At 41.6% G+C, this 230,686-nt stretch carries 207 protein-coding genes, 1 tRNA gene, 4 pseudogenes and 3 other annotated features (1 of these 215 running past the window's edge); of the genes and pseudogenes, 54 read left to right on the top strand and 158 right to left on the bottom strand.

What is annotated here, in order from left to right; translation table 11 throughout:
* Together IGJ45_RS02395 and IGJ45_RS02390 are read right to left on the bottom strand one after the other, a co-directional pair.
* Window positions 1-976 carry the 5' portion of a glycoside hydrolase family 13 protein gene (locus IGJ45_RS02395; protein ID WP_003128752.1) on the bottom strand. Its footprint begins 809 nt before the window's first position, so only the first 976 of its 1,785 coding nucleotides appear in the window; it begins with the start codon at window positions 974-976; its stop codon lies off the left edge, out of view.
* Window positions 977-1,150: 174 nt separating this feature from the next.
* Window positions 1,151-1,636 carry a MarR family winged helix-turn-helix transcriptional regulator gene (locus IGJ45_RS02390; protein WP_003128751.1) on the bottom strand — a complete coding sequence of 162 codons (486 nt, stop codon included), beginning with the start codon at window positions 1,634-1,636 and terminating at the stop codon, window positions 1,151-1,153.
* Between the two features lie 138 nt (window positions 1,637-1,774).
* Between IGJ45_RS02390 and IGJ45_RS02385 the strand changes: the two genes are divergently transcribed.
* From IGJ45_RS02385 to IGJ45_RS02375, 3 genes are all read left to right on the top strand, one after another.
* Complete coding sequence (locus tag IGJ45_RS02385) at window positions 1,775-4,117, top strand: ABC transporter ATP-binding protein/permease (RefSeq protein WP_060813014.1); 2,343 nt, start codon at window positions 1,775-1,777, stop codon at window positions 4,115-4,117.
* A 147-nt stretch (window positions 4,118-4,264) separates the two neighbouring features.
* On the top strand, window positions 4,265-4,831 hold the full coding sequence (locus IGJ45_RS02380; RefSeq protein ID WP_005473325.1) for an IS3 family transposase: 567 nt from the start codon (window positions 4,265-4,267) through the stop codon (window positions 4,829-4,831).
* Entirely contained in the window at window positions 4,789-5,676 is an 888-nt protein-coding gene (locus tag IGJ45_RS02375) for an IS3 family transposase (protein WP_409360082.1), read from the top strand. Before IGJ45_RS02380 ends, IGJ45_RS02375 begins: the two co-directional genes overlap by 43 nt.
* 252 nt (window positions 5,677-5,928) lie before the next feature.
* Here the strand turns inward: IGJ45_RS02375 and IGJ45_RS02370 are convergent, their stop codons facing one another.
* From IGJ45_RS02370 to IGJ45_RS02355, 4 genes are read right to left on the bottom strand one after another with little or no spacing between them, the layout of a single operon-like run.
* Complete coding sequence (locus IGJ45_RS02370; protein WP_005472648.1) at window positions 5,929-7,365, bottom strand: glycoside hydrolase family 1 protein; 1,437 nt, start codon at window positions 7,363-7,365, stop codon at window positions 5,929-5,931.
* Window positions 7,358-7,720 carry a PTS lactose/cellobiose transporter subunit IIA gene (locus IGJ45_RS02365; protein ID WP_003128748.1) on the bottom strand — a complete coding sequence of 121 codons (363 nt, stop codon included), beginning with the start codon at window positions 7,718-7,720 and terminating at the stop codon, window positions 7,358-7,360. Before IGJ45_RS02365 ends, IGJ45_RS02370 begins: the two co-directional genes overlap by 8 nt.
* 31 nt (window positions 7,721-7,751) lie before the next feature.
* Window positions 7,752-8,984 carry a PTS sugar transporter subunit IIC gene (locus tag IGJ45_RS02360; protein ID WP_003128746.1) on the bottom strand — a complete coding sequence of 411 codons (1,233 nt, stop codon included), beginning with the start codon at window positions 8,982-8,984 and terminating at the stop codon, window positions 7,752-7,754.
* Window positions 8,985-9,006: 22 nt separating this feature from the next.
* Complete coding sequence (locus IGJ45_RS02355; RefSeq protein ID WP_034705290.1) at window positions 9,007-9,318, bottom strand: PTS sugar transporter subunit IIB; 312 nt, start codon at window positions 9,316-9,318, stop codon at window positions 9,007-9,009.
* 125 nt (window positions 9,319-9,443) lie between these two features.
* Here IGJ45_RS02355 and IGJ45_RS02350 point away from each other — a divergent pair, with 125 nt between their 5' ends.
* The 4 genes and pseudogenes from IGJ45_RS02350 to IGJ45_RS02335 all read left to right on the top strand — a co-directional run.
* Window positions 9,444-11,372: a BglG family transcription antiterminator gene (locus IGJ45_RS02350; RefSeq protein ID WP_060813016.1), complete on the top strand. Its 1,929-nt coding sequence runs from the start codon at window positions 9,444-9,446 to the stop codon at window positions 11,370-11,372.
* A 503-nt stretch (window positions 11,373-11,875) separates the two neighbouring features.
* The gene (locus IGJ45_RS02345) at window positions 11,876-13,228 is read left to right on the top strand and encodes an Nramp family divalent metal transporter (protein WP_003128741.1); all 1,353 of its coding nucleotides are present in this window, start codon (window positions 11,876-11,878) and stop codon (window positions 13,226-13,228) included.
* Between the two features lie 88 nt (window positions 13,229-13,316).
* Complete coding sequence (locus IGJ45_RS02340) at window positions 13,317-13,721, top strand: transposase (protein ID WP_255210060.1); 405 nt, start codon at window positions 13,317-13,319, stop codon at window positions 13,719-13,721.
* Between the two features lie 96 nt (window positions 13,722-13,817).
* Window positions 13,818-14,729, top strand: a pseudogene (locus IGJ45_RS02335) (IS3 family transposase); the annotation flags it as partial.
* A gap of 112 nt (window positions 14,730-14,841) precedes the next feature.
* Here the strand turns inward: IGJ45_RS02335 and IGJ45_RS02330 are convergent.
* The 9 genes and pseudogenes from IGJ45_RS02330 to IGJ45_RS02290 all read right to left on the bottom strand — a co-directional run bounded on the left by IGJ45_RS02330 (window position 14,842) and on the right by IGJ45_RS02290 (window position 26,118).
* Complete coding sequence (locus IGJ45_RS02330) at window positions 14,842-16,062, bottom strand: DUF1015 domain-containing protein (protein ID WP_003128740.1); 1,221 nt, start codon at window positions 16,060-16,062, stop codon at window positions 14,842-14,844.
* Entirely contained in the window at window positions 16,062-17,246 is a 1,185-nt protein-coding gene (locus IGJ45_RS02325; protein ID WP_003128739.1) for a phosphoglycerate dehydrogenase, read from the bottom strand. The genes IGJ45_RS02330 and IGJ45_RS02325 overlap by 1 nt, the downstream gene beginning before the upstream one ends.
* Window positions 17,247-18,320: a 3-phosphoserine/phosphohydroxythreonine transaminase gene (gene serC, locus IGJ45_RS02320; RefSeq protein ID WP_003128738.1), complete on the bottom strand. Its 1,074-nt coding sequence runs from the start codon at window positions 18,318-18,320 to the stop codon at window positions 17,247-17,249. It abuts the gene before it with no gap.
* Between the two features lie 128 nt (window positions 18,321-18,448).
* Window positions 18,449-19,372, bottom strand: a complete 924-nt coding sequence (locus tag IGJ45_RS02315; protein WP_003128737.1) for an alpha/beta fold hydrolase — start codon at window positions 19,370-19,372, stop codon at window positions 18,449-18,451.
* Between the two features lie 317 nt (window positions 19,373-19,689).
* Entirely contained in the window at window positions 19,690-21,084 is a 1,395-nt protein-coding gene (locus IGJ45_RS02310; RefSeq protein WP_003128736.1) for a glycoside hydrolase family 43 protein, read from the bottom strand.
* 32 nt (window positions 21,085-21,116) lie between these two features.
* Window positions 21,117-22,907, bottom strand: coding sequence for a glycoside hydrolase family 2 protein (locus IGJ45_RS02305; protein ID WP_147586961.1), 1,791 nt, complete (start codon window positions 22,905-22,907; stop codon window positions 21,117-21,119).
* Between the two features lie 19 nt (window positions 22,908-22,926).
* Window positions 22,927-23,760, bottom strand: a pseudogene (locus IGJ45_RS02300) (carbohydrate ABC transporter permease).
* 10 nt (window positions 23,761-23,770) lie between these two features.
* Window positions 23,771-24,652 carry a carbohydrate ABC transporter permease gene (locus IGJ45_RS02295; RefSeq protein ID WP_003128733.1) on the bottom strand — a complete coding sequence of 294 codons (882 nt, stop codon included), beginning with the start codon at window positions 24,650-24,652 and terminating at the stop codon, window positions 23,771-23,773.
* A gap of 221 nt (window positions 24,653-24,873) precedes the next feature.
* A complete protein-coding gene (locus IGJ45_RS02290; RefSeq protein WP_005472664.1) occupies window positions 24,874-26,118 on the bottom strand; it encodes an extracellular solute-binding protein in 1,245 nt (414 codons plus the stop codon).
* Between the two features lie 246 nt (window positions 26,119-26,364).
* On the opposite strand from IGJ45_RS02290, the gene IGJ45_RS02285 reads away from it, so the two are divergent.
* A complete protein-coding gene (locus IGJ45_RS02285) occupies window positions 26,365-27,273 on the top strand; it encodes an ArsR/SmtB family transcription factor (RefSeq protein ID WP_003128730.1) in 909 nt (302 codons plus the stop codon).
* A 124-nt stretch (window positions 27,274-27,397) separates the two neighbouring features.
* On the opposite strand, the gene IGJ45_RS02280 is transcribed toward IGJ45_RS02285, so the two are convergent.
* The 6 genes from IGJ45_RS02280 to IGJ45_RS02255 form a co-directional block, all read right to left on the bottom strand.
* Entirely contained in the window at window positions 27,398-28,435 is a 1,038-nt protein-coding gene (locus IGJ45_RS02280) for a Gfo/Idh/MocA family protein (protein ID WP_003128728.1), read from the bottom strand.
* 15 nt (window positions 28,436-28,450) lie between these two features.
* Window positions 28,451-29,419 carry a sugar phosphate isomerase/epimerase family protein gene (locus IGJ45_RS02275; RefSeq protein ID WP_003128726.1) on the bottom strand — a complete coding sequence of 323 codons (969 nt, stop codon included), beginning with the start codon at window positions 29,417-29,419 and terminating at the stop codon, window positions 28,451-28,453.
* Window positions 29,416-30,135 (bottom strand): ThuA domain-containing protein, encoded by a 720-nt coding sequence (locus IGJ45_RS02270; RefSeq protein ID WP_003128724.1) that lies wholly within the window; start codon window positions 30,133-30,135, stop codon window positions 29,416-29,418. The genes IGJ45_RS02275 and IGJ45_RS02270 overlap by 4 nt, the downstream gene beginning before the upstream one ends.
* Window positions 30,132-30,881 (bottom strand): sugar phosphate isomerase/epimerase family protein, encoded by a 750-nt coding sequence (locus IGJ45_RS02265; protein WP_060813021.1) that lies wholly within the window; start codon window positions 30,879-30,881, stop codon window positions 30,132-30,134. Before IGJ45_RS02265 ends, IGJ45_RS02270 begins: the two co-directional genes overlap by 4 nt.
* A 26-nt stretch (window positions 30,882-30,907) precedes the next feature.
* Window positions 30,908-31,981 (bottom strand): Gfo/Idh/MocA family protein, encoded by a 1,074-nt coding sequence (locus IGJ45_RS02260; protein WP_003128720.1) that lies wholly within the window; start codon window positions 31,979-31,981, stop codon window positions 30,908-30,910.
* A gap of 255 nt (window positions 31,982-32,236) precedes the next feature.
* Window positions 32,237-33,100, bottom strand: coding sequence for a helix-turn-helix transcriptional regulator (locus IGJ45_RS02255; protein WP_003128718.1), 864 nt, complete (start codon window positions 33,098-33,100; stop codon window positions 32,237-32,239).
* Window positions 33,101-33,237: 137 nt separating this feature from the next.
* On the opposite strand from IGJ45_RS02255, the gene IGJ45_RS02250 reads away from it, so the two are divergent.
* A complete protein-coding gene (locus tag IGJ45_RS02250; RefSeq protein ID WP_003128717.1) occupies window positions 33,238-34,026 on the top strand; it encodes a PHP domain-containing protein in 789 nt (262 codons plus the stop codon).
* 164 nt (window positions 34,027-34,190) lie between these two features.
* On the opposite strand, the pseudogene IGJ45_RS02245 reads toward IGJ45_RS02250, so the two are convergent.
* From IGJ45_RS02245 to IGJ45_RS02235, 3 genes and pseudogenes are all read right to left on the bottom strand, one after another.
* Window positions 34,191-35,464: pseudogene (locus tag IGJ45_RS02245) on the bottom strand (MFS transporter).
* Between the two features lie 102 nt (window positions 35,465-35,566).
* Entirely contained in the window at window positions 35,567-37,543 is a 1,977-nt protein-coding gene (locus tag IGJ45_RS02240) for an alpha-rhamnosidase (RefSeq protein WP_172461436.1), read from the bottom strand.
* A gap of 48 nt (window positions 37,544-37,591) precedes the next feature.
* Entirely contained in the window at window positions 37,592-38,908 is a 1,317-nt protein-coding gene (locus IGJ45_RS02235) for an MFS transporter (protein ID WP_060813022.1), read from the bottom strand.
* A 230-nt stretch (window positions 38,909-39,138) separates the two neighbouring features.
* On the opposite strand from IGJ45_RS02235, the gene IGJ45_RS02230 reads away from it, so the two are divergent.
* Window positions 39,139-40,110, top strand: coding sequence for an AraC family transcriptional regulator (locus IGJ45_RS02230; RefSeq protein WP_041119841.1), 972 nt, complete (start codon window positions 39,139-39,141; stop codon window positions 40,108-40,110).
* A gap of 224 nt (window positions 40,111-40,334) precedes the next feature.
* Here the strand turns inward: IGJ45_RS02230 and IGJ45_RS02225 are convergent, their stop codons facing one another.
* From IGJ45_RS02225 to IGJ45_RS02200, 6 genes are all read right to left on the bottom strand, one after another.
* Window positions 40,335-41,273: a 2-dehydropantoate 2-reductase gene (locus tag IGJ45_RS02225; protein WP_003128712.1), complete on the bottom strand. Its 939-nt coding sequence runs from the start codon at window positions 41,271-41,273 to the stop codon at window positions 40,335-40,337.
* Between the two features lie 166 nt (window positions 41,274-41,439).
* Window positions 41,440-42,393: an oxygen-dependent tRNA uridine(34) hydroxylase TrhO gene (gene trhO / locus IGJ45_RS02220; protein WP_003128711.1), complete on the bottom strand. Its 954-nt coding sequence runs from the start codon at window positions 42,391-42,393 to the stop codon at window positions 41,440-41,442.
* A gap of 120 nt (window positions 42,394-42,513) precedes the next feature.
* The gene (locus tag IGJ45_RS02215) at window positions 42,514-43,269 is read right to left on the bottom strand and encodes an alpha/beta fold hydrolase (protein ID WP_428266196.1); all 756 of its coding nucleotides are present in this window, start codon (window positions 43,267-43,269) and stop codon (window positions 42,514-42,516) included.
* A 103-nt stretch (window positions 43,270-43,372) separates the two neighbouring features.
* Window positions 43,373-44,242 (bottom strand): fructokinase ScrK, encoded by an 870-nt coding sequence (gene scrK, locus IGJ45_RS02210; RefSeq protein WP_003128707.1) that lies wholly within the window; start codon window positions 44,240-44,242, stop codon window positions 43,373-43,375.
* A 39-nt stretch (window positions 44,243-44,281) separates the two neighbouring features.
* The gene (locus IGJ45_RS02205; RefSeq protein ID WP_003128705.1) at window positions 44,282-44,779 is read right to left on the bottom strand and encodes an LURP-one-related/scramblase family protein; all 498 of its coding nucleotides are present in this window, start codon (window positions 44,777-44,779) and stop codon (window positions 44,282-44,284) included.
* A 4-nt stretch (window positions 44,780-44,783) separates the two neighbouring features.
* On the bottom strand, window positions 44,784-45,659 hold the full coding sequence (locus tag IGJ45_RS02200; protein WP_003128704.1) for an SPFH domain-containing protein: 876 nt from the start codon (window positions 45,657-45,659) through the stop codon (window positions 44,784-44,786).
* Window positions 45,660-45,830: 171 nt separating this feature from the next.
* Between IGJ45_RS02200 and IGJ45_RS02195 the strand changes: the two genes are divergently transcribed.
* A complete protein-coding gene (locus IGJ45_RS02195; protein ID WP_003128703.1) occupies window positions 45,831-46,187 on the top strand; it encodes a hypothetical protein in 357 nt (118 codons plus the stop codon).
* Window positions 46,188-46,410: 223 nt separating this feature from the next.
* On the opposite strand, the gene queG is transcribed toward IGJ45_RS02195, so the two are convergent.
* Window positions 46,411-47,601: a tRNA epoxyqueuosine(34) reductase QueG gene (gene queG / locus IGJ45_RS02190; RefSeq protein WP_003128702.1), complete on the bottom strand. Its 1,191-nt coding sequence runs from the start codon at window positions 47,599-47,601 to the stop codon at window positions 46,411-46,413.
* A gap of 272 nt (window positions 47,602-47,873) precedes the next feature.
* Window positions 47,874-48,143: a 30S ribosomal protein S14 gene (gene rpsN / locus IGJ45_RS02185; protein ID WP_003128701.1), complete on the bottom strand. Its 270-nt coding sequence runs from the start codon at window positions 48,141-48,143 to the stop codon at window positions 47,874-47,876.
* Window positions 48,144-48,418: 275 nt separating this feature from the next.
* On the opposite strand from rpsN, the gene IGJ45_RS02180 reads away from it, so the two are divergent.
* A complete protein-coding gene (locus IGJ45_RS02180) occupies window positions 48,419-50,749 on the top strand; it encodes an HAD-IC family P-type ATPase (RefSeq protein ID WP_003128700.1) in 2,331 nt (776 codons plus the stop codon).
* A 155-nt stretch (window positions 50,750-50,904) separates the two neighbouring features.
* Here the strand turns inward: IGJ45_RS02180 and IGJ45_RS02175 are convergent, their stop codons facing one another.
* The 9 genes from IGJ45_RS02175 to IGJ45_RS02135 all read right to left on the bottom strand — a co-directional run bounded on the left by IGJ45_RS02175 (window position 50,905) and on the right by IGJ45_RS02135 (window position 59,383).
* A complete protein-coding gene (locus IGJ45_RS02175) occupies window positions 50,905-51,942 on the bottom strand; it encodes an amidase family protein (RefSeq protein WP_003128699.1) in 1,038 nt (345 codons plus the stop codon).
* 69 nt (window positions 51,943-52,011) lie between these two features.
* Window positions 52,012-53,223 (bottom strand): phosphopentomutase, encoded by a 1,212-nt coding sequence (locus IGJ45_RS02170; protein WP_438768652.1) that lies wholly within the window; start codon window positions 53,221-53,223, stop codon window positions 52,012-52,014.
* 4 nt (window positions 53,224-53,227) lie between these two features.
* A complete protein-coding gene (locus tag IGJ45_RS02165; RefSeq protein WP_428266194.1) occupies window positions 53,228-54,382 on the bottom strand; it encodes an alanine racemase in 1,155 nt (384 codons plus the stop codon).
* Window position 54,383: 1 nt separating this feature from the next.
* Window positions 54,384-54,737, bottom strand: coding sequence for a hypothetical protein (locus IGJ45_RS02160; protein ID WP_003128696.1), 354 nt, complete (start codon window positions 54,735-54,737; stop codon window positions 54,384-54,386).
* Between the two features lie 15 nt (window positions 54,738-54,752).
* Window positions 54,753-55,676, bottom strand: a complete 924-nt coding sequence (gene yhfZ / locus IGJ45_RS02155) for a GntR family transcriptional regulator YhfZ (RefSeq protein ID WP_003128694.1) — start codon at window positions 55,674-55,676, stop codon at window positions 54,753-54,755.
* Window positions 55,677-55,685: 9 nt separating this feature from the next.
* Window positions 55,686-56,783 (bottom strand): aminotransferase class V-fold PLP-dependent enzyme, encoded by a 1,098-nt coding sequence (locus IGJ45_RS02150; protein ID WP_005472684.1) that lies wholly within the window; start codon window positions 56,781-56,783, stop codon window positions 55,686-55,688.
* A 12-nt stretch (window positions 56,784-56,795) separates the two neighbouring features.
* A complete protein-coding gene (locus IGJ45_RS02145; protein WP_003128691.1) occupies window positions 56,796-57,671 on the bottom strand; it encodes a phosphotriesterase family protein in 876 nt (291 codons plus the stop codon).
* Window positions 57,672-57,684: 13 nt separating this feature from the next.
* Window positions 57,685-59,001: a YhfT family protein gene (locus IGJ45_RS02140; RefSeq protein ID WP_003128688.1), complete on the bottom strand. Its 1,317-nt coding sequence runs from the start codon at window positions 58,999-59,001 to the stop codon at window positions 57,685-57,687.
* A 13-nt stretch (window positions 59,002-59,014) separates the two neighbouring features.
* Window positions 59,015-59,383 carry a DUF2620 domain-containing protein gene (locus IGJ45_RS02135; RefSeq protein WP_005472686.1) on the bottom strand — a complete coding sequence of 123 codons (369 nt, stop codon included), beginning with the start codon at window positions 59,381-59,383 and terminating at the stop codon, window positions 59,015-59,017.
* A 376-nt stretch (window positions 59,384-59,759) separates the two neighbouring features.
* Between IGJ45_RS02135 and dhaM the strand changes: the two genes are divergently transcribed.
* Genes dhaM through dhaL form a run of 3 tightly spaced genes read left to right on the top strand, consistent with a single transcriptional unit; the run spans window position 59,760 to window position 61,758 of the window.
* A complete protein-coding gene (gene dhaM, locus IGJ45_RS02130; protein ID WP_003128685.1) occupies window positions 59,760-60,161 on the top strand; it encodes a dihydroxyacetone kinase phosphoryl donor subunit DhaM in 402 nt (133 codons plus the stop codon).
* A complete protein-coding gene (gene dhaK / locus IGJ45_RS02125; protein ID WP_005472689.1) occupies window positions 60,161-61,144 on the top strand; it encodes a dihydroxyacetone kinase subunit DhaK in 984 nt (327 codons plus the stop codon). The genes dhaM and dhaK overlap by 1 nt, the downstream gene beginning before the upstream one ends.
* A 14-nt stretch (window positions 61,145-61,158) precedes the next feature.
* Entirely contained in the window at window positions 61,159-61,758 is a 600-nt protein-coding gene (gene dhaL / locus IGJ45_RS02120) for a dihydroxyacetone kinase subunit DhaL (protein ID WP_003128682.1), read from the top strand.
* 129 nt (window positions 61,759-61,887) lie between these two features.
* Here the strand turns inward: dhaL and IGJ45_RS02115 are convergent, their stop codons facing one another.
* The 4 genes from IGJ45_RS02115 to hisS all read right to left on the bottom strand — a co-directional run bounded on the left by IGJ45_RS02115 (window position 61,888) and on the right by hisS (window position 68,085).
* Window positions 61,888-63,756, bottom strand: a complete 1,869-nt coding sequence (locus tag IGJ45_RS02115; RefSeq protein WP_005472691.1) for an acyltransferase family protein — start codon at window positions 63,754-63,756, stop codon at window positions 61,888-61,890.
* Between the two features lie 205 nt (window positions 63,757-63,961).
* Window positions 63,962-64,837, bottom strand: coding sequence for a YitT family protein (locus IGJ45_RS02110; protein ID WP_005472693.1), 876 nt, complete (start codon window positions 64,835-64,837; stop codon window positions 63,962-63,964).
* A 165-nt stretch (window positions 64,838-65,002) separates the two neighbouring features.
* On the bottom strand, window positions 65,003-66,775 hold the full coding sequence (gene aspS, locus IGJ45_RS02105) for an aspartate--tRNA ligase (protein ID WP_003128677.1): 1,773 nt from the start codon (window positions 66,773-66,775) through the stop codon (window positions 65,003-65,005).
* A complete protein-coding gene (gene hisS / locus IGJ45_RS02100; RefSeq protein ID WP_003128675.1) occupies window positions 66,772-68,085 on the bottom strand; it encodes a histidine--tRNA ligase in 1,314 nt (437 codons plus the stop codon). The genes aspS and hisS overlap by 4 nt, the downstream gene beginning before the upstream one ends.
* A 315-nt stretch (window positions 68,086-68,400) precedes the next feature.
* Window positions 68,401-68,604, bottom strand: a binding site (T-box leader).
* A 132-nt stretch (window positions 68,605-68,736) separates the two neighbouring features.
* Between hisS and IGJ45_RS02095 the strand changes: the two genes are divergently transcribed.
* The 3 genes from IGJ45_RS02095 (at window position 68,737) to IGJ45_RS02085 (ending at window position 70,453) form a co-directional block, all read left to right on the top strand.
* Window positions 68,737-69,681 (top strand): aldo/keto reductase, encoded by a 945-nt coding sequence (locus IGJ45_RS02095; RefSeq protein ID WP_005472695.1) that lies wholly within the window; start codon window positions 68,737-68,739, stop codon window positions 69,679-69,681.
* Window positions 69,682-69,763: 82 nt separating this feature from the next.
* Window positions 69,764-70,207, top strand: a complete 444-nt coding sequence (locus tag IGJ45_RS02090; protein WP_003128673.1) for an acyl-CoA thioesterase — start codon at window positions 69,764-69,766, stop codon at window positions 70,205-70,207.
* A 75-nt stretch (window positions 70,208-70,282) separates the two neighbouring features.
* A complete protein-coding gene (locus IGJ45_RS02085) occupies window positions 70,283-70,453 on the top strand; it encodes a hypothetical protein (RefSeq protein WP_005472698.1) in 171 nt (56 codons plus the stop codon).
* 81 nt (window positions 70,454-70,534) lie between these two features.
* On the opposite strand, the gene IGJ45_RS02080 is transcribed toward IGJ45_RS02085, so the two are convergent.
* The 13 genes from IGJ45_RS02080 to nox all read right to left on the bottom strand — a co-directional run bounded on the left by IGJ45_RS02080 (window position 70,535) and on the right by nox (window position 81,482).
* Window positions 70,535-71,173, bottom strand: a complete 639-nt coding sequence (locus tag IGJ45_RS02080) for a PepSY domain-containing protein (RefSeq protein WP_029487279.1) — start codon at window positions 71,171-71,173, stop codon at window positions 70,535-70,537.
* Between the two features lie 107 nt (window positions 71,174-71,280).
* Window positions 71,281-72,636 carry a sensor histidine kinase gene (locus tag IGJ45_RS02075; RefSeq protein WP_003128670.1) on the bottom strand — a complete coding sequence of 452 codons (1,356 nt, stop codon included), beginning with the start codon at window positions 72,634-72,636 and terminating at the stop codon, window positions 71,281-71,283.
* The gene (locus tag IGJ45_RS02070) at window positions 72,626-73,333 is read right to left on the bottom strand and encodes a response regulator transcription factor (RefSeq protein WP_096711011.1); all 708 of its coding nucleotides are present in this window, start codon (window positions 73,331-73,333) and stop codon (window positions 72,626-72,628) included. Before IGJ45_RS02070 ends, IGJ45_RS02075 begins: the two co-directional genes overlap by 11 nt.
* Window positions 73,334-73,469: 136 nt before the next feature.
* Entirely contained in the window at window positions 73,470-74,897 is a 1,428-nt protein-coding gene (locus tag IGJ45_RS02065) for an ABC transporter ATP-binding protein (protein ID WP_005472705.1), read from the bottom strand.
* A 4-nt stretch (window positions 74,898-74,901) separates the two neighbouring features.
* The gene (locus IGJ45_RS02060; protein ID WP_003128666.1) at window positions 74,902-75,591 is read right to left on the bottom strand and encodes an energy-coupling factor transporter transmembrane component T; all 690 of its coding nucleotides are present in this window, start codon (window positions 75,589-75,591) and stop codon (window positions 74,902-74,904) included.
* Window positions 75,588-76,196, bottom strand: coding sequence for an MptD family putative ECF transporter S component (locus tag IGJ45_RS02055; RefSeq protein ID WP_003128664.1), 609 nt, complete (start codon window positions 76,194-76,196; stop codon window positions 75,588-75,590). The genes IGJ45_RS02060 and IGJ45_RS02055 overlap by 4 nt, the downstream gene beginning before the upstream one ends.
* A gap of 95 nt (window positions 76,197-76,291) precedes the next feature.
* The gene (locus IGJ45_RS02050) at window positions 76,292-76,960 is read right to left on the bottom strand and encodes a pilin N-terminal domain-containing protein (RefSeq protein WP_255200978.1); all 669 of its coding nucleotides are present in this window, start codon (window positions 76,958-76,960) and stop codon (window positions 76,292-76,294) included.
* Window positions 76,961-76,972: 12 nt separating this feature from the next.
* Complete coding sequence (locus tag IGJ45_RS02045; RefSeq protein WP_123866860.1) at window positions 76,973-77,206, bottom strand: hypothetical protein; 234 nt, start codon at window positions 77,204-77,206, stop codon at window positions 76,973-76,975.
* A 623-nt stretch (window positions 77,207-77,829) separates the two neighbouring features.
* Window positions 77,830-78,438: a YitT family protein gene (locus tag IGJ45_RS02040; protein WP_021149136.1), complete on the bottom strand. Its 609-nt coding sequence runs from the start codon at window positions 78,436-78,438 to the stop codon at window positions 77,830-77,832.
* Window positions 78,439-78,582: 144 nt separating this feature from the next.
* Window positions 78,583-78,942, bottom strand: a complete 360-nt coding sequence (gene rplT, locus IGJ45_RS02035; protein ID WP_142976959.1) for a 50S ribosomal protein L20 — start codon at window positions 78,940-78,942, stop codon at window positions 78,583-78,585.
* Between the two features lie 61 nt (window positions 78,943-79,003).
* Window positions 79,004-79,204, bottom strand: coding sequence for a 50S ribosomal protein L35 (gene rpmI, locus IGJ45_RS02030; RefSeq protein WP_003128650.1), 201 nt, complete (start codon window positions 79,202-79,204; stop codon window positions 79,004-79,006).
* A gap of 60 nt (window positions 79,205-79,264) precedes the next feature.
* Window positions 79,265-79,786: a translation initiation factor IF-3 gene (gene infC / locus IGJ45_RS02025; RefSeq protein WP_003128645.1), complete on the bottom strand. Its 522-nt coding sequence runs from the start codon at window positions 79,784-79,786 to the stop codon at window positions 79,265-79,267.
* Window positions 79,787-79,834: 48 nt separating this feature from the next.
* Window positions 79,835-79,956: a sequence feature (ribosomal protein L20 leader region), on the bottom strand.
* A 191-nt stretch (window positions 79,957-80,147) separates the two neighbouring features.
* Window positions 80,148-81,482 carry a H2O-forming NADH oxidase gene (gene nox / locus IGJ45_RS02020; protein WP_003128643.1) on the bottom strand — a complete coding sequence of 445 codons (1,335 nt, stop codon included), beginning with the start codon at window positions 81,480-81,482 and terminating at the stop codon, window positions 80,148-80,150.
* Window positions 81,483-81,819: 337 nt separating this feature from the next.
* Between nox and IGJ45_RS02015 the strand changes: the two genes are divergently transcribed.
* Complete coding sequence (locus tag IGJ45_RS02015; RefSeq protein ID WP_003128642.1) at window positions 81,820-82,455, top strand: pentapeptide repeat-containing protein; 636 nt, start codon at window positions 81,820-81,822, stop codon at window positions 82,453-82,455.
* A 4-nt stretch (window positions 82,456-82,459) separates the two neighbouring features.
* On the opposite strand, the gene IGJ45_RS02010 is transcribed toward IGJ45_RS02015, so the two are convergent.
* Together IGJ45_RS02010 and IGJ45_RS02005 are read right to left on the bottom strand one after the other, a co-directional pair.
* A complete protein-coding gene (locus tag IGJ45_RS02010; protein WP_003128641.1) occupies window positions 82,460-83,362 on the bottom strand; it encodes a magnesium transporter CorA family protein in 903 nt (300 codons plus the stop codon).
* Window positions 83,363-83,457: 95 nt separating this feature from the next.
* Window positions 83,458-84,102, bottom strand: coding sequence for a deoxynucleoside kinase (locus IGJ45_RS02005; RefSeq protein WP_003128640.1), 645 nt, complete (start codon window positions 84,100-84,102; stop codon window positions 83,458-83,460).
* A gap of 414 nt (window positions 84,103-84,516) precedes the next feature.
* Between IGJ45_RS02005 and mvk the strand changes: the two genes are divergently transcribed.
* From mvk to fni, 4 genes are read left to right on the top strand one after another with little or no spacing between them, the layout of a single operon-like run.
* Complete coding sequence (gene mvk / locus IGJ45_RS02000; RefSeq protein ID WP_003128639.1) at window positions 84,517-85,449, top strand: mevalonate kinase; 933 nt, start codon at window positions 84,517-84,519, stop codon at window positions 85,447-85,449.
* Window positions 85,442-86,461 carry a diphosphomevalonate decarboxylase gene (gene mvaD, locus IGJ45_RS01995; protein ID WP_005472717.1) on the top strand — a complete coding sequence of 340 codons (1,020 nt, stop codon included), beginning with the start codon at window positions 85,442-85,444 and terminating at the stop codon, window positions 86,459-86,461. Before mvk ends, mvaD begins: the two co-directional genes overlap by 8 nt.
* Window positions 86,458-87,537, top strand: a complete 1,080-nt coding sequence (locus IGJ45_RS01990; RefSeq protein ID WP_003128637.1) for a phosphomevalonate kinase — start codon at window positions 86,458-86,460, stop codon at window positions 87,535-87,537. The genes mvaD and IGJ45_RS01990 overlap by 4 nt, the downstream gene beginning before the upstream one ends.
* Window positions 87,537-88,577: a type 2 isopentenyl-diphosphate Delta-isomerase gene (fni, locus tag IGJ45_RS01985; RefSeq protein WP_003128636.1), complete on the top strand. Its 1,041-nt coding sequence runs from the start codon at window positions 87,537-87,539 to the stop codon at window positions 88,575-88,577. Before IGJ45_RS01990 ends, fni begins: the two co-directional genes overlap by 1 nt.
* Before the next feature lie 179 nt (window positions 88,578-88,756).
* Here the strand turns inward: fni and celB are convergent, their stop codons facing one another.
* From celB to rpsO, 5 genes are all read right to left on the bottom strand, one after another.
* Complete coding sequence (gene celB, locus IGJ45_RS01980; protein ID WP_003128635.1) at window positions 88,757-90,118, bottom strand: PTS cellobiose transporter subunit IIC; 1,362 nt, start codon at window positions 90,116-90,118, stop codon at window positions 88,757-88,759.
* A gap of 3 nt (window positions 90,119-90,121) precedes the next feature.
* Window positions 90,122-91,513 carry a glycoside hydrolase family 1 protein gene (locus tag IGJ45_RS01975; RefSeq protein WP_003128634.1) on the bottom strand — a complete coding sequence of 464 codons (1,392 nt, stop codon included), beginning with the start codon at window positions 91,511-91,513 and terminating at the stop codon, window positions 90,122-90,124.
* Window positions 91,514-91,673: 160 nt separating this feature from the next.
* On the bottom strand, window positions 91,674-92,441 hold the full coding sequence (locus tag IGJ45_RS01970; protein WP_003128632.1) for a DeoR family transcriptional regulator: 768 nt from the start codon (window positions 92,439-92,441) through the stop codon (window positions 91,674-91,676).
* Between the two features lie 188 nt (window positions 92,442-92,629).
* Complete coding sequence (gene pnp / locus IGJ45_RS01965) at window positions 92,630-94,747, bottom strand: polyribonucleotide nucleotidyltransferase (protein ID WP_117474719.1); 2,118 nt, start codon at window positions 94,745-94,747, stop codon at window positions 92,630-92,632.
* Between the two features lie 393 nt (window positions 94,748-95,140).
* Complete coding sequence (gene rpsO / locus IGJ45_RS01960; protein ID WP_003128628.1) at window positions 95,141-95,410, bottom strand: 30S ribosomal protein S15; 270 nt, start codon at window positions 95,408-95,410, stop codon at window positions 95,141-95,143.
* Between the two features lie 217 nt (window positions 95,411-95,627).
* Between rpsO and IGJ45_RS01955 the strand changes: the two genes are divergently transcribed.
* Complete coding sequence (locus tag IGJ45_RS01955) at window positions 95,628-96,488, top strand: MurR/RpiR family transcriptional regulator (RefSeq protein WP_003128626.1); 861 nt, start codon at window positions 95,628-95,630, stop codon at window positions 96,486-96,488.
* A gap of 121 nt (window positions 96,489-96,609) precedes the next feature.
* Here IGJ45_RS01955 and IGJ45_RS01950 read toward each other — a convergent pair whose 3' ends face one another.
* The 7 genes from IGJ45_RS01950 to IGJ45_RS01920 all read right to left on the bottom strand — a co-directional run bounded on the left by IGJ45_RS01950 (window position 96,610) and on the right by IGJ45_RS01920 (window position 108,355).
* Window positions 96,610-98,004, bottom strand: coding sequence for a glycoside hydrolase family 1 protein (locus tag IGJ45_RS01950; RefSeq protein WP_147586958.1), 1,395 nt, complete (start codon window positions 98,002-98,004; stop codon window positions 96,610-96,612).
* Window positions 97,998-100,235 carry a glycoside hydrolase family 3 protein gene (locus IGJ45_RS01945; RefSeq protein ID WP_147586957.1) on the bottom strand — a complete coding sequence of 746 codons (2,238 nt, stop codon included), beginning with the start codon at window positions 100,233-100,235 and terminating at the stop codon, window positions 97,998-98,000. Before IGJ45_RS01945 ends, IGJ45_RS01950 begins: the two co-directional genes overlap by 7 nt.
* A 28-nt stretch (window positions 100,236-100,263) precedes the next feature.
* Entirely contained in the window at window positions 100,264-103,290 is a 3,027-nt protein-coding gene (locus tag IGJ45_RS01940; protein WP_147586956.1) for an alpha-mannosidase, read from the bottom strand.
* A gap of 90 nt (window positions 103,291-103,380) precedes the next feature.
* Window positions 103,381-105,030, bottom strand: coding sequence for an extracellular solute-binding protein (locus IGJ45_RS01935; protein ID WP_021149119.1), 1,650 nt, complete (start codon window positions 105,028-105,030; stop codon window positions 103,381-103,383).
* A 19-nt stretch (window positions 105,031-105,049) separates the two neighbouring features.
* A complete protein-coding gene (locus IGJ45_RS01930) occupies window positions 105,050-105,964 on the bottom strand; it encodes a carbohydrate ABC transporter permease (protein WP_003128615.1) in 915 nt (304 codons plus the stop codon).
* A gap of 15 nt (window positions 105,965-105,979) precedes the next feature.
* Entirely contained in the window at window positions 105,980-106,933 is a 954-nt protein-coding gene (locus IGJ45_RS01925) for an ABC transporter permease (RefSeq protein WP_003128614.1), read from the bottom strand.
* Window positions 106,934-107,011: 78 nt separating this feature from the next.
* Entirely contained in the window at window positions 107,012-108,355 is a 1,344-nt protein-coding gene (locus tag IGJ45_RS01920) for an alpha-L-fucosidase (RefSeq protein WP_005472737.1), read from the bottom strand.
* A 383-nt stretch (window positions 108,356-108,738) separates the two neighbouring features.
* Here IGJ45_RS01920 and IGJ45_RS01915 point away from each other — a divergent pair, with 383 nt between their 5' ends.
* The 4 genes from IGJ45_RS01915 to IGJ45_RS01900 are packed head-to-tail and all read left to right on the top strand — an operon-like array spanning window position 108,739 to window position 113,099.
* On the top strand, window positions 108,739-109,365 hold the full coding sequence (locus IGJ45_RS01915) for a YesL family protein (protein ID WP_003128609.1): 627 nt from the start codon (window positions 108,739-108,741) through the stop codon (window positions 109,363-109,365).
* Window positions 109,366-109,393: 28 nt separating this feature from the next.
* Window positions 109,394-111,256: a beta-N-acetylhexosaminidase gene (locus IGJ45_RS01910; RefSeq protein WP_147586955.1), complete on the top strand. Its 1,863-nt coding sequence runs from the start codon at window positions 109,394-109,396 to the stop codon at window positions 111,254-111,256.
* Window positions 111,257-111,303: 47 nt separating this feature from the next.
* Window positions 111,304-111,789 (top strand): hypothetical protein, encoded by a 486-nt coding sequence (locus IGJ45_RS01905; RefSeq protein WP_005472740.1) that lies wholly within the window; start codon window positions 111,304-111,306, stop codon window positions 111,787-111,789.
* A gap of 11 nt (window positions 111,790-111,800) precedes the next feature.
* On the top strand, window positions 111,801-113,099 hold the full coding sequence (locus IGJ45_RS01900) for an alpha-L-fucosidase (RefSeq protein ID WP_003128606.1): 1,299 nt from the start codon (window positions 111,801-111,803) through the stop codon (window positions 113,097-113,099).
* Between the two features lie 233 nt (window positions 113,100-113,332).
* On the opposite strand, the gene IGJ45_RS01895 is transcribed toward IGJ45_RS01900, so the two are convergent.
* The 5 genes from IGJ45_RS01895 to IGJ45_RS01875 all read right to left on the bottom strand — a co-directional run bounded on the left by IGJ45_RS01895 (window position 113,333) and on the right by IGJ45_RS01875 (window position 119,667).
* Window positions 113,333-114,625 carry a family 20 glycosylhydrolase gene (locus IGJ45_RS01895; protein ID WP_227760854.1) on the bottom strand — a complete coding sequence of 431 codons (1,293 nt, stop codon included), beginning with the start codon at window positions 114,623-114,625 and terminating at the stop codon, window positions 113,333-113,335.
* A gap of 29 nt (window positions 114,626-114,654) precedes the next feature.
* On the bottom strand, window positions 114,655-116,913 hold the full coding sequence (locus tag IGJ45_RS01890) for a helix-turn-helix domain-containing protein (protein ID WP_438768759.1): 2,259 nt from the start codon (window positions 116,911-116,913) through the stop codon (window positions 114,655-114,657).
* A gap of 100 nt (window positions 116,914-117,013) precedes the next feature.
* Window positions 117,014-117,913, bottom strand: coding sequence for an ROK family protein (locus IGJ45_RS01885; protein ID WP_003128602.1), 900 nt, complete (start codon window positions 117,911-117,913; stop codon window positions 117,014-117,016).
* Between the two features lie 228 nt (window positions 117,914-118,141).
* Window positions 118,142-119,305: an AI-2E family transporter gene (locus IGJ45_RS01880; protein ID WP_003128601.1), complete on the bottom strand. Its 1,164-nt coding sequence runs from the start codon at window positions 119,303-119,305 to the stop codon at window positions 118,142-118,144.
* An 11-nt stretch (window positions 119,306-119,316) separates the two neighbouring features.
* Entirely contained in the window at window positions 119,317-119,667 is a 351-nt protein-coding gene (locus IGJ45_RS01875; protein ID WP_003128600.1) for a PTS glucitol/sorbitol transporter subunit IIA, read from the bottom strand.
* A 118-nt stretch (window positions 119,668-119,785) separates the two neighbouring features.
* Between IGJ45_RS01875 and IGJ45_RS01870 the strand changes: the two genes are divergently transcribed.
* From IGJ45_RS01870 to IGJ45_RS01860, 3 genes are read left to right on the top strand one after another with little or no spacing between them, the layout of a single operon-like run.
* On the top strand, window positions 119,786-120,808 hold the full coding sequence (locus IGJ45_RS01870; RefSeq protein ID WP_103300333.1) for a lactonase family protein: 1,023 nt from the start codon (window positions 119,786-119,788) through the stop codon (window positions 120,806-120,808).
* Window positions 120,809-120,829: 21 nt separating this feature from the next.
* Window positions 120,830-121,180, top strand: a complete 351-nt coding sequence (locus IGJ45_RS01865) for a hypothetical protein (protein WP_003128598.1) — start codon at window positions 120,830-120,832, stop codon at window positions 121,178-121,180.
* 29 nt (window positions 121,181-121,209) lie between these two features.
* Window positions 121,210-121,371, top strand: coding sequence for a hypothetical protein (locus IGJ45_RS01860; protein WP_021149110.1), 162 nt, complete (start codon window positions 121,210-121,212; stop codon window positions 121,369-121,371).
* Window positions 121,372-121,563: 192 nt separating this feature from the next.
* Here IGJ45_RS01860 and IGJ45_RS01855 read toward each other — a convergent pair whose 3' ends face one another.
* The 10 genes from IGJ45_RS01855 to metG all read right to left on the bottom strand — a co-directional run bounded on the left by IGJ45_RS01855 (window position 121,564) and on the right by metG (window position 136,595).
* Complete coding sequence (locus IGJ45_RS01855) at window positions 121,564-123,111, bottom strand: bifunctional metallophosphatase/5'-nucleotidase (RefSeq protein ID WP_287036749.1); 1,548 nt, start codon at window positions 123,109-123,111, stop codon at window positions 121,564-121,566.
* A 103-nt stretch (window positions 123,112-123,214) separates the two neighbouring features.
* Complete coding sequence (locus IGJ45_RS01850; RefSeq protein ID WP_103300332.1) at window positions 123,215-124,498, bottom strand: ABC transporter substrate-binding protein; 1,284 nt, start codon at window positions 124,496-124,498, stop codon at window positions 123,215-123,217.
* 21 nt (window positions 124,499-124,519) lie between these two features.
* Window positions 124,520-125,812: an MBL fold metallo-hydrolase gene (locus IGJ45_RS01845; RefSeq protein WP_103300331.1), complete on the bottom strand. Its 1,293-nt coding sequence runs from the start codon at window positions 125,810-125,812 to the stop codon at window positions 124,520-124,522.
* Complete coding sequence (locus tag IGJ45_RS01840) at window positions 125,796-126,614, bottom strand: carbohydrate ABC transporter permease (RefSeq protein ID WP_041119808.1); 819 nt, start codon at window positions 126,612-126,614, stop codon at window positions 125,796-125,798. Before IGJ45_RS01840 ends, IGJ45_RS01845 begins: the two co-directional genes overlap by 17 nt.
* 1 nt (window position 126,615) lies before the next feature.
* Window positions 126,616-127,497, bottom strand: coding sequence for a carbohydrate ABC transporter permease (locus IGJ45_RS01835; protein ID WP_029487291.1), 882 nt, complete (start codon window positions 127,495-127,497; stop codon window positions 126,616-126,618).
* On the bottom strand, window positions 127,497-128,570 hold the full coding sequence (locus IGJ45_RS01830; protein ID WP_311828201.1) for an ABC transporter ATP-binding protein: 1,074 nt from the start codon (window positions 128,568-128,570) through the stop codon (window positions 127,497-127,499). Before IGJ45_RS01830 ends, IGJ45_RS01835 begins: the two co-directional genes overlap by 1 nt.
* A 447-nt stretch (window positions 128,571-129,017) precedes the next feature.
* Window positions 129,018-130,526 carry a ribosomal protection-like ABC-F family protein gene (gene abc-f / locus IGJ45_RS01825; RefSeq protein WP_156248043.1) on the bottom strand — a complete coding sequence of 503 codons (1,509 nt, stop codon included), beginning with the start codon at window positions 130,524-130,526 and terminating at the stop codon, window positions 129,018-129,020.
* Between the two features lie 516 nt (window positions 130,527-131,042).
* Window positions 131,043-131,471, bottom strand: a complete 429-nt coding sequence (locus tag IGJ45_RS01820; protein ID WP_003128588.1) for a hypothetical protein — start codon at window positions 131,469-131,471, stop codon at window positions 131,043-131,045.
* Window positions 131,472-131,645: 174 nt separating this feature from the next.
* On the bottom strand, window positions 131,646-134,324 hold the full coding sequence (locus tag IGJ45_RS01815) for a cation-translocating P-type ATPase (RefSeq protein ID WP_005472760.1): 2,679 nt from the start codon (window positions 134,322-134,324) through the stop codon (window positions 131,646-131,648).
* 264 nt (window positions 134,325-134,588) lie between these two features.
* On the bottom strand, window positions 134,589-136,595 hold the full coding sequence (gene metG / locus IGJ45_RS01810; protein WP_003128586.1) for a methionine--tRNA ligase: 2,007 nt from the start codon (window positions 136,593-136,595) through the stop codon (window positions 134,589-134,591).
* Window positions 136,596-136,779: 184 nt separating this feature from the next.
* Between metG and IGJ45_RS01805 the strand changes: the two genes are divergently transcribed.
* Window positions 136,780-137,049: a hypothetical protein gene (locus IGJ45_RS01805; RefSeq protein ID WP_005472766.1), complete on the top strand. Its 270-nt coding sequence runs from the start codon at window positions 136,780-136,782 to the stop codon at window positions 137,047-137,049.
* A gap of 45 nt (window positions 137,050-137,094) precedes the next feature.
* Window positions 137,095-137,925, top strand: coding sequence for an NUDIX domain-containing protein (locus IGJ45_RS01800; RefSeq protein ID WP_060813097.1), 831 nt, complete (start codon window positions 137,095-137,097; stop codon window positions 137,923-137,925).
* Window positions 137,926-138,123: 198 nt separating this feature from the next.
* Here IGJ45_RS01800 and IGJ45_RS01795 read toward each other — a convergent pair whose 3' ends face one another.
* The 6 genes from IGJ45_RS01795 to opp3b are packed head-to-tail and all read right to left on the bottom strand — an operon-like array spanning window position 138,124 to window position 144,098.
* Window positions 138,124-139,161 (bottom strand): RNA-guided endonuclease TnpB family protein, encoded by a 1,038-nt coding sequence (locus tag IGJ45_RS01795; protein WP_003128583.1) that lies wholly within the window; start codon window positions 139,159-139,161, stop codon window positions 138,124-138,126.
* A 16-nt stretch (window positions 139,162-139,177) separates the two neighbouring features.
* Window positions 139,178-140,101 carry a helix-turn-helix domain-containing protein gene (locus tag IGJ45_RS01790; protein WP_438768651.1) on the bottom strand — a complete coding sequence of 308 codons (924 nt, stop codon included), beginning with the start codon at window positions 140,099-140,101 and terminating at the stop codon, window positions 139,178-139,180.
* Between the two features lie 16 nt (window positions 140,102-140,117).
* Window positions 140,118-141,053 carry an ABC transporter ATP-binding protein gene (locus IGJ45_RS01785; protein ID WP_103300329.1) on the bottom strand — a complete coding sequence of 312 codons (936 nt, stop codon included), beginning with the start codon at window positions 141,051-141,053 and terminating at the stop codon, window positions 140,118-140,120.
* A gap of 14 nt (window positions 141,054-141,067) precedes the next feature.
* Window positions 141,068-142,120 (bottom strand): ABC transporter ATP-binding protein, encoded by a 1,053-nt coding sequence (locus IGJ45_RS01780; protein WP_029487296.1) that lies wholly within the window; start codon window positions 142,118-142,120, stop codon window positions 141,068-141,070.
* Entirely contained in the window at window positions 142,120-143,157 is a 1,038-nt protein-coding gene (gene opp3C, locus IGJ45_RS01775) for an oligopeptide ABC transporter permease (RefSeq protein ID WP_003128579.1), read from the bottom strand. The genes IGJ45_RS01780 and opp3C overlap by 1 nt, the downstream gene beginning before the upstream one ends.
* Window positions 143,157-144,098 (bottom strand): oligopeptide ABC transporter permease, encoded by a 942-nt coding sequence (gene opp3b, locus IGJ45_RS01770; RefSeq protein ID WP_423121559.1) that lies wholly within the window; start codon window positions 144,096-144,098, stop codon window positions 143,157-143,159. Before opp3b ends, opp3C begins: the two co-directional genes overlap by 1 nt.
* An 82-nt stretch (window positions 144,099-144,180) precedes the next feature.
* Here opp3b and IGJ45_RS01765 point away from each other — a divergent pair, with 82 nt between their 5' ends.
* Complete coding sequence (locus IGJ45_RS01765) at window positions 144,181-144,516, top strand: DUF3899 domain-containing protein (RefSeq protein ID WP_423121558.1); 336 nt, start codon at window positions 144,181-144,183, stop codon at window positions 144,514-144,516.
* A gap of 232 nt (window positions 144,517-144,748) precedes the next feature.
* Here the strand turns inward: IGJ45_RS01765 and IGJ45_RS01760 are convergent, their stop codons facing one another.
* The 13 genes from IGJ45_RS01760 to IGJ45_RS01700 form a co-directional block, all read right to left on the bottom strand.
* Complete coding sequence (locus IGJ45_RS01760; RefSeq protein WP_003128576.1) at window positions 144,749-146,410, bottom strand: peptide ABC transporter substrate-binding protein; 1,662 nt, start codon at window positions 146,408-146,410, stop codon at window positions 144,749-144,751.
* A 482-nt stretch (window positions 146,411-146,892) separates the two neighbouring features.
* On the bottom strand, window positions 146,893-147,216 hold the full coding sequence (locus IGJ45_RS01755) for a hypothetical protein (RefSeq protein WP_021149088.1): 324 nt from the start codon (window positions 147,214-147,216) through the stop codon (window positions 146,893-146,895).
* A 237-nt stretch (window positions 147,217-147,453) separates the two neighbouring features.
* Window positions 147,454-148,101 carry a pyroglutamyl-peptidase I gene (pcp, locus tag IGJ45_RS01750; RefSeq protein ID WP_113850328.1) on the bottom strand — a complete coding sequence of 216 codons (648 nt, stop codon included), beginning with the start codon at window positions 148,099-148,101 and terminating at the stop codon, window positions 147,454-147,456.
* 30 nt (window positions 148,102-148,131) lie between these two features.
* On the bottom strand, window positions 148,132-149,052 hold the full coding sequence (locus IGJ45_RS01745; RefSeq protein WP_003128573.1) for a DUF979 domain-containing protein: 921 nt from the start codon (window positions 149,050-149,052) through the stop codon (window positions 148,132-148,134).
* Window positions 149,053-149,736 (bottom strand): DUF969 domain-containing protein, encoded by a 684-nt coding sequence (locus IGJ45_RS01740; RefSeq protein WP_103300327.1) that lies wholly within the window; start codon window positions 149,734-149,736, stop codon window positions 149,053-149,055.
* A gap of 338 nt (window positions 149,737-150,074) precedes the next feature.
* A complete protein-coding gene (gene rlmN, locus IGJ45_RS01735; RefSeq protein WP_005472777.1) occupies window positions 150,075-151,139 on the bottom strand; it encodes a 23S rRNA (adenine(2503)-C(2))-methyltransferase RlmN in 1,065 nt (354 codons plus the stop codon).
* Between the two features lie 262 nt (window positions 151,140-151,401).
* Complete coding sequence (locus IGJ45_RS01730; protein ID WP_081131396.1) at window positions 151,402-151,701, bottom strand: hypothetical protein; 300 nt, start codon at window positions 151,699-151,701, stop codon at window positions 151,402-151,404.
* On the bottom strand, window positions 151,698-152,069 hold the full coding sequence (locus IGJ45_RS01725; RefSeq protein ID WP_003128565.1) for a type II toxin-antitoxin system PemK/MazF family toxin: 372 nt from the start codon (window positions 152,067-152,069) through the stop codon (window positions 151,698-151,700). Before IGJ45_RS01725 ends, IGJ45_RS01730 begins: the two co-directional genes overlap by 4 nt.
* 9 nt (window positions 152,070-152,078) lie before the next feature.
* Window positions 152,079-153,200, bottom strand: coding sequence for an alanine racemase (alr, locus tag IGJ45_RS01720; RefSeq protein ID WP_081131397.1), 1,122 nt, complete (start codon window positions 153,198-153,200; stop codon window positions 152,079-152,081).
* Window positions 153,201-153,253: 53 nt separating this feature from the next.
* Window positions 153,254-153,610: a holo-ACP synthase gene (gene acpS / locus IGJ45_RS01715; RefSeq protein WP_003128562.1), complete on the bottom strand. Its 357-nt coding sequence runs from the start codon at window positions 153,608-153,610 to the stop codon at window positions 153,254-153,256.
* Between the two features lie 353 nt (window positions 153,611-153,963).
* Window positions 153,964-155,472: a degradosome RNA helicase CshA gene (gene cshA, locus IGJ45_RS01710; RefSeq protein WP_003128560.1), complete on the bottom strand. Its 1,509-nt coding sequence runs from the start codon at window positions 155,470-155,472 to the stop codon at window positions 153,964-153,966.
* A gap of 282 nt (window positions 155,473-155,754) precedes the next feature.
* Complete coding sequence (locus IGJ45_RS01705) at window positions 155,755-157,104, bottom strand: UDP-N-acetylmuramoyl-tripeptide--D-alanyl-D-alanine ligase (RefSeq protein ID WP_041119802.1); 1,350 nt, start codon at window positions 157,102-157,104, stop codon at window positions 155,755-155,757.
* Window positions 157,105-157,190: 86 nt separating this feature from the next.
* Entirely contained in the window at window positions 157,191-158,246 is a 1,056-nt protein-coding gene (locus IGJ45_RS01700; RefSeq protein ID WP_003128558.1) for a D-alanine--D-alanine ligase, read from the bottom strand.
* Between the two features lie 180 nt (window positions 158,247-158,426).
* On the opposite strand from IGJ45_RS01700, the gene IGJ45_RS01695 reads away from it, so the two are divergent.
* Window positions 158,427-160,160 carry an ABC1 kinase family protein gene (locus tag IGJ45_RS01695; RefSeq protein WP_423121557.1) on the top strand — a complete coding sequence of 578 codons (1,734 nt, stop codon included), beginning with the start codon at window positions 158,427-158,429 and terminating at the stop codon, window positions 160,158-160,160.
* A 27-nt stretch (window positions 160,161-160,187) separates the two neighbouring features.
* Here IGJ45_RS01695 and IGJ45_RS01690 read toward each other — a convergent pair whose 3' ends face one another.
* The 6 genes and pseudogenes from IGJ45_RS01690 to IGJ45_RS01665 all read right to left on the bottom strand — a co-directional run bounded on the left by IGJ45_RS01690 (window position 160,188) and on the right by IGJ45_RS01665 (window position 166,425).
* Complete coding sequence (locus IGJ45_RS01690) at window positions 160,188-160,640, bottom strand: YaiI/YqxD family protein (RefSeq protein WP_409531331.1); 453 nt, start codon at window positions 160,638-160,640, stop codon at window positions 160,188-160,190.
* A gap of 115 nt (window positions 160,641-160,755) precedes the next feature.
* The gene (locus IGJ45_RS01685) at window positions 160,756-161,421 is read right to left on the bottom strand and encodes an ABC transporter ATP-binding protein (RefSeq protein WP_003128554.1); all 666 of its coding nucleotides are present in this window, start codon (window positions 161,419-161,421) and stop codon (window positions 160,756-160,758) included.
* 10 nt (window positions 161,422-161,431) lie between these two features.
* Window positions 161,432-162,936, bottom strand: a pseudogene (locus tag IGJ45_RS01680) (ABC transporter permease).
* Between the two features lie 260 nt (window positions 162,937-163,196).
* Window positions 163,197-165,026, bottom strand: coding sequence for a carbohydrate-binding domain-containing protein (locus tag IGJ45_RS01675; RefSeq protein ID WP_081131401.1), 1,830 nt, complete (start codon window positions 165,024-165,026; stop codon window positions 163,197-163,199).
* Window positions 165,027-165,038: 12 nt separating this feature from the next.
* Complete coding sequence (locus IGJ45_RS01670; RefSeq protein WP_003128549.1) at window positions 165,039-165,713, bottom strand: DUF4956 domain-containing protein; 675 nt, start codon at window positions 165,711-165,713, stop codon at window positions 165,039-165,041.
* On the bottom strand, window positions 165,703-166,425 hold the full coding sequence (locus IGJ45_RS01665) for a polyphosphate polymerase domain-containing protein (RefSeq protein WP_438768650.1): 723 nt from the start codon (window positions 166,423-166,425) through the stop codon (window positions 165,703-165,705). Before IGJ45_RS01665 ends, IGJ45_RS01670 begins: the two co-directional genes overlap by 11 nt.
* Window positions 166,426-166,557: 132 nt before the next feature.
* Between IGJ45_RS01665 and IGJ45_RS01660 the strand changes: the two genes are divergently transcribed.
* From IGJ45_RS01660 to IGJ45_RS01650, 3 genes are read left to right on the top strand one after another with little or no spacing between them, the layout of a single operon-like run.
* Window positions 166,558-167,232, top strand: a complete 675-nt coding sequence (locus IGJ45_RS01660; RefSeq protein ID WP_308052411.1) for a response regulator transcription factor — start codon at window positions 166,558-166,560, stop codon at window positions 167,230-167,232.
* 3 nt (window positions 167,233-167,235) lie between these two features.
* Window positions 167,236-168,546, top strand: coding sequence for a sensor histidine kinase (locus IGJ45_RS01655; RefSeq protein WP_409531335.1), 1,311 nt, complete (start codon window positions 167,236-167,238; stop codon window positions 168,544-168,546).
* 2 nt (window positions 168,547-168,548) lie between these two features.
* Window positions 168,549-169,019 (top strand): GNAT family N-acetyltransferase, encoded by a 471-nt coding sequence (locus IGJ45_RS01650; RefSeq protein WP_409531336.1) that lies wholly within the window; start codon window positions 168,549-168,551, stop codon window positions 169,017-169,019.
* A 270-nt stretch (window positions 169,020-169,289) separates the two neighbouring features.
* Here IGJ45_RS01650 and udk read toward each other — a convergent pair whose 3' ends face one another.
* From udk to IGJ45_RS01635, 3 genes are all read right to left on the bottom strand, one after another.
* The gene (gene udk, locus IGJ45_RS01645) at window positions 169,290-169,919 is read right to left on the bottom strand and encodes a uridine kinase (RefSeq protein ID WP_003128539.1); all 630 of its coding nucleotides are present in this window, start codon (window positions 169,917-169,919) and stop codon (window positions 169,290-169,292) included.
* Between the two features lie 83 nt (window positions 169,920-170,002).
* The gene (locus tag IGJ45_RS01640) at window positions 170,003-170,686 is read right to left on the bottom strand and encodes a YjjG family noncanonical pyrimidine nucleotidase (protein WP_003128538.1); all 684 of its coding nucleotides are present in this window, start codon (window positions 170,684-170,686) and stop codon (window positions 170,003-170,005) included.
* Between the two features lie 13 nt (window positions 170,687-170,699).
* A complete protein-coding gene (locus tag IGJ45_RS01635; protein ID WP_103300314.1) occupies window positions 170,700-171,413 on the bottom strand; it encodes a pseudouridine synthase in 714 nt (237 codons plus the stop codon).
* 300 nt (window positions 171,414-171,713) lie between these two features.
* Here IGJ45_RS01635 and IGJ45_RS01630 point away from each other — a divergent pair, with 300 nt between their 5' ends.
* From IGJ45_RS01630 to IGJ45_RS01615, 4 genes are all read left to right on the top strand, one after another.
* The gene (locus tag IGJ45_RS01630) at window positions 171,714-172,328 is read left to right on the top strand and encodes a 50S ribosomal protein L25/general stress protein Ctc (protein ID WP_003128535.1); all 615 of its coding nucleotides are present in this window, start codon (window positions 171,714-171,716) and stop codon (window positions 172,326-172,328) included.
* 119 nt (window positions 172,329-172,447) lie between these two features.
* Complete coding sequence (locus IGJ45_RS01625) at window positions 172,448-172,765, top strand: DUF960 domain-containing protein (protein ID WP_003128534.1); 318 nt, start codon at window positions 172,448-172,450, stop codon at window positions 172,763-172,765.
* A 409-nt stretch (window positions 172,766-173,174) separates the two neighbouring features.
* Window positions 173,175-173,432 carry a hypothetical protein gene (locus IGJ45_RS01620; RefSeq protein WP_156233682.1) on the top strand — a complete coding sequence of 86 codons (258 nt, stop codon included), beginning with the start codon at window positions 173,175-173,177 and terminating at the stop codon, window positions 173,430-173,432.
* Window positions 173,417-174,181: a helix-turn-helix domain-containing protein gene (locus tag IGJ45_RS01615; protein ID WP_409531950.1), complete on the top strand. Its 765-nt coding sequence runs from the start codon at window positions 173,417-173,419 to the stop codon at window positions 174,179-174,181. Before IGJ45_RS01620 ends, IGJ45_RS01615 begins: the two co-directional genes overlap by 16 nt.
* A gap of 182 nt (window positions 174,182-174,363) precedes the next feature.
* On the opposite strand, the gene IGJ45_RS01610 is transcribed toward IGJ45_RS01615, so the two are convergent.
* The 7 genes from IGJ45_RS01610 to IGJ45_RS01580 form a co-directional block, all read right to left on the bottom strand.
* Window positions 174,364-175,215 carry a MetQ/NlpA family ABC transporter substrate-binding protein gene (locus IGJ45_RS01610; RefSeq protein WP_003128530.1) on the bottom strand — a complete coding sequence of 284 codons (852 nt, stop codon included), beginning with the start codon at window positions 175,213-175,215 and terminating at the stop codon, window positions 174,364-174,366.
* Between the two features lie 47 nt (window positions 175,216-175,262).
* A complete protein-coding gene (locus IGJ45_RS01605; RefSeq protein WP_003128528.1) occupies window positions 175,263-175,949 on the bottom strand; it encodes a methionine ABC transporter permease in 687 nt (228 codons plus the stop codon).
* Window positions 175,942-176,976, bottom strand: coding sequence for a methionine ABC transporter ATP-binding protein (locus IGJ45_RS01600; RefSeq protein WP_060813125.1), 1,035 nt, complete (start codon window positions 176,974-176,976; stop codon window positions 175,942-175,944). The genes IGJ45_RS01605 and IGJ45_RS01600 overlap by 8 nt, the downstream gene beginning before the upstream one ends.
* Window positions 176,977-177,051: 75 nt before the next feature.
* Window positions 177,052-177,303 (bottom strand) — a binding site (T-box leader).
* 72 nt (window positions 177,304-177,375) lie between these two features.
* Window positions 177,376-177,714 (bottom strand): glycine cleavage system protein H, encoded by a 339-nt coding sequence (locus IGJ45_RS01595; protein WP_003128526.1) that lies wholly within the window; start codon window positions 177,712-177,714, stop codon window positions 177,376-177,378.
* Window positions 177,696-178,073, bottom strand: a complete 378-nt coding sequence (locus IGJ45_RS01590; protein WP_409531338.1) for an arsenate reductase family protein — start codon at window positions 178,071-178,073, stop codon at window positions 177,696-177,698. Before IGJ45_RS01590 ends, IGJ45_RS01595 begins: the two co-directional genes overlap by 19 nt.
* 10 nt (window positions 178,074-178,083) lie before the next feature.
* On the bottom strand, window positions 178,084-179,265 hold the full coding sequence (locus IGJ45_RS01585) for an FtsW/RodA/SpoVE family cell cycle protein (protein WP_005472807.1): 1,182 nt from the start codon (window positions 179,263-179,265) through the stop codon (window positions 178,084-178,086).
* Window positions 179,266-179,422: 157 nt separating this feature from the next.
* Window positions 179,423-179,495: transfer RNA gene (locus IGJ45_RS01580), tRNA-Thr, on the bottom strand.
* A 126-nt stretch (window positions 179,496-179,621) separates the two neighbouring features.
* Here IGJ45_RS01580 and IGJ45_RS01575 point away from each other — a divergent pair.
* On the top strand, window positions 179,622-179,858 hold the full coding sequence (locus tag IGJ45_RS01575) for a hypothetical protein (protein ID WP_003128523.1): 237 nt from the start codon (window positions 179,622-179,624) through the stop codon (window positions 179,856-179,858).
* Between the two features lie 200 nt (window positions 179,859-180,058).
* Here the strand turns inward: IGJ45_RS01575 and upp are convergent, their stop codons facing one another.
* The 8 genes from upp to IGJ45_RS01535 all read right to left on the bottom strand — a co-directional run bounded on the left by upp (window position 180,059) and on the right by IGJ45_RS01535 (window position 187,182).
* Window positions 180,059-180,688, bottom strand: coding sequence for a uracil phosphoribosyltransferase (upp, locus tag IGJ45_RS01570; RefSeq protein WP_005472811.1), 630 nt, complete (start codon window positions 180,686-180,688; stop codon window positions 180,059-180,061).
* A 132-nt stretch (window positions 180,689-180,820) separates the two neighbouring features.
* Window positions 180,821-182,056 carry a serine hydroxymethyltransferase gene (gene glyA, locus IGJ45_RS01565; protein ID WP_005472813.1) on the bottom strand — a complete coding sequence of 412 codons (1,236 nt, stop codon included), beginning with the start codon at window positions 182,054-182,056 and terminating at the stop codon, window positions 180,821-180,823.
* An 80-nt stretch (window positions 182,057-182,136) separates the two neighbouring features.
* The gene (locus IGJ45_RS01560) at window positions 182,137-183,165 is read right to left on the bottom strand and encodes an L-threonylcarbamoyladenylate synthase (RefSeq protein ID WP_409531340.1); all 1,029 of its coding nucleotides are present in this window, start codon (window positions 183,163-183,165) and stop codon (window positions 182,137-182,139) included.
* A 196-nt stretch (window positions 183,166-183,361) separates the two neighbouring features.
* Window positions 183,362-184,198 carry a peptide chain release factor N(5)-glutamine methyltransferase gene (gene prmC / locus IGJ45_RS01555; RefSeq protein WP_409531341.1) on the bottom strand — a complete coding sequence of 279 codons (837 nt, stop codon included), beginning with the start codon at window positions 184,196-184,198 and terminating at the stop codon, window positions 183,362-183,364.
* Window positions 184,191-185,264: a peptide chain release factor 1 gene (gene prfA / locus IGJ45_RS01550; RefSeq protein WP_003128515.1), complete on the bottom strand. Its 1,074-nt coding sequence runs from the start codon at window positions 185,262-185,264 to the stop codon at window positions 184,191-184,193. Before prfA ends, prmC begins: the two co-directional genes overlap by 8 nt.
* A gap of 3 nt (window positions 185,265-185,267) precedes the next feature.
* Complete coding sequence (locus IGJ45_RS01545; RefSeq protein ID WP_029487305.1) at window positions 185,268-185,852, bottom strand: thymidine kinase; 585 nt, start codon at window positions 185,850-185,852, stop codon at window positions 185,268-185,270.
* A gap of 122 nt (window positions 185,853-185,974) precedes the next feature.
* Window positions 185,975-186,577: a GNAT family N-acetyltransferase gene (locus IGJ45_RS01540; protein ID WP_409531343.1), complete on the bottom strand. Its 603-nt coding sequence runs from the start codon at window positions 186,575-186,577 to the stop codon at window positions 185,975-185,977.
* 50 nt (window positions 186,578-186,627) lie between these two features.
* Window positions 186,628-187,182, bottom strand: a complete 555-nt coding sequence (locus IGJ45_RS01535; protein ID WP_113850329.1) for an AAA family ATPase — start codon at window positions 187,180-187,182, stop codon at window positions 186,628-186,630.
* Window positions 187,183-187,274: 92 nt separating this feature from the next.
* On the opposite strand from IGJ45_RS01535, the gene msrA reads away from it, so the two are divergent.
* The 5 genes from msrA (at window position 187,275) to IGJ45_RS01510 (ending at window position 193,107) form a co-directional block, all read left to right on the top strand.
* Window positions 187,275-187,793 carry a peptide-methionine (S)-S-oxide reductase MsrA gene (gene msrA, locus IGJ45_RS01530; protein ID WP_003128511.1) on the top strand — a complete coding sequence of 173 codons (519 nt, stop codon included), beginning with the start codon at window positions 187,275-187,277 and terminating at the stop codon, window positions 187,791-187,793.
* A 310-nt stretch (window positions 187,794-188,103) separates the two neighbouring features.
* A complete protein-coding gene (locus tag IGJ45_RS01525; RefSeq protein WP_081131415.1) occupies window positions 188,104-189,168 on the top strand; it encodes an iron-containing alcohol dehydrogenase family protein in 1,065 nt (354 codons plus the stop codon).
* 268 nt (window positions 189,169-189,436) lie between these two features.
* Entirely contained in the window at window positions 189,437-190,843 is a 1,407-nt protein-coding gene (locus IGJ45_RS01520) for a TrkH family potassium uptake protein (protein WP_029487306.1), read from the top strand.
* A 250-nt stretch (window positions 190,844-191,093) separates the two neighbouring features.
* Window positions 191,094-192,443 carry a MurT ligase domain-containing protein gene (locus IGJ45_RS01515; RefSeq protein WP_409531345.1) on the top strand — a complete coding sequence of 450 codons (1,350 nt, stop codon included), beginning with the start codon at window positions 191,094-191,096 and terminating at the stop codon, window positions 192,441-192,443.
* Window positions 192,436-193,107 (top strand): type 1 glutamine amidotransferase, encoded by a 672-nt coding sequence (locus IGJ45_RS01510; protein ID WP_003128503.1) that lies wholly within the window; start codon window positions 192,436-192,438, stop codon window positions 193,105-193,107. The genes IGJ45_RS01515 and IGJ45_RS01510 overlap by 8 nt, the downstream gene beginning before the upstream one ends.
* Window positions 193,108-193,238: 131 nt before the next feature.
* On the opposite strand, the gene IGJ45_RS01505 is transcribed toward IGJ45_RS01510, so the two are convergent.
* The gene (locus tag IGJ45_RS01505; RefSeq protein ID WP_081131417.1) at window positions 193,239-194,051 is read right to left on the bottom strand and encodes an endonuclease/exonuclease/phosphatase family protein; all 813 of its coding nucleotides are present in this window, start codon (window positions 194,049-194,051) and stop codon (window positions 193,239-193,241) included.
* A gap of 218 nt (window positions 194,052-194,269) precedes the next feature.
* Complete coding sequence (locus IGJ45_RS01500; protein WP_287036695.1) at window positions 194,270-196,441, bottom strand: PTS transporter subunit IIBC; 2,172 nt, start codon at window positions 196,439-196,441, stop codon at window positions 194,270-194,272.
* Window positions 196,442-196,694: 253 nt separating this feature from the next.
* Between IGJ45_RS01500 and IGJ45_RS01495 the strand changes: the two genes are divergently transcribed.
* Window positions 196,695-198,959: a glycoside hydrolase family 65 protein gene (locus IGJ45_RS01495; protein WP_005472823.1), complete on the top strand. Its 2,265-nt coding sequence runs from the start codon at window positions 196,695-196,697 to the stop codon at window positions 198,957-198,959.
* Between the two features lie 114 nt (window positions 198,960-199,073).
* On the top strand, window positions 199,074-200,093 hold the full coding sequence (locus tag IGJ45_RS01490) for a LacI family DNA-binding transcriptional regulator (protein ID WP_081131419.1): 1,020 nt from the start codon (window positions 199,074-199,076) through the stop codon (window positions 200,091-200,093).
* 63 nt (window positions 200,094-200,156) lie between these two features.
* On the opposite strand, the gene IGJ45_RS01485 is transcribed toward IGJ45_RS01490, so the two are convergent.
* Both IGJ45_RS01485 and IGJ45_RS01480 read right to left on the bottom strand, forming a co-directional pair.
* Entirely contained in the window at window positions 200,157-201,122 is a 966-nt protein-coding gene (locus IGJ45_RS01485; protein ID WP_005472824.1) for a ribose-phosphate diphosphokinase, read from the bottom strand.
* 72 nt (window positions 201,123-201,194) lie between these two features.
* Window positions 201,195-201,743, bottom strand: coding sequence for a C39 family peptidase (locus tag IGJ45_RS01480; RefSeq protein WP_005472825.1), 549 nt, complete (start codon window positions 201,741-201,743; stop codon window positions 201,195-201,197).
* 157 nt (window positions 201,744-201,900) lie between these two features.
* Here IGJ45_RS01480 and IGJ45_RS01475 point away from each other — a divergent pair, with 157 nt between their 5' ends.
* Window positions 201,901-203,793 (top strand): M13 family metallopeptidase, encoded by a 1,893-nt coding sequence (locus IGJ45_RS01475; RefSeq protein WP_005472826.1) that lies wholly within the window; start codon window positions 201,901-201,903, stop codon window positions 203,791-203,793.
* 220 nt (window positions 203,794-204,013) lie between these two features.
* Here IGJ45_RS01475 and IGJ45_RS01470 read toward each other — a convergent pair whose 3' ends face one another.
* Genes IGJ45_RS01470 through IGJ45_RS01460 form a run of 3 tightly spaced genes read right to left on the bottom strand, consistent with a single transcriptional unit; the run spans window position 204,014 to window position 205,591 of the window.
* Window positions 204,014-204,313 carry a hypothetical protein gene (locus tag IGJ45_RS01470; protein WP_081131421.1) on the bottom strand — a complete coding sequence of 100 codons (300 nt, stop codon included), beginning with the start codon at window positions 204,311-204,313 and terminating at the stop codon, window positions 204,014-204,016.
* Between the two features lie 18 nt (window positions 204,314-204,331).
* Window positions 204,332-204,877 (bottom strand): cysteine hydrolase family protein, encoded by a 546-nt coding sequence (locus IGJ45_RS01465; RefSeq protein ID WP_311828396.1) that lies wholly within the window; start codon window positions 204,875-204,877, stop codon window positions 204,332-204,334.
* 18 nt (window positions 204,878-204,895) lie between these two features.
* On the bottom strand, window positions 204,896-205,591 hold the full coding sequence (locus IGJ45_RS01460) for a 5'-methylthioadenosine/adenosylhomocysteine nucleosidase (RefSeq protein WP_060813139.1): 696 nt from the start codon (window positions 205,589-205,591) through the stop codon (window positions 204,896-204,898).
* A gap of 22 nt (window positions 205,592-205,613) precedes the next feature.
* Between IGJ45_RS01460 and IGJ45_RS01455 the strand changes: the two genes are divergently transcribed.
* The gene (locus tag IGJ45_RS01455) at window positions 205,614-206,318 is read left to right on the top strand and encodes a class I SAM-dependent methyltransferase (protein WP_306297876.1); all 705 of its coding nucleotides are present in this window, start codon (window positions 205,614-205,616) and stop codon (window positions 206,316-206,318) included.
* A gap of 99 nt (window positions 206,319-206,417) precedes the next feature.
* Here IGJ45_RS01455 and macP read toward each other — a convergent pair whose 3' ends face one another.
* Together macP and IGJ45_RS01445 are read right to left on the bottom strand one after the other, a co-directional pair.
* Window positions 206,418-206,714 carry a cell wall synthase accessory phosphoprotein MacP gene (macP, locus tag IGJ45_RS01450; RefSeq protein WP_003128486.1) on the bottom strand — a complete coding sequence of 99 codons (297 nt, stop codon included), beginning with the start codon at window positions 206,712-206,714 and terminating at the stop codon, window positions 206,418-206,420.
* Window positions 206,707-207,285, bottom strand: a complete 579-nt coding sequence (locus IGJ45_RS01445; protein WP_081131423.1) for an NUDIX hydrolase — start codon at window positions 207,283-207,285, stop codon at window positions 206,707-206,709. Before IGJ45_RS01445 ends, macP begins: the two co-directional genes overlap by 8 nt.
* 213 nt (window positions 207,286-207,498) lie before the next feature.
* On the opposite strand from IGJ45_RS01445, the gene IGJ45_RS01440 reads away from it, so the two are divergent.
* Together IGJ45_RS01440 and IGJ45_RS01435 are read left to right on the top strand one after the other, a co-directional pair.
* Complete coding sequence (locus tag IGJ45_RS01440; RefSeq protein WP_003128484.1) at window positions 207,499-208,146, top strand: 5-bromo-4-chloroindolyl phosphate hydrolysis family protein; 648 nt, start codon at window positions 207,499-207,501, stop codon at window positions 208,144-208,146.
* A gap of 97 nt (window positions 208,147-208,243) precedes the next feature.
* A complete protein-coding gene (locus IGJ45_RS01435) occupies window positions 208,244-209,437 on the top strand; it encodes a toxic anion resistance protein (protein WP_003128483.1) in 1,194 nt (397 codons plus the stop codon).
* 133 nt (window positions 209,438-209,570) lie between these two features.
* On the opposite strand, the gene IGJ45_RS01430 is transcribed toward IGJ45_RS01435, so the two are convergent.
* From IGJ45_RS01430 to IGJ45_RS01340, 19 genes are all read right to left on the bottom strand, one after another.
* Complete coding sequence (locus tag IGJ45_RS01430; RefSeq protein ID WP_081131424.1) at window positions 209,571-210,962, bottom strand: APC family permease; 1,392 nt, start codon at window positions 210,960-210,962, stop codon at window positions 209,571-209,573.
* Between the two features lie 22 nt (window positions 210,963-210,984).
* On the bottom strand, window positions 210,985-211,851 hold the full coding sequence (locus tag IGJ45_RS01425) for a GRP family sugar transporter (RefSeq protein ID WP_003128481.1): 867 nt from the start codon (window positions 211,849-211,851) through the stop codon (window positions 210,985-210,987).
* A gap of 97 nt (window positions 211,852-211,948) precedes the next feature.
* On the bottom strand, window positions 211,949-212,974 hold the full coding sequence (sapS, locus tag IGJ45_RS01420) for a two-component system sensor histidine kinase SapS (protein WP_041119852.1): 1,026 nt from the start codon (window positions 212,972-212,974) through the stop codon (window positions 211,949-211,951).
* Between the two features lie 8 nt (window positions 212,975-212,982).
* Window positions 212,983-213,657 (bottom strand): two-component system response regulator SapR, encoded by a 675-nt coding sequence (sapR, locus tag IGJ45_RS01415; RefSeq protein ID WP_003128479.1) that lies wholly within the window; start codon window positions 213,655-213,657, stop codon window positions 212,983-212,985.
* Window positions 213,658-213,808: 151 nt separating this feature from the next.
* The gene (locus tag IGJ45_RS01410) at window positions 213,809-214,015 is read right to left on the bottom strand and encodes a hypothetical protein (RefSeq protein WP_003128478.1); all 207 of its coding nucleotides are present in this window, start codon (window positions 214,013-214,015) and stop codon (window positions 213,809-213,811) included.
* Between the two features lie 21 nt (window positions 214,016-214,036).
* On the bottom strand, window positions 214,037-215,530 hold the full coding sequence (locus IGJ45_RS01405) for a phosphoglucomutase (protein WP_005472834.1): 1,494 nt from the start codon (window positions 215,528-215,530) through the stop codon (window positions 214,037-214,039).
* Between the two features lie 157 nt (window positions 215,531-215,687).
* Window positions 215,688-216,182, bottom strand: a complete 495-nt coding sequence (locus IGJ45_RS01400) for a methylated-DNA--[protein]-cysteine S-methyltransferase (RefSeq protein WP_003128475.1) — start codon at window positions 216,180-216,182, stop codon at window positions 215,688-215,690.
* Window positions 216,183-216,294: 112 nt separating this feature from the next.
* Window positions 216,295-218,217 carry an ABC transporter ATP-binding protein gene (locus tag IGJ45_RS01395; RefSeq protein ID WP_197081171.1) on the bottom strand — a complete coding sequence of 641 codons (1,923 nt, stop codon included), beginning with the start codon at window positions 218,215-218,217 and terminating at the stop codon, window positions 216,295-216,297.
* Window positions 218,156-219,895 (bottom strand): ABC transporter ATP-binding protein, encoded by a 1,740-nt coding sequence (locus IGJ45_RS01390; protein WP_409531348.1) that lies wholly within the window; start codon window positions 219,893-219,895, stop codon window positions 218,156-218,158. Before IGJ45_RS01390 ends, IGJ45_RS01395 begins: the two co-directional genes overlap by 62 nt.
* Window positions 219,896-220,196: 301 nt before the next feature.
* Complete coding sequence (locus IGJ45_RS01385) at window positions 220,197-221,693, bottom strand: PASTA domain-containing protein (protein WP_003128472.1); 1,497 nt, start codon at window positions 221,691-221,693, stop codon at window positions 220,197-220,199.
* On the bottom strand, window positions 221,686-222,360 hold the full coding sequence (locus tag IGJ45_RS01380) for an ABC transporter ATP-binding protein (protein ID WP_003128471.1): 675 nt from the start codon (window positions 222,358-222,360) through the stop codon (window positions 221,686-221,688). Before IGJ45_RS01380 ends, IGJ45_RS01385 begins: the two co-directional genes overlap by 8 nt.
* Window positions 222,361-222,372: 12 nt before the next feature.
* Window positions 222,373-223,917 carry an ABC transporter permease gene (locus IGJ45_RS01375; RefSeq protein WP_311828399.1) on the bottom strand — a complete coding sequence of 515 codons (1,545 nt, stop codon included), beginning with the start codon at window positions 223,915-223,917 and terminating at the stop codon, window positions 222,373-222,375.
* A gap of 354 nt (window positions 223,918-224,271) precedes the next feature.
* A complete protein-coding gene (gene dtd / locus IGJ45_RS01370) occupies window positions 224,272-224,718 on the bottom strand; it encodes a D-aminoacyl-tRNA deacylase (protein WP_409531353.1) in 447 nt (148 codons plus the stop codon).
* Between the two features lie 10 nt (window positions 224,719-224,728).
* Window positions 224,729-226,939: a RelA/SpoT family protein gene (locus tag IGJ45_RS01365; protein WP_003128466.1), complete on the bottom strand. Its 2,211-nt coding sequence runs from the start codon at window positions 226,937-226,939 to the stop codon at window positions 224,729-224,731.
* A 208-nt stretch (window positions 226,940-227,147) separates the two neighbouring features.
* A complete protein-coding gene (locus IGJ45_RS01360) occupies window positions 227,148-227,807 on the bottom strand; it encodes a hypothetical protein (protein WP_005472845.1) in 660 nt (219 codons plus the stop codon).
* Window positions 227,808-227,811: 4 nt separating this feature from the next.
* Window positions 227,812-228,567 carry a 16S rRNA (uracil(1498)-N(3))-methyltransferase gene (locus tag IGJ45_RS01355; protein ID WP_005472847.1) on the bottom strand — a complete coding sequence of 252 codons (756 nt, stop codon included), beginning with the start codon at window positions 228,565-228,567 and terminating at the stop codon, window positions 227,812-227,814.
* A gap of 10 nt (window positions 228,568-228,577) precedes the next feature.
* Complete coding sequence (gene prmA / locus IGJ45_RS01350; RefSeq protein ID WP_003128462.1) at window positions 228,578-229,519, bottom strand: 50S ribosomal protein L11 methyltransferase; 942 nt, start codon at window positions 229,517-229,519, stop codon at window positions 228,578-228,580.
* Between the two features lie 11 nt (window positions 229,520-229,530).
* The gene (locus IGJ45_RS01345) at window positions 229,531-230,019 is read right to left on the bottom strand and encodes a DUF3013 family protein (RefSeq protein ID WP_003128461.1); all 489 of its coding nucleotides are present in this window, start codon (window positions 230,017-230,019) and stop codon (window positions 229,531-229,533) included.
* A gap of 17 nt (window positions 230,020-230,036) precedes the next feature.
* Window positions 230,037-230,657 carry a DNA-3-methyladenine glycosylase gene (locus tag IGJ45_RS01340; protein ID WP_005472850.1) on the bottom strand — a complete coding sequence of 207 codons (621 nt, stop codon included), beginning with the start codon at window positions 230,655-230,657 and terminating at the stop codon, window positions 230,037-230,039.
* Window positions 230,658-230,686 lie beyond the last annotated feature (29 nt).

The raw sequence follows: 230,686 nt of genomic DNA, 5'->3' as shown, positions 1-230,686 counted from the left end.
AACGAGCAATTTTCAGGAGATAGTCTTGAACATCCGGATTCTCTGTATTCAGCTTCGGCATATGCGGGGTAAATGCAAACACATCATACGTGATATCATAAGCATCTTCAAAATCTTCGCCTTCTTTATAATTGACAGGGAATTCATTGATATGGAACCAATCGGCAAAGGGAGAATCTGCACCATTCTTAATGACATCGAGCCATTGGTGGGAAGTATCTCCTATGTGATTGAAAACTGCGTCAAGCATGACCTTGATTCCTCGTTTATGACATTCCTCCACCAACCGTTTAAAGGTCTCGTTATCCCCAAATGCCGGATCAATCGCTAAATAGTCGATGGTATCGTATTTGTGGTTGGAGTAGGCTTCAAAAATCGGACAGAAATATATCCCATTGATCCCTAGCGAAACGAGATAATCCAGATGGTCGATCACACCTTGTAAATCTCCACCAAAAAAATCTTGCCGATCAGGATTTTTGGACCCCCAGGGCAATGTGCCTTCAGGATCATTCGATGGATCGCCATTGGCAAAGCGCTCCGGAAAAATTTGATACCAGACGGTTTCTTTGACCCATTCCGGCACTTTGAACCGATCCGCTTCTTGAAAGTAAGGCATCCGGAAATAATTGTTGTTCATTTCTAAGTATTGCTCTTCAAAAGGATAGACCCCATGATCCCCATAAAAAACATGGAGACCGTCAAAACTTTCAATTGAGAAGCCGTAAGACAATCGGCGAAATTCTGCACTTACAGTCACTTGCCAATAATCATGCAAGTCCGTAGACAAGATTTTATCCATTTCGATCCTTCGTTGGTACCAAGCTTCTTTGTATAAGGTATACGGATCCCCGCATAATAATTGCACGTGACGCACATCTTGACGAGCTGTGCGCAGCCGAATGTGCATTTTGTCTTTTTCAAATAAATAAGCAAATTCACTTTCTGGACGATGATAAATAGCAGTAGTATTCATAGCAGACTCCTTTAATTATTTGTTGCCTCTATTTTCCCACACACAAGAAGAGAATACAAGCAAAATATGCAATCGATTGCTTTATCCTCTTCTTTTTACAAAAGGGCGAGAAATATAATAGAAACATCAAATAACACAAACGAAGCAATCGTTTGCATTGCTATAAATTGGGGATCATTTACTTGGTTTAGAATTGTTCGAGCAAGCGTGTTCTTTTAAAATGTCATACTTCCGCAACAAACCAATCACTGTAGTCAGCGCCTGATAAAGCTCTGTAAAATCCGAAGGGCGCATTGCCGAAACCTTCTCATTCAAGCGATCCTCAATTTGTTGTTTTTTGCGACTAAACAATTCTCTTCCCGCTTCACACATAAAGACATTGACGCTGCGCCGATTCGTTTCATTGGTTTTGCGAATGACAAACCCAGCTTTTTCCAATCCAGCAATCGAACGACTAATCTGGACCTTCGATGTGCCGATTTGTCTTGCTAATTCCGACATCGTCATCCCTTCATTAGCTGCGATGATAACCAATTCAAGTATTTCCATCTTTGTCAATTTTAAATCTTCAAACCCAACTTCTTCAAACAAAAGGTTTCCCAGTAGTGAGAAAACTTCTGCAAATACTGATATATCAAACTTCTCTATCGCTTTTGTCATTTTCTCCCTCTTTTCTTCTCTATAGTTTAGTATAAGAACTTCTGCAAAACAATAACGATTGTTGATTTTTGTTAACTGTTATGATAGCTTTTAAACAGGATGAAAAAAACATGAAAATGGCAAGAAAAGAGTGACAGCATGCTAGAATTAAAAGATATCAAGAAGTATTATAAAGTAGGATCAAGTACCACCAAAGCATTGGACGGTGTCTCGGTTGCTTTCCGAAAACAAGAGTTTGTAGCCATTTTGGGACCAAGCGGCTCTGGAAAAACCACCATGCTAAATGTGATCGGTGGATTAGACAACTACGACTCTGGAGACATGGTCATTAATGGAAAATCGACCAAATCTTTCAAGGACCGTGATTGGGATGCCTATCGGAACAATTCGATCGGTTTTGTGTTCCAAAGTTACAATTTAATCAGTCATTTGGGGATTATTGATAACGTTGAGCTAGGAATGACACTAAGCGGTGTTTCAAAAGAAGTCAAACGAGCGAAAGCCGAAGATGCGCTGACACGGGTTGGTCTTGCGGACCATATGCACAAAAAGCCAAATCAACTTTCTGGTGGGCAAATGCAGCGGGTAGCGATTGCCCGAGCATTAGCCAACGACCCAGATATTCTGCTTTGTGATGAACCGACGGGTGCGTTGGATTCAGAGACTAGCGTCCAAATCATGAAGCTGATCCAAGAGCTTTCCAATGAAAAGCTCGTAATCATGGTTACCCATAACCCGGAACTAGCGAATCAGTATGCGGATCGAATCATTGAGTTCAAGGATGGTCGAATCTTAAAAGATTCTAACCCGCATATTGAAGAACAAAAGAAAGATCAATTTGAATTAAAGCACACGAAGATGAGTTTCCTCACTGCATTGCGTCTTTCTTTCAATAATATCCGGACAAAAAAAGGCAGAACTTTCTTAACGGCATTTGCTTCAAGCATTGGGATCATCGGCATTGCCATCGTCTTGTCTTTATCGACCGGATTCCAAAAGCAAATCGATAATACACAGTCTGAAACATTGGCCCGTTTCCCGATCACGATCTCTAAAGTAACGACGGAACAAGACCCTTCTGCAATCAGTACTCGTACTAAAGAAGAGAATTTCCCGTCCACTAAAGAAGTGACCGCAAAACTGAGTGACGCTGACCGGGCAACCCATATCAATAATATTGATCAGGACTTTCTTGACTATCTCAATAAAATTGATCCTGAGTTAAGCAACAACATTGGCTACACTCGTTCGACTTCGTTGAACTTACTGCGTAAGGTCGATGATAAAGTAGAACAAGTCAGCTTTTCAAATGCTTCAGCTGATAACGAGCAGACAAATGCCATGATGTCCGCAATGAGTGCTTCGACGGGAATCGGCGTTTCAACCTTCCCAGAACAACTATCTGAGGAAAACGGCAACTTCCTGAAAGACAACTATGATTTGCTGCAGGGAGAATATCCTGCATCAGCAAATGACGTTGTACTGATCGTTGACGAGAACAACGTGACGAACGTCAACGCATTGATCAACTTAGGATTTGATATCAAAGACGGCGATAAAGTGTCTTTCGATGATATCGTAGGAACAACAGTCAAGTTGGCACTTAACGATGCCTTTTATACTGAATTGCCAACTGGGAACTTTATCCCAAATCAAGATTTAACAGCTGTTTATGACAACAGTGCAAATAAAGAATTAAAAATCAGCGGGATTTTACGTATCAAAGAAAAATCTACGATGAATTTGCTTTCTACCGGGATCGCTTATAGCGATGCATTAGCCCAAGAAGTTATCAAAGAAAACAAAAACTCGGCAATCGTCAAAGCCCAAAAAGACAGTGATATCAATGTTATGACCAACGAAAAAATCGATGCTAGCACGCGCGATTCTCTAATCGATTACTTAGGTGGCAGCGACTTGCCAAACAGTATTATGATCTATCCAAATGATTTTAGTTCCAAAGAAAAAATCTTGGACTATCTTGATGCTTACAACAAAGGCAAAGATCGTAAAGATCAAATCGTTTATTCTGATTTAGCTGGAACCATGACGCAATTGACCGGCGGCTTGATGGATGCCATCACTTATGTTCTGATTGCTTTTGCCGCTATCTCATTAGTGACGAGCATGATTATGATCGGTATCATCACCTATACTTCAGTTTTGGAACGTACGAAAGAAATCGGTGTTCTAAAAGCGTTAGGTGCACGTAAAAAAGATATCACTCGTGTCTTCGATGCTGAAACATGTATCCTCGGGATTGCTTCAGGTGCATTAGGTGTCTTGATTGCTTGGTTAGCTACTTTCCCAATCAACGCAGTCTTATACAATATGACCGAGTTGGAAAATGTTGCACAACTGAATCCAGTCCATGGATTGATCTTAATTCTGGTCAGCACGATCCTAACCATGATCGGCGGCCATATCCCAGCACGGATGGCAGCGAAAAAAGATGCTGCGATCGCTTTGCGGGCAGATTAATTCTTTCTAACTAGTCACAGCTAAAGAGAGCATTGCAGCTGTCAGTTAATGGTGCTCTCAATAAAACAAAAAGTACTCGAAAAGTCATTTTGAAGCGACCCCCAAAAGTTAGACCAAAAAATCTAACTTTTGGGGGTCGTTATTTGTATGGCAAAATATCCTTTTGAATTAAAACTAAAAATCGTTAAAGAATATCTTAGTGGCGTGGGCGGATATCGGTATCTTGCCAACAAATACGGTATTTCAAGCAAGTCTCAAGTAAGTAATTGGGTGAATGTCTATCGTGAATACGGAGAGGAAGGTCTATTGAGAAAGCATCAAAATCAGAAATATTCTGTTCAATTTAAGTTAAATGCGCTAGAGTTATATCAAACAAGTGAGATGTCCTATCGAGAAGTTGCTAGCACTTTAGAAATGAACAACCCTGCGCTTATTGCCAATTGGATGCGTAATTTCAGAGAAGCAGGTATTGAGGGGCTCTCAAAAGAGAAAGGGCGACCACTTACTTTGACTAGAAAAAAAGAAAACAAAAAAGAAAATACAACAACTGAAGAACGCGATCGTATCAAGGCATTAGAAAAGCAAGTCCGATCCCTTCAAATTGAGAATGCCTTTTTAAAAGAGTTGAGGAAGCTGCGAAAACAGGAAGCCCAGCAAAGACGCAAGAATCAATCGCACGAATCATCGCCAGCCTCCGAGGATCATTCAAACTAGTTGAGCTTCTTGAAACATTGAAATTTCCTAAAGCAACCTATATGTATTGGCAGAAACGGTTTGGCAGACCAAACCCAGACCAAGAAATTGAAGAAAAAATGCTTGAAATTCGCAAAGATCATAAAGATTACGGCTGTCTGCGACTAAAAAAAGAATTAGAGAATCAAGGGATTCATGTCAATAAAAAGAAGATTCAACGTCTGATAAAAAAACTAGGTATCGAAGTAAAGTCTTACACTCGAAAATCTCGACGGTACAATTCTTATCGTGGGAAGGTTGGCACTGTCGCCAAAAATCGTATTCATCGTCGGTTTTATACAAATATCTGTCACCAAAAAATTACAACTGATACCACAGAGTTTAAGTATTATGAAGTAGACACCACAGGTGTCGTTCGTCAGAAAAAGCTGTATTTAGATCCTTTCATGGATTTCTACAATAGTGAAATTCTATCTTATCGGATTTCTGAAAAACCAAACGCACTAGCCATAATGAAAGGATTAGAAGAAGTAATCCAGATGACAAATGATTGTCCATTTCGTAGAACCTTCCATTCAGATCAAGGATGGGCCTATCAAATGAATGCTCATAAGAATAAATTGAAGCAGCATAAAATCTTCCAGAGTATGTCTCGTAAAGGGAATTGTTTAGATAACTCACCTATGGAAAACTTCTTTGGTTTATTAAAGCAAGAGATTTTTCACGGAGAAGTCTATCGGAGTTTAGATGAATTGAAAACAAAAATTGACCAATATATCTATTATTACAACCATAAACGCATCAAAAAGAAATTAAATTGGCGAAGTCCGGTTCAGTTTCGAGAAGCTGTAAAAACAGCTGTCTAACAGTTAATCTTATCATACAAAAAAGGAGTGGATTTCTCCACTCCATAAAAGTCTAACTTTTTGGGGTCACTACAAAAAGTCATTTTCGAGTACTTTTTGTTTTATGCCTGCGATAAGCTCTTTTGTAACCTGAAAATCCGGGTTATAGAGGACTGCTCCTTTGAGTTTGTGGATGGTCTGCTTCCACTAAAAGAAAGCATTCAGCTAGAGCAGCCAGCACTTATCTTCTATTCTCTTTAACTCTCTTTAATCTTAGTCAATGATTTCTCCATTACTGCGGATAACTCTTTGATACCAAGCAAAGCTATCTTTTTTGATTCTTTCGCCACTGCCTTTTCCATAATCATCACTATCTACATAAATAAATCCATAGCGTTTGCTCATTTCACTAGACGAACAGCTGACTATATCAATGGGTCCCCAAGCATAGTAACCGCGCAGATCCACACCATCTTTGATTGCTTCTTTCATGGCTCGAATATGATCTCGATAATACTCTATACGATAGGAATCATGAATGCTCCCATTTTCCAATTTATCAAAATAGCCAATCCCATTTTCAGTGATATAAATTGGACACTGATAGCGATCATAAAACTCATTTAAAAGAATTCTCAAGCCAATGGGATCAATTGTCCACCCCCAAGGATTTGCTGGTAGTTCCTTATTTCTGTGTGGTCCTAAATCCTTATCGTAAGAGTCTTGATCGCATATTTGTGTATAGTAGTAAGAAAAAGACATAAAGTCTGCCGTATGCTTCAGTGCTTCTTCGTCATCTTCTCCAAAAGTTACATGAATGCCTTTATCATCAAAGTAACGGAAAGCATAACCAGGATAGCGGCCGCGAAGTAAGACGTCTGCAAAGAAATACTCCATTTGATTTAATTTTAATGCAGCTAGAACATCTTCCGCCTTGCTAGATGCCGCATAAGATGGACCGCCACAAAGCATCATGCCGATCTCATTATCTGGATAATGTGCATGCGCATATTTTGTAATCAATGCACTAGCAACCATTTCATTGTGTACTCCTTGATATTTAGCAGAAAGCAAATCCTCTACTGCATCCTCAGGAATTCCAAGATGATTGAACGATTCATGGACAATTAAATTGATTTGATTAACCACTATCCACTTCTTTACTTTGTCATGATAGCGATCTAGCAGAACTTGACCATAACGGACAAAGAAATCAATAACTTCTCTTGAATACCAGCCTTTATACGAAGTTGTCAAATGAAGTGGCATTTCATAGTGAGACATTGTGATCATTGGTTCCATACCATTTTTTATTATTTCATCAAATAAATCGTCATAAAACTGCAAACCCGCTTCATTCGGCTCCAACTCATCTCCGTTTGGAAAAATTCTTGCCCAGTTGATAGAAGTCCGAAATGTTTTTAGCCCTAATTCAGCAAGCAATTTCAAGTCATCTTTATACGTGTGATAGAAATCAATTCCCCACCGTTTTGGAAAAATTCGCTCTGTACTGTTCATTGCTTCTTTGATATAAGCTGTCGTTATTTCCATATTAGATTTCTTTTCTAAGTCAACATCTGGAAGAAACTCATTAATATCTGCCACACACCAGCCTTTTCCGTCTACATCCCACGCACCTTCAGCTTGATTAGCTGCAATAGCACCGCCCCATAAAAAATCTTTTGGAAAACCTTCAGGTATTTTAGTCATTTTCTTCCTCTCTTTCCAGTCTACTCTCCAATTGCTCAATGCGCCGATCATAGGCTTTAAAAATTGCCAGCATGCGTTTAGCAATATTTATCTCACTGTAAATAGTCATCAATGTATCCTGTGCATGTGCGAACAACACAGAATACTCTCCATCTTCACCAGATGTTTCAGCCGTAATTGCATCTGTCTGTATGCGGTGTGCCTGTACAATCTCCTCATTTGCTTGCTTTATTTCCACTTCAGCCAGTGCAAAATCATATGATTCAATCGCTTTCAAGGCATCCATACAATGCTTTCTGGCATCTCCCGCATGTAGAATTATCTGCATGGCATGTTGAACGATTTGTTCTTTCACCATTCTAAGACCTTCTTTCACAATTATCTTTCTATACTCTTTCAGTTGCTTCAGCAGCTTCTCTTTCGCATTCTTGTTTTTCATAGGCTTTAAAAAATGGATACCAAATCGCTGCCGCCACGACAAAAACAATCAGCATTAGCAGAATGCCTGAAATTGTTCCGGTAGTTAGCCAAGTGGCAATCGGAAATGGACAGTACCACATTTGAAACATGACTGTTGGAATAGGTGCAAAAGCAATGACTTTCGTAAATAACCAGACAATTAATGGCAATATCAACCCTTGTAACCACATCGGGACCATCAATAGTGGATTCCAAGCAATACAGCCAAAAACAATCGGTTCATTGATATTAAAAATCGTCGGAGCAACCGAAGCCGTACCCAAGGCTTTTAATTTTTTTGATTTGGAGCGCATCAACATAAAAACAAGAGGCATTGTACAGCCGATACCGCCAATCCATAGATAAGCAGAATAAATAGTTGGATCAGTTACTAAATTCATTGCCTTTCCGTCAATATTTGCTTGAATAGCAGTCAATAAAACTGGATTTAAAACAGGCGTTAATACCCATGTTGAAATTCCCAACGAATAGAGGAAACAAACAATCAACATCATCAATGAAAAGCCCCATGGCGTCTCAATCACACTTTGTAATGGCATAAAGATGGCTAGAACAGCATTGTAGACATCAAAGCCAAGAAGATCAACGAAGATCCATCCGGTAAGGACAACAATACCGATTGGCAGCATAGCATCAAACCAAGAGCGGACAAAATCGGGAATCACCGATTCCTCACTGAAAAAAGAAAACTTTCCAAATAAATTCAACACCATACCAGCGAATAGTCCTGCAACAATTGCAATAAACATTCCCCCTGCACCAAGCGCACTATGACTAAAACCAGGTTCTCCGTCAGCAATGACTTGTGGAGAAATAATAATCAAAAATAAGATGATTCCAGACATTCCAGCATTGATTCTTTGCTTACGCAGTCTTTTTTTCTCCATCAAGTTGAAAGGAATCAGAAAAGATATGACGAGTGAGATCATCCCCATCGTCCATCCGTATGGTGTCCAGAAATTGGGTAAACTTGGAAAATAATCATTTAAAATTGCCAGCATACAAAAGACCGATCCTAAGAAAATTAATGGCAAAGCCTGCATGATTGAGTCTTTAAGAGTCACGATCCAAACGTTATGATTGATTTTATTCATTTTGGGCGTAAAGCTGTTTTCCAGCCAGTTAATTAAGGATTGCATTTTATTCCCTCCATTCTGAAAGCTACTGTACCTCTTCCAACAAGTGATCCAAAGCTTGTTTTCCGTTTAATATGGCATAGTATTCAGGCTTCATCAAAATCACTTTCACTGGTGCATCACCAACAAATTCTTCTACTTCATCCAAAATATACGCTAGATGGGGACCAACCATTAACGCATCAATGTCGTCAATGTAGTTTTCAATCTCACTTTCACCGCGAGCAGTAATTTTTATGTCCAATCCTTTTTCAGCAGCAGCTTTACGAATATTAGCAGCCATAAAACCTGAGCTGGCTCCAGATCCACACACAAGTAAAACATTCAATTTTTTCATGATTTTTCTCCCCCAATTCAATTTTCATTGATAGCGCTATCAATTACAGTTATACTATAGTCAATCTACAGCGGTGAAACAAATATTCTTTTGCACTGCAGTGGTGAAAGAGAGGGTGTCAGCCAATGAAAGCAAAGTATATAAAACTTCTTCACTATCTAAATGAGCAAGACAATTGGGTTTCCTCCACTCAATTAGCGGAAAAATTTGGGTTATCCAAACGGACGATAAAATCGTATATCGCAGATATTCAAGACAATGAATCTGATTTGATCCTTTCTTCAAACAAAGGCTATCGAGTGATAGCAAGTAATCTGGTCACTTTTTTCAATAACACAGAAACAAGTGTCCCTGAAACACCTACTGAACGAACTGCTTATCTCCTTTTGCGACTGATTTCAACCGAGGAAGCTCTATCTGTTTATGATCTAGCAGAAGAACTATTTATCAGCGAGTCCACATTATTGAGTGATGCAAAAAAACTTAAAAAAAAATGTTCTGAACTGGCTATCGAAGTCAGACTAACCAACGATACACTACAGTTGATTGGGACAGAAAAAGCGAAAAGACAATTAATCCATCAGACATTGCTATCCGAATTGGATAATCATTTCGTTGATATGACTAAGCTACAAGAAAGTTTTATAGATTTTGACCTTGATTATATCAAGGAAATTATTGCCGAACTTTTTTCAGACTATGATTTTTTCACGAATGATTATGCGTTAACAAATATAGTTATTCATCTAGCAATTGCCGTAGACCGTATGAAAGGAAATTTTCAGTCTCCTGAAGCAGAAGCTCAAGCGCCTCACTCAATCCATCCGACAGTACTAAAAATTTCCGAAAAAATCGCGGAAAAAGTAGCGGAACGGTACGGTATTCGTTTTCCCAAAGAAGAAATTCGTGATTTAGCTATCCTAATTTCAGCGAATGGAACTAGCGTGAATTTCACTCAAATTTCACCTGATGAGTTAGAGAAGGTCACGGACAAAAACTGCCTTGACTTAGTAAGAAAAATTCTAGCAAAAGTGGATGAATTATACTTTATTGATGGCAATGAACCTGAGTTCTTCATTCGATTTGCCCTCCATATAAAGAATTTACTGTATCGGATCAATAACGGCTACTCTTGTAGAAACCCAATGACAGAAACACTAAAAAAAGAATGTCCGCTCATCTATGATTGTGCCGTCCAGGTTTCTCATGTCATTCAAAAAGAAATCGGTTATACGATTAGTGAAGACGAAATTGCCTACATAGCTTTTCATTTAGGCTATGCGTTAGAAATTCAAAAACAGCGTACGAATAAAATAAACTGCACGATTCTAGTGCCTCATTACTACAACATGAATATTCAGGTGATGGAAAAGCTTCAGAAAAATTTCTCTGATGACCTTGAGATCCAGAATATTCTTACTAGTGAAAAAGAGTTGCAGTATGTAGATACAGAACTGATTGTGTCTGCTGTTAAACTGAAGCAAGTGATCGCTACCCCATACGTGATCATTAATCCTTTTTTTACCCTTGAAGATCGGCAACAAATTACCGCCAAGATCTTTGATATCAAAGAAAAAAAACGAAAAGAACAATTTGTGAAAACCTTTCTATCGCTTGTTGATAAAAAGCGATTCTCATATACAACTGAAAATCAAAACTCCGCAGAATTGCTCAAACAATTATGTGGTCAAATGAAAGAAGAAGGAATCGTGGACGAGACCTTTTATCCACAAGTAATTGAGAGGGAGCAACTTTCTTCTACTGCCTTTGGTTCAGTGGCTATTCCACATTCACTGACAATGAATGCCAATCGTACGGGGGTTGCGATTGCCGTCAATCCAAAGGGGATCCAGTGGGGAAATAATCGTGTCACATTGGTTTTTTTGATTTCCATCAATTACCATAACCGTCATGTGTTTCGGGAAATTTTTGATGATCTGGCCATGATTTGTACAGATGAACAAAACATTCATAAATTAAGTGCCATAACCACCTTCGATGAATTTGTAGACACGCTGACACAGTGTTTTATCAGCAACAACACAAAACAATGATACTTTTTATTATTGATAGCCATACACGTCGCACAATAGTGGGCAGCCTCTTGGCTGTTCTTTGATTAATAAACTTGGTTATTAACATTCTAAAGGCTGCTCTTCTTGTTCTTTTGACATAATAAGAATATAAAAAAGATCCTGATAAAAGTTCATTCATCCTCGACATACAATCCAGCGTCAAGAAGCACTCAAAATCATCAATTTTGAGTGCTTCTTGTTTTTTTATGTTTCTTAAGAAAATTTTCGGTCTTTCTAAACAAGTGGGATCAAATAGATTTCCTTCATTCATCAATTCTATGTAGAGCAACATTCCCTATTTTAGATTAGGATTGATCAATCCAACAATCACCAATCACCTTGGCAAACGAAATCTGTCCTTTTCTAATATCTGTTTTTTTAGTTAATGCAAACTTTCAGAAGTTTTTCTCTTGAAAAATTCATAAACAAGGAATACAATAAGATTGTTTTTAGGTACACCTAAAAAGATAGGATGTGACAGAATGAATGAAGAAAAAAAATTGATCCAGGCAGCAAATGGACCTAGCTTGGAAGAAATAAACAATACCGTAGCTATTCCCAAGGATGGGAATTTTTGGCGTAATCTTTTAGCTTTTTCTGGTCCCGGAGCGTTAGTCGCGGTTGGGTATATGGATCCTGGTAACTGGATCACTTCAATCGGGGGTGGTGCCGAATATGGTTATCTCCTGCTATCCGTCATCTTGATTTCAAGTCTGATTGCGATGTTGCTCCAATACATGGCAGCTAAACTAGGGATTGTCACCCATATGGACCTCGCACAAGCAACCCGTAAACACACCAGTAAAAAGCTGGGCTTTTTCCTTTGGATTATTACCGAGTTGGCGATCATGGCAACAGATATCGCCGAAGTAATCGGTGGAGCAATTGCTTTGAATCTATTATTCGGTCTACCATTAGTTGTAGGGGTCTTTTTGACGATTTTCGATGTCTTTTTACTGCTTTTCTTGATGAAATTAGGCTTTCGAAAAATCGAAGCCATCGTAATGACCTTAATATTGGTGATTCTGCTTGTTTTTGTTTACGAAGTGATTATTGCCCAACCTGATCTTCCGGCACTTGTTCAAGGCTTCATTCCCCAAAAACAAGTATTGAACCCTGGACAGCTGACCATGGCATTAGGGATCGTTGGCGCGACCGTCATGCCCCATAATTTGTATTTGCATTCGTCGATTTCACAATCAAGAAAGATTGATCGGACGAATCCGCAAGAAGTCGCTACAGCTGTTCGCTTTGCCACATGGGATTCAAATATTCAGCTTTCGGCTGCTTTTGTCGTTAATTGTCTGTTGCTGATTTTAGGGAGCGCATTGTTCTTCGGTCACAGCGAAGAAGTCGGTACTTTTTCAGCGCTGTATGATGCCTTACAAAATTCAGCGATCGCGGGAGCGGTGGCTAGTCCAGCCCTTAGTGTTCTTTTTGCCGTAGCATTACTGGCTTCCGGACAAAACTCAACTATCACTGGAACACTGACAGGACAAGTCGTCATGGAAGGCTTCATCCATATGAAGATTCCAACATGGGCAAGACGATTGATCACTCGTGGCCTTTCTGTCGTACCTGTTTTACTATGTACCCTCTACTTTGGCGGTAATGAACAGGCACTAGATAATCTTTTGATCTATTCACAGGTCTTTTTGAGTATTGCATTACCAGTCTCAATGATTCCATTGGTTTACTTTACTAGTTCCAAAAAAATCATGGGCGAAAAGTTCAAGAACCCTCTGTGGGTCACTTCTCTGGGCTGGATTTGCGCCATCGCATTAACAGTCCTCAACATTCGCTTGATCATCGAAACAATGTCTGGTATTTTTTAAAAAAAGAAAAAAGCCGCACGATCGCAGTTTTTGAAGCGACCCCCAAAAGTTAGACCAAAAAATCTAACTTTTGGGGGTCGTTATTTGTATGGCAAAATATCCTTTTGAATTAAAACTAAAAATCGTTAAAGAATATCTTAGTGACGTGGGCGGATATCGGTATCTTGCCAACAAATACGGTATTTCAAGCAAGTCTCAAGTAAGTAATTGGGTGAATGTCTATCGTGAATACGGAGAGGAAGGTCTATTGAGAAAGCATCAAAATCAGAAATATTCTGTTCAATTTAAGTTAAATGCGCTAGAGTTATATCAAACAAGTGAGATGTCCTATCGAGAAGTTGCTAGCACTTTAGAAATGAACAACCCTGCGCTTATTGCCAATTGGATGCGTAATTTCAGAGAAGCAGGTATTGAGGGGCTCTCAAAAGAGAAAGGGCGACCACTTACTTTGACTAGAAAAAAAGAAAACAAAAAAGAAAAATACAACAACTGAAGAACGCGATCGTATCAAGGCATTAGAAAAGCAAGTCCGATCCCTTCAAATTGAGAATGCCTTTTTAAAAGAGTTGAGGAAGCTGCGAAAACAGGAAGCCCAGCAAAGACGCAAGAATCAATCGCACGAATCATCGCCAGCCTCCGAGGATCATTCAAACTAGTTGAGCTTCTTGAAACATTGAAATTTCCTAAAGCAACCTATATGTATTGGCAGAAACGGTTTGACAGACCAAACCCAGACCAAGAAATTGAAGAAAAAATGCTTGAAATTCGCAAAGATCATAAAGATTACGGCTGTCTGCGACTAAAAAAAGAATTAGAGAATCAAGGGATTCATGTCAATAAAAAGAAGATTCAACGTCTGATAAAAAAACTAGGTATCGAAGTAAAGTCTTACACTCGAAAATCTCGACGGTACAATTCTTATCGTGGGAAGGTTGGCACTGTCGCCAAAAATCGTATTCATCGTCGGTTTTATACAAATATCTGTCACCAAAAAATTACAACTGATACCACAGAGTTTAAGTATTATGAAGTAGACACCACAGGTGTCGTTCGTCAGAAAAAGCTGTATTTAGATCCTTTCATGGATTTCTACAATAGTGAAATTCTATCTTATCGGATTTCTGAAAAACCAAACGCACTAGCCATAATGGAAGGATTAGAAGAAGCAATCCAGATGACAAATGATTGTCCATTTCGTAGAACCTTCCATTCAGATCAAGGATGGGCCTATCAAATGAATGCTTATAAGAATAAATTGAAGCAGCATAAAATCTTCCAGAGTATGTCTCGTAAAGGGAATTGTTTAGATAACTCGCCTATGGAAAACTTCTTTGGTTTATTAAAGCAAGAGATTTTTCACGGAGAAGTCTATCGGAGTTTAGATGAATTGAAAACAAAAATTGACCAATATATCTATTATTACAACCATAAACGCATCAAAAAGAAATTAAATTGGCGAAGTCCGGTTCAGTTTCGAGAAGCTGTAAAAACAGCTGTCTAACAGTTAATCTTATCATACAAAAAAGGAGTGGATTTCTCCACTCCATAAAAGTCTAACTTTTTGGGGTCACTACATTTCTCTGCAGACGTGCGGCTTTTTTCTTTTTAGCTTTCTAGCTTTTGGTTTCTAAATCATGTAAAAACAGACCACTTAACAATTTGGGTTCAAACCATGTAGATTTAGGCGGCATGATCTCATTCGCATCGGCAACAGCCAATAAATCTTTCATCTGCGTTGGATACATCAAAAAGGCCATTGTCCATTCTCCGGAATCCACCATCCGTTCCAATTCTTCTGGACCACGAATTCCTCCTACAAAATCGATGCGCTTATCTGTGCGGACATCTTCAATACCGAGTAATGGCGCTAAGATATTTTTTTGCAAAAGAGAAACATCCAGACTTTCGACTGCGTCATTCCCTGCTTCTTTGATGGTTAAAGAGAACCATTCGTGGCCCAAATACAAATAGAAGGTTCCCTTTTGAGAAGGCTTGCTGCTAGTTGGCTTCTCAATGTGAAATTTCTCTGCTAGATGATCGAAGAAATGATCTGGAATCGGTACATTGACCACTCGGTTGTATTCCCAGATCGCCAATTCATTTTCCGGAAACAAAATCGCTAAGAAGCGCTCGCTTTCCTCACTATTGTTTTTTTCCTTGCGCTTTTGCAAGCCGACTTTCACTGCCGACTCGGTACGATGATGGCCGTCAGCGATATACAACGCATCAATCGCTGAGAATTCTTGTGATAAAGCAGCAATCACCGCAGAATCATCGATCAGCCAAACCCGATGATGGACCTCATGGTAACTCGTGAAATCATAGATCGGTTGATGGTGACTCTGCCAATCCTGGATCGTTTTTTTTAAGGACTCAGGCTGACGGTAACTTAGAAAGATTGGACTCGTGTTTGCATCACAAGCTTGGATGTGATTGATGCGGTCAACTTCTTTTTCTGGTCGAGTAAACTCATGTTTTTTGATTTTACCAGCTACATAATCCTCAATCGATGTGCAAACAACAAGCCCAGTTTGACTCCGCCCCGCCATTGTCAGCTCATATAAATAATAGGACGGTGCATTGTCTTGGATCAGCCATTTTTTTTCTCGAAAAGCAGCCAAATTTTCTGCTGCTTTCGCATACACTTGCGGATCATAAGGAGCAATATTTGGCAGATCGATTTCTGAGCGATCGATATGAAAATAGCTGTAAGGGTTGCCGGCAGCATATGCCGCTGCTTCTTGCGTGTTGACTACATCATAGGGCAACTCCGCAATTTTCTCTGCTAAGTCAGTTTGTGGGCGGATTGCTTTAAAAGGAAAAACTTGAACCATTAATAGCCTACCTCCTGATTCTTGATCACTCGCACGCGAATAATATCTTCTTTAGCTCGTAATTTATCTGCCACCGCTTCAAGCAATGCAGCATCTGTTGCTCCGACATCCACCAATGTGTAGGCATAGTCGTCACGTCCGCGATTCAACATATTATCGATGTTGATTCCAGATTCAGCGATGATCGAGGAAATTTGTCCTAGCATATTTGGCACGTTGCGGTTAATCACTGTTAAACGATACGGCGAATGGAACGCCATTTCTACGGTTGGAAAATTCACTGAGCGTTTGATCGTCCCAAACTCCAAAAATTTCTTCAATGTGCGGGCAGCCATTTTGGCACAATTGATCTCAGCCTCTTCTGTCGATGCTCCTAAATGCGGTAGAACTAGCACGTTGTCATGGCCCAGTAAGCGTTCGTCTGCAAAATCAGTTGTATAACCAGCAATCTCATTATTATCTAACGCAGCAAGAGCTGCAGCTGTATCAACGATCTCACTACGAGAAAAGTTAAACAGTTTAGCCGTTGGCTTCATTTTGGCCAATTCATTCTTGCCCACTAAATGGCGGGTGTTTTCCATCAATGGCACGTGAAGAGTAATGAAATCACAGGTTGTGAAAATTTCTGCTAAATCATTGGCCCGTTTGACTCTGCGGGAGATGGTCCACGCTGTGTCCACCGAAACATAAGGATCATAGCCCACAACTTCCATCCCTAAGCGGTAGGCATCGTTAGCGACCATGGCACCAATCGAGCCTAACCCAACCACACCAAGCTTTTTGCCTTCTAGTTCCGTACCGGCGAATTGCTTTTTGTTGGCTTCTGCCTGTTCCTCTACATCTGATCCGTTCAGTGTTTGGACCCATTGAGCACCTTGGAGAATCGGGCGAACACTTAATAACAAGCTTGCAATAACCAACTCTTTGACTGCATTTGCATTAGCTCCTGGGGTATTGAAGACGACGATGCCTTGTTCTGTACATTCTTTGACCGGAATATTGTTCGTACCAGCTCCAGCTCGCGCAATCCCTAATACACTTTTTGGAAAAGGATAGTCATGCAGCTTTTGGCTTCGCAGCAAGATTCCTTCTGGCTCATCACTTTCATTGATGGCATATTTTTCTTTGTTTAGCCTTTGAAGCCCTTCTGGTGCAATCGCATTGAATGTCTTGATCTGATACATTTATTTGACCTCCGCTTCGAATGATTTCATGAAATCGACAAGTGCCTGAACGCCTTCGATAGGGAACGCATTGTACAAACTTGCTCGCATACCGCCTACCGAACGGTGTCCTTTTAAGTTTTTAAAGCCGGCTGCTTCTGCAGCTTCATTAAATTGTCGATCCAGCTCCTTATCGCCAGTGATAAAAGGAATGTTCGTTAGGGAGCGGCTATTTTTGTCTACGGGACTGCTAAACAAGTTCGATGCTTCGATCGCTTGATAGAGCAGTGCAGCTTTTTGTCGGTCTTGCGCAGTAATCGCTGCTACACCGCCTAATTCTTTCAACCACTCAAAAACCAGTTTTGCGATATAAATGCTGTAAGTAGGCGGCGTATTGTAAAGGGAACCGTTGTCAGCTTGAAGACGATAGTCCAACATTGGAGCAAAGACCGCTTCTTCATTTAATAAATCTTCTCGAATAATAACCACCGTCAATCCTGCTGGTCCAATGTTCTTTTGGGCACCTGCATAGATCATACCGAAATCTTCTACACGATACTCATTGGCCAAGATATTTGATGACATGTCAGCAATGATCGGGACTTTGCCAGCATCCGGAATCGTCTGAAAAGCTGTTCCTTCAATCGTATTATTCGTAGTAATATGCAGATAAGTCGCTGTTTGGTCGATGTTATCTACTGTGATTTCTGGAATATAAGTAAAATGCTTATCTTCACTTGATGCGATCACCTCAACCGTAGCAACTGCTTCAGCCGCTTGAATCGCTTTTTTTGACCAAGAGCCCGTGTTGATATAAAGGGCCTTTTTGTTTTTCGCTAAATTTAATGGCACCATACTAAATTGCAGACTTGCTCCACCTTGCAAAAACAGCACCCGATAGTTATCCGGGATCGCCATCAATTCCCGCAAGAGGGCTTCTGCGTCTTGAATGATCTCTTCAAACAAGGAAGACCGATGACTCAGCTCCATAACGGACATCCCACTGCCACGATAATCCAAAAGCTCGGATTGAGCTCTTTCCAATACGGGGCGGGGCAAGACGGCGGGACCAGCTGAAAAGTTATAAACAGTCATACAAAAATCTCTCCTTTGTTGTTAGATGTGACACCCATTATAGCAGAAGGAGGAATATGAAAAAAGGTTAAAAATAATTAAAATTCTCAATTTTCTGAAAAAAAGATGAAAGCAATTGATAACGTTCCTCAATTGCTTTCTAACCATTGCCAGATTTCATGAAATACGACTTGTTTATTGGTTTCATTTAAGATCTCGTGACGACCGCCTTCCAGCAAATAAACTGTCAGATGCCGCTGCCCTTGCTGGTTCAAATAGTTTGCTAGCTTACGGACACTCTTGCCATAATGGCCCACAGGATCTTCTTTTCCTGAAATCAGCAGTAACGGCAATTCGCGATCGATTTTCTGCAACAGGCGGGGGGCACTCGCTTTTTTTGTCAATAAAAACAAATCTCGATAGGCACTTAATGAAAAATGAAATTGCGTATGCGGATCTGCTAAATAAGCATCTACTTGTTGGGGATCACTGGACAACCAATCTTTCGCCGTTCGGTTGGGCTGAAACCGCCGATTATGTTGACCAAAAACCAGATTTTCCATCACGCGATAGGGCCATGCTTGCTGTCGAAAAGGCATCAACGACTTCGTCAATAAAGCGGCACTGGTCATTTTGGCCGGCGCTTCCAGTGTCGTCCCCATAATGATTGCTCCTGCCAATTTTGTATTTTTCTGATACAAAAAATTGCGCAAAACCAAAGAGCCCATACTATGACCTAAAAGATAATAAGGTTGAGCTGGAAACTGCTCCAACGCAAAACGCTGAACCAATCCCACATCTGCTACAAGATAATCCGCACCATTTGTTTCTCCAAATGTCCCATACTCGTTTTGCTCAGCTACTGTTTTCCCGTGTCCCAAGTGATCATGACCGATCACTGTGAATCCTTTTGAAACGAGATATTGAGCAAACGGATCGTACCGTTCAATGTGTTCAATCATGCCATGGATCAGCTGAAGCATTCCTTTGGACTGTCCCTCCGGCTGCCAAATTTTCACATAAAGTTGATCTTTGCCGTTTGAAGATCGAATCATTTCTTGCCTGGTTTTCATCCATTCACCTCATTTGCATTTACTTTTACGTCTACTTTGTAAAACGATTTGCTCCGTCCCATTTGTCTTTATTATACATGGAAGAAGGAAAACTGCCTATCTTGGCCTAGAGCTCTATCAGCGGCTCATCCTAATTACTCAAAAAAAAACAGTATCATGGCACGTCTGTCCATGACACTGCTTTAGGATGTTAGTTTGCTTCATTCGGATCGAAGAACAGCCCTAAATTGAACAAGACAGATCACAGCATGGCCATTTGAGCCACGCCATTGCTTTCAGTGTTATGATATCTAAACCACTGAAAGCAGCTCTAGAAACTATTCTCCCTCTTTTGGTATGATCTCCATCCGATCGACACTCAGTGTGTCGACCCCAATTTCTGAAGACACTTCGATTTTGATAGTGCCTGCTTTCAAATTCATAGTAGTTTGGATAGGCTGATAGTATTGTGACGGATAGACCGCCAAACGTTGGCTGTCATCATCTGTTTTCAGTTGAACATACACGGGCTCATTCAATGACAAATAATCTTGAGTTTTAAGATAAACGATGACCGTCGCTTCACTAGCCTGTCCCATTGTTGGTTGAAAAACCAAACGATCTTCGATCGATTCAAACCCTTGAACCACTTTTTTCATCAATGCTTCCTCGTCTGTCACTGTTACTAAATCACCTTCAAGAAGCGCATCACTGGCGGTCATTCGGATCCTTTTTGCTTCACCACTGGGAAGCTTCTGTGTTTCATTATCCGCTAAAGGAACTTCTAATTTCAGCTTGTTTTCTTCCCATTTGATCGGCTGCAAACGAATCGAGCGTTGCCAGCCAGAATGATCCCAACGAGCAGCGTGAAATATCAACCAGTCTTCGGTGCCGTCTTTCGACTTGGCAAACCCATTGTGCCCGGGACCAAAAACAGTTTCTGTCTGCTGAAAGATCGGTTCGGATTCTTTCGTCCAACTTCGGGTATCTAATGGATCATCTTGGCGATCCATTGTCAAAAGTCCCAGTGCATAATCATTGTCCCAACTTCCACTAGCCGAATAGACCACATTCACCGTATCTTCTTTGATGATCACTTGAGGTGCTTCGTTAATCAACGGCGTTTGCCGCATTTCCCATTCGTATTCCGGAGTCGAAATCAGCTGCTTTTCACCAATGACTTCTGTAGGTGAGATCATTTCAGCAATATAAATATTTTGGGCAATATTTTCATATCCTTCCCAACCTGACCAAAGGAAATACCGTTGTTCGTCTAATTCGAGGACAGTTCCATCAATAGCAAACTTGTCATCCAGTCCTTTGATTTCTTCCAACTGCCAATCATCACTGTAAGGATCCTGGTTTTCGTTGACTAGTACATACATCCGGTGGGTTTCTGAGGGATGATTGGCCGCAAAATAAACGACCCACGTACCATCCAGCTGATGAAGTTCCGGTGCCCAGATACTTTCAAACTCCGCAGGCATTTCCCAGATGACTTTTTTCTCCCCCGCTGCTACTTCAGTCAGATTTTCCGAACGCCAAAGGGTTAAGTTGTTACCAGTAGTTTTCGTATAATAATAATATTTCTCATCTTGAAAAATCCACGGGTCTGCACCATCGTTGTCGATGATCGCTGTGAAATCGTCAACCAGCGTTTCATGAGAAGTACCGCAACCTCCTACGAAAGGAGTCGCCAAAATCAATGCACAAATAATACCATTTTTTCTCATTGTCTCTCCTTTCCAATGTTGCCGTCTGCATATCATTCAACTTGAGAAACATGAAATTGATCATTGATAGCTTTGATTGCTGCCAAGTCCACTTTAGGCTGACGGTCATAAGTCAATAACCCATTGATCTCCTGTTCGACATCGGTCAATTGCGTATAGCAATATCCCCAGAGCCCTACTGAAGCATAGACAGCCGACAGCACCCGTTGGTAGTCCTTTAAGAATTCAACTTCATTGTCGACTGACGTATACCCCCAACCTGGTTGTCCCGATACATCAAAGCCGATGCCACCAAATTCCGTTAACAAGATTGGTTGCTCCTGATAAGAAAAGCCGTTGGCAAAAATCGGCCACGGAGTAGAAAGCCGCTTAATCAGATTTTCGCGAGTTCGGAGGGTTTCTTTAAAGTAATCATATTTCTCAGTTTCTTCTTTTTGGCCATGGGCATAGTTGTGAATGGCGCAAATATCTGTTTCTGTCATTGCCCAACCATCATTTGAGATCACTAATCGTGTTTTATCCAATGCGTGCAAGAAATGATACATTGCTTGAGAGAAATGTTGCTGTGTTCGGTCAAAGGAAATCTTTGGCACGCCCCAGCTTTCATTGATCGGCACCCAAGTCACAATGGAGGGATGGCTAAAGTCTCTGGCAATGATCTCGGTCCATTCCCGCATCAGTCGTTCAACAGAATCTTCATTGTAAATCGCCGGAGCCGCACATTCTACCCAAACCAGAAAACCTAACTGATCCGCCCAGTACAAAAAGCGCGGATCTTCTGTTTTTTGATGTTTGCGGCAACCATTGAAGGCCATTTCTTTTGCTAGTAAGATGTCTTTTTTAAAGTCTTCATCTGACGGTGCAGTCAAGAGGCCACTAGGCCAGTACCCTTGATCCAAAATCAACTTTTGATAGTAAGGTTTGTTGTTCAAATAGACCATGCCGTTTTCCGTATGGATTTTACGCATGCCGAAATAACTTTTCAGGTAGTCAATTGTTTCTCCATCGTTGATTAAAGAAAGTTTAATATCAAATAACCGGGGATTTTCCGGTGTCCAAGACCAACCGTCATGATGGAAATTGCTTCTGAAAATATGTTCCTGAAAAAGATCGACATTGAACTTCATTTTTGCCGAATCTGCAGACAGTCTCCCCGCTGCGATTAGCTGTTCTTTAAAAGAGATCCGATAGTCCAGTTCACACTGCGGCTGGAACTGATTCAAGATCGTTTCAACAGTCACGGTCCCCTCATCAAAATTTGGAGTCAAATTGATTTCTTTCAAATAAGTCTCTGAAACGACTTCCAACCATACTGGCTGCCAAATCCCGGTAGAATTCGTATACCAGATACCAGCAGATTCTGTCTCCCAGAATTGTTTTCCTCGAGGAATACTTTCATCTGCATGAGGATCAAATGCACGCACACTTATCGCTTGCTGACCGTCGACCAAATAATCGGTAATATCTACTTCAAAAGAGGTATGACCGCCTTGATGATTCGTTACATGACAACCATTGACAAAGACATCCGCCTCGTAATCCACCGCACCAAAATGCAAGACTACACGTTGACTGTCCATTGCCTGCACTGTGAATGTCCGGTAATACCAGACAATATCGTGAGATTCTCGTTGGTTGATCCCGCTCAATTCGCTTTGATAGACGAAGGGCACCTTGATTCTATGCGGATAGGCTTCCTCCTCTTGATACCATTTCTCTTTTAGTCCTACATTTTTATCATCAAAGGCGAAGTGCCATTCTCCATTTAAATTCAGCCAGTTTTCTCGTTGAAACTGGGGTCTAGGGTATTCATTTCTGCTCATAGTTCCTCCAAAAAACAATTTATTTTATACCACTTTGCAATGACATTGATTCCATGAAACTCTTTTGCGCCACTAAATATAAAAGGAATGTCGGGATCAATGCTAAAAGAGCTCCTGCAGCTCCTACTCCCGGATACGTCATATATTGCCCTTGCAGCAACTGAAGTCCCGGCGTGATAGGCAGTTTATCAATATCGCTCATAACGATAGAAGGCCACAAGAAGTCGTTCCACTAACCAGTAAAACTAAATAACGCAACGACGGTTAAAACCGGCTTGATCAGTGGCAGAATAATATGATAAAAAATCTGAAATTCATTGGCCCCATCGATTACAGCCGACTCATCCAATTCTTTAGGAATCCCTAAGATAAACTGACGAACTAGAAAAATGTTATAGACACCTGCTGCGCCAAGAACGATCACGGCTAGAAACGTGTTGGTCCAGCCTAATGTATCCACGATTTTGAAATTGGGGATCAAATTGACGACACCAGGAAACATCATCGTTCCCAGCAATAATGCAAAAATCAAGTCTCGACCTTTAAACGTCAGCCGTGTATAGCCATAAGCCGCAAAAGAAACGATCACCATCACCAACAATATGTGGGCTGTTGAAATGATCATCGAATTCAAAAACCAGCGAAAGACTGGCGATGAATCATTCCCCTGCAACAACCCTAAAAAGTTTGCGAAAGTCCACTCTTTAGGAATCAGGCTAAAGCCAACTTTTTGAATCTCAGCATCTGATTTGAAAGAGGTAAAAATAGCCCATATCAGAGGAAAAATCCAGACAATACAAACAATAGCTAATACGATAAATGCGACTCTTTTTCCTACTTTATTTTCTCGCATGGCTGTCCCCTTACCTCTCTAATTTTTTGATCATGATAAATTGAAAGACCGAAACGATCATGATAACGATCCCTAGTAAAATCGCCATCGCCGATGACATACCGGCAACGGACGTACTACTGCCAAAAGCATTCTCTTGAATATACATCATGAGTACTCTCGTCGAATTGTTCGGACCACCCCCGGTCAGCATCAATGGCTGTCCATAAATATTGAATTGAGCAATAGTCGTCATGACTGTTGTAAAAATCAGCTGATTCCGAATACTCGGCAACGAAATCCGGAAAAACTTCACTACACTGCTGGCTCCGTCAAGCTCGGCTGCCTCCATTTGTTCCCTGGGCACACCGTTCAACGCAGCTACATAAATGATCAAATTTCCTCCTAATGTCCACCAAATCGTTACGATCAAAATCGCGATCCAGGCCCATGGTTGTGTCCCGACAAAATTGATATCTATCCCAAAAACTTCTTTGATCGGGCCAAAGGATTTACTTAACAGAAACCCCCAAATGATCATTACAGCAGAGATGGCAAACAATGTCGGCAAGTAAAGAACCGATTGAAAAAAGCGCATCATCTTTGGCTTTGCGGACAATGCCACAGCTAATAGCAATGGAATCGCGATACACAGAGGTACTGATATCACTGCAAAGAATAGCGTGTTTTTCATCCCATTGAAAAATTGCGTATGATACAGCGAGTCTTGATCAAATAGAATCGTCTTAAAATTGTCTAAACCAATAAAAATCGGTGAACTAAAAAGATCCCATTCGGTAAAGGAAACATAAACACCAATTACAGCAGGAACCAAAAAGAATAAAATAAAAAGAATCATGTGGGGACCGATAAACAAAACGGGCCAACCACTGAGCTTTTTTTTGCTACTCATACATTACGCATCCTTTCATGCCTTGATAAAATCGACTAGAAAAAGACTGTGACAAAAACCACTTCTGCATGGAAGATGCTCTTTCGTGTAAGTTGCCAAGCTAACCAGATCAAAAGGCCACTCTTTGAGAAATCTTATATGAGTCCTCTTTTGGTATGTGCCTTCTCGACATGTCTGAGCACTATCTTCTTTGCCTTCAGCTTTTGTCACAGACCCTGCGACTATTTCATTTTCTCTTCCACGACTTTTTGGATTTCACCAAAGGTATCTTTAATATCGGCTTTTCCAGTGATCATGTCCCAAGAACGATTGTCGTATTCATCAAAAATGTAAGACAATCCATCGACTGCATTCACAGAGATCGCCGCCTGTCCTTTTTCTGTTTTCAACAAGAAAGATTGCGGCATCTTGACATATTCCTCATTGTCAAGCATCGCTAGTGAAGTTGGATTGGCGCCAGATTTCACCCATTCTAACTGGTTTGCCTGCAACCAAGTCAAGAAATCCACCATTCCCTCTTTCTTTTCATCAGACCGTTCTTCTTTTGTCTTAAACATCGCAAACTGATCAACTCCCGATCCTTGAACGATATTTTCCGCATCCCATTGCGGTGTAAAGGTTTCTCCCCACTCAAAGTCACTGATTTCTTCCATATTGCTCAACATCCACGTTCCTTCTGGCAAGAAGATCAGCTGTTGATTCGCAAAAAGTTTATTGGCATCTTCCCCGTCTGGCACCATGTAGCCCGCATCATACAAATTTTTGAACTCCTGTACCGTGTTATACGAATACTCATTATCGATATTGATCTTGCCATCTTGATCTTGCCATTGCCCGCCCATTTGCTGATATAGATTGGAATAATTCTGCATCCCCCAGGTATAACCAAAGCTATAAACGCCATCTGCTTTTGCTTTTTCACCTGCCTGATTGATTTCTTCATAGGTCACGATGCCATCATCTAATGCTCCAGGAATGTATTTGTCTACCAGATCTTTGTTGTAATACATGACCCACGACCCCATGGTGGCAGGAATCCCATACTGGCTGTCCTCAAGAGTGCCGGTATCCCAAGCTGCTTCAACATAATTGCTGCGATCTAGCTCTGTACCTTTGATCATGTCATCCCAAGAATCCAGCATCTCTTGGTTCTTATAGGTGGGAAGTGCTTCTGAAGCGACTAAAGCCAAATCTGGTACACCTTTCCCCGATTTACCTGCTGTAGTTAGTTTTGAGGTGAAGGTATCCCCTTGCATACTCACTAATTTCACTTTGAAATCCGGATCCGTCGCATTGTATTCGTCAATCGTCTTTTTGATTTTCTCCCCATCTGGTCCAGTTGTGGATGACCATAACAAAATTTCAGAACTCTTGCTTGAGTTGCCGCCGCCACTTCCACATGCTGACAATACGATGCCACACAGCAACGTCGCCCCTACTACTATAGCTGCTTTACTAAATTTCATTTTTCCACGCTCCTATTATTTAACTTATTTGTAAAACGATATTCCAACTCACTTTACTTTTTTCAACAACAATAAAAACCAAACTGTTTACACCGTTAAATTAACATCAAAATAAAGCGCTATCAACAGCTATTTAACAACTAAAATAAAATATTTATATCGTTTAACTATAGTGTAAAATCATCAAGTTATGTTATAATAAACCTGCGCAATCAATTAACAAAAAAGTATAACGAGGTGAATAGAATGGAATTAAATTTAGAGAAAACCTCTTTACCGGTTTATGAAGCTTTAGCCAATGAGACGCGTTTGGCAATTTTGAGAGAGTTAGGCGGGGAAAGAAAAAGCATCAGTGAGATTGGGGAAAAACTGGCAATCAGCAACGCACTCATGACCAAGCACATCAAAAAATTAGAGCAGGCACAATTGATCAGATTAGAAAAAGGAACGGGAAAAGATTGGAAAAAGAAGTTTCTAGCTTTAAAGACTGATTTCATCAACATCAACTTCCCCGAAAAAGTATTTCCAGAAATGAATTTGACTTCATTACCTGTGAAAATTGGTCACTTCACTGATTTTAGAGCCGAAGCTTCTTGTGGAATGGCTACAAAAGATCGCCTGATCGGCGCATTGGATGATCCTAAATCCTTTTTGGCACAAGAACGAGTAGATGCCAGTATTATCTGGTTAAACAATGGATTCTTAGAGTACAAAATTCCGAAACCGCTAAAAAATGGGGAAAAAATCGAAATGCTGGAAATCAGCATGGAGATTGCTTCTGAATTCCCTATTTCCAATAATTATTGGCCGAGTGATATTTCTTTCTATATCAACGATGTCTGTTTAGGAACCTATACTGTTCCAGGAAACTTTTCAGATGTACGGGGGGCATTGACCCCTCAATGGTGGATCGATGAGTTCAGTCAATACGGCTTGTTGAAACATCTGCGGATCAACCGTTTTGATACTTCGATCGACGGAGAAAAGCTGACCGACCATAACTTAAGCGAGATCGATTTGGATCACAGTGATTTCTTTACATTCAAAATTGCAGCACCGGCAACCGCAGAAAACGCTGGCGGTCTAACTATTTTTGGCGATCGTTGGGGCAATTACCCGCAGGATCTGCTTTTCAATTTTTATATTTCGGAATAAAAAAAGACACAGGCAAACAATCACCTGCATCACTTGATGATCTCTGTTAACTCTCCTTTGACTGCAAGATTTAACAGGGATCATTTGCTATGGCGGGATTCGTTTTTCTGTGTCTTGATTGCTCTTATTTTGCGCTGGCTACGGCAAAGATTCGTTCGATCAATTCCATGACGTTGCGAACTTCTTCATTTTTGACAATTGGTTCAGCACCGTGACGGACTACATGATAAAAATTCTTGTAGAAAGGATCAAAATCGGCTTTCGCTTCTGGAAATGGGATTGATTCTGCAGCCAATTCAGATGGCGGTGCCATTGTTTTCGTTAATCCAACACCTGCTTGGACAGGTTTAGGTGCGGCAACATCTTCGCGGCCAGTTGCCCGAACCATCTTACCATTCAACGCCCAATCTTGGATCGTAGCAGTTCCTTCAATTCCCTTAATGTACCAGCGAGGCAATTGGGTGTAATTGGAGGTCCCAACTTCCACGATTGCTTTGACACCATTTTCAAATGTGATCAAAGCAAAGAATCCATCGTCGACTTCTTCTCCCAGAATATAGCTTAAGTCAGCTTTCACATCTTTCACTGGACTGTCCACTAACCAAAGTATTTGATCCAACAAGTGAACGCCCCAGTCTAATACCATGCCGCCTCCTTGTTTTTTCACATGGCGCCAATCACCTGGGATGCCATTTGCACCTTGGACCCGTGATTCGATTTGGAAAAGATCACCGATCTGCCTATTACGATATAAATCGCGAACGATCAGAAAGTCTGGATCCCAGCGACGGTTTTGATGGACCATAAATGTATTGCCTGTTTCTTTGGCCACAGCAACGATTTCGTCTAGTTCAGCAGTGTTTAAAGCAACAGGTTTCTCACATACAACATGCTTACCCGCTCTGAGGGCTGCGATCGACAAATCCTTATGCAAATCATTCGGCGTTGCGATCAGCACTGCTTCAATGGTTTCATCTGCTAAGACTTCTTCATAACTTTTATAGATTTTATGCCCTTTTTCTTGTGAAATAGCTTGTCTTTCTTCCGAAATATCATAGGTTCCCACAATATGGATCCGTTCATTTTCATTCGGCAGGATGTTGTGCACATGGTAAGCACCCATACCGCCATAACCGATGACAACAAAATTGATTGCACTCATTTTCTATACTCCTCGTTACACCCACCACATTGCGGATGGTTCTTCTTTGATCATAATCGATTTCAAATTAGTGATTGCTCGGTTCAATCCTTCATCAACAGACATGATTGGATCTTCATGCTCGATACTCAAGACATAATCATACCCATAGATCCGCAATGCGGAAATGATGTCCGACCAAACTTGCAAGCTGTGCCCGCAGCCAACAGAGCGGAAAGTCCAAGCTCTTGTTTTGACATTGCTGTATGGCTGCATGTCTGTCAACCCATGCATGTTGATATTATCTTGATCAAGATACGTATCTTTGGCATGAAAATGATGAATCGCATCTGCTTCACCTAAAATCTTGACTGCTGCCACTGGATCGATCCCTTGCCACCACAAATGGCTTGGATCAAGGTTACAACCAATTGCTTTACCTGCAGCGTCGCGAAGTTTTAACATCGTATAAGGCGTATGAGCCAAGAATCCGCCATGCAGCTCAATACCGATTTTTACACCAGCAGCTTCTGCCTCGGTATTGATTTCTTTCCAATAAGGGATCAGCTTTTGCTCCCATTGATAGTTGTAATTATCATCGTATTCCGTTGGCCATGGCAGAACAGGCCAGTTGACTTGCGTGTCTGTTGCATTTCCTCCCGAAACACCAGAGAATCCATTGACGACAGGGACATTCATCAAACTGGCCAGCTTGATCGTTTTGCGTAATAATTCATCTGCTTCCTGCGCTTCATTTTTTAAAGGCGAAATGGGATTGTTGTGACAGCTTAACGCCGAGATTTCTAGTCCTTTGTCGGCTAATTTAGCTAAATATTCTTTCCGGTCTGCTTCACTAGCAAGCAACTTATCGATATCCAAGTGGGCATTGCCTGGAGAACCTCCTGTACCGATCTCAACTGTCTGCAATCCTTTTTCTGCAACTTCTGTGATCATTTCTTCAAACGTTAAATGATTGAATAATGGCGTAAATACTCCTAATTTCATTTGCCTACCTCCTCATTGGCTTGATAATGGCCGTACGTTGGGTACGTATTTTCTGTTGGTGCGCACCAACGTGCCGCGTTTTTGATAACTTTTTGTACTTTTTCGTTGTAATAACTCGGAAACGTCTCATGCCCAGGTTGGAAATAAAAGATCTTGCCATTGCCACGACGGAAGGTGCAGCCGCTGCGGAAGACTTCGCCTCCTGGGAACCAGCTAACAAAGATCAATTCGTCTGGAGTTGGGATGTCAAAGTGTTCCCCATACATTTCTTCTTTCTCAAGTTCAATAAATTCGCCGACACCTTCTACGATTGGATGACTCGGGTTGATATTCCAAATTCGACAATGCTGATCATCCACGCGCCATTTCAAGTCACAGGAAGTGCCCATCAATTTCTTGAAGACTTTTGAGAAGTGACCAGAATGGAGGACAATCAGACCCATTCCTTCTAACACCCGTTGTTGAACGCGCTGAACGATTTCGTCTTGTACTTCATCATGGGCCATATGCCCCCACCAAACGAGCACATCGGTATCAGCTAATACTTCGTTTGTTAATCCGTGTTCTGGTTCATCCAAGGTTGCTGTGCGAACTTGAAAATCATCTGCTTGCAAAAAGGCAGCGATTTGTCCGTGGATTCCTTCGGGATACATTGCCTGAACGGTTTCATCTGTTTTTTCGTGTCTAAATTCATTCCAAACAGTGACATGGATCATTGGTAAACCTCCTCAACGATAGCTTTTAATTGCAAATAATCGATGGCCGTCGCTTCTAAAGGTGCGTATTTTTGGAACGCTTCTTGTTCCACGATCAACCAAGGCAATTGGAATTGTTGCGCAACTGTGACATAGTCCTTGATAGGTAAAATGCCATTATTGATTTCTGTGCTTTCTTTTGGTTCTTCCTGCATATCTTTGATATGCAAAAGACCAACGGACTCTTGATGTTCTTTCAACCAAGTGAAAACATCAGTGCCGGAATAAGCGATCCAATAAAGATCTGCTTCTAATTTAAGTGCTGGATTTTCAGCTAACAATTCTTCAATCATTGATTTATTAGGAATCTCGGTAAATTCATGGGCATGATTGTGATAGTAGCATTCAAAGCCCTGAGCAGCTGCTTTCTTAGCAACTTCTGCAAACTCTCGGGCAAACTGTTGCCATTCTGCGAATGTCTCAAATGAAGCATATGGAACCACGAGTCGGTGATTCCCGATCGCTTTTTCATAGGCCAGTGTTGCTTCAAAATGATCCCGCAATGTTTCAAAGGGTAGATGAGAAGCAGCAACTCCCAAGTCGTATTCTTTTAGCGCGTTTGCGACCTCTGTTGCGGAATAACCGTAGTAACCCGCGAATTCGACTCCGTCATACCCGCTTTTTTTGACACTTTCAAGTGCTTGGAACAAGTCTTCTTTACACGCTTCTTGGATGCTCCATAACTGTAGTCCGATTTTTGGTTTCATGCTTTGCTCCTTTTTAGCGACTGCTTTTACAAGTAGACCGGTTCGCCAGTTGCTGAGGATTTGTAGATTGCTTCTAAAATCTCAGTAACTACCATTGCCTCTTCCGGCTTGACCACAGGTTCTGTGTCATTGATGATGGCGTTGATCCAAGATTGTGCTTCCAAGATTTCAGGCGTTTCGCCGTCCCCTTCATAGAAGTCGACACCACCAGTTTCCAACTCAATATTTTTTTCATACAACAAACTATGGTCTTCGCCATTGATTGTTAAGCCATTATTCATATCCGCGCCAGCTTTGCTGCCCATCAATGTTGTTTTTGCTTCTTTGACATCTAAACTGTTCAACGCCCAGCTAGCTTCCAAGAAAATCGTTGCGCCATTTTCCATCACGACAAATCCAAAAGCAGAGTCTTCTACTGAAAACTTCTCTGGATCCCATGACCCCCAAGCGTTCGCCGCATTCTTTGTCTGAGATAATTCATGGTAAGCTTTTCCGACAACAAATTTAGGTTGGTAGTTATTCATCATCCACAATGTTAAATCAAGAGCATGCGTACCGATGTCGATCAATGGTCCCCCGCCTTGAGCTTCTTCGTCTAGAAAGACACCCCAAGTTGGTACTGCACGACGACGGATGGCATGGGCTTTCCCAAAATAGATATTGCCTAATTGTCCTTCCGCACAAACCTCGTGCAAGTAGCGGGAATCTTTTCTAAAACGATTTTGATAACCGATCGTTAATTTTTTGCCTGTTCGATTAGCGGCATCGATCATTGCTTTTGCTTCTTCTGTCGTTTTTGCCATTGGTTTTTCGCACATTACATGGCAATCTGCTTCTAATGCTGCGATGGACAATTCCGCGTGAGAAGCATTTGGTGTACAAACATGCACAACATCTAATTCAGCTTCTGCTAACATTTCTTTGTAGTCGCTGAATACCTGGGCATCTTCTGTACCGAAAGCTGTTTTAGCTTCCACTGCTCGTTCGACGATCAAATCACAAAATGCGACCATTTCCGCTTCTTTTACTTGTGATAATGCCGGCATGTGTTTGCCATTCGCAATCCCACCGCAACCAATGATTCCAATTCTTACTGTCATCTCTTTCCTCCTGAAAACGCTTATTATTTTCTACTCATTCATTATAGCGAAAGGATTTGACAGGTTCTTCCCAATTTCCTCTTAAAAAATTCCCGAAATTTATCTTATGGAACTCTCACTAAAACGAATCAAAGACTCCTTCACACCAAATAAAAGCACCCAAACAAACAGTGAACAATCGCTTAAAAATTGCGCTTGTTCAAGGGTTCGAGTGATTGACAAGATTGGCTCGTTGATCTAGCTTTCATCAAGTATTCAATTATTTAATTGTTTCTGATACTGCAATGGGGATTGTCCTACGGTCTCTTTGAACACGTGATGGAACGTTTTGACACTGGCAAATCCGGCTTTTTCCGCTACTTCTGCCATTGGAAGTTTCTCGTTTGCCAAAATGAATTTGGCTTGATTGATCCGGTATTCCGTCAGAAACTGCATGAATGTTTTTCCAGTATTCGTCTTAAAAAAGCGGGTAAAGTAATGGGGACTGAATCCAACATGCTTCGCTGTTTCTTCCATCGTTAAGACATCTTGGTAATGGGATTCAATATATTCAAACACTTCATCCAGACGTTGCAGCGTTTCTTTGTATTGAGCTGCAGAACGTTTTAAAGGAGCGATCTTTTTGGCACGCGGCGGCAACCCTTGATAACATTCGCCGATCAACTGATACAAAAAACCCATAGTCAAATAGCGTTTACCAGCTACTTGCTCTTCCTCTAACTGGTAGAGTTCGATCAACAATCCTGTGATTTTTTCGGTAAAACTGACTGGCCAATGCTTGCTGTGGGGTTCCCCCTCGTCAAAAAGTGTTTTTAAAGAAAGTTCTTTTTCTCGCAAAATGGTTTCATCAAACAGTGCGAAATCAAACTGATACACATAACGCTCACTCTCTGGAGAAGCCAAAAAATAGTGGGGCTGGCCACTGGCAAAAATGTACAGCTCGCCTTCTTCCAACTCAATGATCTCATCAGCTACCCCAATATTGACTTTTCCTCGTTTCGCATAAATCAGCTCGATTTCTTTATGTACATGGGGATAAACGATCGTCAGCCCATCATTAAGGAATGTCCGAAAGCGAAAATCGCTTTCAAATTCCGGAATCTCAAGATACATACTCATACTGCTATTTACTCCTTTGCTTCCATTCTCATCCATTATAGAACAAAGAATTTTTGTACGAAATGCTTTTCTGATTTTTTATGAAAAAATAGTCGCTTCTCGCTTTTTATGGTATCTTGTACAAAAAGGAGGTTATTATGAATTACTACGATCAGCATTTGCATACTTTTTTATCTTTTGATTCAGAAGAACGCTTCGAAAATTATTTAGCTTTTCAACCGGAATTTTTTGTGGCGACTGACCACTTTGATCTCAAGAACCCTTATTCAAATTATCGCGATGATATTCCCGATTATGAACAGCTTCAACAATGCCATCAGACTTTACAGGAACAAACAGCAACGAAACTTTTGAAAGGGATCGAAATCGGTGTCGTTCCTGGGCAAGAAACACAAATACGCGACTATCTGGATCAGCATCCTTATGACCTGAAGTTAGTCAGCATCCATCAAAACGGTTCCTTTGACTATATGGATGATGCCGTATTGGAGAAAGACAAACTTACCGTCGTCAAGTCTTATTTTGATCAGATGGCCACAGTTTTAGATACTTTTTCTGACGGACATATCCTGACCCATTTTGACTACGGGTTGCGGCGCTTCGACTTTACAGCAGAAGAACTTGCACAGCATTTCGAAAAAGAACTGACAGTTATTTTCAAGAAAGTCGTCGCTCGCGAGCTAGCTTTTGAAGTCAATGCCAAAAGCTTTGGTCCTTATCAAAATGCATCACTTTACGAATATGCGATCCCGCTCTATCAAAGTGTGGGGGGCAAACTCTTTACACTAGGTTCAGATGCGCATAAGTCCAGTGATTATCGCTTGTTATTTGCCGAAATGAGCCAGATGCTGTGCTCCTTCGGTGTAGAACAATTGGCCGTCTTTCAAGGAACCGAAAGATACATGGCAGATTTGCCTGAAGGTTGAGGGAGGATACTGTAAACAAAAACTTCTTCCTGCGAAGCATCCGTATAGCTAGTCGAATAACAATAGCAGAAAAAATCTATCCGGAGAATGGATTTATTTCTTTCCATCTTCAAGATAGATTTTTCTCGCTTTAAGATCGTTTTAATGAAAATGCTACTTCGCTCTTAGTTCATTGTTTTTCGTTTTTGCACATGCAAACTTTTAATTTTGTTACTTTTAAAACCACTGCTGAACACAGCGATCGTCACTACATATAAAATCAGCGGGATAACGAAAGTCACGAATAAAATCCCTTTTTCCGCAGTGCTTGATTGTGACTGATTCGCTGCATAGCCGGTAAAACTTAACACAAATCCCGGAACAGCACCACCTATAGCCATCGCAAATTTCATGATTAATGAAGTGAGAGAAGCAATCAATGCTGTCGCCTCTATGTCTAATTCGTTTCTTATCGTATCAACATTATCGGCCGAAATACTGTATTGCAGTGTATTCGTCAACCCTAATGCAAATTGCACCCCGCAATAGCATAAAACGAAAACGGCTGAGTGATGATTGATGACCAGAAATCCCAGCATACATAATGAAATCAATACCAAACCTGTAATGTACAGATGTTTTTTCCATATCGCTGCGATAATTTTGGAACCAGAAGCCCTGCTGCCAATGCCCCCAGCATACCTAAGAAACTGGCTGCACTCAATAATTTAGGGTTGCTAATAATATAACTAAGATAATATAGAAGTGAACCATTGAAGATGTTCGTTGCCGCTGTAATGAATAGCATTGCTAGAAACAATGAAACAACTGGACGCAGTTTGAATACAGATAACGCATCCTTCATTGTATATTTTTCTTTTACCGGCTTTGTTACATAGGCAGCTTCCGTCCCTCTTTCCTTTACCATCAACGTCCCTACAATCGTAAAAAATAGAACAACTAGTACCGTCCCTACAATCAATAAAACGTATCCTTTCAAAGACGTTGCAAAAGCTGCGATTGCCAAAGGTGCTGCTACATTTAAGATAGCTGGACCTACCGTATATGAAATCCCTTTGATTGATGAAAGTTGATTACGCCCTTCATCCTCTTGCGTCAGTACGGGGATTAAACTATTCAAAGGAATATCCATAAAATCAAAATTAATTCCTAGAAGGATGTAAGAAATACTAATAGCAATGATTTTTTGAGCTGGAAATAGGAGAGGCGAAAACCAAACAAGCAAATAGTTTAAGCAACAGATGATGACTCCTAAAATCAACACAGGTTTGTATTTCCCTATCTTTGTTCTTGGAAAACGATCAATCACAAAACCAATAAGTGGATCACTAACGCCATCTAAAAGTCTCGAAACAAGGAATAACATTCCTACCAAAGCTGGATTAACACCAATGACATCCGTATAGAAAATTAACAAATACGTATTTAATAGTGTCATAATAGGAATATTCCCTAGATTTGTTAAGGCAAATCCGAGTTTTTCAGACACTTTTAACCGATCACTATTCATTGCTTTCTTCCTTTCTTTGATGAATCCAGCTTAGACCTTTTTTACAACCTCATAACTTACAGGTTGATTGGCAAACATTGGCTGCTCTTTTCCATCTATCCGCAAGATCCCACCGTCTCGATTTGTACAAATTGTTAAGCACGTATCTGTCTTCTCAATCTTCACCCAGCCACCTTTAACTGGGAATATACACGTTAATTGATGAAAAGAATCGAGCTTAGGGTCAACTAAGAATGTTTCATAACCTGGTCGAATAGGTTGAATTCCTGCGAAATAACGTCCTAATAAGTAGATAGGACTGGCTCCCCATGCATGACATAAACTTTTCCCAAAAGGATCCCCATACATTTCATAAATAGCATTTCCACTTTCTCCAGGAATATACTCCTCCCAGAAAGTAACCGCTTCTTGTTCCACCATTCCACCCCAGTAGTCAAGAATAATCTCATGTACTTGACTTGTCTGTCCCAGTTTACAAAGGGCATCTTGTTCGAAGAATTTGAAGTAAGGAGTTGTGATTTGAGTGACTTCATCATTAAGCAATACATTTTTCAAAATTTGTTGCTTTTTCGTTTCATCTACAAAGTCGAATAAGACCGCAAAAATATTGGCATGGCGTGTCACATTTCTCTTTCCAGATAGATAAGAATCAATAAATGCCCCTTTTTCTTCATCCCAGAAATAACTCATTAAATTAGCTTTCAACTGTTCATATCTTGTCACATAGTGATCAATATCACGATTCAAGATAGAGCCACAAACAGTCATAGCTTTGTATGCTTTCAATAACAGGACTTGTTCCGCTGCCAATGTCCCTTCCTTATCTATTTCAGACCAATCAATAAAAATCCAGTCCTTTTCGCGACCATAAATAAATCCTAACTCATTGGTTTGTTTTTCAAGATAGTCCATCATAGTCACCATTTTCGAATAAATCTGTGCAAGAAATGAGCTGTCCCCAGACATCATATAGTGATTTTCAATCCCTATGATCCATAAAATGGAATAATCAACAATTGTATTCATATGCTGTTTTACTTCATTTTGACCTCGCAATGCCATGATCGTTCGCTTATTGATATCTTCATCAAAGAATAAGTATTGGTTGATAAAATAGCTTTGGTAAGCATCCCCTGACCAGATCCAGCGATCTCGTTTGATTCCGTCAATAAAGAAAAGCCCACTGCACAATGTAAAGGTTTCTATAGATATATCCCATATTCGATTCATCACAGAGTCATCTGATTTGAATGTGGCTTGATTGTGTATGGGAAGATATTCATGCATCGCACGAATATCAATTGCTTCTGGTGCTATATTAGGAATGAAAAGATAACGAAAAGCACGTTTGCGAATGTTTGTTTCTTTTCTTACATTTTCCTGTTTGTAATAACACATTTGACTATCACATGCTTCTGCTTCTGATTCTCCATAGCAAATAGATATCGGTATCTCCGACAACAATTTATCGATCATTAATGAACCGAAAATCGTCCGTCCATAATCAAACAACGTGCCGCCAGCAACCGCCGTCTTCGAAACAGGGAAACAAGTTTCTATTTCATAATAGACTTTATTAGGGTCTTGCTCTTTATTCATATAAAGATTGCTCCATCCTACTGGAGCTTCTTCAACAAAGTTACTGCAATACCAGCCTTCATCACTCTTGATTCTTTCTCCTTCAATATAGATGGCTGGCAAACCGTTTGGATTCCCTACATTCACCCTAATCTTATTAAAACCGGGTTGACAGACAATCTCTTGTTCAAAAGAATATTTCACTTCATTCACTTCTACAAAGCCAATCCCTGTTGCATATACAACAAATGTCGTGGGACTTTGTAATTCATATTCACGTTTAAATTTTACATTTTTATGGCAGTCATCAATATACCAGTAAGCTGGCCAATCGTATCCTCGTTCTTCTCTAGAAAAATTTTGTAAAAGTCCTTGACGTATTTCAAAATCGCCAGCATACCAGATCCATCGTGGCCGTTCATTTGTTATCACTATTATCCGTTCCTTTCGTTTACTCATTTATATTCTATCGATCAACTACTTTACTAAATCAGCTAGATTAGAATCTCTTCGACTGTTTGCTCTCGTTTTAGCTCCTTTTTGCAATTTCATCATGACAGCTCCTGCAATAGCTGCTACTAGAACAATCGCCGCAAAGCCATACATCGAAAATTGAATATTGTTTGGCGATACCAAAAATGGTGTGACAAAGGCAAACAATCCGCAACACAACCGTGAAAAACCATTGATAACGCCTTGTAAGAATGCCCGAGATTCTGTTGGAAATGATTCTTGAGTCCAAACTTTATAGATGGCTTCCCCTGCTAATGGATTTCCAAAATTATAAAAAGCAATCGTTATCGCCAATGCGATGAATCCTGCACTACCGCCAATAACTGCCATACCAACCATTGCCATGAATTGAACAAAAGCGCCAACAAAAAATGCTTTATTCCGATGCTTTCCACCCGCTACTGAAGCAAAGATAATCGTAGTCACTAAAGAAATGATATTCAGCACAATACCTAGCCCTGTTGCTTGCATTTGTGTAGCACCAGCATTAGTCAAAGCGTATGTCTGAAATTGTCCCCATGTATTCGCTAACAAATTCCAACAAACATAAAAGACTAAAATAGCGAAGAAAAAGTTGCGATAAATTTTTGCATTGTTCCCACTAAAAATCTCTTTTAGTGAAATTTTTTGTTGATTGCTAACCAGATTCAACGCAGACTGACGTGCTGCACCTTCTTCGTGGAACATCCGAAATTTTTTTGAGACTGTCCGCCAAACCCACGCAAAGATTGAAAAGACCAATAAAATAACAAAAACAATGCGCGCTCCCAAAACTCCATTGACTCCGGAAAGTAAGAAAGAACAAATATAGGAAATAAAAATACCAATTTGCCAAAATATTTGTGTCGAAGATACTAAACTTGCAGAAGTTTTTTCATCTGGTGCATCATGAGAGACAACGGTTAAACTGATTGGTAAATCCGCCCCAGATGCAATCCCCATGACGATGACTCCTAATAATAAAGCCACAAAATTTCCTGAAAATACACAAATTGCTGCTCCAATAGCATAAAACAAATTGATCCAGTTGAACGCTCGAATCAGGCCGAAGATTTTTGTAATTTGTCCTGCAAACAAAGAGCCGAACGCAATTGCAAAGGTTAGTGCACCAGAGATTAATCCAACTTGTCCCGCAGATAAGTTCAACCCTTTTTGCCAAACCGGTATGGTTGCCGAGAGACCAACGATACATCCAGAACCCAACATAGAACCTACACCGGCTGCAGTTGCTAAAGGAGAATACTTTTTCACTAATGATTGCTGCTTTCCATTTGTGTCCATTTGAAACATCCTTTCTTGTTCATAGGGTTATATTAAACGCTTACACAAAATGGTACAATTTCAAAAATGTAGGTCTTTACTATCAAATTCACAGGTCATAAATTTGAATTTTTTTGAAAGGCTATTTGTTTGATCTGACAAACCCTTTAATAGCAAAGTAAATATTGACTATTTATTGGGAATAACTTATATATAGAACTAACTATATAAAAAAATTAGGTGATTGACGGATGGAAAGTTTGATTAAACTTTTTGATATAGAAGATCGAATTGAAGCCCAGCAAAGAACTACTGGGAAGAATATTAATGAAATGAATTTAGACTATCATGGATCAGTAATTCCAAAAATACCCGTTAATGATTTTTTTGAAGAGGGATCTATTTATATCAATAAGCATCATCGCTACTCTTATACGTCTGCTCATACTCATAGTTTCATTGAAATGAATTACCTTCTAAGAGGATGTTGTCGGCAAAAAATAAACGGGGAGGCATGGAGGTTCACTGAACAGCAATTGATTATTATGGACACTGAAGTGATTCAGCAAATTGATTATGTAGGAAAAGATGATTTGATTCTCAATATTTTAATTGACAAACATACTTTACAAACAGAGCTCTTGAACCACTTGCCCGCTTCAAGTAATCCAGTCACGGACTTCTTTTTGAATGCTGCTAAAAAGGATAGTGTTCATAATACTTTTTTAGTTTTTGATTTAAAAGAACACGCGATCATCAATCAGCTTTTATTCTTGATGATTCACAAATTTTATCTCAAAGAAATCTTCTATCATCGTTCCTTAAGTCTCCTTTTAGGATCATGTTTATTGGAATTAGCAGCAATTCCTAGTTTGAATGAACTGTCGTTAACTTCTCAAAGAAATGATTTAGCTGCACTCTTAAAATATATTAACGATCATTACACAACTATCACTCTCAAAAAATTAGCCACGGAGTTTGGTTATAACCAAAACTATTTAGGTAATATGCTCAAGACAAAAACTGGCGCGACTTTTCAAGAAATGATCGACCAAAAACGTTTGATTGAAGCACAAAGATTACTTAGAGAATCTTCCATGACTATTGATACTATCGCTGAAAATTTAGGTTACAAGAGTACGCCCTCCTTATTCAAGCTCTTTCAAAACAAAATGCAGATGACTCCTACTCAATACCGTCACTTTTCAAAAAAAGTTAATTAATCACAAGTAAAATTTGTAATAAGCAATAGCAGGAAAAATTCTTTATCGTCAATTGAATTAAAGTCACTACGATATGAACAAAAAAAAGGATCCGGACCATAAATGTTTGATTGCTCCTGAACGTCCAAAATGTGTGACGATGTTCTCCTAAACTACCAGGGCATTACATAGATGATTCGGATCTTTTATTATTAGACTTATATCATAGTTTTTTATTTTTACTACTACTTCGCTTCAAGCACATCTTCTTTGGCATGGATCAATTGGGTCAAGAAGTCGCAATAAGGCGTGGGAACATTGTATTTTCGACCTTTACGCGAAATAGCCCCGTTGATGTAATCGATCTCCGTTTTACGATGATTATTGATCAAATCTTGATACATGGAAGGATAGTGTAAGCCAATACCTGCAGGATCATAGGTTTTTTCAATATGGGCAACGACTTCTGGAACATCTAGTTCTACCGATTCATGAGCCGCAACAGCTGCGAATTCTCCAACAATGGTTTGCACCATTTGTCGTGCAGTGGCTGTATTTCCAAACTGTGCAATGTTGACATCCAAAATTGAACATAAACCATTCAATGTACCATTGACACAGGCTTTACGATAGATTGAATAGCGAATATTTTCAGAGTATGACGCATTCAATCCAGAAGCAGTTAGTACCTCAGCCAGTTCTTTGGCCGCTGCTTCTTTGCCTTCACCAATGTTTTGCAGTTCAACCGATCCTTCCCCAAACAATCGAACTTGTCCAGGTCCAATCAAATCTGCTGTCCATAGGGTATTTCCTAAGAAAATTTTATCGGTAGCGACATATTTTTCAATTGTATCTTCATGTCCAATGCCATTAAGTAAGCAAAGTACTCTTGTTTGATCACCGATTAGTGAAGCAATGTCTTGCATCATTTGGTCTAATTGCATCGCTTTTGTAAAAACAATGATCAGATCCGCTGGCGTATCCGCCGTTACTTCGGACTGTGGATAAATGGGGAAAGATTCTGTGATTTCTTCTCCATCCAAATTTGCTTGTAGTCCATTGGTACGGATCGCTTCGATATGCGCTGGCCAACCATCGATCAACGTTACATCGTTGCCGCCTCTTTTTAATTTAATGGCAAATCGGCTGCCCATGGCACCAGCACCAGCAATAACAATTTTCATCTCTATTCCTCTTTCCTATCTGACAATTAGGTATAGTTTACTCCAAATCAAACAAATATGCGAGGAGCTTGCCTTTTTTAAAGTGAAATTTGTTAAAAAAATCAATTGGAATCGTTTGATTTTTCAGATAATTAAAGAACAAAAAAAGATCCTTTTCAGGATCTTTTTAAACCGTCACTTCAGACGCTAGTTGTGCTAAAACTGCTGCTTGTTCTTCTTGAGAGATATTGTGCTCAATGACGTAACGATTGTTTTCATTGGCGGCACATTCATAGCAGCAGCCGCCTAAGTGTGCCGCTTGATTCTCTTCCGAAGTGAGGAACTGACGATTGCACTCTGGATTTGCACAATTGACGTAACGCTCACATGGTGTGCCATCGAACCAATCGCGACCGATCACGGTCTTGTCGACATGATTGATCTCAACACTGATACGTTCATCAAAGACATACATCTTACCGTCCCACAACTCTCCTTGAACTTCTGGATCATTGCCATAAGCAAAAATTCCCCCGTGAAGTTGTGCTACGTCTTGGAATCCTTCTCGCAACAACCAGCCCGAGAATTTCTCGCAGCGAATCCCACCTGTGCAGTAAGTGACCACTTTTTTATCCATGAATTTCTCTTTGTTCTCAATGATCCATTGAGGCAATTCACGGAAACTGCGGATATCGGGACGGACCGCACCTCGAAAATGACCAAGATCGTATTCATAATCATTCCGCGCATCGATCACTACGGTATTTTCATCCAACAACGCTTCTTTGAAATCTTTCGGTTCTAGATACTTTCCGGTTAGTTCTAAAGGATCGATATCATCTTCTAAGTTCAATGACACCAATTCTTTTCGCGGTCGAACAAACAATTTTTTAAAGGCGTGTTCTTCCACCTCATCGATTTTGTAGTAGATTCCTTTGAAACGGGGGTCCGCTTCCATTTTTTCCATATAGGCATCCGTTGCTTCAATCGTTCCAGAAAGCGTTCCGTTGATTCCTTCTTTCGCAACAAGAATTCGACCTTTGATACCGATCTCTTTCCCAAAAGCTAAATGCTCTTTCGCAAAACTTTCTGGATCTTCGATGGTCGTGTATTTATAAAATAATAAAACGCGATAGTTCACAGTCATTCCTCCTTTTTTCCACCCTACAGTATAAAAAAGAAAAATGAAGAACACGAATTTTATGCTTGTACATAACCACACAATCCCTTTGCTTACCTAGATACCTGTCGTTTTTTGTTGTCAGAGTGAATCAGTGCTTTTTCCTAATTGTTCAACAAAAAAGGCCGTTACCTGATCCATGGTCTCTCCACGAACTAAATGTCGTTCTTCGCGAGAGATAAATGTCAGATTCGCTTCTGGATTCTCTTGCACAAAGGTTTCTACATCGGCGTAAGGGATTTTCTCATCTTCCGTCCCATGCCAGAACAACAATGGACGTCCAGCTAGTTTTTCTGGTTGCGTCTGGAGATCATAAGCTTCGATCCATCCCAGTAGCAACTGATAGTCATCTGGGACAAAGAAACCTGCAGCACCCGCATGTTTCTGGATCCGTTCACGGTAACCGATCATCGATGGCGAGCCTATCACACACGCAGCAGCGGTGATCTCCGGATGTTGACATAGCAAGCCGCAAGTCGTCATCCCTCCCATTGAAACGCCTCCTACAGCGATTTGCCCATTTACCAAGCCTAGATTTTCAAAGAAATCCACCAAATAAGAAAACTCAAATAAGTTGGTATGAATGCTTTGCCAGAAAATCAATGAAGGAATCTCGGATAGTTGGGTCTTTCGTTCGCCATGATTGGCGGCATCAGGTAAAATCACACGAAAGTTTTCCCGTGCTAGTTTTCGACCTTGCGTCAGTACCAATTCTTTACTCGTTTGCCAACCATGATAATAAATGATCAACGGCAACGGTTCATAGATCAAATGTTCTGGAACGACTTCCAATACTGGGATATTCCCGATTTTTCTTTTACGAACTGCAATTTTCATCTCTTTCCACCTCTGCTTAAGTATACGCATTCTGCTCTTACCTGCCAAATAATCCCTTCAATCACAAAAAAATCACACCAATGTTTTGGTGTGATCACATGTATCAGGAATGTAACACAGCTTCTCGTGCTAGTGCCAGACAGCCTAATGTTCCTGCATTGTCTTCTAATTCAGGTGTCACGATGTAGTCTGCAACTGCTGGTGTTTTGACATAGCCGTTGACCAATCGTTCAAAAGCTTGATGAACCTTTTCCACCATGTGACGCTGCTTCATTACGCCACCACCAAAAATAATGACATCCGGTGAAAGCATCAATGTAGTGTTGTAGGCGCATTGCGCGATATATTCAGCTTCGATGCTCCAGAAAGGCTCATCTTCAGACAGTTCCTGTCCTTTCTTTCCTAAGCGTTTTTCAATCGCTGGACCTGCGGCCATCCCTTCGAGACAGTTGCCATGAAATGGACAGCTGCCTTCGAATGAATCATCAGGATGAGGCACTACCAGCATATGTCCCATCTCCGGATGGCTGAATCCCTCAACAAAGCGGCCATCTTGTAATGCACCGCCGCCAACACCGGTGCCGATCGTATAATAAACTACACTGGATAGTCCTTTTCCTTTACCGAAAACATATTCCCCATAAGCTGCAGCATTGACATCTGTGGTCCAAGCAATGGGGATGGGAAAGGCTTGTTTCATCGTACCTACAAAATCAAAATTCTGCCAAGCTAATTTGGGTGTGGAGGTAATGTAGCCATACGTTGCGGAATCTCGATGGATATCGATTGGGCCAAAGGAACCAATACCGATCCCCACTAACTGGTCTTCATACTTTTTGAAAAAATCGATCACTAATGCCATTGTTTCTTCTGGTGTGGTGGTGGGAAAACTGACCCGTTCTTTAATGGTCATTTCTTCATCACCAATCGCACAAACAAATTTTGTACCGCCTGCTTCTATCGATCCGTACATCTTTTCGTCTCCTTTTCCATCGTTGCTTTCATTTTCTGTTTAAGTACTGGCAGAACTCGCAGCTGCACCATCATCGGCTTTTACGCGATCGATGGCAATGACGAGACAAATAATCAAGTCCTCCAGATCTTCCTCATAAACCGTTACTTCATAGGTATCCCCCCATGAGATCCATCGTTTATGAATCTCAGCAATTTGACGTCCCTGTCGATTGACGACAAAGTCCATGTCCCACCAATTCCCCTGAATTTCAATTCCTTGGGCATGGATGGAATAACGCGCTTTGAAAAGCGTGAATTCTTTTTCTAGAACAATTGCTTCTTCTCCATGTACCTCAACAAAAAACTTGGGCAATAGACTAAACACTTTCTTTGTGACTTCACCGATTTGCTGTTGTCGTTCATCATAAATCGCAAAGCTTTTAGGAATCTTCATGAAACTCCCTTCGACAAAATAGCGCGGCTTTTGCTGCTCATCCATGACAGTAAATTTTTCACCGATACTGAAGACTTTTTGCTTGATGTAAAGTTTTTTCATTTGATTACACCGCCTTTTCTTTCACATCGCCTGTATTGATCACAGGTTGAGTGCCTTTGTCAGTAATGATCGATACGAGTAAATTGTTGATCAATTGGACTTTTCGATCGTCAGTAAAGTTAATATCCTGACCATCTTCGATCTGTTCCAAGGCCATTTGTGTCATGGAGACCGCTCCTTCAACAATGATTTGTCGTGCCGATAAAATTGCTTTGGCTTGCTGACGCTGCAACATGGCACTAGCGATCTCAGTGGCATACGCCAAGTGATTCAACCGCGTCTCGATCACCTCGACACCGGCTACCGCTAAACGCTCTTGCAGTTCTTGTGCCAGTTCTTCAGAAACTTCATTGGTATTGCCTCGCAAAGTCAAATCATCATCATTAAAAGTGTCATAAGGATACTGGGTAGCGATATGGCGAATCGCTGTTTCACTTTGGATCTCAACAAAATCTTGGTAGTAATCGACATCGAACAATGCTTTGGCCGTATCTACGACTCGAAAGACGACGACTGCTGAGATTTCGATCGGATTGCCATCAGAATCATTGACCTTCAATAAAGAGCTATTGAAGTTACGGACTTTCAGTGATACATTGATTTTCTGTGTTAGCGGCACAGTCACAAAGAGTCCATTGTCTTTAATGGTACCTAAATATTGACCAAAGAAAAGAATCGCTTTCGCTTGATTCGGCTGCACAATCGTCAATGAACTAATGAACAAGATAGCGATGATCCACAACACGACACTGATGACTAACTCCCAAACCGCATTGCGGACAATCCCATCATAAAAGAGATAGCCGCCGCCGATCATTAAGGCGATCAAGACGATCAGTGCTAAGTAACCGTTAACATGAAACGTTTGTTTTTCTTTCATCTTTACTCCCTCATTTCTTTTAATACCATATTACCTTTGTTCACAAAAGACTTCAATTCTTCTTCTCATTTTTTTAACCCCTTTCATCGACCTGCGATCATACTATTTTGCAATCAACCAAATTCCCGCTACAATGAAATGAGAGTCAATTGACAAGAAAGGGGTATCCAAATGGCACAAAAAATTTCATTAGAAAACGTAAAATGGTCATTAGAAGAAATCATTCAGACTGTTGGGACTGATCTATCTTCTGTTGTCGAAATTCAAAATCAAGAAGGAATCGATGTCGTGGTGATTGCCAAAGATGAATGGCAGCACCTCTTAGAACTACTCGATGCGCGCCATGCACAAGGCTATCGAATCGATCAAGAACTGCCAACGGATATATTGATTGACGTTGCTGATAGCGACAACGAATACCAACAAACAGCTGAACTAGAGATGGAATTACCGGAACGTGTCCATCCAGCACCAGACTTTGAATTAGACTCAGAAGAAATCGTTGAAAGCGATGATGTGCTGGATTAAGCTGAAAAAATAGACTACTGTGAAAAATCTTCCCCTAAAAATAGCATCCATTCGACCAATAGCCGAGCAATGTCGGAATACTTCCAGACTTTTCAGGTCATGTCGCATTTGCGGCATAGTTGACGTATTCTAAACATTGCTCGGCTCTTTATTATAAAAAATCGCGTGCTTTAATTTTTTGTACGATTGCTCACGTGCTTATGGAGTTCCGCCTAGCACGCAATCAATCAACTGACTTGTTTTTCCGATCTGCACCGGAGGATGCCACGATCGTTTTTAAGCGTTCGATCGCCGCTTGTAGTTCAACGCGTGCTTCTTCTTCTGGTTCTAGTTCTTCGCATTGCTGTAAGCGTTCTAGCCATTGTTCGGGTTCTTTGATGCCTAATTGTCCAATGGCCCAATAGGCTGTTCCACGGATGACAGGTCGGACGTCTTCTGTCGCACACCGCCAGATGGCTGGCAATGCGGTGCGATCTCCCAGATTTGCTAAGGCAATGATCGCATTACGCTGCAATGGTTTCTTCCCGCGCCAAGAACCAGATAAATGCCCAAACTGATTCTTAAAAGCTTTATTTGATAAAGAAAGCATTGGCTGCAACTTAGGATAAACGGTTTCTACTTCCGGTTCCATTTCCTGATGAAAATGGAAATCCTTGCCTCGATTGTAGGGACAGACCAACTGACAAATATCACAGCCATAGATGACATTATGCATCTTTTTACGATATTCCTCAGGCATCATGCCTTTTGTTTGTGTCTGATAGGAAAGGCAGCGCTGTGCGTTCATTCGCCCATCCCCTAAGAGCGCTTTTGTAGGACAGGCAGTAACACAGCGCATACAATCCCCACAGCCAAAGGGTACCGCTTCATCTGTTTCGAAGGAAATATTGGTGACGATCTCGCCTAAATAAACAAAAGAACCAAATTCTTCCGTGATCAATAAGCCATTGCGGCCAATAAACCCCAAACCAGCACGCTGTGCAACTGCCACATCCACCAGCTCACCGGTATCCACTTGCGGGGCAAACCGCCAGCTTTCTGCTTCTTCCAGATTCTCTGCTTGCGCTTTGATAAACTGGATCAATTTTTCTAAGCGATCACGTAAAATATCATGGTAATCGATCCCCCAAGAGGCGCGGGCAAACATCCCCCGTTTCTCATCTCGCGGCACTTTCTCTTTGATTTTTGTCGGATATGCCAGAGCGATCGCAATGATTGTTTGCGGATTTTCAAAGGTTCTTTCTGGATATATCCGCTCTTCGATCACTTGATGTTCGAAACCAGATGTATGGCCTTTCGCGCGCTGCTCCCTCAACGAGGACTCTAATTCATAAAACGGTTCAGCAGAAGCAAAGCCGATTTTATCAATACCTAAACGCTTGCTTTCTGCGATGATTTTCTCTTTTAAAGACATGATATACTCCTATCCAACATGTGTTCATCAGACCTTCGTCTTTGCTTTTTCTATTATACGAGACCACTTCCGATTAGTCGAATCGCTGCCCTCAAAAAATTCAAACAAAAAACTACCTAAACGCTCGGCGTCTATCTCCCAGTCTTTTTAGGAGATCAGCTGCCTCAGCATTCAGATAGTTTTCCTTGAATACCCCTCCATACAGCGCATTTCTGAGCTATCTAGAAGGGAGATCGTTTGATTGTATTATTTTTGTTACACCTATTAAATGTTTACCAACTAGCTTTTTTTACACCTGGCAATTTGCCTTCATGTGCCAATTGTCGAAAAGTGATCCGTGAAAGACCAAATTTACGCATATAGCCCCGTGGACGACCATCAGTCATATCCCGATTCTTCAAGCGATTCGGATTAGAATCTTTAGGCAATTTTGCTAAAGCTTGGTAATCTTTTGCTTGTTTCAATTGGTAACGGATCTCTGCGTATTGCTCGATCATTGCGGCTTGTTTTTTTGCTTTTGCTTGTTTTGATTTTTTGGCCATTATTTTCTCCTTTGTTTTTTCTATCCATCATTCTAAAAAGAAAAGAAATCAGCTAGCAGAGTCCTCCATTTTCGATTCAAAAACAACAAATCGAAATCATTACTATTTGAGCATTATGACTATATCAAGTTTCTGGGAACAAGTCAATGAAAAGCCCCTTCTTTCGAACAAACCGCTACTGTTTTTTAAGATTTCAATTATTTTTTCATCATTTCTTGCAATGACTTCTTGGCATGCTAGACTAAACAAGGAATCTGATAGAAATGGAGAATTATATGAAGCAAATAGATACGGGACTTACCTCAGAAGAAGTCACACAACGAACCGAACAAGACCAACACAACGATTATGAAACAAAAACATCGAAGTCTACGACAGCAATTTTTAAGGACAATATCCTCACATTGTTCAATTTGCTGAACTTGTTGATTGGTGTCTGTCTTCTGGCAGTTGGCGCCTATTCCAATTTATTTTATCTGGTAATCATTTTGATCAATATCACTGTAGGGATCAGTCAAGAGATCCATGCTCGAAATCTAGTCAAAAAACTCTCGATCATCGCCCAACAAGAAATACGTGTGATACGAGATGGCGTTACACAGTCGGTGGATGCCAAATCCCTGGTCCTTGATGATCTTGTTGTCATTGGTGCAGGAGAACAGATTCCAGCCGACATGGTGGTTTTATCTGGACAAGCCGATGTCAATGAGTCGATGCTGACAGGCGAAGCCGATCTCGTCGTCAAAGAAAACGACGCGACTCTCTTATCTGGCAGTTTTGTCGCCAGTGGAGAGGTCACTGCAAAAGTGATCCGCGTAGGAGCAGAGAATTATGCGGCAAAATTAAGCAATGAAGCCAAAACACATAAACCGCTGCGTTCAGAGCTAGTTTCTTCGATTCGCAAAGTCACAAAATTCACCAGTCTAGTGATTGTTCCATTAGGGGTGATCCTATTTCTACAAGCTTATTTATTTCGTGGTAGTGACTTAAAAGAAGCAGTGATCGTTTCGTCTGCTGCTTTATTGGGAATGCTGCCTAAAGGACTCGTCCTATTGATCAGCATTGCTTTGACCACGGGTGTCATCAAACTAGCCAAAAAAAGGATCTTAGTCCAAGATATGTACGCGATCGAGACACTGGCCCATGTCGATACCCTCTGTTTAGACAAAACCGGCACATTAACGGAAGGTCGATTATCCGTCGAATCGATCCAGCCAATCGATGACACCCAAGATATAACGGCAATCTTAGGTAGTTATTTGGCTGCCAGTACCGACAACAATGTGACGATGCAAGCGTTGCGCCAAACCATCACCGGATCTGATCATTACCAGTCCTTTGCAGCGATGCCGTTTTCTTCTGATCGAAAATGGGGTGCTATCGCATTTCACGAATTAGGGGCAGTCTATCTAGGAGCACCTGAAAAGACGATCGCCAACCAACAGCTGCCGCAAATTCAAGAAGCGCAATCGGCTGGTTTAAGAGTCCTCGTCTTGACTCTTGATCCTCATTATAACGACGCCAATCAGCCCTTTGATCCAGCAAAGGCTGCCCCGCTGGCAGTTCTTGTTCTTGCTGATGTGATTCGGGAAAATGCAGAAAGCACATTGGCCTACCTGTCTGCAGAAGGAGTGGACTTGAAAGTGATCTCGGGTGACAATCCGATCACTGTTGCAGCCATCGCCAAACGCGCCGGATTGCCTAATTCAGAGAACTATATCGATCTTTCCCAACTAACTGAAGAAGCAGACGTTCGTCAAGCTGCCCAAACCTATACCGTTTTTGGGCGAGTGACGCCTCAGCAAAAGAAACTGCTAGTTTCTGAGTTGAAGGCACTAGGCAATACGGTCGCCATGACTGGAGACGGCGTCAATGACGTGTTGGCACTGCGTGAAGCCGATGTCAGTATCGCTATGGCTGCTGGGGACAGTGCGGCTCGTCAAATCGCGAATCTGGTTTTATTAGATTCCGATTTTACGACACTGCCAGCAGCACTCTTTGAAGGTCGCCGTGTCGTTAATAATGTGACGAAAGTATCTGGGATCTTTTTTATCAAAACGATCTACAGTTTCCTATTGTCCTTACTATGTGTTGCCACTTCTACGGCATTTCCTTTTATTCCGATCCAAATCACATTATTGGACCTAGCAATTGAAGGATATCCTTCCTTCTTTCTTTCCTTTGAAGAAGACAAAAAGCGAATCACCGGCCGTTACTTGCCTACCGCATTGCTGCGAGCGTTGCCGAGCGCACTCTTGGTGCTTCTGAATTATTTCGCTGTACAGTTCCTGCAAACTGACTATGGCTGGGAACCAATGACCGCAACTACATTGTTCTATTATCTGCTGATCGGCATCAGTTGTTTAGCTGTGATCCGCAGCTGTTTGCCGCTAAATCCATTGCGCTTATTTTTGATCGTAACCACGATTAGCGGAACATACATCGCCGCAATGCTCTTCCATCACATTTTAGAAGTAGGCTTTTTGACTAGCATCACCTTGCCAATCTTTGTTGGATTGATGGCGATCAACTGCTTATTGCAGTGGGGGCTATCTGCCCTTGCAACACAGATCACCCGCCGGCTAGAGCAAAACGCTACGGCTTGATCCTTTCAATAAAATAAATCCGAACAACGATGATCCCTTCTCCTGATTAAGATACTTATCAACGGTTGTTCGGATTTTTGTTGTTTCCGCTCATAAAATCTTTATTAACTTTCTGTCTTTCCTTAGTAGAAAAGGCGACTAGCAATTTCAGTTCTTCAACTTTGATATCCATGTTCAAAATACTTTTGACTATCAGCAAAATAGGTCTCAATCAAGGGATCCATTTTGCATAGGAGTGCTTTGGCTAAGGTAAATAGAGGCTCAAGATTATTCTCTTTTTTACAAATCAATAGATAGCTAGTCGCTAATTCACTGCTTGGAACAACTAACCCTACTGCTTGACACATATTCACAACCCGAATGTACCCTTTTCCTGCTTGCTGTTGTATTCCCATTGTCCGTTCATCAAAATGACCGAAAACAGTATCCCCGATGCCAAACAAGTCAATGGGTCCTTCTTTGACAACAATCACATCGAAATCAATGAGCATTGCCTGTAACTGTTGAATCAATGTTTCTCGAGAAAAGGTCGTTGCATCTTCAAAGGTTTTGTACATGCATTCGATGGTAGAAATATTAGAAAGTTCTTGGCGCATCTTCACGTCAATTCTATTATCGACCACTACCCTTCTTTTAGGTGTCTGCTTAAACATTTGGGGTAAGCAAAGGTGACAAAGCTGTTCAATCAGTGAGAGCTTTTTACTAATAAACCCTAGCGAGGGTGTAAATGAAATATTATCCGTTGATGTTTTTCTATTTACAGATAGATCAACAAATTGATTTCCAAGATCAGGATGGATAAATCCTACCAAATTTAAGGCAGACGCAGGAGCTAGAACGGATCCGCCCCCATCAGTGCCCAATCCAACATCGTTGATTCCTAGAAAAACATTCAATGCTGTGCCACTAGATGATCCTGACATAAAGCGACCAGTAATGGGGTTCTTCAAATCAAGATCAATCCCTCTGCCGCTAAAACTTGCTTTGTCTAATGTGTGTTGATGAAATCCGTTGCTTGATAAAAACGTTAAAAAGTCAGTCAACATAAATGATACTTGCTTCACTCCTAGATAATAGTCATTGAGTGTATTGATCTGCTTGATCGCATTGGGATAAACAGTTACTACTGAACCACTTGGATTTAACATGCCCAAACTAGTTTTTAGCGCATACTTTTGTACCCTTTCATGCATCCTTATACCTCCTTCCTAAAAAAGACTTGGCATAGCTTTTTATGAAAACAAGCACCCAAGTCTTTTTTATCAATCAAAAATTTCTTTTAAAAAGGAGTCACCATTTTGTGGTGCTGCCACCTTAAAATAGTCAGCAACCGTTGCTCCTACATCCGCTAAGGTCAGCCGCTCACCAATTTTTTTCCCTTGCACCCCCGGGCTATAAATTAATAGCGGGACGCGCTCACGAGTATGATTGCTGTGTCCAATCGTTGGGTCATTGCCATGATCAGCCATCACAATCAATAGATCTCCTTCTCGCATCTCAAGTAACAATTCGCCAATTCTACGATCACTTACTTCCAAACGATCTGCATACTTCTCAGTATCCTCCGCATGCCCCGCTAAATCGGTTTCTTGAATATTCAAAGCAATAAATCCGTGATCAATTGTTTTTACTTCACTCATCAAATTATCAAACAATCCTTCAGAATCAACCCCGGGAAATAGTCGATGACTTTCCGTTTGAATAATATCAGCAATTTTTCCTAGGAAAGATACCGTGATTCCTGCTTTATCCAAGATGGTCGGTGTTTGGACATTTTTGTCAATCCCATACCCCAAGTGAACGACTTGATAGCCATGATTGTAAACACCTGATTCAGGAGCATCCACTCCAGCAATCTCATCATTTTTCACTTTTTTGGCTGATAATAAGTCATCTAAAACAATCTGTTCTCCACCAAAAGTGATCACACGAGAGACTTGAACAACGTCTCTAACCGCTTGTCCTATTTTTTTTAAGTTAGTAAAATCAACTAAATCCAGACAAGCCGATACATTATAGACTTGTCCATAATCAGTTTCCAAGTTATCGCCGACTGTTGCCACCTCGTTGACCACTAAGATTTGAGTCCCTTTCTCACCAACTCGCCGCACTTGATACCCTTGTTTCACTAAATTCTCTTCCACTACATCAATCTTTTGGTTGAATGGCTGAATCAAAGGGATTTTTGGTGTCGTTCCCATAATTTCCTGATGTCCTAAAAAAGAATCCGCACCATAGTGAGCCAAATTACTCGTTCCATAATTTGCTGTTTTAGAAAAATGATGACGTCCAATTTCCTCCCCTAAAGCATTCATTAAGCCTAATTTTTCCATGGTTGGTATTTGAATATTCGGTATGTCTCGAATAATATGTCCAGCTGTCGTACTGCCAATATCACGTGGCCGTACCTCCTGTACATCATTCATAGCACCAACACCAAAACTATCTAATACAATAACGACAAATCTCCCCATATTCTCACCTTCTAATTTGTTTTCCAAGACTGTCATATATTCCTTCAATTCTAGGTTGTCCAGTTTGAATCCCTGACACTACAGCAACATCACTTCTAGTAACAAATATTTGAGTGCGAAATGCCGCAAGTACTGTTGCACCAACTTCATGTGTGAGTTTAGTTGAAAGATAATAATCAATACTATCATTACCAAAAGGTATAACTTCATCTTTTGCTAGCTTCTGGTCGTCAGTAGAAATCATTACGCTTTCTAAATGCCCTCGCCGATAATAACCGCCCCCATAAAAATAACCGTGACCATCTAAGTTATGAGAAATCTCGCTGACATACAATATTGCTGGTTTTTCTGGCAATTCTAGTTGAGCATGTAAGGGGGTCGTCCCTGTTAAAGCATGCCCCGGTTCCCCTTGTGTCCCTCCTAACTCATGGATAAAAGGAATTGTTCGACTACAAGTAGCAGAAGGCATATTTACTTCTTTTATTGCGAAACCAGCCTGTTTAAGAATGGTTATTGCTTTCTTAATTGTTTCAACATTGTGCGTTGGTTGTAACTCAGAAACGCCATCAAAAAGAAAACAAGGAAAGGAAGTAATCCCCCCAACGATAACTCCTTCCTGTTTTACTATTTCAATGACCTTCGTTAATTCATTTAGATGAAATCCTCCAAATTGTCCCTCATAAATTTCGTCGCCTGGTTCAATCACTTTGAGTAGTATTTTTTGCTGGATTCCTAACTCCCTGGCAACAGTCGCGATATTATTGATCATTTCAGTTGAAAAAACAGTGATATAGTCTGTACCATAATCCATAATTTTCTTTAGCAAGTGTTTGGGAATTTGCACAAGATGACCGACATTCCCTAAAGGCAAGCCTTGTTTCATCATCACTAAAGCTTCCTTGTAATCCACCACCACAACTTTTTTAATACCTGCCTCATGAATTTTCTGTGCGACATAAGGGTTTCGCCCAAACTGTTTTGTCATAAAGAACAGTTCGATTTGATTTTTTGTAGCGCTTTCCACTAAAAGCCGAGTATTGTTTTCGATAGCATCAAGATCTAGCACATACGTATCTGGAAGAATTTGTCCTGTTTGATGCAATCTTAATCCGGCTTCTACTAACTGCGGATTTTTGCGCATCGTTACATCTAAGAACATATTACTCCTCCCTTAACATATTAATGATATGCAGATAAAAATAATCTAACTCCGCATCCGCGAATGACTGTTCACTTGTCATTTTTTGTAAGTCTTGCCACAATTCTCTAGAATGAAGATAATGCGGATCACCTTCAATCTCTGCTTGGATGAAAGACTCTAAGCTGTTGACAGTTTCATTATTTTTTCTTCGCATATCTGCCATCGCTAAGTGGGTCAAAAAAACATCAGCTTGTTGCTCTTCTTCAACAATTTCTTTTTCTAATAAATAGGATAAAACGTTAAATACATAATCGTACGTTTCCTGATCAACAATCCCCGAATCTAATAAAACAGTTAATTTATCTCTTATCATGAATAAGCCCCCTTACTAATATTGCGGAATTAATTGTCCTTGGCAAACTGCTTGTTGAATTTGCAGTACTTTCTCTTTATTGATGCTTTTTTGTAGGAAGGCTTTCATTGAAACATCTTCAATATGCGTAATGATTACCGAAGTCCCCATCGCTTTTTCTAACTGATTTTCTTTTAAGGACACATACTGTAACCCTTGCTGATTTTTATCCCTAATTTCATCAAAGTTCCATATCCCAGCATCAATGTGATCATCCTTAAGCGCAGAGATGATTTGATGTCCTTGCATCTCAATAAATTCTACAGGTAAGTCACCAATTATTTCCTTTGTTAGTGCCTGTTGATCTAATGAGCTGTAGTCGATGGCAATTCTCATACCTGATGTAAGAACAGTTTGTCCCTCTTCTTTAAACAACAAGACGTGCTCGCTTAAATATGTCTGTGTCCCAAAATTAACAACTATTTCTAAAGGCTCTCCTTGTTTAATTGCTCGTTGAGCAGCAAATGCTGAAACAACTGCAAAACGATACGTTTTATTTGTAATTGAGCGGATTCTTTCTTTGGAACCTCGAATGTATGCCATATTAAGTTTGATATTATTCTCTTTAAAGACTTCGTAAATTCCTGTTGCTAGCCCTTCATACAATCGTGAATAGGGTAACGTCATTGTTCCTAAAATCGTATCCGATAAAGCGTATTCTTGTAATACTCCATAATCAATGGCTTCAATAAAGGTTCCTAAATGCCCATGACTTTTTAATTGAACTGCCTTTATCTCTTTTAGAAAGGTTAGCGCATTTTGGATCGTCCCTCTCGCAACATCGAAGCGAGTCTGATATTCGCTAACACTAGGTACACGATCCCCTTTTTTTAATTGTAAAAGATCGGATGCTAGAAAGTTAATGACAATTCCTTTTTTCTTTAAAAACTCTTCCCCCATGATTTCTCCTTATCTTGAGGCTCGTTTTACAGATGCTTGCAAGATACGCATAATGGTATCCGTGCCAGATCGATTCGGGTTTATTCGGATCATTGTTGTCTCAGCTTCTGGATCAGATTGCTTGAAGGTACCCGAAACGCGATAAACTAAAGGTGCAAACTCGTATTGTGACTCTGCACCGACTGGATGAGGCAAAGCCCCTAACTTGGTTGCTTCTGTAATAATCGCCTGTGCTATTGGTTCCTTTAATTTTACTACAACAACTTTAGATTGCGCATTGACAATATAGGCTTTTTTAAATTCTGCGATTTCGCCTTCGTTGATTCTTCTACAAACTGCTTCACTTACCTCAGCGGAGATTGCTAAAGCTACTGGTGCATAAATCATTCCTTTAACTACATCCAATGCCTCATGCCCTTGTACCTGTCCACCACCAGAATAATTTTCTTCTCGTAATTTACTAATGTATTCTTTCTCACCAACAATGCATCCAATACCTTCCGGACCAAGCAATTTAAATGTTGAAAAACAGGCTAAGGTGCCACCTAATTGAGAACCTATAGCTTTTGTCTTTAAAGCCGCATAATTATCATCTGTAATAATTGGAATTAGTGGATTCACCCTACGAATAGTGGCAATCAGTTGTGCTAAGTCATATGAATCTGAAATTTTTTGCCTCGTGACTTGGATTAGAACTCCATCAACTTGCCTTTCATTTAAGGCCTGTGTCACACTCGTCTGATCATTAAAGTCAGCATGAATTGTCTGGATTCCCAACATCTCAATTGAAACCTTCGTAGTAGGATAAATGGGGGCATCATGCACTAACAACGTTTTACCAGTTCCTACTGCAGCATGGAGGGCTAGTCGAATAGCATTTGTACCAGATCCGCGAACGAGCATAGCTTGTTCTGATTCAAAAAAATTAGCCAATACTTGCTCAATCTGGTAGGTAGTTTTTGGTTGATTTAGTCCTTTTACTACACCAAGATCCCCTCTTGTTAATAGTTCATCCCCAGGTACAATTCGTGTAATGGCATCAACAAGCTTAAATTGTAATTGTTGTGCTTCTGTCACCGTTAGACTGGTTAAAGGATAAGCTTTCATGATCAATATCTCCTAATCATCCATAAATTTTTTGGGATTTATTCGTAGCATTCGGTCAATAAATGTCTGAGAAACACCATTTTCTAAAGCCATCGGAACAAAGGTATCCAAAAGATAAGAATACCCTATACCACCTTGATAAGACAGATTTGATTTACGCGTGATATCCATTGAAAGGAAGACTTTATCTTGATAGCCACGTTTCTCTATTTCTTTCAGCATTTCAATTCTTAATAAATCTGGCTGATAGTTTTCTTTTCCGATCGTATCAAATTCAACATAAACACCTTCGTCTAGCATTTTTAGAATATAGTCTGTGCTGCCACTTAGATCAACATGGCCGATAACTATTTTTGACAAATCCGCCTGTTGTTCCTTGAAAAAAGCTACCTGCTCATGCCCGTATGTGCCTAATGTTGTATGTGTCGTAATCGGGATCTTAGTCTGTTGTTGGGCAATGACAGCAGCGGTAAATATTTTTCGTTCTCGATCTGTCATCCTGTCCTTGCTCGTACCGATTTCCCCTATAATCCCTGCTTTGATCGTTGTTTCCGCAATTCCTTCTTCGATTTCTTTGATCATTAATGAGGACAATTGATCAATCGATGCTTCTGTCACAAAGCTAGGTAAAAATTTATCCTGATAAAAACCTGTTGCCTGAATAATATTTATTCCAGTTTGTTCAGCCACTTTTTGAACATATAAAGGATTTCTTCGCATATCAAGATTCGTTACATCAACGATATTTCGAACACCTTTATCGTACAAATTTTTGTATTCTGAAACAGTTTCATCAAAGCAATTTAAATTTGTATCATCACTCTTTTTTAATCGAGATAAATCAATCGTTGTGTGTTCATGCATATATGTGATACCTTCAAGAATCATGTACAGCTACCTCCTAGTTCGCTACAACTGGTGCAAATAATCCAACCAGATAAAGGATGTTTACAATTACACCTAAACTAATTGCCGCAATTGGACCAACAGCCAATTCAACCACTGGTTTCTTCGCTTTTCTATTCAATAACATTAAACCAATGACCCAGAAATAACCGATTCCCGGCGCAATTTGTTCAGATGCCATAGCGCCCCCAATCAGTAGTGCTACTTCTAAAACCTTATTCATTGCCGTTCGAATATGCTCACCCATTTCACGAATACCCGGAAACTTATCCAGGGCTTTTGCCATCAAACTCAACAATTGTACTTCAATAAACATTAAAGCTGAACCTACGATAAAAGCCATTATTGGATTATCATGCAATAAAATACCAGCTACAAATACAAAGGTCGTACCAGCTGGACTATAAACTCCCGTTACGATTGCAGTTGAAAACACCAACGGAATAAATCCAATGCCTCGAGCGAAGGCAGCTAATCCAGCCTCACTAAATTTTCCTTCCGAAAGTAAATTTAAAGAAATTGGATCTCCGGCAATAATCATTAAACTAGTTGCTGCTGAGACTAAGCCACCGGTCACTGCTAACCATGCCCAATTTTTTTTAATACGGTTAACACGTTCTAAAAAAACACTGACAAGACTTTCATTTGAGTTGCTTCCATCACTTTTGACCTGAATGGCGTACACAATCATGAAAATCATACCAACCAGTAATGACATTCCCTCCGCACTCAGTGTTAAGGAAGTTCCATTACCTAAATCAAACGTACCAAAGCGCTTCACTGCAAATAAAGTTAATAATGTGGCTGCAAAAGAAATAGCTCCTTTTTTAAATCCATGCTGACTAGCAATTGCGACAGCTGGAAAAATGCTAAAAGAAATAACAACTGGTGTCCCTACCATAGACAAAGAATCCATGAAATTCACGGGCATCATTGCAAATAAATCAACTACCGCCTGCAATCCTAGAACAAGACCAATTCCATACATAGCGCCTATAATTGCCGAAATGATGATACCAGACTTGCCTTCTGGCGCCCAGGATCCGATGATATCCGTCATTAATAAAACACTATGAACCAGTAAAATAGATGCCCCGATGGATACTGGAATACCAAAACCAATAACTAGACCAAAACTCAATGCAAAGCTCGTAGCAGCAATTTCTTTTTTCCCAATCTTTCCTTCTAAAAATTCAGGAACAATTGGTCGTAATCCATCGTTAAATACTGCGATACCTTTATTTGCCAACACTGCACATATTCCACCTAACAACGCGATTGCAACTAACTCAATAATTTTTGATGAATCCATCTTCTTTCCTCCGCTAGATTATAGTTTTTTTCAACTCATCCATGATGATCGGTATAACCGTTTCTTTATGCTGAGCTGTAAAGCCAAAGGCAGTTTTACCTGATTGTACATTCTCACGGATTTCTGCTTCAGGCATTACATTTCCCGGCATTGAAACAGTTACACAATTTTCTCTTCCTAATAGTGCTAAAGCCATTGCTAATGCCCCGCCTCCACCAGTATTACAAGCACCTACATAATAATCTGCCTGCCCAGACTTTACTGCCATAGCCGCATCTAAGTCACTTTTAATGTCAATTTCAAATTGCCCCTCACTAAATTTTTCTACCAAGTCCTTCACTTCATTTTTATCAATCTGACCGCCAATAACAATTTTTTTCATAGAAATCCTCCATTCCCAATATACATTTTTTTGTACATTGAATAACAAAATAATGATTACACTTGGATTGTAATCGGTAACAAACTCAAATGCAAGTACTTTTTTTAAATCCCTATAAAATTTAGGCAAAAAGAAAAGATGCATAGGAGTAATTTTCTATTTATAAACAACTATTTAATCGATTGATCTTCTTACCGTTGCTCAATTCCTCTTTCACGAGTTGTTGTTGATCGTTAAAAACAAATTTAGCTTGTTGTTTGTTTTGCCCCCTCTCAATCGTCATCCATGCAAGTTTTGCGAAATTTGTTATACTTTTAGTGAAGGCGGTTTCGTCTACTGCCGCTGAATCTATTTAAGAAAGCGTTGGTGAATCGAAATGAAGAAAAGTATTTTACTTGTTTCTCACAGTCAACAACTGACAGACGGACTGAAAGCCATGATCGAAGACATGTCGGACAGCGAAACAGTCACTCTTTTTTCATTGGGTGGAACAGCTGAAGGCGAATTAGGGTCTGATCCGACAAAAATCGTTGAAGCGGTCAATCAGTCTCCGGATGCCGAACAGATTCTCGTTTTTGCTGATTTGGGTAGTGCCGTACTAAACGCAGAGCTAGCCTATGATATGTTGGAACCGGAACAGCAAACCCGCTATCACTTGATTGATGCACCGCTTGTAGAAGGTGCTTTTGCCGCAGCAATCACCGCTGGATTCAGTGATGACCTATCCCAGATCACAGCAGAAGCCCAAAAAGCAGCTGAGAAAGGATGGAATCAATAATGAAAAAAATAATCAATGATCCTTCAGCGATCGTCGAAGAAATGCTAGCTGGTCTGGTTGCCAGCTATCCGCAACTGATTCATCAAGTCGAAGACTCCCGAGTCGTAGCAAAAAACGCCACCCACAAACAAGTTGGCTTAGTCTCAGGCGGAGGCAGCGGACACGAACCGGCACACGCTGGGTTTGTTGGTGATGGTATGTTGAGTGCCGCCGTCTTAGGAGACGTCTTCACTTCTCCAACACCAGATCAGATCCTGACTGGGATCAAAGAAGCCGATCAAGGGCAAGGCGTGCTTTTGATCGTTAAAAACTATACGGGAGATATCCTAAACTTTGAAATGGCCAAAGATATGGCTGAGATGGAAGACATCACTGCTGAAATCGTCGTCGTAGATGATGATATTGCCGTCGAGAACAGTACCTATACTGCTGGAAAACGAGGCGTGGCTGGAACCATTCTCGTTCATAAAATTTTGGGTGCTGCTGCTCGTCAAGGACGTTCATTAACTGAATTAAAAGAATTAGGTGAAGCATTAGTTCCGACCATCAAAACCATTGGTGTTGCCTTAAAAGCAGCAACCGTTCCAGAAGTGGGTAAACCTGGTTTTGAATTAGCAGATGATGAAATCGAGTATGGCGTGGGGATCCACGGAGAACCTGGTTATCGCCGGGAAAAATTGAAACCATCGAAAGAGCTAGCCAAGGAATTGGTGGACAAAATTTTAGCTGATTATGAACAAACACCGAAAAAAGTTGGTGTCTTGATCAACGGCATGGGCGGTACACCGCTGATGGAACAGTTCGTCTTTGCCAACGATGTACAGAAATTGCTCGCAGACAAAGACATTTCTGTCACATTCCATAAAGTCGGCAACTATATGACTTCTATCGATATGCAAGGTCTATCATTGACCATGATCGATTTCAGTAACAACGATGCGACGGATGCGCTCAACGAACCTGTTGAAACGATTGCTTGGTAAAGGAGGAATTTTCAATGCAAATGACAACAGAGATGACCCAACAATGGTTAAATGCATTTACAAAAGCCATTGAGGAAAATAAAGGCTATTTAAGTGATCTAGATACCCCTATTGGTGACGGCGATCACGGCAACAATATGGCTCGCGGCGTCGCAGCCTATCAAGAAGCATTTGCAAAACAACAGCCTAAAACAATCACAGACACATTCAAAGTACTCTCGATGGCATTGATTTCTAAAGTTGGTGGTGCTTCAGGTCCACTTTATGGCTCAGCATTCATGAACATGACCAAAGCTACAAAAGAACTGGAAACAATTGATTCGTATGAACAATTAGGAAGCATCATCGAAGAAGGGCTTAATGGGATCAAAGCTCGAGGCAAAGCAGAATTCGAAGACAAAACGATGGTCGATGTCTGGCAACCTGTTGCCGCAGCGTTAAAAAACGGCAGTCTGACTAAAGAACAAATCGAGGAAGCCAAAGAACATACAAAAGACCTAGTCGCCAAAAAAGGCCGTGCTTCTTATTTAGGCGAGCGGGCAATCGGACATATCGATCCAGGTGCCGCTTCCAGTGCATTGTTGTTTGAAACGCTTGTTGCAACGATTGGATAAAGATCCTCATTCCACTTAGGAAAGGCGATACAAAAAACCGAGAGATCTCTTGCGATTCTTGAAGATAAACAAGAATCTGTGCTTGAGACCTCTCGGTTAGTTTATTTTTCTAAGAAATAGTCAACGCCATTATTGCAAAATAGCTTGAGAAACTAGTGTACAATATTGCAACATGCCATCAGGATTTGGATGAACTCGATCTTCATAGAACCACTCTTCATGTTCATTACTTAAATCATACCAATCGATCAATGTCATATTGTCGTATTTAGCAGCCATTTTCTCCAGCATGCTGTTGACCTCATTTTGCCATCTTTGCGTAGGTACCCGCACATTGATCCAATAGACTTTGCGATCGCCAATTTCTTTCATCAAATTATCGAATTGGGTTTCTGTAAAGGACCCATTCGTTCCTAGACCGATCAATACCGTATCTCGTAACAAATCTTTTTCTTTCAATGCTTTGATCAGTTCCGGACTCTCATACAATTGTCGTCCCACATCCCCATCAACGACAGCTTTGGGAAAAATTTCTTGCAAGTCGGCAGTGGCATCCAGCATAACAGAATCACCAAAAGCGGTAATTTCCAGCTCTTCGGCCTTCTTCACCTGGGCTTCTGTCAACCCATATTTTTCCATTACTGATTGTTCGGCTTCCGTTGCCTTTGAAGAATTTTCTCCTGTACTTTCTGTATCCGAGCCATTCGCATTTTTTTGTGTCTGTTCTGCCGCTTTTTTATTGGCAGCAATATTTTCTTTTAACTGCTGCTGTTGCGCATCTACATAATTCACCGGAGCGGTAGCTATTCCATAAAGAGCAACTAAGGAAACAAGCAGTCCTGGAAGCAGCCAAGGCTTTTGTCGACTGATCACTGGCTTACTGAACCAATTGCGCACCGTGCGGAAAGTATCTTTGTAGTGGAATTTCCGCAACGGATTTTCGATAAACCGATAGGACAATTCACTGATCAAGAGAATCAATACAATCTCAATCAATGTATGCAGGAGAACATTCTCGCCGACATTCCCAATCTTTGCTTCATAAAAAATCATCACAGGGAACTGATACAAATAAATCCCATAACTCCGCTTGCCGATGTAACTGAATAACGGATTTGTCAGCCAACGGTTCAGACTAGCTCCAGGATGGGCAGTGACCGCCACCAAGATCGTACAAAGCAAGCTGACTAGCAGCATTCCTCCGTAATAAACAAAGGAAAGATGATCATCTAGCACAAAAAATGTTATCACTAAACCAATAAAAGAAAGACCACCAGCTAGGTTCAATACCCGCTTCGCTTTCTTCGGAATTTCTTTTTTTAAATGGGTGCTGGGCCAAATGAAAGCCAGCGCACTTCCCATCCAAATCGAAAACAAACGCGTGTCGGTACCATAATAAACTCGAGTAGGGTCTGCCCCTGGTGAATACCAGATCGCTAATAAAAGAGCCGAAAGTAACGAGCAGCCGATCACGATTTTAAAAATCGTCCCACGATTTTTGACTAACTTCATCAATAAAATAAAGAGTAACGGCCAAATCAAATAATTCTGCCCTTCAACAGCCAAAGACCATAGATGCGTAAAGGGAGATTCATTGCCGAATCGGTCAAAATAAGAAAGACCGTGATTGATCTGCCACCAGTTGTTGACATACAAGAGACTGCTGACGACGACTCCCCGCAGATTATTCAGTAAATTCCGCTGGAACAATGTAATATAGGCAGCAGACAGAAGCAGCATCACCACCATGCCAGGATACAGTCGTTTCATCCGGCGGACATAAAAATCTTTGACAGCAATACGACCGTTCTGGTCCCACTCCTGTCGAAGCAAATCGGTGATCAAATAACCAGAAACTACAAAAAAAACAGGAACTCCTAAATACCCGCCTCGCATTTGAGTAGGTAATAAATGATATAAGATAACGCCGATCACGGCTAATGTACGGATACCGTCGAAACCAGTGATATAGCGGCTTGTTTTTAACCGTTTGTTCATTCTCCAACCACTTTTCTTTTTTTTGATCAACTGTTTTCGTAAGAAACAGTCAATGTGGAACCATTAAAAAATAATGACCCATTTCTTCATAATTTACCAGATAAAGCAACAAGAAAGCTAGCAAGAATACTCTATTTTCTAAAAAAATTAATTTTTACAAAAAGAAAAAAGCATTTCATCACGAAACGCTTTGATCCAAGCTCTCCTATAATTCTTCTTCATAAAAACGACCCAATATTTGTACATTTTCAGCAATACTGACAAATGCCTTGGGATCTGCTTCTTTCATGGCAGAACGTAACATCGGCAACTCGAAGCGTGTAACGACAGTCAATAATACTGTCTGTTTATCATGCTTGTAGGCTCCTTCTGCTTCATTGATGATCGTAATTCCTCGGCGCAGACTTTTCTGGATCGTATGGATGACTTCTTCAGGAATTCTCGTAATAATCGTTACCTGCATTTTCTTTTGCTTGGTAAAAACAGCATCGGTGACTTTACCACTGACAAAAATCGCAATGGCACTATATAGCGCATACTGCCAGCCGAACAGGATGCCCGCAGCAAACATGATGGCAATATTGAAAAAAATCGAGATGGACCCGATGGTTTTCCCCGTACGTTTCCGGATCGCGATACTTACAAAATCGAGGCCGCCAGAGGAAAGTCCGCTTTTTAGCGCATAACCAATACCGGCTCCGTTGATGGCTCCCCCAAAAATCCCGCAGATCATCGGATCTGTCGTCAGTGTTTCTTCTGGAAGAATCTGTACGAACAAAGATGTTAGGACTACAGTAATTCCTGTGAAAATCGTAAATTTATGACCAATCTTGAACCAGCCGAGAAAGAAAAGCGGAATATTCAGCAACAATAGGGCGACTGAGACGGGGATATAGAATCCAAGCCAATCCGTGGAAACGGTGGTCAAAATTTGAGCTATCCCTGTGATCCCGCTAGAATAGATTTTGCCGGGTTGATAAAAAAAATTGACTGCGATCGCCGATAAAATGGCGTAGACGATCGAAAACGATAATTTGTTGGCATAATCAGGGTGTGGCAGCCATTTAAAGAGGGTATTCATTTCATTCAAGAGCCTCGCTTTGTTGATTTGCTCTTATTATACTTCAGATAGTAAAAAAAGAAACGAACAATGAAAGAAATAGACAAATTCTCATGGAATTTTCTTAATCGTCTATTTTCATTCATCATTCGCTCGTTTGTTCTTTACTTGTTCATTTCTTTTTACTTAGTCTTCTTCAACTGTCGTGACATCAATATTCAATTCGAACAATTGCAGCGGCGCCACTTTACTTGGCGCTTGTGACATTGGATCGGCGGCTTTCCCGTTTTTAGGGAATGCGATCACTTCACGGATGTTTTCTTCACCAGCCAGCAACATCACTAAACGATCCAAGCCTAGTGCGATTCCGCCATGTGGTGGGAACCCATAGTCTAATGCCGTCAGCAAGAAACCAAATTGTTCTTCCATTTCACGGCGAGAAAAACCAAGGGTTTCAAACATTTGTTCTTGAACATCCCGCTGATGGATCCGGAGAGACCCACCGCCAAGCTCGTAACCGTTCAAGACGATATCATAAGCTTCCGCATACACTTTTGCAGGATCAGTTGCCAACAAGGGTACATCTTTTTCTTTAGGCATCGTAAATGGATGGTGAGCAGAGACATAGCGGCCAGCTTCTGCATCGTATTCAAATTGTGGCCAATCTGTTACCCATAAGAAATTGAACTTGCTTTCATCGATCAAGCCTAATTCTTTTCCTAACTTGCTGCGGATTGCTCCTAAAGCCGCCGAAACGATCTCAAACTTATCCGCACCAAACATTAGGATATCGCCCACTTCTGCATTCGTAGCAGCAATGATCGATGCTGCAGCGTCAGTCAAGAATTTTGCGATTGGTCCTTTTAAGCCATCTTCTTCTACTTTGACCCATGCTAACCCTTTCGCACCAAACTGTCCTGCGTAATGTCCCAAATTATCCATATCTTTTCGGGAATATTTATCCGCAGCACCTTTCGCATTCAATGCTTTCACCACACCGCCATTTTCAAGCGCCATTTGGAAAACTTTGAAATCAACATCTTTAACGGTTTCGGACAAATCAATCAATTCCATGTCAAACCGAGTATCTGGCTTGTCGCTGCCATAACGTGCCATGGCATCATCGTAAGTCATTCGCGGAAACGGCGTAGTTACTTCTAGCCCTTTGACTTCACGCATGACATTGACTAACAGTTCCTCCGTGTAAGCTTGAATCTCTTCCGCCGTCAAAAAGGTTGTTTCAATATCGACTTGGGTAAATTCAGGCTGACGGTCTCCCCGCAAGTCTTCATCCCGGAAGCAACGGACGATTTGATAGTAACGATCGAATCCAGCACCCATCAATAATTGTTTGAAAATTTGTGGCGATTGTGGCAATGCATAAAAATGACCAGGGTAAACCCGGGAAGGAACGAGATAATCTCTGGCGCCTTCTGGTGTTGATTTCGCTAAATAAGGGGTTTCGATATCTAGAAAGTCATTGGTATCCAAGAAATGACGAATCACTTGTGTCGTTTTTGCCCGCATCATGATATTCTTAGTCATTTTGGGACGGCGTAAATCCAAATAACGATATTTCAACCGCGTTTCGTCTCCTACAATTTGATCATCTTCGATCGAAAATGCAGGTGTTTTGGCTGTATTCAAAATAGTGATCTCGCTGACCATCACTTCATAGTGCCCGGTTTTCATCTTAGGATTGATTGCTTCCGGTGCTCGATTGATGACTTGACCTGTCACTTCTAGCACATACTCGCTGCGGCAAGTATCTGCAATCGCCCATGCTTCTTTGGATACTTCCGGATTAAAGACAACTTGCACGATCCCTTCTCTGTCCCGCAAATCAATGAAAATCACTCCGCCTAAGTCACGACGTTTTTGGACCCAGCCTTTTAAAGTAACGGTTTGATCTAAATGGGCTTCTGAGACGCGCCCACAATATACTGTACGTTTGCTCATTCTTCTTCTCCTTGCTTGATTAAGATTGTAGTCATTTCATCATAGATTTCATCAAAATGATCATACAGATCGGCTAACTTAAATTGTTTCTCGATCCGGCTTGCCATCGATTTGATGTTGATCACTTGTTCAGCTAATTCATTTTCACCTAGGGTCAGCACCAAACGCGCCCCTTGCTTATCTGCCGATTTGAACTGCGCTTTTGCTTTCCGATTCATAAAATCACGATCTGCCGAAAAGCCAAAATTACGGATCGCCTGAACGACTTTCAATGCTTCCAAATTGGTTGCTTCTCCTAGACCAACAACATAAGCATCTAATTCGTTCAATGCTGGAATAACGACTTCTTCTGCTTCCATTGTGATCAATAGACGTTCTAAGCCCATCGCAAAACCGAAACCTGGCGTTTGTGGGCCGCCTAATTCTTCGACCAGATGGTCATAGCGTCCACCCGCACAGATCGTAGCTTGCGCCCCCATTTTTGGCGCTTCACTCATAATCTCAAAAATAGTATGGGTATAATAATCCAGTCCCCGGACCATATTTGAATCAATCTCATAAGGAATGTCCAAAGCATCCAACATCGTGATGACTGTTTCAAAATGGGCTTTAGCTTCCGGACTTAAATAGTCCAAGATCGAAGGAGCATCCGCAACGAACTGTTGATCTCGTTTGTCTTTACTATCTAAAACCCGCAGTGGATTCTCATGCAGACGACGTTTTGAATCTTCACTTAATTCTGCTTCATGAGGCGATAAATAATCAATCAGTGCTTGACGATAGTTCTTACGCGTTTCTTTATCCCCTAAAGAGTTAATCACTAATCGAAGTTGACTTAGCCCTAATTGTTTAAAGAAATCCATCGCCATCGCCATCGTTTCAACATCTGTCGCAGGATTTGCGGAACCAAATGCTTCTACACCGATTTGATGGAATTGACGTAAGCGACCTTTTTGCGGCCGTTCATAGCGGAACATCGGTCCAATATAAAAGACTTTGTAAGGCTTGTTGTATTCAGGTCCGAAAAGTTTATTTTCAACATAAGAACGAGCAATCGGCGCTGTGCCTTCCGGACGCAATGTCACATGGCGCTCTCCTTTGTCATAGAAATCGTACATTTCTTTTGAAACGATGTCGGTTGTATCACCAACGCTTCTAGCAATCACTTCAAAATGTTCAAAAATCGGTGTGCGGATTTCATTGTACTGGTAATCACGAAAAACCAAACGGGCTGTTTCTTCAACAAACTGCCATTTTTCGGATTCTCCTGGTAAAATATCATTGGTGCCTTTTGGACGTTGATAACTCATCTGTTTTCATCCTCCTATTGTGGGTATCTTCGATCGATCAAAAACGATCGTATGTATTCATTACAACTATACTGATTTGATCCATTGTGGGAAACGATTTTCTGTTCATCATCTGCTCGTCTACTCTGCGTTACGCCTACCGTCGCTTCTAAGCTGTCGCTAAGAAGGACTTGCATAGTCTTCGACCAGTCGCAGTGATTCGGAAAGCGGTGACTACTCTCCCTCCGGTCGCCTACTACTGTTCATCATCTGCTCTGCCCTGCTTCGCAGGTCAATCGCAGTGATTCACAGCAAAAAACTCGCCCTTGTTTTCTACACAAGGGCGAGTTATTACACGCGGTACCACCTAAAATTCGAGAACTTTCATTCTCCTTTCGATTAACGCTCGTTCACGGAACAGCTTTTCTTCTGTTCATCTCCAGATTGTCTTTCCGACATTTGTCCTAAACTGCTTGCAGCCATGGCAGTTTTCTCTTTGAAGGTCCAATAATGACGTACTCGATCTTTCACAGATTTTTGATATTATCTATAAACTACAAGAATCCTTTGGAAATGTCAAGCTGTTTCATAGGCTTTTTCAATACTTATGAATATCGTTTTTCAAGTTTTTCCTTTACACTAAAAGAAGAGATTAGAAGGAGGAATTGCTTTATGACAGATGTTCAAATCGGCAAATCACAAGTCTATGTACGCTCCCTTGGCTTAGGTGCAAATGCCATCGGCGGCCACAATTTATTTCCAAATTTAGATGAAGAAGAAGGCAAGGAAATTGTGCGGACGGCGCTGCGCAATGGGATCAATTTGATTGATACTGCCTATATTTACGGTGAAGGTCGATCAGAAGAACTGATCGGTGATGTCTTGCAAGAAGAAGCGTTCGATCGCAATCAAGTCATCATTGCCACTAAAGCAGCTCATCGACCAGAAGAACCAAACAAAAAAGATAATTCGCCGGAATTCCTGACCCAAGCCGTTGAAGAAGCTTTAACACGCTTAAAAACCAACTATCTGGATATATTTTATATTCATTTTCCAGATGAAACCACCCCTAAAGAAGAAGCGATTCGCGCATTGCATCAACTGAAAGAAGCTGGCAAAATCCGTGCGATCGGTGTCTCCAACTTCACACTTGAACAATTAAAAGAAGCCAATGCCGAAGGGTACGTTGATGTTGTGGAAGATGAGTACAGTTTGATCCATCGCCAAGCTGAATCAGAACTTTTCCCTTATTTAGCTGAACATTCAATCAGTTTTGTTCCGTACTTTCCACTAGCATCCGGGTTGTTGACTGGAAAGTACACACAAGAAACGACCTTTTCAAACGACGATATCCGTAGTAAAAAGCCGGACTTTCAAGGTGATCGCTTTAAAAAAATCGTATCGGCTGTCGACCAATTGCGACCAATCGCTGCCTCTTATGATGCAACGATTCCTCAACTTGTGTTGGCTTGGTACATGAAAAATCCTGCAGTTGCAGCAGTTATTCCAGGTGCAAAACAAGCCAGTCAAGTTGCTGACAACGCGCAGGCATTGGATATCCATTTATCCGCAACCGATTATCAAGCGATTGATCACCTGTTTGCTGAATTTAAATAGTCCCGAAACAAGAGAAGGCACTTTGCATTTCTCTTGTTTTGTATTATGCTGATGAAAACAGTTATGAAAAGGAGCAACCCTGATGTCCTTATATTCCGGCTATATCCGCCAACCTCATTACTATGAAACCGATCAGATGGCAATCATTCACCATGCAAATTACATCCGTTGGTTCGAAGAAGCACGAGTAGATATGCTCGCCTTTTTACAATTGCCATACCATAAAATCGAAGAAGCGGGTTTGATTGTTCCCGTTCTTGAAGTCAATGCACAATACAAGGAAATGATCCGTTATGAGGATCAAGTACGCATCGATGTGCTCGTCGATCATTACACCGGTACTCGACTTGATTTTCGTTATGAGATTTATAGAACTGACAACAATCAGTTAGTCACAACTGGCGCTTCCAAACATTGTTTTTTGAGTAAAGAGACCTATCGCCTAGTCCATTTGAAGCGCAGCTTTCCTGAGATCCATCAAGTATTTTCAGATTATGCGACATTATCGGCTGCCTCGAAAAATTAATCTCGAGACAGATTAATTGCATTTAGAGCACTTTTTTGTATAATCAAAGGTAATTTTTATGGGAGGATGATGACAATGTATGTTGTTAAAGTCTTGCATGGTTACATTGGCAAAGATGGTCGTCGCACTCGTGAAAAAATACCTGACAAGTTGTGGATTTTTGAAGATCGGAAGCAGTCGGAAGCCTTTGCAGCAAAAATAGGCGGAAGAGTCAAACCTCTCACAGAAGTAAAGCCAAATCAATAAAAAGCAAGACAGCGAAAGAACGCTTACTGGCGTAAGTTTCATTATTCGCTGCCTTGCTTTTTTTATTGCTTATCGCTTTTGCTAGTCATCTTGTTCAGTTTCTAAAATTTCTCCTGTTTGCGCATTGATTTTAACATTTGTTTTTTTGTTGCCGTCTTCAACTTTGACTTCCCAATAAGTCACATTCATTTCTTTATCAAGATCCCAATCTGTTGCTTGTCCACCGCCAGCTTCTTTCACAGCACTATCGGAAATCTCTTCCAATGAAAGCAAGTTGGTCAGATCCAATTGATCGGCTTCTTTTTTGACACCGTTTTGTTCGTCCGCATCTAGTTTTTCGGTTCTTTCTTCAGAAGTTTCTTTTGTTTCTGCATCGATCTTTAGTTCAAATTCATTCGTGTCGTCTACGCCTTCAACTTGATAGAAGTACTTACCAAAAGAAGTATCCAAGTCAAGCGATGTGATTGCTGCATCTGGATATTTGTTTTGGAACACTTGGACGGCTTCTTCTACTGTCACTGTAGGCAAACCGCCATTTGCGATGGCTGCACTGCTTGAAGATCTGTCCACAGCTTGCGAAGAAGTTGTTTCATTTGATGATGCGACTGCTGAGCTTGAACTGCTGTTTTGTGCAGGTTCAGAATTTCCAGTGTTATTTTGTGTACATCCTGCCAATAATCCTAGGGCAGCGATTCCGAACAAAATTGTTGTTTTTTTCATGTTTCATTTCTCCAATTAATTGTCTATTCCTTTTTTCTATATATTTAGAATAACAAGTCCTTCAGAAAAAAGAATCAAAAATGCTTGAAGAAAATCTAAAAAAATCTTCATCTTTCTCTTTCACTTGGGAAATCAATTTTAAAGACACTGCCTTGCGGCTGATTATCCGTGACGGTAATTTCAGCATGATACTTGTTGGCCAGCTGCTTTACCAGTGATAATCCGATTCCTGAACCGGAAATTTGACTGGAACGAGAATCTTCCACTCGATAGAAACGCTCAAAAATCAACGCTTTCTTATCATTGGGGATCCCAATACCAAAGTCGGCAACGGTTAGAGACAAGTGCGTTTGATCTTGTGTCAGTCTCACATGAATGGGCTGATCTGCTGGTGAATACTTCGCTGCATTTTCTAAAAGATTTTGGATGATCTGTTGGAAGTCACGTTTGTGCCCTTGCTTCCTACACTGGTTTTCCACAAAATATTCAATCGATTGCGGAACGATCGTTGCTTGTTTTTCACATTCTTCTCGCACGATCTGCGAGACATCAACGAGACTTATTTCTTGGGTTTGGTTTTTTTCCAAATCCAGCAGTTGATTACTCAATGTTTCCAAACGCTTCGATTCTTTATCGATAAAGGCCAGTGAAGAAGGAATGACTTCTGGGTGTTTGGTTCCACGCCGCTGGATCAATTGGACATGTCCGCGAATCGCGGCTAAAGGTGTCCGCAGCTCATGAGAAGCATCGGCAACAAACCGTTTTTCTCGCGCGATCGTCTCACGCTGTTCTTTCAGTAGTTTATTGAAAGCCAACGCCACAGAACGAATCTCGATTGGTTCTTCAACAATCGTCAATTCGCCTTTTTGGCTTTGTTCGATTTCAGCAATTTCTTGCGCCATCCCTGTTAATTTCCGGCTCCATTTCCCAACGCTCCAATAAATCAATATACTGCCAACGACTACAGCGATCAGGTTCAAGAAACTGCTGATCATAAAGAGACCATAGGCTAATTCCACACTGTCCTCACCATTGATGGCGATCTTCACCTGATCCCTATCGATTTCTTGGGTTTTCGTATAATAGATACCATCATCTGTAAAGACGATGCCCTCCAAAAATGGGATGATCCGTCCTTGATTGATCTCGGCAAAAATCTCTGCTGCATCTTCTGATAAAATGACACTGCCATCAGCTAAGATCACTTGCAAGGCATCTTCTTCATCTGCCGAAACATAGGCATTGACTAGATCATTCCAGTCATCCCCTGAAGCTTCCCCGTTTTCGATAGCCTCAAGAATATTGCTCGCACGATTTTCGATATGTTCAAACAAATACCCTACGGATAACAAGATAAACAATACATTGAAGAGAATCAACAGACCAAATAGAATCAAAGAAAAGCGGCTCGTTAATTGAAACTGGGCAGTTTTTCTGCGTGGGTTGGCGAACTTATTCTTCATGGGCGGTCCTCAACACATAGCCTAATCCCCGAACAGTTGCGATCATTTTACCTTTACCGCAGACATCCAGCTTGTTGCGAAGGGTGCGAATATAAACATCTACCACATTTGTTTGACCATCGTATTCATACCCCCAAATCTCATTCAATAGCTCATCTCTGGTTTTGACTACTTCTGGTTCATTCATCAACTCATATAAGATTCCAAACTCTTTAGGAGTCAATTCAATGGTCTCTCCGGCAACCTGGACCAAATGTTTGGCGATGTCCATCATCAACTCGCCTACCACCAACTGATTTTGTTGGTTCTTTTGCTGTTGGGCTTCCCGCTGCAACCGTCGCTCAATCACGCGAATCCGGGCAAACAGTTCTTCGATTTCAAAGGGCTTCGTTAAATAATCATCTAGGCCAACGTCAAGACCAGTCACGACATCGGCAGTTTGATTTCTGGCTGTCATCATCAAAATCGGAATATCGCTTTCTTTGCGAATTCGCCGCGCCACCGTGATGCCATCATAGATTGGCAGCATCCAATCCAACAAAATCAGATCAAACAGATCAGTTTGCTGATTGAACAAGGTCAATGCCTCTTGGCCATCTTTGGCCCATACCGTGTCGTACCCCTCAAAAGTCAACTCAGTCTGGATAAAACTGGCTAAACTTTCTTCGTCTTCCACTATCAAGATTCTCAAGGCCATCTGCTCTCCTCCTATTTTTGCTTCTATCATAACGGATTTTGTAAAAACTTCCTAACGGATTGAAAGAAAAAGATCATGAAGATTTTTTCATGTTCAGACAAAAACGGAGTGAACCAATGCTCACTCCGCTTTTCTTTTATCCCCCATTTGTCGCTAACTGATAGGTATCAACTAACTTTCCCTGTTCGAGTTGGATCACGTAAGGGCAGGTTTCATCCAAAAACTCTTTATCATGACTGATCACGGCTAACAGATCGACTTCTTTGGCAACTTCCTGCAGCAGATTTCCGACCTCTTCCATTTGTTTCAGGTCTAATCCGCTAGTCGGTTCATCGAAAAACAACAAGCGTTTACCTGAAAGCAATGCACTGCCGATCGCGACTCGCTGCTTTTCGCCACCGGACAAAGATTGTGGATGTCTTCGCAGTAAATGCTCTAGTTCCAACAAAGTCACGACTTGTTCAAAACGTTCCGGTCTGGCAGCTTTTGCCAACAATTCTTTTTCGACAGATTCAAAAAAAAGCTGCAGGTTCACATCTTGCATAACCAGAAAACTTTCTCGCAATAACTGTTTTTGATTGATTGGTTGACCATGCAGCCAAAATTGAGCTGCTGAACATTTTTTTAAGCCAGCGAACACTTGAAACAATGTCGATTTGCCAGCACCGTTCGGGCCAATCAAACCCACGACTTGTCGCGTAGGCACAACAAGTTTCGCAATATCAAGAGCTGGTTGCTGTTGGCGTCGATAAGTGACTTGGAGATTCGTCGCAATCAGATCAGCTGAGAAACTCGCTCCCTCTGTTTCGTTGATTGCCAACTCGAACTGCGGCTCGTTGATCCGCCTTAATCCGAGATTGTGAATCTGTTGCGGGGTATGAGAAAGCAATGCTTCACTGGTATACTCTGTGACCAAGCGCCCTTCTGCTAGTAATAAGTAACGATCCGCAATCCCCGTCAAGTAGGACAATCGGTGCTCTGCAATGACGATCGTCTTCCCTTGCTCTTTCAAAAGGCGGATCGCTGCGGCAATTTTTTGTAGTGCTTCTTCATCAAGATTACTGGAAGGTTCATCGAACAAAAAGAGATCATGAGAAAGCATCGTTGCACAAGCGATTGCTACTCGCTGCTTTTCGCCACCAGACAGTTCGAAAACACTTGCATCCAACAATTCTGACAAAGAAAATTGTTCTGCCGCTTCTTTGATCCGTTTTCGTATTTCTACTGGCTCTATCCCTGCATTTTCCATTGTAAACGCCAGTTCAGAATAAACATCTGTTGTAAAAAATTGTGTTTTGGGATTTTGAAAAACAACACCGATTTTTCTGGCGTAGGCGGGAAAGTCTTCCGTCGGCAAAGAATCCCCTGCCACTTGAACAGCCCCCGTCATTTCTGCTGGATATAGTTCAGGAATCAAGCCATTGAGAACATTCAACAAGGTTGACTTACCGCTACCGCTTTGGCCGCATAACACGACGACTTCACCAGCAAAAATCTGACAAGAGACATCTTTCAATACCTGCTGGGTGCCCCGTTTAAGAGATAGTTTTTCGATGGTGATCATTCCTTCACATCCTTACAAACAAAAAAATAAGTAGTAACACAGTACCAAACACTACATAATCAGCAAGTTTCAACCGCAGTGTATAAACCGATGTATGAGGATTTTTAGCCGACAGGCCTCTTACTAACGCGGTCGCTGACAATTCTGTGGCAGTATTTTCTGCAGACATCAATAAAGGAATCAAAAAATACTCCACCGTCTGTAGAGGATGTCTTACATAGGACCAGCCGTTCAAAGCAATTCCGCGAAAGCGCATCGCTTGGCGAATACTTTTGACATCTTGCAACAATGTTGGAAAAAATCGAAACAGTACGGCCAACGGTACCAGCAAAAACGAGGGAATGCGGATTTTTTGCAAAGCAGCTAACCATTCACTGATTTTCGTCCCACTCATCGCAAATACGGCTGCCATGATCGTCGGTAACAATCGGCGATACCCTACGGAAAAGAAATCCAGCAGGGTGGTTACTATTGAATTGTTTTGCCCTGCAAAAAAACCTTCTACCAAAGACAATAATAGAAACAGCCCGAAAAACAACAATCCCTTTCGCCAGAAACCGCTAAGTAGAAACAAGATAAACAAAAAGCTGATCACAATCAACTCTTTTGTCCACGTCAATGAAATCATCAATGTGACACTTGCAAAGAATGTCACAAATAATTTGCATCTGGGGTCAAGTGAGAGCCTAGTCACATCGATCTCCCGTTTGTTTGATGCAACGTTGGTTGGAAATGTTTTTGATATAGACGAGCACCGAGGCCTATCCCGACAATCGAAGCAACCAGTACAGCGAGCCCGCAAATCACCAGCATCGCTGTGGAAGTATGAGCAAAGACCCCTGCAATATAGCTTTGGTCTTTTCCACGAGCAACTAGCGAATCAATATACGCATTTTTCATGAACCACAATGGCAAGATGGGACCCATTAAACCAAAGCTGAATACGGTATAACTAATAGTTGTCTTGAGACTTCCTTTCCACTTGCTTTTATACTGAATCGTATCTGCCAGTACTGCACATAAAATATTCGGCATAAAGGCTAGCGGAAAGTGACCTGAAATCAAAAAAAAGAGACCTACCACACTGCCCATGATGGTGATCGCGCCAAACTTTGGTACTTTATTCAACATCAATAGATAAATGACCCCAGAAAAAAGTGCTGTAACGGCTGGAATGAATAAATTATGAAATCCTGGAATAACAAACCGTAAAATCAGCAGACAAAAACTCATCAATAAAAAATAAATAGCTGTATATATCCCGACAGCAATCAGGTCTTGAACTTTTAAATTTTTCATTTCTTATGCTCCTTCTTTCAAGCACCGGTTCTTGGTGCGATTACAAGCATCTAGTATAGCACATTCCCGCGCGAAACAATGGAAATGATGCTTATCTAGTCTAAGACGGTATAATCTGTGCCAAATTCAAGTGCTACCCAGTCACTGGAATCTGTCTTCGTATTAACAGTTAACCCATCCAACAAAATCTTTTCGTTCAATGTATCGCGAATCGTATAGTAGTCAGCGTAAATTTCGTCGCCTGCAGAGACTGGAATATCCGCAACTTGATTGCCATCTTTGTCATAAACTGGTGTAATAACCATGTCTTTCGCTGCAATTTGATAGAGTCCGCTTGGAAGAGTGGCATTGGCTTCCCAAGTGAAATGATTTCCTGCTTTATTGGAGAAACCTTTTCCTTCTTCAACGGTCTTATCTGGTTCAAGCAAAGATTCCATAATGTTCTTCGGTTGAACGACTACATCATAGATTAATGAGCCTAGATCATCACGGTCCGTTTGAGGTACTTGCACAAAGAATGGATCTGCTGGTTTTGCAACGGCAGGAGAGACACCACGGTCATCTTCTAATTCGGTAACTAAATAAATGCCATCTGCCGCATTGCCGCTACCCAAATTCGCTTTGACAGACCCATCTGCTCCTGTCGTTACTGTTTGAGCAGTAAATGTGTTGTCAATCGTATAATCGGTTCCTTCTTTTTGATCTAATGGATTCGTTAAAGCAGCATCACCGATTACCGTTACCCGTTGTATGCGGAATTTGATCCCTGCTAACGGCTACTTTGTAACTGTATCATCCTTTTCTCCATCGCCACGATCACCCAGTTCAGATAGATCTTTCACTTCATATTTCCAAAGTGTAATGGAACGAGGGCTAGTATTATCTGCAACAGGACCTGTAGTCGCTGCATAGGCAGATAAAGTGCCAACAGCTGGAACCACCAAACTACCTGCTGTGAAAAGAGTTGTTGCAACAACGAACTTTGTAACTAATTTTTTCTTTCGTTTCATTTCTGTACCTTCTTTCATATTTTTTTAAATCTTTCCTAACCTACACATGCCTAAACAACCAATCCAACATTTTCGTTTTACATAAAGATCACTCCTAAAAAAGTGCAAAGATTATCTAAACAGATTATCGGATATTTTCGCTATTAGGAACTGACAAAATCCTTTCAAAAAATAAGTATTTGAGTCTCATTCTTACTTAGTAATCTTTTTAAAAAAGGAGTAATTCTTATCATTTTGCGCCTGGAAATGAATGGATAAAAGCGATTTTTATCTCAGACTTGAGCATTTTTTTAATAAATAAGGACATTTAACTTCGTTTTTTTCTGAAATATGTGTTAAAAATCACATGATTTGGGATCGAGAAATCTCTTTCACTTATTGACCTGTTTATGAAAAAGACAAAATTCAAAATAAATCAACTTATTTTGTCATATTGCGCATTTTTAACGGTTTCTCTCTATTCGTTGATAGACAAAAAACAAAAAAAACCTCATAAATCTCCGTATAAACAAGAGATTTATGAGGCGAGTCAATTAATGAAATAACCCCAATTTGAATTGGATCAATACTGTTAGTTTGTCGTTTTTATTGCGGATGAAAGGAAGCAAGAATCACCAAATAGATCACCGACTGCTTCTTTTCAACAAAAAATCTAATAGATAAGAATTGACAAAACTAAATAGTAATCCAATTACTACTGATTTGAAGCCATAAGTCAAAAATCCTAATATTAATACCATAAAGTTGATATAGCGGATACCCCGAGCAATACTAAAATCAGGCCGCTTTTTGTTGATAGCCATGGCAATCACATCCATCCCAACAGTTGAAGCGTTAGCCGTGATGCAGCAATAGTACCCTACCGCTATGAACAAGCTCGCAAATAAGAAATCAAGCATTAGGTTTACTTGAAAATCAATCTTCATATAATAAAAAAGAGCAAAAAATAAATTATAAAAAACACTGCTGATAATGGACTTGAAAAAATTGGCTTTTCCTAAAAATAGCCAACAAAAAACCAGCAGAAGGGTCGTAATACCAGATGTCAAATAAACGATCGGTACATTGGTCACCTTTTCTAAAATCATCGCCATACTAGTGACACCACCATTGATGATCCCATTAGGTTTCATCCATTTCGCATAAGCAAATCCCAACAAACTATTACCCGCGATGATTTTTAGGACTGCCTTTGATTCTTCCAATACTTCATTCCTCGTTACTAGTTTCATTTGATATCCTCCCAGCCTTAACAGGAATCCGATTTCATTGTAGACTACTATACCATTAGTCAAGCGAATTTGGTATTTTGCTTAGCGGAAGAAACAAAAAACCCGCTCATTGAGCGGGTTCAATCGTTGTAGAACAACGTGAGTTTATTTGTTTAAAGCGTCTTTTGCTTGGTCAGCCAATTCAGTAAATGCTGTTGCATCGTTTACAGCCAAGTCAGCTAACATTTTGCGGTTGATGTCGATTTCAGCTAATTTCAAACCGTGCATCAATTTTGAGTAGCTTAAGCCATTCATACGAGCCGCTGCGTTGATACGAGCAATCCACAATTTGCGGAAGTCGCGTTTCTTTTGACGACGATCGCGGTATGCGTAGTTGTATGAATTCATTACTTGTTCTTTTGCTGTTTTAAATAAAGTGTGTTTAGAACCGTAGTAACCTTTTGCTAATTTTAGCACTTTTTTACGACGTTTACGAGTTACTGTTCCACCTTTAACACGTGCCATGTATAATTCCTCCTAATATGAAAATCGATAGTTGTTTGAATTTGTAAAGCCTGGGACGCAATTATTTCATGCGTGCTAATTGTTGACGGATACGTTTGTAATCGCCAGCTGAAACCATAGAAGCTTTACGCAATTGACGACGTTGTTTTTTTGTTTTACCGTGGAAACGGTGGCTAGTAAATGCACGGAAGCGTTTCAATCCGCCGCCGCCAGTACGTTTTACGCGTTTTGCTAATCCGCGGTGTGTTTTTTGTTTTGGCATAACTAATTTCCTCCTCAAAATCTTTCGTTATCTGACTTTAAACTGAAACTCAGTGAGTCATTATTTATCATTTTTTGGCGATAATACTAAGAACATGCTGCGTCCATCCATTTTTGGTTTTTGTTCAACGGATGCTAAATCAGCTGTTTCTTCAGCCAAACGATCCAACACTTTCTGACCAATCTCTTTATGGGTAATGGCACGGCCTTTGAAACGGATCGAAGCTTTTACTTTGTCCCCTTTTTCAAGGAATTTACGTGCATTACGCAACTTTGTGTTGAAATCATTGACGTCGATCGTTGGACTTAAACGAACCTCTTTAATGTTGATTACTTTTTGTTTTTTACGAGCTTCACGGTCTTTCTTCTGTTGCTCAAAACGATATTTTCCGTAATCCATAATTCTTGCTACCGGTGGTTTCGCATTTGGTGCCACCAATACCACATCAAGGTTTGCTCGTTCTGCAATTTGCAATGCTTCAGCTTTACTCTTTACACCAAGTTGTTCGCCGTTTTGATCAATCAAACGCAATTCACGTGCACGAATGCCGTCGTTTACCATCATATCCTTTGCTATGGTCATTCACCTCCGAGTTTTTTGAGAGAAAGAAAAGCTTGTCGATTCGAAATCAGACAATAAAAAAAACGAGTTCTTCACGAACCCGCACGTACTCCATACACAAAATGTAGGAATCCTATTCTGCCCAGCGATACAGTCACTCAGGCGAGAAGCGGGTGCTTCTGCTTTAATTTCTCAACTTTTATAGTATACTGCTTTTTTTAGTTCTTGTCAATGATTTTCATGATTATTTCAAAAAAGAGCGCTTAACAAAAGTGACCAGCCACCTGAAGTTTCGGCTTGGTTCCAAAGAAGCTACTTCTAATCGTTTATTTGAAAAAAGAAGCTGCGACAAGATTTTTGTCACAGCTCCCTCAGCTATTTATTATTCAGCTTTCAATGCAGCCATTGTGATGTAGTTGTATGGTTGATTGAAGTGTGGTAAGAAGAAGATATCAAGTAATTTCATCTTGTCGATGGTTACACCTTCTTCAATTGCTAATGAGAACATGTGAATTCCCATAGCGATTTCTGAAGTACGTGATGCCATTTGGGCACCAATCACCCGACGTGATTCTTCTTCGTAAACAATCCGGATTTTCACGGTATCGTTTTCTTTCATGAATCCAGGTTTTTGCGTATCTTCATAATCTGAATACTTCACTTTCACACCGTTACGTTCTGCTGCTTCTACGGAAAGACCGGTAGAAACCATGTTGTAACCAAAGATTGAGATTCCGTTTGATCCTTGGACCCCAGTTGATTCCAATGATGTACCGCCAATGTTATGGCCAGCTACGATCCCTGAGCGAACGGCATTTGTTGCTAAAGCGATGTAGGTCGTTTGTTGCAATGCATTTGAATAAACCGTTGCACAGTCTCCAACCGCAAAAACATCTGGGTCACTTGTTTGTTGGTGACGGTCTACCAAGTAGGCACCATTCGTAAATAGTTCCAAGTGCTCTTTGCCTAATGTATTGTTTGGCAAGAAGCCGATCGCATTGATCACAAGATCCACTGGATATTCTCCATTATCCGTTACCACTGCTTCTACTTTGTCGGTTCCTTTGTATTCTCGAGCTAATTCACCAAAGTGCAATTCGATCCCATGCTCTGCTAAGTTTTGATCCATGTCATCCGTGAACCATTTGTCATAGTAGTTTGGTAATGCACGGTTAGCGGCATCAAATAAAAGAACGTTTTTACCACGACGTTTTGCAGCTTCTGCAATTTCCACTCCAATATAGCCGGCCCCGATGACAGCAACATTTTTTACTTCTTCAGCTGCTAGTTCTTTATCCACAGATTGGCCATCTTGGAATCTCTTCAAGAAATGAATATTGGCTAAATCACGACCAGGTACTTTTGGCGAAATTGGTACTGAACCTGTTGCTAAAACAAGTTTGTCATATGTTTCTACCACTTCTTCACCATCTTTTGTTACTGCATGAACCGTTTTTTTCTCAAAATCAATATGGTCAACAGTTGTTTCCATATAGATTTTTGCTCCCTTTGCCTCAAAATCTTCCCGTTTTGTATAGAATAAGCCTTCATACGAATCGATTTGACGTCCAACCCATAATGCAGTCCCACAACCAAGGTAACTGAGGTTTGTATTCCGATCGATCATTACAACTTCTTGATCTTGGTAATTGTCTAATAAGGTATTTGCTGCGGCAATCCCTGCGTGGTTCGCACCAATAATCACTGTTTTTGTCATGGAAAAATTTCCCCCTTTTGTTTATGGTTTCATTATAGCTACATTGTGAATTTAAAAACTATCAAGATTTTCGCAAACCGTTAAAAAAATGACAGTTTTTACTGGTTATTGCCGAATTATCCTTGAATTATGCTTCTGAAATGAAGATTTTTCTTAAAACAATTCATAACCTTGTGAATATAAGCGTATTTATTTTTCATAAAACCTTGCTATTTCAGCAACTAAAGTTAGCCTATTGAATTAAATTCACAATCTATCCATCAAACATCTTTGCACTGCTAAAGGCATCGCTCAAAACATGGTATACTATTAAAAAAACAAAATTTTGAGGTGCAAAATGAAAAAAAAGCAGCCGGATCCTCTTTTACCGATTATTGAATACTCAGAAACAAAAGATTTTTATCTTGAAGATGAAGAAATTTTTGAACAAGCTTTTTTTACAGAAACTGATGCCAGTTATGACGCTTGTACGGGTCTCATTTTAAAACAGTGCCACTTGAAAAAGGTCACCATGCAAAAGACAAGACTAGAGCATTGGGAATGCCAAAATGTTTTCTTTGAAAACTGCGACTTTTCCAACATGGAATGTTTGGGCGCTAGCTTTCATCAAGTACACTTCAAAAACTGCAAGCTGACCGGTACAAATTTTGCAGAAAGTTATTTTCGTGACTGTACATTTGAATCTTGCGTCGGCAATTTTGCTTCCTTCAGCAACACCAATCTCAAAACGATCCGCTTTGCAGAGTGCCAGCTGAATGACACAGAATTTTACGAAGTCCAATGGAAAAATCTCCAGTTGCAGCACAATCAGCTGACAAACAGTAATTGGTTCCGAACCAAACTCTATCAGCTGGATCTGCGGACCAATCCTTTCCAGAAAATCGCTCTTTCGCAAGAATTGTTGCGGGGATTGATCGTTGACCAAGAACAAGCATTAGTGATTGCAGCGGGGTTAGGTCTAGTGATTGACTGAAGCATCACTTGATTCTGCGCCAGAGTGCAATCAACATCCATCCTGACAAGACTAAACTGATCAGCAGAGCGATTCCCCAGCCAAACACGGTATTCGTGAAGGGCAATGGAACGTTCATGCCAAAGAAGCTGGTAACGATCGATGGTACCGTCAGCAACAACGACCAAACAGTCAGGAATTTCATCGTGTCGTTCAAGTTGTTGTTCAACAAATTATTGTACGTACCTGACAATTGTTCCAGAATTTGAAACGCTAACTGAGTCATTTCAACGGCTTGTTTCGCTTCGATCAGTGCATCATCCAACTGCTCTTTTTCATTGTCGTCCATTAAACGAAAGAACGACAAAGCTTTGATCTGTTCTAATAAAACGGCATTTTGTTTCGTTGCCGAAACCAGATAAACGAGTCCGATCTCCAAGTCAGACATCTCCAACAAATTTTTATTGGTGGTCTTTTCCCGCAGCCGTTGATTGAGATGCACGCGATCGCTATTGACTTCTTCGACTAAAGGAAAAAAAGTTCCTGAGATCAAAAAAAGACTATTAAAAAGAAAATGAATCGGTGTTTGCAAAGGATTTTGCACGAGTATCCGTTCCATCATCGGAATCACATATTGTGTATTTCTCGAAGAAAAAGTAAACAGCCGATCTTTTTTTAAGATAAACGTCATCGGACTTGTTTCAAAATGATTGTCTTTCTTTTCTTGTTGAGGTACGTTGAACACCAACAACAATGCTTGATCATCAGTATCGAACTCCACACGGGCACGTTCATTCTTGTCTAATGAGTAAGTTAACATCTCATCAGTCAACTGGTGCTGTCTTTGTAAACGCGCAATACTGCTACTGTCTTGTTGATCCACTTGAATCCATTCATAACGGCCATTGTAAAATCGTTTTTTTTCCACTGGTTTCCCTCCACACGTTACATGTTCGCTTTCTTCTATTATAAAAGAAAACAGCTGGAATCCCCACTTTTATGGGCTGGACTCCAGCTGTTGCTTTATTTGCGCACTTTTGCCAGTGCTTCGTCGACCATCGCTAATACCTTTTGGGCTGCTTCTGGATCTTCAACAAAGTTGAATTGATCGCCGTCGATTTGGATTTTTGGACTTTCTTGGTATTCTTCATACCATTGATCATACCGTAGATTCAATTCTTGATAATAGTCATACAAGGTAGGATCAAAGGATAACTGTTCATATTCCCGTCCCCGTTTATTGATCCGTTCTAACATAGTTTCAAAAGAAACCCGAATATGGACCAATAAATCTGGATGTTTTTTATGAGCTGCATAAGGCAATTCTTCCAACATGTTGGCCAATAAATCATCATAAACCCGAACTTCTGTATCCGTTGCTCGCCCTAAATCAGCATTCAAATGGAAAAGCAGTGAATCTTCATAAATGGATCGATCCAATACATTATTATCATCATTCAATGCTTTTTTGATACTATCAAAACGTTTATTCAAAAAATAAATCTGCAATAAAAAAGCATATTTATTTGGATCGGCATAAAACAACGGCAGCACTTCATTATCATCGATTGACTCATAAAATGCTTGACTGCCTAAATGATCAGCTAACAATGCAGTTAAACTTGATTTTCCTGCGCCGATAGTTCCTGCTAATACGATCACGCTCATATCCCCCAACTCACTCATCACTAAATATTGTATATTTCATTTGCGTAATCAACTATACACTACTAGATATTGTATCGTCAACCCAGCGCTTTTGAAGCATAAAAACAAAAAATTTTCAATAAAAGTTTAAATATTTTCAGTTTTTTACGATTTCTTTTTCGGAATGCTTAACGAAACAGCCTTCTTCTAGTAAAATAAGAAAGAATCTTTTATTCGTTTTTCTGCGAACTTTTCTGTTCTAACGGAAAAACAAGGATCTATGATGAAATCACTAGTAATTATTAAGTAGATTGCAGCTTAGTTTAAAAGAATGACTCACAGGATCAAAGGGGAACCTTTATTTTTTTGCCTGCTGCTTCCTCTGAGACATTCTTTTGACTTCTGCTGCAGTTCTAAGAGAAATGAGGATAATGAATGTCACTCGGTACTGGCATAGCTACAGGGAAAATCATATTAATGGGTGAACATTCGGTCGTCTATGGTGAACCCGCCATCGCTTTTCCATTTGCTGGCGCAAAGGTCCACGTGACGATCACTGCCAGCCTAACGAATGATTTAACCTCCAATTATTACCACGGCCCACTAGAAGAAGCTCCTTCGCATTTAAAAAATGTGAAAGAACTTCTTCATCGCTTGCAGCAAGACCATCAAACCGGTCCCTTTTCTGTTTCGATCGTTAGTACAATCCCTTCAGAACGAGGAATGGGTTCAAGTGCGGCAGTTGCAGTTGCGTTGACTCGGGCCTTTTTTGATTGGCAGCACAAAGAGTTAAAAAAAGAACGGCTATTGGATTATGTCGATTTTTCTGAGAAAATCGCGCATGGAAATCCTAGCGGTATTGATGCTGCAGCAACAAGCGGCAACGAGGCGATCTACTTTACCAAAGGGCAGCCGATTACTTCTTTTCCATTGACGATCGATGGCTTTTTGTTAGTCGCCGATACAGGGATCAAAGGTCAGACCCGCACAGCTGTCAAAAGCGTCGCGCATCTGTTTGAAACGCAAAAACACCAAACGAGTCAGGCTATCAGCCGCTTAGGTTCTTTAGCAAAGACCGCTAAAGAAGCTATCTTACATAATCAGCTGACGCAGCTAGGTCAGGCAATGACCCACGCACATGAGACCCTCCGGCAACTAGGTGTCAGCAATCAAAACCTGGACGATCTCGTGTCACTGGCATTAGCCAACGGCGCTTTTGGCGCAAAACTGACGGGCGGTGGCCGCGGTGGCTGTATGATCGCTTTGACTCAAACAAAAACACAGGCTGAAGTGATCAGCCGTATTTTATTGTCCAATGGCGCCCATGCCACTTGGATTCAAGGATTAGGAGCTTACGAACATGTATAAAGGAAAGGCGCGAGCCTACACGAATATTGCTTTGATCAAATATTGGGGCAAGGAGAACGAAACACTGATCTTGCCAATGAATAACAGCTTATCTTTGACGTTAGATGCTTTCTATACAGAAACCTCTGTTACCTTTTCAGAGGAATATACTCAAGACCGTTTTTTCCTGGATGACAAACAGCAGAGTGAGGCTGCAACGAAGAAAATCTCCGCTTTTTTGGATCTTGTACGCGCAAAAGCCAATTGTCCTTTTTTCGCGCAAGTCAACAGCCGCAATTTCGTTCCAACAGCTGCTGGTCTTGCTTCATCTGCTAGTGGACTAGCTGCTTTAGCCGGAGCCTGTAACGCAGCACTTGACTTACAATTATCACAAACAGAACTATCCCGTCTCGCTCGGCGGGGATCTGGCTCTGCTTGTCGCAGTATTTTTGGCGGCTTTGTCGAATGGCATACTGGTGATGATGACACGTCTTACGCAACACCGATTGCTTCGGAAGGCTGGGAAAAAGAGCTAAGTATGCTTTTCATTTTGATCAACGACAAAGCAAAAGATGTTTCCAGTCGTGACGGGATGCGTCGGACTGTAGAGACTTCCAGCTATTATTCTGGTTGGCTAGAAAGCACACCACACGATTTGAAAAAGTTAAAGCAAGCCATCCGCGAAAAAGACTTTCAGTTATTAGGTGAAACGACAGAAGCCAATGCCCTAAAAATGCATGCCACTACTATGGCGGCGACTCCACCGTTCACCTACTGGTCTCCTGAATCCTTGCGAGCAATGGATTGCGTCCGTTCCTTGCGTCAAAAAGGGCTGGCCTGCTACTTTACGATGGATGCCGGACCAAATGTCAAAGTGCTTTGTCAAAGAAAAGACGAAGAAGCTATATTAACCCAGCTGAAAAAAGATTTTCATCCTGAACAATTAATCGTTGCTCACGCAGGACAAGGGTTGGTTGATTTACCAATGACAGTGACCGATCCGTCTATGACAAATGAAGGAGTGTCGAAATGATAGAAATCTCAGTCCCCGGCAAATTATTTATTGCAGGTGAGTATGCGGTCGTTGAACCTGGACATCCAGCGATCATCGTTGCGGTGGATCAATTCATCAATGTGACGATCGAAGGCGCCCGCAAAAACGGCAGTATCCAATCTGCCCAGTACAGTGACTTGCCGATCCGCTGGACCCGCCGCAATGGCGAACTAGTACTGGACCACCGAGAAAATCCTTTTCATTACATTCTAGCTGCTATTCGTCTAACAGAAAAATACGCTCAAGAAAAAGGAACCCTGCTCTCTTTTTATGACTTAAAAGTAACGAGTGAGTTAGATAATTCCAACGGTCGAAAATATGGACTTGGTTCTAGCGGTGCAGTGACCGTTGCTACCGTCAAAGCACTCAACCTCTACTATGATCTAAAAATGGATCGCTTGACGCAATTCAAGATCGCCGCATTGGCCCATTTGGCCGTGCAAGGGAATGGCTCGTGTGGTGACATTGCTGCTTCTTGCTATGGCGGCTGGCTGGCTTTTTCCACATTTGATCATGAGTGGGTCTTACGAAAACAGCAGGAATGGACATTGACTCAGCTATTGACCAGTGATTGGCCAGAGCTTTCGATCCGTCCATTGATTGTCCCAAAATCATTGCGCCTGTTGATTGGGTGGACAGGTAGTCCTGCTTCCACTTCTGATTTAGTTGACCAAGTCTACCAATCAAAAGAAGCCAAAGAAAAGGGCTATGCCAAATTTTTGGCAGACAGCAAAGACTGTGTCAATCGTTTGATTGATGGCTTTTTAAATGAAGACAGCCGAACAATCAAAAAAATGATTACCGAAAATCGAAAATTACTTGTAGGATTATCTAGTCTGACTGGTGTAACCATTGAAACACCCGCTTTAAAGAAACTATGTGACTTAGCAGAAACCTATCGCGGGGCCGCCAAGTCTTCAGGCGCTGGCGGCGGGGATTGCGGCATTGTGATCGTCGATCAAAAAACCGGGATCTTACCATTGATGAGCGCTTGGGAAAAAGCCGACATTATTCCATTGCCGCTGCATGTCTATCATTATCGGGAGGAGATTTAATGAATCGAAAAGATGAACACGTCTCATTGGCAAAAGCCTTTCACAAGCCACGGTTGAATGATTTTGATGCGGTTCAAATTATTCACCAGTCCTTTCCCGAGATCGATAGCGCACAAGTCACTTTGGAAACGGAACTCTTTGGCCGCTCTTTCGCTACCCCTTTTTTCATCAACGCCATGACAGGCGGAAGTGAGAAAAGCAAAAAAATCAACCAAGACTTGGCTGAAGTTGCGAAAGCTTGTGACCTGATGATGGCGACTGGTTCTGTCTCAGCTGCATTAAAAGACCCAGCGCTGTCCGACACGTTCCAAGTCGTTCGCCAAGTCAATCCAGAGGGCTTTCTTTTAGCAAATGTCGGTGCTGGTAGTTCCGTTGAAAATGCCTTGCGTGCGATCGACTTATTTGAAGCCGATGCCTTACAGATCCATCTGAATGCCCCTCAAGAATTGGTGATGCCAGAAGGGGACCGTGAATTCAGCAATTGGCTAAGTCTGCTGGAACAAATCGTAAAGGCGGCTCCAGTACCAGTTGTCGTAAAAGAAGTCGGTTTTGGTATGACCCGAGAGACTATTCAGCAATTGATTTCGGTAGGCGTACAAACGATCGATGTTGCTGGTAGCGGCGGAACGAGTTTTACCCAAATTGAAAATGCCCGCAGAAAAAAACGAGAAATGGCTTACTTGAATCACTTCGGCCAATCGACGGTTATTTCTTTACTAGAAGCCAACGAAGTGCAACACTCCTTCACGACAATCGCTTCAGGAGGGATTCGAGATGCCTTTGATATTTTCAAAGCTTTATGTCTTGGTGCCAAAAGTGTCGGAATCTCTGCTACGATTTTGACCATGCTCTTAGATAAAGGACCTGAAGAAACGATTGCCACCATCCAGTCTTGGAAAGAACAGCTTCAGCTGCTCTACACCATGGTCGGACAAACCCTGACACAGGATTTGACCAATGTACCGCTAATTTTCTCCGGTTCTGTCAAAGACTGGTGTCATGCCCGGCATATTTCGTTGTCGGATTATAGTTTTCGCTAAAAAAGAGGCTGGGACAGAAATGTTAAACTCCGCAAAATAAGGAGGAATACACGGAAATTGCTTTTCAAATTTTGGGGTAGTTCGATTAATTTCTCGGAGTTGCTTCTGCTTCCGCCATTTAGACGTGTTTAGAGCGTGGGACAAAAGTGTTTTTTACTTTTGTCCCACGCTCTTTTTGTCTACTGATCATGGAGAGTCGCTTCTGCTTCGTTTGCTTGCTGCTCCGCAAAAAGTTTACTATCGTACATTCGGAAAAATGGATAATAGCAGACAACCGAAATCAATAAATTAAGGATAGCGATCAAGATTCCGCGAAAATCACCGCCAGTTCCAAGAAATGCTCCAATCCCAACAGGTGAGATCCAAGGAATCCCGGTGATCACTTTAGCTACAAAGCCAAAGGATGTAGCAAAATAAGCAATCGTCACATTGATCAGCGGTGTCACAATAAAAGGAATAATCAAATAAGGATTATAGACGATTGGCGCACCAAAGATCACTGGTTCATTGATATTGAACAATCCTGGAAGGATCGCCGCTTTGCCCAATACTTTCAACTGTTGGGATTTAGCTCGAAACAGCATCAACAAGACCAACCCTAACGTACTGCCAGCACCGCCAATAAAAATGTACATATTGACAAAATCACCGGCAAAAATGTTGGTTGCTCCATCGATGTTTTCGGTTAAAGCAACTAATAAAATAGGATTGATAAAACTGTTTTTGATGACGGCTGTTCCGTGAACACCAACGGCCCACAACAAATGAATCAACAACATGATTACAATGATCCCTAGCCAAGAACCTGTCAAATCTTTTACAAATTCAAATGGTTTTGACAACAAACCATGCAAGTCGGTATGAAAAACGGCTAAACAGCCATTGATCAGAATCATCAAAAAAGCAATAATAATCGCTGGAATCAGGGAAGCAAATGCTTTACTGACCCCATCTGGTACTCCCGCTGGCATTTGGATCGTGATTTTCTTTTTAACACAAAAACGATAGACTTGGGTTGCCAGCACCGCCGTAAGGATACCGATAAAAATACCGACCCCACTAAACCGTGTCACCCAAGAACCAAGTGCTACACCATTATAGATGATAGCTGTCTCTCCAGTTGTTTGAAGCAATTGTGCCCCACTATCTGAAATATCGACTTGAATGATCGTCATCAAAAATGCAAACAACCCAAGAATTGCGCCAACAAAGCTGCTCAATTGGAGTTTTTCTTCTTTGCGATAGATGTCCGTTAAATAATACGCAGTGGCTAAACAATAAAAGAGTGCGATCGAGCCGATAGACATAGTTGTCGCGACATTATAAAGCGGGGAAAATTTCAAAATCGTCTGTTCAAAAAAGCTGGCCAGCGGCGGAATAATTTGAGGCAGGTTATTGATGATCAAAAAAATCGAGCCAACGATCGTGAAAGGAACCGTGATGACTCCCGCTTGCATAATTGCCCGGATAAAACGCAAGTTAGCGACTTTATTTAATGGCGGCATCAATCGCTGCTCTAAAAAAGTAAAGACATGATTCATTGCTTATCCCTCCCAATGTCCGTTTTCGATCAACTTTTGATACCAGTAAAAACTATCTTTTTTCACACGCTTTTGCTCTTTTTCATCGGCATCATTCCGATCCACATAAATAAAACCATAGCGCTTTTTGATGCCTTCATGGACACTGATCAAATCGATCGCAGACCAAGGACTATAGCCAATCAATTCCACTCCTGACTCGATAGCTGCTAGACATTGCTGGATGTGCTGCTGCAAATAGTCGATACGGTAAGAATCATGGACTGCGCCGTTTTCTTCCAGATGATCTTCTGCTCCCAAACCGTTTTCTGTGATGAGGATTGGTAGATGGTAGCGATCATAGAGTGTTTGCAAAGTCGTTTTTAAGCCTAGAGGATCAATGGTCCAGTTAAACGCATTTTTCTTCAAATAGGGATTCGTAAATCCTTTATAAAACCCTCGTTCCATGATGTCTTCACTTTGTTGATCACTGATCCCATTCGTCATGTCTCCTTCCATCGTTGGCTGTTCAACTGTGACCGTTGTATAGAAATTCATAGCTACAAAGTCTGGGAAGGCACTGGTCATCAAAGCCTGATCCTCTGGGTGGATAGTGATCTTCACCCCATTTTGATTCAAGTAATCTTGAAAGACTGTATTGTAGCGTCCTAAGCAGGCAAAATCTAAATACGCCCAATTCCGAACGCTATTGAAATAAAGGGCCGCCTGATTGTCTTCCGGCTTGCTGGTTGCTGCATAAACAAGCGAGATATTAGGGACTGGTCCAATTTTTCCATTTGGAACGAGTTCATGGCAATGTTTGAAGGCAAGCTTTTCAGCAATCATCAGATGATGGAATTGCTGGTACTTCTCAGGTAGAGGAATCGTTTTGCCTAGTATCTTGCGATCGACTAAGAGCATGATATTCGGTTCATTGATCGTCAACCAATGGGTCACCCGATCACCATAAGCGTTGAACAATGTCTTAGCATAGGTTTCAAAAGCTTCAACTGTACTGCGATTTGTCCAGCCGCCTTGATCTTCCAATGCTTGTGGTAAATCAAAATGATTTAACGTAATAAATGGTTGGATTCCCTGCTTCAACAGTTCGTTGATGACAGCACTATAATGGTCCAATCCTTTCTGGTTAACACTTCCCCGCCCCTCAGGGTAGATCCGTGACCATGCAATTGAAAAGCGAAAAACTTTGATTCCTAGTTCTGCTAACAAGGCGATATCTTCCTTGTAGCGATGGTAATGATCCACCGCTACTGTAAAATCGGCGATCTCGTTATTGTCTCGGGGACGAGTATCTTGAACACTTAGTCCTTTACCATCCGCTAAATAAGCTCCTTCTGTTTGATGTGCGGAAATGGATGCTCCCCATAAAAAATCTGTTGGAAATTTTGATGTCATGATGTTCTCCTGTCTTTTTTAGTAAATCGCTTTCTGGTATTTAGGATAATCGTCTCCTTGATCAAAAGCAATAGCCGGACAAGAACTGTTCATGAAAGAATATTTATGAACGATTCTCCTTAATTGATTGTCTGAGAAAAGCTTCAATGCCAAATTAAAATCATAGCAGCGAAAACTGCAGACCTTGAGAAGAAAATTGCGCCGTCTCGATCTCTGTAAGTTGCCTATTGCTAAACAAGCGATTCGCCATAAACGTACGATCAATCATAAATCCTCGGACATGGCCGATATTTTCTCCTTCCGTATAGATGATTTTCTCTCCTTGAGTATGCTGAAGCATCGTCCGATACACAAAGGATTCACTTAGTGTCGTTGTTGTGATTTCATGGGAGTCGATTCCTGAGGCTTCAATCAAACACAAATCAGCCGTATATTTGCTGAAAGCCAGTGTCGCTATATCTCCGACTAACGCAGTGGAGTTGCTTTCCACTTCTCCTCCACACAGACAAACAATCGCCCGTCCTGGTTTTAGATCAATCAATGCGGAATGGTCATTGGTCACAATCGTTAAATCAAAATCAGCAACTGCGTGGATCAATTCTTTCGACCAGCGTCCAGCCCCCACAAAAATCAATTTCTTTTCTTGCAGCAAAAGGTGTAACGGTGGAAGCAGTCGCTGCCAAGGAAATTCTTCTACCGATCCAAGTTGCTGGGATTCTCTTTTTTCTGATTTCTTGATCCGTTTCACGCCGCCATAATAACGTTCAATCAACTGCTTTTTTTCCAGAAACAACAAATCCCTGCGAATCGTCACTTCTGATACTTGAAATCGATCCGCTAATTCTGAAACAGTCCCATAATCATACTTATCTAAGTAGGTGATCAAGGCCTCTCGTCGTCGAAAAACACTTCCCTGTGTGGCTTTCATTTTTTCACCTTCTATACGTTTTTTGAATTTTTGATTGCCCGACCTCTTTGAGTCAGTTTACCTTATTATCAGCGAAATGTCTGTGCCTTATGTCGTAAAAACCCCCCAGTAATCGAATCGATTACTGGGGGGTTGGACGTTGATTTACGTTTGCAAAATCTTCTCTTGCGGATAACTAGTTAAGAAAATTATTTCTTCTCTGCTTTATCGTCAGTCAATAATGCTTTGCGAGACAAATTAATTCGACCTTGTTTGTCGATCTCTGTGACTTTCACAAGAACTTCATCGCCTTCTTTGACAACATCTTCTACTTTGTTGACCCGTTCATTTGCAAGTTGAGAAATGTGAACTAACCCATCTTTGCCTTTGATCAAGTTGACAAAAGCGCCGAATTTTTCAACACGAACAACTTTTCCTAAATAAACTTCGCCAACTTTGACTTCTTTTGTTAGATCTTCAATGATCTTAATAGCTTTCTTGATCATTTCCGCATCAGAAGAAGCAATTGATACTTTTCCGTCTTGATCGATGTCGATCTTCACGCCTGTTTCATCAATGATGCCATTGATCGTGTCGCCACCTTTACCAATCACATCTTTGATTTTGGCTGGGTCGATTTGGATCATCTCGATCTTCGGTGCGTATGGACTCAATTCTTCCCGTGGCGCAGCAATAGTTGAAGTCAATTCATTTAAGATTTCCATCCGTGCTTTTTTCGCTTGCGATAGAGCTTCAGTTAAGATTTGCTCGGTGATTCCTTGGATCTTGATATCCATTTGTAAGGCTGTGATTCCATCTTTTGTTCCGGCAACTTTAAAGTCCATATCGCCTAAATGATCTTCCAATCCTTGGATGTCGGTCAAGATCGTATAGTTTTCGCCATCAGAGACAAGTCCCATCGCGATACCAGCAACAGGGGCTTTGATTGGAACACCAGCATCCATCAATGCCAATGTACCCGCACAAATACTTGCTTGTGAGGATGAACCATTGGATTCTAATACTTCTGCCACTAAACGGATTGTGTAAGGGAAATCCTCTTCACTTGGGATTACTTGCGCCAAGGCACGTTCACCTAAAGCGCCATGTCCGATCTCACGACGGCCTGGAGAACCGGCACGTCCTGTTGAACCAACTGAAAACTGCGGGAAATTATAGTGGTGGATGAACCGTTTTGATTCTTCTACCCCTAAACCATCAATGATTTGATGTTCACCCAATGGTGCCAATGTACAAGCAGATAATGCTTGCGTTTGCCCACGAGTGAATAGTCCTGAACCATGAACACGAGGCAACAGACCGATTTCTGAGGCTAATGGACGAATTTCATCCAATTTCCGGCCATCGGGACGAATTTTGTCGATCGTGATCAATTCACGGACAACATCTTTTTCAAGGTCTTCTGCGATTTGTTTCACTTCTTTTAGAAGCTGCGCTTCATCCTCATGACCCGCAAATTTTTCTGCATAAACTTCTTTAACTGTTTCTTTGACGTTGTCGATCTCGTCTTCACGAGCCAATTTTTCTTCGGTCATAACAGCCGTTTTCATTGTTTGATAGTAGCCATCGAAAATTTCTTTTTTCAAGTCAGCATCTACTTGAAGCAAAGTCACTTCCATTTTTGGTTTACCGACTGCTGCAACGATTTCTTCTTGGAAAGCAACTAATTCTTTGATTGCTTCAAAACCGAACAGCAAAGCGCCTAACATATCATCTTCAGAAACTTCTTTCGCTCCTGATTCTACCATGTTGATGGCTTTTTTCGTACCAGCAACCGTCAATTCGATATCTGTTTGCTCTGCTTGTTCAACGGTTGGATTCAACACATATTCCCCATTGACACGGCCAACTTCAACACCAGCGATTGGTCCGTCAAAAGGCACATCGGAAATAGACAACGCTAAAGAAGAGCCTAGCATTGCAGCCATTGCTGGTGAGCAATCTTGTTCCACACTCATGACAATGTTTGTCACTTGGACTTCATTTCGGAAACCATCCGCAAACATTGGACGGATTGGACGGTCGATCAAACGAGCAGTCAATGTTGCTTCGGTACTTGGACGACCTTCACGTTTGATGAAACCACCAGGAACTTTCCCGACTGCGTACATTTTTTCTTCATAATTGATCGTTAAAGGGAAGAAGTCTGTATCTTTTGCTTCTTTTGAAGCAACGGCTGCACTAAGAACTACTGTATCGCCATAGCGGACGAGTACTGCGCCATTTGCTTGTTTGGCTAATTGGCCAACTTCAACTTGTAGCGGACGCCCGCCCCAAGTCGTTTTGAATACTTGTTTTTCTGTCATGATCTGCTCCTTTTTTTCTGAGCCAAGCAAGTCACTACTAAACAAATGAAAAAAGCGGATCGGTGCTTCCGCTGCTTTCATTTGGTTAGTAGGAAGCTGCTCGCCGTGTCTCAGAGATTCTTTTTTAGTTGCGGGTTTGATTCACCAGTCAAGTCCCGCTAATTGAGTTTGTTAAAAAGATGGGGCCACTATTATTAGTCGCCTAGTACTATTCATCATCTGCTCTGTACGGCTTGTGCCGCCCAGTCGCAGTGATTCCGCTCGGGTGACTACGCTCCTGGTTAGTCGCCTAGTACTATTCATCATCTGCTCTGTACGGCTTGTGCCGCCCAGTCGCAGTGATTCATAGCAAAAAAGTGAGATTCGGGTTGAACCTCACTTTTCTTTGTTTGATTAACGACGTAATCCTAAAGCTTGGATCAATTCGCGGTAACGTTGTACGTCTTTTTGACGTAGGTATGCTAATAAGTTACGACGGTGACCAACTTTTTTCATTAGGCCACGGTATGAATGGTGGTCTTTTTTGTGCATACGTGCATGTTCGTTCAAATGGTTGATTTCTTCTGTAAGAACAGCGATTTGAACTTCTGGAGAACCAGTATCTCCTTCATGACGAGCAAATTTGTTGATGATTTCGTTTTTGCGTTCTTTCGTAATTGCCATGTTTTTCACCTCTTTTTTCTTTTTTCACCTGCGACTGAGTAAAACGTTGGTGACTCGTTGAACCAAGTAACAGGTAGCGTGTATTCACACGTAATTACTTTACTTTATTCTACCTAAAAATGCAAGTTTCTTCGCTGAATCTTTTCATTTTAAAATGAAAGCAACACTCCAACTTATGGTATACTAAATCTAGAAATTTCTTAAAGCAGGTGACCTTATGAGCGTCCTTTCTCGCATTGAAAGTATCCAGAGCGAATTATCCAATTCCGAAAAAAAACTTTTTGATTACATCAAAAAAAATTCTGAAAAAGTTCCTTCGATGACTGCGAGTCAGTTGGCTCAAGCTACCGGGATCAGCGCCCCTACAGTTGTTCGTTTTGCAAAGAAAACAGGCTTTTCCAGCCTAACTGATCTTAAGATTCAGCTTTCTGCGGAATCTGGCTCCCGACAAACCCATGAGGAGATCATTGGCTATGCAGATGTTGCATTGAACGAATCTTTTCATGATATTACTGCGAAATTGAGCCATAATGCCCAAGTGACTATGCATGAGACTGCGGACCTTTTAGAAGAACAAGTAATGCTGGCAGCAGCGGACCTACTGAAAACCCGCAATCGGATCTTCGTATGTGGTATCGGTGCTTCCTCTTTGATTGCTCAAGATATCCAACAAAAATGGACTCGCTTAGGCAAAGTGGTTATTTTCGAAACCGACTATAATTCGCTGTTGCCTCAATTGATCAAACACGAAAAAGAATGTTTGCTCTGGGCTGTCTCAAACAGTGGTCAAACACCTGAAATCCTACACCTTGCGGAGTTTACGAAGGAGATGGGGATTCCAGTTCTATCTTTGACTCGCTTTGGCAGTAATTCCCTTTCGAAATTAGCAGATGTTCCGCTGCAAGTTTCCAGACCGAAAGAAGCCAATATGCGCAGTGCAGCAACCAACTCGATTATTGCTCATCTTTTGGCAGTTGATGTGCTGTTCTATGTCTTTTTGAGTAAAAATGAACAGCTGGCTCAAAATATCTACGAATCAAGACAGGCCATTGCTGACTATCGTCACAAATATCTCTGATCGTCAAATGCGCCTGCTAAATTCAGTGGTCGAAACTTAAGCATAAAATAAAATCAGTTGAAACACTCAAAGCATGCTCCAGAGGTCCAATCGTCTCTCTGAAGCATGCTTTATTTGCTGGCTAATCAGGTCCATTCCCTGAATCGATCCCATTGTCCTTTGCTACTTGCGCCATCCAAAAGCTCGACGCTTTTGGTGTTCGGGTATCATCTGTCAAATCTACTCGATAATACCCATAACGATTTTTATACGCATTCAGCCAGCTCCAACAATCGATAAATGTCCACATATGATAACCGAAGCAAGGGGCTCCTGCTTCGATCGCCCGCTGCAGTTCTTTGAGATGATCTGTTACAAATTCGATGCGATAGGTGTCATTAATCTCCCCCTCTTGCGTTGCGAAGCGTTCTTCTTGAGAAACCCCCATACCATTTTCAGAAATATACCAAGGAATCGTGCCATAGCTATTCTTTAGACGCATGGCAATGTCATAAATACCTTGCGGAAAGATTTCCCAACCGCGATGAGGGTTGATTTTTTTGTCCGGCCAATCATAGCCTCGAAATAGATCCCTCGGCCCTGTGATTGGATCGTTCGGCGCAATCGGGGCTTGAACTCGTAATGGCTGGTAGTAATTGCAACCAATAAAGTCCACCGTATTTAAGGCAAAAAGTTCTCGGTCCCCCTCCTCTGTTACAGGAGCAAGACCTGACTTTTTCAGCATCGCGACTAATTTTTCTGGAAATCGTCCGAGGACTGTACAGTCTAAAAAACTGCGAATATAGAGTAAGTCTGCCCATTCAGCAGCTTCAAGATCAGCAGACTGCGGACTTTTCGGATAGACGGGCGATAAATTTAAGATAATCGCTATCTCTCCGTTAGGAATCGCAAGTTCGCGAAAAGCAGCTACTGCTTTTGCGTGAGCTAACAGTGTATGATAGCCTACTTGGATCGCTCGTTTAAAATTATGAACTTTAGGCCAATGGGCATCCCCCATATATCCGCATTCAATATGAACTAAAGGTTCGTTGAATGTGGCCCATTTTTTGACAATGTCGCCAAATTGCTCAAAGGCGATACGAGCGTAAGCGGCAAAGTAATCTACCGATTCTCTGGCTTCCCAACCACCTCTTTCCATTAACCACCACGGCATATCAAAATGGAACAAATTGATGATAGGTTCGATTCCTTGATCGACCATTTCTTGAAAATAGACACGATAGAAGGTGACTGCTTGAGGGTTGACCGTCTTTCCATCAGGTACTAGTCGTGTCCAAGCAATTGACGTCCGATAAGAGTTCAGATTCATGGCTTTCATCAGCGCCACATCTTCTCGAAAGTGTCGGTAGGTATTCGAAGTATCACTAGGTCCTACGTGATCGTAGAACTTGTCTGGCTCCAATTCGAACCATTTATCCCAAGTTGAAGGGCTTTTGCCATCAATCGCCGCAGCGCCTTCCGTTTGAGGAGCAGAAGCAGCTGCTCCCCATAAAAATCCTTCCGGGAATTTTAACATGATTTCTCTCCTTTTCCATTTTCTTCTTGTTTCAATGGCTTCGTGAATACTTGTTTCTGATTGGCTGCTTCGACTTGGATGATAAAATCAGCTGGCAATTCATTTGGTGAAATGTTCAACCGTTTCAACGTTTCATAAGAAACTGTTAGAGAAAAGTCGACGGTGCTTTTGGCTGGCAAAAAGACTTTTTGAAAACCGCATAACACTTTGACACGCGGTAAGACCTGCTGTGAGTAATTGCGAAGGTACACTTGTACCACTTCAGCTCCTGCTATCACCGAAAGATTCTCGATTGTTCCATTAATTTGGATTGCTTGCGGAGCATACTGCGCATGGATTCCCTTAAGCATAAATTCTGCATAGCTTAGACCATAACCAAACCCATAACGAGGGGTTCCTGAACAATCTGTGTAATCTCTCTGGAAAGCAGTCTCACGGTAGTTGTAATAAACTGGCAGCTGCCCATTTTCATCTGGAATAGAAACAGCTAGTTTCCCACTGGGATTCGTTTCGCCAAAAAGAATCCGAGCTAGCGCACTTCCGCCAAATTGCCCTGGATAACCTGCAAAAAGCAACGCATCAAAAGCGGTACTGACCTCACTTAACAGATGAGGACGGCCAGCAATCACAATACCGATCAGAGGTTTCTGAAATTTTTTCAATTCAGTAATCAATCGTTTTTGACATTCTGGCAATGCCAAAGACGCCAGATCGATATTTTCCCCACTGGTCATCTCCGCAGATCCTTGCAAGGCAGCTCCATTCTTATCAAAATCCGTCGAAAAGTCACGAATACTAGAGCCGCCAATCGTTAAAATGATTTGATCCGCTGTTGCTGCCGCTTGGCATGCGGCAGTCAGTTGCTCTTTGGTTCCTTCTGTGATGCCGCAGCCATCTGCTTGAATAAAAGTGGTTTCGGTCCCCTTGATTTCCAGCAACCCCTCCCACAGATTGCGGCACTCAGACAGTTCTTTGAAAGGAGTATAGTCCCCTAGCTGATGATAGCTGTTTTTGCTATGAGGACCAATAACAGCAATTGTTTGTCTTTGTTTCTTTAACGGTAAGACTTGCTCATTTTTCAACAAAACGATGGCTTCTTCTGCTAAACGAGTTGCACTTTCTTGAAACTGCTTTTGATCCGGAACGGACACCGTAGGCACCGGTTCGTCAAAAAGTCCTAGCTGCTCTTTCAGTTTCAGAACGCGCATCACGGATCGATCAATGGTTTCTTGCTTAATCAACCCTTGATCAACAGCAGCTTCCAACTGAGGGAAAACATTGTCCCATAAACTGATGTCTACGCCGCTGTTCATGGCCCGGGCTGCCGCTTCTGGTTTGTTTCCTAGCCAATCCGCTAAACGGTCCAACGCACAACCATCTGCCATCACAACTCCTGCAAAGCCGGCTTCCTCTCGCAAAATCTCTTGAAGTAAGCGAGGGTTCGCGTGACAAGGGACACCATCCCAATCATTATAAGCAGCCATGCACCCTAGTGCCCCTGCCTGAATTCCCGCCAGCATAGCGGGTAAATGAATCTCTCGCAATTCTTGCTCCCCAATATTGACTGGTCCTGCATTGTGCCCGCCCATACTTGAACCTTGAGCTGCAAAATGTTTTAACACGGCCAGTACATGGGTTGTCGGTTCATGACCAAGTATTTCCCCTTGCATTCCCTTGACCGCAGCTTGCGTAAAACAACTGGCTAAGTAGGGATCTTCACTGAAACATTCCTCGGTTCGTCCCCACCTAGGATCTCGTACGATATCCAAGGTAGAGATCAGCCCAACTTGCGCCCCTTTAGCTCGTAACTCTTGTGCCACGAACGTCTGCACGCTCTGATAAAGATCAGGATTCCAACTAGCCCCTGTACTGAAATTGACCGGCAGTGTTGTTGCTGCTAATCCTTGATGACCATGAGGACATTCTTCTGTCAAAAAAGCTGGGATTCCAAGACGAGTATGTTCTTTTAAATAGTCCTGAATCATCCGGCTGACTTCCCGTGATTCTTCCACCGAGAGACCCGTTGTTGCGTCCTTGCCCGACCAAGGATCTGCTCGGAAAACGCCGTAGATCCAGCCAATCGAGCCAAAGCGAGCAACTTCCGACTTGAAGTAGTCTGTCAAATAAAGTTTTCCTTCCTTTTTCTGATAAACTTGCCAGCCATACAATCGCTGATTCAACTGGCCGATTTTTTCTTTTAGGGACATCTTCTTTACAATTTCTTCGATCATTTTAAACTCCTATCATCAAAAATGCCGATTAGTCAAAATAGACCTTGACCGTTTGAATTTCATAAGGGTTGAAAGGAATCACCACTTGGTGGCACACGCCCGTGACCACTAACTCCTGCTGTTCCTCTTCCAATAAATTCGTTAGCACTGCTCGTTTGATTTTTTTAGCTGCGGTCAAGCGGCATGTCGTTTTGCGATTGTGGTATTCATACAAACGTACCACGATGGCTTCATCTGCTTCAGCCTTTTTGACCGAATCGATCAGCACATTATTGTGATCCACTTGTAAAAAAGATTGCTCTTGCTGCTGATCAAAATCTGCCAATACATATGCTGGTACATTGAGTGCCAACGCTTCTTCCATCGTTTGTCCTTTTTTCCAGTCACCTTCATGAACATAGAGAGAATAGGTAAACGAATGAAGTCCTTGATCTGCTTCTGGATAGGGATCAGTCGCCGACTTGATAAGAGAGAGACCAATTTTTTGGTAAGCTGTGCTGAATCCGTATTTACAATCCGTCAACACACTGACGCCATAACCATCTTCAGACAAGTCGACCCATTTTTGCCCACAACTCTCAAAACGTGCCAAATCCCAAGTGGTATTTTTGTGGATGGCACGTTTGACATTCCCAAATTGGATATCGAAAGTGGCATCTAGCGTATTGACGGCAATTGGCAACTGCGCCTTCAATAAAAGATGATGCTGATGCCAATCGACCGTTGTCTCAAAGTCGATCCTGCCGGTTCCATGATAGAAATGGATCAGCTGAATGATCGTTGATTGCTCAAACGTCCGTTTGATACGGATCGTGTCACGAATCTCGCCTTGCTCGACGATTGATGCGTCAGTCACATCCTCTACTGGATAAGCTTTACGATCGTAGTAGATGTCTATATCCCACGCATCATAATCCATCGGTAAGTCTTCATAAGCAATCAATTGATTCATCACTTCTCCTGCTGGCAAGACCTCTCGCTGGTGTCTTTTGTCAAAAAGAGCAGTCATTTCATATGCCGCGTTAAATGTTACGACAAAGTCGGTCGTTTCCAGTTGACGAGTCAACGGAACACACTCTTGTTCTACTGGTTCTGAGATAGTCTCCCTCAACGTTAGGGAACGCAGACCTAAGCTAGGGACTTGTGGAACTTTGACCAGCAAACAACCATCTTCGGTTCGCTGTGTCAGATAATCTTCTTGAATCGCCGGACTATCAACTTTGATTACGGCATCACGAGTAAAGCCTAATGGATTATAGACCACCTGATGATTTGCATCACTGGCGGTTCCTCCTGCCACGAGGGACTGGATCAATTGCTCGCCTTCTTCAAAAAGAGCAGCATACTCTTCTTCTGTCTGCTGGTACACTTCGCCAATCGAACTTCCTGGCAAAATATCGTGAAATTGATTGAACAACAATTTTTTCCAGAGCCTTTCGAGGAGCTCTTGCGGATACGCTTCGCTTCGATAGGCACTGTAAAGCTTCTCAATAGTTTGCAATAAAAATTCGCCTTTGCGGTTGGCTTTCTTATTTTTACCGATGGAGGTCAGTGTCCCACGATGGTACTCAAAATAGAGTTCGCCAAACCAGACCGGGGCTTCTGAATGAGCAAAAGCTGCGGCTAATCGGTCAAAAAATTTGCCCGCATGATCGCCAGTGATCACTGGCATCTGAGGGAGTGGTTTTGATAACCGCTGTTTTGTCTCCAGCATCTCTCTAGTAGGTCCGCCGCCGCCGTCTCCATAGCCGTATGCAATCAAGATCTCATCATGCTGATCTTTTTGTTGGTACCGTTCAAAGCTGCCTTTGACTGTATAAGGGTCTAAAAGCCCATTGTAAGTGGTGTAGTAGGGTCTTGGACTGTAGCCTTCACTGATCGTTGTAATAAAGTGAGTCAAAACTCTGCTGCCATCGATCCCTTGCCAGTAAAACGAATCATAAGGAATCTGATTGAATTGATTCCAAGACAATTTAGTTGTCATGAAATAAGGTGTATTGGTCTTTTGCAAGATCTGTGGCAATGCAGCGGAATAGCCAAAAACATCCGGCAGCCACAAAATCTGACTCTCATGATCAAACTCTTCTTTGATAAAGCGTTTGCCGTATAAAATCTGCCTTACCAATGATTCACCGGAGGTCAAGTTGCAATCTGCTTCTACCCACATAGCACCTTCTACTTCCCAGCGTCCAGATTTAATCTTCTCTTTGATTGCCTGATATAACTCAGGATATTGTTCTTTGATCGCTTGATATAACTGGGGTTGGCTTTGGAGAAACGTATATTCAGGGTATTCATCCATCAATTTTAATACGGTCTGAAAACTGCGTTCTCCTTTTTCAACCGCTTGCTGTGCCGTCCAAAGCCATGCCAGATCGATGTGGGTATGCCCGACTGCGGTCACTTTTTGACGAATCTCTTGGCTGTAACACGCTTGCAGACATTCTTGCGCGTTTGTGAGGCCTTCATAGAATCGCGGCGTATAGGGGGCTCGAAAATCTAATGCATTGGCAGCTTGTGACAGACAGCTTTGATAGATTTGTTCTTCTCCGCCAAATTTCCTAATGGCACGCCAACTGTCAAAAATCGTCGAGAAATCAAACCAGACTTGCTCAACGATAGGATCGATCGCCAATAGATTCACGTAAAGCGGAAACTTCTTCTCTTCTCGTCCCGAAAAAATATCGATCTGTAAGGCTATTGTTCCTGTTAGCTCCGAGGGATCCAACCGCACTTCTCGATGGTTGACATCAATTGCCTGAATGTAATTCCCATTCAAGAACACTTTCATTTGCGGATTTGTCGTATTGTCCCATTCAGAGAGCGAAGAATAGACTTGCAAAGCAACCGACATCTCTTTCCAGTCTTCCGGTAGTTCAAAAGTTCCTTTCATTGTGTAATAACAATTCTTTTCTCCAAAAAAAGTTCCTTGCACATAGGGTGCCCAGTTTTCTTGCTTTAACTGCAAGTCATTAACAGGCACCTGATAGCGAATCCGGTAATTCTTTAATTGAAATAAAATCTTACGGATACGTTCAAATTCAAATAACTGCACGCTGTATTCTCTCCTTTACTCGGTTTCTGAGGAGGAAAAAAGCGGGTAGACAAGAAATTGTCCAAGCCCGCTTCTCCTATTGCCGTGACTCTAGTTCTCTTTCCAACGATCATATGCTGTTTGGTAAACGGAAATGTAGTCATCGATCCCCATGGACTCGATAGTCGAAACATATTTATCCCAATTACTGATTGGCTCGACACCCGTAATGAATTTGGCTTCCATTTGTTCGACATACGTTGTCAAGTCAGTAGCCGTAGCAGCCACTTTATCATTTTCTTCTACAGTCAGATAAAGTAATGGAAATGGCACTTCCGCAATGTCATCCATCTTATCTGCTGTTTCTTTGGCCACCCAGTCACTGAAACGAGTATCAGGTTGTTCATCCGCGGATTTCAAGATTTGATATTCACCTGTCGTATCGATAACAATGTTCGGTGTTGTCAACCCGTATGCTGGTGTGATCTTGCCACGTTCATCTTCTGTATTTTCTGTATCAATGCCTTCTGCATAAACTCGTACTTTTTGGCCGTCAGCATTTTCTTTGTACTCCCAAAGAACGCCTTCAGGTCCTTGTTCGATATATTTCGTACCTTCTTCAGAATAGAAGTAATCCACCCAGCGCATCGAAGCTTCCGGCGATGGATTGACATTTGTGATGGCAAAGGTGCCCCGAGAAATTCGTGGACTTCCTGGAATCACTGCTTCTGGCGACCATTTTGAAGTCAATGGTTGGAACATGGCATCGTTCATCGCTTCAATCTCGCTGCGGCCTGTCGTAAAGAAGCTGAAGTAATCGGCGAACAAGCCCAACTGATCATTTTGTCCTTTTGCTTTTTTCTGTTCGTCGGATTGGCCATAAACTTCCGCATCCAACAAACCTTCACTATACAATTTGTTCATATACTCAAGGAATGCTTTATAGTTTTCCGAGATTGGTGTATAAGAAACCACATCATCATCTACTTGAACGCCTCGTGTCCGTAACCCAAAAGCTGCCATCAGCCATACCCTTGTTGAATTCATATCGACATCGGTCAAAGGAATCTCATCGGCTTTGCCATTACCATTGGGATCTTCGTTCTTGAATCGTGTCAGCAAATCATACAATTCATCCGTTGTCTTTGGCAGTTCCTTGACATTCAACTTATCTAGCCACGTTCCGTTGTACCACATCGGACCTTGCCACCAAATAGATGTCGCATTTCTCGAAATCATCGGCAATGAATAAATATGGCCATCTGGTGTGGTGATCGATTTTAAGATGGACGGATCTTCTTGGGTCAATGCATAAAGATTAGGCATAATTTCCGGCGTGATATATTCTTCTAACGGCAGCAGAATTCCTTGGGAACCATAATCGATCTCCATTGAAGAAGTGAGCGAATTCGATCCTGCGCCATAAACGATATCCGGCAGATCCCCTGAAGCAAATGCTAAGTTCAACTTGGTACTAAAGTCAGCAGAAGGGGGTGTCGTATAAGTCAGTTTGATTCCTGTTTTTTCTTGATAATCCTGCAGCGTCGGCATATCTTCCCATTCTGCCATACCTACTCCTGGCGCCATAATGTTCAGCGTCAGTTCTTCGCCTTCTTTAATGATCGGAAATTGGCTGTCATGATTGATGGCTACCCCTTCATTTTCTCCGGTTGTTTCCTTTTTTGTGTTCCCGCACCCACTGAGTAAAAGCGCACTGCACAAAAACACCCCTGTTACTCCTAAAATTTTTTTCATTCCCATCTTCTTCCTCCTCTATGTTTTATCCTTTAATTGATCCTACCATCATGCCTTTGACAAAATATTTCTGCAAAAATGGATAGACAATAATGACCGGTAATGATGAAACGATCATGACACCGTATTTGATGACCTCTGCTAACTGTTGCTTGCTGTATAACATACTGGCCATTTCGGAAGTCACATTGCTGACAGTATTTGATGACATATCTTGTAAAATCAAAATTTCCCGTAAAATCATTTGTAATGGATACATGGATTTATCTGACAGATAGATCAATGCGCTGAAGAAACTGTTCCAGTGTCCTACCCCGTAAAAAAGTGCCATAACTGCAATGATTGGCGTAGATAAAGGCAGTACGATCTGCATGAATAAGCGAAAATCCGAGCAGCCATCCACGATTGCCGCTTCTTCCATCTCTCTTGGGATCGTCGTTTGAAAAAAGGTCCGCGTAACGACCACATTATAGACAGAGACAGCTCCTGGGATAACCAAAGCCCAAACCGTATTCAACATCCCTAAGCTGCGGATCAGTAAATAGCTAGGGATCAAGCCCCCAGAAAGAAACATTGTCACTAGCATGAAATTGGTAAAAGCTCTTCTGCCATAAAAATCATCTCTGGAGAGTGCATAAGCACAAGGCAGTGTCACCAACAAATTGATGGATGTTCCTAAAACAGTGTAATAGATCGTATTTAAGTAGCCGCGCCAGATGCTGCTATTGCCTAAGAGAGTTCGATAGCCTTCAAAGGTGACCCCTTTTGGCAATAACCACATTTCCCCCGAGTTGACTAAATGAGGATTTGAAATCGACGCACTAACGATATAGATCAATGGATAGAGAACGATTAGTAATGCTATGGCTAAAAAGAAATAAACAAAAACCAAAAAGATTTTATCTGCACGTGTATCTTTCACTAATGAAGTTGTTTTCATTCCTATACCACCTTTCTATAAGAGACTCGAATCGCTCAGCCGTTTCGCAATCCCGTTGACTAAAATCAAGAGAATGGAATTGATCAACGAGTTGAATAACCCAACAGCTGCTGCAAAACTATATTGTGCATCTAAAAGCCCTTGCTGATAAACGAAGGTTGCAATGACATTCGATGATTCCATATTCAATGGGTTTTGCATCAAAATGATTTTTTCGAATCCCACCGACATCAAACTACCAAAACTCATGATCAGTAAAATCACCATGGTCGGCATTATCGTTGGAATATTGATATACCAAACTCTTTGGAGCCGAGAAGCACCATCGATGGTGGCAGCTTCATGCAGCTGAGTATCCACTCCAGACAATGCTGCCAAGTAAATAACCGATCCCCAACCTGTGCCTTGCCAGACGCCTGATAATACATAGATTGTTTTGAACCACCGCGGTTCAGTCATAAAATTGATTCTTCCTACGCCGATAAAATCTAGAAAGTGATTGATGATCCCAGTGGAAGGAGACAGAAATGCAATAACCATTCCGACCATTACCACTACTGCGATAAAGTTTGGGGCATACGTGACTGTCTGGGTAATTTTTTTGAATGGACCATCCTTGATTTCATTCAAAGCCAGTGCAAGGATGATCGGTAGCGGAAATCCGACGATCAAAGAGTACAAACTGATACCTAATGTATTTTTCATTAGATCCCAGAAGTAATAAGAATCAAAAAAGCGTTGAAAATGTTTGAACCCTACCCAAGGACTTTCGAATATTCCCAAAGAAGGCATATAGTCTTTAAAGGCGATGATCACACCATACATCGGCCCATAAGAAAAAATCAGAATAATCAAAAAAGCAGGCAGGACAAACAAATATAACTGTCGACTCTTTTTTAATTTAGTCTTCATTTCTTTGATTTTACTTTTTGATGCTGACACAGGCTCTCTGATCGTTGTTGTTTCCATTCATACTCCTCCTTGTGTTTTTGGTTTGTATACTAAATATGAAATGAATTCGCTTTCAAAGCAATGTGTATTTTTTCTTCAATGTGTAGAAATGCGAATGCCAACTGCTCCAAGTTCAGGCTGATGCACTTCTGATGAAGCAATATAGGCGTTTTCACCCGTTCCATGAATCGTCAGTGATTGATTGGTTGCTAAATCTGTGATCACGGATTTTTCATCTGCATGGATCTCCTTCAGAAAAATTCGCGGCTGCAAATTTGTTGTGATACTGCGAAAGGCATAATGTGTTTTTTGATCTTTGCTATAGGTAAGATGCCAATTCTCCGTCCACGCTTCTGGTCTAGCTCGGGTCTCGTAAATGCCTTCCCCATATTGTTCCAACCAATCACCCACTTCAAGCAGGCGCTGGGTCTCTTCTTTCGTGAAAGTTCCTTCTGGTGTTGGACCCACTCCTAAAATTAAGTTTCCGCCTTTACTGACGACATCGATTAATGTATCGACTAACTCTTGGCTGCTTTTAAAGGTGTCATGGGGAACATAGCCCCAGTCATTGCCTATAGGTATATTACTCTCCCAAACTTTTGTTGGGATTTCTTCTAAAGAAGGAATCTTGCGTTCTGGCGTCACATAATTCTCATGTCTACCGCCCATCATGCGATCAACAATGATCAATTCTGGCTGGTTTCGCCGGGCAATCTCCGCTAAGCGATCCATCTGTAAATCTTCTTTCCCCTGCCCACACCAGCCGGCATCTAGCCATAGCAAATCCACTTTTCCATAGTTGCCAGTGATTTCATGAATTTGTCGATGAACAAAATCCACATACCGCGACCAGATTTCTGGCTGTTCTAATGGATCATAACTTGCGTGACGCCCTTTGATCGTTTCATCATCCAGCCAATAAAACGGTGAGTACCAGTCCGCCTTAGAATAATAAGCCCCAGTAGCAATACCCGCTTGCTGGAACGAGGCAAAAACTTCTTTTAGGATATCTCGTTTAAAAGGACTCAATTTACCGCCAATTTTGAATTCTGACTCCAGCGTATTGAAGAGATTAAAGCCGTCATGGTGTTTCGTTGTGAACAAACAATACTTGAAGCCAGCTTTTTTACACGTTTCAGCCCACTGATCAGTATCTAATTCTATCGGTGCAAACGCTTTGATCAGTTGCCAATAATCAAGACGCAATGTGTTGATATCTTCTCGATAAGCTTTATTTTCCCTTGCCCATTCATCTTTTTCTGATAGTTGCCATGATTCAACGATACCCGCTTGTGCGTATAAGCCATAATGGAAAATTACCCCAAATTTTAAATCTTGGAACCATTCCAAACGCTTGGCCAGCATCTCTGACTCAGGGTACCAACGATCATCCTGCTTACTGTTTTTCGCAGACTCAATGTCCCCACGAATTGTTGTCAATTTATCCAACCCCTTTCGCCACTAATCTAACGAGAAAATAAAGCGCTATCAATATGTAGTTTCAGCAGCTATGTCAAACTTTATTTTTTTGTAACAAAAGAGCACTCTTTTTAAAAAACACACCACTTCAATTGAAGTTTTAGCTTACGGTATCAGACGCCATGTTCACTCTAGCAATTTCACCTTTCTCATTTGTAAGAAAACTGCGGGCTAGCGCTCCTCGTCGCAATCGAATGTTTTCAAAAGATAGCTTTAGGAAGGTGTATGTATTAGCTGGTTCGGCTATGTAATTTTTTGAATACGCTTTCTAAAAGGTCCATTTCTTGCTACTATTTGGCTAGTAGTTTTCTACTTTTTATCAATTAGTTAAAAGAGGGGTGTCCATGAAACAATCACGAGGGTTATTTGATCTATCTTACCGGTTGGGTGACTATTTGCTGATGGTGATTCGATTGCATTTTTTGTGGTTCTTTTTTGTCTTACGGGGGGGAATCATTTTTGGCTTCTTTCCAGCGACGGCTACTGTTATTCGCTATTTCTTTGAATTATTTGCAAAAAAACCACTGCCTGCTGAACTTTATAGTTGGTTCAAACAACAGACAGCCAAAAATTTTTGGCGTAGTAATCAACTAGGTTTGCTGCAAATGGCGATCTTGCTGCTGCTATGGATCGAGCTGCGGATCTCCAGTACATTCTTGCAAAATGCCTTTCTCCATTTCGGATTGACGGTACTCTTTATCAGCGGTTTGCTCATCAGCTTTTATTTGCTGCCGGTCTTTGTCCGCTACCATCTTCCTTTTTGGGTCTATTTCAGGAATGCGTTTCTTTTAATGATCGTTAGTGTGCCACAAACGATTGCCATGATCTTAGGTGTGTTTTTGGTTACATTCGCCGCTACCTTTTTGCCGATTTTGTTATTCATTGCCTTCATCCCTTTGCTTCTCTGGCCAATCAGTTGGTTCGCCTATCAAGCGATCCAAAAAACAGAGTTGCTAACAAATGAACACTGACGATTTTTTACTAAAGGAGAAGTGAATCATGGAGATAAAGATTGTCGCCAACGAAAACGTCGCCGCTTTTTTTCAAATCGTTGCTCCTGAACTTGGCTTGTCACTATCAGAAACCGGCAAACCGCTTGAATTGATCCGCCGAAAAGGATCATTGAAAATCATTTCCAATACAGAAAAAGCCACGATTTACTATCAGGAAAAAGCCCATTTATTTCGAGGGCTCCTTCTATGGATGCAAGCAGATATCGATTTTGTCCACGAAGAGACTCCGCAATTTGACCAAATCGGTCCTATGATCGATTTATCTCGAAATGCAGTACTGACAGTGCCTCAGTTGAAACGTTTCATTTTGTTGAGCAGCAAAATGGGGCTCAACAGTCTCATGCTATATATGGAAGATACTTACGAAATTCCTGAATATCCTTATTTTGGTCATTTGCGAGGGAGATACAGTCAATCTGACTTGCGGGAATTGGACCATTACGCTGACCAATTAGGCGTTACATTAGTTCCTGCGATCCAAACACTCGCTCATTTGACAAATCCATTAAAGTGGCATTTTGCCAAAGAGATACGTGACACGGAAGACATTCTGCTAGTTGGTGAGCCCAAAACTTACATTTTTCTTGAAGCCGCTCTTCGTTCCATTCGCAGCTGCTTCAAAACAAATAAAATCCATATTGGTATGGATGAAGCACACCAATTAGGAAAAGGTCGTTACCTCGAACACAATGGTTTAGAAGATCGCTTTGCCATCATGATTAAACATTTAAAACACGTCATCACTCTCTGTGAACAGCTACAGCTAGAACCCATGATGTGGAGTGACATGTTCTTTCGGATCGGTTCTCCAACAGGCGATTACTATGATCCAGCAGTCGTCATTCCTCCAGAAGTCATTCAGCAAATTCCAGCGGTCAACATGGTGTACTGGGATTATTATCATCATGATTTTCAAACGTATCAACGACTGTTTGCTGAACATAAAAAGCTAAACCAACCCACAGTATTTGCTGGCGGTATTTGGACATGGAATGGACTGGCACCCAATTATGGCAAAACCATCGCTACAATGGAGCAAGCATTAAGAAGTGCCAAAGCAAATGGCATCACTGAAGTCTATGCTACCTTATGGGGAGATGACGGCGCAGAGACCCCGATGATTGCCAGCTTGTTAGGTCTACAATTATTTAGCGAGGCCCAGTTTTATGCCACGCCATCGCGGGAGATAGTCACAGATCACTTGAAACTATTTCATGGATCACAAGCAGAAGATTTTCTTTTGCTGGATCTTTTTGACCAAACTCCCGGTGTTGCTGCCGAAAATCCTTCTGGATCAAATCCAAGTAAATTATTGCTTTATCAAGATATTCTTTATGGCCTTTATGAAAAGACATTCAGAGAGGTGCCATTGACCCAACATTATGAGGAACTGGCCCAACGATTGGCCGCAGTCACGGGGACACAGGACACACAACGGATGTTCCGCTTTTATCACCAATTAGCGGTGGTACTAGCTTTGAAAGCTTCTTTGAGTCCCTGGATCTCAGAAGCCTATCATGAAAAAAAACGTGAGAACCTTCAAAAAGCCCTTGAGATGATTCAGCACTATCAGCAGGAATTACAACACTTGCATCAATCTCATAGAGATCTGTGGTTTGAATGGAACCGCCCCTTTGGGTTTGAAGTGATCGATCTTCGCTACGGCGCTCTATCTAAACGTGCCGAGATGGCACAATGGCGTTTGCAGAACTATTTGGATGGTCACATCACTAGATTACCAGAACTAGAGATGCCACTGTTGCCAGTAGATGATCCCTCAAGTGTCGGCAGTTTGGGAAGAAATCTTTTCCATGGCATTTATAGTGCCAGCAAGATATCTGATGTATAAGTACAAAAAAAGTACAAAAAATAGTGCAGAAAACAAGGAGGATTTGCATGAAAAAAAAGAGTTATCCCTTATTTTTCGTTGGTTTACTTTTCATTTGCGGTCTATTTTTTTATCAACAGACAACTTCTCGTTCAGCAGAAACCACTGTAGCTCGTTTGCAAGTTACAGGAGCCGTTACAGATTCTTCTGCAGCACAAGCGTGTCTGACCGTACTAAAGCAAAACCTGCAGGCAGCCACCCAGAAAGACGTTGAGGGCTACACAGCGACCCTTGTTACTTCTGCAAGAGAATCTACGGCAAGGGAAATGCACGCTTTTTTTGCGAAATATGATTTGACTCATGAACTCTTGTCTTTTGAAGTTGTCAAACAAGAAGCAGACTCCATGCTGGTAGCTGCACAGCAAAAAACAGTGAACCAAGGACAGAATGACTATCGCGACCATATTACCCAAGCCCATCATACCTTTGTGCTCGAGAATGGGCAGTGGAAGATTAAAGAAACGGTTATGACAAACACCGAATTCATTGATTAAGGAGTATCTCTATGAAAACATTTCAGAATTGGCCTGATCATTACCCCGATCCTAGCTGGTTTATTCATGATCGGTTTGGGTTGTTCATTCATTTTGGCTTATTTAGTATTGGTGCACGCCACGAATGGTTTATGACCACCGAAGAAATTGCCCCCGAAACTTATCGAGAAACTTATTTCGACCAATTTAATCCCAATTTATTTGATGCTGCTGTTTGGGCCCAAACAGCTAAAGATTGCGGTGTTCAATATATAGTCTTTACTACGAAACATCATGAAGGGTTCGCCCTATGGGATAGTGAATGGACCGATTATAAAGTCACCAATACACCCTTTAAGCGAGATTTACTCGCAGAATTATTGCCTGCGTTTCGTGATGTGGGAATCAAAATCGGACTCTATCATTCGCTGATTGACTGGTACCACCCTCATTTTACGATTGATGGATTGCATCCTCAAAGAAGTGACTTAGCCGCTCGAGAGTCCAATTCTCAACGGGATATGCTTATTTATCAAGATTTCATTGCTGGTCAAGTGACCGAACTATTGACTCAGTATGGCAGGATCGATTATATGTGGTTCGACTTTCCTTACAGTCATCGTGATTGGGGCTGGTCTAAAGGAAAAGGAGCAGAAGACTGGGACAGTTCGCGACTGGAAAAAATCTGTCGGACACTCCAACCGGATATGCTGATCAATGATCGCTTGGAACTTGGTCGGGGAATTACCACCCCTGAACAATTTCAACCAGAAAAACCACTGGAAAAAGACGGTTTACCTGTTCTTTGGGAAGCCTGTCAGACAATGTACGGGACTTGGGGCTATGATCGCGATGCGTTGGAATGGAAATCAAGTGATATGTTGGTGAAAATGTTGATCGATACGGTTTCAAAAGGGGGTAATTTTTTATTGAACATTGGTCCTAATCCCCGAGGAGAGATCGACCCGCGGGCAGTCAAACGAATGCAGGCGATTGGTGCATGGATACGGCTGCATAAAGAAGCTATCATCGATTGTGGTCCTAGTAAATACCCGGTACCTAAAGATTGTCGTTATACTCAAAATGGCAAGAAACTCTATTTGCATGTATATAGCTATCCCTTCAAACATATTCATTTGCCGGAAATTGCTGATCAAGTTCGCTTTATCCGCTTCTTGCATGATGGCTCTGAAATTTTTTATCGTGGCTTTGATCCTAATGAAGTCATCACTTCTACGGAAGCTGTCATTGCTCCTAATGATCTAGTCGTCACGCTGCCGGTAGTGCCACCTAATGTTCTCATTCCAGTCCTTGAGATTACATTGAAGTGAAAAGAGTAGAACAAAGAATACCGTAAAGCGCTAGACAATATCTCTAGCAAATAGACGGCAGACAGTAAATCTTCCTCGCAAACCCACGACGAAGATTCACTAGACTGCCGTCTACTATTTAAGTACTTGCTTTAAATACTCGCTTTAGGTATTCTCTCCATGTATTCTTCTTAGGAATCTCTTCTTATCGTCCACTTTAAAACAAGTCACGTTTTCCTAGAGAACGTTTCGCTTTACTGCTCTTTAGTCAACAACGACTGCCATTTCTGAAATAGTTGGCTAAAGGTTTCTTTCCCTGGATCTGTTTCTTCATAAACTTTTAGGCTAATGATAGCTTGCAGCCAAAAAGCTTCTGTGATCACTGCCGCACCTTCTTTTGCATCTGGGATATCTGCCCAAATCGCTAATGCGATCGCTGGGGTTTGTGCTAGTTGTTCTTGGGTCACTTGCTGTCCGTTGGCAAAAGTCGTTAATGTAAACTCATCGCTTATTTTTTCATAGGTCGGATACGTATACCCTGCAGCTTCACCTACTACATAATAAAAGAAATTGTCATTGTGATTGATCACAGAATAGCCTTTGTCAAAATAAAGAGCGACTGGTGCCATATTTTGATTCCAGCGTGTCCAATAGGAAATCTCACAGTTTTTCGTTAAGGAAAGCTGTTCCTTTCGATTCAAGCGATAAAACCCATCATTCCATACACGAACAACAAAACCTAAGTCAGTCACATAGTCCACCAAATCATTCACATACGCAATGAATACTTCAATCCCACTTGCTTCTGGTCCATATGCTTCTTTGGCAGCTTCAACTAAAGTCGGAAACTCTTCTAGACGGTCAAAATCAACAAATTCATCTGCACCAATATGGAAATAATGGCTGTCTACAAATAGCTCTGCGTATTCTTTGTAGATCTCTCGGATGAAAGCAACAGCTTCTTGGTCAAGAATGTTCAATGCCCTAGCATCGACCCCACCAGTCGCGTTAGGTAAACACCATTCGGGATGGGTGGCTAAGACTTGCTTGAGATGTCCAGGGGAGTCAAAATCAGGAATGATCTCGATACCGTAACCTTTGGCATATGTGATTAGTTCTCGGATCTCTGTTTTTGTTAAATATTCGGTTGATACAATCTCCGGAAAACATTCAGACTCGATTCGAAATCCTTCATTTTCTGAAAAATGGACTTGCAAATGGGTAAACTGAAAAAAAGCCATACTGTGAACGAGTGCTTTTAGTTCTTTTAAGGAAAAATATTTGCGGCCAATATCGATCATTAGGCAGCGCTCCTTGATTTGGGCGGTGTAGCTGTTTTTTTGTTGTTTCTTCGTCACTTGATTCAAATAGTAGGTTGTCAGACCATAAAATAATTGCTGGGGATCTTTCGCAGTGATCGTTTTTTGTTCCTCATCAAGAATAAAATCTGCCGTTAGTGCAGGTTCGATCTTAATTTTTGGTTCCTCTTCTAATGAGACACCAATAGAAGTATAAAGTTCTCTCGCTTTTTGAGTCATTTCTTTCATTGTCACATTTCCCTTCATTTTTCGCATTTTCAGCGTTTTTGGTTGATTTTGCGATATTGTCCTGGTGTTACACCAACGATCGTTCGAAACTTACGCGTATAGTTCGAGACATCATAATAACCGTTGTCCCGAATGATTTCTTTGATCGGTAGATCGGTTTCGACTAATTCTTGTTTGATTTTTTCTAACCGCAGTTCTTGGATATACTTAGAAAATGTTTTGCCACTTTCTTTTTTCACAAATCGACTAATATAAGAGACAGATACTTTAAATTCTTCCGCAATAGATTCCAATGACAGCTGAGAAGACTGAAAATTTGCTTTGATATAAGCAAAAATCGTTTCATTCAACTCCGATTCTTGATTTTGTGGTCGATCCCTCACTTTTTCGCAAATATGCTGGACCAATTGTTGCAACACCGTTCCTAGCTGCATCAGATTAGTAAAATCTGCATGTTCGGCTGCAAATAGCAAAATCTCCTCTCCCACTAATTCGCCTCCAGTTTGTGCAACCGTATTCAATAAATAATAGCCATACATCTTTTGGACCGGCTGAGATCGTTGTTTACTTAACCCGTCTTTGATTAACCAATGCACCGTTTCAATTGCGATATCGCTATTTCCTTGATTCAATGCTTGGATCAGTTTTAATTTTTGACTGTCGGGATACTGGATCGCCGAGCGTTGTTCTTCTGCGGAAATTTCAAGGTAATAAATGATTTGCTGGTTGTTACTGACATGATAATCCAATGCAGCTAATCCTTCAATATAAGATTCATTGATAGCCGTCAATTCATTGACGATGGTTCCCACCCCAATTGCTGGAAGCAGTCCAATCGCAGCTGCTATTTTTGCCGCGACTTCTTGAACGATCTCTTCCTGTTGGTATCTGTGATCAAATCCCACAGTCAATGCGATCACTTCAGTGGAAAGGATCTCGGTGGCGTAGGCTGTGTACCCTTGGCTGCTGATTTCTTCAATATAGTCAATCAGAAAACAGCTCTCGCCGGCTTTATATTTTGAAGCCACGGTTTTGGTATCGATCGTGATGACAAAATAATTGTCCGCAGGAAAATGAATATGAACGGCTTCGATCAGCCTTGCAACTTCTTGTTCCGAACGCAGACGACCGCTCATCAGCTTTCTAAGAACTTGTTCTCGAGCATGCGGCGTCTGCATCTGGATTTCTTTATGCAGTTCCTGCTGTTCTTCTAAAACAGCAGCCAATGTATTATGAACATCATCCATCGAATTGACCGACATCTCCATATCTTTATGGAATTCTCGAACCAAATGTTCGATTTTGCGGATCGGTCGATAATTTCTGATCCCCATTAATGTAACAGCAATGATCCCCACGAATAGAATACACATAAAAATAAGAATGAAATGTTCTTGAACGCGATTGACCAGCGATAATGCTTGTGATGGATTGGTCACCGATACCACTGAGATATGCAGTTCCTCATTGGGAATTGATTGAACGAGGTACTTTTGCTGATTAAACTGAAAGGTGTCCTGAGTGGTGATCTGAGCCATTTCTTGGGGATCATTCAAAAAAACTGTCAAATCGTTATGATTTGTGCTAGCTAAAATCTGAAACTCATCATTGATCAAATAATTCGTACTCGCACCATCACTATTGGTCAAGTCCAGCATTTTTGCTAAGCTAGCTTCTTTGATCTCATAAATAGCTGCTCCATAGACAGTCAGTTCATCATTTTGTAACGGCACAATGTAGAAGAATCGGGAATGATGCCGTGCCAATGATGCCCCTTCGATAGTCAGCAACGTTGGATAAGCTTTCTCTAGCTGATCGATCAGCTGTCCTTGCTGCATATCATTATCTGGGATTACTTTTTCTAAGAAACCTTCGACGGATAATTTGCCAATCGAAGAAAAAAAGTTCTCCGGTTCTTCTTTATAGTATAAATAAACTTCTTCGACAAACTCATTCGTGATCTTGTAGGTTTGCAGGCTTGCTTTGCCTTCCTTTGAATAATAGGGATGGGTCAAAAAATTTAATGAGAGTTGATGGTCATCCGTCATTTTCTGGGTCAGGTAGTTCAATTGAAGGAAGTTGTTCTCTAAGGAGTATTTCAATTGAATCAACTGATTCTTTGCCGTTAATGCAACCTGTTCATTGATACTTTTGACAGAAGTCGCATACCAAATCCACGAGACCGTTAAAAAGGGGATCAGGAATACCAGCAAGTAGGAACTGATTGAGCGCGCGATCCCTCTGAACGTGTTTTGCCCGTTTTGATCGTAAAACTTTTTCTCTTTTATCACCTGACCCTTGTTTCATTCGCTGCAATTTAAACGCTTACATAATAAAAAAATAGAGACTATTTTTTTATTACATTTTTATCTTAGAATTGCAACTGTTTTAGCTAGTTTTCATTTCAAAAGTTTGCAGTAACCAATTGTAGCAAGCACCAATTAAATTGGACTCATTCCCAAACTGGCAACAGGCAACATTTGGCAATCGAACTGTACTAGGAATCTGCGCTGCAATCTGCTGAATCTTCTTTTCTAATAGCGGCAGTAAAAAGTCGCTTTCACTGATTCCGCCTCCAATCAAAACAATTTCTGGATCAAGAATGTATTGTAGGTTGTAGCAGGCCACGGCTAGCTTTTCAATAAAGCGATCCACCCAAATCGTCACTGCCGGATCGTTTTGCTGGTAGTAAGCAACAACTTTATACCCATCAATCGAGGGGGCTTTTTTTTCGGCTGCAACTTGTTCTACCAATGTTCTTGTTGCACCGGCAATACTCCAAATTTCCCAATCTTTCTTTTCGACTTCAGGAAACAGCATATAACCAAACTCGCCAGCTAAAAAGTGTTTGCCACGAATCAACTGGTTATCGACCATCAATCCGCCTCCCACAGAGGTACCTAAAACAATGACAGCAAAACTGCTAGCGCCTCTTCCTCTTCCCAGCCATTTTTCTGCTAAAAGCGCGCAATTGCCATCATTCTCCGCGATGACGGGTTTTTGATAATAGTCCGTTAAAAAAGAAACCATGCGATTACCAAATCCCTCATAAAGCGGTGAATCCATCCCAATCTGTTGTGTCACTGGATCGACTAATCCTGTCGTACTAATAGCAATTCCGGAAAAGTCTTTTGGATAGTCATTATCAATATGTGAAATCAATCGGTCGATCACAGTTGAATAGTCTTTATTCATCGGAAAGCTTCCTAATTGTATTCTTTCTCCGTGACTATTCAACAACCCCGTCTTGATCATTGTCCCTCCGATATCTACTGCAAGAATCTTCATTCCAACGCTCCTTTGCTTGTATGTGCTTTCAGTATAAGCATTCTCTAGAAACAGAAGCTATATGTTTTTCTTGCAACTATGTGTCAAAAATCGCACATAACAAAAAGGCTGAAGCAATTCGCTCCAGCCTTCTAAATTCAGCTTTTTTATACTCCGATAAAAAACTAGAAAAATGTGTGAGTCAGTGTGATTTTCACAAAGATCTTTCGTCAAAAAATTTTCTTCGAACTATTCTTGCTGAACATCGCTTTCCGTTTCTTCTTCATACAAACTCGATACGGTCGTATACCATTCAAAAATATGGGTAATGATCACTTTTGCCGCAGCATATACCGGGATCCCCAGAATCACGCCGACAAGTCCGAAGAGTTTACCCGAAGTCAGCAATACTAATAAAATCGTCACGGGATGGATCGACAACTCGTTTCCTAAAACGAGTGGTGAGATCAATCGCCCTTCAATAGTCTGTTCGATCACAAAGACGACCAGGACTTTCACCAACAGGACAGGACCACCGACGATACCCAAAAAGACCGCCGGAACCATCGCTAGAAAAGAGCCTAGGTATGGAATCAAGTTCAAAAAGCCAGCTGCGATCCCTAATGTGATGGCATAATCTAGGCCGATCAAACTAAAACCGACCATAAACATGATGGCTACTGCAAATGCGACTGTTAGTTGCCCGCGAATATAAGAAGAAACTTGATCATTCATCTCTTTTAAAACCGTCAATGATGGTTTACGCATTTTTGTCGGCAAAAATTTCACGAAATAAGGTGCTAACTGTCGTCCATCTTTTAAAAGATAAAAGAGAATAAACGGCATCGTTATGACAGCCAATACCACCGTTGCAACGGCCCCAAAAAAGCTGCCGATATTTTGAATCGTGCTCCGTGATAAGTTTTGAATGATGTCGGTCATTGATGCAATCAACTTCTCATTAGATGCTTCCAATTGATCTTGAACTTGTGAGAAAATCGGATCGGACAAAATCTCATTGACTTTATTTTCAATGATATCCAAATATCCGGGCAAATTCTCAACGAAACTCATGGACTGTTCTTGGATCTTCGGCACAATCACCACAACGCCCCAGACGATCAATCCGATGACCAAAATAAAAAGACCGAAAATACTATAGATGCGTTTGATTCCCTTTCGTTCCAGATAATCAACCGCAGGATTCATCAAGTAATACAAAATCCCCGCCAAAATGATTGGCAATCCAACAATTGCCAGAAATTGCCAAATTGGCTCAAATAGATAGGATACTTTCGTAAACATAAACAAGATCAATAAGACGAGTAGAACCACTAATAAACTCGTGACTGCTTGATTATTTAAAAACCACTTCCAAAACCAGGACAAAGGGCGCTTCTCTGTTTCCTTCATTTCCCCGCCTCCTACTTGTAGATAACTTTCATACCAACTTCAAGGGTCGGCAAATTGAAAGGTTCTAAATAGATAGCGCTGGTCAGTTGCTCTTCGGGTACTTCATCGAAGATAAATGTCACATGCTGGATCGTTTGCAAAATTTGATTTGCGATAGGACCGACATGTGTCACGGTGTACGACTGATCCCCAAAAATAAGTGTATCGCCGTTTTCTACGACCAAATCTTGAGAATCTGGAATCGATTGGATCACTGAATACTCCCTTAAGATCTCTGTTGCTTGGTCGCCGAAAAAAATCAGCATTTTTTCTTTTTGATCGATCGCTTGTGGCCCAATCGCTTTGATTGTTCCTTGTTTCATACAACAACCTCCCCTTTATGTTCTTTTTTTATTATAACATAAGAAGTTTTTCTATCCGCCCATTTCCGCATTCTATGGTAGAATTAATAAGAAATCAAACTATTAGGAGGCTTTTTTTATGTTGCAAACGATCTACCTAGGCACTTATACGCGTCGCGAAAGTAAAGGGATCTATTCGATCACTTTAGATACAGAAAAAGAACAATTGGTCGACTTGACCTTGCGTGCGGAAGAAAAGAGCCCAACGTATCTTGCCCGCAGTAAAAAAGAAAGAGTTTATACTGTGACCGAAGTTGATGGCGCAGGCGGTTGTGGTGCTTATACGCCTGAATTTGAGTTGTTGAATACTGTGACCGAAGAAGGCGCACCATTGTGTTATGTAGCAGTAGATGAACCTCGTCAACTTGTTTATGGTGCTAATTATCATAAAGGTGAAGTAAACGTCTACAAAATATTGGCGGACGGCAGTATTGAAGCCACTGATCACATCTATCATGATGAACCTGTTGGTCCTCACGAAAATCAAGACAACCCTCATGTACACTACACAGACTTAACGCCGGATCAACGCTTAGCTGTATGTGATCTTGGAACAGACCGTGTGTATACGTATGACGTTTCTGCTGAAGGAAAATTAACAGAAGCGGCTGTTTATGTTGCAGCTGCCGGAACAGGCCCTCGTCATTTAGTGTTCCATCCTAACCACCAATATGCTTATCTGGTAGGAGAACTAGACAGCTCTTTGACTGTTTTACGCTACAATGAAGCTGATGGCAGCTTTGAAGAAATCCAAAAAGTACCGACTTTACCAGAAGATTTCACCGACTTTAATAGTGGGGCTGCTGTCCGAGTATCAAAAGATGGACGTTTCGTTTATTCATCCAATCGTGGACACAACTCTCTCGTTGTCTTTGAAGTAACTGAAGATGGCGCTGGATTGAATTTCATTCAACGTCTATCAACGGAAGGTGACTTCCCGCGAGACTTTGACTTGGACCCAACCAACAAATTCTTAGTTTGTGCCAATCAAAATTCCGACAACTTGACTTTGTACCGTCGCAACGCCGAAACTGGTGAACTCACTACTATTCAAAAAGACGTTTACGCGCCTGAATGTGTTTGTGTCTTATTTGAAAAATAAAACGATCAGGAGGACTCCCCCATGTTTGATAAAACACCCATCGAGCTTTTACTGAAAGATTTTTCAAATATTTATAATAAGTGCCAGTCAACTTATGAATTGGTCACTAGCCGCCGTTACAATGAAGCCCTCGTCTTATTGACTACGGCTGAAACCTATGCCATTGCAGAAAAAGCCTATATTCGTTGTGATACCTTTAAAGAATTGCAAACATCCGAAGTTACTGGCTTCTTTGATGCTTTTGAGATTTACTATTTTGAATTGAAACAAGTCCTTTTCCATGATGACGATGACTTTGTTTCTCTTAAAAGTCGTTTGGAAAAAATGAAAGAAATGTATGAAGCATTGACAGCCGCATTCAATTTGTTATGATGGTACCAAATAGACGAAAAGGTGATCTCATGAACCAAGAAGAAGTGCTTGAGCGCTTAAAAGAAGAGTTAGAACTTCCTTTTTTCCAAGCAAAATTAGAGGAAAAAAACTATAGCGAAGAAGACTATCAGCAGGTAAAAGCCGATTTGATTCGCTACTTCGATGAATATGTCCGCAATGTAGAAAACTAATCTGATTTTCTTTTACAAGAACATAGAAAGGGTCTGTGTCATAAGTAGCAACTAGACAAGACGATCCGAGGATAACTGGGTGTCATCCATCGTACATTGGTGATGGAAACTTGCTGAAGCGCAAGCACAGTCTCATTCTCCTCGGAATCGTTCGTTTGTTGCATGACTTATGTCACAGCCCTTTTTGGCTTTTTAGTACACGATTTTGAAATTCTGATTCGTCTCAGCTTCTAGTACTGGGTGTTGTTTCAAATAATCAGCAATCAATTCAGTCATATCCACTTGGATCTCCCGTACAATTTTGTCGGCTGTAAACATCGCGTAATTCCCACCGCCTACCGCTCGGTATTGATTTACGACAACTTCCAGCTCCTGTTCCGGCGTGATAGGCTCATTATGGAACAACAAGCGTGTGATTCGTTTGCCAACTGGCTGGTTCATATCAATCATATAGTCGATTCCTTCGTACATATCATAATTGTAGTATTGCGGTTTCGGCTCGATAAAGGCTGGATTAAAGACGATTTTCCCTGCTTCCACGGCTAAGTAATTCGCTGTCTGTTCCAACGCAAGACGCAACTCTGCTCCGGTCACTTTTACGACAGCCAATGTATTAGGATAAATATAATTCGTGATGACATCCCGCATCGTGATCGTTGTACCGAAGCCTTTCCCTTCATTATTGAAGAGCGCTGTCCCAGATATTTCCGCTCCGCTGGCAGCCATCTGAACGCGATTGATAAATTCCACGTATGGATGTTCCACGATCCGTGCCTGCATCGGATCAGTAATTCGCATATCCCCGTTCACTTTCCCTAGCGGCTGATCCAACCAGCTTTCCAATTCCGTCTCAATTGGTTCGATCATTGCCAAAATTGCTTCATCGGCTGAAACTTCTGCCACTGAATGCAATGTCGCTTGTTGATCCGTAATCACTGTTTGACCCTCTTTTTTCTCTATTGTTAATTGGATTCGGCCGATTTGGCTGCCCCGATAACCTGGCTGGACCACAGGGACCCCATTGACAATGGCGGCGATTTCCCGATGTTGGTGTCCAGTAAAGAAAGCGTCAATCCCCGGCACCTCTTGCAGTAACTCATAGCCTTCATTCTCTCCGGTCAACAATTCGGTGGCTTCACCGGTTACCAAATCTTTCTCAAAACCGCCATGATAGCTGACGATGACAAGATCTGCTTGTTTCCTTAGCTCTGGCACATATTTTTTTGCCGTTTGGATAATGCTTTCGAACCGCATCCCTTTGATGGTAGCTGGTTGTTCCCAATGAGGAATATACTGGGTCACCAATCCCAACACCGCAATCTTAATCCCATCTTTTTCAAGGATCGTATAGGCTTTGCCGAAATAGGGCTGTCCCTCTTCATTTAAGATGTTCGCTGCTAAAACAGGGGACTGATAACTAGCGATTGCCTCTTGAAGATACGTTAATCCATAATTAAATTCATGGTTTCCTAAAACATGGACATCGTATGCCATGTGATTGATCACTTTGGTCAATTCTGCTACCGGATGCTGGCTTTTGGCAATATAATAACTCAGTGGGGATCCTTGGATAAAATCGCCATTTTCGATCATTACAACAGGACCATCGGCTTCGGCTTTTAACTGCTTTAGTTTCGTTGCGACTTTCGCTGCCCCAATAGCCAGATCGTGGTCGTCGGCGAAATTAGTTGGGTAGACATAGCCGTGCATGTCGCTGGTTTCAAGAAAGGTGATTTGCATTTTCTCATTACTCCTCTAACATTTATGTAAAAGAGACCGCAGGGATATCTGACGGTCTCTTTCGGGTTGATAGGGTCATTGTCTGGCCCTTTTACGAGCAGAACTATTGATTCCAAACATCCTCAAGTTGTGGAATGGAATCTTTAATCAATTTATCGGTATCTTTGTCAGTATTCGACAAAATATTCTCCATGATGGAACGAACTTCATTGTAAGCTGAGTCTGCATTTTCAATTACTGGGATCGAGAAAAGTTCTTTTGTTGCTTCACTTAACTCAGAAGCAACTTTCGTATCTGGATTGTTCTTGTATTCATCACTATCTAAAACAGATTGAACAACTGGCATGTATCCTGTTGAAACTGCCCATTCTAATTGTGACTCAGGAGAAGTCAAAAACTTCATGTATTCAAAAGCAGCGGTACGCTCCTCTGGAGATGCACTTGTGAACATATATAAGTCTGTTCCTTGTTGTAGATTGATTTTTTCTGGGCGGGCAGAGACACCATATTCAAATTTGCCTTCGGTGTCTTTTTTGACATATCCTTCTCCAGCAATCGAGCCGATGAACATCGCAACTTGTTCGTTTGCGAATGGTCCTGAAAGATATTGATCGGATCCAGCAATACGGAAGTAGCCGTCTTTCACACCTTCCGCATAATAATTGATGACTTCTTTCGATTCATCGCTGTCTAGCTGTAAATCCTTGTTAAAATCAACACCTTTGTTCTTCATGCCAATAGCATAGTAGTTATTCAATGAATCAAAGCCAGCACCAACAACGCTGCCATTTGATTTTTCGTAAATTGTTTTTGAAGCTTCTTTTAACTCATCTAATGTTGTCGGCACTTCTACACCATATTCTTTTAAAAGATCTGCATTGTAGAATAACATTTCCGTTGATTTGTTGAAAGGAATACCATATTGGACACCATCAATTTGTGCACCTTCTAATAATGAAGAGCGAATTTCTTCTTGGTCACCCCAACCAATCGTATCATTATCGATATACTCGCCTAAATCAACAAGCATTTCATCTTGAGCTGCATTCCAAAGCCAACCTGGATACGCTTGTGTGATGGTTGGCAAATCTTTTGGTGAAGGTAGTGTCGAATTGATTTTCGCCTGCAGATCGGAGTACTGAGATTGATTTTGCAGTTCTACTTTCACATTTGGGTTTGCTTCCATAAACTCATCTGTCAGTTTCGTCAGTGCTTCTTCTTGTGCACCATTCATTGCATGCCAGAATGTGACAGTAGTATCTTTAGGAACCTCTGTAACGATCTCATCGCTGCCTTTTGCACTGTCATTTGAGCCATTGTTGCCGCATGCCCCTAACACTAAAGTTGCCGCAGCCACTGCTGCAAATGCTAGTTTTTTTGATTTCATTCTTTACTCTCCTCTATCCTTTTATAGTTCTATTTTCTCGCCACGTTCTGGCAATATTCTTTCGCCATACGGATTCACCAGTTTCTCTGGTTTCAAGGTATGGATTGGAACCAATCTTTTTGGTTCGATCCACGCAATAATCTGATCAAGATCCTCAGGAACTGCGTGTCCCGAAACCGGCAGCCGTACAAACTCAATTTCCAGCTTTGCTAACAAAGCGAGAAACTCTTCATAGGCAGGATCAAAAGCCCCCAACGGTTGTGCATCGCTATGGATATACAGACTGCCTGGTTGTAAATTTTCAAAATGGTCAACTGCTTGCCAGACATACTGGCCAGTGTCGACACATAAAGAACGATAATCAATTTCTAGCGCAGGATCTAACTCTGCTAAGGAAGCTCCGCCTTCAACCGTGTAATAGGGAACTTCTCTGTCAAAGATTTCTTTCAGTAATACTGCTTGGTGTGCTTCAAGGACGATCGTTCGAGGACAAGCATCCACCAAAGCTAAAAAGCGCTCTACATTGGCAGGATAGCCGTTGAAAGTGATTTGCCGTTGTGGATTTTTTTCGACCAACTCGACAAAAGCCGCTACCAATTCTTTCTCACTGGCTACTTCGATAGTATCTGGATCGCTTTCTCTTTCAGGAAAACTGATACTGACTCCTTCCATCATCAATAGATCCGTGTGTTTGGCTAACTGACAAAATTCTTTTGTCCGCTCTGGATGATAGCCATGCAACCGCAAATCGCCCGTATAGGCAATAAAGTGATCCGGTGTTCGAATCAGCAATGCCGCGGCACCATAGGCGTCGTGGTCCACAGGAACGATCTCTACTTCGATCTCACCAACTTTGATCACATCGTGGGGTTCCAAGCCAATCATTTCCCGCACAAAGGCAGGGGCTTCATGAGGAGTAGGAATCAAAAAATCACCGGTGCGATTCAATGCTTTTAGGATCGCTTTGGTTTCTTTCAAGGTATACAAAGGGATTGCAGGGTCCAAATAATTGACCATCTTTGAATGATCAAGATGGGCATGAGATAGAAAAACAGCTGTTTCTTGATAGTCCTTTTGTTCTGATCCATGATACGTATAAGACAGACGAGGATCATAGACATTGCGCAATTGCGGGACCCAGCGATGATCCACTAAGGTCTGTAATGCTTCGTCGGGTAATGGCTGCTCTGGGTGATACTCCGAACCAAAATCGAAGAAAATATGGGCATCTTTGTATGCCACTTCGATGACGGTGCCGCCGATCGTGAGAATACCACTGTGAAATGTAACTGTTGTTTTAGCCTTTGATGCCATCTTTTGCCACTCCTTTAATAATCTCTTTTCTAAAAATCAAATAAATGATCAAAATCGGAATGACAGTCAATGTCGCAGCTGCCATCTGCAAATGAACATCGCTACCGCTTTCTGATGTGAAGGCCGCTAGCCCATTGTTCAACAACCGATATTTTTTTTCATTCGTGACTAACAATGGCCACAAGAAAGAATTCCAGCTCGAGATAAAGGTCAAGATGCCAACAGTCACTAGTGCCGGTTTAGACATTGGGATCAATATCCGCCGTATGTAAGCCATATCGCTTGCACCATCGATTTTTGCTGCTTTATAAAAGGTATTCGAAATGCTTTTCAAATAGCCATTCAGGTAATAAATATAAAAGATACTCGTCAGAAAGGGAATAATCAACGCACTGTAAGTATTCAACAACCCCATTTGAGCAATCGTGTTGTAGTTGGTAAAGATGATTGATTCATAAGGAACCATCAATAAGGAAATCATTAGAGCAATCACAAGCCCTTTGAATTTGAATTCCAAACTAGTCAATGCAAAAGCTGCCAGAATAGCAGTAATCAATGTGGCGATAGTCGTGACTGCTGAAACAAAGACTGTATTCAGAAAGTAACGAAGAAATGGTGCTTTGGTAAAGACTTCGGCATAGTTGCTCCATTGAAAGGACTCCGGCAAAATCGTAGGCGGAATACTGGTGGCCTCACTATAAGTCATCAGTCCCGCGAGAATCATATAAATAAACGGAAAAATCGTGATGATCGCTAAGAGCGCCAAAAAAATCAGAGAGATGAGGGTTACGACTTTTTTCATCTTATTCCCCTACTTTCTTTAAAATTTTATTTTGGATAAAGGTCACCGCCAAAATAATAACAAAGAGAATCACAGTCGCAGCCATTGCGATCCCAGGACGGCCCGCAATATGGAATTTGTCATAAATATAATAGACAGCTGTGGTTGCGCTTTTGGCGATACCGGGTTGACCACCAAACAAGGCATAGACTTGTGTATAGACTTTAAAGGCACTGATGATATTAACGGTCAACAAGAAGGCAAATGTCGGAATCAACTGCGGAAAAGTAATCTTGCGAAAAATCTCCCAGTTATTGGCGCCAAACATTTTTGCGATCTTATAATGTTCTTTGTCAATGTTACGCATCCCTGCTAAGAGAATAATAATATTGAAGGCCAAACTGCTCCAAATCCCAAAAATGATCAGTGTCGGCATACTCATATTGACATTATCCAGCCAATTGACGGCGGGAATCCCCACTAAGCCCAGCAAGTAGTTGATGATCCCATAAGACCCATTAAAGAAATAGCGAAACACGATCCCAATGGCGATGGTACTGGTGACATACGGCATAAAGAAGATCGTCTCAAAAAAGCTCTTATGTTTCACCTTTTCAAAGATGATCCAAGCGATCGCTAGTGAAATCACTAATGCAATAGGAACCACAGCGAATGCAAACCAAGCTGTATTCTTTAGCGCCTTGAAAAACACTGGATCCGTCAGCACTTTTTGGTAGTTTTCTAATCCGGCATATCGCTGATTGATCAATGATCCTTTTTGAAAACTCATAAACAATGAACGAAATAATGGATACACACTAAAGAGCAAAATAATGACTAGTGAGGGCAATAAGAACAGCCAAGCTTTGGGTTGATTTTCGGGATTATAATTTTTCTTGAACATCAATAAACTCGCTCCCCTTTTTCATCAAAGATGAACGCTTTTTTGTAATTGAAGTCAAAAGCTAAGTGTGCTCCTTCTTCAATGATTTCTTCGATGCTAACGATCGATTTAACGTGGATGTCAGCCAGATCAAAGTTCAAGATCCGTTCACGACCAATTAGTTCAACACTTTTTATCTCGGTATTGAATAATGGTGTTTGGGTCGTCGTTAACACATCTTCTGGACGGATCCCTAAAGTATAATGACCATCTGTCAACGTTTTCTTGAAGCGGATATCCACGAAGCACTCTGTAGGGATCGTGAATTCTGGATGATGCATGACACCATCTGTCACTTCCACTGGCAAGATATTGATAATTGGGTTTCCGATAAACTTTGCAACGAATAAATTATTGGGTTCTAAATAAAGATTTTGCGGATCATCATTTTGCTGGATCACGCCTTCATTCATCAAAATGATTTTGTCACTGATAGACAACGCTTCTTCTTGGTCATGAGTCACAAAAATCGTCGTGATCCCAACTTCTTTGACTAAGCGACGAATCTCCTCGCGAATCTTTAAACGCAAACGCGCATCTAAATTACTCAATGGTTCATCCAGCAATAGTACTTCAGGATTTTGGACTAACGCACGAGTGATGGCAACCCGCTGTTGCTGCCCACCAGACAATGTACCAGGTTTTTTATCCTTCAATTCTTCAATATTGGTCAGCTGCATATATTTTTCAGCAATTTGCTGCGCTTCGTTTTTCTTGATTTTTTTATCACCAACAGTCAGTGGAAACATGACATTTTCTAAAACGGTCATATGAGGATACAAGGCATAATTTTGAAAAACAAAGCCGATATTGCGATCCTTTGGCTCCGTTTTCACCACGGAATTTCCGTTAAAGCGGATATCCCCATCTGTCGGACTCAACAATCCAGCGATCAAATTCAAAATCGTTGACTTCCCACAGCCACTAGGCCCAAGTAAACAAACAAGATCGCCCTTCTCGATCGTAAAATCCACCGCTTTCAAAGCTTCAAACTTGTTGTCAAAGACCTTCTTCAACCCAACTACTTCTATCAAAAAAAGAACCTCCATTATTTTTCTCTTTGCCGCTTTTGTTCGACCAGCAAGATAGGAACACAAAAACAGCTGAATTCTTACAGGCTGTTGTCAAACGCTCAAAGAAATTCGATTTTTATGATAACAAATGAATATTTTTATTCGGTACTGTTATTGTAAATCTTTTGTAAAACCCTTTGGTAATTATGATAGAAATTTTAATTAACTAGCAGAACGATGAGAAAAAAATGAGATTGTTGAACGACAGAATATTGCATTGTAAGGCTTTTTTTCTTGCAAAATAAATAAAAAAAGAAAAAACAGGCACCCCATTTATTATTTTTTATCTAGACCACTCAAATCAAAAAAACAGACTAACGATCAAAATAGGGTAGCTTTCTCAAAAACCCACCACTTTAAAATAACAAAACCGGGATAAGATTTAAAAAAATCCTATCCCGGTTCGATTTATGGACGCGCTAGATCTGTATGTCCAAGCAAAAATTGTTGTGTAGACACTTGATCCAGAAAATGGCGATCATGTTCAATGATCAACATCGTCGGTTGGACAAGTTGGATCACTTCAGCTAACTGATTCTGATTAAAGACATCCAGATAATTCAAGGGTTCATCCCAGATAAACAGCTCAGCAGGGGTTGCCAACGATTTTGCCAATTCCACACGCTTACGCTGCCCCATACTCATATCTTCGATTCGGGTCTGAAAGACATTTCGCTCCACGCCCAATTTCTTCAGATTATTCAACAATTCTTGATAATCCAATCGGTGGGATTCAGCAAACTCAGTCAAGGTGCCTCGATTATCCTCGTAATTTTGGCGAACACGACTGATGGACAAATGTTGCGGCATCCAAACAGAGCCGGTGACAGTTCCAGTAAAATGACCTAATAGGCCAGCCACTAAACTCGATTTGCCAGAACCATTTGCACCCAAAATACCAATCCGGTCACCAGCTTCGATGGTAAAATTCAACGGATCAAACAACGGTTGCTCATACGTCAATTGCAAATTTTCCACTCGCAGCAAAACTTTGTGATGCGTGGCTTTAACATTCATAGAAAGGGGATCGATATATTCGATGTCTTTCAACAACTGTTCTTTGACTTGTGCTTGATCTTCCATCCGCTTGACGATTGCTTTGGATCGTTTCATCGTTCTGGCTGCCCGAGCACCAATCGCCCCTGTGTCATAGACTGCTCCACTGCCTTTTTTTGTTGGTGATCCCAGTTTATCTCGTTCCCGTCCTCGTGACCATTCTGCTTTTTCGGCAGCCGTTTGCTTTAAACGGCCGATCTCTTTTTTCAGTTTAACATTTTGCTCCTGTTCAAACTGATCTTGCCGTTGCTTTTGTTCTTCGTAAACAGAAAAGTTCCCCTGATAAATCACTAGTCGGCTTTTTTCAATCGATAAAATGTGATCCACCACTTCGTCAACAAAGTGTCGATCATGGCTGACGACGATAAAGCCTTTTTTCCGTTTTAGATAAGCAGCTACATGAGCACGAGCTGTAATGTCTAAATGATTGGTGGGTTCATCGATCAACGGAAAGTGTTCCTCATCGATGAACAGTAGTGCAAGTAAAACTTTGGTTTGTTCCCCACCAGACAATGTCTCAAATGGACGCCAGAGGACATCTGGATCCAACTGAAGCAAATTTAACTCTCGCTCGATCTGCCATTGCTCAAAGTCACACAGATCTTGTAATGTATCATAGGTTAGTTGTTGCGGATCTGCCACTGGTTGAGGAAAGTAAACGAATGCTTGCTGATGGGTGATAGTCCCGCTATAAGGCAATTGGTCTTGCAGTAATTTGAGTAAAGTAGTTTTCCCCCGACCATTTCGACCGATCAAACCTAATTTCCACTGGGTATCGATCACCAAATCAGCTTGATCGAACAGCAGATGATTCTGAGTATCGAAGCCAAAACTTAATTGATCTATTTTTATATTTGACATTTTTGTACCTCCTGTCTATCTCTAGACAAAAACTGCGCCTATTTTCAGGTCAGGTTCCAGAAAAGTACACAAAAAGACCCTCCAGAAAAACACACCAATCCTGAAAATCTGCACACTGCTCCCTAGAGAACATGATTCTATGCAGCTTCCAACAAATTGGTTAGTTTTTCAATGGAGGATCCCTCATTTCGTTTATAAGTTGTTTTCAGTATAGCATCTACCGCGAAAAACCGCAATTGGCGATACTTGTTTTTAGATTAGCAGTGAAACGATACTAACAAACTGTTAGGTAAATTTATTCACAATGTCTTTTGCAGTTATTTTATTATTTTGAGTAAAAAAACATTTATAAAAATAAAAAAACCATCAGGTTGGTTAGTCCTGATGGCAAAAGGAGTAAAATGAAAAATAAAAAGGTTGTTGGTTGTGAATTCATTATACATCCACCATCATCATTTTACATAAGAATAACATAACATTTAAATTAAATAACTCTCGTTTAAGAAACGAACTTTATCATTTTTTTAACAAGAGAGCTGTCATCCGCTGAATTGCAAAAGAGATTTCATCAGTGGCTTCGTCTTGTTTTTTCTCTGACGCATCGAAAGCTTCCCGATCGACCCCATCAGCAATACTTAGAATCATTTCTTCACAGCCAGCAACATACTTCGTATATGCTCGTTCAAATTTTTTGTGGATCCCCATGACCGTTGCAGGCGGGCGTAATTTAGAGATCTGTTCCAGCATCAAACGATATTTGTCCGTTCCTTTTTTAAAGGACGCTTCGATTGTTTCCAGACGCTCTGGTGATAGTTCAGATTCCTTTTTTTTATCGAGAGCCTGACGAATCTCTTCATAATTCGGATTCATGGTTTCCCCGATTTTCTCTGTCTCTTTCACTAGATCATTGATTGTTTGTACATAAAAACCTAAATTCGGTCGCACGATTCATTCCCCTACTTTCTTCTTAGCTATCTTTTATTTTACCGTTTATTGCCAAAAATGAAAAGGTCGGCAAAAGCAGATTGTTCATTCGCTCCTATTATTCATTTACGACGATTGGTGTGAACAAAAACCGCAGTCAGAATACTCTGCCTGCGGAATAAATTTAGAGACTGCTTATTTTTTGCCCATTGCACGTTGGACAGCTTTAACGATCTCAACGATCGGGATGATCGCGAAGGATGCACCTAGAACGATTCCCCATTGATAGAGATCTAAATGAGCCACTCGGAAGATGTCATTTAATCCAGGAACAACAATGATGACCATCATCAATGCAAAGGAAAGCAAGATTGCCCAGTTAAAGGTTTTGTTGCGGAAAGGTCCCACTTTGAATAATGATTGGTAAACAGACTTAACGTTAAAGGCATGGAACAGTTGCATCAATCCTAGTGTAGCAAACGCCATTGTCAATGCATCCGCATGGATTGCATCATAGGTATCGTGTACCGGCCATTGAATTGCTGACCAGTAGACGAACAAGACCGTTGCAGCTTCCAAGATCCCTTGATAGATGATACTGCTCATGACTCCACCAGAGAAGAAGTTCGAATTCCGGCCACGAGGGGCATGCTTCATCAAATCTTTCTCAGCTGGCTCCATTCCCAATGCGATTGCAGGGAAAGTATCTGTTACAAGGTTGATCCACAACAGATGGATCGGCAACAGTGTATCCCAGCCCCATAAGGTAGCTAAGAACAATGTCAAAACTTCACCTAAGTTAGCCGCTAACAAATATTGGATCGCTTTTTGGATGTTTGAGAAAACTTTGCGTCCTTCTTCAACAGCCACAACGATTGTTGCGAAGTTATCATCAGCCAGAACCATATCCGAAGCACCCTTAGATACTTCAGTCCCAGTGATTCCCATACCAACACCGATATCAGCTTGTTTCAGTGCTGGCGCATCATTGACACCATCACCTGTCATAGCGACGACTTTGCCTTCATGTTGCCATGCTTTCACGATCCGAACTTTATGTTCAGGTGAAACCCGTGCATAAACCGAGTAATGAGTCACTTTTTGTGCAAACTCCTCATCACTCATTTTGTTCAATTCAGCACCCGTCAATACAGCTGCGTCATCACCAGGCTTGATGATTCCTAGACGTCCAGCGATTGCTTCTGCTGTGTCTCGGTGGTCTCCTGTGATCATGATTGGACGAATACCAGCTTCTTTAGCTACTCGCACAGCATCGGCTGCTTCAGCCCGTTCAGGGTCGATCATCCCTACAAGACCAGCAAAGACTAGATCATTTTCTACGATTTCTGATTCCAAGTTTTCTGGTACTGCATCTACATACTTGTATGCCATTCCCAAGACACGAAGCGCTTGTTTGGCCATATCTGTATTGTTGAACAAGATTTTTTGTTTTTCTTCTTCAGTCATTGGTACTTCTTGTCCGTTCAACAAGACTTTTGACGCACGTCCCAATAAGACATCAGGCGCGCCTTTCACTGCAACTAAGTAACGACCATCTTCTTGTTCATGGATCGTACTCATCAATTTACGATCCGAATCAAATGGCAGATCCGCTACACGAGGTTCTGCACTCACTTGATCTTTCACATGGAAGCCTTGATCCATCCCGAATTGAACAAGTGCTGTTTCAGTAGGATCACCAATCAAGTTGCCTTCCTCACCGAACTTAGTATCATTCGCGAAGTTCATGACTTTCAGAGCCATTGTATCCAATGGAATGTCTTCAGAAGCAGCATGTTGCTTGTCATTGACATAAAGTTTTTCAACTGTCATTTGGTTTAGTGTCAATGTACCTGTTTTATCTGATGCGATGATGTCTGTCGCACCCAATGTTTCTACTGCCGGTAATTTACGAATAACAGCGTTTCGTTTGGCCATGACTTGCGTGCCTAGTGCTAAGATGATCGTTACGATCGCTGGCAATCCTTCTGGAATCGCAGCAACCGCAAGAGAGATTGATGTCAGCAACATGTCGACCCAAGAAGTATTATTGAAGATCGTACCAACAAAGAACATAATTACGGCGATCACGATGATGGCGATCGTCAAGAATTTACCAAGTTCATTCAAGTTACGTTTCAACGGCGTTTCCGTTTCTTCGGCTCTTGCTAACATACCAGCGATCTTACCGACTTCTGTCGCCATCCCTGTATTGACAACGACCCCTTTTCCCCGTCCATAAGTCACATTACTGTTGGAGTAAGCCATATTGACACGATCACCGATCCCAACATCTGTTGCATCGATCACAGTCAATTCTTTTTCTACGGGTACCGATTCACCAGTTAATGCCGCTTCTTCGATTTTCAGAGAACTAGCTTCTAATAAGCGTAAATCAGCTGGTACCACATCGCCGGCTTCTAAAAGAACGATATCTCCGGGAACCAGTTCATCGCTTTTGATCGTCACCGTATGCCCATTTCGTAACACATTGGCATTGGGCGTCGACATTTCCCGCAACGCTTCGATGGCTTGTTCGGCCTTCGCTTCTTGAACCACGCCCATGATCGCATTGATAATAACAACGGCTAAAATAATGATTGAATCGACGATTTCATGTGACACGACAGCAGAAATGATCGCAGCGGCTAACAAGACGATGATCATCAAATCTTTGAATTGTTCAAAGAATTTTTGAGCCATCGATTTTTTCTTACCTTCTTCTAATTCATTGGCGCCATATTGTGACAGACGACTTTTGGCTTCGTCATTTGTCAAACCGTTGGCATCGGTTTGCAGCTCTTTCAGAACAGCCTCAGCTTCTTGTGCATAAAAAGCTTGCGAGAGTTGCTCTTTTTTATTCTCTTCAGACATGTTTTTCCTCCTTTATTCTTCTTCCTTCTTTATTGTACATGAAATGAAAAAAAATAGACTCATGTATGCACTAAAACACATACACGAGTCTCACTATTTAAGGCAACACCAGAAATTTCTTTCAGGATGGTGATGTTGCCGCAACGATAAGCTGCCAGTTACTCCCTCATGATCATCTCAATAAAGACCATTATACAAAATGTTTCATTCGGTTGCAATTTCATTTTCTGAAAAAAGAACAGAAATGATTAAATACTGTCTCGCTTAGGCAATGATTGATCCGTTAGGCATTCCCTTTGGAGCTTCAACAATTTTTAATCGTCCTTCGGTATCTTCCGCGGAAAGGATCATCCCTTGACTGATTTGCCCCCGCATCTTACGTGGTTTCAGATTCGCTACGATTACGACTTTCTTACCAATCAAATCTTGCGGCTCTGGATAAAACTCAGCGATTCCTGACAAGATTTGTCGATCTTGATCATCACCCGCAGCTAAGCGAAATTGAAGCAGTTTATCTGCTCCTTTGACTTTTTGACAGTCGATCACTTCAGCTACTTTCAATTCGATCTTGTCGAAATCATCGTATTTGATCTCTGTTTTTTCAGAAGCAAGAACCGTTTCTTCTGGGTTCCATTTGACTGTTTCAGCAGTGCTTTGCGTTCCTTCCGCCATTTTCTTCTGGATATAAGCGACTTCCGTCTCTAATTCCAAACGAGGGAAGATTGGCGTTCCTTTAGCCACTACTTTGGTATCACTAGGAAATTCACCGAACCGCAAGTCTTTCAAGTCCATGGCTTCTGAAGTTAAGCCTAACTGATGGAAAATATTTGCCGGTGTTTCGGTCATGATCGGTTGCAGCAAGATTGCTACGATTCGCAAGCTTTCTGCAAGATGGACCATCACACTGTCTAATTCTGCTTTTTTCTCAGGATCTTTGGCCAATACCCACGGTTGTGTTTCATCGATGTATTTGTTGGCACGAGAGATCAACGTCCATACTTCCGACAATGCAGTACTGAATTCCATCTTGTCCATTGCTTCATGGTAGCGACCTACGACGTTGGCTGCGGTTGTCGACAACTCACTATCGTAAGGAGTTACTTTTGAGGCATATTTAGGAACGATTCCTTCACAATACTTATTGATCATAGCGATAGTGCGGTTTAATAGATTACCCAGGTCATTGGCTAGATCATAGTTTACCCGAGAAACAAAGTCTTCTGGTGTAAAAACGCCGTCACTGCCAAAAGGCACTGCCCGCAGCAAGTAGTAGCGCAAAGCATCCAAGCTATAGCGCTCAACAAGCATCTCTGGATAAACGACATTGCCTTTAGATTTCGACATTTTGCCGTCTTTCATCATCAGCCAACCATGACCGAAGATTTTTTTAGGCAATGGCAAATCTAATGCCATCAGCATGATTGGCCAATAGATCGTATGGAAACGAACGATTTCTTTCCCAACCATATGAACATCTGCCGGCCAGTATTTTTGGAACAATGAATCGTCATCGGAACCATAGCCTAGTGCTGTAATATAGTTTGATAAAGCATCGATCCAAACATAGACCACATGTTCAGGACTCGCCGTTACTGGAATCCCCCACTTGAAAGTTGTTCTGGAGACAGCTAAATCTTCTAAACCTGGCTTGATGAAATTATTGATCATTTCATTCTTACGGGATTCAGGTTGGATAAATTCTGGGTGCTCATCATAATATTGCACCAGACGATCTGCATACTTGCTCATGCGGAAGAAGTACGAAGACTCTTTTACTAATTCTACTTCGTGGCCGCTTGGTGCTTTCCCACCGATCACATGTCCTTCTTCATCACGATAAACTTCTGCCAATTGCGTTTCTGTGAAGTATTCTTCATCAGAGACAGAGTACCAGCCTTCATACTCGCCAAGATAAATATCTCCTTGGTCCAATAATTGTTGAAAGATTTTTTGGACTGCCTTTTTGTGATAGTCGTCCGTTGTCCGGATAAATTTATCGTAGCTGATGTCCAATGTTTTCCACAATTTTTTGACATCGGCAGCCATTTTATCTACATATTCTTGTGGATCAACACCTAGTTCTTCCGCTTTTTTTTCGATTTTTTGCCCGTGTTCATCAACACCAGTCAAATAAAACACATCAAAGCCCATTAGACGTTTATAACGTGCTACTGCGTCGCAAGCTATCGTTGTATAAGAATTTCCGATATGCAATTTGCCGCTTGGATAATAGATTGGCGTCGTAATATAAAATGTTTCTTTTTCAGCCATGGGCGTACGTCCTCCTTTTCACCTGTAAAGTGTATACTAAGGTAGTATACCATAATTTTCTGTGAGTTTTTCCTTTTTTCTTTTGCCCAAATTGATGAGATGATTTTACTATCAGCTCCTTTTGGTTTATGAGCTGTTTTTTTGCTATAATAGGAATGAACGTTTGAAAGAGAGGGTTTTTCGCTTGAAAAAACAACAACAGCGCTTCATGATCTTAGCTGTTTTAACGATCATCCATTTGATTTTTTCTAGTTTTTATTTGTATTTTTACGGCTATTTCAATGGGCAAAATCTAGCTAGCTTCTTTGTGGTCATCACATCATTGCTTCGTTATGGGTTCCTGCTATGGATCGCTGTGTGGGGATATTTAGCCATGAAGCACACACAAAAAGCGGCATTCTTCTATTTAGCACTCTTTTTTATCAATTTGATTTTTCCCTATTTTTTTAACTAATCCATCATCATTATTATTTCATCATATCAGGAGTAGGAGACAGGAATGAAAGAATTCACCTCAAAAACAGCAGAAAAAGAGTATTATGAAAAAGAAGCTTCTGAAGCAGAATTTTTAACTTGGTATCGCAGTCAGGACCAGCCAAAATATGAGAAGCCTTCTGTGACAGTCGATATGGTCTTGATGTGTTACAACAAAGAAGAAGAAGAACTGAAGATTGCACTGATTCAGCGAAAAGGGCATCCCTTTCGAAATTCTTGGGCTTTACCGGGTGGTTTCGTCAATCCGAATGAGTCAACTGGTCAAAGTGTCATTCGCGAGACGCAAGAAGAGATCGGCGTAACCATCTCAAAGCAAAACATCGAACAACTCCATACCTTCAGCACACCAGGGCGAGACCCGCGGGGCTGGGTCATTACGGTCAGTTATCTCGCTTTTATCGGCGAAGAACCTTTGAGCGCTGGGGATGATGCCAATCAAGTCCGCTGGTTTTCATTAGAGAGAAAGGCGAACCAAATCTTTTTATCTAGTGGCGATGTTGAGATTATCTTGGACCTAGTCTCGGGACAATCTGTCGGTAAGGATACATTGGCTTTTGACCATAGTGCGATTATTTTGAAAGCATTTGAACGAGTGGCAAACAAAATGGAACACGAACCACAAGTACTGCTGGTTCTCGGCGAAAGCTTCACGATCACTGAAGCACGTAAAGTCTTCGCTAAATTTTTGGGGATCGATTTTAAATTGATTGACCATTCAAATTTCAAAAAAGCCATGCTTCAATATTTCACGGAAATCGGTGAAAAGCCCGTCGGTATTGGACGACCTTCGAAAATCTATGAATTGAATGCTGATGTGCTTGGCGACAAAATGTAGGCCGTGCAAAGAGGCTGCAACACAAGCAAACAAGAACCGAAACGATAGACGAATCACTTTCAGCTGAGCATAAAGCCAGCGTCTGTGGGTTTGTGTATCGTTTGGGTATTTTTTGTTTTGCCTGACGTCACAGCCTCTTCGCTGGTTAATCATAATTAGTGAGCAGAATTCCTAGAAACAAAAATCCAAAGATTTTTTCTATCCCCTAGGCGATCCCTGGCGCTCCTCCCAGTTCGTTTCACTTTCGATTACACGCAACATTTGCGTCATTTTTTGACACTCTTTGGCCGACAAAGAAATAAATCGGACTTCTTTGCCGTACCACTCTGCTTTGTACGTGATTTTACGAATAAACTGATGCCAGTCACTGACTGAAAAATTCCCTGTAGATCTACAAGTCTCATCGATCAGCCGTTCCAAAAAAATCGTATCGTATTGTTTGACCAGATGAAAGGTTACTTGATCGATGTATTCTTTTTTTTGATCACGATGCGCTCGATATAGCTGAGAAACTTTTCCTTTTTGTTTTTGATAATTACGAGCATGACTAAGCACCATTTTTTTTCGTTTGACAGCTTTTGCTTTCACATTTAGTTTTCGTTCTGCACGGGCCAGTCTTTGTTGAGATTTGATGGCATTGGTACTGATAAAGGGTAACTGTGCATTGGCCTCTACCAACACTTCTGGATGATAAACCAAGGCAATCTTTCGTTGGTTCTTCGGCAAGGGCTGAATTTCTTCGATGCAAAGAATCGAAATATAAAATTCAGTATTGTTTCTTGCAGAAATCGTCGCCGATTTAATCTGACCATTGATTGGCCGATGACGCTTGACTGCAACGAATGATTTCAATTTAGGCAATTTCAACTGATCATCGACCAAGTAGATCGTATGTTGTTGATTGTTTGTCGTATACGATTGCCAAATATTCTTTTTCGTCTTCAGTTTAGGAAAGCCTGCTCGCTTTTGAAAATAGTTGCGAAAAGCCCGTTCCAAATTGCGCTGAGCGTTGGCCAGTGCCAAACTGTCGGTCTCTTTTAAAAAAGGATACTCTTTTTTTAATTTTGCAGGTGTTAGTTTTTCTTTTTCTGCATTTGTAGTAAGTTCTTCCATCTTTGCTTTTAGCAATTGATTATAGGTGAAGCGTACGCAACCAAACGTTTGGATAAAGAACTGCTTTTGTTCCTCTGTAGGATAGATCCGAAATTTGTATGCTTTTAAAACACTCAGTTTCATCTCCTCCTAAACAGGTCTACCCCTTTTTTTGTGCCAATTTTTTCTGATACTGTGCCGCTTCTTCCTTCGTAGCATAAATAAAATGCCCCTCTGCGATTTCTTCCATGGCACGAGGCTTGTCATCTGTTGGTTCGCTGACGTATTTGATGCGCTTCCGTTCTCGTTCATGATCTGGGTCTGGCAGTGGAATCGCCGACAAGAGACTCTCTGTGTACGGATGGACCCCATAATGATAGATTTCATCACTAGAACCTACTTCCAAAAGTTTACCATTATGCATCACACCGATGCGATCGCTGATATGTTTGACCATTGATAGGTCATGGGCAATGAATAGATAAGTCAGCTTATGTTCTTGCTGTAAATCTTGCAGCAAATTGACGATTTGGGCCTGAATCGAAACATCCAGAGCCGAAATCGGTTCATCACAGATGATGAACTTGGGATCTACCGCTAGTGCTCGGGCAATCCCAATCCGTTGCCGCGCAGAAATCGTCGCCGATTTAATCTGACCATTGATTGGCCGATGACGCTTGACTGCAACGAATGATTTCAATTTAGGCAATTTCAACTGATCATCGACCAAGTAGATCGTATGTTGTTGATTGTTTGTCGTATACGATTGCCAAATATTCTTTTTCGTCTTCAGTTTAGGAAAGCCTGCTCGCTTTTGAAAATAGTTGCGAAAAGCCCGTTCCAAATTGCGCTGAGCGTTGGCCAGTGCCAAACTGTCGGTCTCTTTTAAAAAAGGATACTCTTTTTTTAATTTTGCAGGTGTTAGTTTTTCTTTTTCTGCATTTGTAGTAAGTTCTTCCATCTTTGCTTTTAGCAATTGATTATAGGTGAAGCGTACGCAACCAAACGTTTGGATAAAGAACTGCTTTTGTTCCTCTGTAGGATAGATCCGAAATTTGTATGCTTTTAAAACACTCAGTTTCATCTCCTCCTAAACAGGTCTACCCCTTTTTTTGTGCCAATTTTTTCTGATACTGTGCCGCTTCTTCCTTCGTAGCATAAATAAAATGCCCCTCTGCGATTTCTTCCATGGCACGAGGCTTGTCATCTGTTGGTTCGCTGACGTATTTGATGCGCTTCCGTTCTCGTTCATGATCTGGGTCTGGCAGTGGAATCGCCGACAAGAGACTCTCTGTGTACGGATGGACCCCATAATGATAGATTTCATCACTAGAACCTACTTCCAAAAGTTTACCATTATGCATCACACCGATGCGATCGCTGATATGTTTGACCATTGATAGGTCATGGGCAATGAATAGATAAGTCAGCTTATGTTCTTGCTGTAAATCTTGCAGCAAATTGACGATTTGGGCCTGAATCGAAACATCCAGAGCCGAAATCGGTTCATCACAGATGATGAACTTGGGATCTACCGCTAGTGCTCGGGCAATCCCAATCCGTTGCCGCTGTCCTCCGGAAAATTCGTGGGGATAGCGAGTTCCATGACTTGGGTTTAAACCAACAGTTTTCAACAAATCATCTACGCGCTGGTTGCGTTCCTTTTCGTTTTTTGCCAATCCGTTGATATCGATCCCTTCAGCAATGATATCGCGAACTTTCATTCGAGGATTCAATGATGCATACGGATCTTGGAAAACCATTTGTACTTCTCGACGGAAATCAGCTAAATCTTTTTTGCCTTTGATTTTCATGACATCTTGTCCATCAAACAAGATTTCTCCTGCCGTGGGATGATTCAGTCGAATGACCGTTCGACCAGTCGTTGACTTCCCACTACCGGATTCTCCTACTAGTCCAAAGGTTTCTCCTTCATAGATCTGAAAGGAGATATCATCTACAGCCCTGACTTCGTCTTTGCGGCCGACATTAAAATATTGTTTTAAGTTCTTTACTTCAAGCAACACTTTCTCCAATGGGTTCTCCTCCTTTATACAGATGCCTGTCTAGTTTTTTCTTGGAATTTTTTCCAACGAATCAAGATTTCATCCGGAGGGGTAACCTTAGGAGCTTGCGGAGCTAAAAGCCACGTAGCTGCTTTATGGGTCGGTGAAACATCAAAGAATGGTGGTTGCTGTTCGGCATCGATCTGCAAAGCAAACTCATTTCTAGGATAAAAAGCATCCCCAGTCGGCGGATCCAACAAATCTGGTGGTGAGCCAGGAATCGCATAAAGACGATCCCCCGTCCCCTCCAAGGTAGGCATGGAACCTAACAGCCCCCAAGTGTAAGGATGCTGTGGATTATAGAATATTTCTTCTGCTGTTCCCACCTCTACGATTTTGCCGCCATACATGACGGCTACCCGATCTGCCACATTTGCTACTACTCCTAAATCATGGGTAATAAAAATGATCGATGAATTGATTTTTTGTTGGATATCTTTCAACAACTCAAGGATTTGGGCTTGAATCGTTACATCCAGTGCCGTAGTCGGCTCATCAGCAATCAGGATTTGTGGATAACAGATTAATGCGATGGCAATGACGATCCGTTGCCGTTGTCCCCCTGAAAATTGATGCGGATAATTTTTCAAACGCTTCTCAGCATTCGGAATCCCTACCAGATTCAAAAGATCCAAGGCTTGTCGGAGTCCTTCTTTTTTACTAAGTTTGTTATGTTTCATCAAAGATTCGGCCACTTGTTTGCCGATGGGCATCGTCGGGTCCAGAGAAGTCATGGGATCTTGGAAGATCATCGCAATTTCTTTTCCGCGAATCTTTTGTAGTTCTTTCTCAGATTTCTTGAGAATATCCGTTCCATTGAATAGGATCTCTCCATTATCTATATTGGCGTTACTAGCTAATAATCCCATGATACTGCGGGTAGTTACTGATTTCCCACTACCGGATTCGCCAACGATCGCTAGTGTTTCGCCTTTGTATAGTTCGAAACTGACATCGCGGATCGCTTGGACTTTCCCTGCAAAGGTATCAAAGGAGATCTCTAAATTTTTCACTTCTAACACTTTTTCCATAGCAATCACTCTTTCATTTTCGGATCGAAGGCATCACGGAGTCCGTCAGCAAGTAAGTTGAATCCGATCATAATGACCGACAACGTAACCGCCGGCACCCACATTTGGTAAGGCAAGAATAAAAAGGTCTTGTACCCGTCGCTCAGTAACATCCCTAGCGATGCTGAAGGCGGCTTTAAGCCCAAACCGATAAAGCTTAGAAAAGCCTCGAAGAAAATCGCTGATGGGATACTGAACATCATCTGGACAATAATCACACTCGAAATATTCGGCAAGATATGCTTCATCGCAATCTTCATACGGCTCTCACCTAATGTCGTAGCAGCTAGCACAAACTCTTGATCTTTTAATTTCATTGTTTGCGCGCGAACGATCCGAGCCATTGGAATCCAGTTGGTGATAGCCATCGCAGCTACGATCGAAAAGATTCCTGGTTTGAAGACGACCAGCATCAAAATCATCACCACTAGATTCGGAATCCCAGAAAGGATCTCTAAGAAACGTTGCATGATATTATCCACTCGTCCCCCTAATAAACCGGAAATCAATCCATAGGTCACGCCAAAGATGATATCTAGCAAAGCGGCAATAAAGGCAATCAATAGCGAGATTCTCGTTCCGACAAATAAACGGCTCAACAGATCCCGTCCTAGTCCGTCGGTTCCTAGTAGATAGTAAGTGCCTTCTGGAACATTGGCAGCAGCATATTTATCAACCAATTCACCACCAACCATTGCATACCCATTTAATCCTGGGAGATTGAGTCCGGGAATTTTGGGAGGCAGATTCGTGAACTTCACGTTTTGCGCAGTAGGGTCATGGGGAGAAACAAAGATCGTAATAATCGAGATTGCAATAATGATCAGCAATAGTACGATCGAAAATACAGCTGCTTTGTTTTTCTTCAAACGGCGCCATGAATCTTGGAAAAAGGTCAGCGATGGCGCAGCAATTGCTTCTCGTTCTTCTTTGGTATTTTTTTGTAACGGCTGAAATTTGGCTGCATCAATGGCAGCTACTTGATTGATTGTTTTCTCTTCCATTAGCCACGGCTCCCTTCTGACACACGGATACGCGGATCAACGATACCATACAAAATATCTACCACTAAAATCACAAATACTAACATGGCAGAGTACAAAATCGTGACTGCCATGATTGTTGGATAATCATTTGTCATGATTGATTTTACGAATTGTTCGCCAATCCCCGGAATCGCAAAAATATTCTCAACAACTAATGAACCCGTCATCAATCCAACGGCTAAAGGTCCTAACAAGGTAAGCAGCGGGATCAAACTGTTCCGCAAACCATGCTTGAAGGCGATCTCCCAGCGGCTCAGCCCTTTGGCACGAGCCAACTCAACGTAATCACTGTGGAGCACCTCGACCATCTCGGTTCGAATAAAGCGGGCAGAGTCTGCCAGTGGCGACATGGCTAATGCGATCGTTGGCAAAATCGTGCTTGCAAAAGTTTCCCATTTGGCGATTGGCAAGATACCTAATTTGATGGCAAAAATGTATTGCAGCAAAACGGCAAAGACAAAGTTCGGAATCGAACGTCCCAAGATCGCTACTAACGTTGACGTCGTATCAATCCATGTATTTTGTTTCATAGCGGAGATCGTCCCTAAAATGATACCGAAAAAAGTCCCAAAAATAATTGCCTGCAGCCCCAATTGTAAAGAAGGACCAATCCGACCAGATAATAGATTCGCTACCGGTTGATTTTTGAATTGGAATGAAATCCCAAAGTCGCCTTTAACTAAATTCGTCAAATACAGCCCATATTGAGTAATCATCGGTTTATCTAAACCTGCTTGTTCATTCAATAAGGCAATCTGTTCGGGACTCAGTTTTTCTGCATTGGTATAAGGTGTTCCTGGTAAAAATTGCATTAAGAAAAATGTGATCGTGGCAATCAACCATAAGGTCAATACCATATAGAATATCCGTTTCAATAAATATTTCAAAAAACCGTTCACGCGTCTTCCCCCTAGGTATTTTGACTTCTTATCAATAATTATGTAAATTAAGTAGTACGAATCATTAAAAAGGAGTCAACTTATGCGGATAAAAAAAAGTAGTGGGCTGATCACCCTCATATGTACCCTTATTTCCATTAGCTGGTTGTTTTTCAAAAAGGAATTGACCCTGTCAACTATCTCGGATGCACTATTTCTTTGGGCTTTATTCTTCTTGATCATCGGCGGTTTTCTTTGGGTCTTTGCCTCTGGCTTCTTTGATCATTTCCAATATTCAATGAAAAAAGCTTTTTCCAAGAATAAAACCGATTACCTTAAACTCTCCGATGTTGGTAAACAAAGCTACGGCTTTTGGCTATGGCCAGGAATTTTTTTACTGCTACTTTCTTTGCTCTTTTTATTAATCAATACTCTTTAATTTAGTAACCTATCGTTTCGTGTCTTTTGTCGACTGCCTTTCTGCTTTAGAAAAAAAAGCCGGCTGAGACTGTATTCAAGAGAAGATTTCCATACGTGACAAATAGTGAAGCACTTGGCATTTTGGAGAAGCAGCAGCTTCTCCATTTTTGTTATGCCTGTTATTCCAGCTATTCATCGATAATCGTCATCTTGTATCCAGTTACTGTCCCAGCCGCTAGGCATTCAAGTGGTTATTCAATCGATGTCCACTTGTAATCGTATTGTGCGCCTGCTGCATGAGCAACGACACCTTTTACATTTGGTGCACGTAAATGAGCTTCTGCTTTTTGGTAAACTGGGATTACTCCTTGTTCACTCATGATTAGTTTTTCCGCATTGACTAAATCTTCCCAACGCTTTTCTGGGTCATTGACGTTAGTCGTACTTGCCGATTTAATCAAGGCATCATACTCTTCATTGCTCCATTGACCACGGTTATATGAGTTGCCAGTCGTGAATAAGTCTGTAAAACTGCTAGCATCTGCATAGTCAGCTCCCCAACCACCCATCAACATATCAAAGTCTCCAGCGTTGGAACGATCCAAACGAACAGAGAATGGTACGGGGCTTAACGTTACTGTCAAACCATCCAATGTTTTTTGCAATGTATCTTGTACATATTCAATGATTTTCTTCGTAGAATCTGTATCAGAGGCTAAGATATCAAATTCAAGAGAATCGATTCCCAATTCTTCTTTAGCTTTTTCCCAATGCTCTTTGGCTTTGGCCTCATCATATTCTAAAACACTGCCTGCTGATTTAGTAAAATCAGTATTGTCGGATGGGCTAAAGGTCATGCCTTCTGGTACTAGACCTGTCGAAGCAATTGAGCCGTCCCCTAAAATCGATGTCACTAAAGCGTCACGATCAATGGCATACGAAATTGCTTTACGTAAATTTTCATTGCGGAATGGTGATTTTTCATCGCGTTGATTGACTTCAAAATAATAGGTCGTTGCTTCTGGTTGAGAGACAAACGCTTCATCATTGGCCATTTGCTGTGCAAGTTCCCCTGTAAGAATGACATCATCAGCTTGACCATCTTGGAACAAGTTCAATGCAGTCGCTGATTCTTTAACAACACTCACATTGATGGTTTCTAATTTCACTGTATCTTTATCCCAATACTGATCATTCTTTTCGTATGCCCATTCGGTATCGGTTCCTGGTCCATCAAATCCGGTAAGAACAAAAGGTCCATTATAAACGGCATTGTCGCTCGTTGCCGCATATTGATCCCCGTGTTCTTCAACAACCGCTTGACTTTGCGGGAAGAAAGATGGGAATGCCAGCAAGTAGTCAAAGTAAGGAGTGGCCTTTTCTAATGTGATCTCTAACTCATGATCGCCAACTGCTTTGATTCCTAATTCAGACGGATCTTTCTCTCCGGCTGTGATAGCTTCCGCATTTTTTACTGGTGCGTACAAGTAGGCATACTCTGAAGCCGTCTCAGGCTTGACTGTTCGTTGCCAACCATAGACATAATCAGCTGCTGTTACAGGTTCGCCATTTGACCATTTTGCGTCATCACGCAATTTGATCTTATAAGTCAATCCATCTTCACTGACTTCTGCTTCTTCTGCCGCTCCAGCTGGCTGCGGTTTGCTGTCAGCGTCTAAGCGGTACAACCCCTCATATACATTATTTAGCGCACTGAAACTGATTGTATCTGTCGCAAGGGACAAATCGGCACTTGGCATTTCTTGTTGAACCACAACATTGAATACCTGTTCCGCATTGCTTTCGCTGCTGGCAGCTGATCCGCTGCTTGAATTATTTGAACCACCTGTGGTACAGCCTGCTAAAACTAAGCCGCACACAGCAACCAATCCATATGCCCATTTATTTTTCATCCTGAACTACTCCTTAATTGATTTAATTTTCAGAATAATCGCTCTTTTCTGAAGTTAGATTAGATTTTAATTAATAATTATTAAAAAAGCAATCTTTTTTTGCAATTTTTAGCATTAAAAAACACGATAAAAGACAATAACTTTGAAGAATTTCTACTAAATATTCCTAGAAAACTAATAAATATGCTACTTTCATCTTCTTCTCATTTTTATTTTAAAGACCATTTTTTCTTTTAAAAAAAACAAAAAGAGTTGTGTCATAAGTTACAAAAAACAAGCATATATCCGAACAATCAATGAAAGACACTCACTTTACAGCCGTGTCTTGTCGCTAATCTTGATGATTCTTGCGACCTTCATTTTTGATCATTCGGATATCATTTGTTTTAACTTATGTTCCAACTCTTGACTAGTTTTAAGAAACATCTTAGCCACTATAACTGTCTGTGTCCGTTTTGACAAGCAATGTTCAACTAGAAGACTTAAGAAACTAGCGATTCTCCGCCAGCAGCAACAACTTCGTCTCGCAAAAAGGCAGTCAAACGCTCACCTATTTGTTCATCTGGATGACGGGGATCAACTAAGCTGATCTCTTGCTGCCAGATAGTGTCGCTTTTTTGGAAGGCACTCACAAAGCCGACCAATTGCTCTCCTTCAATAGCTGCAATGACAACTTTATTCGGCTGCAGTAATTCTTCTGCTGTCCGCTGCTCTTTTTGATAGGTAGACGGATAAATTAGAACGGCTAAGTCGATCAGCTGATCACGTAAAATATAATTCTCTCTATCAAATTCAGTAATGATCATGATTTGCCCCCTTCGCATTTCGCGTGTTCCACTAGATGAATTCTATCAATAAATCGATAAAAAGACGAATAAATGACTTTCCGCGCTTCATACTTGCTCGTTACTTGAAATAAATAAGACCAGACAACAGCGGCCTATTCTCGCAAGCAACCTATCCTCTTACAAGTTATATTCCTAGTTGTCTGATCTATCTATCGTTAAATCAATTCGTTTTAATTGACAATCTGTTCGTGCCGCTTAATGAATGGCGCCTCCGATTGCTTTGATGTCTTCTTTTCCTTGATAATCGACAATTGCACCGATTGCCGCTTCCAATCCTTTCGCAATATCTTGTAAGCTCATAGCCGGTTGACCAGGCTTGTCAACAACTTGCTCTGGAATGAATGGGACATGAATGAAGCCCCCTTTAAGCGTTGGGTATTTTGTATCGATCATGTATTGTACTTGATACATGATGTGGTTGCAGACAAATGTACCGGCAGTATTTGAAACAACAGCAGGAATCCCGGCTTCTTTCATCGCAGCTACCATTGCTTTGATCGGCAACTGACTGAAATAAGCAGGTTGGCCTTGAGGCTGGATGGCTTCATCTACTGGTTGATTGCCTTCGTTGTCTGGAATACGTGCATCATCGACATTGATCGCCACTCGCTCAGGTGAAATAGCAAAACGTCCGCCTGCTTGTCCAATATTCAAAACAACATCAGGTTGGATCTCTTCAATTTTAGCTTGTACAACTTCAGCTGATTTGCCGAAAACAGTAGGAATCTCTAATTTAACTATCTTTGCTCCGTTGATTTCTTCTGGTAATAATTTAACAGCTTCCAACGCTGGGTTGATTTCTTCTCCGCCAAATGGATCAAATCCTGTGACTAAACATTTCATATTGATCATCCTTTCTATTCCTTTTTACCACTAAAATGCCCAAAAGTACATCAATCCGATATGGATCACAATTAGCAGCACGGCAATCGGTGCTTGGGTTTTGATTACTGCATTCGAATTTTTCATCTCGAGTAATGCGACGGGTAATGCATTGAAATTGGCTGCCATCGGTGTCAACAATGTTCCGCAAAAACCGGCAGTCATCGCCAGTGCTCCTGCTACAACGGGATCTCCCCCTTGAGCGATTACGAATGGGACACCGATTCCGGCAGTAATGACAGTAAATGCCGCAAAGCCATTTCCCATGATCATTGTAAATAAAACCATGCCTAAACAATAGGCAATCACACCAATCAAACGATTGCCTTCGGGTACTACACCTGAAATACCATGGGAGATCACTTCTCCAACACCAGCAGCATTAAAAATCACGCCTAGAGCCGCTAGTAATTGTGGCAAGATACCAGCAGTACCGACTTGTTGGAACATACGATCGGAATCATCCAGCACTGTTTTTGGTTTAGCAGAGGTCAATACCATTGCTAAAATCAACGCCAAAACAGAAGCGATCCCGATCCCAACTTGTCCGCCTAAAGGTGTGTAGGAAATCGCAACTGCGATGACTGCTAGTGAGATACAAGGGATAAAAATCTTACTGCCGATTCTTTCGGCGGCTTGTTCTGCTTTTTGTTCATCGACATCCACGATTTTACCAATTCGAACTTGCTTGAAGAACGTCAATACGCCCATACAAATAATGATGATCCCATCAATGATGTAAGGAATAAAGTTTCCGAAAGCAAAAACGATACCAAGTAAAAGCCAAAATGTTGCTGTACCCAGTCGTGTTGGATGGGTCGCATCTTTGAAGACTCGGACAGCAGTCATGATTGACAAGAGACCGATCAAAATATAAAAGAATTCTAAAATATTATTGATGATTGCTTCCATTTACTTTTCCTCCTTTTCGCCATATTTTTTAGACAATTTGCGATCGAAAGCCAGATTTGAAAGGGTAGCAATGACTAAAACGATCAGCGCGATAGGGATTGAAGCCTGTGCAATTGCACTGGCGGCTACGTCATAACCCAATGATTTTAACGTTCCAGTGATCAATAAAACACCCGAAGCCGCCACAAACGTATTTTGGGCAAAAAAGTTCCCGTAGTTCTCATTAGCTGCCGCCCGAGCTTTGATTTTTTCCTGATCTGCTTCTTCTAGTTCGCCATACTTGTTCTCCGCTGCGGCTTGCGCCATTGGGTTTACGATTGGACGAATAAATTGCGTGTGTCCTTGGATCCGAATCGAGAAGAAACCTGCTAGTTCTCGAATAAACAAATACAAACTTAAAAACTTGCCTGGGGTCAATCCTTTGATTTTTTCAATCAAAACAACGGCCTGTTGTTTCAATCCAAAGCGTTCTGAGATTCCTACCATTGGTAGTGTGAGTAGGAATAAGGTCACGAGACGATTGTCTACAAATGCCTTTCCTAACATTGATAAGAAATCAGTAAAATCTATCCCCGAAACTAATGCGGTTGCTAATCCTGCGATCAGAACAACGGCGATCGTGTCGAGTTTCAGCAAAAAGCCGACAAGAATTACCAAAATACCAATCAATTTGATCCATTCCATGGAATCATCCTTTCATCATGTGTGTTATTTTTATTTCTATCAATTCTTATAGTATAGACGATTTTTCAAGCCATGAGTATCGGAATTTTGAAAAAATCCAGAGAAATCGCTTTCCTTTGTTGTTATCCAAAACAGTTCTTTTCTGAAATAAAAAAATCAGCAAAAGCAGGAACCGCACCCGTCTTTGTCTCAGATCTGGCCTTTTTCAGCGGTCTGTCAACAAAGAGTGCCGTTCACCTACTTTTCTGATTTTGAAAAAACGGTCTCCTGTACCGTTTTTTGATAAAAGTCTGTTCAATGAGCGACTTTCCCGCCTTCATGGTCAGACTTATTTGTTTCTAGGCAGTGACTTGCTTTTTCATCTGTTTGCTGCGCAACTGACCGCAAGCTGCATCGATATCCGTCCCATGTTCTTTACGAATCACACAATTGATACCATTTTTCTTCAAGATGTCATAAAATGCTAAAACATCTTCTTTCTTACTGCGAGCATACTGATCATGTTCACTGACAGGGTTGTAAGGAATCAAGTTCACATAAGAAAGCTTGCGTTTATTCTTGAGCAATTCGACCAATTGCCGCGCATGCTCTGGTCGATCATTGACATGATCCAGCATGATGTATTCAAACGTGATTCGCCGATTGGTTTTTTCTAAATAGTAGTCAATAGCTTCCATTAGTTTTTCAATCGGGAAACTGCGGTTGATCCGCATCATCGAAGTTCGTACTTCATTATTTGGAGCATGGAGTGAAATCGCAAGGTTCACTTGTAAGCCATTTTCAGCAAACTCTTTGATTTTATGAGCTAAACCACTGGTTGAAACAGTGATATGGCGCGCACCAATCGCTAGTCCTTTCGGATCATTGATAATCTGCAGAAACTGCATGACATTCTCGTAATTGTCAAAAGGCTCGCCGATTCCCATCACCACCACATGGGAGACACGTTCTCCAGCATTTAATTCATCGAAATAATGTTGCACCAGCATGATCTGAGCGACAATTTCTCCAGCAGTTAGGTCTCGTTGTTTTTTTAGCAGACCGCTCGCACAAAATGTACAGCCGATATTACAGCCGACTTGTGTCGTCACACAGACTGACATACCATATTCCTGACGCATTAAGACGGTCTCAATCATATGATTATCGGGTAACTGGAACAAATATTTGACTGTGCCGTCGCTGGCTTCTTGTAAGACGATTTGTTTCAAAGGATTGATCACAAACGATTCATTTAACTTAGTTACCAATGATTTAGGCAAATTGGTCATTTCTTCAAATGTCGCTACTCGTTTCTCATATAACCATTCCCACACTTGATTCGTGCGGAATTTCTTTTCTTCTTGCTCAGTCATCCACAAAGATAAGGACTCTTTGGTTAATCCATAAATTGAAGGTTTCACATTGCTTCCTCTTTTCAAAATAGTCGCTACATACTATAACTGAATTTTGCGTATAAAGCAACTCATCTCCGAGGCTTGTTGAAAGCAGAATTACGAATGCAACACTCTGATCTCAGAATATAAAAAAAGATAAAAGACTGAACGATCTTGTTCTAGACACTGGGCTCTTTTTCCTAATTTATCGTTTCTGCTAAAATTTTCCCTGCTAATGCAAAAAACTTTCCTCACGTATCACATATAGTGATGGAAAGTTTTTTTGTATTCACGTATTGAATTCAATGACTTTGCCATCTTTCGCGACTAATTCGCCACGTTGCGGTGGGCTTGTGTGCAGGTAAAGCTGCAATGGCATCTCCAATGTCAATGTCTTTTCTCCTTGCTGAAAGACACCATAGTAACTTGCTTTTTCCTGATCTTCATATGTATGGCTCAATAAATAATACCCTTTTTCAACGTCTTCTTGTTTCTTTTTAGTTTCCCGTAAAAAGCGCCGCAAGTGTTGATAAGTATAAAATAAAAATAGTATCAGTGTTGCCGCTAATAACAAATATCCTAGCATCATGAATGAATCGACGACGTGGAATAAGCCGTCTCGACTCCCACACTGATCATTAATGCCGCATCGACTTCACACATGATTGATTCATCTAGATGACAAACCTTCTCCTTTAGTCGACTTTTGTCGATTGTCCGAATCTGCTCCATCAAGATCACTGAATCTTTACCGATCCCTGTACAAGTCGCTGAGATCCCAATATGGGTCGGCAGTTTTGGCTTAGCCATTTTAGCCGTGATCGCGGCAATGATCACCGTTGGACTAAAATGATTGCCTAAATCATTTTGAATCACTAATACTGGCCGAATCCCTCCTTGCTCCGATCCAACGACCGGTGACAGATCGGCAAAATAAATGTCTCCCCTTTTTACCATAGGACCACCCTAACTTTTATATTCTCGCGGCACCCTTGCAGAAAGCGTGCATGCCACTTCATAATGAATCGTCTCTAATTGTTCCGCTACTTTTTGCATAGTGATGCACTGTCCGTTATCTTCGCCGATCAATGTGACTTTTGTTCCCGCAGGAAATGACCGGGGTAAACGGATCATCAGCTGATCCATACATACACGACCAACGATTTCACAATACTCACCAGCTACCAATAAAGAAAATCCTTGCATTTTTCGCAACCAGCCGTCCGCATAACCAATCGGTACCGTACCGATCCATTCTGCTTGCGGCGTGATATATGTTTCACCATAGCCAATTCCGGCTCCTTTTTCAAGTAATTTCACTTGGACCAATTCAGAAACAAGAGACAAGGCTGGTTTCAATGGATATGTTTCTGGCAATGCCGTTCCTGAAGGATTCAATCCATACATCGCAATGCCATAGCGAACCATGTTCCCTACGGCTTCTGCATGCCACAAAGCAGTAGCACTATTGCCGGCATGGACATACCTTGGCAATTCAGGCAGACATGCCAATGCGGTTTGAAACCGTTGATTTTGTTCTTGCCAATACGTATCATCTGCTTGATCGGCTGTCGCAAAATGGGTGAAAATCCCTTCCCATGTGAACAAAGACTGCTCTTGGAGCCATTTGACAGCCGAGAGTAACTCTTCATTAGAAATAAAGCCAATTCGCCCCATTCCTGTATCAACTTTCAAATGGACCTTCAGCGGATTGGTGACAGGATTTTTTTGCAAGAAAGCAGCCGCTTCTTGCAACCACTCGTTCGTGCTTACTGGAAATGAAAGATTGTAGTAGCTCAGTAAACCGATATCTGCCACAGAAACGATCCCCAACACCAATATTGGTTCACTGAATCCAGCTTCCCGCAACTCGATACCTTCATCGACTGTCGCAACACAAAAACCGGAAGCGCCCCCTTCTAGAGCTGCTGTTGCTGTCTCAATAGCCCCATGTCCGTAGCCATTTGCTTTGACCACAGCAAATAAATCCGTTGCCTTTGGCAAACGCGCCACTTCATTTTCAACATTTTCTTTGATTGCCTCTAAATTTATAATGGCTTTCGTTGGTCTATGGATTGAAACGACCATTCCACTTTCCTTCTTTCTCTAGTGATTCCCTTAACGAATCGCTATCTCTGGCATTATTCATTCTCCAACAAGATTTGCGCAAAGGCAGTCTCATTGGTATGAGTGATACTGACAAACGTCTGATGTAGAGGGTGAGGTGCCTTTGTAACAACGGGCGCTCCAGCCTCGTTGGTCAGAACTTCGATATCTTGAAAAGACAATTTCCCAATTCCTGTTCCCCAAGCTTTCGAAAAAGCTTCTTTACAAGCATACCGTCCCCCAAGAAATTCAATCTGCCTTTTTTTTGGCAGCTTGAAAAACAGTTCAGATTCCTTCTCAGTTAAAATACGCTGAATAAATTGCGGTTTGTTTTCAATCAATTCTTTGATGCGGGCTAATTCTACTGCATCGATCCCGATACCTTTGATCATTTTCTATCCTTTTCTGTTCAGCAAGAACCTTTATTCCATGACTGTTCATTACGATTTTATATCTATCTATTAAATACATCAGCTGCATTTATTTTAGTTTCATTCTACCAAAAAAAAAGGGAATTACCACTCAAAACTAAAGGGTTTAATGGATGGTTAAGAAATTTTTGAGAGGCTCGTTCTCCAGTTTTCTTTGACTATACCGTCTTTTCTCAAAAAGGGCAAAAAAAATATCCGAACAATGATCGATCACGCCAAGTGGCCTCTTGGTCAGTGGCACACATTGGCAGGTTGATCGAAAAAAGTTCAGATAATTTTGTGTCGAAAAAGGTGCTGAAAGCGACCTCTAAGGACTAGTCTTGATTGTTGCGGATAACGAAGCCGCGTTTTTTGTCATTGCTGCGACGGTTATTTTTGCGAGCGCCGTCTTTGCTGTAATTTCCTCGAGCTTTGCCGCTGCGGTTGCCGCCGTTGTCTTTACGGTTGCGGTTGTTGCTGTTGTTGCTGCGACGACCATTTTTATTGAAAGATTTCTTTCCTTGCGGTAATGGTCTTTCTGGTGTGATCTTCACAGGGACAAGATCAGATGGATCTTTCGCGATTGTTTTAAGAAGCAAAGCAGCCAAGTCTTGTGCTGAGTAGCGTTCCAATAAATCATCTGCAGCTTGGAGGTATTTATCCAACCCGTTTTCATCCATTTTCACTTCTACTTGTTCAATTGCTGCACCTAATTGCCCCTTAAAAGCTTCTTTTTCGGTTGGTGGACGCATTGGTGACATCCGTTTTTTAGTTAGATTTTCAATAACATGCAAATAACTCATTTCGTTTGGTGTAACGAAAGTTACGGAGATTCCGCCTTTACCTGCACGGCCCGTCCGTCCGATACGGTGAACATAACTCTCTGGATCTTGAGGAATATCATAGTTGTAGACGTGAGTCACACCAGAAATATCTAATCCTCGAGCTGCAACGTCTGTAGCAACCAAAATATCTAAATGACCGCTCTTGAATGATCGTAATACGCTCATTCGTTTTTGTTGAGACAAGTCTCCATGGATCCCTTCCGCTTTGTAGCCTCGAGCTTCTAGTCCTCGTGCCAATTCATCGACACGACGTTTTGTCCGACCAAAAACGATCGTCAACTCAGGTGTTTGTACATCCAACAAACGAGTCATAATATCGAATTTTTCATAGTCTTTTGAACGAACATAATATTGATCGATCAAATCAGCCGTCATTTCTTTCGCCTTGATTTGAACATGTTCAGGGTTTTTCATGAATTTTACGCCAATGCTCTTGATTGCAGGAGGCATTGTTGCTGAAAATAGTAAGGTTTGACGTTCTTCAGGTACTTGGCTGATGATCTTCTCGATATCTTCCAAGAAGCCCATGTTCAACATTTCGTCTGCTTCATCCAAAACAAGTGTTTCCACTGTACCAAGTTTCAATGTGTGGCGGTTGATATGGTCTAACATACGTCCTGGTGTACCGACAACGATATGGGGACGATCTTTTAGTTGACGGATTTGACGACCAATATCCGCACCACCGTAAACCGCTTGAACCCGGATTTTTTTGTCTTTTCCTAAACGATATAGTTCTTCTTGGGTTTGGATCGCTAATTCCCGAGTAGGTGCAATCACTAATCCTTGTAATTGGTGATTTGCTGGGTCGATTTTTTCCAACATTGGCAAGCCGAATGCTGCTGTTTTTCCGGTACCGGTCTGTGCTTGACCGATGACATCTCTTCCTTGCAACGCAAGGGGAATTGTTGCTTCTTGGATTGGTGTTGCTTCTTCAAAGCCGGCACGCTCAACAGAAGTCAATAATTCGTTTGATAATTCTAGATCTTTAAATTTCAAATGGATCCTCCTAATTTGGTCATCATCATGATGCCTGTTTTCTTTAATCGAAGCGTACTTTCTTCAGAAACACAAGAGCAGTCCCATCTCTTATCTTTCTCTTGTTACCGAAAAACCGCTTCACGAAGGCATTATAAAAGGCTAAAACAAATCTTTCTGTCTCAGCCATCATTTTATCTCAAAACGTCAATGTTTATTTACAGTAATCATTCTGTGCTTCATCTTTCGGCATTAAATAAGTATAGCACAGAATGAAAATTTCAGCAAGATTTCACGCTTACTTTACATTGCTGTTAGAGAATCAATTACCTCAACCAGGCCCATTCCGTTGCTCCCCTTTAAAACAATGCTATCCGTAGGCTGCAGTTCTTTTTGTAGTTGTGTGATCAGCGCCGCTTTTTCCTCTTTGCTAAAGAAATGGACTCGATCGGCTAAGCGGCTTTGATCCAATGCACGTTTCAACGCTTGCATCTCACTACCGTACAAAAAGATCAAATCGAACCTTTCATCTAAATGATCCGCCATCCCGGCATGCATCTTCGCTGAATCAGGACCTAACTCCAACATGTCTGCTAGCACAGCGATCCGTCTGCCAGTCAGAGGCAATTTTCTGAAACTGTCTAAGACTAATCCCATCGCTGTTGGGTTTGCATTATAGACATCGCTTAAAATAGCGGCGCCATTCGCAGCTTTCAACCATTGTGTACGATTCTTTGTCAGTTGAAAATCAGCCAATCCTGCTTTGATTTTTTCTTCTTCAATCCCCAAATAACGGCCGATGCCAATCGCGATCAAGGCATTCTTTACATTGTAGCCGCCGATCACTGGAATCGTATAGACTTGATCCGCTACCGTAAAAGCTGTTTGTTCTTGGGTTTCTTCTTGGATCGTTCCTTTAAGATTGCCTTCACCCAAACCAAAGGTTTCTACCTGCTGAGTCAACTCTGCAAGGTAGGGGGTCAATAAAGGCTCGTCTGCTGGTATCATGAAAAATCCTGCTGGGTCTAAGCCGGCAGTGATTTCCATCTTGGCTTTCGCGATTCCTTCACGAGAACCAAGATTCTCAATATGGGCTTCACCGATCAATGTGATCGCTGCAACATCTGGCTGAGCCAAGTGTGACAAGACCTCGATTTCCCCCGCATGATCCATCCCCATCTCCAATACAAGAACTTCTGTATCCGCTGGTGCATGCAGAATCGTTAGTGGCAAACCAATTTCATTATTGTGATTTCCTTGTGTTTTGTAGGTTTTGAACTGCTGTGCCACCACCGCATCTACCATATCTTTTGTAGTAGTCTTACCATTGCTACCTGTAATAGCAATTACTTTTGGCGCCAGTTTTTCTTTATAGAATTTTGCCAGCTTTTGAAAGGCAGCTAGGGTGTCTGATACTTCGATGATCATTAGTCCTTCTGGCGGCTGGATTGTCGGATGGCTCCAAAAAGCAGCGATTGCTCCTTTTTCTTGCGCTTGTTGAGCAAACTCATGGCCATCTCTCGTTCCGGCCAACGGCACAAACAAACTATCGGTAGTGACCAAGCGGCTGTCAAATTCTACACTGCTGATCATTGTCTGATCGGCACATTCTACGCCAAATAAAGCGGCAACTTCTTTTATCGATAGATTCATCTTATTTATCTCCTTAAGTTAAAAACAGGGAAGATCATGGTCCTTTCAAGCTTCACCTTGAGTTGAACTGATTTCCCTGTTTGTGATTATTCGACATCGGTTAAAAAGGCTTGACGCTGTTTAAAACGGTTGACTCCTAATTGAATCAATTCCTCAATCAAATCACCATATGGCAGACCGGTTTTTTCCCACAACAGCGGGTACATACTAAACTCGGTAAAACCAGGCATCGTGTTCAATTCATTCAGGAATAATTCGTTTTTGTTCGTCAAGAAAAAGTCGCAGCGGCTGAGGCCGCTTCCTCCAAGCATCGTATAAGCTTTTTTGGCAAACTCTTGCGCTTTCGCTTGTGTCTCCTCAGGAATTTGAGCTGGGATCTGCATCTCAATCTTATTGTCAAGATACTTCGAATTGTAATCATAAAAAGCTACATCTTTAACGATCTCGCCGGGCATTGTTGTACGCACATCTTCATTTCCAAGAACAGCGACTTCGATTTCGCGAGCTTCGATCCCTTGTTCTACGATCGCTCGTGTATCATAACGGTAGGCTTCTTGAAGTGCATTTTGCAATTCTTCCCGATTTTCAGCTTTTGTGATCCCAACACTTGAACCCATATTGGCAGGTTTGATAAACATTGGATACAAAAGACTGCCTTCACATTGTTCAAATACTTTTTTAGGATTTTCTTTCCAATAGTTTTTAAGAACGGGTACATAAGGAACTTGCGGAATCCCCGCCGCCTGCAAGATATATTTGGTCATAATCTTATCCATGCCACAGGCACTAGTTAAAACCCCTGCGCCTACATAAGGCATGCCGATGGTCTCTAGAAAACCTTGGATCGTTCCATCTTCTCCATTTGGTCCGTGGAGCAGCGGAAAAACAATCGCATCCTCTTCCTTGATCTCACCAGGTTGGATCGGCGTCCCTTGGTAAGCCGAATCCGTCAGATTCAACACTTCTTTGGATGTAGGGGCTTCAGTCAATAAAGAGCCTTTTAGCCACTGGCCATCTCTCGTGATCATTACTAATTGTACTTGGTAGTAATTATAATATACAGCATTGACTACTGAAAAAGCGGATAGAAGCGATACATCATGCTCTGCACTGCGTCCGCCATATAATAAAATAATTTTCAAAAGAAATTCCTCCTGTATTCATTGTTTCTACCAAAACTAATTCTTCCACATTTTAGCACAAAAACGAAGCTGCGACATTATTTCTTGCCGATTTTAACAACTGAAATCATCCGTAGTTGAATGTTTCTTGATTTCTTCGTACTATTAGACTAGCAAAACTTAAAGAATAGAGGTGCCCGTATGGAACAGGAATCACCATCTAAGAAAAAAAGACTCAGACAGATCGTTCAAGTGTTTCTCAAATACAAAGTGATTCAAAATTTAAGTAAGCAGCAAGATCCCCTCGCTGTACGCAAAGCCTTTGAAGAATTAGGACCCACCTTCATTAAAATCGGTCAAATGCTTTCCGTCCGTAGCGACTTATTATCTGACGCTTTTATCAATGAATTCAAACACTTGCAAGACAATGTCAAAAGCGATCCTTTTCCGCAAGTCCAAGCGCTGTTAGAAGCAGAATGGGAACAACCTCTGACAGCCATTTTTACAACTTTGCAAGAAAAGCCCTTAGCTTCGGCATCTATCGGTCAAGCTCACCGTGGGACTCTAAAAGATGGCAAAGAAGTTGTTGTCAAAGTACAGCATCCCGGCATTATTTCCGCTATCCAAGTAGATCTCGATTTGTTTGAAAAAGCGATTCCTTTGATTCGCTATATTCCAGAAACGAATGTGGTGGATCTTAAAAGCGTTCTGCATGAAGTTCGACGCTCATTGGATAATGAAACAAACTTTCTGCAAGAAACGAAAAATGCGCAAGAGTTTTATCACTTCAATCACCACTGGCAGCAGATCGAGATTCCTAAAGTCTATCCTCAGTGGTGTACACATAAAGTCATCGTCATGGACTATATGGAAGGAGAAAACCTAAACTGTTTGCTTGCTCGAAAAAACAATGAACAATTTTTTCCCAACCGGACAGTAAAAGAAATCAAGAAAGAGGTCGGTACCCTGCTGGTAGAGAACTTTATGAAGCAAGTCTTTGAAGACGGCTTTTTCCATGCAGACCCTCATCCTGGAAATCTCTTCTTGCAACCACTGGATCCCGATCAGCAAACAGCTCCTTTCCATGTAAAAAAGAAAGTTGGTGTTTTAGGCGGTGTTGATTACTCCTTAAAATGGCAGGATGAGGAGACACTGCCGCCTTATCGCTTGATCTTTTTAGATTTCGGAATGATGGGACATCTGGACCAGACCCTTCGCAGTCGGCTGGCAGATGCCTTGATCGCATTGTACACTCAAGATACCCAACAAGTTGGTAGAGCTGTCCTACGCCTTTGCCGTCGGGAAAGAAACTTCGATGAAGTGGATTTCTATCAAGATCTTCAGTCTTTTGTTGAAAATTATTACAACATGCCGATCAAAGATATTGATTTGCAAAAAGTATTAGCTGAAGTCATCACTATCTGTCATGACAATCATCTGCAGATGCACCGTGACATCACGCTGCTGATTAAAGCTTTCGGAACGCTTGAAGGAGTAATCGAGGCACTTGACCCTCAATTATCGATGATGGAAGTGACACAGCCATTTGCTCAGAAATACTTTTTGCAGCAGCTGGATCTTGAAGAAGAAATGAAAAAAAGTTTGTTAGCCAGTGCCAAAAGTCTCCGAGCACTCAGTCGACTCCCTGATCGAACATTAGCTGCTGTCAACACACTAGCTACTGGCAAGCATCGTCTGAATATTGAGATCCGCCATCAAAAACAGCTGCTGGACCGTTTTGATCAAATGATCAATCGGCTAGTGATTGGCATTATCTTAGCAGCAGTGATTTTAGGTTCCTCTCTTTTAGTCGTTGCAAGTCCCCAACAGGGCGGCTTTGTTCATCAAATGGGTATCTTTGGCTATTGTATAGCCTTTGTGGCCATCGTCACCGTTGCCGTAAAATATTTTTATGATCGTTTTCGAAAAAAATAAACGATCCAGCAGTCTCCTCAATGATGGTTACTGCTGGATCGTTTTTTTAATTTCTTGCTCTAGAACTTGTTTGAATTGTTGACGATCCTCTTTCGTGAATGGTTTCGGTCCTTTGGTCCGCTTGCCGGCTTTACGCATTTGTGTTCCTAAATACCGTTGCCCTAATAAAAAGTCGATAGTCTCCGGCAAATATTCTGTGCCGTTATGATGAAAAACACGGGCTTTTTTTGGTAATACAAGTGAAGCTAAGCCATAATCTTGTGTGACTAAAAAATCGCCCGGTTGAATTTCTTTAACAATCTCATAGTCGGCTCGATCGGCCCCCTTATCCACATAGACAAAATGAACAAAATTAGGATATTCTTTGGCCGTATAGTGATCGACACTAGTGACGATCACTACTGGCAATGCAAACTGCGCACCTAATTCAATAACTTCGTTTTTTACTGGGGAACCATCCCCATCGATCAGTAATCGCATCGTCTCGCCCCCTTCCTTTTATTGTAGAAGTTTCTGCTGCAAGATGCAAGATAAGGCTGCATCCGCTCTGATGAGAAAATACAGCCTTGAGTTTAGTCTTTCAGTAACAAGTTTATTAGGAGTCCCGCATGACAAATTGACGCTCTTTTAGTTCATAAACAACATCACAGACTTTCGCTACTTCTTGTTCATGGGTCACTAAGATGATACATTTCTTTTGTTCATGGGCAATTTCTTGAAACAGTTGAACGATATCTTTTGAGGTCGTTTCATCTAAATTACCGGTGGGCTCATCTGCCACGATCAACTCATGTTCACAGCATATAGCCCGGACGATGGCCACTCGTTGTTGCTGTCCACCGGAAAGCTGGGTAACTTTCTTCATAGCTAATTCTTCAGTTATCCCAACTTTAGCCAGGTTTGCCAAAGCATATGCCTTTTTATCTGTTTGTTGTGACTTGGCAATCGCCATTGCGGTAGTCACATTATCCAGTGCCGACATATAGGGCAACAAATTATAAGCTTGAAAGACGATAGAAACATCTTTACGACGGTATTCTCGCAATCCAATTTTGTTCAACGGTTCGTTATCGTAATAAATATTCCCTTCTTTTGGTGTGTCCAACCCCGTGATCAATGAGAGAAAGGTCGTTTTACCAGAACCGCTGGAACCAAGGATCGCGTACATTTTTCCAGAATCAAAGGTCAAATCTACTTCTCGAAAAAGGGCTTCAGATTCTGTTTGGTACCAATAACCTAATTTTTCTGTTTGTAACGTCATGCTATCCCTCCTAGGAAACCAATATTTTTTTTGGATTGAGGCGCAAAATTCCAGCTGAAGATAATAGAATGGACCCAAAGCTGATCCCTACACCTAACAATCCAATAAGCCGATTTCTTGGAATGAAACCGTAATAGCTAACTCTTGTACTTCTGCCGAGGGTGTAAAAGCGGATAGCCCGCTTCTGCCATTAGGACCGCCGTTGCCCATACTTGGCATTCCTTCCGGACCATTCATCCCTGCGTCCGCTTGTTCCGTTGTCGTTTGTTGAGCCAACAGCTGCTCGCCCACGATATTCCCTACAACATTGCCACTAGCTGCAGCGATTCCCAATGCAAAGAACATACAGATAGCAATCTCAGTAAAAAACTGTAAAATGACTTTTATTCGCGATTCGCCTAAAGATAACAGAACGCCGATCTCATATTTGCGTTCTCTGATCGACAACATTACGATCAATGTCAATATGATGACACCGGCAACCGCAACTAGCACAATTATATTTTTGGCAAAACTTGCAACATTATTCAATGGTGTCAACATCGACTGATACATTTGATCATTCGTTTGGATACTGTAGGTATCGGTATCAATCAGTTTTTCAGCTTGAGCAACGAAACTGTCCATTTCTGAAGGATCACTCAACGTATAAGTCGCCGAATCTAACGTATCCTCATTACCCGCCAATGTATTAACGAGAGTATAGGATGCAAACAATGTATTGGCTGGGTTCAAAAAATTGAACATTTGGCTCATACTGTTCACAACTTCACTGGTTTCATAGATCCCTTTGATCGTTACTTCGACTTCATTGTCTTCACTATCAGAAATAACAAATTTGTCGCCAACTGAAAGCCCATTTGCTTCTGCTAATTCTGATTCGATCAAGACATGATTCGTCCCTTCATCTCCTGCAGTGATGGCTTCACCATCGGTAATTTTCGCGGTGCCTTCTGAAAAACTTGTATAGTTCGTACTTTCGGAAACACCAGTGATTTGAAAATCGCCGCTGCTCATGCTGCTCATTCTGCCTTCTTGCATATTAGGCATCCCACTTGGCTGGCCATTCGTTGCTCTAGATGAATCCTCCGTAGATTCTGTCGCTGTACTTTCGTCATCCTCACTTGAAATAGCTTCAATGCCACTGACAGCATCGGCTGATGTACTCGCTTCAAAGCTATAGGATGCTACCCCACTTAACGCTGCAATTGCTTGAGCATCACTAAGATTTACCGGTGTATTCTGGAAACTGCCTGGATCGGGCGGTGTCGACTCCCCCTCTGAAGTATCTGAAGAAGCTGTTTGGCTGTTTTGTCGAAGAGACTCCCGATTGGCTTGCAGCGTCACCGTCGCTCCCACGCTTTTTTGTGCGTTTTCGGTTGCGACTAAAGCAGCACTGCGGATTGTCAATCCTGCTAAAACAAAAATCAAAATTGCCGAAAAAACAGCAATCAGCAGCAAACTTCGACCTTTCTTTGCCCACAAACTTTGTAAGCCGCGTTTCATAAAATTCATCTCATATCCTCCTCTACTAAACGTAGCTTGACTATATGTTTACTAGCTTAAGTACACCTTAAAATAGGCATGGTCTATCCACGATATCTTTAGACACTGTCTGCTTCAATCTCGGAAATGGAGGGCTAGAATATCCTTTCAGAATGTTACACTTTAATGGCTTTTCACCAATCATGTATAGCAAAAATAAACTAAGTTGTAGCGGTCATCGTTCGTAGTATTCTTTCTTTGGTTCCTCCAACGAGGGCTACTAGAATTGATCAGCGTCCAAATCCGCCCATTTGGTTTGTCGTGGCAGTTGCGCCAGATTGAGTCAAATTTGAAAGGGTATCTGTTAAAGATAATGTGCCTAATTCAGAAGCATCCTTCACACTTCCTCCTTGATAAAGACCATAAACAGAAGTTTCACTATTGCTGCCGCCACTAAGTAGTGTATAGTCTGCTGATTGTAAATCTGGACTTGAAATCACCACATGTTGAAAATCCTTACTAGGTGCATAGGATAATAACGTATTGCCCTCAGTATCTTGCAAGGTGATCAACGTGTCTGCTGCCTGAGATTGATCGAAAGTAATCGCCACTGATCGTTGTGTTCCGCCACTCACATTCATTGCCATATCAGTGGTTCCTGCAGCGACGAGGGTCCCACCTGTAATTTCAAAGGTTCCATTATAATCTAAAGCGCCATTCCCGCCTTGCGTCGGTCCATTGACAATCACGATTCCACCGCTCATTGTGACATTGCCATTGCTGTCCAATCCATCTCCTTCAGCATCAATTGACAAGGTTCCACCTGTGATGACAACTTCTTTGCTATCGTCTGCTTGATCGCCACCGCCTGGTCCTCCTCCAAAACTATCTTGTCCAAATTGTCCGCTGTCCGTCGTGTCGCTGCCGCCGCCGGCATTTACCCCATCATCGCTTGCTAGCACTTGAATATCTCCACCAGCAATGGTGATGACGCTTGCTTCTAAGCCTTCATAGGATTTGTTGACAATAATCGTCCCATCATTAATGGTTAAACCATTGTCTGCATGAATGCCATCATCTCCAGTCGCTGCTGAAATCTCCCCGCCATTGATGGTGACTGAATCATTGGCGTGGATACTATCATCCGCACTATCGATAGTATAGGAACCACTTGCTAGTAGGATGGATCCACCTGCTTTCATTCCTTTATAACTTTCATCAGCGACGACCGATTGACTATCTGCACCATCAGCTGTCTTAACGGTCATTTCTGCTGATTGAATACTAAGATTTGTCTCAGCTTGGATACCATCCCGACCACTTTGGATCGTAAATATACCACCATCAATCCCAATATAGCCTTTTGTAGCATCTTCGGTATTGTTGGCTTGGATACCATCTCCTTCAGAAGTCGTCAGAGTATAATTCCCATCTCGAATCGACACCGAATCTTTTCCTTTGATCGCATTGTTTTTTGCTGTGATTTCATAGGTGCCGCTTGCCAAGACTAAATCGTCTTTGCTGCGGATACCGTTGCTATAATTGCCTTCAATGACCAATTTCCCTTCTCCATTGATCGACAAATCGTCTTTGCTATAAAAAGCAGCATCCGGTTCGGTTTCTCCTTCTGCAAAGGTATAACTCGTTCCATCCGTTAACGTATTTGTTGTATCCGCAGCTAATGTCGTAATGACTTTCTCTGCCTGCTCGATAACAACTGCTGAACTGTTAGCATTCGTGATACTTACTCCAGCAAAAATCAAATGAACTTTGGCTTCTTTGTCGACGTTGATTTTCAACTGACCATCTGTCAAAGAACCGCTGACCATATATGTCCCTGCCGAAGTAATCGTTACTGTTTGATCATCAACTGTAAATCCTTCTCCAGCTTCCGTTTGTGCACCCGCCAGTTTTATCGCTATGGCTGAAGATGACTCATAAGAAGCATCCAAATCCTCTTCTTCATACTTTCCATAATAATCTGTATCTTCCAAAGAAGTAGATCCATTCGTAACCGTTGCTTCCGAAGTTCCAGTGGCAGAACTTGAAGAATTTGTTTCAGATTGCTGCGCACAAGCTACCAGTAACAGTGCCAAAAACAATGGGTAGATTTTTTTCATTGGTCTTCCTCCTTATAATTCATCACGATTAGCCGCAACTTTACCGAGTACAACAGGTAAATTGCCATTACGTGTCCGTACATCATCGATCAAAGCCTTTTCTTGTGTTTGATCCTTCAATACTAAGTGATAGCGTAACTCGTAGAGACTACCCATGGTTGTTGTGCGTACCGAATCCAACTTGGCTGTATGAGTAAATTTCTCAAAAATGTCATCAAACAGTTGGGGATAATCTAAGTCTTCTGGAATAGTTATTTTCAATTCCCGTTCGCTCGTCTTACGTCGTTCGCCAAAGGGTACGGTATACAGCATCAATAAAAAGGCAGCTACCACGAATGAAAAAACCACCACATAACCGACATAACCCATACCGGTGGCTAAGCCGATCCCCATGGACCAAAACACACTGGTGATTTCGCGAGAACCTCCTGGAACGGAACGGAAGCGGATCAAGCTGAATGCGCCCAAAATCGCTACCCCAGTTCCTAAATTCCCATTGACCAGCATAATCACTGATTGTACTAGAACCGGCAGTACTGCCAACGTAATGACAAAATTTTTTGTATAAACATTCTTTACCATATGCACTCCGGCAACTAAGAGACCCAGAATCAGTGAGGCACTAATACAAATAATCAAGCCATCCCATTCAAGAGTAGCGGTATCACTTAACAAACTAGATAACATTCTGAATATCCTCCTTTTTAAACAAATGACGTTGGTAGGTTTGAGCATACTTGGAAAAACTAGCTTTGCGCACACCATACTGATTCAATTGTTCAACAAACCAAAGGGGATAGGCCCCCATTGCTTTGACTTCCATCAACACACCAATCTCTGGCGCTATCAATTGTCCATAACTCCCTTCAGACAATGTCAGATTGTTTTCCCGATAACGAATGTTTTGATCAAAGGTCACTCTAAATTCACTGTCTTCTGATGCAAAAAGCGAAAGGCGGTCATAGGCAATCAAAACGCGCGGACTTAAGTGATGGTTTTGTTTAAATAGCCAACGAATTTCGGCGGCAATTTGAAGTGGTTGAATAGTGGTAGGAAATTCCCCGCTTCGTATCCATGATTGATAATCTGAATAGCTTAGAGGAACACGCCGCTTATATACAATGCCATTGACTTTCTTCTTGATTTCTAGGAACACCAAACTGTCCTGAGATGGAACACCATAACTCCGGATGCGAAATTTCTCTTTATACTTTGGCTTATCCATCGAATGACGGATGAAACGAAAATCATCCGTGTCATAGTAAAGAGATAGAATCGTGTGTTGGCCATATTCATCAACCTTCATCCTCTGCTGCAACGCACCCAGAAACGGCTGAAACTGCTCAGACGATAAAAGATACCTGGTTTCTTTTCGTTGAAATACCTTTTTTAATTTCATGGTATTTTCCTCCTTTGATTGCTATAGTCCCTATTTAAGACGCTGAAACTTAAAGACAGCTTAAGCAAAAATCACTTTTTTAAGTTTTTTTTATGTTACTCATGCTATGCTTATAATGAAAGAGGTGACAGAATGATCAAGTTATTACTGATCGAAGACGACAGAACGTTATCAGAAAATATTAAAGAAATCGTTGCAGAAATTGGTGAAATCAGCCAAGCTTTTGATGGGAGTGAAGGTCTGTATGAAGCCCAAAGTGGGATTTATGATTTGATCATTCTAGATTTGATGCTTCCAGAAATGAATGGCTATGAAGTATTGGCAAAATTACGACAGCACACTGTTCAGACACCAATCTTGATCTTAACCGCCAAAGATGGATTAGAGGATAAGGTCGCTGGCTTTCAAAAGGGCGCCGATGACTATTTGACAAAACCTTTTTATCGGGAAGAATTATTGATGCGTTGCAAAGCCTTGTTAAAACGCTCATTGGGTTTATTTAATGAAAACCAAGTGGTCTATAAAGGATTGACCTGCAATCTCTCTACTAATGAGGTAACGATTGACGAAAAGCTATTACCTATCCAAGGAAAAGAATTTGCATTACTCGTTTATTTTTTGCAAAACCGAGGCATTATTTTGACGAAAGAACAAATTTTTGACCGTATTTGGGGATTTGATTCAGAAACAACGATCACAGTAGTCGAGGTCTACATCAGCAATTTACGCAAACATCTTCGGGATACTGGTATTGATAAAGAGATCCGGACACTGCGCAATGTAGGCTATATTATGCAAGGAGATTAGCGAATGAACAAAGAACTCTCCAAGAAACAGCGACTTAAATTGTTCTTGATCAATATCAGCGCTTTTGCATTGATCTTTACATTGCTCGGAATCATTGTACTAGAATTATTTGATCAATCTGCATATCAAGAAACCGATATTGCCCTTGAACAAGCCGTCCAAGATACACGTCTGGTCCAAGCAGAGATCAACAACGCTAATCAAAACGAAGCCATTGCCTTACCGCCAAATACAGTAATGCCAAAGATTCCTGGAACCAATCGTTTCAACACCCAATTTATTCTTTGGTCAGAAGACGGTACGATAGTAAACAAACAATCATTAGGCGGACGTTTCTCTCAGCTAGCTTCACTCAAATTAGATACGGAACATTTAAATACGATTCAATCACTGACCGTAAGCGATCAAAATGAAGCGGAGACTTTGCTGTTTCACTCGATCACGGTTGCCGCGCCTACGAACCAATCAGGGGTAGCCTATGTTCAAGTGTTGGCCAATACCAACCAAATCAATAATGCAATGAACAACTTTCAAACAATTTTGATTTTATCGATGATTTTCTTTTGGATCTTGTCAATCGGTATCAGCTACTACCTTTCTTCATTGACAATGCGGCCGATCCTCGCTTCGTGGAAAAAACAGCAAGAATTTGTCGAAAATGCTTCTCATGAATTACGGACGCCTTTGACGATCATCCAAAACAGTTTAGAGCGCACCTTCACTAAGCCCAATCATACGATCATTGAGGAATCAGAAAGTATTGCTCAAGCATTAGCAGAGACCCGGAGGTTGACTGGATTGACAGCGGATTTATTGACGATTGCCCGCAGCGATTCCAACCAGCAGATGTTAGCCAAAGAAACCATTGCCATCGCTCCTTTCATTCAAGAACTGGCAAAACCGTTTCAAGAGATTGCCAAAATGAATAATAAACAATTTGTCTTGGAAAACCTAGCTACGACAACTGCTGTCTTCGACCCCAAAAAAATACATCAAGTATTAGTAATTTTATTGGATAATGCCCTGAAATATACAAGTCAAGGAGATAAGATCACACTGCTGTCAGAAATTTCCAACAAGTATTGGCTGCTCGAAGTTAGAAACACAGGTCCATCTATTAGCGATGAAGACAAGAAACATATTTTTGAACGCTTTTATCGGGAAGATCGCTCCCGTTCAAAAGAAACCGGCGGCTATGGTCTCGGTTTGGCCATCGCCAAACAAATCGTGGAGGAACACAAAGGGCAAATCAGTGTACGTGATCTACAACCTAAAGGCGTTATTTTTCAAATCCGTTTGCCAAAGGAGGGATAAAAATGAAAGTCATTCATTTAAGAGAACATCCTGAATATTTACAGGAAGCGATCGCTTATTTTCAATCAAAATGGGCGAGTCCCGCATCCATGAAAGTGTATGAAGATAGCTTGACCCACAGTTTTGCTGATACCGATCTACCGCAATGGTTCCTACTCGTGGATAACCAAGCCGCTGCTGTCCCCTCGATCATTGGCTGTGGTGGACTGATCACGAATGATTTTATCAGCCGAATGGATTTGATGCCTTGGCTGTGCGCCCTCTATGTCGATCCTCACTATCGCAGACAAGGTGGTGCTCGGCTTTTGATCGCAACTATCAAGCAATCTGCCGCTACTGCTGGTTTCTCGACCCTTTATTTATGTACAGATCTTGTTTCGTTTTATGAAAAATTTGGTTTTGAGCTGATGGGTACAGGCTATCATCCTTGGGGAGAAGAATCGATGATCTATCGCTATCCCCTACAGAAATAGACAAAAAAAAAGCCTTGAACATGAATGTTCAAAGCTGTTTTTTATTCACAGTACTATTACTAGTAGAATACCCTATCTCCACAAAAGGAATATTCCGACACCCTACATCCGGCAGGTGGATCGCTCCTTGTGCCTCTGTTATCAATCTGGTCAGTCAAAGCTAGACCATCTCGACTCGTCGCATGAGGTATACTTTACCATAATTGATAAAGAAAAACTACTGCTTTATCAAAAAAATTCTTTAATAAGTGTTTTCGAAAGAAAAGATGCTCAGCTTTCGGTTAAGAATGTTGCAACTTTCGTTGTGATCAAATCAATCGCTACGTGGTTCTCGCCGCCTTCTGGAACGATGACATCTGCATAGCGCTTCGTAGGTTCGATAAATTGATGATACATAGGCTTGACTACTGTCAAATATTGTTCAATAACGGAATCCAGCGTTCGTCCGCGTTCTTCCATATCTCGTTTGATCCGACGAATGATTCGAATATCATCATCCGTATCTACATACAGTTTGATATCCATCAAGTCTCGCAAACGTTCGTCTTCCAAAATCAAGATTCCTTCAAGGATGATCACTTCTTTTGGTTCCTGAATGATCGTTGCTTCACTGCGAGTATGTGCCACATAATCATAGACCGGTTTTTCGATCGTTTCGTAGGCAAGGAGTTTCTGCAGATGTTCGATCAATAGATCGGTATCAAAGGCAAACGGATGATCATAGTTTGTGTTCAACCGTTCTTCAAAGCTCAAGTTGCTTTGATCTTTATAATAAGAGTCTTGTTCAAGCATCATAATGGAATGATTGGGAAAGTGATTGAAAATCGCTCGGCTCACACTTGTTTTTCCACTACCAGAACCACCAGTCACACCAATAATAATGGGCTTGCCATTCGTCATTCAATTAACCTCTTTCGTCTCTAAAATTTACACTGTTTCTATTATAGCGAAATTCTGAAAAATTACTATTCATTTCTAAGAAATCAGTCTTTTAATAACGATGGCAATTGATCCAACGACTGGATCTCATAGGTTGGGAGAACTGTTGAAGCCGCTTTTTTGTTAGGATTCAGCCAGATTGTATCGATCCCTGACAAATGTCCGCCCAAAATATCTGAAGACAATGAGTCACCAATAATGACTGTTTTTTGTTGTTCAAAATTAGGAATCCGGTCAAAAACATAGGTGAAGAATTCTTTCATTGGTTTTTGATAACCTGTATCTTCTGATACAAAGATATCCCGAAAATAAGGCATCAACTTAGCATCTGACAAACGGCGGTATTGGGTTTTAGAGACACCATTAGTCACAACATATAAATCAAACTTGTCAGCCAATTCGGCCAACACTAGCTGACTATTGCCTAATAATTTATGCCCTTGATCCAAGTAAGAACGATAGTGTTTTTCCATCGCTTCACTGTCGACGATTCGCCCATACTTTTTAAAAAATAAGCCAAATCGTTCATTGACTACTTGGTCTCTAGACAGCTTCCCTTGTTCAAATTGTTGCCACAATCCGTGATTAACCTCTTGATAAGTCTGTTTCATTTCGAGATCCATCGTCAGACCTTGTTCCGCAAAAAGAGCTGTCAGCGCTTCATGTTCAGTATCTTGGAAATCAAGAATCGTATCATCGACATCAAATAACAGTGTTTTATAAGTCATAGTCTCCTCTTTCTCAGCGAAAATAATTCGCTAGGCTTTCTAATTCAAATTGGGTGAGATTCCGGTATTCTCCGGACAATAGATCCCCTAGTTCCAAAGGACCAATTGCAACTCTTTTTAGGGCAATCACTTTTTTCCCTCTTGCTAAAAACATCTTCTTCACTTGATGGAACTTCCCTTCAGCAATCTCTAGATGAACAAAGGACCGCCTACCTGAAGTCATCTCTATGGTCAATTTGGCAGGCTGGCAAACGACACCTCCATGAAAAACGATGCCTTGAGCAAAAGCAGCCACATCTTCCGCTGTTACCGGACCATTGACAATAACATCGTATCGTTTCGGCACTTTCTTGTTTGGGTGCAATAATTCATAGCCTAACTGCCCATTCGTCGTCAACAATACCAATCCTTCTGTATCGCGATCCAAACGTCCCACTGCATAAAGTGTCGCCTGTCGGTCTTCTGGCTGTAAAAGATCAATGACTGTGGCGTGCTGGTGATCTTTATTTGCTGTCACCACCCCCGCTGGCTTATTGAGTAAGTAATACACATCTCTTGTTTGCAGCAGTACCCCAGCAACCTTGATTTCATGTAATCGACTGTCGACATTTCGAGATGGGTTCCGTTCGATTTGCTGATCCACCAAGACTTTCCCTTGTTGAAAAAGACGTTTCATTTCTTTGCGAGAGGTCGCTAACCGCTCTTCTATCAGTTTGTCTAAACGCATTGTTTTCTCTCCATCTTGGCTATTATAGCTCAGATTTAATTGCTTGCAAATCCTCGACTCATCATTTCATTTGACTTTCTTCGACTTTCCACGTAAGGTTAAAGAGTAAAGTAAATAAAGTTTCTCATACACAGCGTTACGACCTGGTGGAGAAAAGTTGAACCAAAACTTTCTGGGGCAGTTGTGTAAACAACTGCCCTTTTGCGTGTTTTTACTCACGTACCACTTAATGTGCAGAGTTAACAAAATTTGCTTAAAAACATCCCGTTTTTTTCGGGAAATTTTAGGAGGAATTGAGTTATGTCAGTATCATTAGAAGTTACGAAAAGAGAAGTTCGCCCCCGTTCATTACGGAACAAATTGCGTCACGAAGGAAAAGTACCTGCTATCGTGAATGGTTATCAAGTAGACAGTACTCCGATTGCAGTCAATGCAGCGGAATTAGAAAGACTGCTACGTGAAAATGGTTTGAATACCGTAATCACTATGAACTTAGAAGGCAAGAAAGTAAATACACTGATCAAAGAATTTCAATCAGACACGTTCACTCGTGCATTGACCCATGTTGAATTCATCTCAGTCGATATGAATGAAGAAACTGAGGTAGAAGCTGAATTGACCTTAGTTGGTGATGCAGCAGGCGTGAAAGCCGGCGGCGTATTGACACAAAACTTATACAGTGTCGTTGTATCCGCAACACCAGATAAATTACCTGAACGTATTGAAGTTGATGTCACTGGACTTGAAATTGGTGACGCGTTGACTGTAGGCGATTTAGAGAAAAATGATGATTATACGATCGTCACAGAAGCCGAAGAACAAATCGTTGCTGTTGCTGAAGCACAAGAACTTTCAGAAGATGACGAAAACGGTGAAGCAGCAGAGCCAGCTGTTATTGGTGAAGATCAAGAATAATTTTTGCTACAAGTAAAGAATAAGACCATTCCTTGGGGAGTGGTCTTATTTTAAACAAGTTGATTCTATCTTTCGATTGCCGACCCACGACCGACTTTATCCTCAAGGAGGGAACAACCATGTTTGAACCATTTGACAGTAGCCGCAGCCGCTATGCTTCTGGCGGTATCGTCCAAACCATGCCGGGAGAATTGATCGATAGTTTATGGCTGATCATTGACTTGGATCTGAAAGGCGTTATTCCGTTAGAAAATCTATTAACTTTTCACGTAAAAAATAATGACGGCCGTGTTAGTATTCATTTTTCACAAGATGATCGCCGTGCTGGGATGTGTATCGATCTGCCGATTGCTTACAATGAGTATTTGCCTCAAACCGTTTATGCCTATGATGATGGTCAGCGCCAAACCATTTTATTGCCTAGTGAAGCAAGCTGATCTTCTATAGTTTATTTCTCTGCATTACGTACCAAATCTCCAGCGAGGGAGGGATAGCTAGACACTTTCTGCTAGGCTTAAGGTATTCTTAGCCTAGTAGTTTATTAGTGTTGCCCTGCTATTTTTCAGCTATTCAGTTGTGCGGTTCTTTTGAGTCTGCTTTTAAGCGACACTGCTTGCAGGATCACCCAATTTCCCCTTCCATCATTCCCTACTATGAATCCAGAATCCCTGTTTTTTTCCTTATTTTCTTCGTTTTTTTCTCTTTTAAGCTGATTAGCTCCACATCTGTCTCTTTGTAGTGAAAATTATTTATTAAACTTTGATGATTATTCTTTTCTAAAAAAACCAAGAAACTAGTTATCCACTATAATAAATGTAATCTCATCCGAAAGAGGTGATTCACAACTTGGAGGATTTTCTCGAGAAAGAAGTGTTGCGCATGTTGCGTCTGATCCGTAGTCTTTTCAAAGAAAGTCCGCTCCCCCTCCAACAAGCAGCCCTGCAACAAGGGATCTCCGTCAAGACTATTAGACGGATGATCGCCAGCGAGTTAGGTATCAAGTTGCCAATCAAATTTTTGATTAAAAAAGGCCAACTTGATTATTTACAGACGGAAGCAATGTCGGTTACTGAGTTACAAAAAAAGTCATCGCTTCTCTTGTAAAAAAGAGCAGTAACTACCGTATTCTTAACACCCAGCTGGAAGAACCTTCGTTGACTTATCCATTATTATGCAGAAAATGCCACCTGAGCCCTTCCAGTGTCAATCGACGTTTCACTGCTCTATCATCCTCTTTGGCAGCGTATAACTTATCTCTGAATCGCAAGCATTTTCCACTTTTACAAGGGAACGAAATACAAATCCGTTTTTTCCATTATCAATTGTTGCGCTGGATGCGTCCACACTTGATAAAAAGTTCCAGTGAGGCCTTCTTTTGTATCAAAACAATCCATGAAAAAAGAAAAGCGGTTTATCCGCTGGAAAATGGGATCGCATTAGCTACAGTTTTTCCAAAAAACTTTGTCCCAGCCTATTATTTGCGCCATGAACGCAACTATCTTTTCTTATGGAAACAATTACTTGGACTTGAAACCTTCTATTTATCTGAAGAAGATACCTACTTGCTGAACCAAATATTTGCTGCAGAACTGCTCAAAGAACGTCTGGGAAGTGACTCCTTTCAAATCTGTCTTGTCAAAATCACTCAAATCCACTTGCTCTGTGCTTTATTAGAAGGCAATCTGATCTTGTTTAAAGGGAGTAGATCACTTTCACCTGATACCCTCACACTCATTCGTCTGTTTCTTAGCCAGCTCCCCCACTACGATCAATTATTAAAAAAGCACCCTGAATTGCCGCTGCTGTATGAAATGATTTGGCATAACCGTTCTGTTTTGCTAGATTGGAATTAAAAAAGAGCAGTGACAAAAGTATGAAACAAACCACCTAACCGAAACGTAAAGAGATTACTCCTGCGATTCAGGAGGTCTTCGACGCAAGATTGCGAGGAAGGTCAAATCTCTTTATCATTTAGTAAGTTTCGTCTGTTTTTAACTTATGTCACTGCTCTGTTTGTACTGCTTAATGAAGGAAACTATTTAGCGTCCGCATCAACGATTTTCACAGAACCTTGCCATTGTTTTTCGACAAAGTCTTTGATTTCGTCAGAGTGAAGCACTTCAACCAATTTTTTGATTTTATCGCTGCTTTCGTCGCCACTGCGTACGGCAATCACATTGACGTATGGTGAATTATCCGCTTCTAATAAAACAGAATCATCTGCTGGATTCAAGTCGATCCCAAAAGCAAAGTTCGCATTGATGGCCACTAGGTCTGCTTCATCATTTTGGTAAGCCGTTGCCAATAATGAAGGATCAATATCATGCTTGAATTCTAATTTCTTTGGATTTTCAGCAATATCATCAAATGTTGCTGTTTCAGCATCGACACCATCTTTCAACTTAATCACACCAGCATCTTGTAAAATCGTTAAGATACGACCCCAATCGGATTCCGAATTTGAAGTAATCACGGTTGCGCCTTCAGCTAATTCAGAAATGTCAGAGATCCGTTTTGAATACAACCCCATCGGTTCGATATGAACCGCTCCTGCATTAACAAAGTCATAGCCATTATCGGCAATTTGCTTGTTCAAGTAAGGGATATGTTGGAAATAGTTGGCATCGATATCGCCATTTTCTAAAGCTTTGTTTGGCAAGATGTAATCATCGAAGGTTTTGATTTCTAAATCGATTCCTTCTTTTTCCAACAATGGTTTTGCTTGTTCTAAAATTTCTGCATGGGGTGTGACAGATGCTCCCACCACCAATTTCGTGTTTTCTCCACTAGCTGATGTTGAATCGGCGCTGTTATTTGAACCTGTACCGCAGGCTGCTAAAGCGACTGTTAACAATACTGTTGTTGCAAAACCAAAAATCTTTTTCATTTTTATTCCTCCCAATTTTCTATTTGATGTTTTTCTTTTTCAGCCAATCAGCGTTTGTCTGTTGCTTTTGTCAAAAAGTCGCCGATTGCTTGTAAGATAAAGACAATAATTAAAATAATCACTGTTGCTACAAGCGTCACAGTGTAATTTCCCCGTTGAAAGCCTTCTTGCCAAGCCAATGAACCAAGGCCTCCGGCACCGATCGCCCCTGCCATAGCTGTGTAACCGATCATTGAAATAGTGGTGACAGTGATGCCCGAAATCAATGCTGGGACACTCTCAGGAATGATAATCTTATAAATAATCTCCCAGTAACTTGCCCCCATCGCCTCGGCAGCTTCAATCACACCTGGACTTACTTCTCGAAAGGCAATCTCTACTAACCGTGCATAAAAAGGAGCTGCTGATAGAACCAATGCTGGAATCGCAGCTTTTGCCCCTAAGAAGGATCCTACCAATAGTGTCGTAAACGGTATAATCAAAACCATCAAGATCATAAACGGAGTTGAACGAAACACGTTACTGATAATCGAGACTAAGGTATAGGCAAAGCGTGATCCAAATGTTTGCTTGCGACCTAATGAATAAAGAGCCAATCCTAGTATTAGTCCAATCACAATGACTAGTACCATAGAGAAGAATGTCATAAATAACGTATCGATCGTCGCTTGTTGCATGTTTGCCCAATCGATTTTTTCAAAATCAAAATAGGTTTCTGAAAATGATTTACCCACGCTCGATCACCTCCACGCCTACTTGTTCTTGCGCAAAAAAGCGCAATGCTTTATCGATTTCTGGTGTTTCACCGGTCAATAGAACGGTTAATGCGCCAAAAGAGCCTTCATTCGTTTGCTGAATCTTGCCATAAACAACATTGACATCAATCAGATACTTTCGGATCGCTTGCGAAATGATTGGTTCATTCGCATTGTCTTCCGTAAAGGTCAATGTCACTAAGCGGCCATGGGGATTTTCTCTTAAAAAGGCTTGACGCAATTCCTCGGGATCTTCTTCTGGCTCCAAATCTTGCTGCACAAAGCGCTTAGTCACAGCTTGTTGCGGATGACGAAACACCGAGTGTACGGAACCTTCTTCAACGATTTTGCCTAATTCCATTACAGCTACTTTATTGCAGATTTTGCGAATCACATTCATCTCATGGGTGATCAGCACAATCGTCAAATTCAGTTTTTTGTTGATGGACAGCAGTAAATCCAGAACTTCTTCGGTTGTTTGAGGGTCAAGTGCACTGGTTGCTTCGTCGCATAGCAAGATTTCTGGCTCATTTGCTAACGCACGGGCAATTCCTACCCGTTGTTTTTGGCCACCTGACAATTGGGAAGGGTAAGCTTTTTCGCGTCCTTCTAACCCGACAAGTTTTACCAGTTCTTGTGCCCGCTCGCGGCGTTTGATTTTGGGGATCCCTGCCAATTCTAATGGTAATTCGATATTTTCCAATACTGTTCGTGACCACAAGAGGTTAAAGTGTTGAAAAATCATTCCAATTTTTTTACGAAAATCTCGTAATTCTTTGTTCTTCAAGGCTAAAATATTTTGACCATTGATCACTACATCACCAGCTGAAGGAAGTTCTAATCCATTCAATAGACGAACCAATGTACTTTTGCCGGCACCTGAATAACCAACGATGCCATAAATATCGCCTTTTTCCACTTGCAGAGAAACATCATTGACGGCATGGACTGCGCCACTTTTACCGTCAAAGGATTTCTTTACGTGGGTCAATTCGATTAATGCCATAAATTTCCCATCTTTCTTTATTCATTCACTAGTTAAACACAAAAAAAGCTTTCATCCTTTGTACATTATACTGTTACAAAGGACGAAAGCACAACTTCCGTGTTACCACCTTGATTTACTGTCGACTCGCATCAACAGCCTCTTCCAGTACTTGAATTTCTTCGCATACTGTTGCACAGTAACGGGTGCATCCCGTGATAGGCTTGTCCTTAGACTCACCCATCCTGCTCAAAGACCATCTTCCATCTTCTCTTCGTTGCCCATTTACACCAAACAGGGCTCTCTGTGTACGTCAAGAACATGTACTCTTCTTTTCAAAGCATTCATTTATTGAGCAAATTATAGCAACGTCTCAATCTGCTGTCAATTCTTTTTGTAAATCAGTGGTTGGATCTTGTTTTATAATTCGTCAAATTGACTTGGATCAACATCTTTAAAGCTGACTAGCCAAGCGTTCATTTCATCGCTGTCGTTTAAGATATCAACGTTTTGATCGATTTTTTCATTTACAGAAGAAATCACGCCTGTTAATGGGCTTGGAAATTCACTGACAGCTTTTTCTGCTTCCAACTCCACTAGCGTATCTCCTTGTTTCAAGGCTGTACCAACTTTTTTCAAAGAAGCAAAAGACACAGCACCTAATTCTTCTTGTGCTTCTTTTGTCAAACCAACACAGTATTCTTTGCCATTGAACAGTACCCACAAATTATCTTTTTTTCTCAAGCATTTCTTTTCCATGATTCTAACAAGACTCCTTCATATTCTTTTTCTTTAAACCCATTGATCAAAAAGCGATCTTCACTAATCAACAATGGGCGTTTGATCAACATGCCGTCTGTGGCCAACAAAGTTGCGGCTTCTTCATTCGACAACGTTGGTACTTTCTCTTTCAAACCTAATTCACGATATTTCATTCCGCTTGTGTTAAAAAAGCGGCGAGCTGGCAAGCCGCTAGAGGTGATCCATTGTAACAATTGCGCCTTCGTAGGCACCTCTTTGATCATGTCAATGGCCTCATAGGGAATCCCATTTGCTTCTAGCCAAGCTTTCGCTTTTTTACATGTACTGCATTTCGGATACCAGTAAAATGTGATCATAGCTATCTCCTTACAAGGTTTTTGGTGTACTCTCAGCCTGATAGCGCATCGATAAAATCAAGCCAATGCCGATCATGTTACTTAATAATGCCGATCCCCCTTGACTAATGAAGGGCAATGGAATACCTGTCAAAGGCAATAAGCCAATATTAGCACCGATATTTTCAAAGACATGGAACAAGATCATCATGATGATCCCGGTAGCAAGATAGGCATAAAATTCATTGTTTGTATCAAAACAAACCCGAATCATTCGGTAAATCAAAATGAAATATAATAAAATCACAAAGGCACTGCCGACAAACCCAAAGTTCTCTCCGATCACAGAGAAAATCATATCTGATTCACGAACTGGCACGTAGACATCACTCACATTGAACCCTTTACCGAACATCCCACCAGACCCAATAGCCATTAAAGCATAAGCTAGTTGGAAAGACTGGCCTTGAGTATCGTGAAACGGATCTAACCAAGAATCGATACGTGCAAACTGATATTCTTTAAAGCCGACATTATAGAGAAACTCTCGTCCCATATCTGTTGTGACTAAAAAGATGGTCCCGCCCCCTATCAAAACAAAAGCGGCGATAACTGGGATCACGATCTGCCAAGAAATCCCCGACATCAAAAAGATCCCACCAAAAATAGCTAAGAAAACTAACATCGTTCCAAAGTCTTTTTGCAGCATGACTAAAACTAGGACCGGAATGGTTACAGCTAACATTTTAGCGATCAATAAGCCATCCGTCTTTAAATCTCGATCTCGATGGCGAACATTGTGATGGGTGACCACCAGCGCCAACATCATGATAAAGGCAATCTTCATCAATTCCGAAGGCTGGATCGTAAAGGAGCCAAAACGCAGCCAGTTTCGCGAGCCCGTAGAGTCGGCTAACCCTGCATCATAGAACTTCAAGAGACCCAGCATTACCAGCAATCCTGCTCCGTAAATATAGGGAGTCAACTTCCACAACCACTTGGATTTTATATGCATGATCACTATAATTGCGATAACTCCTAGTACATACCATAAAGCTTGAAATCCTAAGGTTTTTCCCACGGATGGATTCCTTGGATCATTCGTCAATGCGACATACAATGACGCAAACCCAATCAAGCACAATAAAAATACGGGTAATATCACACCGTAGTCAATTCGATTATCATTCTTTTTTATTCGTGTATTTTCCATGCCCACACTCTCTTCTGTAGAATCTTTATCCATTATAGTGATGTTTGCGCAGAAAAGAAAGGATTCCCCGTTCTCATTCAGAAAAAATTTAGAAACTTTAAAGTTTTCTCTAAAAAAATCATCTAAAAAAAGAAGCAGTCTAATTAGACTGCTTCAATGCCAGCTGCAGGATTCGAACCTGTGACCTACGCGTTACGAGTGCGTTGCTCTACCAACTGAGCTAAGCTGGCAACTAACACAAAGAAGATTATAAGAAAAAAACACAACTTTGTAAAGAGAAGTTTGGGGAAAAAATAGGATTACTGAAAATTTTCAAAAAATGTGGTATAATTTAACTATATCAAGGAGGTTTTTACATGGCAACATTTGGTAAGTTCGAAACAACCGTTGTCCCGTCAGCTGAAGGTGCAAATTTTGAGGTCGCTACTCCTGTCATGTTCACGATCCATGGAATAAAACAAACCGGTACAGTCACTAAGCAGCTTAAGAACTCTGCGGTTGTTGAATTGAATCAGACAGCGGAGAATCAAAAGCTTGTTACACAAAGTAATGGTGTATTGATCATTAATTATAAACAGTTAACGAAAATGTAGTTCGTTCAAAAGGAGACTGGGACAAAAGTGGTAATCTCCAAGAAATAAGGAGGAATACACGGAAATTGCTTTTCAAATGTTTGAGTAGTTTTTGAGTAGTTCAATTTATTTCCGAAGGAGTTGCTCCTGCTCCCAGCGTTTAGACGTGTTTAGAGCGTGGAACAAAAGTGTTTTTCACTTTTTGTTCCACGCTCTTTCTTTTATTTTGTTCCAAACAAACGGTCACCAGCATCGCCTAATCCAGGAACGATGTAGCCATGTTCATTCAAGCGGTCATCTAAGCTTGCTGTGTAGATATCCACATCAGGATGGGCATCCTGCAATGCTTTCACACCTTCTGGCGCAGCAACTAGGCAAACAAACTTCATGTTAGAAGCACCGCGTTTTTTCAACGCATCGATGGCCATGATCGCTGAACCACCAGTTGCTAACATTGGATCAACAATAAATAACTGACGAGTGTCGATGTCTTCAGGCAATTTAACGAAATACTCATGTGGTTCAAGGGTTTCTTCATCACGATACATACCAATGTGTCCTACTTTAGCCGCTGGGATCAACTCTAGAATACCGTCGACCATGCCTAGTCCGGCCCGTAGAATCGGTACGATTGCTACTTTTTTACCACTAAGTGTTTTTTGGGTCGATTCTTCGATCGGTGTTTCGATCACTACATCTTCGAGGGGCATATCCCGTGATACTTCATACGCCATCAACATGGCGATTTCATCGACAACTTCACGGAACACTTTCGTTCCACAGTTCTTGTCGCGGATCATTGTTAATTTGTGTTGAATCAAGGGGTGGTCAATTACTTGGAATTTACCCATTTTAAAAGTCTCCTTTGGTTTTTCTTTTATTTTAAAGCAAATCAACGATTGATACAACCTTGCATCACGTCATAGCCATATTCCTTCAAAAAAGGATCTGAGCATCGGCTCAAACCCTTTTCCTGCTACATCTTAATACAACGGATACTTGTCCGTCAACTCTTTCACTTGTGCTTTTGCTTCTTCCAGAACAGCCGTATCTTCAGGGTGTTCCAACACTTTGACAATCAGTTTTGCTACTTCCACAGCATCTTCTTCTTTGAACCCACGGCTAGTGATTGCCGGTGTGCCGACACGAATACCGCTCGTTTTAAATGGGCTAAGGGTTTCAAATGGAATCGAATTTTTATTGACTGTGATGTTGACTTGGTCAAGCAATGCTTCGGCTTCTTTTCCGTTAAGCTCAAATCCTCGCACATCAATCAGCAATAAATGATTGTCCGTTGCACCAGAAACAAGCCGTGCTTGCGGTGCTTGATTGAACACTTTTGCCATTGCTTGCGCATTTCTGATCACTTGCTCTGAATAGGATTTGAAGTCTTCATCCAATGCTTCTTTGAATGCGACTGCCTTGGCAGCGACCACATGTTCCAAAGGTCCGCCTTGAATGCCAGGAAAGACTGCACTGTTGATTTTTTTCGCTAAGTCTTCGTCATTGGTCAAAATCAAGCCGCCACGAGGCCCTCTAAGGGTTTTGTGGGTCGTAGAAGTAGTGATGTCTGCATAAGGAACTGGATTTGGATGCAGACCAGCAGCAACTAATCCTGCGATATGTGCCATATCTACCATCAACTTAGCACCGACTTCATCAGCAATTTCACGGAATTTGGCAAAATCGATTGTTCGTGAATACGCACTTGCACCAGCAACGATCAATTTTGGTTGATGCTTTCTCGCTAAGATCCGTACGACATTATAATCAATCACTTCAGTCGCTGGGTCTACGCCATAGCTAACAAAGTGATAGGTTTTCCCACTAAAATTGACTGGAGAGCCATGGGTTAAATGCCCACCTGCGGATAGATCCATGCCCATCACCGTATCTCCTGGTTCAATCAACGCTAGATATGCTGCAGTATTGGCTTGTGAGCCTGAGTGAGGCTGTACGTTTGCATAGGCCGCACCAAAAAGTTCTTTGGCACGATCAATTGCTAAATTTTCAACAACATCGACAAATTCACAACCACCGTAGTAACGGCGACCTGGATATCCTTCGGCATATTTATTTGTTAAAATACTGCCTTGAGCCGCTCTTACACCTGCGGAAACGATATTTTCAGATGCGATCAATTCTAAATTGTTTTGTTGGCGATCCGCTTCCTTTTCAATGGCTTGCCATAAATCAGGATCAAACGTTTGATAGTCCATTCATACAACACCCCTTTACCTTAATGCTAGCATTGTATCATATTTCCTAAGCACTACCTATGATCAAAGCAGCGTTTTTTCTATTTTACCTGAAAAAAATTTTGATTGGCTGCTTTTTTCAAGCGATTCATATAGGCGCTGCCCATCCCTGTCTCAGGAAAAGCGGCCGCTAAAATGATCTCCAAGCCAGCGATCGATTCATCTAAGGCTCGCAAACCTGCAAAAAGTCCTTTTGCTGCTGCCTCAACCGTGTCGTCCGCATACATGTAAACAGCTGCTGTTTCAAATCTGGCTGTCTCACAAATTGATGGGCCTGCCAAGACACCTGCTCGCAATCGCTGCTGCTTGATCCAATCGAGTGCTGCTGGCCAGTCCTCTGACCGAACCATCACAACCTTTGTATCCGGAGCATAATGTTTGTATTTCATTCCCGGTGCTTTGGGTCTTTCACCTTCAGATACTAGGTGTTTATCTATTTCGACTTCACTGCCTAAAACCGTTTCTAATTGTTCTTTGGTCACGGCTCCTGGACGCAAGATCATTGGTTTTGCTGTCGGATCACTTAAATCCAAGACTGTTGATTCAACTCCGATCCTAGTAGTCCCATCATCGATCACGCCAGCTATCTTTCCTTTCAAATCATGCAATACATGTTCAGCTGAGGTCGGACTTGGCTTGCCAGAGGTATTTGCGCTAGGTCCGACTAGTGGGACATGTGCCTGTTTAATGACTGAAAGTGTTTTTTTATTCGCTGGCATACGGAATGCCGCTGTGGATAACCCCCCGGTCACAATAGACGGTAAACTGTTATTTTTGATAGAAAAAATCAATGTTAGGGGGCCAGGCCAAAACTTTGCCATCAATTTTTCCGCTGCTGGATGCAAGTTATCCACATAATCCTTCAGTTGTTCCGGGTCGGCGAGATGGACGATCAATGGGTTGTCACTAGGTCTTCCTTTGACGGCATAGACTTGTGCTACCGCTTCAGGCAAAAGAGCGTTGGCGCCTAAGCCATACACTGTTTCTGTAGGAAAAGCAACTAATCCACCCGCGGCTAAAATTTTTGCTGCTTCGGATAATTGTTCTTCACTAAATTTTTTTGTTTCCACAGTTTATCCACATCCTTTTTTTGAGGACTTCCACACTTATCAACATTTTTTCGGTTTTTATCCACATTTTGTGGATAAATCGTTTGTCAAGTGTGGATAACCCTGTTTATAACTTTTATTCGCAAGTAAGTCTTACTCTATCACTGTTTTTTATCAAAAAAATTTTTCAAAAAAATGGTTGTCCACATGCTGTGGATTATTGTACTGCGACCAACCGATCTTTTCCAGATAAATCTTGAATGACCGTAACTTTTTTATCTGGAAAAGCTTCCGCAAAAATACGCTGGACAGATTTGCCTTGTTGAAAACCGATTTCGACGAAGATTTTTCCGTCAGGTGTCAATAACTTCTTTGCCTGGTCTGCGATCTTACGATACATCACTAGACCATTCTCCGCTGCAAAAAGGGCCATTTGGGGTTCAAACTGACGCACACTGGCATCCATCAGCTCCCACTCCTGCTCACTGATGTACGGCGGGTTTGATACAATGATGTCCCATGGTTGATCCCCCACTGGTGTCAGGGTGTCGCCTTGATAAAAAGCGACCTCCGCACCTAATTGCGCCGCATTCTCTTTAGCTACCGCCAATGCGGCCTCTGAAAGGTCAACAGCAGCGATCTGCCAGTGAGGACGTGCCAATTTCAAAGAGACCGCGATCGCACCTGTCCCTGTCCCAATATCTACGACCCGCAAATTCTCTGCAGGTTCTGTTTGCTCCAGACATAAAGCGACTAATTCTTCCGTTTCCGGTCGAGGAATCAATGTGTCTTCTGTTACTTTGAAGCGATGGCCATAAAACTCTTCATAGCCTAAAAGGTATTGGGGGGGACGATGCGCTAAAAGCTGCTGCAGATCTGCTTCAATTTGCACTTCATCAGCTGGCGAAATTTGCTGATCCATATGCAGCAACCAATCTAGTTTTTGCCAATTTTTACGAGCCAGAAAAAGGTATTGGATCGCATACCCTTCCAGTCCCTTTGTTTCTAAAAAAGAAGAAGCCCGTGAAAGGACTTCTCGATAGGTTTTACCCATTTTGCATTTCTTCCAATTTTGATGTTTGATCGTACATGATCAATGCATCAATGATCTCATCAAGTTTTCCAGCCAAAATTTGATCCAATTTTTGGATAGTCAACCCAATGCGGTGGTCCGTCACCCGATTTTGCGGAAAGTTATACGTACGGATCCGTTCAGAACGATCCCCAGTTCCCACTGCTGATTTACGATTTGCATCGTATTCGCTTCGTGCTTCTTGCTGAATTTGGTCGTATACTCTTGCCCGCAAGACTTTCATCGCTTTCTCACGGTTCTTCAACTGTGAACGCTCATCCTGCATGGCAACGACGATGCCAGTCGGCAAGTGTGTCAAGCGGACAGCTGATGCCGTTTTGTTGACGTGCTGACCACCAGCGCCTGAAGCATGATAGATATCTGTTCGGATATCTTTATCAGCAATATCGATCTCTACTTCTTCTGCTTCTGGCATCACGACTACGGTTGCCGTAGATGTGTGGATTCGTCCTTGAGATTCTGTCGACGGCACGCGCTGTACCCGATGCGCGCCACTTTCATATTTCAGTTTTGAATAGACATTCTCACCGCTGATCATCATGATGACTTCTTTGTAGCCGCCGATACCGGTAACGTTGGCATCCATCACTTCGACTTTCCAACCTTGTGTTTCCGCATATTTCTGATACATATTAAAGAGATCTCCAGCAAATAGTGCCGCTTCATCTCCACCCGCAGCCCCGCGAATTTCCATGATAATGTTTTTGTCATCATTGGGATCTTTTGGTAATAATAAGATTTTGATGCGGTCTTCAAGAACATCTTTTTCTTTTTTTAAGTCAGATAGTTCTTCTTTAGCCATTTCTGCCATTTCTGCATCCAAGTTTTCGCCCAATAGTTCCTCTGTATCTTTGATGCCTTCAACGACTTCTTTGTAACGGCGATACACTTCGACAGTCTCTCGGGTATTTGCTTCTTCTTTGGACAACTGCATGAACCGTTTCGTATCTGAAATGACAGCGGGATCACTAAGCAGTTCGCCTAGTTCTTCATAACGGTCTTCAATCGCTTGTAACTGATCGTACATGTTTTATTCTCCTTCTTTTTTGATTCCAGGGTGAAAATAGTGTTTGCGACAAACAGGGTAATAGGCTTCATTACCGCCAATTTGAACTTGATCGCCTTCATAGACTGGTTTACCGTCAATGTAATGCAGATTCATGGTCGCCTTTTTGTGGCAGAACCAGCAGATCGTTTTCATTTCTTCAATTTTATCTGCATAAAGAAGCAGATATTTAGAACCTTCGAATAATTCGTTGCGAAAATCATTTTTTAAACCAAATGCCATCACAGGAATGCCTAATTCGTCTACGATTTTAGTAAACGCCAAGACATGGTGTTTTTTCAAAAACTGTGCCTCATCAATCAAAATGCAATAGGGTTGATATCCTAGATCTTTTACTAAATGATACAAATCGGTCTCATCGAAAATCGGAATGGCGTCACGCTCTAACCCAATACGACTGGAAACTGTTCCGATCCCGCTTCGGGTATCGATGCCGCTGGTCATAATCACGACCGGCTTGTCTTGTTCTTCATAATTATGTGCAACTTTTAAAATCTCGATCGTTTTGCCACTATTCATCGCGCCATATTTAAAAAAAAGTTGTGCCATCTTGCCCATCCTTCCTGATACTCCTTTGGTATTATACTTGAAAACAAGGAATTTTTACAGGTTTAAATTCAGAAGTCGCTAAGAGGGGTACTGAACAGAACGATGCCTGCAAATGATTGGCTTTACTGCCCGTTTTCCTTCTGCACCACGTCTCTCAAAATAGTCAATACTTGTTCGTACTCGGGATTCATCTGTCCCTGATAGTCTGTATCAATAAGTTTGAAGCCTAGTTGTTGATACAGTCCAATCGCAGCATGACTCCATGTTTGCGTATGGAGAAAAATAGCGGCAGCAGATTCTTCGGAATCTGCCGTTTGGTTCTGGCATGTTTCTATAACTTTGGTTACCAAGCCGCGAGCGATCCCTTGTCTTTGAGCGCTGGGAATGACTGCTACCCAATGAACGAGCGGCACAATGTTGCCATCTTGCTTCTTCTTCCACCAAGCAGTCGCTGTTCCTACCTTTGTTCCTTCTGGATCCACTGCAAAAAACATTCGTTGCGGCAATTGAGATTCATAGGGGAGAAAGTCTTTTTCAAAATACGCAAGTGCCGCGGCTTCTGTATCAAATTCTCCCACCGCTGTCTCAATCCGCGCCCACTCACTCGCATCACCGGATTGATAAGGTTGAATGATGTAGTTATTTGAGGCAGGGACCGGTGCTACTTCATCCGCAGCCATGCGCTCCATCCAAATTTCTGCATAAGGAATTGATTTGTCTAACATAGAGATACCTCACTTTAGTTTTTTTGGAAAACAGATCGTTTGCTTCAAGGCTATTTTTGAAACTGTTTCGTATCCTCCAAGATCATCGTGATCATTTCAGATATTGTCTGCTTCTCTGTAAACATCTTCTCTTTTGAGAGGACTGATTTATTACTCGTATCATTGCTCTTGGACGCTATGCCGTTTTCCCCAAAGAGAAGGTCTTTTTCGAGCCACCACTTTTGTAGCGATGATTCGGAAAAAAATGCCCGTTGTGGCCGTGTTCGGTGTCTTTCAATCGTTGTTTGAAAAGGCACATCAAAATAATAAATGAGACACTTCTCAAAGGATTCTAGTAAAAAGAGCAAGAAGTCCTGGTATTTTTCACGGGCAAAAATTCCCTCAACGATGATGAAAGGAACCTTCCCTCGCGCATATAAAAGGGCCTCCCTCATTAGACCTACAGCATGATTATTAGGCGTATCTTTCACGTGAAAAATTTCTCGGCGAAATACATCCTGTGAGATCAACACCGCTTCTGCCCCTAATTGTTGATGCAGCGCTTTTGCTACTGTCGTTTTTCCGCTGCCAGAATTCCCCCGCAATAAAATGATGATCGTGTCCACAGCAAACCTCGCTTTCTTTGGCCGTTTCTTATAAGCATATCGCTTGTCTTTCTCTATAAGAAGCATACCATAAAACCAAAGGAGGAATCACAATGAAAGATACTGCAATTTTTGCCGGCGGCTGCTTCTGGTGTATGGTCAAACCTTTCGATTCTTTACCAGGAATTCTTTCGGTAGTCTCAGGTTTTACCGGTGGACATGTCCCTCATCCTACCTATCAAGAAGTAACAACTGGAACCACAGGACATACAGAAGCCGTAGAAATCACTTTCGATCCTGAACAAATAACGTATGAAGAACTCGTGGCTATCTATTGGCAACAAACCGATCCTACAGATGCCTTTGGTCAGTTCGCAGACCGTGGGGACTCTTACCGTCCAGTCATCTATTACAATAGTGAAGAACAACGAAAAATCGCAGAAGCTTCAAAAGCCGCTTTGCAAGCAAGCGGTCGCTTTACAGATCCAATCGTGACAACAATCGAACCTGCTGAACCTTTCTATCCAGCAGAAGACTATCATCAAGATTTTTATAAGAAAAATACGGCGCATTACAACGCCTACCGTGAAGGTTCAGGACGAGCTGGTTTCATCCGTCAAAACTGGACATAACCTATTTTGAGAAGCGGCAGTTTGAATATTCCTTTAGTTTCTGAGATAGAAATAGTGCTGTTTTCTCGCCCAACAACTGACCCTCAAAAGGAGAGGATCTTCGCAAAACAGTCTTGATTATGCGAAGACTAGCAAGAACAAACTCTCCTTTGTTAGGGTCTTTTTTTATGCCCTCTTTACGCCTGCTTGCGCCGATTGGCTTTGGCCTGGCTGATCTGAACAAAACTGCTCAAAAGAAAAATTGACAGCAGGCGCTATTCCACGTTACACTAATTAGAAAATTCTGACGATTGCAAAGGAGTGTTGTGTTATGTTAGCCAATGAAGTCCGCCCTGGACCAAACCGGTATATTACTGGTGAAGGAGTTCTTTTTGATCTACCAGAGTATCTCAATGATTTTGATCAGGTTGCTGTCATTACTGGCGATCAATCATTTGACGTTTTTAAAACCTATTATCCGCATCCATTTGACTATCCTGTTTATCGCTATGATGGCTCCTCAAGTTATGAGAATGCTCAGGAGTTAGCGGATAAGATCAAACACACAGATGTCCTGCTTGCGATCGGTGGTGGACGTGTCGCAGATACCGCAAAAATTACTGCAGAAAGAATGGGAGCGGAGCTGATCGTCATCCCTACATTGGTTTCCAACTGTGCACCCTTTACTCCTGTGATTGTCGCCTATTACCCAGACCACACAATCTGCAAGATCGATTACGCCAAAAAAGGGGCTTATATGACGATCGTCGATACTCGATTCTTGCTAGCAACACCCGTGGATTATTTCATTGCAGGCATCGCAGACACGCTAGCCAAGTATTATGAAATGGAAGCCATTGTACGCACGATGGCAGAAGAAGATAAAACAGCCTTGGTTCGGCTCGGTTTTCAAAGTGCAAAACTAATCAAAGAACTTTTGATCGCAGATGCCATCCAAGCAGTCACTGATTTAGAAGCCGGGCGCTTGACGCCAGCTTTTGCGCGAATCACAGATGCCATCATCGCTTTAGCAGGAGAAGTTGGTGGATTTGCTGTAGAGTTTGGCAGAACTTCTGGCGCCCACGCATTACATGACGGCTTATCTTATCTGAGCGAAACCCACAGTGTCCTCCATGGCAATAAAGTGGCCTACTGCATCTGGGTACAGCTTGCCTACACCAACGATTTTGCTGTTATCGAGGAACTGCGTCCTTTCTACGAAGCATTGCACTTACCTATGAAACTAAAAGACTTGCATGTCACTCGTGTGGATCGCGCTTATTTTGCGCCTGTTTTGACTTATGCCGTTAAAGAAGAAGAAACATTTGTCCTGATCGACCCAATGATCACTCCAGAAAAAGTCTTTCGCGCAATCGAAGCGGTGGAAGCACTCTAACTAACCGATCTCTTCAAAAAAACTGTATGCCCGATAAGTCTGTTGGGCTTACAGTTTTTTGTCCGACTCACCGCTATCTTCTAGTACTCTCTCAATGACAGGCTATCGTCTTCTCTGTTCCATTAATTGTTTTGCGGCACTATCTCATATTTTTGCAAAGCGTTTCTTTGATGATATTGGCTGCTACTTACTTTCAATCTTGCTTTCTTTTGAAACTGCTTGGTTCTTTGGTATACTGTGGGTAGTTTATTTAGTGAGGAGACTAGTTATGAATTTCACGCGGTTTGCTCGTCTGACACAACGCAAAAGCAAATATTTTATTGCCCAAAATGTTTCTTCGATCCAAGTGATCGTTTTTTACTATATCCTGATGACGATTATTTCCTTAGGTTTATTTTACCTTCCCTTTTTTCGTGAACCTCGTTCTCATGCTTCCTTCATCGATATGTTTTTTATGGCAGTCAGCACGGTCAGTGTCACCGGATTGACGACATTCCCTATCGATGATGTGTTCAATGATCGCGGTGTAGTGCTTCTTGAAGTTCTTTTTCAAGTGGGTGGACTAGGGATTATGATGATCTCCACTTTCTTTGCGATCGTTTCTCGGAGAAAGATCTCATTGAAGCAGCGTCAGTTGATTATGACGGATATGAATCAGCCAAAGCTAAGCGGAATCGTGCGGATGATTCGAATCACGTTTACGATCATCTTACTTTGCCAAGCCATCTCTGGCGCTATTTTTTCTATTTATTTTTATTTTAATGGCTATTATGACAATTGGCGGGATGCCCTATTTTATGGTTTTTACCAAGCTATTTCCGCGGTCACAAACTCTGGTTTTGACGTGACAGGAAATTCCATTTTACCTTTCGCACATGATTATTTCTTTTTGATTTGTATCATGTTTTTGATTTTTATCGGTGGGATTGGGTTTCCAGTGATTATGGATTTCCGAGAATGGGCCCTCTTCAAGCTGAAAAAAAATCGCCGACAACTGCCTTTTCGCTTTTCATTGTTTACAAAAATCGCGATGTTGGCTTTTGTGATTTTGTTTATCGGTGGAACGATCGCCATTTATTTCCTAGAGAAAGACCATCTGTTCAAAGATTACGGCTTCAGCAGCACCTGGATCAACAGTATGTTTTATTCCATGACTACCCGTAATGCTGGACTGCAGATCCATGATTTAGGGAACTTTCAGACCACGACATTGATCGTTTTTTCGTTACTAATGTTTATCGGTTGCAGCCCAAGTTCAGTCGGTGGCGGGATTCGTACGACAACGATCGCCATTATTGGTCTTTATCTTTATGCCTTCTTAAAGAGTGAAGACAATATCAACATATTTGGCCGACGGATCGATGAAGACGATGTGCGTAAGTCGGTTGTTGTCTTCATGTTATCCTTAGGAATGTGCTTTTTCTGCGTATTATTTTTGACCGCCACTGAAGATATCCCGTTGATCGCCATCATTGTCGAAGTAGCTTCTGCGTTTGGGACCACCGGTTTATCGTTAGGGATCACCGATGATCTCTCAAGTGTGGGTAAGTTAGTGATAGCCTTACTGATGTTCATTGGACGTGTAGGTATGCTTTATACGTTGTTGTTGTTTGTGCCAAAAGAAACCCGAGATTTAGGTTATGAATACCCAACCGAGAAGATTATTATTGGTTAAACAGCCAGTAAAATGGCGCTATTGAAGGTTCTAAGCGTTGTATCTTAAAGTCGCGAGCCTTCCACAAGCGTTTTGAAGCGGCAGAGACATCTTGTTTGTAACGAATGTCTCTGCCTTTTTTGGTTCAATAAACTGAACTCTTTGCAGAAACTTAAAGAAATCGAAAAGCCGTTTAACCTTTTTTAGAACATATGGTATGATAAATTGAATTTAAACTAAAAAGACAATCATCTCGTTTGGAGGTTCAACTATGGGGTTAAGAAGTCAACTGGCTGTCACAGTCGGTAAGACCTCTCAGTGGGTATTAAAAAACTTTTTTAAAGGCGGATCAAGTCTGCCTGGGAAAATAGCATTAAAAATCGATCCGCATATTTTAGATCATCTAGCAAAAGATTATCAAGTTGTCGTTATCACTGGTACGAACGGAAAAACCTTGACTACTGCACTGACGGTGAATATTTTAAGGCAAGAATTTGATGATGTGCTGACAAATCCAACAGGTGCCAATATGGTCCAAGGAATCGTTTCTACTTTCTTATCTGCCAAACCAAAAGGCGGCAAAAAGTTTGCAGTACTAGAGATCGATGAAGCTAGTCTTAGCAAAGTAACGAAGTATATCAAACCTGAACTATTTGTCTTCACGAATATTTTTCGCGATCAGATGGACCGTTATGGTGAAATCTATACAACATATAAAATGATCGTTGAAGGAGCAGCAAATTCACCGACGGCCACAATTCTATGTAATGGTGATTCCCCGTTGTTCAATTCTGTCACTACTGTTAATCCAAGAAAGTATTATGGCTTTGATCACTTACCTGATCAGGAGCAGATGGCCCATTACAATACAGACGGGGTTCTTTGTCCAGAATGCCACCACATCTTACATTACCAAATGATTACCTATGCGAATCTAGGCAAATACTATTGTCCGAACTGCGGCTTCAAACGTCCAGAACTAGACTACAAATTGACAGCCATCACAGCAATGGACAATACTTCTGCTGATTTTATCATTGATGGGAATTCATATGGAATCGAAGTTGGCGGCATGTACAATGTCTATAATGCATTGGCAGCGACCGCTGTAGCGGAATATTATCAAGTCGCACCTGAAAAAATCAGAGCTGGATTGGCCTATGATGAAAAAGTCTTTGGCCGTCAAGAAGTCATTACCATCGATGGCAAAGAGTGTACACTCGTGTTAGTCAAAAATCCGGTAGGACTGAATCAAGTGATCGATATGATCGGCTTATCTCCGTATCCTTTTTCTCTCGTCAGTCTCTTGAATGCAAATTATGCGGACGGCATTGATGTTAGCTGGATCTGGGATGGAAATCATGAAGCATTTGCCGAAATGGCGATTCCTCAAGTCATTGCTGGCGGCGACCGCCATCAAGATATGGCGCTGCGTTTAAAAGTAGCGGGAATTCCCGAAGAAAAGATCACCGAAACAAAAGATCTTGATGAGGTCATTAAAGATATCGCCAATCTACCAACTGAAAAAGTCTATATCCTAGCAACCTATACTGCTGTTTTGCAACTACGCAAAAAATTGGCAGAAAAAGGCTATATCAAAGGGGGGATGGATCGTGGCTAATTATCGTTTGAATGTTGCTCATCTTTACGGGAATTTGCTGAACACCTACGGGGATAATGGCAATTTGTTGATGTTGCGTTATGTAGCCGAAAAAATGGGTGTAGAATTCATTTCGGAAGTCGTCAGCATCCATGAACCATTTGATCCGAAGAAGTATGACTTAGTCTTTTTTGGCGGCGGACAGGATTTTGAACAGCTGATCGTTTCTGAAGATATCCAAACAAAAAAAGAAGCATTGACGGAATACATCGAGAACGATGGAGTCATGTTGGCCATTTGTGGCGGGTATCAGTTGTTAGGTCATTACTACATGGGAGCTAACGGAGAGAAAATCAAAGGAATTAGCGCATTGGATCATTACACATTGAGTCAAGAAAACAATCGCTTCATCGGAGATATCGTTATCCATAATGAAGAATTCGATGAAACCTACTATGGTTTTGAAAATCACAATGGTCGGACGTTTCTTGGCAAAGGTGAGAAACCACTAGGTAAAGTCGTAGAAGGGCAGGGAAACAATGGCGAGGACCAAACAGAAGGCGTGGTCTACCGCAATGTTTTTGGTTCCTATTTCCATGGTCCACTGCTTGCCCGTAATGAACATTTGGCAGAACGCTTAATACGCACTGCCTTAAAAAACCGCTATGGTTCGATTGACATTTGATCAAAATAAAAAGGATGAAATCAGAAATTCGTTTCTGGTCTCATCCTTTTTTTAATCGATTGTCTGCTTCCTGAATCTCTAGCCGATTCAAGCGATAGCAAGCGAATAATCGAAGTCGTCTCTATTCTTGGTTATTCAAAAACCACACAGATACCAAAATGATCGCTGACTATCGGCAGCCGCTGACCGTCAAAAACCACTTCATACTCTACGGGCTGTTCATTCTGTGAGGCAAAGACATAGTCGATACGCAAGGCTGTCTGATTGTCTTGCCAGCCATCGATTGCTTTAACAACCGAAGCCTCACCGATCGTTTTTGTTGCGGCAAGAAAACTATCCTGCAGCTGCAATGAACTGTTTTTAACCAGCTGATAACCCAAGCTGTCTGCCTCATTATTGAAATCACCTAAAAGCAAGAGCGATGCTGCTCGCTCAGTCAAAAACGCTTCGGTTTGCTGCCATTCATAGGCAAACTTGCCGTCATTCCACCAAGAAAAATGGCAGCTTAACACTTGGATCATTTTGCCGTCTACTTCTGTGAGACCGCTAAGATTTTTTCGCGTAGTATGGTCCCAGACATCGGTTGTCTCAGAAGCCAAATATTCTTTGGCAATGATTGGATTTTTGGACAGTAAGGCATTCCCTTCATGATAGACATCATACCCCACATGACTGTAAGTCCATGACCAATAATAATCGTGATCCAGAATCTGCAGTTCTTCTACTAAGCGCAAAGCAAAATTGTCTTCTTTGATCTCAAGGATCGCCTCTGTCGGACAATAAAGACCATCCGGAACGATCGTTGTAGCAGCAATCGATTGATTGACTTCTTGCAACGCAATCAAATCATAATCTCCTGCTGCGATTTCTTGTGCGATCACTTTTAATTTTGCTTCTTGACCGTCTTCTAACCAGCTATGGGTGTTTAATGTTAAAACTTTCATGAATAACGCTCCTCTGCGTTTGATTATCTTCTTTCAAAATGTAAATAAAAGAACGGAGCTGTGCCATAAGTATGAACCAGACGAAACTATCCGCACTGTATGAGATCAGCTGTACTTCTCGTGAATTGCGACGAGAAACTACCAGACTGTAGCAACCCCACGATCGTTTGGATATTCAGTTTGGTAAAATACTTATGGCACAGCTCTTAGTCATTTTATTATAGTTTGACGATTCCAACAACTGCTGCAGCTTTTTGCTGACCAGTTTGGGCCAATTCAAAGGAATCGATTTGATCGGTATTTGTCATTACTACAACGATCGTTGTATCCTTACCCGCTTCTTTGATAGCTGCGAGATCCATTAAAGCCAACGGGTCACCTTTTGTGACTTGCTGCCCTTCTGTGACAGAAACTGTGAATGGTGCCCCTTGAAGTTCAACAGTATCCAAGCCCATATGAACCAATACTTCGACTCCTTCATCAGATAGCAACCCAATCGCATGTTTCGTAGGAAAAACATTCGTCACTTTCCCAGAAACAGGTGAATACACCTGCGTGTTATCGGGAATCACGCCAAATCCGTCCCCCATCATTTTCTCTGCAAAGACTTGATCACTGACCTCCGTGATCGGAATCACTTGCCCATCGGCTACTGAAACAACCTCAGCGGTTATCCCTTGGCTTTCGTGATTCGTCTCATTAGTGACTTCTTTTATGACTGCTTCAGGAATCGCCACACCGGAATCCAAGATATCCTGGATGTCTGATTTAAGTACATCGGCTTTAGGACCATATACTGCTTGCACTCCGTTATCTTTTACGATCAAACCTAATGCGCCAGCACCTTTCCAAGACTTTTCGTCTCCTACTGAGCTAGGGTCTTTGACAGAGACCCTTAAGCGAGTCATACATGCATCTACATCGCGGATGTTTTCACGTCCTCCCAACAGATGAATGATCTTAACCACTTGAGAGTTTGGATCTAACGTTCCGTCAGAGGCAGTTGTTGCTACGTTTTCGTCAGCTCCTTCTACTTCGTAGTTGCCGTTGCGTCCGGGCGTCGCAAAGTTGAATTTTTTGATTAAGAAGTTAGCCAAGAAATACATGCCGACCCCAAATGCGATCGTTACTAGGACAAAATTGATCAAGTCCTGACCCAGACCTGCATTGATCGCCATTGGTGTCCGAGTCAATAGTTCGATATTTCCAAAGGAGTGAACACGCAGGTGAACGATATCCGCCATAGCAAATGCTGCCCCTTGAACGACTGCATAAACAACATATAAAGGTACAGCCGCAAACATGAACATAAATTCCAATGGCTCTGTCACGCCTGTCAAGAAAACCGCAATGGCAGCGGATAAATACATCGAGGTATATTTATGGCGTTTGTCTGCATCGACATTGCGATACATTGCATAGGCAAGTCCCATCAAAATACCAGAAGAACCGATCATTTGTCCGACTTTGAAACGTGCAGGCACAAAATTCTCTATCAAGAATTGGTATTGTGAAGTATCTCCTGCATTTCGCATATTGACCAAATCAGTTGCCCAAGCTAACCATAGAGGATCTTGACCGAAAACTTGTGTCCCCGCTTGTGCACCAGATAAGATCGTATAGGTGCCTCCTAATTCAGTATAATTGATGGGAATAGTCAGCATGTGATGCAACCCAAATGGCAATAGTAATCGTTCTAATGTTCCAAACAAGAAAGGTGCTAAAATCGGCGCACTTTCTTGCGATTGTGCGATCCACAAGCCAAAGTTATTGATTCCTGCTTGAATGTAAGGCCAAACGATCGCTAACACGATCGCAACAACCACGGAACGAGCAATTACAACAAACGGGACGAAGCGCTTGCCATTAAAAAACGAAAGCGCATCGGGCAGTTTGCGGAAATTATAGTATTTATTATAAGCAGTCGCACCAACAAACCCGGCGATGATTCCTACAAAAACACCCATGTTCAGTGCCGGAGCTTCTAAGACACTTGTAAAAAAGCCGTCCACCATAATTTTCGTACCGAACAATGTATGAGTAAAAGCCCCTTCTTCCGTCAGCATGGCGCTTGTGACCCCGAAGATCGAACCTGTGATTCGATTGATCAATACAAATGCAATCCCAGCAGCGAATGCCCCGCCTGCGCGTTCTTTCGCCCAACTACCACCGATAGCTAATGCAAATAATAAGTGCAGATTCCCAATAATTGCCCAACCAATATTTTCGATCACACCACCAGTCGTTACCAAAAATGCCCAATCGGCATTAATCATGGGGATCGTCTTCCCAATACTGATCATCAATCCGGCGGCAGGCATAACAGCTACCACAACCATTAGTGCTTTTCCGAATTTCTGCCAGAATTCAAAGCTTAGTAATTTTTTCATCCTCTTTCTTCCTCCTCCACCGTTTTACGCAATCGGTTTCTTAATAACCACATTGTAGCGGAGATTGAAAATTTTGTAAACCGAGAAATTTCAATTTACATTCTCCTCAGTCATTAATTTATAAAAATGCGCAAAAACAGCTCTTTGTCAAACTTCTATTTAAAAAAGCATAGAAACCAATGATTTACGCTTGACTAACGCAATCGTTTGCATTTATTATAGAGTTATCAAAAAGATTTTGGAGGAAAAACCTATGAAAAAAATCCAGCGTTTGTTCGATATCGATCCTTGGAAAATCGCAACAACTACTTTAGATAAAGAAAATCGCCGACTACAAGAGTCGCTTACAAGTATTGGAAATGGCTATATGGGGATGCGGGGTAATTTTGAAGAACAATATAGTGGCGATCACCATCTAGGGACTTATCTGGCAGGGGTCTGGTATCCAGACAAAACTCGTGTTGGCTGGTGGAAAAATGGCTATCCGGATTATTTTGGAAAAGTGATCAATGCTGTTAACTTCATTGCAATGGATCTTTTCATCAACAATCAGGCTGTTGATCTTGCGAAAATCAGTCCGAGCGATTTTTATATGGAACTGGATATGCAAACAGGAATTTTACGACGGACATTTACGGTTTCATTAGCTGGCGCAACTGTCAAATTTACTTTTGAGCGCTTTTTAAGTATCGTCAAGCGAGAAATGGCGGTAATCACGATGCAGGCAGAAATCCTTGAAGGATCAGCAGAAATCACAGTCATTTCTAAACTAGACAATAATGTCCGCAATGAAGATAGTAATTACGAAGAACGCTTCTGGGAAGAATTAGACCACGGCAGCTCAGGCAACTATCGTTATCTGACCACCCGTACCATTGAAAACAACTTTGACATTGAGCAATTCACGGTCACTGCCGCAATGCGTCATAGTCAAGAGCCAGCATCCACAGAAACGAGTGAATTGACGATTGCTGACGCGTTTACTTTTACAGGAGAAACAGGAGCTGTCTTTCATTTACAAAAAGACGTGATTATTGTTACCAGTCGTGATGTCAATCCTCATGATCAAGTAACAAAAATTGCAGAGCTTTTCCAAGTGTACAGCGCACCTTACGAAGACTTACGGCAAGAACAAGTCAATGCTTGGAAAGACCGCTGGGCATTAGCTGATGTGATCATTGAAGGCGATGCTGCTGCGCAACAAGGAATTCGTTTCAATTTATTCCAACTCTTCTCGACTTATTATGGAGAAGATGAACGTTTAAATATTGGACCTAAAGGATTTACCGGTGAAAAATACGGTGGCGCTACTTATTGGGATACAGAAGCCTATGCTGTGCCTCTTTATTTGGCATTAGCGAAACCAGAAATCACTCGGAATTTGTTGAAATATCGCCACAATCAATTGCCGCAAGCCCATATCAATGCGCAAAAACAAGGCTTGGCTGGCGCGCTTTATCCTATGGTGACATTTACAGGGATCGAATGCCACAATGAATGGGAAATCACCTTTGAAGAGATCCATCGAAATGGTGCAATCGCTTATGCCATCTATAACTACACGAATTACACAGGTGATACGAGCTATCTGAAAAAAGAAGGCTTGGAAGTATTAACGGCCATCGCTCGTTTCTGGGCAGATCGTGTCCATTATTCCAAACGTCAGCAAAAATATATGATCCATGGCGTTACCGGCCCCAACGAATATGAGAATAACATCAACAATAACTGGTATACGAACAAGATGGCTACCTGGGTCTTGAGCTATACTTTACAAAGTTATAAAGAATATGCCACAGAAGCAACCGTAACGATCCCAGAAAAAGAGCAAGACTACTGGCAGGATATCATTGACAATATGTATTTCCCAGAAGATCAAGACTTAGGAATTTTCGTTCAGCACGATACCTTCTTAGACAAAGATTTGATGCCAGTCACTGATTTAGATCCAGAAAACTTGCCATTGAATCAAAATTGGTCATGGGACCGAATCTTGCGCTCTTGCTTTATCAAACAAGCGGATGTCTTACAAGGAATCTATTTCTTTGGGGATCAATTTACAGAAGAGGAAAAACGAAACAACTTTGACTTCTATGAACCAATGACAGTGCACGAGTCTTCCCTGTCTCCTAGTATCCATGCCATCTTAGCAGCCGAGCTGGGAATGGAAGAAAAAGCACTGGAAATGTATGAACGAACGGCTCGGCTAGATTTGGATAACTACAACAATGATACCGACGATGGTTTGCATATCACTTCAATGACTGGCAGCTGGTTAGCGATCGTTCAAGGATTTGCCCAAATGAAGACGGACCATGCCCATCTAGGTTTTGCCCCGTTTCTACCGAAGACTTGGAACAGCTATGCTTTCCATATCAATTATCGCGGACGCTTATTATTCATTTCTGTTAAAGAAGAAACTGTCACACTAAAGAAAATCAGTGGTGAGCCATTGACAGTTCAGCTTTATGGAAAAGAGCATCTGCTGGAAGAAGAAGTCTCAGTAACTATTGCTTAATTATTGATCAGAAACCAAGAAAGAAGAAATGAAGGCATTTCTTCTTTCTTTTCTTTCCGGCTACCAAAATAACACAACTTTATGATACTATAAGCTAAAAAAGGAGGGAAAACAGTGAGCGTAACTGTCAAAGATGTCGCCAAAAAAGCCGGCGTCGCTACTTCAACTGTTTCTCGGGTCGTGAATGATCACCCTAGTATCTCTGAAGACACAAAAAAGAAAGTACGCAAAATCATGGCTGAGATGGGCTACGTGCCAAATTTGGCTGCGCGAAATCTAGGCAAGCAGATTTCAAGCGCGATCGGTGTTATCTTGCCGCCTTTGGATTCAAAGGAACGGCTAGGAAATCCTTTCTATTTAGAAACGATCGAAGCCATCAACGAAGAAGCTCGCCACCACCAAATGACGGTTGCGGTTGCCTCTGCCCGTGATTTTGATACATTATTGAAAAATGTGGAACGTATGCACCTTCAAAAACAAGTGGATGGTTTTATCTTAGTCTATTCCGATGAAAAAGATCCAATCATTGATTATTTAGTTCGTAAAAAAGTTCCTTTCACATTGATTGGACATCCTTACAGCAATGAAGAAAATATCGTTTTTGTTGATAATGACAACCAAATGCTGGGAAAACAAGCAACAGAGTATCTGATCTCCCAAGGACACTCTAAGATATTGTTTGCTACGAATACAACTCACGAAAATCTCTATTTCGAACGTTTCTTTGGCTATCAAAAAGCAATGATGCTAGCCAACCTGCCTTTTTATCCGGCATTGACATTTGAACAGGCAGAAGACTATGTCAATTTCGAGACAACGATCAAAGAGACCGAAGCAACGGCAATCGTAGTAATCGATGATCTTTTTGCAGTTCGGATCATCCAACTGGCAACGATGTTCGGGTATAAAGTTCCGGATGATCTATCTGTGATCAGCTTTAATAACTCGATTTTTGCTACATTGACCCATCCTTACTTGACCAGCATTGACATCAACGTCTTATCCTTAGGAAAAATCGCCACAGAAAGCTTGATGGCACAATTAAACCATGAAGGTTCAAATGCGGTTCAGCTTGTTGTCCCGCATAAGCTGATTAAACGAGAGACTGTCTTGAACCTCAATAACTTAGCATAAATTGCATTGTCTCATGACAAATAAGAAGCAAGAAAGTCCAGAATAACCGGACTCTCTTGCTTCTTATTTGTATTCTTTGCTTTCTAACCGAAACAGGGGACTCATCGGTGTATTTTCGTGGATTCGTTTGACAGCCTCGCCCATCAGTTCTGCACAAGAAAGGTAAGACAACCGTTCTGGATGCCGTTCTTCGGCAGTCCAACAAGAATCTGTGACACAAATGTTTTCGATGACAGATTGATCAAGAATGTCTTTGGCTGGTGGTGACAATAACGCATGAGAGACGCACGCATAAATCTCACTAGCTCCTGCTTCTTTTAGCAAATCTGCTGCCTTTGACAATGTTTTGCCTGTATTCAAAATATCATCTACTAAAATACATTTTTTGCCGGCAACATCTCCAATCACATAGCCACCATCTGCCTCATCTTGATCAACGATCGCAATCGCTGTATCTAAATATTCGGCTAAACTGCGGGTCCGCTGAACTCCGCTATTTTTGGGAGAGACAACGACATATTCGTCTCCGATCATTTTTTTCTCGCGATAATAATGCGCGAAAAGCGGAATCGTAAATAGATTATCAACAGGAATATCAAAGAAGCCTTGCACCTGCACGGCATGCAGATCCAATGTCAAGATCCGTGTCGCCCCAGCTTCCACTAACATATTGGCAATCAATTTTGCCGTGATCGGCTCATGAGGATTTGCCGTCCGGTCTTGTCTTGCATACGCATAGTAGGGTAAAACCACATTAATCGTTTTGGCACTTGCACGTTTCATGGCATCGATCATGATCAACAATTCAAGATAGTGATCATTGACTGGTTCATTGGTTGATTGAATGATAAAAATATGATCGCCACGAACACTTTCCTCAATATTGATCGCGATCTCTCCATCACTAAATTGTGTTACTTTTGACTTGCCTAACTCTGTACCGAAAACTTTTGCAATTTTCTCGGCTAACGGTCTGTTGCCGTTCAAACTGAAAATCTTCAATGAACTATCTTTATAACTTTCGCCCATGTCTGCCTCCAAGTGAAGTGAATTGTTTCTTTTATTCTAGCACATTATAGGTGCTTTTTTCATTAAATTAATTTAAGGTAACGAGACGGTTCCGTTAATCCAGCTGGCTGGAATCACTTGATTGTAATTCCCCCAGTTGTCATGAACTTTTAGATAACGTCCGGTCTCTGTTTCTAAATAAGCATATGCGACTACCCAGTGATTGCCGTAGGTACTTCCTAAAGGCTTCAAGAGACCAACGATCACCGGTTTGCCTTGATCGATCCGTTTGCAGGCTCGCTGCCAGCCGCCGAAAACTGTGGCACGCCCCCGATAAGGTAGATCAAAATGAGTGAAAAAGCGTGATAGTCCATGAGCCACCTGCCAAGCAATCGTTGGCAATCCATGAGGTTGAATCAAGAGCCGCAAGATGTCAGTCAGTGCGCCCGGCTGCAGCTGATTTTTCCTTCTCACTGTTTTAGGGATGATCTGCTCATCGATATAATCTTGATAATAAGCCAAAAACACGGTGGCAGCATAAGTTCCGCACAAATAGCCGGAAGGTGTTACCCAAGATTTGTAGCGGCGGAATCGTTCTTCTGGTATTCCCTGCCAAGTATCTATGTTCTCTCTTTCTTCCATCGCCATTCCTCCTTACCAAAGTATATCTTAATAGTACCACGGGAATCAGCCGGTTTAGACACTAAGGAACTTTTTCGTTAAGAAAAAAACAAACTTTTTTTGCGTACTGGAAAATTTTGTTCCATAATAGGAGAAAGCATAAAAAGGAGCGAAGCATATGACAACATTATTAAAAGATGATTTTTATGATTATGTGAATGGCGATTGGTTGGAATCAGCGGTGATCCCTGCGGATAAACCGGCAACTGGAGGTTTTCAAGATCTGGTAGACGGAATCGATCAGTTGATGATGGCTGAGTTCAAGAATATGGCGGCAGATCCTTTAGCAATTCCTAAAGGAAAAATGAAAGACGCCGTTGCTTTCTATCGCTTAGCAAGCGATTTTGCTACCCGTGATGAAAACGCAGGTCAAGAAGTTTTGCCGATTTTGGCAAAAATCGAAACCCTTGCGTCTTATGACGAGTTAAATGCACAGCTACCTGAATTCATTCTTAACGGCATCCAACTACCATTTGCTTTCGATATCGACTCCGATATGAAAAACGCGAAAATGAATACACTGTTGGCCTATCCGCCAGCAACGATCTTGCCTGACAAAACATATTATACTGACCACCCGCAGGCAGAAGAGTTACTACAAGTTTTCTTCGACAATGCTGTTGCGCTCTTAACGAAATTAGGGAAATCACAATCCGAAGCAGAGTCGTTGGTAGAACAAACACTGGCTTTTGATAAATTGATTGCTCCTCATGTTCGCAGCGCGGAAGAAAATGCCGATTACAGCAAAAATTACAATCCGCAAAGTCTAGATACCTTTGCACAGCATTCGGCGCAACTCGACTTCAAAAAGACATTAACCGCTTTATTAAATGCCGAACCAAAAGAGCTGATCGTGACTGAGCCTGAGTACTTTGAGGCATTCGATATCATTGTCTCTCCTACCCACTTTGATTTATTGAAAAGCTGGATGATCGTTCATCAAAGTTTGCGCTACACTGGATATCTTAGTGAAGAACTACGCCAACTCGGCGGAGCCTACAATCGGTACCTCTCTGGCGTTGATGAAGCGATGCCTAAAGAAAAAGCCGCCTATTATCTGACGATTGGCCAATTTAGTCAAGTCGTCGGTGATTATTATGGTCGCAAGTATTTTGGTGAAAAAGCGAAAAATGATGTAAAACATATGGTGGAAACGATGATCGGCGTCTATCAAGATCGTTTGACCAGCAATACTTGGCTCAGCGAGCATACCAAACAAAAAGCAATCGTTAAATTAAATAAACTAGGAATCCATGTCGGTTATCCAGACAAAATCCCAGCTATCTATGATCGACTGCACACAGACCCTGATGCATCATTGTTACAAAATGCACTACGTTTTGGACGTATCTTCCGGGAAGATCTTTTTAGCAAATGGCAAAAACCGGTCGATCGCGAGGAGTGGGAAATGTCTGCAGCAACAGTCAATGCCTACTATCATCCTTTCAAGAATGTGATCGTCTTCCCAGCAGCTATTTTACAAGCACCATTTTACAGTCTGTCTCAATCAGCAAGTGCCAATTATGGTGGGATCGGTGCAGTGATCGCTCATGAGATTTCCCATGCTTTTGATAATAACGGAGCCAAATTTGACGAATTCGGCAACCTGAATAATTGGTGGACAGCAGAGGACCTGGCCCATTTTGAGACATTGGCTCAAGAAATGATCAATGAATTCGACGGCTTGCCATTTGCTGGTGGAACGGTCAATGGCACCTTGACAGTATCGGAAAATATTGCCGATGCTGGTGGATTAAGCTGTGCACTAGAAGCAGCAGAAAAAGAAACTGACGTCTCACTAGAAGACTTCTTTATCAATTGGGCAAAAATTTGGCGCACAAAAGCCAAAGAACAATATCAACAGTTGCTGCTGGCCATTGATGTTCATGGCCCTGCCAAGTTACGGGCCAACATCCAAGTTCAAAACATCGATTCCTTCTTCACTACTTTCGGTATTGAACCGGGAGATGGCATGTACCGGGCTCCTGAAGACCGTGTTCAAATCTGGTAAGATACAGCTTGCTACGAGGCATTTGTTACGAACTGTTTGGTTATGAATCATTGGTCCATTTGTTGATGCAACTTTAAAAAAAAAAAAGAGGATTCACCTCACATCATTAGCCAAAGTAGTTCAGAAATACAATCAGCCGCCACCTTCATCAAAAGATACAATATTAAGACCGCCCCCGAAAAGTTAGCTGTTTGCTGCTAACTTTTCGGGGGCGGTGATTTTATTTTCCTAGTGCTTTTTTGATCATTTCGATTAGAGAATCAAATTGGGAATGGTCCTTTACGACTTGGTCAGCATGATGCCGGTTGCTTCTATCTTTCATAAAGTCCATGAGTTGATCTTTATCTTGAATGCCTAGTTTTGTCATCAATGCTTCCACATTTTCAAAATCGGTATACTTTTGCATGAACGTATCATTCAAAATCTTGTCAACATCCAATTCACCGCTTTTATAGGACTGATACAATCCTGTCAATTCACTGAAACTAAACTGTTCTTTTAATTGATCCATAAATCCCATTACACTCAGCTCCTTTTTTTAAAGAATAGTAGCCCCTAATGTCTGCTCAAAGTGGCGCAACGCCCATTCATGACCGACTGGATCGAAACTTGCGACAGCATCTTTGAAAATAAATAATCGATACCCAAGGTTATACGCATCGACAGCCGTATGCAAGATACAGATATCTGTACAGACACCAGTCAAATAAAGTGCAGTAATGCCCCGTTCCCGTAAACGAATGTCAAGATCTGTCCCACTAAACGCCGAGTAGTGGCGCTTATCGATCCAGTAAACATTTTCTTTTTCTTTGTGATCTTCATACACTGCAGCTAGTGTCCCGTAGAGATTCCGTCCCTCTGACCCTGCCAGATTATGAGAAGGAAACAACTGATTTTCTGGATGATAAGGATCTTCTGCTTCATGGCGATCAATGGCAAAGACAACAAAATCCCCTTGATCGATAAATCGTTGGGTATGATCTACTAATGTTGTTTCAATCGCTTGACCCGCTTGACCGGTCGTCAAACGACCAGTATCAGCTACAAAATCGACCGTATAATCAATTGAGAGTAATGCGTTCATTTGTGATCTCCTCCAATTTTATTTCAGCTTTTTAACAAAGGCGAGCACCATTTCTGCAGAGCGCTTGCCGGCTTCCAAAATGAATTCGTCAAAGGAAACTGTTGCAGCATGATCCGCAGTGTCACTGATGGCTCTTACGACAAGGAAAGGAATATTGAATTGCTTCGCTGTTTGGGCGATCGCAGCACCTTCCATCTCGCAAGCCAAAGCGTCTGGGAAGTGCCTTAGGATTTCTTGTACTTTACGTCCGTCATTGATAAAGCTGTCCCCTGTTACGATCAAGCCATTTTTTACATTGTGATTCGTTGCTTCTGCGGCTTTGGTCATTTCGCCGATCAAGTAACGACTGGCCTCGAAATACAAAGGCATTCCCCCTGGGAGTTGCCCATATGTATACCCAAATCCAGTAACATCTACATCGAAATAAGCTAGTTTTTCTGAAATCACAAGGTCGCCAACAGCTAAACCAGCACCGATTCCCCCAGCAGATCCAGTATTGATCACCATGTTGACCCCATATTGCTGAATCAGCAAACTTGTTGTCAGTGAAGCGGCAACTTTCCCGATTCCAGATCGAACAACGATCACTTCATGATTGCCGATACTGCCGGAAATAAATAGTGCTCCAGCTCGCTCCCAAGATAAGGGAGCTTCCAATGCTTCCCGCAACATCTTAATTTCTTCATCCATTGCACCGATAATACCAATTTTCATCTTGTAGCCTCCTGACGATCCTATACATTATATCTTAATAAAAGATCATTTTTTCTCCTTTTATGATAAACTAGTTTTACTCAAAGGAACAGTTTTTTGTCAGACCATTAAGGAGGTTTTTATGTCTGAGATTTTTAATAAAATGGCCGACCATTACGATACACCCCCAAGGATTGCTCTAGCTGAAAAGATTACAGCAGCAGTAAGACCCCAACTGATGAATGCCCGTGAACAAATTCTTATTGATTATGGCGGCGGAACAGGTCTTGTTAGTTTACCGCTGGCCCCTTTAGTCAAGCAACTGCAGATTTGGGATACTGCGGAGGGCATGCTGGCGATCGTTGATCAGAAGGTCACCCAGCAAGGGCTGACAAATGTTTCTGGATCACTCCACGATTTAACGAAGGAGTCCATTCATGAAGAAGCAGATATCGTTCTGTTATCGCTGGTAATGCTTCATATTCCCGACACAGAACATTTACTGCAGCAACTTTATCAATTGTTAAAACCCGGCGGACGTTTGTTCATCGTTGATTTCAATAAAAACCAATCCGTCTCACATCCTAAAGTACACAATGGATTTGAGCAAGACACGCTGCTCCAACTAGCAGAATCAGTAGGTTTTGATTCAGTAAGTTATGAAACATTTTTTGAAGGTCCACAGTTGTTTATGGGGCAAGATGCTGCTCTTTTTCTATATAGCGCTGCTAAGCCATCCCAGCCATAAAACAAAAAAACCAGCATGCTGAGCGCTGATGCTCTGCGTGCTGGTTTTTGATTAGATACATGTGCTGATCAACGAATTAAACCCGATTAATCGTGTTCCTTAAAGCAAAAAGATCGCTAATGCAACTACGATCAGCAGCAATGCCACTACCACGATTGCTTTGATCAAAAAAGTATTCAAGTTGCGGGACTTCTGATTTTCTCCTGCTCTCGTTTTAGTGATCGCTTTATTTTTTTTACGGACTTTCCGATAATGATTGTCGATTTGCTTTTCTTTTTGCTTCCACTCTTTGTTTGCTTGCTTAGCAACGATCTTTTGGTTTCGCTCAGAAGCAGCCATTTCTTCTTCACGACGTCGACGCAATTCAGAGCGGGTGATCAGTGGTTCTTTAGGCACGGCTGTTCCTCCGTTTCAATTCTAAAAGCTCCCAAAACTGAATCGCAAAAATCGTTTTTGCATCACAGATCGTTCCATCTGCGATTGCTGCTTTGGCTTCTTTCATTGTCAATTCATACACTTCCAATACTTCATCCTCATCTTGAGGCAGCGGGTTCTCTACTTTTTGTAATTGTTTCGCGTGAAACAAATGCAGCACTTCATTAGCAAAGCCCGGGGAAAGGTACATCGAATGCACATGTTCCAACGTTGATGCTCGGTAGCCGGTTTCCTCTTCTAATTCACGAGCACCAGTCAATTCGGGCTGTGCACCTTCTCCTGGATCGATCTTGCCTGCCGGAATCTCTAAAATGACTTTCTCTAATGGCTTGCGAAACTGGCGGACAAAAATCATTTTATTTTCTTCCGTCACAGCGATCACTGCAACACCGCCTGGATGAAAGACCAACTCTCGTTTGCTAGTACCGCCATTTGGTAATGCGACATCATCAACAACGACATCAATGATTTTTCCATGAAAAATCTCGTTTCTGGCAATCGTTTTTTCTTCAAAATCTTTATAGGTTAACATTTTTTCACCTGACCTTTAACGTCTTTTCTACAAAATACTTTAGCATAGTTTCTCAAAAATATCTCCTTAAGAAAGAGCAAGAAAGATTATGATTTTACTAAATATCGGAAAATCCACCCCAAGTCTGATATTTTTCTACTAGTGAACATGCTAAAATAAGGATGTCGAACAATCCCTATATTACTTGTCCAAAGAATTTTAGGAGGAGGAAAAATGAAAAAAAATATTTGGCTGATCGTTTCTGCGATCGCTGTAATCACACTTTTTGCCTTTATCAGTTCCACAGGCACTGATTTATTTACTGTCTTGTTGCTGATCGTTGGCGCGATTCTGGTATTTATCGGTCTGAAGGGGCGTAAGGTAGAAGCAAATCCCAATGTGTTACCTATACTGACGAAAGAAAAAGAAGCGCATTACTTGAAAAGCGGTATGTCTCCAAGTGAAATCGAACTGTTCCGAGAAACCATGAATCAAACCAAACAACAGATCGAGCATTTACAAAAAAACATCAACCGCAGCAATAAATTAAAAGCGATCGACTTGCGTCATGATGCATTACGCGCTTCGAAAGCACTGTTCAAAGAGTTGGTCAAAGAACCGACGAAATTACATTCGGCGAGTCATTTTCTTTACACCCATTTGCCGAACATGGTTGATTTGACAGACAAATTCATTGAGATCAATGAACATGAGATCAAAAGCCGTGAAACCTATGAAAAAATCGAAGAAAGCACTCAAATCATTGAACAAATGGCCTCGTTGATCGCTAAAGATTATCAGCAGTTTGTGGCAGATGATTTAGATGATCTTGATATCGAGTTATCCATTGCCAAACAAAGCATAAAACGAGATAATGAATAGGGATGGATTCCTTTGCTCGATCTTCGAATGAAGCGATCCAAAAAAAAATCTAGCCCAGGCTAGATTTTTTTCGAAACAAGACTTAGGAGGAGTTAGAATGACGGAGACACCAAATCAAGTTAAACCAGTAAACGATACTCTTGATGATCTATTGAATAATCCATTTGCAACCCCTGTCGATACATTGACGACAACCCAGCAGGCAGAGATCAATGCCTTGCAAGAACAACAAAAAGCCTCTCGCTTAATTGATAAATTACCACCTGAGCGACAAGCACAGGCACAAGAGTTAGCGAATAAGATTGATCCAACCGACCAACAAGCAGTCATTACCTATGGCGCAGCTGCTCAAACCAAGCTGGGAGAATTCTCTCAATCGATGCTGAATCATGTGCAAGCAGCAGATATCGGACCTGTCGGTGATTCATTGACAGAGTTGATGTATCGTCTGCAAGAAGCTAATCCAGATGAATTACGGGCAGGAGAAGGCAATCTCTTCAAACGGATGTTTGGCAAAGTCAAACAATCGATTTTTGAGATCACCGCTAAATACCAAAAAATCGGTGCTCAAATCGATAAAATCGCTGTTAAATTAGACAAAGAAAAAGACGGTCTGTTAAAAGACAATTTGATGTTGGAACAGCTTTACCAAAAAAACAAAGATTACTTCGATGCATTGAATATCTATATTGCTGCCGGTGAGTTAAAAATGCAAGAACTACAAACAACGATTATTCCTGAAGCAATGAAAAAAGCACAAGAAACGAATGATCAGATGGATGTACAGATCGCCAATGACTATACGCAATTTTTGGATCGCTTAGATAAGCGGACCCATGACTTGCGCTTGGCCCGTCAGATCACGATCCAACAAGCACCACAGATCCGTTTGATCCAAAATACCAACCAAGCATTAGCAGAAAAGATTCAGGCATCTGTCAATACAGCGATTCCTTTATGGAAAAACCAAGTCGTTATCGCACTGACTTTATTGCGTCAAAAAGATGCGGTTACTGCACAACGCCAAGTTTCGGAAACAACGAATGATCTCTTACGTAAGAACTCTGAAATGCTGAAGGTCTCTGCGATCGAAACAGCTAAAGAAAACGAACGAGGAATCGTTGATATCGAAACGCTGCAAAAAACGCAAAACGATCTTGTCGAAACAATTCAGGAAACATTGCGTATCCAAAAAGAAGGAAAAGAAAAACGCCGAGCGGCCGAAGTGGAATTGGGTCACTTGGAAGAAGACCTCAAAGATCGCTTGTTAGACTTGACTGGAAACAAATAATTCAGGCAGACGCAATACTGTTTTCTATTAGCTGAACGAGCCTCTGGGAATCTCTCAGGGGCTCGTTTTTTACAGTGTCATCACTTTTGGTTTCCTGCCAAGACATGAACAAAAACAAGAGCGTTAGCAAACACTAACGCTCTTGCTGGTTTTCTTCATTCAATGCACTGTTGCGGTACCCATAGATAAAATAGATCAGCAAACCAATGACGATCGTAATACCAAAAACGATCCAAGTGGCTGTCTGCAATCGCGTCATCAAGAACAAACAGCTAGCAACAGAAACTAATGGCAAGACTGGCACAAGCGGCACCTTGAATTCCCCTTTTTTGGGCATGCCCATCATTTTACGCAGCTTGATGATCCCCAACGACATTAAGATCAAGTAGGCCAATGCCACGATATTCGTTAATTCTGCCAAAATATTCAATGGAAAAGCTGCGGCAAAAAAGAAGGCGACGACTCCAGCTGCATAAGTCGCTTTTTTCGGTGTCTTATGCTTAGGATCAATTTTTTGCAATGATTTTGGCAACAAGCCATCCTTACTGATAGCATAAAGCAAACGTGCTAATGAGTACATCATGGAAATCGTCACTGTCAGCAGCGTTAAAATGGCACCCACCGAAATCACCGAACCAACTACGCCGTGATCGATATATCGCATGGCAAAAGCTACCGGATCATTGACATTCAATTCTGTAAAGGGAACGATTCCAGTCAAAATCAGCGTGACCACGATATACAATAAGGTAGCGATCGCAATTGAACCGATAATTCCCCGGGGCACATCTTTTTTCGGATTTTCAACTTCTTCCGCAGCCATTGCGACCGCATCAAAGCCCAAAAAAGCAAAGAAAACAAGTGCCGCCCCATTAAAGACGCCCGAAAATCCGAAAGGCATGAACGGCTGCCAGTTGCTTGGCTTCACAAAAAATACCCCAAAAAAGATAAAAAGCGCAATGATCCCGAATTTGACCCAAACCATAGCATTGTTCAATCGCAAGGCTTTTTTGGCTTCTTGACTTACCCAAATCGTCACAAAAATGATCACTAATCCTGCAATCAGATCAATGTACGTTCCTTCGCCAGGATTATAGCCAGCAGTCAGCGCTTTTGGCAGATGCACACCGATACTTGTCAAGAACCCTTGGACATAACCGGACCAGCCAGAGGCCACCGAAGATACTGCCAACATAAACTCGCATAGCAGAAACCAGCCAGCGAGCCATGCAACAAATTCGCCAAATACAACATACACATACGAATAGGCACCGCCTAATACAGGGATACGGGAAGCAAACTCCGCAAAAGAGAGCCCTGATAAGATAACGACAAAAGCCGCTAAGACAAATGACAAGATCAATGCTGGCCCTGCATATACAGCAGAAGCCACACCGGTCACAACAAAAATCCCTGTGCCGATGATTGCGCCAATACCCAACATGATCAAGTCTTTCAATTTCAAATCTTTTTTCAAATGACTAACGGGACTGGCTTCAATAGTTTTTTTACGAAATAAATCCATAAATCCTCCTAAATTTCACTACTTATGCAGCTTTCATATACCCTAGAAGGATACCACCAAAAATAACAAGCAAGCAACCAAAAACCACATATTTGAACTCTTTTTTGGTTTTTTTCTCCCCTAATAAGAATATGCCTCCCAGTGTAGAGATAATAATCCCCATCTGTGACAGCGAGAAACCCACGGCCAGTCCGATCTGTTGAACTGTTATCAACATACAAACATTTCCTATTCCCCACAACAATCCTGATAATGTATTCTTCCAGACCGCCCGATTGACTTTGGTTTTTCTTAGAGCAAAGAAACTAGCGCCAATCAGCATGCCTATACTCTGAGGCAAGATAATTGCCAATGGGTCAATTCCCGCCCAAGTAATAATGATTGTGTAAGCACCATAGCCAATTGTTGAGGAAATCAACGAACGAAAGCCTCTAGGAAAATCCAACATCTTGTTTTCTGTCTCAGGCATTTGTTCCCCGTCTTGTCGTGCGGTCAAATAGGCACCAGTTACTAATAAAATCAATGCGGTGATTCCCAACAAATAGTCTCGTGATTGCGTCCATTCGCCAAAAAAAAGGGCACCAGCAATTGTATTTAAGATCAATTGCATACCAGTAGATAACGGAAGCCCCACCGAAACGCCCAGATATTTCATTCCATGAAATTGACCATTTTGACCAACTGACCAGCAAAGTCCTGACAGCAAACCAATCACTACGATCCAGCCATCAATCGTCGGCATAGTGACAAAGAAAACAATCAGTGAAAAAAGGAATGCACCAATTGTCATTCCTAATGTCTGTTGATTCGCATCCCCACCTAATTTTCCACTGACCAATCCGATACTGCCCCAGGCAAACATCGGTATTAAAGCAAATACTATACTCATCTTATCCATCCTTATCATTCAATTTGACACACAAGGTTCAGTGTATCAGTGAAAACGGTATAGAGACAAGAACTAAATGGTATTTCTCAAAAAATCATTAGCGATTTTCTTGATAGTAGCTTAGCAGAGGGAAGTAAAGCGTGACGGTTGTCCCTTCTCCTACAACCGATGAAATCGTTAACTCAATTCCTAATTCTTTGGCCAGATTCTTGGCTAAATAGAGCCCTAACCCTGTCGAGTGCATATCAGTCTTCCGACCATTCTCACCAGTAAATCCCTTATCAAAGACTCGCCTTAGATCTTCTGCCGGAATACCGATTCCAGAATCTTCTACCGAAAGACGCGTTCCTTGCCCATCTTTTTGGATTTGGACAATGATTCGCCCATTTTCCGGAGTATACTTCAACGCATTACTGAGGATTTGCCGAAAAATAAAACTCAGCCATTTGCCGTCAGTTAATACTTGCTGGTCTCCCCCTTTAATCGCATAGTGAATATTCTTCTGAATGAACACGTTGGCTTGACTGCGAATAACCGGCTGAATCGTCGCTTTCAATGACACTTCTTGAACAAGGTAATCTTTGGAAAAACTGTCCAAACGTGCCACATACAGCACTTGTTCCACATACTCATTGATCCGATTCACTTCGTTTTCCAGTAAAATATACTTTTCATCTGGAATATCAAATTCAATCGAATTTAACAGTAAGCGCGTCGCTGCCAAAGGTACTTTAATCTCATGGACCCAAGAATCAATGTATTCCTTTTGCTCTTCTTGATTGCTTATCACTTGCTGCATCAAGTCTTGGTGTTCGCGAATCAGCTGATTGATATAGTTTTGAACCAGTTCTTCCTCTGATGAACGCGCACCATGAATATAGTTTTGTAAGACACTATCTGACTCATGGAATGTGAGCTTTTGCCAGAAACGACGTTTAGTAATATAAAAAACGCCCAAAAAAAGCAGTAGAACGACTGATTCCATCAAAAAAAGATAGCCAACAGTTCCCCAGTCGATGGGGAAATCAGGTGTCAGCCACATCACTAGAATCATCAGCAAGAAAAAAATCACCCAACCAATCAGAAGTAACCAGCGGTCTTTTAAGAAGGCAATGAATGACATCGGTTTGTTCATGGCACAATATACCCTTGTCCAACTTTGGTTTCGATGTAATTATCCATACCGGCTTGCTCAATCTTCCGACGCAAGCGATTGATATTGACAGTCAATGTATTGTCGTCAACAAAACGTTCATCATCCCAGAGCGCTCGCAACAGCTTTTCTCGACTAAGGATCTTCCCGTGATTCTTCATCAATATATATAATAATCGATACTCATTTTTGCTTAAATCAATTACCTCATCATTGATCTGCATGCTGCTGTTGTCGATATTCAAAGTAAGCCCATTGTGAACCAGCGTTTCGCTGTTGTTTTCGACATAGTTATAGGAACGGCGCAGCAGTGCATTGATTTTTGCAATCAAGACATCGATCTCAAATGGCTTCGTCACGAAATCATCTGCCCCCATGTTCATCGCCATGATCATATCCATATTCGTATTACGGCTTGATATAAAAATAATCGGTACTTTCGATGTCTCTCTGATTTTCTGGCACCAATAATAGCCGTCAAAAACCGGTAAATTGATGTCCAACAAAATCAATTGCGGTTCTTGCTCTTCAAAATCGTCAAAAACCTGATGAAAATCAGTTGTTCCAAATGTTTCGAATTGCCATTTTTCAAGTTCTTCGATGATCAGCTGGCGAATAACTGCTTCATCTTCTACTACCATGATTTTTGCCATCTGAATATTCCCCTCCACTTCTTTTCTTTACTTTAACAAATATCTAAATCGAAAGCGAATGATAATCCCAGCTTTAAAAAAAGCTAAAAAAACTCTCAAATCCGCCAGATCAAAAAGTTCTTTTTCTCTGACTCTCTAAGAGTTTCTTTGTCTATTCAATAATCATCGCTGCTTCTAATAATAACTTTCCAACAAATAAAACGATCCCATCTACAAACAAGACACTCATATTGACGCCCAGTAACATAGACAATCGTTCTACCACATCGATCTGCGGTCGTTTTCTCATGTATGCTATCAGAAAAAGATTCACACCATAAGTGACAGCCATGATCACTAACATAATAAATACCAACATTAACCCTTCATTCTCTATTCATTATTTTTCTAAAAATTGTTTGATTGCAGACTGATCGATCGCTTCAAACGGCAGCAAACGTTCACTGATTTCGCGGACGATCGCCGGCAAATGTCCAGGTTGGTCATTTTCGATCTGCAAGACCAATAATGGTTCATGCAAACTCAACCGCAACAAAAACCACCCTTGTCCATAAGGTGCAGAAACCTGTATACGGATGCCTTCTTCATTTTCATTGTCAATCTGCCACCCCGATGGGAGATGATGCGCTAGCGATGCGATAACCTTCTCCCCGGTTGCACGATAATCTGAATCATTGATCTTGAAACGCAATTCTTGGGTTTCAACTGGCTGTTTCAGCGCCGCGATCAAGTCTTCCAAACTGATATTTTGCGCACGAAGTGTTGGCAGCAACATCAAGATCTTCGCAATAACATATGCACCATCATCTAAAAAATAGTTTTCCTTGAATGCTGCATGTCCACTAGTTTCAATCGCCAACTGAGCATTAATGCCTTTTTCGTTAAGGGCGATCGCTTTGTTGATGACATTGCGATACCCGGAAATATAACGCACTTGATGACCACCTAGCGATTCAATAAATGTCTTTAGATGAGTGGAGGTCGGGGAATTCGTGACAATACTCGCAGCCGGATGTTCGGATAAGACGATTTTACTCAAAACAGCAATCATGTTGTTGCGGTTCAGCGGCTGTCCGCTTTTGGTCACCACAGCGGATCGATCGACATCGGTGTCAAAGATGATTCCCAAGTCTGCTTGTTCTCGTAAAACGGCTTCCGTAATACTAGCCATCGCTTCTTTATTATCCGGATTAGGAATGTGGTTAGGGAAGTGTCCATCTGGCTCCAGAAACTGTGAACCATTCGTATCTGCCCCTAACGGCACTAAAACTTGCTCTGCAAAAAAACCACCTGCGCCATTTCCAGCATCCACAATGATTTTCATTCCAGCCAATGGCTGTTCTTCTTCTGTCTGCATCCCATGACGAATTTTCGTCACCATATCTGCTGCATAGGGAGTAAGTAAGTCTCGTTGGTAATACTCGCCGAGTTGGTCAGCTGGATGAGCTTCAGGATGTGCTAAGATAAACGAGATATCTTCTTTTTCTGCACCACCAGATTTACTAAAAATCTTGATTCCATTAAAGTAATAGGGCAAATGACTGGCTGTCAGCATCACACCGGCATCACAATCAAAATCAGCAAACTGGGTACTCATAAATAGCGCGGGTGTTGTAGCCAGCCCACAATCAATAACCGTAATCCCTTCTATTCGCAATTGGTTCATAAACGCCTGCTGCAGCGTTTCACCACTTAAACGACTATCACGACCAACTGCCACTTTTAAGGGTTCCGTATATCGCTGCAGCAACCAGGTCCGCAGACCTGAAGCAATTTCTTTCACTGCATCTTCTGTTAAATCCGCTGTAAGATCTGCTGTCGAAAGCGCGATTCCACGGATATCTGAACCATTTTGCAACTTCATTCGCTTCATCTTCTCCACTCCTTTTTTGTAAACGGAAACAACTCCATTATATCAAAGGTAGCATAAAAAGAAACGCCTTTTTAGTATTTTTTACTTTTAAACAAACAATTTATGAAGCACTAAATTCGAGAAGAAGACCTAGTAAATTTTTGCAGAAAAAATGCGCTCAGTCCTTGAAAGGAATCCCTTCCAGCTGTAATAGTTTCCGCTTGATCGGCAAACCTCCCCGATAACCAGTCAATCGACCATTTTTTCCCAGGACACGATGGCAAGGGACAATAATCATCATCGGATTGCGTCCGACAGCATTGGCAACCGCTCGGACGGCACTAGGACGTTGGATTCTCGCCGCTAATTCACTATAGCTGACAGTCGTTCCATAAGGGACTTCAGTTAACGCTTGCCAAACAGTTTGTTGGAACGGTGTACCGACAAAGTCAAAAGGAAAATCGAAGGCTACTGGCTCCCCGGCAAAATAGGCTTTCAGCGGCTTTGCATACCTTTCTGGTGTCTGAGAACATTCACGAATTTCTGCATATGGGAAAAAAAGAGCCAACTCTGCATGTTCTGCTAAACGACCAAAATAAGCTGCCCCCTGATCAGTGACACCCAGTTCATACATTTCCTCATTCAATTGGATCTGTGAAACCGTTAAATGCATCCTATTTCCTCCTATCTATCCACTTACTCCTCATAGTTTTTCTTTAGTATAGCACAGCAGCAAGAAAAAAAACGAAGACCCTTAAATCCGGTCTTCGTTTCCTGGGAAAAAATCAGTCTAACTCAATTTTTCCTGTATACAGTTGGTAATAGGTCCCCTTCTCTGCTAATAACGTATCATGAGTACCTCGTTCAATGATTCGACCATGATCCATCACCATGATCACATCTGAATTCTGAATCGTCGAAAGACGGTGAGCGATCACGAAAACTGTCCGACCTTGCATCAGCCGGTCCATTCCAGACTGGACGATCCGCTCTGTTCGCGTATCAATGCTGGAAGTCGCTTCATCTAAAATCATAACAGGCGGATCGGCGATCGCCGCTCTGGCAATTGCTAGTAGCTGTCGCTGTCCTTGTGACAGCCCTTCGCCATCCCCCGTGATTACGGTATCGTACTTCTCAGGTAAATGATTGATGAACATATCCGCATTCGCCAGTTTTGCTGCCGCTTCTACTTCCTCATCCGTGGCATCCAGTTTACCAAAACGAATATTTTCTCGAATCGTTCCTGTGAATAAATGTGTATCTTGCAAGACGATCCCTAATGAGCGCCGCAGAGATTCTAGTTGGATCTTTTGAATATTGATGCCATCATAACGGATCTTTCCCTCTTGAATATTGTAAAAACGATTGATCAAGTTAGTGATGGTCGTCTTACCGGCTCCCGTTGCTCCCACAAAAGCAACTTTCTGTCCCGGTTCAGCAAAAAGATTGATGTCATGCAGAACCATTTGATGATCCACATACCCAAAATCAACTGCTTCAAAACGAACATCTCCAGTCAATTCTGTGTACGTAACAGTTCCATCTTCGTGAGGATGTTTCCAAGCCCAGAGTCCTGTACGATTTGTTGTTTCCACTAAATGGCCAGATTCCCATTTGGCATTGACTAGCGTGACATACCCTGTATCAATCTCTGGGGTCTCATCCAACAAATGAAAAATGCGTTCTGCACCTGCCAAAGCCATGATCACAAAGTTGATCTGCTGTGAAATTTGGCTGATCGGTCCATTCAGCGAACGGCTAAGCTGTAAGAAAGAAGCAATCATCCCTACGGTTAGTCCCGAGACACCATTGATGGCAAAGAGCCCGCCGATAATTGCGATCAGCACGTATTGAACATTCAGCAAGTTCATCATGATCGGCATCAATGTATTGGCATTGACATTGGCCTTTGTAGCACTGGATTGCAACTGGTCATTCAAAGCATCAAATTCCTGCATGACAACGTGTTCATGGTTAAAGATCTTGACAACTTTCTGTCCATGCATCATTTCTTCAATATAGCCATTGACTGCGCCTAGATCCCGTTGCTGTGCGCCAAAGAAGCGGCCGCTTTTGCGGGAGATGATCCGAATCACATTCAGCATCAAAATGACCGAAACCAGTACAAAGCAAGTCAATGGGATACTAATGGAAAACATCGCAATGAAAACCGAGCAAAATGTGACGGCAGCCATCATCAAATTGGGAATACTTTGAGAAATCATTTGCCGTAATGTATCCGTATCGTTGGTGAAATGACTCATCATATCACCATCAGAATGGCCATCAAAATAACCAATCGGTAATTTTTGCATATGTTTGAACATCTGATCGCGGATTTTTTTCTGAGTGCCCTCACTGATTTTGACCATCATAAAGTTGTAAGTCAAACCAGCAATGATCCCAATTAAATAAATAATTGCCATCTGAATAATAGCTGCCAGCAGACCGCTGAAGTTAGGATTGCTTTGTCCCAGCAGCGGAGTGATATGGTCATCGATCACCACTTGCAAAAAAAGTGAGCCGCGAACATTGGCAAAAGCACTTAACAAGATCATGAACAATACGATAATCAACTGCAGTTTGTAATCGCCAAACATGGTCGCCAGCAGCCGTTTCAAGGTTCTCTGGGGATTTGCTGCTTGTCTATTCTTCACCTTCACCAAATCCTTTCTGCTGCGAGTCGTAGACTTCACGATAAATTTCATTGCTAGTTAATAATTCTTCATGGGTTCCGATTCCGTTGATTTTCCCATCATCCATCACAATGATTCGATCGGCATCTTCGATCGAATTGATCCTTTGGGAAATGATGATCGTTGTCGTTCCCGGGATTTCTTGTTTCAATCCTGCTCGAATACTACGGTCTGTCTTTGTATCAACAGCACTAGTAGAGTCATCTAGAATCAGAATTTTCGGTCTTTTTAACAGCGCTCGCGCGATCGTTAACCGCTGCTTTTGTCCACCGGAGACATTATTTCCTCCTTGAGAGATCAACGTGTCATATTTATCAGGAAATTCTTGGATAAAAGGATCCGCTTGGGCAATTTTTGCTACCCGCTGAATCTCTTCATCCGTTGCTTCCGCGTTTCCCCAGCGAAGATTCTCACTGATCGTCCCGCTAAAAAGGACATTGTTTTGCAAAACCATACTGACTTGATCCCTCAATGCTGCCAAATCATAGGCACGAACATCTTGTCCCCCAACGAGAACACGACCGTCAATTACATCGTACAAACGGGGGATCAATTGGACCAGCGTTGATTTTGCACTTCCGGTTCCGCCGATGATCCCGATTACCTCTCCGGATTCAATTCGTAAGTTGACATTTTCCAATGCCAATTTCGTTTGATCATTTGCGTAACTGAAACAAGCATTTTCAAAGACAATTGAACCATCTTTGACTTCTGTCAATGGCGATGCCGGATTTTTCAAGTCGCTTTCTTCATCCAAAACTTCCACCACCCGCTGTGCGGAAGTACGAGCAATCAGAATCTGAACAAAAGCCATTGACATCATCATCAAACTCATCAAGATCTGCATAGTATAGTTGAACATGCTAACCAGTTCCCCTGTCGTCAAGCTGCTGTGCTCAACGATCAGTTGGGCACCGAACCAAGACAACAGCAACATACAGCTATAGATCGAGAATTGCATCAAAGGCATATTGAACGAGACGATTCGTTGTGCTAGCGTAAAGTTGCGGTAGACATCATTTGACACCTCGTCAAAAAGTTCTTCTTGCTGCTTTTCTCTGACGTAGGACTTGACCACACGGATTCCTTGAAGATTTTCTTGGACTACGTTGTTCAAACGGTCATAGATCCGAAATACTTTCAAGAAAAGCGGATGAGCAAAGCGAATCACTAAAGCAAGTCCGATGGCTAGAATTGGCAAGACGACTAGGTAAACCAGCATCAATTCTGGACTGATCGTGCTAACCATGATCAGTGAAAAAACCAGAATCAATGGACTGCGCACCAAGATTCGGATAATCATTTGGTAAGCATTTTGCACATTAGTCACATCGGTGGTCATTCTCGTGATCAAACTAGAGGAAGAAAAACGGTCGATATTGGAAAAAGAAAAATCCTGAATCTTGCTAAAAAGGTTGTGGCGAAGATTTCGAGCAAAACCGGCAGAAGCAATCGCAGCTGTTCGTCCTCCTAAAGTTCCTAGCATCAGTGCCAATAATGAGCACAAAAAAAGCAGACCGCCATAGCGCAAAATGACGCCCGCGTGTCCTTTTTCAATTCCTTGGTCGATCATCATTGCCATGATCAGTGGCATAATGACATCTAGCGCCACTTCGCCGGCAACATAGACCGGTGTCAATAGGCTGGCTTTTTTATAATCGCCAACATTTGCTAGTAATTTTTTGATCATTTCTTTCGTCCCTTCTCTATGTAAAATACTGCTTATTGACTAGTTATCAATTCAACTGTACCGTATCGATAAAAGGTTTTCAAGCATGCATGCTTGAAAACCTGTGATTACTTGATAACAGAAAACCTCTCTCCATTTTTCAAAATCCAAGTAAAAAAACAGAAAAACTATCTAAATGTAGGTAGATCCTTCTGTTTCAGTCTGTCATTGTCGACAAACAGAAGACACACTTCATTTAGATAGTTCACTCACTTATTGCTTGGGTTCTGTAGCTTTGTTACGGGCCCGATTGCTAAATGTCTCATTCGGTAGTGGCACTGTTGACTGTTTCTAGCGGATCCTTTACATTTTCTGTCTCAGGACTGACCGGTAATGATTCGGTCTCGCCTTGCAGATTTCCGCGACTAATCCCGATGGTGATCGATACTTCCAATGGAATAAATTCACCATAACGACTCATCTCCACAACTGTTCCTTTTGGTTCTGCTGAATCTACATAGTAGACATCATAATATACAGAAGCACCTTTCGATTTGTACTCATCAAAGAACATTTTTGGCAGATCGCCTTCCGTTGCTTGGTGCCGGATATCCTTCAAATACGGTTGCCCCAGTGAATAAACCACTTTCACTGTTGGCAATGTATCGCTGTCACTATATTCTTTGCCCGCCTCTTCCGACTGACTGATGAAATTGCCATAACCGATTTGATCAGAATAAACTGTCTTGACTTGAATCGGTATCTTCGATTCTAGCCCCTCTGCTTGCTCGATGGTATACTGTGAGAAATCAGGAACAACTAATGCTTTCCCTTTAGAAACTTTGACAAGAAATTGATCCTTTTTGGCCAATTTGCTGCCTTTGACTGGTTCTTGGGAAACCACGACGTCTAGAGCAACTGTATCAGAAAAAACAGCTTCTTCTTTGTACTTCAATTCATTTTTCTTAGCCCACTCTTGAGCTTCACCTTTGTTTTTCCCTGTAAAATCAGTAACTTCGATGTTCTTCTCGAAGACTTCTTTTCCTTTTGAATAATAGATGCTTAAGCGATCTTTGCGCTTATAAGCTTTGAGATCTTGCTCTTTATTTGCTGCTTCTTGTTTGATGAATACACCTGCTTCGACTTTGTCGTCATACTGTTCGATCAACGAGATATTTTCTGCCTTTTGTTTCTCGATCCATTCTTTTGCCGCTTCGGTAGTCAGTGACGAAAAGTCGGGCAGCTCGATCATTTCTTCTGGGTCAGGACCTAGGCTTGCTTTGACTGTCAAAGTCTTGCCTTTTTTGATCTTCTGATCTGCAGCAACACTTTGACTAACGATTCGATTGGTCTCTACCTCAAAATCATACACTTGATCGACTTTGATCGCCACGCCTTCTTCCATGCCCCATGTTCGGGCTTCGGATAAATCTTTCTTAGCAAAATCAGGAACCTTCACATGAGTCAATTGATAATACACCACACTGCTGATGGCAATCAGCACAATGACAGCACCAGCGATCAGCGCGTATTTTTTACGCTGCCGCTTGCGATAAGTTGGATCAAACTCTGTCTCTTCTTTTCCGAACCGACTGACCGGTTGAGAAGAGCTAGTTTCCTTGCGCGTTCTTCGCTTCATTTCCTTCGGATCCGATGCTGCTGCAGCTTTACTCTCTCCTGCGCCCTGATCAGATGTCTGAGAATCTGGAATTGGTTCTGCTTTACGCTCTGTTTTTTCGTCAAACTCAGTTTCTTTAGGAGAGCTTTGTTTCTTGCCATCGTAATTACCAGGACTGAAATTTGATAAAAAATCACTCATCTTTATTCAACACACCTTTACGCAAATAGAGTACTTCGTCTGCTTGTTGGGCGATTTCATTCGCATGGGTCACAACAATCACACATTTGTTATGCATATGAGCCAAATCTTTAAAAATATCGATGATTTCCTGTTCCATTTCTTCATCTAAGTTTCCCGTTGGTTCGTCTGCCAAAATAATATCAACATTCGTCGCCAGTGCACGAGCTATTGCCACCCGTTGCTGTTCCCCACCAGACAACTGATTGACTAAACGATCTGCTTTTTCTTTCGTGATCCCAATATAGTCCAATAAATTGTATGCGACTTCCCGCTGGTTCTCCGGCAATTGATTATCCGTGATCGACATTGGAACTAGTACATTTTCTACCGCAGACAGGTACGGAATCAAATTGTAACTTTGAAAGATGATACTGATATCGTCTCGGCGATATTTCTCATGTCCGATTTTTTGAATATCTTCTCCATTAAAGAAAACAGCGCCACTTTTAGGTGTATCCAACGCACTGATCAAAGAGAGAAATGTGGTTTTTCCTGACCCTGACTGTCCTAAAATGGCATAAAACTTGCCTTTTTCAAACGCCACCGATGTTTCTTTCAAAATATAGCGCCGCTGATCGCCATCTTGATAATAGTAATCTACTTCTTTTGTTTCCAACAAAGCCATTTTTTCTTCCCCCTACATCATGATTTTCTTTGGATTCAGCCGTAGAATATACAACAACGGCAAGATTGCAGACAATAAGACTGTACCTAATCCCAATAAAAGATAGGTGATGACATACCCCATAGAAAAAGTGACTTTATAAGCACTTTGGACATCCGCATAGCTGAGAGTATTTGTCATCATTGTGCTTGAAATGGAATAGGTATCCGTTTGGGACAGATTCGTCATCCAGTCACTTTGCATCAATGTTTGAGAAACCGCACTTCCTAATAGATTTCCCGTCACCAATGAGCAGATTAGAGCGACTAAGCTGACGAGCACCACTTCAATAACGATTTGCCCAATCACTTTCCCACGGCCTTCTCCTAAAGATAGATAGATCCCTAATTCCTGCTTGCGGTCTCGCAAAAACAATAGAACGACTAATGAAATGATAAAGACCGTAGCAATAGCAGCAACAATCACGATATAGCGGGAAATCGTTCCCAGACGATTCATTCCTCCGGCAATCTGATCGTATTGATCTGTGGAAGCTACCACATGATAGTAATCCGGTAATAATGGATTGGCTTCTTGTTTGAATGCTTCAACATCGTCGGTAGAGTTCAAAACATACATCGCTTGATAATACTCTTCCGGTTCGGCCTCCGTATCTTCGGCCATTACCATATCTCCCCACAATTTTTCGTTTTGGAATTTGCTAAAATCTTTCACCAACTGATTGGCAGCATAAATCGTATTGATCTGTTCAACAGCTTGCCAGATTTGATTGGATTTTTCTTCTTGCGAAGGATTACTATTGGCCGATTCCTTTTTTACTACACTAAAAATCCCTGCAACTTTGACAGGATAATCAGCTGTGACAACTTTTGTTTGGATTTCTGCACTTTCACTCTCTGCATCTTCATCATCTGAAGTAGCCGTACTATCATCACTGTCACCCATCGGATCTTGAGGGACTTCACTATACATATCCCAAACAAATTGATCGCCAACCGACAAATTATTTTTTTCAGCGACTTCTTTACTAATCAAAATCGAATTAGTGGTTTCTGACAAGTCTTTTTCACTAAACACTTCTCCATCGATCAGCTTGATGTTGCCTTCTTCCATATCTAATGGCTGTGGTCGATTGCCGCCCTTTAAATTAAAATAATTGCCGCCCGCCATGCCAAAAGATTCATCTTCTGGTGTATAGGCTTTGAATTTCTTGGTCTCTAACCAACCCATCATGGTATAGTCGTAATATTTGACGTAATCTAATTCTCCCACTTTGTCATAGTCCGCCGTTTTTGGCGTTTTCGGACTATTTTCTTCAGAATAAACTTCCTCATCTGATTTTCCTGAATTGTCTTTCTCAAACTGCTCATAATCAAACTCGACTGTAGCAACGTTGCCCATTTTCTTTTTCGTTTCCCGTTCCACATTCATAGTAGACTGCTGCACAGCTACCGCACCTGCGATCACGTTACCTAAAATAAAGATGACTAAAAATAAAATAAACGACTTCCCTTTCCTGCGAGTAACACTTTTTAATGCACGCTGCCAAAAATTCATTGTCATTTCCTCCAGTGACATTATTTTTTAACTATTATTTCACATTTGCGCTTTAAGGACAATCTAATTTATTGAAAGTTTTTTAGGGATGGATAAAAATAAATAACTTTTTTGTAACTGCTACCATTACGAAAAGGAATAGATTCAGCTCTTAAATAACTATTTCTGATCAGAAAGAACTATCTTACAGTTTTGTAAGATAGTCCAAAGACAAAAGGGTTGGTACCAGAAGTGCTACAAGATGGACTTATTTCCACTAAAAAAAGACTACCAACTTGCATGTTGGCAGTCCTCTTTAAACTATTTGCTTTGGTTCTTTTGGCATGTTGGATAGGCAGTCGTTGTGAACGCAGCCTATTTTTCCTTCGTATCGATCAGGATCGTTACAGGACCGTCATTGATTAATGACACTTGCATGTCTGCGCCAAAGCGACCCGTAGCCACTTCGATACCTACAGCGTGCAGACCCGCATTGAAAGCTTCGTACAATGGTGTAGCCACTTCAGGTCTGGCAGCTTGAATAAAGCTTGGACGGTTTCCTTTTTTGGTCTCGCCATACAATGTGAATTGCGAGATACTCAAAATAGCACCTTCGATTGCTTCAATCGATTGATTCATTTTTCCCGCTTCATCTTCAAACACCCGCAAATTTTTGATTTTTCGAACCAAGTAATCCACATCTTCTTGGCTATCTTCATGAGTGATTCCCAAGAGAACTAAAAAACCTTTTTGGATTGCTCCTACAGTAGTTCCATCGATTGCAACACTGGCTTCACTTACACGTTGAATGACTGCTCGCATGTCTCGCGTCTCACCCCTTTGTTCTTCTGACACTATATACTTCTGGGATTTGTTTGATTTTGTCCACGATTGACTTAAGATGTGTTAGGTTCTGGATTGAGACCGTGATTCTAATCGTGGCCATTTTGTCTTTGTTGGTTTTCGCTTCCACACTGACCAATCGTTTAGTAACAGCGTTGACTGTTTGCAAGACATCATTCAACAATCCGGAACGATCATAACCATAGATTTCCAGATCTGCATCGTATTCTTTGCCGCTGTTAGAAGTATCCTCCCACTCGACATCGATTAGACGATTGACGATCTCTTTGCTTTGGACATTCGGACAGTCACTGCGATGGATCGAGATGCCGCGGCCCTTCGTGATATACCCGACAATGGCATCACCAGGAACTGGATTGCAGCAACGAGAGATTCGGATCAGTAAGTTGTCCACGCCTTCGATCACGATCCCGCCTTCATGGCGGACTTTCATTTTCTCTGGTTCTTTCTTCGCTGGCTGATTGATCATGTCTTGTACTTGTTGTTTTTGTTTTTCGATCTGCTTCTCACGGCGTTCTTCTTCCGTCAAACGATTGGCCAGTGTAGTTGGACTCACTTCGCCAAAACCGACAGAAGCAAATAAATCATCTTCTGTTTGATAATTAAATCGTTCGCAGGCTTCTGCCATCTTGCTTTTCGTTAAAAATTCTTTTGGTACAAAGCCCATGTCTTGCAATGTTTTGACCACTGCTTCGTGCCCTTTGATGATGTTTTCGTCACGATCTTGGGCCTTGAAAAAACGTTTGATCTTGTTTTTAGCTTTGCTGGTAGCTACAAGCTTGATCCAGTCGCGGCTTGGTCCGAATGAATTTGGTGATGTCAAGATTTCAATGATATCGCCATTTTTCAATTTGTAATCCAACTGGACCATCTTGCCATTCACTTTTGCACCAGTGGTTTTGTTCCCGATATCGGTATGAATACTGTAGGCAAAATCCAGCGGACTTGAACCTTGAGGCAATTCTGTGACATCGCCTTTCGGTGTGAATACATATACTTTGTCACTGAAAATGTCCCCTTTGACACCTTCCATAAATTCAGAAGCATCGTAGCTTTCATCCTGCAGTTCCAAAATTTCGCGGAACCAACCGACTTGCTGGGTCATTTTGTCTGCTTTGACTTTCTCGGTTCTACCCTCTTTATATGCCCAGTGAGCAGCAACCCCGAATTCAGCAATCTCATGCATCTCATGGGTACGAATCTGGATTTCTACTGGATTGCCTTTGGGACCGATCACTGTCGTATGTAGTGACTGATACATATTCGCTTTAGGCATCGCAATGTAATCTTTAAATCGACCTGGCATTGGTTTCCATTTTGTGTGGATCGTTCCTAAAACAGCATAACAATCTTTGATTGAATCAACGATTACCCGAATAGCCAAAAGATCATAGATTTCATTGAATTGTTTCTTCTGGTCTTTCATTTTGCGGTAAATGGAGTAGATATGTTTCGGACGACCATAGATCTCAGCAAAAATATCTAGTTCTTCAGTTGCAAGTCGAATCTGTTCAACGGTTTCCGACACATAAGCTTCCCGTTCTTCCCGCTTGGTTTGCATCAAGTGAACGATCCGATAATATTGTTGTGGATTCAAATAACGTAGTGAAATATCTTCTAGCTCCCACTTGATACGGCTGATCCCTAAACGATGCGCCAATGGTGCATAAATCTCCATCGTTTCTTGGGCGATTCGCCGTTGTTTGTCTTCCCGCAGGTGTTTCAATGTACGCATATTATGTAAGCGGTCCGCTAATTTGACCATGATCACGCGCAAATCTTGAGCCATCGCGATCAGCATTTTGCGATGATTCTCTGCTAGCTGTTCTTCATGGGATTTGTATTTGATTTTCCCTAATTTTGTCACACCATCGACCAGCATCGCTACATCTGCACCAAAGACTTCTTTTAGATCTGCTAGGGTCACTTCCGTATCTTCTACCACATCATGTAAAAAACCAGTGGCGACTGTATGAGGATCCATTTGTAGTTCCGCTAAAATCCCTGCTACTTGAATAGGATGGATGATGTAAGGCTCGCCGGACTTGCGAAACTGATCTTTGTGGGCTTCTGTCGCATAATCTAAAGCTTTCTGTACAAATGCAACATGTTCTTCACTCATATAATGGGCCACGAGCTTGATCACACCAGGTCCGGATAATATCACTTCTTTTGCCATGAAACGCGCCTCCTTTTTTCCTATTTTCAAAAAGCAAGACAGAAGCCGCTTCTAAAGAATTCTGCTATCCCCAACTCTCTGAATAGCAGAACTCTTGAAGCAATGCGCTTCTGCCTGGCCATCTTCTTTTATGATTAGTGTCATTATACAAATTTTTCTTGTTTTTTTCAATTCTCTCTATTCTGGTCAAGCGAGACAAAATACCGGTTTATTCATTCAACAGTAACGCTGACTCTGTAAAGGGCACGCCGATTTTTGCCGCCCCTGCCTGTAAAAGTTCTGCAAGTGATTTCTGATCCGTAACAGACGCTGCCGTGTTGACTTGGATCGTCAGTTGCGGTCCTCCATCTAGAGCAAAAATCGAGACATCATGCAACGCATCTGAAACAGTTAACTGCTGACCAAGAGTAATACTAGGCCAGTCCCATGCTTTCAAACGCTGTGCTACTTGGATCTTTGTCAACTCATTCATAAGTGAAGTATTGACAGCCCAGCGGATCTCACCACCAGACAAAGCCAGTGACCGGCTTGTCTCCATTAACTCCGCCAGATCAGCCGTCCGCTCTTTTTCCACCAACAAAGCCGCTGGTAGCCAGACTTCTAAAAAATCAGCGCCATCCATAAAGGAATGACCGATCTCAAAAGCTTTCTTAGCGATTGTTCCTTGTGCCAAGGGAAAATCAACTGCACAGCCGACTTGGATCTCGGAGCCTTCAGTTAACTGCTTCGCTCTGCGCAAATCACTAGGCAACACGATGACTTCTTGGACACCAAGTGTGTTAAATTCAGTAAACGTATCTTTTAACAACCAATCCGTCAGTCCAGCTTGTAAAAATCGAAAACTAAGCTTGTCTTTGAATTGCGTCACTTGATCACTTCCTTACTAATTCAGTTAGTACGCTGACAGCACTCAAAAAATAAAATGGGGCGGTTTCGGTTCGCAAAATACGTGGCCCTAACCCACAGATCACAGCACCTTGAGATTCAGCACGAGTGATTTCAGCAGGTGTCAGCCCACCTTCGGGTCCGAAAATTGCTAAGATTTTGCTGCCGGGCGCTGCTTTGGACAAAATATCGATCAGTTTGGCATTCTCGCCGCTTTTAGCAGATTCCTCATAAGCAACGATCACATAGTCATAGTTTGAAAGACTATCCCACAACTCTTTGTCCGAAGCAGCCAGTTGGATGATCGGTGCTCGTTGCCGCTGCGCTTGTTCAGCAGCCTCTTGGGCAATTTTTTGCAGCCGCTGCTGTTTCTTTTGGAGTTTCTTATGGTCCCACTTAACTACCGAGGATTGGGCGGGAAAACCGATAAATTTAGCGGCACCCAATTCTGTCCCTTTTTGGACGATCAATTCCAATTTATCTCCTTTAGGATACCCGCTGGCGATCGTAACATGAATCGGTAATTCTTTGTCTTGCTGTTCCTTTTCTACTTCAATCAAATGAACCGCTTGTTCATCGATCTGCTGGATTTTCGCGAGGATCGCTACTTGGTCTTGAAAGACCAAGTAGACACAATCATCCGGAACCATCCGCATCACACGTACCATGTGATGAAACGGTTCTCCCTCTACTACATAAACAGGCTTCGCCTCATAATCCTCATTCAAAAAATATCGCTGCATATGACATTCCCTACTCTGGTTTTTTTAGTGCGATCGCATACCAATCTTTTTGATTCAAGATTTGGTCAACAACAAATCCTTGCTCTGTCATGGCATCGATCACAAGTTGTTTTTTCGCTTCGATGATTCCAGAAACAATTAATGTTCCGGTAGGCTTCAGCAACCGCCAAGCATCTGGGATCATCAGTAAGATGATATCAGCTAAAATATTCGCTACAATAATGTCTGCTTCGATTTCAATACCTGTTAAAAGGTCATTGGCAGCAACATTCACTGCTTCGGCAACTGGGTTTAGTGCCATATTTTCTTTTGCCGCCCGAACAGCCACCTCGTCAAGGTCATAGGCATATACTTGATTGGCCCCTAAGTGGCGGCTGGCAATACTTAAAACCCCTGATCCGGTTCCAACATCCAGGACCGTTTCCTCGCCTCGTAAATACATTTCTAACGCCTGTAACGTCAAGCGCGTCGTCGGATGGGTACCAGTTCCGAAAGCCATTCCTGGATCTAGCGTAATGATTTTCTCGGCAGGGTCCGTCGTTTCATATTGTTCCCAGCTGGGAACAATCGTCAAATAGCGAGTGATCCGTACTGGATGATAATATTTCTTCCAAGCAGTCGCCCACTCTTCCTCTACTACTTCACTGGAGGTAATCTCATTTTTGCCAATTGCTAACCCATATTCCGGTAAACGAGCGATCGCCGCCTCAATAAATGGCAAAATTTCAGGTAAAAAGATAGTCTCGGGGAAATAAGCCGTTACCTGGGCGCCTTCATCCAGCGTTGTATAGGTTTCTTTGTCTAACACTTCACCATAGGCATCGCTTTTAAAGTTTTCAATGTCAAGAACATCTTCGATTGCTACACCACTGGCCCCTTGTTCCATCAAAATGTTGGCGACCGCTTCAACTGCTTCACTTGCAGTAGCTACTTTCACTTCATTCCATTTCATCTATCTGCTCCTTAATAACTTGGATAAGGAATATACGATTCCCCATCGCTTTCTTGGTAAGTATTCATACGGTCTAACAACTGATCTTGATCGAAAACTAGTTCGAAGACCGCTTCTTCACTCTCATCGTTTAGAAAATCTAGTAAATCACTTTCTCCCTCCGTCAGAATCTCTTTGATGTAATCAACCAAAGCATCCAGCAACGCTTTTTGGATTCCTTTTTTGCCTGCGTAGGGAATGACTGCCAAAAAGTCCTCTTCTGCAAAGGAAGACTTTTGGGGATCAAACAATAAAATACCGTCTTCAAATTCGATGATCTCTTCTTCAGAGGCTACTCCTTGGGCATCATCTACCTGCAAATGATTCGGGTTCTCTGCAAATAAGCGTAAAACAAGTTCGATGGTATGGTTTCTTGCATCCCAATCAAGGGCAACATCGTACTCAGGGATTTTTTTTGTTAATTGTCTGTCCAAATAAGTCAGCATTGTTTCTTTAGCCATTATACGTTCCTTCTTTCCTATTGCCAGCCGTGATCTGGCTGGACAGCAGATTTTCTGCTGTTGGTAATATATGGGTTACCTGCTACGACAAACCGCAGCGGCTTATGGGTCCACTCCCCTTTATTCGGGATACCGATTCTGGGAACAGCGAGTATTTCTTTCGGTGTTCGCCGTTTCTCGTTGACAAGATGCAGTGGACTTGTAAAAATTGAATGGCCATAATAATCAGGCGTAATTCCCAAAGCTTTCACAAGCTTTCCAGGTCCGTTCGAGAGATCAGGACCGGATTTACTGCGATTTATCTCCATTTGTGCGATTCCTTCGACGGGCTCCACGCCGCGGATCATGATCCCTTGGGGAATGCCTTCAGGCTGTGTGATAAAATTCAAAATCAAATGAGTATGCATCGTATATAAATAAATCGTTCCCGGCTTTTCATACATTGCTCGAACTCGTGGCGTGTTACGCATCCCGAAACTATGAGCAGCCAGATCTTCTGGTCCTAAATAAGCTTCACAGTCGACGATATAACCGCCTAATTTCCCACTGGGCGTCTCATGTTCCAGATACATTCCTAATAATTGCCGGGCAATCGCTGTTGTTGATTGTTGTGCAAATAATTGTTCAATTTCATTCATTTTCTTCACCTTCTTTATTTTACACAATT

This window comes from Enterococcus sp. DIV0574 (assembly GCF_051711125.1).
GTDB classification, from domain to species: Bacteria; Bacillota; Bacilli; order Lactobacillales; family Enterococcaceae; genus Enterococcus_D; species Enterococcus_D gallinarum.
The sequence above is the reverse complement of the archived record's forward strand: the minus strand, read 5'-3'. Positions and strand labels throughout refer to the sequence as shown.

What these genes read in the sequence shown, in the direction of transcription:
- IGJ45_RS02390 (WP_003128751.1), bottom strand. Translation starts at nt 1,636, where the DNA reads ATGACAAAAGCGATAGAGAAGTTTGATATATCAGTATTTGCAGAAGTT.
- IGJ45_RS02385 (WP_060813014.1), top strand. Translation starts at nt 1,775, where the DNA reads ATGCTAGAATTAAAAGATATCAAGAAGTATTATAAAGTAGGATCAAGT.
- IGJ45_RS02380 (WP_005473325.1), top strand. Translation starts at nt 4,265, where the DNA reads ATGGCAAAATATCCTTTTGAATTAAAACTAAAAATCGTTAAAGAATAT.
- IGJ45_RS02370 (WP_005472648.1), bottom strand. Translation starts at nt 7,365, where the DNA reads ATGACTAAAATACCTGAAGGTTTTCCAAAAGATTTTTTATGGGGCGGT.
- IGJ45_RS02360 (WP_003128746.1), bottom strand. Translation starts at nt 8,984, where the DNA reads ATGCAATCCTTAATTAACTGGCTGGAAAACAGCTTTACGCCCAAAATG.
- IGJ45_RS02355 (WP_034705290.1), bottom strand. Translation starts at nt 9,318, where the DNA reads ATGAAAAAATTGAATGTTTTACTTGTGTGTGGATCTGGAGCCAGCTCA.
- IGJ45_RS02350 (WP_060813016.1), top strand. Translation starts at nt 9,444, where the DNA reads ATGAAAGCAAAGTATATAAAACTTCTTCACTATCTAAATGAGCAAGAC.
- IGJ45_RS02345 (WP_003128741.1), top strand. Translation starts at nt 11,876, where the DNA reads ATGAATGAAGAAAAAAAATTGATCCAGGCAGCAAATGGACCTAGCTTG.
- IGJ45_RS02340 (WP_255210060.1), top strand. Translation starts at nt 13,317, where the DNA reads ATGGCAAAATATCCTTTTGAATTAAAACTAAAAATCGTTAAAGAATAT.
- IGJ45_RS02330 (WP_003128740.1), bottom strand. Translation starts at nt 16,062, where the DNA reads ATGGTTCAAGTTTTTCCTTTTAAAGCAATCCGCCCACAAACTGACTTA.
- IGJ45_RS02325 (WP_003128739.1), bottom strand. Translation starts at nt 17,246, where the DNA reads ATGTATCAGATCAAGACATTCAATGCGATTGCACCAGAAGGGCTTCAA.
- serC (WP_003128738.1), bottom strand. Translation starts at nt 18,320, where the DNA reads ATGACTGTTTATAACTTTTCAGCTGGTCCCGCCGTCTTGCCCCGCCCC.
- IGJ45_RS02315 (WP_003128737.1), bottom strand. Translation starts at nt 19,372, where the DNA reads ATGAAAACCAGGCAAGAAATGATTCGATCTTCAAACGGCAAAGATCAA.
- IGJ45_RS02310 (WP_003128736.1), bottom strand. Translation starts at nt 21,084, where the DNA reads ATGAGAAAAAATGGTATTATTTGTGCATTGATTTTGGCGACTCCTTTC.
- IGJ45_RS02305 (WP_147586961.1), bottom strand. Translation starts at nt 22,907, where the DNA reads ATGAGCAGAAATGAATACCCTAGACCCCAGTTTCAACGAGAAAACTGG.
- IGJ45_RS02295 (WP_003128733.1), bottom strand. Translation starts at nt 24,652, where the DNA reads ATGAGTAGCAAAAAAAAGCTCAGTGGTTGGCCCGTTTTGTTTATCGGT.
- IGJ45_RS02290 (WP_005472664.1), bottom strand. Translation starts at nt 26,118, where the DNA reads ATGAAATTTAGTAAAGCAGCTATAGTAGTAGGGGCGACGTTGCTGTGT.
- IGJ45_RS02285 (WP_003128730.1), top strand. Translation starts at nt 26,365, where the DNA reads ATGGAATTAAATTTAGAGAAAACCTCTTTACCGGTTTATGAAGCTTTA.
- IGJ45_RS02280 (WP_003128728.1), bottom strand. Translation starts at nt 28,435, where the DNA reads ATGAGTGCAATCAATTTTGTTGTCATCGGTTATGGCGGTATGGGTGCT.
- IGJ45_RS02275 (WP_003128726.1), bottom strand. Translation starts at nt 29,419, where the DNA reads ATGAAATTAGGAGTATTTACGCCATTATTCAATCATTTAACGTTTGAA.
- IGJ45_RS02270 (WP_003128724.1), bottom strand. Translation starts at nt 30,135, where the DNA reads ATGATCCATGTCACTGTTTGGAATGAATTTAGACACGAAAAAACAGAT.
- IGJ45_RS02265 (WP_060813021.1), bottom strand. Translation starts at nt 30,881, where the DNA reads ATGAAACCAAAAATCGGACTACAGTTATGGAGCATCCAAGAAGCGTGT.
- IGJ45_RS02260 (WP_003128720.1), bottom strand. Translation starts at nt 31,981, where the DNA reads ATGACAGTAAGAATTGGAATCATTGGTTGCGGTGGGATTGCGAATGGC.
- IGJ45_RS02255 (WP_003128718.1), bottom strand. Translation starts at nt 33,100, where the DNA reads ATGAGTATGTATCTTGAGATTCCGGAATTTGAAAGCGATTTTCGCTTT.
- IGJ45_RS02250 (WP_003128717.1), top strand. Translation starts at nt 33,238, where the DNA reads ATGAATTACTACGATCAGCATTTGCATACTTTTTTATCTTTTGATTCA.
- IGJ45_RS02235 (WP_060813022.1), bottom strand. Translation starts at nt 38,908, where the DNA reads ATGGACACAAATGGAAAGCAGCAATCATTAGTGAAAAAGTATTCTCCT.
- IGJ45_RS02230 (WP_041119841.1), top strand. Translation starts at nt 39,139, where the DNA reads ATGGAAAGTTTGATTAAACTTTTTGATATAGAAGATCGAATTGAAGCC.
- IGJ45_RS02225 (WP_003128712.1), bottom strand. Translation starts at nt 41,273, where the DNA reads ATGAAAATTGTTATTGCTGGTGCTGGTGCCATGGGCAGCCGATTTGCC.
- IGJ45_RS02215 (WP_428266196.1), bottom strand. Translation starts at nt 43,269, where the DNA reads ATGAAAATTGCAGTTCGTAAAAGAAAAATCGGGAATATCCCAGTATTG.
- scrK (WP_003128707.1), bottom strand. Translation starts at nt 44,242, where the DNA reads ATGTACGGATCGATAGAAGCAGGCGGTACAAAATTTGTTTGTGCGATT.
- IGJ45_RS02205 (WP_003128705.1), bottom strand. Translation starts at nt 44,779, where the DNA reads ATGAAAAAACTTTACATCAAGCAAAAAGTCTTCAGTATCGGTGAAAAA.
- IGJ45_RS02200 (WP_003128704.1), bottom strand. Translation starts at nt 45,659, where the DNA reads ATGAAAGAAAAACAAACGTTTCATGTTAACGGTTACTTAGCACTGATC.
- IGJ45_RS02195 (WP_003128703.1), top strand. Translation starts at nt 45,831, where the DNA reads ATGGCACAAAAAATTTCATTAGAAAACGTAAAATGGTCATTAGAAGAA.
- queG (WP_003128702.1), bottom strand. Translation starts at nt 47,601, where the DNA reads ATGTCTTTAAAAGAGAAAATCATCGCAGAAAGCAAGCGTTTAGGTATT.
- rpsN (WP_003128701.1), bottom strand. Translation starts at nt 48,143, where the DNA reads ATGGCCAAAAAATCAAAACAAGCAAAAGCAAAAAAACAAGCCGCAATG.
- IGJ45_RS02180 (WP_003128700.1), top strand. Translation starts at nt 48,419, where the DNA reads ATGAAGCAAATAGATACGGGACTTACCTCAGAAGAAGTCACACAACGA.
- IGJ45_RS02175 (WP_003128699.1), bottom strand. Translation starts at nt 51,942, where the DNA reads ATGCATGAAAGGGTACAAAAGTATGCGCTAAAAACTAGTTTGGGCATG.
- IGJ45_RS02170 (WP_438768652.1), bottom strand. Translation starts at nt 53,223, where the DNA reads ATGGGGAGATTTGTCGTTATTGTATTAGATAGTTTTGGTGTTGGTGCT.
- IGJ45_RS02165 (WP_428266194.1), bottom strand. Translation starts at nt 54,382, where the DNA reads ATGTTCTTAGATGTAACGATGCGCAAAAATCCGCAGTTAGTAGAAGCC.
- IGJ45_RS02160 (WP_003128696.1), bottom strand. Translation starts at nt 54,737, where the DNA reads ATGATAAGAGATAAATTAACTGTTTTATTAGATTCGGGGATTGTTGAT.
- yhfZ (WP_003128694.1), bottom strand. Translation starts at nt 55,676, where the DNA reads ATGGGGGAAGAGTTTTTAAAGAAAAAAGGAATTGTCATTAACTTTCTA.
- IGJ45_RS02150 (WP_005472684.1), bottom strand. Translation starts at nt 56,783, where the DNA reads ATGAAAGCTTATCCTTTAACCAGTCTAACGGTGACAGAAGCACAACAA.
- IGJ45_RS02145 (WP_003128691.1), bottom strand. Translation starts at nt 57,671, where the DNA reads ATGATTCTTGAAGGTATCACATATATGCATGAACACACAACGATTGAT.
- IGJ45_RS02140 (WP_003128688.1), bottom strand. Translation starts at nt 59,001, where the DNA reads ATGGATTCATCAAAAATTATTGAGTTAGTTGCAATCGCGTTGTTAGGT.
- IGJ45_RS02135 (WP_005472686.1), bottom strand. Translation starts at nt 59,383, where the DNA reads ATGAAAAAAATTGTTATTGGCGGTCAGATTGATAAAAATGAAGTGAAG.
- dhaM (WP_003128685.1), top strand. Translation starts at nt 59,760, where the DNA reads ATGAAGAAAAGTATTTTACTTGTTTCTCACAGTCAACAACTGACAGAC.
- dhaK (WP_005472689.1), top strand. Translation starts at nt 60,161, where the DNA reads ATGAAAAAAATAATCAATGATCCTTCAGCGATCGTCGAAGAAATGCTA.
- dhaL (WP_003128682.1), top strand. Translation starts at nt 61,159, where the DNA reads ATGCAAATGACAACAGAGATGACCCAACAATGGTTAAATGCATTTACA.
- IGJ45_RS02115 (WP_005472691.1), bottom strand. Translation starts at nt 63,756, where the DNA reads ATGAACAAACGGTTAAAAACAAGCCGCTATATCACTGGTTTCGACGGT.
- IGJ45_RS02110 (WP_005472693.1), bottom strand. Translation starts at nt 64,837, where the DNA reads ATGAATACCCTCTTTAAATGGCTGCCACACCCTGATTATGCCAACAAA.
- aspS (WP_003128677.1), bottom strand. Translation starts at nt 66,775, where the DNA reads ATGAGCAAACGTACAGTATATTGTGGGCGCGTCTCAGAAGCCCATTTA.
- hisS (WP_003128675.1), bottom strand. Translation starts at nt 68,085, where the DNA reads ATGAGTTATCAACGTCCAAAAGGCACCAATGATATTTTACCAGGAGAA.
- IGJ45_RS02095 (WP_005472695.1), top strand. Translation starts at nt 68,737, where the DNA reads ATGACAGATGTTCAAATCGGCAAATCACAAGTCTATGTACGCTCCCTT.
- IGJ45_RS02090 (WP_003128673.1), top strand. Translation starts at nt 69,764, where the DNA reads ATGTCCTTATATTCCGGCTATATCCGCCAACCTCATTACTATGAAACC.
- IGJ45_RS02085 (WP_005472698.1), top strand. Translation starts at nt 70,283, where the DNA reads ATGTATGTTGTTAAAGTCTTGCATGGTTACATTGGCAAAGATGGTCGT.
- IGJ45_RS02080 (WP_029487279.1), bottom strand. Translation starts at nt 71,173, where the DNA reads ATGAAAAAAACAACAATTTTGTTCGGAATCGCTGCCCTAGGATTATTG.
- IGJ45_RS02075 (WP_003128670.1), bottom strand. Translation starts at nt 72,636, where the DNA reads ATGAAGAATAAGTTCGCCAACCCACGCAGAAAAACTGCCCAGTTTCAA.
- IGJ45_RS02070 (WP_096711011.1), bottom strand. Translation starts at nt 73,333, where the DNA reads ATGGCCTTGAGAATCTTGATAGTGGAAGACGAAGAAAGTTTAGCCAGT.
- IGJ45_RS02065 (WP_005472705.1), bottom strand. Translation starts at nt 74,897, where the DNA reads ATGATCACCATCGAAAAACTATCTCTTAAACGGGGCACCCAGCAGGTA.
- IGJ45_RS02055 (WP_003128664.1), bottom strand. Translation starts at nt 76,196, where the DNA reads ATGAAAAATTTAAAAGTTCAAGACCTGATTGCTGTCGGGATATATACA.
- IGJ45_RS02045 (WP_123866860.1), bottom strand. Translation starts at nt 77,206, where the DNA reads ATGAAACGAAAGAAAAAATTAGTTACAAAGTTCGTTGTTGCAACAACT.
- IGJ45_RS02040 (WP_021149136.1), bottom strand. Translation starts at nt 78,438, where the DNA reads ATGAAACTAGTAACGAGGAATGAAGTATTGGAAGAATCAAAGGCAGTC.
- rplT (WP_142976959.1), bottom strand. Translation starts at nt 78,942, where the DNA reads ATGGCACGTGTTAAAGGTGGAACAGTAACTCGTAAACGTCGTAAAAAA.
- rpmI (WP_003128650.1), bottom strand. Translation starts at nt 79,204, where the DNA reads ATGCCAAAACAAAAAACACACCGCGGATTAGCAAAACGCGTAAAACGT.
- infC (WP_003128645.1), bottom strand. Translation starts at nt 79,786, where the DNA reads ATGACCATAGCAAAGGATATGATGGTAAACGACGGCATTCGTGCACGT.
- nox (WP_003128643.1), bottom strand. Translation starts at nt 81,482, where the DNA reads ATGACAAAAACAGTGATTATTGGTGCGAACCACGCAGGGATTGCCGCA.
- IGJ45_RS02015 (WP_003128642.1), top strand. Translation starts at nt 81,820, where the DNA reads ATGAAAAAAAAGCAGCCGGATCCTCTTTTACCGATTATTGAATACTCA.
- IGJ45_RS02005 (WP_003128640.1), bottom strand. Translation starts at nt 84,102, where the DNA reads ATGAGCGTGATCGTATTAGCAGGAACTATCGGCGCAGGAAAATCAAGT.
- mvk (WP_003128639.1), top strand. Translation starts at nt 84,517, where the DNA reads ATGTCACTCGGTACTGGCATAGCTACAGGGAAAATCATATTAATGGGT.
- mvaD (WP_005472717.1), top strand. Translation starts at nt 85,442, where the DNA reads ATGTATAAAGGAAAGGCGCGAGCCTACACGAATATTGCTTTGATCAAA.
- IGJ45_RS01990 (WP_003128637.1), top strand. Translation starts at nt 86,458, where the DNA reads ATGATAGAAATCTCAGTCCCCGGCAAATTATTTATTGCAGGTGAGTAT.
- fni (WP_003128636.1), top strand. Translation starts at nt 87,537, where the DNA reads ATGAATCGAAAAGATGAACACGTCTCATTGGCAAAAGCCTTTCACAAG.
- celB (WP_003128635.1), bottom strand. Translation starts at nt 90,118, where the DNA reads ATGAATCATGTCTTTACTTTTTTAGAGCAGCGATTGATGCCGCCATTA.
- IGJ45_RS01975 (WP_003128634.1), bottom strand. Translation starts at nt 91,513, where the DNA reads ATGACATCAAAATTTCCAACAGATTTTTTATGGGGAGCATCCATTTCC.
- IGJ45_RS01970 (WP_003128632.1), bottom strand. Translation starts at nt 92,441, where the DNA reads ATGAAAGCCACACAGGGAAGTGTTTTTCGACGACGAGAGGCCTTGATC.
- pnp (WP_117474719.1), bottom strand. Translation starts at nt 94,747, where the DNA reads ATGACAGAAAAACAAGTATTCAAAACGACTTGGGGCGGGCGTCCGCTA.
- rpsO (WP_003128628.1), bottom strand. Translation starts at nt 95,410, where the DNA reads ATGGCAATTACGAAAGAACGCAAAAACGAAATCATCAACAAATTTGCT.
- IGJ45_RS01955 (WP_003128626.1), top strand. Translation starts at nt 95,628, where the DNA reads ATGAGCGTCCTTTCTCGCATTGAAAGTATCCAGAGCGAATTATCCAAT.
- IGJ45_RS01950 (WP_147586958.1), bottom strand. Translation starts at nt 98,004, where the DNA reads ATGTTAAAATTCCCGGAAGGATTTTTATGGGGAGCAGCTGCTTCTGCT.
- IGJ45_RS01945 (WP_147586957.1), bottom strand. Translation starts at nt 100,235, where the DNA reads ATGATCGAAGAAATTGTAAAGAAGATGTCCCTAAAAGAAAAAATCGGC.
- IGJ45_RS01935 (WP_021149119.1), bottom strand. Translation starts at nt 105,030, where the DNA reads ATGGGAATGAAAAAAATTTTAGGAGTAACAGGGGTGTTTTTGTGCAGT.
- IGJ45_RS01930 (WP_003128615.1), bottom strand. Translation starts at nt 105,964, where the DNA reads ATGAAAACAACTTCATTAGTGAAAGATACACGTGCAGATAAAATCTTT.
- IGJ45_RS01925 (WP_003128614.1), bottom strand. Translation starts at nt 106,933, where the DNA reads ATGGAAACAACAACGATCAGAGAGCCTGTGTCAGCATCAAAAAGTAAA.
- IGJ45_RS01915 (WP_003128609.1), top strand. Translation starts at nt 108,739, where the DNA reads ATGAAACAATCACGAGGGTTATTTGATCTATCTTACCGGTTGGGTGAC.
- IGJ45_RS01910 (WP_147586955.1), top strand. Translation starts at nt 109,394, where the DNA reads ATGGAGATAAAGATTGTCGCCAACGAAAACGTCGCCGCTTTTTTTCAA.
- IGJ45_RS01905 (WP_005472740.1), top strand. Translation starts at nt 111,304, where the DNA reads ATGAAAAAAAAGAGTTATCCCTTATTTTTCGTTGGTTTACTTTTCATT.
- IGJ45_RS01900 (WP_003128606.1), top strand. Translation starts at nt 111,801, where the DNA reads ATGAAAACATTTCAGAATTGGCCTGATCATTACCCCGATCCTAGCTGG.
- IGJ45_RS01895 (WP_227760854.1), bottom strand. Translation starts at nt 114,625, where the DNA reads ATGAAAGAAATGACTCAAAAAGCGAGAGAACTTTATACTTCTATTGGT.
- IGJ45_RS01885 (WP_003128602.1), bottom strand. Translation starts at nt 117,913, where the DNA reads ATGAAGATTCTTGCAGTAGATATCGGAGGGACAATGATCAAGACGGGG.
- IGJ45_RS01880 (WP_003128601.1), bottom strand. Translation starts at nt 119,305, where the DNA reads ATGAAGGAAACAGAGAAGCGCCCTTTGTCCTGGTTTTGGAAGTGGTTT.
- IGJ45_RS01875 (WP_003128600.1), bottom strand. Translation starts at nt 119,667, where the DNA reads ATGAAACAAGGAACAATCAAAGCGATTGGGCCACAAGCGATCGATCAA.
- IGJ45_RS01870 (WP_103300333.1), top strand. Translation starts at nt 119,786, where the DNA reads ATGTTGCAAACGATCTACCTAGGCACTTATACGCGTCGCGAAAGTAAA.
- IGJ45_RS01865 (WP_003128598.1), top strand. Translation starts at nt 120,830, where the DNA reads ATGTTTGATAAAACACCCATCGAGCTTTTACTGAAAGATTTTTCAAAT.
- IGJ45_RS01860 (WP_021149110.1), top strand. Translation starts at nt 121,210, where the DNA reads ATGAACCAAGAAGAAGTGCTTGAGCGCTTAAAAGAAGAGTTAGAACTT.
- IGJ45_RS01855 (WP_287036749.1), bottom strand. Translation starts at nt 123,111, where the DNA reads ATGCAAATCACCTTTCTTGAAACCAGCGACATGCACGGCTATGTCTAC.
- IGJ45_RS01850 (WP_103300332.1), bottom strand. Translation starts at nt 124,498, where the DNA reads ATGAAATCAAAAAAACTAGCATTTGCAGCAGTGGCTGCGGCAACTTTA.
- IGJ45_RS01845 (WP_103300331.1), bottom strand. Translation starts at nt 125,812, where the DNA reads ATGGCATCAAAGGCTAAAACAACAGTTACATTTCACAGTGGTATTCTC.
- IGJ45_RS01840 (WP_041119808.1), bottom strand. Translation starts at nt 126,614, where the DNA reads ATGAAAAAAGTCGTAACCCTCATCTCTCTGATTTTTTTGGCGCTCTTA.
- IGJ45_RS01835 (WP_029487291.1), bottom strand. Translation starts at nt 127,497, where the DNA reads ATGTTCAAGAAAAATTATAATCCCGAAAATCAACCCAAAGCTTGGCTG.
- abc-f (WP_156248043.1), bottom strand. Translation starts at nt 130,526, where the DNA reads ATGTCAAATATAAAAATAGATCAATTAAGTTTTGGCTTCGATACTCAG.
- IGJ45_RS01815 (WP_005472760.1), bottom strand. Translation starts at nt 134,324, where the DNA reads ATGTCTGAAGAGAATAAAAAAGAGCAACTCTCGCAAGCTTTTTATGCA.
- metG (WP_003128586.1), bottom strand. Translation starts at nt 136,595, where the DNA reads ATGGCTGAAAAAGAAACATTTTATATTACGACGCCAATCTATTATCCA.
- IGJ45_RS01800 (WP_060813097.1), top strand. Translation starts at nt 137,095, where the DNA reads ATGAAAGAATTCACCTCAAAAACAGCAGAAAAAGAGTATTATGAAAAA.
- IGJ45_RS01795 (WP_003128583.1), bottom strand. Translation starts at nt 139,161, where the DNA reads ATGAAACTGAGTGTTTTAAAAGCATACAAATTTCGGATCTATCCTACA.
- IGJ45_RS01790 (WP_438768651.1), bottom strand. Translation starts at nt 140,101, where the DNA reads ATGAAACTGAGTGTTTTAAAAGCATACAAATTTCGGATCTATCCTACA.
- opp3C (WP_003128579.1), bottom strand. Translation starts at nt 143,157, where the DNA reads ATGGAAGAGAAAACAATCAATCAAGTAGCTGCCATTGATGCAGCCAAA.
- IGJ45_RS01765 (WP_423121558.1), top strand. Translation starts at nt 144,181, where the DNA reads ATGCGGATAAAAAAAAGTAGTGGGCTGATCACCCTCATATGTACCCTT.
- IGJ45_RS01760 (WP_003128576.1), bottom strand. Translation starts at nt 146,410, where the DNA reads ATGAAAAATAAATGGGCATATGGATTGGTTGCTGTGTGCGGCTTAGTT.
- IGJ45_RS01755 (WP_021149088.1), bottom strand. Translation starts at nt 147,216, where the DNA reads ATGATCATTACTGAATTTGATAGAGAGAATTATATTTTACGTGATCAG.
- pcp (WP_113850328.1), bottom strand. Translation starts at nt 148,101, where the DNA reads ATGAAATGTTTAGTCACAGGATTTGATCCATTTGGCGGAGAAGAAATC.
- IGJ45_RS01745 (WP_003128573.1), bottom strand. Translation starts at nt 149,052, where the DNA reads ATGGAAGCAATCATCAATAATATTTTAGAATTCTTTTATATTTTGATC.
- IGJ45_RS01740 (WP_103300327.1), bottom strand. Translation starts at nt 149,736, where the DNA reads ATGGAATGGATCAAATTGATTGGTATTTTGGTAATTCTTGTCGGCTTT.
- IGJ45_RS01730 (WP_081131396.1), bottom strand. Translation starts at nt 151,701, where the DNA reads ATGATGCTAGGATATTTGTTATTAGCGGCAACACTGATACTATTTTTA.
- IGJ45_RS01725 (WP_003128565.1), bottom strand. Translation starts at nt 152,069, where the DNA reads ATGGTAAAAAGGGGAGACATTTATTTTGCCGATCTGTCACCGGTCGTT.
- alr (WP_081131397.1), bottom strand. Translation starts at nt 153,200, where the DNA reads ATGGTCGTTTCAATCCATAGACCAACGAAAGCCATTATAAATTTAGAG.
- acpS (WP_003128562.1), bottom strand. Translation starts at nt 153,610, where the DNA reads ATGATCAAAGGTATCGGGATCGATGCAGTAGAATTAGCCCGCATCAAA.
- IGJ45_RS01705 (WP_041119802.1), bottom strand. Translation starts at nt 157,104, where the DNA reads ATGAATCTATCGATAAAAGAAGTTGCCGCTTTATTTGGCGTAGAATGT.
- IGJ45_RS01695 (WP_423121557.1), top strand. Translation starts at nt 158,427, where the DNA reads ATGGAACAGGAATCACCATCTAAGAAAAAAAGACTCAGACAGATCGTT.
- IGJ45_RS01690 (WP_409531331.1), bottom strand. Translation starts at nt 160,640, where the DNA reads ATGCGATTACTGATCGATGGGGATGGTTCCCCAGTAAAAAACGAAGTT.
- IGJ45_RS01685 (WP_003128554.1), bottom strand. Translation starts at nt 161,421, where the DNA reads ATGACGTTACAAACAGAAAAATTAGGTTATTGGTACCAAACAGAATCT.
- IGJ45_RS01675 (WP_081131401.1), bottom strand. Translation starts at nt 165,026, where the DNA reads ATGAAAAAAATCTACCCATTGTTTTTGGCACTGTTACTGGTAGCTTGT.
- IGJ45_RS01670 (WP_003128549.1), bottom strand. Translation starts at nt 165,713, where the DNA reads ATGTTATCTAGTTTGTTAAGTGATACCGCTACTCTTGAATGGGATGGC.
- IGJ45_RS01665 (WP_438768650.1), bottom strand. Translation starts at nt 166,425, where the DNA reads ATGAAATTAAAAAAGGTATTTCAACGAAAAGAAACCAGGTATCTTTTA.
- IGJ45_RS01660 (WP_308052411.1), top strand. Translation starts at nt 166,558, where the DNA reads ATGATCAAGTTATTACTGATCGAAGACGACAGAACGTTATCAGAAAAT.
- IGJ45_RS01655 (WP_409531335.1), top strand. Translation starts at nt 167,236, where the DNA reads ATGAACAAAGAACTCTCCAAGAAACAGCGACTTAAATTGTTCTTGATC.
- IGJ45_RS01650 (WP_409531336.1), top strand. Translation starts at nt 168,549, where the DNA reads ATGAAAGTCATTCATTTAAGAGAACATCCTGAATATTTACAGGAAGCG.
- udk (WP_003128539.1), bottom strand. Translation starts at nt 169,919, where the DNA reads ATGACGAATGGCAAGCCCATTATTATTGGTGTGACTGGTGGTTCTGGT.
- IGJ45_RS01640 (WP_003128538.1), bottom strand. Translation starts at nt 170,686, where the DNA reads ATGACTTATAAAACACTGTTATTTGATGTCGATGATACGATTCTTGAT.
- IGJ45_RS01635 (WP_103300314.1), bottom strand. Translation starts at nt 171,413, where the DNA reads ATGCGTTTAGACAAACTGATAGAAGAGCGGTTAGCGACCTCTCGCAAA.
- IGJ45_RS01630 (WP_003128535.1), top strand. Translation starts at nt 171,714, where the DNA reads ATGTCAGTATCATTAGAAGTTACGAAAAGAGAAGTTCGCCCCCGTTCA.
- IGJ45_RS01625 (WP_003128534.1), top strand. Translation starts at nt 172,448, where the DNA reads ATGTTTGAACCATTTGACAGTAGCCGCAGCCGCTATGCTTCTGGCGGT.
- IGJ45_RS01610 (WP_003128530.1), bottom strand. Translation starts at nt 175,215, where the DNA reads ATGAAAAAGATTTTTGGTTTTGCAACAACAGTATTGTTAACAGTCGCT.
- IGJ45_RS01600 (WP_060813125.1), bottom strand. Translation starts at nt 176,976, where the DNA reads ATGGCATTAATCGAATTGACCCACGTAAAGAAATCCTTTGACGGTAAA.
- IGJ45_RS01595 (WP_003128526.1), bottom strand. Translation starts at nt 177,714, where the DNA reads ATGGAAAAGAAATGCTTGAGAAAAAAAGATAATTTGTGGGTACTGTTC.
- IGJ45_RS01590 (WP_409531338.1), bottom strand. Translation starts at nt 178,073, where the DNA reads ATGATCACATTTTACTGGTATCCGAAATGCAGTACATGTAAAAAAGCG.
- IGJ45_RS01585 (WP_005472807.1), bottom strand. Translation starts at nt 179,265, where the DNA reads ATGGAAAATACACGAATAAAAAAGAATGATAATCGAATTGACTACGGT.
- IGJ45_RS01575 (WP_003128523.1), top strand. Translation starts at nt 179,622, where the DNA reads ATGGCAACATTTGGTAAGTTCGAAACAACCGTTGTCCCGTCAGCTGAA.
- upp (WP_005472811.1), bottom strand. Translation starts at nt 180,688, where the DNA reads ATGGGTAAATTCCAAGTAATTGACCACCCCTTGATTCAACACAAATTA.
- glyA (WP_005472813.1), bottom strand. Translation starts at nt 182,056, where the DNA reads ATGGACTATCAAACGTTTGATCCTGATTTATGGCAAGCCATTGAAAAG.
- prmC (WP_409531341.1), bottom strand. Translation starts at nt 184,198, where the DNA reads ATGGGTAAAACCTATCGAGAAGTCCTTTCACGGGCTTCTTCTTTTTTA.
- prfA (WP_003128515.1), bottom strand. Translation starts at nt 185,264, where the DNA reads ATGTACGATCAGTTACAAGCGATTGAAGACCGTTATGAAGAACTAGGC.
- IGJ45_RS01545 (WP_029487305.1), bottom strand. Translation starts at nt 185,852, where the DNA reads ATGGCACAACTTTTTTTTAAATATGGCGCGATGAATAGTGGCAAAACG.
- IGJ45_RS01540 (WP_409531343.1), bottom strand. Translation starts at nt 186,577, where the DNA reads ATGTTAGACAAATCAATTCCTTATGCAGAAATTTGGATGGAGCGCATG.
- msrA (WP_003128511.1), top strand. Translation starts at nt 187,275, where the DNA reads ATGAAAGATACTGCAATTTTTGCCGGCGGCTGCTTCTGGTGTATGGTC.
- IGJ45_RS01525 (WP_081131415.1), top strand. Translation starts at nt 188,104, where the DNA reads ATGTTAGCCAATGAAGTCCGCCCTGGACCAAACCGGTATATTACTGGT.
- IGJ45_RS01520 (WP_029487306.1), top strand. Translation starts at nt 189,437, where the DNA reads ATGAATTTCACGCGGTTTGCTCGTCTGACACAACGCAAAAGCAAATAT.
- IGJ45_RS01515 (WP_409531345.1), top strand. Translation starts at nt 191,094, where the DNA reads ATGGGGTTAAGAAGTCAACTGGCTGTCACAGTCGGTAAGACCTCTCAG.
- IGJ45_RS01505 (WP_081131417.1), bottom strand. Translation starts at nt 194,051, where the DNA reads ATGAAAGTTTTAACATTAAACACCCATAGCTGGTTAGAAGACGGTCAA.
- IGJ45_RS01500 (WP_287036695.1), bottom strand. Translation starts at nt 196,441, where the DNA reads ATGAAAAAATTACTAAGCTTTGAATTCTGGCAGAAATTCGGAAAAGCA.
- IGJ45_RS01495 (WP_005472823.1), top strand. Translation starts at nt 196,695, where the DNA reads ATGAAAAAAATCCAGCGTTTGTTCGATATCGATCCTTGGAAAATCGCA.
- IGJ45_RS01485 (WP_005472824.1), bottom strand. Translation starts at nt 201,122, where the DNA reads ATGGGCGAAAGTTATAAAGATAGTTCATTGAAGATTTTCAGTTTGAAC.
- IGJ45_RS01480 (WP_005472825.1), bottom strand. Translation starts at nt 201,743, where the DNA reads ATGGAAGAAAGAGAGAACATAGATACTTGGCAGGGAATACCAGAAGAA.
- IGJ45_RS01475 (WP_005472826.1), top strand. Translation starts at nt 201,901, where the DNA reads ATGACAACATTATTAAAAGATGATTTTTATGATTATGTGAATGGCGAT.
- IGJ45_RS01470 (WP_081131421.1), bottom strand. Translation starts at nt 204,313, where the DNA reads ATGGGATTTATGGATCAATTAAAAGAACAGTTTAGTTTCAGTGAATTG.
- IGJ45_RS01465 (WP_311828396.1), bottom strand. Translation starts at nt 204,877, where the DNA reads ATGAACGCATTACTCTCAATTGATTATACGGTCGATTTTGTAGCTGAT.
- IGJ45_RS01460 (WP_060813139.1), bottom strand. Translation starts at nt 205,591, where the DNA reads ATGAAAATTGGTATTATCGGTGCAATGGATGAAGAAATTAAGATGTTG.
- IGJ45_RS01445 (WP_081131423.1), bottom strand. Translation starts at nt 207,285, where the DNA reads ATGTTAACCTATAAAGATTTTGAAGAAAAAACGATTGCCAGAAACGAG.
- IGJ45_RS01440 (WP_003128484.1), top strand. Translation starts at nt 207,499, where the DNA reads ATGAAAAAAAATATTTGGCTGATCGTTTCTGCGATCGCTGTAATCACA.
- IGJ45_RS01435 (WP_003128483.1), top strand. Translation starts at nt 208,244, where the DNA reads ATGACGGAGACACCAAATCAAGTTAAACCAGTAAACGATACTCTTGAT.
- IGJ45_RS01430 (WP_081131424.1), bottom strand. Translation starts at nt 210,962, where the DNA reads ATGGATTTATTTCGTAAAAAAACTATTGAAGCCAGTCCCGTTAGTCAT.
- IGJ45_RS01425 (WP_003128481.1), bottom strand. Translation starts at nt 211,851, where the DNA reads ATGAGTATAGTATTTGCTTTAATACCGATGTTTGCCTGGGGCAGTATC.
- sapS (WP_041119852.1), bottom strand. Translation starts at nt 212,974, where the DNA reads ATGTCATTCATTGCCTTCTTAAAAGACCGCTGGTTACTTCTGATTGGT.
- sapR (WP_003128479.1), bottom strand. Translation starts at nt 213,657, where the DNA reads ATGGCAAAAATCATGGTAGTAGAAGATGAAGCAGTTATTCGCCAGCTG.
- IGJ45_RS01410 (WP_003128478.1), bottom strand. Translation starts at nt 214,015, where the DNA reads ATGTTGGTATTTATTATGTTAGTGATCATGGCTGTCACTTATGGTGTG.
- IGJ45_RS01405 (WP_005472834.1), bottom strand. Translation starts at nt 215,530, where the DNA reads ATGAAGCGAATGAAGTTGCAAAATGGTTCAGATATCCGTGGAATCGCG.
- IGJ45_RS01400 (WP_003128475.1), bottom strand. Translation starts at nt 216,182, where the DNA reads ATGCATTTAACGGTTTCACAGATCCAATTGAATGAGGAAATGTATGAA.
- IGJ45_RS01395 (WP_197081171.1), bottom strand. Translation starts at nt 218,217, where the DNA reads ATGAAATTTATCGTGAAGTCTACGACTCGCAGCAGAAAGGATTTGGTG.
- IGJ45_RS01390 (WP_409531348.1), bottom strand. Translation starts at nt 219,895, where the DNA reads ATGATCAAAAAATTACTAGCAAATGTTGGCGATTATAAAAAAGCCAGC.
- IGJ45_RS01385 (WP_003128472.1), bottom strand. Translation starts at nt 221,693, where the DNA reads ATGAGTGATTTTTTATCAAATTTCAGTCCTGGTAATTACGATGGCAAG.
- IGJ45_RS01380 (WP_003128471.1), bottom strand. Translation starts at nt 222,360, where the DNA reads ATGGCTTTGTTGGAAACAAAAGAAGTAGATTACTATTATCAAGATGGC.
- IGJ45_RS01375 (WP_311828399.1), bottom strand. Translation starts at nt 223,917, where the DNA reads ATGAATTTTTGGCAGCGTGCATTAAAAAGTGTTACTCGCAGGAAAGGG.
- dtd (WP_409531353.1), bottom strand. Translation starts at nt 224,718, where the DNA reads ATGCGAGCAGTCATTCAACGTGTAAGTGAAGCCAGTGTTGCAATCGAT.
- IGJ45_RS01365 (WP_003128466.1), bottom strand. Translation starts at nt 226,939, where the DNA reads ATGGCAAAAGAAGTGATATTATCCGGACCTGGTGTGATCAAGCTCGTG.
- IGJ45_RS01355 (WP_005472847.1), bottom strand. Translation starts at nt 228,567, where the DNA reads ATGCAGCGATATTTTTTGAATGAGGATTATGAGGCGAAGCCTGTTTAT.
- prmA (WP_003128462.1), bottom strand. Translation starts at nt 229,519, where the DNA reads ATGAAATGGAATGAAGTGAAAGTAGCTACTGCAAGTGAAGCAGTTGAA.
- IGJ45_RS01345 (WP_003128461.1), bottom strand. Translation starts at nt 230,019, where the DNA reads ATGGCTAAAGAAACAATGCTGACTTATTTGGACAGACAATTAACAAAA.
- IGJ45_RS01340 (WP_005472850.1), bottom strand. Translation starts at nt 230,657, where the DNA reads ATGAATGAAATTGAACAATTATTTGCACAACAATCAACAACAGCGATT.